We start from the raw sequence: 229,239 nt of genomic DNA on the forward strand, positions 1-229,239 counted from the left end.
TTTGCTGCCGCGGGGTTCGGCAATGCCATGATGCTCAGTCCCTTGATAGTGGTTCCGTTCCAGGGCACCCCCACTTTGCTGGCTGTGATTTCCTCCCTCGCGCTGACCATCGCGAGCATCGTCACCTACATGGAGTCCGTGGAACGGCGGAACGCACGACGGCGGGCCAACACCTAGGCGGGCACCGTCACCACCTATTTCTTCCGCACCAACACCTAATTTCCGCGAATACGGCACCTAGTTGCCCCTTTTTGCCACCTAGTGCAGGAAAACGGGCCATAGTCTCCTGTTGTGCCTTCGAAGCGGGAGTCCCGGTGTCCGGCGGGAGCCCCACCCGCTTTGGCGTAGGAGGCACTGCGGCACGGCTCCACCCGTCTACCCCCAGGTGGAGTCGTGCCCAGCCGGGTACGTGAGTCGTCACAGGGGTAAACGAGAACGATTATTGATAATGTCGAACGTGCCTGCCGCCAAGGAAAGCCGTTCATGAAACCTGCCAACAGCTCCACCCAGACAACCCGATACCCAGGGGAACGGCCAGCCAGCCCCAACCCAAAACTCCTGCTCTCCAGCCAGCTCATCTTCAACATCGGGTTCTACTCTGTGGTGCCGTTCATCGCGCTCACCATGGCCAACGACTTCGCCATGAGCGCGGTAGCCATCGGAGTTGTCCTGGGAGCTCGGACGTTTGCCCAGCAAGGGATGTTCCTGGTGGGCGGTGCCATCTCCGATCGCTGGGGTGCCCGCTACACGATGGTCGCAGGCTGCATCGTCCGGGTGAGTGGCTATCTGCTCTTGGCTGCGGCCGACAACTTCAGCCTCTTCCTCGCGGGAGCCATCGTCACAGGCATCGGTGGTGCGTTGTTCTCACCGGCCCTCGAAAGCCTGGTGGCCGCAGCCGAGGCACGGCGGGAACCGTCCGGAAAGCACCGGCCAAGCCTGTTCGCGTCGCTGGTTATCGTCGGCGAATTCGGGGCGGTAATGGGTCCACTTCTCGGCAGCCTGCTCCTGGGTTTCGGCTTTGAAGTATCCCTCTACGTCGCCTCGGCCATCTTCGCGGTGATGGCTGTCGTCTTCTGGCGGTTCCTTCCACGCGCCGACCGTGGCGGACATCCAACAGACGCAGCAGTCCCCAAGCACCAACTTCTGGCCTGCCTGCGGGACAAGCGCTTCGTCGCGTTCGCCTGCTTCTTCAGCGTCAGCCTGCTGGCCCACAACCAGCTGTACTTCGGGCTCCCGGTGGAGCTTCGACGCAGCGGCCTCGACGCCGGCGCGCTGGGTTTCGTGTTCGCGTACGCGTCCTTGTTGACGGTCTCGTTGCAATGGCCCATCGCCAAGCTCATGCGCCGATTCGGCGAGCGCAACGCACTGACGTTGGGCCTCAGCCTGAAAGCCGCAGGATTCACCGCCGTCGCAATACTGGCCACTCAACCACCCATCGCGTCAGTCCCGGCTTTACCGGCGCTGGCTCTCGTCACCGGCCTCTGCCTGGGCAACATGTGCGCAACTCCCACGGCTATGCGGCTGGTTCTGGACTTCGCTGGCGGCCGACCCACCGGCGCCTATTACGGGCTCCTCGCCAGTTGCGGGGGCGCTATGGTGCTGATCGGCAACACCGCTATGGCGCCGCTTTACGAGTTTGCAGACCAAACCTCGACGGCGGCCGCCTCGCCGTGGCTGTTCACCGGCGTTATTGCAGTGGTTTCGGCTGTTGCGATCCGCCGGTTCCTCCCAGTGCCGGCCCGCGCAGTGGCCTAGCGGCCTACCCGCAGCCGGATGAGCCTGTACGCGATACCCATAACAAACATCAGCACGCCCAGCCCAGCGGATAGCGGCGGCAGCGTCGCGACGAGAACAACACACGCAATCGCTCCAGCGACCTGCAGGAACTTCGGGTATCGCCGGTCCTCGCTTGGCTGGGTGTAAGCGGCGATGTTCGCCACCAAGTAATAGAGCAGCACGCCGAAGGACGAGAATCCAATGGCACCGCGAAGATCGGCCACCGCGATGATCAGGCAGATCACCACGGCAAGGGTCACCTCGGCCCTGTGGGGAACCTTGTACTTCGGGTGAACTGCAGAGAGCCAGTGCGGCAGGTCGTGTTCGCGGGCCATTGCCAGGCTGGTCCGGCCGAGTCCGGCGACCAGTGCCAGCAGTGCACCCAGCGAGGCGACAGCGGCTCCGATGCGGACAACAGGTTCTGCCCACGCCAGCGTTCCTGCGCCGACGGCATCGGCCAGCGGTGTCGGCGTACCGGCAACACCCTGGGGCCCAAGAGCAGCCAGCAAGGTCACGGCAATGACGGCGTAGATGAGGATCGTGATGCCCAACGCGATCCCGATGGCCCGGGGAATGGTGCGCTGGGGCTCGCGGACTTCCTCGCCCATGGTCGCGATCCGCGCATACCCGGCGAACGCGAAGAACAAGAGTCCGGCGGATTGCAGGATCCCGTACCAGCCTTCGGCCAGCAACCCCTCCCCCAGGAAGTCGCCGAAGTCAGGACCGGACCCACCCCACACTGCGGAGACGGCAATCGCCAGGGCAACCAGAACCGCAATCACCAGTACACGGGTCAGCCCTGCGGTGCGGGTCACCCCGTGATAGTTCACCGCGGTCAAGAGTACGACGGCGGCAATCGCCACCGGGCGTTCCCAGCCTTGCGGTGCAGCGTAGGCGGCGAAGGTCATGGCCATGGCCGCAGCACTGGCGGTCTTGCCGATGATGAAGCCCCACCCCGCGAGGAAACCGGGCCAGGCTCCCAAACGTTCCCGGCCGTAAACGTAGGTCCCGCCCGACGTCGGGTACCTCGCCGCGAGTTGGGCTGAGGACGTCGCGTTGCAGAAGGCCACGAAGGCGGCCACCACCAAGCCGATGAGCAGCCCGGATCCCGCGGCAGCAGCGGCCGGGGTGAAGGCTGCGAACACCCCCGCACCGATCATGGAGCCCAGCCCAATGAGGGAGGCATCGAACGTACCGAGTCGCCGGGCCAAGGCCGGGGAGTTATTCACTGAAACCCTTCACGCTGAGGGACCGGGCTCAGGGCGTGGCGTCGGAGACCGGCGTTGGGAGAATTGCTTTCAGCTTATCCCGGCTCCTCGCGGCGGAAGTGAATTCCCGACGAGCATGAAGAGTCCGTTTCGGGACGTTGCGCCGGTCTTGCGCAGGGCGTTGGAGATGTGGTTTTCCACCGTTCTTGCACTGATGCCCAGGTGTTCGGCAATCTCCACGTTGGTGCGGTGTCCTGCCAGCACGGCGACCTCGATCTCCCGTTCTGTAAGCGGTGTGGTCCTGAAGGAGTTGAAGGAGAGTTGCTCGTTGGCTGCCGGGAACCTGACGGCGAACATGGAGGATGCCTGAGCCATGGCGTCGGCCGCGGCAGTGTCCCCTTCTATGACGTGCCGCTTGAGTGCGCCACGGAGAAGCATCCCCACTTGGTAGGTGTCGACGTCAGGTTCGTAGTGCATCAGCAGGAGACCGAGAAGTTTGTGGTCCCCTTCCACCACGGCGGTTGCGATGCCGATGAGTTGATCGTGAACCGTGACGCCGCTGTCCCGCAGGATCTTCTGCAACAGATCCAGGACCGGACGCCCCGGGTTCAGGCAAGTGCACAGCAGTGCCGTCATCAGGGCTTCCAGAACATAGCCGCTCTTCAGCTGGCGCCTGACGAGTTTCGCGGCCTTGCGGTCGAACGTGGATGGCTGTGCGCTGTTGTGGGCAACCAGCTCATAGGCGCCCTTTCCAACACCGGGTAAGGGTCCGACGTCGGGCACTTCAGTCCTCGCCTGCGCGGCAATTGAGAGGGCCGGCGGCGTGGCAGTGGTTGCGTGGCGGAGCCCTGCGAGGCGCAGCATCGCATCGTAGAGGGCGTCGACCACGAAGCCTGGCCGCCCCATGGCGAAGACACTGCTCATGAGGTATTCAGCTTCCTCAAAGTGCCCGCGATATAGGAGTCCGTGGGCGGCGACGTAGCTGCTGGTGATCACACCGAATTGGTCCAGGTTCTTGCGTGCTTCGGTCCGCCAGTCCAATGCGAAGACGAGGGATTCCTCCACGCGTCCGGAAGCAAACATCGCAAACCCTCGGATGAACGGCCGGAGGTGGGAGAAGGCGTCGTCGTGATTCTGGCCTTCGACGGCATCGTACGCTGCGGCTGGCCTGAAGCGGTAGAGCTCCAGCAGCCCTTGGACCAAAGCGCCCATCCCGGAGGGTTGCGGTTCCAGGGCACTGAGTGGCGCGGCTAGAGGAACCCGGCCGTGCGAGGCACTGAGGAAAGCGACCGCGTGGTCGGCTTCTTCGGCAAGGTGAGGATTATCGGCTGCGAACTTTTGGAGAATGTCGACGGCGGCACCTGGGCCAAGTCCTGTGTGCACCGCGAGCATCGCACGGGTAATGGTGACGAACAGGAGGTCTTTGGGATCGGCGTCGGACGTTGTTGTTTCGTCGCAGATGCGGGCCACCCGCCGGACGTCCACAGGGGCACCCCAATAGATCCGGAGCACGGACGCGGCATTGGCGGCGTTCTTGTTGGCTTCCCACCGCTCGAAGCGGATACGTTCCCTCGCGGAGCTGTGGTCGTGGAAGTGGCGGGCGGTGACGGCGTCGCCGTCGCCCCTTTCTGCCCGCAAGGTAGCCAGGACCCGAGCGAGGCAGTCTGCCGTTGTCCGGTTCTCGTGCTCTGCGCCCGGCACGGCTTCCAGTACGCCGGCGATCTTTCGGCGCAGGAGTTTCCGGTCCCTGAGGTTCTTGTTGCCGCTGAAATAGTCAGCAATGACGGGTGGGCTGATGGCGGCGATGGAGCCGTTGTGGTGGTCGTCCATGACGGAGAGGAAGCCCCTGCGTTCGAGGCCTTCCAGAGCCTCGGGTTGGATGACTTTTTGAAGGACGTCCACGCGGGCGGTGCCGAGGATTGCCATGGTGTGCAGGGCTGTGAACTCGTCCGCGCTGAGCTCCGCCAGGAGCGACTCGAGTGTGCCCCGCAGGTGCTCGTTCCAGAGGGTGTTGCTGGTCATCCCCCACTGCTTGTCCTTCATGACCAGCAAGTTGCTCAGGGACGCGGTCTCGGCGATCCGCACGATGAGGCGCGGGTTGCCGGCGGACTTGGTGAGTATCCGGGCTGTGGTGTCCGCATCTGCCGGGGCACCGAGGACGTGTGCGATCAGCATATGAACCTGCTCGTAGTGGAGCGGGTCCAGTTGCAGGTGTGCCTCGCGGCCGTTGTTGAGGATGGCCAGCTGCCCTTTGGAAAAGGCCCAGGTTTCGGGCGCCGTGGCAACCATAGGGCAAGTGGATCGGCGTCGAACCGCCTCCAGGACCGCGAGTGATTCGCTGTCGACCAAGTGGAGATCGTCGACGACGAGAAGGTGCTTCCCATTGGTGGCCAGCTGGCTGGTCAAGACGTCCGCGATGTCGAAGACGCCGCTGCGGCCAGGCCTCAAATCCAGCCCGAGTCCTTTGATGGCCGCGTACGGGATGGTGCGGTGCGTGCGCAGTCCGGTGATGAAGTGAACGGCTACGCCGGTCTTTTCCAGATTGCTCATGACACTGCGGACTACGGACGTCTTACCGCTGCCCGGAGCGCCGACGACCCTCACGCCGATCCCGCGTGCGACGTAGTCGAGGATTCGCTGAACCTCAGAATCGAACACTCGACCCAACCTTCTGTTTCTGTGGATGCCCGACATGCGGCTCACTTCGCAGGCTAGATCGAGAAAACGGGACTAGGTGGCAAAACGGCCTTGCACAGGCCGATTTGGGACCGTCTAGGTGGTGATTCGGGCAAATCTAGGTGGTGTCGGGACTCGTCTAGGTGTTGGGGCTGTTCGGTAGTCAGGTGATCCATGGGATGCTCCCTCAGCTCTGTGGGTGGATTACCTCCAACGCTACGGAGGGCTGAGCGAGAGTTACATGGGTGTAATTTGTTATGTGGATATGTATTCGAACTACTTTTTCTTGACTAGTAAACGTGTTCTAAACAGGTCATCGGAGGCAGGCCACCGGGCAGCACCGCCGTCGCATTGCATTTGACACATGCCAGCTCCCAGGATGAGAGTGTTGCTCAAGCACCCGGAACCGTCAGCGTGAAGGGGTGATTCTCGGGCATTCCATTGTGGGGGGACAAATGAGGATCAATGCTGCGCATCACCAACCTGTCCAAGAGCTACGGCCGCCATTGCGTGGTCAACAACGTCAATCTCCTAGTTCCGTCGACCGGAATCCACCTCATCCGGGGTGAAAACGGAACCGGCAAGACCACTCTTCTCAAGTGCCTCGCAGGACTGGAGCGGTTCACCGGAGAGGCAACCTGGCACAAAAGCGACCTTCGGGATTACGTCTCCGCAGATTTCGATGACTCAGCCGTTCATGAACGCCTGACGGGGCTGCAGAATCTCAGCGCTCTCCTGGACATCCCCCGCCGCCTGGCCCTTGCCCATCCGATCATCAGGACATTCCTCAGCCGCGATCTGCTGAATCGGAGATCGTCCACCTACTCGTTGGGGCAGCGAAAGAAGCTCAAGCTGGCAGCGGCTTTCGCAAGTGGCCGGCCATGCATTCTGCTGGACGAGCCGAACGCAGGCCTTGATGAGCCTGGGAGGCGTGCGCTTCGCCAAGCGCTCGAATCCGTTGAAGCGAGTACTTGTGTCATGGTCTTTGATCATGACTACTCCCCTTATGGAGACCTTGCCTCTTCCAGCTTCACCATCCGCCGAGGGAAAGTCCGCCTCGACCGGGAACCCGGGGCACTCGTTCGATGAACAAGTATCTGCGATCCCTGAGAACAGAACTGCGTTACCAGCTCTGGAGCAAGGCCGTGGTTTTGCCCATCGGCGGCTTGGCAGCGTCACTGGTCTTCGCCTTCGCCGGGAGCATCAGCAACGTTACGGCCACACTGTCGAGGCTGCAGACCTCGGAGGCACATGCTTCGGAAAATGGCCTGTCTTTGGGCGCCGCCATGGAAAAACCCAATAACGTCCTCATCCAAGGCGCCCAACGTATCGCGGACAATCCCCTCCGCTTTGACTACGAGGCCGCCTACTTCGCCGACCGCGCCTTCGAGGGATCTCATGCCATCGGCACAGGGTTGGAGATGATCACGTTCCTGGTCATCCCGCTGCTCTTCTTCATTTATGGATGCGGGACAGCCGTGGGCGATGTTCGCCGGCGGATTCTGAAGGATCGAATTGTTGCTCAGGGCGCTGCGGACTACGTCGCAGGGAAGGTGGCAGTAATCGCGTTGGTTTCAGTGGCTGCGGTGGTCCTAGCAGCCTTACTGAGCTGGGGTGCAGCGCCGGTACTGAGGGCGCTCTTCCTACAGGGCAATAGCCACGACTTCATCTATTCAGTCAACGACGCCGGTGCTGGCAACCCCATCGTTCAGATCGCGTTCGCCAGTGCTGTAGCCATCGGATTTGGTTTGTTAGGGCTCTTTACTGGGCTCGTGGCCAGGAGCATGCTGATCCCTTGCTTGGCCGCCGGCGCATTGCTCCTGCTGCTGCCGTTCGCCGGCCCCTATGATCCCCGCAACATCCTTACGGCTGCGGCGAAAGGCGTCTTCAACTACTGGGGCGGATTTAACCCACGTGCGCCTTTTCCAGTGTGGACTGAGCTCGGGGTCATGCTGTCCGTAGCGGCCGTGGTGCTGGTGGCTCTGGTCTCGACGGCGGTCTGGTCGCGGATGTCGAAGTTCGTTTAGCCCGGACACACCAGAGGGAGGGCAAACAAAAGCAGGGCCGGTCAATGACCGGCCCTGCTTCTTTGTTATCCGAAGACTAGATAGCCTGGATGTTTACTGCCTGGGGACCCTTGGGGCCCTGCTCGACGTCGAAGGAAACCTTCTGGTTCTCTTCGAGGGAGCGGTAGCCCGAGGAGTTGATCGCAGAGTAGTGAGCGAAAACGTCCTGGCTGCCATCTTCAGGAGAGATGAAGCCGAAGCCCTTTTCGGAGTTGAACCATTTCACGGTACCTGTAGCCATTTTTTCAGTCCTTACTGAAGGTGGAGATGCTCCCGACTTTCGGGTCTCCGGTGTGGGGTGTTCTCCACCGTTACTTCAGAAGGTCACGATCCAGAGGGACCGTGGGGACTGCCTGAACTACCAAATGCCAAACACAACAACACCGTCAAGTCTACAGAGTTCTGAGCAGATAGCTAGTGCTGGGAAATATTTATCCAGTGGATGTTTCCCGAAGTGCGGTCTGGACGGTGGAATCAGACCAGTTTGCAGGGTTCCAAACCACTTGTAGGGCAGAGTGTTCTTACAGCCGAGACTTGGAAGCAGGTGAGCATGACCAGCAGCGAATACAGGGCAGGGGAAACAACGTACGGTCCTCTCCAGCCCAAGAGCATCTGGATCAACCATGAGTTGAGGGACTTTGAGCTGATGGTCATCATTCAGGTCTCCGGCTGTGAACTCATCGCGGAACGGCTGCTTCAAGACGAATCCGTCTCGGGGACTGACGAACCTCCCTTGGAAGTCGCCAACTACATAGCCATGCAGAAGGGCTACCTGCCGCTGTTCGACCTGTCGGGGCAAGAACCTGTCTTGGCCGAGCGTGCGGAAGCGGGATTGAGGGAGTTCTTCTCGTCGGACGAATGGAATTCGCGGGACCCCCGAAAGACACGTCGTATCTGACCGCCTGCGACCTGTCCTGAAGTGGACTGCAAGCGTACAGTTCACCCCATGGGACCGACCCTGGATACGGTCATCATCGGCGCAGGCCAAGCCGGCCTCACGACGAGCTACTGGCTCACGCAATTCGGCGTCGAGCATCAGCTCCTGGAACGACGCGATTCCCTGGGCGGGGCCTTCCAGGACCGCTGGGACAGCTTTTACATGAATACCCCCAACCTTGCGCTGGACCTCCCCGGCATGCCGTACGACGGCGACGATCGGGACGCGTTCATCTCCCGCATCGCTGTCGTCAACCTCTTCAGACAGTACGCGGAGCTCATTGCCGCTCCGGTCCACACGGGCGTGGACGTGACCCGGCTCTCCCATGCGTCGGACGGCGCCTTCAACCTTGAGACATCGCTCGGAAACCTGCGGGCCAAGAACGTGGTCCTCGCGACCGGCGCGTACCAAGTCCCCAAGATCCCCGCCCTGTCCGCCATGCTCCCCGCCGGCGTGACACACCTCCACACGCATGATTACCGGAACCCTGAGCAACTGCCAGAAGGCGCCGTACTGATAGTCGGCACCGGGCAGTCAGGCGGACAAATCGCCGAGGAGCTCCACGCCGCCGGCCGCGAAGTCCACCTCTCTGTCTCAATCGTCCCCGAAGCGCCCCGCAGATACCGCGGCCAGGACCTCATCTACTGGATGCTCGAAACCGGCAAGCACGGCCCCGAGTTCGGCGTCAACGCCCTCACCCGCGAGGCGCTCCCCTCCCCCGCCGCCCGCTTCGCCCCGAACCCTTTGCTCTCGGGTACCGACGGCGGTCACGCCATCCACCTCCGCGAACTCGGCCGTCGCGGCATGCACTTGCACGGCCACCTGGAATCAATCGACGACGGCGACATCACTTTCAGCGACGACCTCCCCGACCGCCTCGCAGCCGTTGAGTCGATCTTCGCGCAACGCTCAGGAAAGGCAATTGATGCGTACATCGCGGCGGCCGGGATCGACGCGCCGGAGCAGGAACCCGTAGCTGGCGATGAATGGCTCCCATCAGGGCCGGCTCAGCTGAACCTGGCAGGCTCGAACATCACGTCCGTCATATGGGCCAGCGGGTACAAACTCGACTTCAGCTTCATCGACACACCAGTGATGGATGAGTGGGGCTATCCCATGCACTCCCGAGGCGTCATGGAGATCCCAGGGCTATACGTGGTGGGCCTGCCATGGCTGACGAGGCACTACTCAGCAATAGTCGGCGGAGTTGGACTGGACTCGGAGTACGTGGCCGGGACGGTCGCCGCAACGTGACAGTCTGACCAGTTACGCCCCGTCCCTCATCTTCTCGGCGCCCTGGCGCCGCTCAAGGATCACCCAAAGGACCGTCGTCGGGACCCCGATGATTACCAGGAGCGCCATGCCCCAGAACATGCTGATCACTTGGGTGGATTGCAGAGTCACAACGGTCACCAGGAGGACTGTGGCTGAAATGTTCAAAACGCGGAGCTTGCGTGCAGTGGTCATCTTCAGAATCGTTCCCCTTACGATGTCGTCCAAGAAGCTTAACGGCTCACGCCCATCAAAGACTTCTGATGGCTAGTGGCGGGAGCACTCGCGAGGAGTTACAGAAATTCCCGGCATACGTGGTCGTCTGCCGTGGCTGACCCCACGCTACTTAGCAATCGTCGGTGGCGTGAGGGCTGGATGCTCGCATCATTGCGTCTCAGCTGTCTGGCATCCACTAACTGCCGACAGGGACGGGAACCCAAAAGGATATAGCCCGGAACGCTATACAGCGCATGGGTTGCTGTTGGCCCAGTTTCCATAGACATCTGCCTCAAAGTAAACCAAGGTGGTGGGCACTTCTGCGTGGAGCGCTTACTTGCGGGAGAGAATACGAGCGGAATTATAGGCGCGCGCTGATTAGCAGCAACAAACTTCGGACCAGTAATTCACCCGCCGGATGAAGTCGGTGATCCAGTGTCTATGGACACTGGATCACCGACATGTACCGAGCGATCGCGTGCGGAGAAGCGTTGCACGATTCACTAATGCTCGATCAAGCCGTCCTGCTCTTTTCCGGCGTCTTGACCGCTGGAGCCGACTCAGCGATGAGGGACCGGAGGCCGTCACCGCCGAGAAATGCAAGGTCGCGGTAGCCGTAGACCAACGTCAGTTCCTTCATTAGTGCCGCCAGATGCTTGTCTGTCCCGTATTCGCCCCCCTGAGCGGCGTGTTCAAGGACAGATCTGACTAGTACTGGCAGTGCACCTGCTTCTCTGTCGAACAGTGAGTTGATGCGGTCCTCGTTACGGAATACCTCGCGCGTGTAGGCGAAGGAGTCACCAGATTCTTTCGAAAGTACGTGTTCGCACCTGCCGTCGTAGGTGAGTGAAGTCACCCACCAGAGTCGCCCGATGCCGTGTCGGACGAGTTTGCCTCGGGTGGCGTTGAGCATCAGCCAGCGGTCTTGTACGCGGGATTTCCAGGTGCGTAGCCCCGTGAGGGGCCAGCGCTTTTCCATATAGCCCCGGTACACCGTGAAGGCTAGGTAGGTCCATAGGCGTCGGTCGGAGGCGTTGGCGCGATCCAGTGCCCCTAGGAATTCGTAGACTTGCGGACCATTCTCGATGTCTCTTCCAGTGTCACCGGGGGATCCCGGTTCAAGCGGGTCAGCAATTCCGGTGTCGTAGGGAAGCTCAAGTAGATTCTCTGGCATTCTGATTAGGGCATCGGCTGCGGCCAAGAAGTCATCAGGGGATTCCGCGCCGTCTAGGGCAGCCTTGAGCTTGACCAGCGCTTCAAAGGTCAGTGCGCGTGCTGGGTTTTCCTGCATCAGTCGTCCTCCGAATCAGCGGCATTCAGTGCTTTGAGCAATGAGCCTTCCAATGGTTGTGCGAGGATTTTTTGGGCCACTTCGAATGCTGAATCGTCGAAGGAAGCTAGCTCTTCCACGAGACGTTTGATACTGACGTACCACTGCTTTCCGCTAAGGTCTTCTCCCTCATCACCCGCTTGAATGTTGGTTTTGATGAAGGTAATGGTTTCCATCAGAGCAGGCAGGACTACAAGGCTGATCTGGAGTTCGGGAATCAGGAGACCAAAACCGGTGAGGAGCTTCTCTGGGAAGGTTACTAGCACGTGCTCGTCGTCATGGAACTTGACGGTCAGGCCCTTTTTCGGGGTGGATTCCGCGACGAACAGAAAGCAGGATCCGACGGGGGGGCTTAGCGGGTCATAAAGCTTGCCTGGTTCAAATTCGAAGTAGCCGCCATCGGCGAGAATGTCGCCTGTAAGCAGGTTGAAACGCGCTTCTCCGTAGTCGTCGTGTTGGTTTTCGAGCCCGTACTGGTCGATGGGGGCCGTTGCAACAATTCTTACGTCAAGCCTGACAGTTCCGCGGATTTCTTCTTGATCGAGCCATCCGAGGAAGCCGGTGCTGTCCGCATATGTCTGTGCGAGCTGAGCATCGAGTTCACCGCTGGCGATGGTTGAGCTGCAGGTCCAGCGGAAACTATACCTGGCTAGTCCGTTATCTAGAAGTGACTGGATACCGGGATCAGTCATACGTACCTGAAATCTGATCTCGACGTCGTTGACACCAGATGCATATGTCGGATTGAAAACTTCGATGGTCGAGGTTACATCGTCTGAAGCGTCGAGGACGGGGTGCGGGTACGACCCACGGGTTTTGGTGGTACTCATTTGATCCCCAAACGGTAGCGGTGAGCGGATGCGAGCGTGAGCCGGATTCGAGATGTCACGCCGGCGTGGAGCTGAAGATTCGAGAGGACATTTCCCTTGTGACTAAGGGGTGTAGGTTCGCCATTGGTGACCATGACGCCCTTGGCTATGGGCAAATTGTAGTCATCCTCCATACTGCCCCCTGGCCCCAATGCGACGAGCTCAAGATCACCAGCAATGTCCTCATGCGCAGTGAGGGCCAAGTAAAGATTGCCGGTTGAAGCGTCGGACCAGCTGCGGAAACGAACGTCCCCCCTGGTGATACGCGCTGTGCCCTTGCCTTCTTGCCCTGTACCGGGGATCTTTCCGCCTTTCTTCTCGCGCTTATTGGGTCCCCCACTTTTCTTTCCAGTGTCTGCGGGTGAGTCTCCGTCACTCCCGGCCTCTGTTCGAACTCCCACCTTGACGGTCTTTCGTCCACCTACCGGTACGGCACGCGGGACTTCCTCGGCTCCGTGTACAGTGCTGGATTCCTCGTCGGTTCCTTGCCCTGAAGTAGGCGTCCTTGAGCTTCCTGTTGCCCCTGCGGGGTCATGAGAGACCTGCGCCGGCAGGAAACGTGAGAGCCCCTTTATTTCGACTTGGTCACCGATTTGCTGCTTAACCCGACTCCGCAGGCCCTCGCGGACAAATTTCTTGAGCTCGTCGAGTTGCACCTTTCCACCTAGGGCCCGTTCGGGGTCCCACCGGTGGTGCTGTGGCGGTTCCAAGGTTCGCAAAAGCGTATTGCCTTTGTCGTCAGAGCATTCGAGCACTGCTGCGTATTTCACGGGGATCGAGTTGTGGCGGAAGGTGTCGATTTTCATGAGAGGTGCGCGCACGGTAATGGTGTGCAGTGTTTTATCCAGCGATTCATCTACGTTGATGTGCAAGGACATTTTGCCAAATCGCGGGCTGACAGTGGTGATTGGGTCCGGGTCATTAATGGCCCGATAGAAGGCGGCCGACTCAGAGTCCTCGACCACATGGCCGGCAAGAGTAGTTGCATCGAGCTGCCATATGCCGGATCCAGTGATCCCCTTGACCACGAGTATGCCGCGGTGAATTGCCAAGAGGAAGTTTCTCATGAAGGCGACCTTGATGTGCTGCAGATCAGGATCAAGTCCAGCTTTGCGGTAACCGATGACGTAGGTATCCGTACCAGTCACCGTACGGGCTTCAAATGGACCCAAGGGATCGGGATTGCGTTGATAACGAAAGTCTTCGGTGTAATCAAGATCCGTGAAAAACCCGTCGCCTACACGCCAGGCCCCGTCGGTATCGCGGTGTGTGGCCAAGCTGCTGTACCCGGCGAAGATGACATCAGGGCTGTTCAGAGGCAAGGAGGTGTAAAAAACGGTGCTCATGTTAGATGCCATCGGTCCAACTGCGGAGCCAATGCCGAAGGATCCACCGCGGGCTCCGTCATCCGCCGAGATGCCGGCGCCCCTGGTCAGCGCACTGAGTGGCGTGTTGGGATTGTCGACCGACTCCGAGCCGGCCAATCCCTTTGTTCCATAGTCACTGATCCTCAAAACCGGCACAGTCTCCTGATTGGCAGTAGCGTGTGCCAACTCCATGCTTTTGTGACCCTGAGAGCCTCGTGTGTGCTTTTCAACCTGTTCTAGATGGCTTCGAAGTCCTGCGATGCCAGGAATGGCATGCGTGGCCATGTCGGCCAGTTCGAAAACCATGGTCACCGGCTCTTGGCCTGCCCGGGCGTCAATGGAGTTCTGGCCCGTCTCCCGGACCAAGGATGACTCGGCTAGGGAACCTTCGAAGAACTGTTCGGCGGGGGAAATGGCCCCTTGGGAGGCTCCTCTAAGAGCCTTCTCGAAGTAGAACCCGAATTGTGGTGTTTTCATTTGAATGTCACCTTTCTGCTGGAAGCGGCGGCTGGGTCAAATAGTGCTCGAACCTCTTTGAGTTCCGTCTCAATCGGGCGAAAAAGTGCGTCCACTTCTTCGGGCGTGTAGTCATAGTTTTTTCGGTTCGCGAGATTTCCCAATAGGGAAATCTCGCGAATCAGCCGGTCACCTCGCGTTTCTGCTAGGCGCCGGAACCGTTCATTCCGCGATTCGTCAGGCATGACTCCCTCGACTCTCATGGATACTTAGCGTCTATATGTTGACTATATATCATAAATGTAGGCGATGGCAATGTCTTGGCATGCCGCCATCACCCACAAGAGGAAAGACGGTGCTGAGAGGGCGGGCTGCCGAGACAGTGGCGATCTCGCCGGGGGCTGTAGAGGCGGAGCCCGAGGACTGACCATGTTCAAGTAGTCCGGCAGCGCGACTAAGGGGCAGCCCAAGCTTGCATTAGAGCAAGGCCCGGTGATGCCGACGGGATGATCAGTGAAGAACCGGCTGCAAGGGGCTATGCCGGTCACGTTTCTTGGCCATTAGTACAAAGTCACTAACACTCATAAGCCACTGCTGCTGATTCGGTTTGTACGGCCGATGCAGGGGACTGGGAATGACCAGCTGGATGTTATGGTCCTTCATTTCATCAGTTTGAGCCGGGCTGATGGGGCTCTCCAGAGTCAGAAGGTGTTTTTCTTCAATCCGTTTTGCCTCACTGAGTACCTGCCGCCAACGGTCCTTGCATGTGGTTTTGACTCCGAGCATGGTCACGTCGAGGTGTGGAAAACCAAGGTCCCTGTATTCGCTGATACCGGGAAAAATGAAGTCGGGACGGGCCCTGTTCTCCGTCACGGGGTTGAAAGTGTGACGCACGCCTAACGCCTTAAACAGTGCGATGAGGTGGTTCTCCAATCCCTTCCCAGCACGGCTTTTCCGCCGGTTATGCAAGGAGAGCGACACCTCTATGAACCTGTCCATGTCCACGTGCCCGTCCCTGTAGAGGGCATTCAAAACGTCAGTAGCAAGATGGCGTTCCAAGGTTCTGAAGAGTATTTCTTCGTGTTCCAGCCACGCCATGAGGACTCTGTCAGGATCATCGGCTGGATAGAGGTCAGGAAGGGTGGAGCGGGCGAAAGCGCTGAATTCCGCCGAGGTGGGAAACCGGGGACCGAATTGGGCGAGGATTCTGCCGAGCCAGTCGTCGTTGCGGGGCTCTATGGCGATGCCGAGCATGTCTAGCAGGTACATGGCGGTCAGTCCCAGACTGTCGTGCCCGGTTTCCAGCGCTGAACGGACCGAAAAGCCATGATGCTCCAATACGTCTGTGCCGAAGAGCCAGTCCAGTTGGGCAGCGATGCTGGACCCCGAGGGAGCGACGATAAAGAGCGCCCCGCCGGCCTTCTGTTTGGCAATGAACACGATGTCTCCGGGTTGCGCCATCTTCATAGCGTCCACAGACGCGGGGTAGTACAGGCGGTATTCGGAGCGATTGGGGATGTTGACACGGGCATCGTAGAACGTCAGGGTGCCGGCTTCCTCCAGAGGCTCACCGATGTCATCGGATACCAGCAGGAAGCGCGTCGGGATAACCATCTTCTCGGTGGGTCGCCCGAACAGGCCCTGGAGGGCTTTGACGCCGTCGAGTTCATGCTGGTTGGAACTCCGGCCAACTGTTTCCACCGTGCTGAGAATTTTGGCAGCCACGCCATCGAAGTGATCGGCCAGATCACCGAAATCCATATCTCCCCCAAAGTTTTCAAAAACCAGGTGTGTGCCTGCCGGAATGACCGTATCGTGGCACCGTTTCAGCGGGGTGCCACGACACGGCCCTAAATACGCTGGCAGATCATGCCGAAAGGGACTCCACAGCGTCCGGCTGGTTCATGATTTTGAGAACGTGCGGAGTCATAATCCGGGCGATCTCGCTCATCACCGGTGTGACGACGCTGTTGCCGAATTGTTTGTACGCCTGGGTGTCGCTCACGGGGATCCGGAAAGTGTCTTCATATCCCATCAGGCGCGCGCACTCGCGGGGTGTGAGCCTGCGTGGTCGACGCCCATCCTGTGCGACGAGGATCTCCGAGCCGTCCTTGTAGTAGCGAGCGGACAAAGTCCGTGAAGTTCCCGTCGGATGGACGAGTCCGAAGCCGAAGCCGTTCCCGGCAGCCTTGTGCTTGGCGGCGTAAGCCTGCAGATAGGCCCACAGCTTTGGTGTAAGAGTGAACTTTGGCTGCACTTCGGCGTTGTCGTGGTCAAAGAAGCGGTCACCGTCCCATTCGAGGACAGGTTCGGTGCCGTCAGTTTTGTGCAGGATCGTGTGAAGTTTCGGCCCGATCGGCGGGACTTCCAGATCCTCCCAGCTGAAGTCGGTGGGTTCCCGGAAGCCAACGATGATGATCCGCTCCCGGTGCTGGGGGGTAAAATTGATTGCATCTATGACTTTGACATGGACCTCGTAGCCGAGTTCCTCCTGCAGGGTCTCCATGATCACAGCGAACGTCCGCCCTTTGTCGTGGGACCGAAGGTTCTTGACGTTTTCGAGCATGAACGCTGCCGGCCGCTTCTCATTGATGATCCGGGCCACGTCAAAGAACAATGTGCCTTGGGTGGCGTCCTCGAAGCCGTGCAGACGTCCGAGGGAGTTTTTTTTGCTGACGCCGGCGATAGAGAACGGCTGGCAGGGGAACCCGCCCAACAGAATGTCATGATCCGGGACTTCCTCGGCGGGGAAGGGCTGGATGTCCCCGACAAAGGTGTGAGAGTCTTCCTGATCATCCGGGAAGTTGGTCAGATAAGTCTTTTCGGCGTACTTGTTCCACTCGCTTGTGAAGACGCAACGACCGCCGTGAGCCTCGAAGCCCTTCCGGATGCCGCCGATACCGGCAAAGAGGTCAATGAACTTAAAGTCATCCGCACCCGCTGATGTTCGAAGTCCTAGCAGCTCCTTTAGGGCAGGGGCGAGCATAGTCGGGCATGCCGTTTCCCCGCTTTCCCAGCGCGCAACGGTCCTATCGGAGATGTTGAGCTGATCCGCGAGCTGTCGTTGTGTGTACCGGGCGCGTGCTTGGCTGAGGAGGGTGTTTACGTTGTCCATCATGTCCTATCTGGGTTGTTCACCTGACATTCTGTCGTATTCCTGACCCAGAAGAGGGTTGCCGCGCCGTAGACCACCAACTCCTACGGTGTCCACCAGCGGCGAAGGAACGCCGTGTTACAGCATGGCAGGGAGCACTGACAGTCTTGCTTGAGTAGGCTCATGCCCTGTTGTGTCACCCGTTCGATCGCGAGACACCGTCGCTGTGCTAGCGAAATTCAGTCCTATGACCGGCGCGGGCTGAGGATATCAACCGTTTCGAACGTGTCGTAAAGGGTGGGCAGCTTCGCATGCGTAACCCGGAACTGGTGCCTATGGTGTTTGTCCCAGCTTCCATCGTCGAGTTCTTCGATGTGGGAGCCTGGATCGTAGAATACGTGTCCGCGAGCAATTGCCGAGATAAACAGGTTGAAGCTGGTTCCCTCCCCTATCTTGACTCGGCGTCCAAACGCGAATTCAAGCTCTGGTTCAGAACGATCGATGGCAGGTACATACACCGCTCGACGGTGTTTACGTTTCCAGTGCTCGATGAGTTTCTCGAAGGTCCAGCCCGCAGCCAACTCCTCCGTCCGGTCGTCCCACAAGCCGATCATGCCGTTCCCTGTAATCGTCTGGCTACCCGGGTCGTAGCCCTCGACCCGAAGCGTGAGTTGGGTTGATCCGTTTCGTTTGAGGGACCGGTGACGTCCGTTGAAGTCGATCCGCTGTCGCGTTCGGACCGTGCCCCATCGCCTCACGAGCTCCTCGGGGCTGTGCTCTGCATACGCACCCACATCGGGCGACGGGGTAAGGAGTGTCACCGGGCTTTTGGGCTTCCGTTCCCAATCGGGAACCTTGAACTTCTTTACCTCCCAGCCAGCGAAATCCGGATCAGGTTTGGCGTTTCGGTTGACGCCTAATAGGGCTTCGAGGGTCATGCCGCCGCAGGTGTTTCCCCGGCAGGACTTGATCTGACCATCCTTCTCTAGAGCGATCGATGGAGTCCAGTTAAGGTGATGGATACGGGTCAGTTCTCCGAACAACAATTCACGGCTAGTCGTCCCAACGGGAGTAGTGCCTAGGACATACGGGATGAATAGAGGATTTCCCTTCACATTGACAGCGCGAAGTTCAGCTGCGGCCGGGCTGTGCCGCGACAGGATCAGTGCGAAGACTCTGTTGGCATGTCCCACGCCAAATACGAGAATTCGACCCGGTTCCCGGCCCCTCTTGCGTTCGCTGAAAAGAATCGAGGGCCGGCCGGGTAGTCGACCGAGGATCCCTGAGAGGCGAACCTCTGGATACTGGGGGTAGAAGATGACCTGGGCGCCGGACGCGGGGGTGATTCCCTCCGGAGATACCCAGTTCCAATCCACTTGAGAACGGTAGATCAATTCAGTTACCCGGCTTCGTTGGCTCCGTGATTCTCGCTCGAGGCGACCGCTCTGTAGGGGCAACATAGAAAAAGTGGTGATGTCGCCTTGGGCATAGATCTGGTTCTTCGAGTTATCGTTTGGCGCTAGAAACTTCAGGAAGACTTCGCTGCACCCTTGATCACGTAACAACGCAGACATACTGCCTAGATCGATCGTGTCCTGCCACAACGGTTCATCCATCTGGCCCACATTAGATGTTTGTACTGAGTCTTGTCACAGGAGTGCCCAATAAATTGCTAGGAGTGTAGTTAGATGGACGGCCTAGAGTGGCCAGACTTAGCGGAAGATGACAGGCCGCGGGATCGGCGCCTAAGTTCAACCCGGCACTTCGTTGGAGGGGCAGCGGCCGGATGACGGAAGGGGTGGTTCAGGGTCAGTTGGTTCGCAACAGAACATCCAACGTCAGCTGGAGCATGGAGGCGGACAGGATCCTCACGGAGAAGACCTCGGGCGAGGACCTTGGAGCTCCGGCCACCCGGTGAGCTGGCGCATTCTTCGGGAGCGACACAATATTAATATTGCTCGCAGATTGACTAAGATTCGCGCTGATCCGAAGCATCACTTGGACGCCGTGGCGTCGTTGCGAGAACTGAAGAGAATTCAGCACATATTCAACTGTGGCAGCAGTTGGGGGAGGCACACACCGCCGCGGCCCCAGGACTTCGCCCACTAGTCAGCAGCACTGGAAGAGCGCCACTGACCCGGAAGGGGCTTGTCGCTCTGGATGATAGTTGGCCCCGACCGGGAATCGTAACCAAGATTGAGCGTCGGTTGTCGTCTCGTAATCAAAGCCCTAAACTGCGTGCTCAAGCCCCGAAAGGTTCCCCTTCAAAGGTTAGTTTAGAACTTGCACACTTTCTGAAGCCGATCTATTGCCGCTTCTCCCCGGTCCACAGCGGTTTCGTTTGCAATGTTGCCAGCAGCGTTGTCCTTCACTCGCTCCGCCATAGCCTTCACATCGTCCTTCAGGGTTTCAGACGCGTTACCGGCAAGCTTTTCCACCTTGCCGGCAAATTCCTCGTAAACCTTGTCCCTTTCGGCAGGATCGCTAGGGAGCGGCGACGGGTACGTTGCTGCGATGGCACCTAGTTCCACACATGTTTCACTGGTAGTCAAAGGTGCCGCGCACCCTGACACGGCTACTACTAGTAGTCCAGTTATTGAAAGTAAACTTATTGTGCTGGTCTTGCTCATGAGAGTCCCCTGATACTGCTGCGCGAATGACATCTTAGAGTACATGCCCCACAGGCCGTTTAACGCCAACGGACATGAGACATCCTTTGCATTCTGATGGCAAGGGGCCCTAGAGTCATTTTCGCTCTAGCAGCGCCAAAGCGGGCGCGTTTTGCGTCTGTATCCACCACAAGCAAGCAGCCTTCAACGCCACCCGGTACCTACAGGGTAGCTTCTACGGAGAATTGCCAATTATTGATGCGCGCCTGCGGAATCTTAGAAAATGTTCGGACCACGCAGGTCGTATCTCAATTGTCGTTCCACTTCGTGGCGAATAAGGCAGGTTTGCGAAACCGATATGGCTACGGACGAGAAGTCGTCGCGCTTGTGACCGGCTCGGTCGAGCGCCCGCCAAAGCACAGCGCAACGCCTAGCGTCGATCATCCCCGCGTGCCCTTGTTCGCTGAACCAAAAACACCGCCCCCAGCACCAACACCGCACCCACCAACTGCCACCCCGACAACGACTCCCCCAAGAACACGAACCCCAGCACCGTCGCCACCAGCGGGCTCAGGAATCCCAGGAACGACACCATCATCGTCGGCAGCCGCTGAATTCCCCGGAACCACACCGCGTAGGCAGCCAACGCACCAATCACGCTCAGGTAAGCAAACCCCGCCAGATTAAGCCCAGTAACCGCCCCCGGCAACCCTTCCACAACCAGCGTCACGGGCAGCAGCATCACCCCGCCCATCGCCAACTGCAGGCCGGTAAACCCAAGCAGCCCTACGCCGTCGGGCCTTCCCCACCGCTTGGTCAGAACTATGCCGGCCGCCATGCTCAGCGCCGCCGCCATCCCGGCGAGCACACCCACAAGAGTCAGCGTCGCGTCGGATCGAAGCACGAGCAAGCCGACACCCGCGGCTCCCACCCCGCAGGCAATGATGTGCGCCTTGCGGATCCTCTCCCCCAGCAACAGCACGCCGAGGAAGAGCACGAACAAGGGCTGGATGGACATGACCAGCGCGGCGAGCCCACCCGGCAGTTGATACGCGGTGAAAAACAGCAGGAAGAAGAACAGCCCGATATTCAGCGCGCCCAGCGCCGCCGCTTTGAACCACCAACTCCCTCGCGGCCACGTCCGAGTGACCACCATGAGTACGATCCCCGCTGGAAGAGCTCGGACGGTTGCGGCCAGGAGCGGCCGGTCGGCGGGGAGGAACTCCGTGGTCACCAGGTAGGTGGAACCCCAAACCATCGGGGCGAGGGCGGTGATAAAGAGGTCGCGAGGGGACGCTTTGGACGCGCCAACTCCCGCCTTGCTGGCAACCGCAACAGATGAACTCATCTCTCACTTCCATACATTTCGATGTCAAACTATTAGATATAAGACAATGTAGGTGCTGTATTATTCGAGGTCAAGCATGGGAGGACGATGGACCGCGACGCAGTGGACATGATTCTTGAGCAGTGGAACACGGAGCGACCCGACGTCGACGTCAGCTCCATGGGCGTTCTGGGCCGGCTCAACAGGGCGAGTCGCCTCGCCTCACTCGAGGTGCAGAAGTTCATGAACCAGTTCGGGCTGGAGCCCTGGGAGTTCGACGTCCTGGCCACGCTCCGCCGGTCGGCTGCCGAGGCGCCGCTGACCCCGGGCCGACTCGCCAGCCTCACCATGATCGGTTCGGCGGCCATGACCAACCGCGTTGATCGGCTGGTATCGCGCGGCCTGGTTCATCGCGAGACCAACCCCGAGAACCGCCGGCAACTCCTCATCAGCCTCACACCCGAGGGACTCGCCCTGGTGGACGACGTGGTGGAGCACCACGTCGAGAACCAACAGAAGATGCTCGAGGGCCTCTCCAAGGCTGAGCAGACACAACTGGCAAGCCTGCTGCGCAAATTCCTGCTAGCAAACCACGACGGCGAACCCTCCTAAGCGGGTAGCGTCACCCGTGCGAGGATGAGCTGGTGGACACTTCCTCTGAGCAGCTGGCGATCGCGATCGGAAGAGCGCTGGGTGGCGGACAGGCAGGCGCCTACACCGGCACCTCGTATTTCCAAAGCGGCAACCATCAGATGAGTTATGCCATCTCGGCGCACCCCAGGGCCTTCATGTGGACCGCCAAGGAACTGCCGGACGGGCGCACCCGAACCTTCCACCCCCGAAGACTGATCATCCAGACCGACGGCGTCGATGATCCTTACGGCCTCTCCATTGAACGCATCCCGTTTTCGTTTCCTGAAGCTGTCCAGCTTTCATTCCCGCTCTCCCTGCCCATTTGGGGTCGGCAGCTGGACGACTACAACCCTGTCGCTTGTGAAGTGAACGGTTCGGACACGACACTCCTGCTGAGGCACCGGGTAGACCGGACAATCTTCGGGTCCTTCACCTTCGAAAGTGAAACCGGCATCGCGAAAACCCTGTTCACACCAACGACTGCACTGAAACTGGAGCGTGACCTCCCTCCTGAGAACGGAGAGCACGACTTCGGCTTCGTGGCCGGCTTCGGTGACCCCGATCTGCAGAATCGCCTTCGCCCCGACGAAAACACCCATTAACAAAGTGATGGCCCGCGGACACCAATCCACGGGCCATCTGGGTCACTCAACCTCGTTGGGCTCCTGCCGGGATGCCGTACGCTTGCTCCGCCGCAACACATAAACGCCGTAGCAGCCGAACCCCAGCATGAGTACAGCAGCACCGGCACGCCACCATGCGAAAGGTTGCCAAACCGCGAAATTGACGGCCATGACGAAGAACATCACTACTTGCAGTGGATGCGGAACCCTTTTCATCGCTTGCTCCTCCAGATAAGGCGCCCGCCCCTGGTGAGTTCTCGAAACACTATGAGGGCCGCGACAACGCTGAGCAGAGGCGTCAATACGAAACTCATCGGATATCCCCTCAGAAGCAACGCCACGGTCGTCGCCGTGACGCAACATACGCTGAGTCTGGCCATACGCGCCTCGCCGACGCGAAATGGCACCCAGCGCCATTCTCTGAAGGACACTGCTGCAGCCAGGATGCACGCCATCAACGCCGCGCCCACGAGGAAGATCATCGGCTCAGGCAACAGCCCCACGCACGTTATGCCCGCCCCCAAGATCAACGACAAGTACAACGAGTACCGCTTGGTCACCACCGAGCTTGCCGGCATACAGCCTCCCCTCACCCAAATTGCCGAGACACAAGCAGCGTGCGCCCGCAAAACACCATCTAGGTGGCGGAAACCGCGAAACTAGGTGCTGTTTCAGCCAAATTAGGTGCCGAAAGGCCCCAAAATGAGTGGCCGCCAAGAGCGCCTAGGTGTCGCTCACTCCAACAAGAACTTGTCATTTCGGAAATTTCCGACATATCATCAACCCGTGCCCATCGACGTCTTCGGAGCCCTCGCGAACCCTTCGCGCCGCACCATCCTCGACAACCTCCTCAACGGTCCCCTTCCGGCCGGAGAGCTGACGGGACGTTTGGAACTGAGCCGCTCATCGGCGTCGGAACATCTGACCGTCCTCAAAGAGGCAGGGCTGATCCGTGAGGAACGGAAAGGCCGGCAGCGGATTTACCACCTCGAAGCCCGAGGCCTCCAAGAGGTCAATGGGTGGCTGAAGAACTACGAACAATATTGGAACCAGCGCCTCGATGCCCTGGCCGATCTACTGGATGAGGAAAACACGCATGACTGAGAACGCAATCCGCCTGGAACGCACCTTCCCGCACCCCAAGGACGCAGTGTGGGCGGCCCTGACCACGCCCGAACTCCTCGCGCGATGGTGGGCAGCGGGCGACATCGCACCCGTTGTGGGCCACCGCTTCACCATGGATATGGATCGCTGGGGCCAGCAGCAATGCGAAGTCATCAGCGTCGAGCCCGGAACTTCCATCACGTTCCTCTTCGCCGAGGGCAGCCTGGACACCACCATCACCTGGACTCTTGAAACGGTCGACGGCGGGACCACACTTCACTTCGAACACGCCGGCTTCAACCTGGACTCACCCATGGGACGCCAGGCCATCGAAGGCATGGGCAACGGATGGCCCGGCCTCCTCAACCGCATCGATCACGTCCTGGCAAGCGTCAGCTAACGCCCCGCCGTAAGCACGCCCCGCCCGCACTTACCCCTAACAAAAGCCACCCAGCAGGACTATGCTCCGTTGCATCGCGTGATGACGATGTTGCTAATGGGGGTAACAGTGATGTTCCGATCAAAGTCGACCAAGAATTCCTGCCACATAACACAGCGAAAACTAGGGCGCCCACTTTTCGTAGGGACAACTCTGGCCGCGATCGCGGCCCTGCTCCTGGGCACCACAGCACTTCCAGCACAGGCAGCTCAGCCGGGCACACGCGCATCGAGCGTCCCAATGAATAACTGGGACTACGTCGACATCAACACAAGCTACTTTGACGACGTCCTGGCTCGAGATACCGCCGGCGACCTTTGGGTCTACCCCGGGGACGGCAAAGGCGGGTGGAAGAAGCCCCGCTTCAAGATGGGCGAGGGCTGGAACGTCATGACTGCCATCATCGGCGCAGGCAAGTTCCAAAGCGAGTTCAACGACGACATTCTTGCCCGCGATACCAACGGCGACATGTGGCTCTACCCCGGCGGTTACGGGTTCCTCAAACCACGAACCAAAGTGGGTGTCGGCTGGAATGCCATGACGGCAATCATGGGTCCGGGCGACTTCGACGGCGACTACTGCGCCGACGTCATCGCCCGCGATGCGGAAGGCCGCCTCTGGTTGTACCCCGGGGATCACGCCGGCGGCTGGAAACCCCGGAGCCAAATCGGTGTCGGCTGGAATGTGATGACAGCTTTGATCGGGCGCGGTGACTTCAACGAGGACGGCAAGCGGGACGTCATGGCCCGGGACACCCGCGGAGCACTGTGGCTTTACCCTGGCGACGGCAAGGGCGGGTGGCTGCCCCGCATGCAGGTGGGCGAGGGCTGGAATGCCATGACGGCGATCATCGCCACCGGAAGATTCGACGGCAACTACCCCGGCTACTCACAGATCATCGCCCGCGACGCCAACGGCGACCTCTGGCTTTACCCCGGGGTCGGCAGCCGGCATCTGGAACCCAGGAAGAAGATCGGAGAAGGCTGGAACATCATGACCGCGCTCATCTGACCCAACTGAAGCGCCACTAAGAGGCAGGCACCAAGGCGAGCTCCGGCGTCGTACGTTTGCAGCGCCAGTGCTACTTTGTAAGGAAGCTGCAGGTTCAGGGGGATGACATGGAAGCTTGGGAATGGGTCTTGGTGTTGCTGGCGGGACTGTCTGCAGTGTTCGTCATGGGAGCGAACATCTGGGCAATCTTTGACGTCCTGCGGCAAGACGGCCTCGATCAAATTGCCCGGATTCTGTGGGTGCTGATGTTCTTCGTTGTGCCACTGTTCGGAGTTGTCGTCTGGCTGTACGCGAAGCCGCGGCTGACGAACATGAGCGGAGGCATACGCCTTCGCAGAACCCTTTAGTGCCATGAATTCACTGCTGCAAGGCCCCCGAGGACGCCGCCTTTGCCTTGAACTCGCCATGGAAATGGACCAGGACATCCGGATCGCCGTCTTCCACCTCGGATACAACCTCGATCCTGGCGCCGGCAGGTCACGCAGAATGTTGACCATGGACCCCGTCGGCGAAGCGCCGCCTCCCCTACCGGAGCCCACCATGGATGAGCTCGCAGCGTTGATCACGTCCTTGGATCTTCGAAACATTACGGACGAGCTGATTCACCACGCCCTTCAACGCGCAGTAGACACCGCAAGATACTGGCAGGAGCCCGAAGGGGAGGACTTCCTCGCCACCACCCAGGAAATCACAGAGTCCTTGGCGCATATCGCCAAGAGCCTGAAAGGAAAACCCGGAACCCAGTGGTGGGACCAGACGGCCCTACCCGGACAATGGGCCATCGACTGGCGTGCAGAAGCAGATCCCGCACCGCTCCCCCGAAACCCCCAGCACACCCTGGCCGAATGGGCACGAAAGGAACGTGCCGAGGAAATCCGTGCGGCCAAGGAACGGCCACAAGACCCTCACGCCAACTTCAGTGGTGAGTGGTGGTCGATCCCTCACGGGCTGATCCACACAGTGGCTCGGATCCCCGACGGGCTCAGCCTGGTTGAAGATTCCCTCGGATGCGAAGAAGCCACCGTGATCCCCGTCGCAGGAACAGGCAAGATTTTGGAGATCAGCACCGAAGAAGACTGGATCACCCTCTGCAGGGATTTCCCCTTGGAGGTCACCGCGTCCCGGCGTCACGACTGGTTCCGCACCACGGGCCGCCACGGCCGCTGGGTCATCCCCGACTGGGAACTGGCCGCCAAAGAATGGGATGGCGTACACCTCACCGTCGCCTGCTACCTCAGTTCTGCTGGCCGGGCCCTACAAACAACCGAAGACACAGCAAGCGTCATCGCGGGCTGGGATCCCGGCAGCACCATCTGGCTCACGGACGTGGCCCGTGAAACTGAGGATCCGCGGCAGTTCTGGCTACGGCCACACAACGAGGACCTGTGGCAGTTGGTCCCAGCAGGCTGAACCCACCCACGCAACCAGCCGCCGTCGAGCGTTCCGGAGCCAACAACAAGACGTCAGCCGCCCGCAATCTCCCGCAGCGTCTGCAAGTGCGCCGCCCACACGTCCCGCCCCGCAACAGTCAAACTCGCGGAAGTCCTGGGAAACTTACCGGCGAAGCTCTTCTTGATCTTCACAAACTCAGCCTTCTCCAGGATGGAGAGCTGCTTGCTGAGGACAGAGTCGCTGACTTGGATGGCGTCGCGCAGGTCCTTGAAGTCCAACGACTCCGCCTTTGCCAGCGCAGCCATGATGGAGAACCGAACCGGCGAATGCACTACCTCGTTGAGCTGGTGGCGCGGGTGTTCCGCCGGCGTGCTCATGCGCGCAGCTCGCGGAAGGCGGCGGCGAGGCCAATGGCGGCCAGTGCGATAGCGGCCGGGATGTAGAACCAGAGGTTCCCGGTCGGGAACAAGATGGTGCCACCCACGAGGGCCGCGACATAGAGCCCGAAGTACCCCAGAAGTGACGTCAGGAAACGCTTGGTGTACCCGGCTTTGGTGGAGCGCTGGAACATGGGCCAGATGCAGGCCGTCAAAGCCGCCCAGACACCCACGGAGCAGGCCAACAAAGGGGCGCCATATCCAGTGACAAGCACAATGTGCATCCCGATCATCAGCAGTGAGCCCATGATGGCCAGGCTGGTGAACATGACGGCCACGGGCCAGGCCGCTGCGTTGATGGATGAAGCACCCACTGAGTCGGCCCGCGCAAGGAGTTCGCGTGCTTCAGCTGGTGTCATGCTGCCGGTGGTCTCGTTCATGGTTTCCCCCAAAGTTGTGCGGATCAATAACATCACCATAAGAAAGTACTTTCCAAGTTGTCAAGTACTTTCCCATGGCAGCCTAGTTAGCGCGCGAACCACCACTCCCGGTAAATTTGATTCCACGAGTTTGACCCTCGGTGAGCAACACCACTCGCGCGCCTCACGAAAGCAGGATCATATGACCGTCTCTCCCCTCATCTGGGGCATCACCATCGTCGTCATTCTGGCGCTTCTGGCCTTCGATTACTTCTTCCACATCCGCAAGGCACACGTCCCCTCCCTCAAGGAAGCGGCCATCTGGTCCTCCATTTACGTGGGCCTGGCTGTGGTCTTCGGCATCCTGGTACTGGTCTTCGGCGGCGCCCAAATGGGCTCGGAGTACTTCGCCGGCTACATCACGGAGAAGGCCCTCTCGGTCGACAACCTGTTCGTGTTCCTGATAATCATGGCCAGCTTCCGGGTGCCGCGTGAGGATCAGCAGAAGGTCCTGCTCTTCGGCATCGTGTTCTCACTGATCGCCCGCACCGGCTTCATTTTCCTGGGCGCCGCGCTGATCAACTCGTTCGCGTGGGTGTTCTACATCTTCGGCCTCATCCTGCTGCTCACGGCAGGCAACCTGCTTAAGCCCGGCGACCACGGCGACGATCAAGCGAACAACTTCATCATCCGGCTCGCCAAAAAGCTTTTCCACACCACGGATAAGTACGACGGCGACAAGCTCTTCACCATGGTCAACGGCAAGAAAGCCCTGACCCCCATGCTCCTGGTGATGGTGGCCATTGGAGGCACGGACATCCTGTTCGCGCTCGACTCCATCCCGGCAATCTTCGGCCTCACCCAGAACGTATTCATCGTCTTCACCGCAACGGCGTTCTCACTGATGGGCCTGCGCCAGCTCTACTTCCTGATCGACGGCCTGCTGGACCGCCTCATCTACCTCTCCTACGGCTTGGCAGCCATCCTGGCGTTCATCGGCGTCAAGCTGATCTTACACGCCCTGCATGAGAACAACCTGCCGTTCATCAACGACGGCGAACACGTCAACGTCATCGAAATCACCACCGGCCTCTCACTCAGCGTGATTATCGGCGTCCTGATCATCACTGTGGTGCTTTCACTGATCAGCCCGGCGGGCAAGGCCCAGACGGCCATCAACAACGCCCGCCGCCACGCCGTCGATTACCTGGACCTCGACTACACCGCGGACGCCAACGAGCGCGAACGCATCTACCGTGCACTGACCGCCGAAGAGGCGCAGATCGTGCAGATGCCGCTGAAGTACCGGAACAAGGCCAAGGACGTGGAGAAGATCCGCGAACAGGTCAAGGAAGCTCATCGCCAGCACGAGGCATTCCTCAACCGCTAAGTCCCGCGCAAATAGCTAAGACACTCAGGCGCCCAGGAGCACGCTGATCTGATCCCGGATCTCGTCGCCAACCTGGGCGTCTGTCAGTTCCATGGTGGCCGAGGACGTCATGCTGATGAACATGATCGAGGAGACGATCCGCGCCAGCTTGGCAGGATCGCGGGCAAGCAATTGTTCGTCCCGGCGCAGGACCTCGGCAATGGCATCTTCGGTGCGCATGGTCAGCGACAACGCCTCCGCGTGGTGCGGCTCGGACGGGTCCCCGAAGACGATTTCCTTCAGATAAGTCCGGCCGTTCTCGATCTGGACCCGGTTGCACTCGATGATGGGCCGGATGATGGCCATCACCGCATCCAGCACCGCCTTTTCACTGGCCGCCGCTTTTACTCCCGCGGCCAGCGCCTGCGCGTACTTGACGTTGTGCACCAGCAGAAGCAGCTCCGCCTTGGTCTTCGCGTACAGGAACAAGGTTCCCGAACCGACGTCGGCCTTTTCCGCTACTTGCTGGGTAGTGACCTCATCCACCCCGTACTGGGTGAAAAGCTCACGTGCTGCCGCGGTGATGCGGTCAAGCTTTTCCTGCTTATTCCGCTCACGTCGGCCAAGGGTCTGGGGCGCAGGCTGCATTCAGCTACCGTATCAGCGGGCTGTCATCTCAGCGGGCCGAAGCATCAGCGGGCCAGGAATTCAAGAGCCACGGGAACAAAGCGGTCGTGGAACTGGAAGATGCCGCCATGCCCGGAGTCGGGATAGATGACCAGTTCGCTGCCCGGAATCCGCCGATGCATATAGCTTGAAAGTACCGAGGGCACCATCCGGTCGTTGTCACCGTTGGCGATCAACGTCGGTTGGGTAATGACGCCCAGATCGGCCGACGGCGACAATCCCCACCGGCGTATGGCTTTCAGTTGCGTCTGGAATGCGCCGAGCTTGATGGGCGCCTCGCGATTGGTGGTGCGTTCCTTGAGCCGTTTGATGAAGGCCCGGGCAGCCGGCTTGCCTGCGGCGTTCCGGTTGAAGAAGAGGAACTCCTTGGGGTCTTGCCGCGTCAGGGTTCCCCGGAGAACGTCGTAGTACGTGGTCCCGATGATGTTCTGGATGCCTTCTCCACCTGCAGGGCCGGTGCCAGCGAGCACCATCTTGCGCACCATGCCGGGGTGCTTGAGCACCAGCGACTGGGCAATCATGCCGCCAAGGGAGAAGCCGAAAAGATCCACCTGCGGGTAGCCGAGGGCCTGAATGAAGGCAGCGGCGTCATCGGCCATGCTTTCGATACTGTCCGGAACACTGCCTGTGGACGCACCCACTCCGCGGTTGCTGAAGGTGATGACGTGGTGCTTCGCGGCGATGGGATCGATGATGCGCGGATCCCAATTGTCCATGGTCCCGGCGAGGTGAATCAGGAAGACCACCGGCACCCCGCCCTTAGGCCCCATCTCGCGGTAGGCGTACGTAACATCGCCGGCCGTCACCGTTTTTGAAGGAACCTGCAAATACTGTTCGCTGCTCATGATTTTTTGTCCTATCGGGTGGTTGGTGGTGGCTAGCGGTGACTGACGACGGTCTTGCCACGGACGCCGCCCTTTTCCAAGGCAGCAAGGACATCGGCCGTTTGATCGAACGGGATTACCCGGCCCAGGACAGGCTTGATCTCCCCGGCATCGATGAGCGCCGCAATTTCCCTCAGCTGGTTGCCGTCTGCGTGCATGAAGAGGAACTCGTAGCTGACGCCCAAGCGACGGGCTTTGCGGCGGATTCCGGAGCTCAGCAACGTCATCGCACCCAGCAGTACAGGGTTTCCGCCCAACTGCCGGGCAAAACCCGCATCCGGCGGTCCCGCGATGCCGATAGCCTTGCCACCCTTTTTAAGGACCTTCAGGGACCGCTCCAGGTTCTCGCCGCCGAGGCTGTCCAGGACGAGGTCGTAATCGTGAAGGATCTCCACGAAGTCCTCGGTGCGGTAGTCAATCACCACGTCAGCGCCAAGTTCACGAACAAAGTCCTTGTTCCCTGCGCTGACCGTGGTCGCGACCGTTGCACCCAGATACTTGGCCAGTTGAATGGCAATGGAGCCCACTCCCCCGGCGCCCGCATGGATGAAGACCTTCTGGCCGGGGCCAACGTTTCCGCGCTCCACCAGTGCCTGCCAGGCGGTCAATGCCACCAGCGGAAGCGAACCCGCTTCCTCCATGCTGATGGTGGCCGGTTTGATGGCCAGGTCTTCCTCGGCCACGGCGATGCGCTCCGCGAAGGTTCCAATAGTGTCGTTGCCGGGGCGGGCGAAAACCTCATCGCCGGGTTTGAAGGACCGCACCTTGGGCCCCACCTGCAGGACCACGCCGGCAACATCGTGGCCCAGGACCTGAGGCAGTTTATACGGGAGGATCTGCTTGAACTCCCCTAGCCTGATCTTCTCGTCCAACTGATTCAGGCCGGCTGCGTGGACCTGGACCAGCACATCGCGATCGCCGAGCACAGGCTCAGGAACGTCGGCCTGCTGCAGTGGTTCTTTGTATTGATTGAGCACGAAGGCTTTCATGCTGGTTCTCCTTGATTAGGATTTCTGACTTAACTCAATTATGAGCGCACTCAGTAAATTAGGCAAGGGGGCGCCGGGGCCGCTCCCCAAAAGGTCCTTGATGCGGAAAAGTAAGCATGCTTAGCCTAAGGACATCCCGGCTCCCACCCTCCAGCGGGAGCCGGGTTCCGACCCCAAAGGAGAAACCCATGGCAACCTGCGATACGTGCGGAAACGAGTACGACAAAACCTTCACCATCACCCAAGGCGAGCGCACCGGCACCTTCGACAGCTTCGAATGCGCCATTCACGCGATGGCTCCAAATTGCGGACACTGCGGCTGCCGCATCCTCGGCCACGGCGTGGAAAACGAAACCGGCATGTTCTGCTGCGAGCACTGCTCCCAGCACACCGGCGCATAGCGAGTAACGCCCGGTTTACCGCTGGCCAGCACTACATAATGGTCGAGTGGGATGGCGAAAAAATGATGGCGCGCAAGAGCGATGGCGCACTAAAACACGATTGCCCCTGATCGTTGAGGCCATGGTGGGGTCCGACGAAGATCCCGCCGTCCGGCGGCTGATCGATGCCTTCGGCGGTCACCCGGTGGCAGCCAAAGAACGGCTGGTGGGCGAACCCGCTTACCTTTCGCGGCGGCTGCAGTTCGCCGCTGGCAGCGAAATCATCATGCACGACGACGCCGTCGTGGCAGTCGCGCTGCACGCAGCACCTACCGGGTTCGCACCGAAAGGGTTCAATCTTTCCCAGTGGATCCCGGGTCTGGACAAGAACGCCACCCTTGCCGACCTCGAAGCCGCCATCGACGCGCCCCGCACCCTCGGCGGCATGGGATTCATGCTGGACGGCGCGTATGCCGAACCAAGCTTCAAGAACAATCGCGGCTGGAATGACCCCGGCAACCTCCTCAGCATCAGCTTCACAGTGGAGGCTCCGCAACGCGCCTGCCGCCCGGAGGATGACGACTGCCCAAGCTGCAGCGATCTCCTGGTTCGCGCAAAGGCCCCGGGCAGCGGAGTCGACGTGGAGCAGACCATCGCCGTGCTCGCCGGCGCTGCAGCTGCGGGACTGATCATTGAGAGTCCTCACTGGGTTCCGCTCGCCGACCTCCATGCACTCCACACATCCCGGCTCATGGAACGGGTGGAGAGCCAACTCAGCTGCACGGCGTGCAAGCGAATCATCTGCCTGACCCTGTATCGCGAGTCACCAGCCACCTTCGAATACACCGTATTCAATGAAGCCCGGCAGCGACCCCTCGAAGCCATCCCGCCGGTTGAGCAGTGGGGTGATGACCTGAGGCTCGCCCAAGACCGCGACGCCATGCACTACGTGGACCACCAGCCTGGCTCGTGGTTCCTGGTGGAACAGCAAGGAACCCTGTTCCTGGAAGCACGGTACTGGCGCAACTCGATGGTGGATTCCTCGGCCCTGATCCGTTTGGACCAAGCCGAAACCGACTCCTACCGGGCCGGCGGACACGATTACCTCTCCGAGCTCGTCCTGCAAATCGACAAGAGCGGCCCCCACACAGATGGTTCCCCGTATTTTCAGAGGGACCTCTACCGCGGGCCGGACAGTGCCACCTTATCCAAGTGTTTCGAGGCAGCCATTGTGAATCACACGTGGATTGCGGAGCAGCGGCGAGGGTCTTGATGCACGCTCTACAATCTCAGCGCTCCTAACCCGCGGGCTTCCGCCACATCACGGCCAGCACCAGCACCACGGCACTGAGCCCCAGCATCACCAGGACCATGATCCCCCAGTTGGCTTGGTTCACGCCCGGGCCGTAGAGGACACCGATCAGCACGGTAGCCGTGATGGCGCCAAGGTAGCGGCAGGTCTGGAAAATCCCGGCGGCAACGCCCCGCTCCTCGGGACGGGCCGAAACATACAGGCCCTGGTTGGATGCGGTACTCACGACGCCATACGGAACACCCATCAGCGCCGTCAATACGAACACCAGCGGAGCCCACAGCGTCATGGTCAGGAAGCCGAGCGTTCCCGCAGCAACCGTCAGAATCAGGACTCCCGTAATCAGTACGGAACGTACGCCGAACCGCTCAATGAACCTCACCGTCAGTGGCGTCACCACCACCGACAACGCCGCAAGGGGCAGCATCAGCAGGCCCACCACACCGGCGTCGTAATTTCCGGCCTCCTGCAGCAACTGCGGCAGGCCGAAGAACGCGAAGTAGTAGACGCCACTGAACACGATAAACAGCAAGTAGACCAGCAGCAGCGGCCGGTTCCTGCCCAGCAGCCGAAGATCCAGGAACGGGGGCTGGAAGCGCAGCTCGCGCCAGGCGAAGAGAGCGCCGATCACCGTGGCGGCACCCAGCAGGTACCAGCGGTAGCCGGGCATCACGTTGAGCAGCGCCATCATGGCGAGCATCAGTGAGGTGACGAAGGCGAGGATGCCGGGGATATCGGAATCGCGGATCAGTTGACCGAGCTTTCCGGTCTCGCGCCCGGAATCCACCGGTGCCACTTTGTACACCACGAACATGGCCAGCAAGGCGATGGGCACGTTGATCGCGAACAGCGCCTGCCACCCGACCAGGCTCACCAAAAGCCCACCCACCACCGGTCCCACGGCAGCGGCGGACGTGTTTGCCATCTGGATCCGGCCCAAAGGCCGCGTGGACGGCAAGTTGGCCAGCTTGCTCAGCTCGGTGACCATCACGACGGCGGACGGGTACGCCGTCGCTGTCCCCACGGCCATGAGGGCGCGGGCCACGCAGACCAGCGCGAAGTTGGGGAGGAACGGTGCGATGGCGCAGGTGACCGCCACCAATGCCATGCCGAACATGAACAGGCGCCGGGGGCCGAAGCGGTCGGCGAGCCGCCCCATCAGCGGCTGGCCGGCGGCGGAGGCGAGATAGAAGGAGGTGATCACCCAGGTGACCGTGGCGACGTCGAGCTCGAAATGCTCCCTCAGGACCACCAACGCGACGGCGATCATGGACGAGTTCAGCGGATTCAGCGCCGTCCCGAGGCTCAGCGCAAAGATCGCGAGGCCGGGGCGGGGTTTGTTGACGGTCACCCAACCCAGTGTGCTCCATTGTTGCCTCGGGTCACGAAACAGGGTCACAGGGCGGACTATCGCGGACGCTTACTGGGAGGATGCTCCCATAATCCACCTGTAGCATTACGCACACACTGCGCCGGACAAGCTAGGAATCTCATTTGGAAACTCTGGACCTCTCCCCCGTCAACCTGCGCGACCTCGGCGGGCTTCCCGTGTCCGGCGGCACCACCCGCTCCGGCGTGCTTCTCCGCAGCGACGACGTCTCGGTAATGCCTGCCGCGTTCGCCCAGCAAATGATCGACGACGGCGTCACGTCAGTCATCGATCTCCGCTCGCCGGAGGAGGCACTCTTCACCGGGCGGGGTCCGTTGACCGTTGCCGGCGTCAGCTACCACCACCTGGCATTGACGGCGTCTATTGCGTCGCCTGAAACCATCAGCCACGACATGATGACGGCCGCCACCACGCCCGCACACGTGGGCGCCTGGTACGCCAATCTGCTCGAGACCCAGGCCCGGCAGCTCGCCCTCGGTGTGACGCTGGTTGCCATGGCCGATGGTGCCACCGTCTTCCATTGCGCGGCCGGCAAGGATCGTACGGGAGTGTTCGCCGCCGTCGCGCTTTCTGCGTTGGGCGCTGCACCTGAAACCATCTCGGCCGACTACGCCGTTACCGCCACCCGGCTTCCGCAGCTGTTTCCGCGGCTTCGGGCGATTTTGGGCGGGCTCATGCCGGACCGCGTCCTGGATGAGGAAGCGATCAAGGGCATGGGTGCCATGATGGGAGCCCACGCCGAGTCCATGGAGGCTATGCAGGCGCTGCTGATTGAGCGGCACGGAAGCGTGCTGGAGCCGGTGCGGCGTGCCGGGCTGTCCGACGCCACCATCGCCCAACTGCGTGAGCGTTTGGTGGTTCCGGGCAGCTGAAGGCCGCCTACTCCTCGAAGTGCGTAGTGACAGTGCCCGAGGAGACTGCCGCGATGATCGACTTGGCCAGATGCCGCAGCTTGATGTTCCGGTTGCTGGATGCTGTGCGGAGGATGGTGAAGGCCTCATCCTGGCTGCACTTGTTTTGCGCCATGATCGCCCCAACAGCGAGGTCGATCACGGTGCGGGACTGCATGGCCGCAGCGAGGTCGTTCCGGGCATCGCTGAGCTGGGCGATCTTCAGGGCCAGACGCAACGACTTGGAAGCATGCTGGGCAAAGACTTCGGCACGTTCAACGTCGGACTCGCTGAAGGCGTCGGTTCGTTCTGAATAGAGATTCAGGGCAGCCCGCGTATCGCCCTCCACCATGAGGGGGACGCTAAGGATGGATCGCAGTCCATGATGTGAGGCCGCCGCGACGTATTCCGGCCAGCGATGCTCCTTCAGCAGGTCCGGTACCAGCACGGAGGTCAGCTTATCCATGGCCGTGAGACAGGGGCCCTCAAAGTCGTTTTGAAGTTCGTCCATTGCCTGGGCGCGGTCATCGCTGCTGGCCGCTGTGGCCGCCTTCTTCCGGCGCAGCACGGTGATGCCGCAAAAGACGGTGGCGTCGGGATGCGAGAGGCTCTCGGCAGAGAAAGCCGCGAGATCGGCGAGAAAAGCTTCTACATCTTCACTGCCCAGGACTAGATCCAAAAAGTATCCATTCTGGAGAGCTTCCTGCTCAGGGCGGGGGTTGACCATGCACGTTCCTACTGACTGAAATGCGTCCCCAGCAGACAGCAAAGGAGCGAAAAGGGCCGCCCTCTGCAAAACGGTCTGGCAATACCTTATCGTCCAACGATCAACGGTACAAAGTGCGGCTCGACAGGTTTTGACCTGCGGCAACGCAAGCGGCGAGGAGCTATTTTGTCAACCCCGGGCAGGCTTTCGGATCAACCAAGAAGTAAGTAGGCTTACTATGCAAGCGCGGCCTGGTACCAGGCCTTTCATGCAAAGGAGTCAACTGATGGGCATAGAAGACAGCATCCGCAAGACGGCCGAAAACGCCATGGAAGATTTGGCCGGCACGTCCGATCCCGTGAACAATGACCGCGTCCCCGAGCCCGGCGAAAAGGATGACGACGTCCAGGTCCACTCCTCCATCAGCGAGGGCTCCAACTCCATGGACTCCGATGTGCCGGGTGAGAATGATGACCCACGCACTGCCGGCCACGCGGAAACCGGAACCACACACGGGACCGCTTCGCACGGCACTGCTTCACATAGCACTGATTCACCCGAGACGACGGACGACGCCGACACCAGCCGCGGCAGCGAAGCGGACACTGACGTTTCGGCCACTTCAGGTGACGTATCCGGCCCGGCAGGACTGCCACAGGACGATCCCGACGATCTTCGCGCGGACCCTTCCGAAGGCGGCGGGGATCCGTCGACGAGCATGGGCCGGGGCTAAGCACGCCCAGCTGAGAAGCCCGGCTAAAGACGCTCTGTCAGGAGGCCCGGCTAAGACCGCTCGGGGCTGGGAGGCTCGGGGTTAGGCAGACCCGGCTAAGACCGCTCGGGGCTAAGTAGCCCGTACTAAGAAGCCGGCGCCACCGTCGAGCCCCTCACCACCAGCTCCGTGCCGAGTTCGATCCGCTGCGGCAACTCCTCGTCACCTTCAAGGTGCCGGAGCAGCGCGCGCATGGCCGTTTCGGCCATCTGCACCACGGGCTGGCGGATGGTGGTGAGGCCAGGCTCGATCCATTCCGCGGCGGGGATGTCGTCGAAGCCGATGATGGACAGGTCCTCAGGAATCCGGAGGCCTGCCGAGCGGGCAGCCCTGTAGGCGCCGAGGGCTTGGGCGTCGTTGCCAGTGAAGATCGCCGTAGGCCGGTCGGGAAGGGCCAACAACGCTTCGGTCCCCCGCGCCCCCGACTCGGTGGAGAAGTCACCGGGCACCATCAAGGACGGATCAGCTTCCACGCCCCCACGTCGCAGCGCGGCCAGGTACCCGTCTTCACGGGCACTGCTGCACTGGAGATCGTCACGGCCTCCGATCATGCCGATTCTCTTGTGGCCAAGCTTCAGCAAATGCTCGGTGGCCGAGAAAGCACCGTCCCAGTTGGCTGCGCCCACGGTCATGAGATCCGGTCCAGGCTGACCCACAGGATCGATCAGAATTACCGGAATGCCGAGCGACTTAATCCGTTGGATCTGCTTGGAGTCCAGTTCGTACACGGCCAGCAGGACGCCGTCGGACTTTCGCTCTGCAAGGTTCGCCAACCACGGGCGGATCCTCGAGCCGTCCAGCGACAAGCTGCTGACCACTGTGCCGTACCCGGCTTCCTGGGCCACCCGCTCCACGCCTTCGATGATCTCGCACGCCCACTCCGAACCCATGCCCGGGAAGACGAGGTCAATGAGCCCGGCCTTCTTGCTGCGCTTGGCGGGGCGGCGGGCGTAGTCGCGCTTGGCGATGATTTCTTCAACCCTCGCGCGGGTAGCTGCCGCGACGTGCGCATGGCCGTTGAGGACCTTGGAAACCGTGGGCACGGACACGCCGGCTTCCCGGGCGATCTCGCTGATCGTCGCCCGCCGCGAGTCCTGTTTGGTTACCATGGTCCCCACCTTCCCGGCCGGAAATCACATCCCGGCGATGACAGTTTCGGAAAGTTCCCACGCTTGGATCCGGCCACACATGCCGTAGATCCTGCGGGTTTTCCGTTCGCCCATCGTAGTCCTCGCATCCTGCATGTAGAAACTTTCCATGGACTCAAGAGAGGCCAACTGCTCCCCTGTGAGGCCGGCCTGTCGCTCGGCGCCCTCGTTGAGGTATCCGCGCCAGCGTTTGGTTTTTCCGTTCACCAAGCGCGCTGCTGCAGCATGAAAGTCTGCGAGCGCCGAAACCCCAGTTTCCTGCACGGCAGCTTTCAGTTCCAGATATCCCTCCAACGCCAGGTCACGACGACGGCGCGCAGCCGCCTCGGCGGACGCGTCACCGCCGTCGGCGTTCTTTGACGGCAGGGCGGCGGCGCGCGCGTAAGTATCGTGATCCACCAGGTGCTCGGGCGGAAACGTCATCACGGCGTCGCCATTCTCGGGCAGCCCTGCGTTCTGCATGACCACCAGAACCCTGAGGTCCCCCGAATCGTTGATGGCGCGGTGCACAGTACCCGGCGTAAACCACACCACGGTTCCGGGCGTCAACGCAGTGGAAGTGAAGCCCCGGGAATCCAAAGTCTCCAGCCGCCCGACGCCCTGCTGCACCACATACGCTTCCGTGGACGCAGTGTGCAGGTGCGGCGACCCTCCGGCCGCGCCATCCAGCCCGGGCCAATCGTAAATACTGACCTCGGACACGGCGGTTGCGCCCGGGAACGATGTGCACATCTCAGGCCCAAGCATCCAACGCTGTTTTCGCAGCGTCGGCGAGCGCTGCGGCCTGCTGGTCTTCCAACGAGCCATCGGCAATCACGACGGCGTACCGGTACGTCAGCGGCTGCCCCTCCTTGAGCGGGACTACTTCGCTGAAGAACGGTGCCGAACCGAGGCACGCGAACATGGACGAGCGGGCAAACCACTGGTTGGAGGCACCCGGGTTGCCTTGGTCCTCGACGAACAGAATGCTGGACTTCCGGCAGGTGACATCGTGCTGGCCGGTGAAGGCGATCCATGGTGAGCGGGTGCCCATGAACTCGTCGCCACCGGTCCCCTTTTCGGATCGGAATTCCCCGCCGGTGAAGGACCGGGGTCCGCGCCAGAACAAACCGCCGTATCCCGCGTTGTCGCGTCCCTCGGTGGTGGGGCTGCCGATCCCGATCCCAGCACCGGAGACGTTCTTCATGGTGGTTTCGAAGAGGATCGTCCACGCGTTGCCTGCCGGGAGGAGTTGAATGCCGAAACGGCGCTGTTCGCGGATCAGGGGTGCGCCCTGCTGCCCTGGTTCGGCTGGCTGAGCGGTCCAGAGGAGCGTTTCAGCTGCGGTGATCCCCGCGCTGGCGCCCTCTATGCCGGTGACCTCGATGCTGGTGAAGGCCTCGTGGTTCATGGCCCCGTTGTTGTCCAGGTTCGAGTAGCCGGTCTCGCGGGTGTAAGTGGCTCCGCCCCAGAAGTTGTGCTCGCCCACGTTCGGCAGCGCCCATGAGAGGCCCTTGTGCCACACGTGATCCCACGGCCTGGAAATGGTGACCTCGTCCCCCTCCAAGGTGGTGAGCGGGTGGAAGTAGGGGCGGGGACTCTCGTACTGGTCATCCGTGGGTCGGTAGGTGTACGTCGCGATGTCCTGGGTCCCGACCGTGAAGGTCAGGGAACTGCCATCGTCCGTGTAGCTCAGCGTGTCGGCAGGGGCAGCCTGGGCAGGGGTGGCCTGGGCAGCGCTCGGGGCAGTGGCGGCTGAGTCGGTTTGGGTAGTGGTCTGGGCTGTGGTGGTCATCAGGGTCTCCGTTGTGAGTGGGGGTTTTCAGGCGCGGGCTGTGGAGGCGAGGACGCGGGTACCACGGCCCTCGCCGTCCATACCCTCATAGAAGGGATGGCCGGGAACGATTTCTCCGCGTCGGACGGGCTGCCCAGTAAAGGCCGAGGCGTAAATGGCGGCAGCGAACTCCAGCGTTTGCCGCGCAGAGTCCGCGCCGGCTGGGAGCGGCAATCCGGCGTCGAGCGCTTCATACATGGCAAGGAACTGGGCGGAGTGGCCGCTGCCGCGTTCCAGCGGTTTCGCAGTCCACGCGGCGGACACGGTGTCCTCGTGCCCGGGAGCTGCGGTGATGGTCCAGTCCTTGGTGCCGTACCCGTAGAGGTGGCTGAGCTCGATGGTGGCGAATTCGCAGTCGATCCGAATGTCAGAGGTCTCCCGCGGCGAGAGCAGCGAGTTGGTCACGGTGGCCGCGGCGCCGTTCTCGAACCGGACCAGGGCGGCGGAGAAGTCTTCAGTTGAGGTGGCCCGGGCTTGCCGTGAAGCGATCGCGGTGACCTTTTCCCACGGTCCCAGCAGGTGGAGCAGGAGATCGAACTGGTGGATGCCGTGGCCCATGGTTGGTCCACCGCCCTCGGCCTTCCACGTGCCACGCCAGGGAAGGTCGAAGTACTCGTCCGGGCGGTACCAGAGGGTGTCGCAGCGGGCTACGAGTGGGCGGCCAAAATCGCTGCCGCCGATCAGCGTACGGGCTGCGGCCGAGGCGTCCCCGAAACGATGCTGGAAGACGCAGGAGAACTGTGCGCCGCCTTTTACCTGGGCGTCGTTGAGGCGGTCGAAGTCGGCCAGGCTGAGGGCCGGCGGCTTCTCGGAGAGGACATGGACGCCGGCTTCGAGGCACTCGATCGCTTGGTCAATGTGCATCATGGGTGGCGTGCAGAGGTGCACGATGTCCGGCTTGGCCTCAGCCAGGAGTTCCGTGAGGCTCTGGTAGCGGCCGGCGATGCCGTGCTCATCCGCGAAGCTCTGCAGGCGGGACTCGTCCACATCGCACGCTGCCACTAACTCCGCCCGATTATCGGTCCGTGCCAGGTTGGACGCGTGGACTGCCGCGATCCCGCCTGTGCCAACAAGGGCCACTCTGTAGGTGTGCATGTGAGTCTCTCCATCGGGATTCATTTCCGAAAGTTTCTTATTTCATTTGGTGAGTTTCTTCGGCTCACCAGATGAATGCTTCCGCTTCACTGCTCAACGCTATGAAGCCTGCGCTGAACAAGTCAAGGGTTTGGGGCTATGGAAACTAAATATGAATTTCTGATAGTTTCTAAAAATCATCTTCAGAATCCAAGGAGAAGCCTGTGAGCACCGGCGCCGCCGATCAGCAAGCACTTGCCCGCGTTCCGGCGTCGGACGTCGTAGAGCACCTCATCCGCGAGATGACCCTCGAGGAAAAGCTCGCCCAATTGGTGGGCGTGTGGGTCAACGCCTCCACTGACGGCGATTCCGTGGCTCCCCTCCAAAGCCAGATGGCGGGAGACGCCCGTTCCTGGGACGAGATCATCGCTGACGGACTCGGACAGATCACGCGCATGTACGGCACCGTTCCCGTGGAACCGGTCGAGGGCGCCCGACGCCTGGCCGCCGCACAGGAACAGATCATGGCCGCGTCCCGGTTTGGCATCCCGGCCCAGGTTCACGAGGAATGCCTGGCCGGCCTTGCAGCATGGAAGGCCACAGCGTTCCCCGTTCCCCTGGCCTGGGGCGCCACGTTCAACCCGGCACTGGTCAAGGAGATGGCAGCCCGGATCGGTAGCAGCATGCGGTCCTTGGGCGTCCATCAGGGCCTGGCCCCGGTGCTGGATGTGGTCCGCGACCTCCGTTGGGGCCGCGTGGAGGAGACCATCGGCGAGGACCCCTATTTGGTGGGAACCGTTGCCACCGCATACGTCCAGGGCCTGGAATCCACCGGCATCGTTGCAACGCTCAAACACTTCGTGGGCTACTCAGCTTCGCAGGCCGGCCGCAACCACGCGCCGGTCTCCATGGGACCCCGCGAACTCGCCGACATCATGCTGCCGCCGTTCGAAATGGCGATCCGTCACGGCGCTCCCCGTTCGGTAATGCACGCTTATACCGACGTCGACGGCGTACCGGCCGCCGCGAACCGCGCACTGCTGACCGGGCTGCTTCGTGAGGAATGGGGTTTCACCGGGACTGTGGTTGCCGACTACTTCGGCGTTGCCTTCCTGGACGTCACCCATGGCGTGGCCGCGGACTCCGGTGACGCCGCCGTGCTGGCCCTAAGTGCCGGCGTCGATGTTGAACTGCCTACCGTGAACTGCTTCGGCGAGCCACTGCTGCGTCGTATCCGCGAAGGCGCGCTGGACGAATCCGTGGTGGACCAAGCCCTGCGCCGCGTGCTGACCCAGAAGGCGGAAGTTGGCTTGTTGTCGCCGGACTTCTCCCCTGTTCCGGCGGTGTTGGCTGTTCCTGCGGGACCGGGTGTGATCGACCTCGATCCCGCCGAAAACCGGGAGTTGGCGCGCCAACTGGCCGCACAATCGTTGGTACTGCTGAGCAACCGGGACTTCGCTGAAGCTCCCGCTCTACCCCTCGGTCACGTCGGTTCACTGGGCGTGGTGGGTCCCTTGGCCGATGACCCCTTCGCGATGCTGGGCTGCTACTCCTTTGACGCCCATGTTGGAGCCTCCCACCCTGACGTACCCATGGGGATCTCCGTTCCATCCGTGGCAAGCGTTGCTTCAGAACGATTTGGATCCGTGGCCACGTCCGTCACCGGAAACTGCGAGGCCGCCACCGAGGAACAGATCTCCGAAGCCTGCCAGGTTGCAGCCTCCGTGGACACCTGCGTAGTGGTGGTGGGCGACAACGCAGGCCTGTTCGGCAGGGGCACCTCGGGCGAAGGAAACGACGCCGCCGACCTCCGCCTGCCCGGCGACCAACACCGAATGCTGGATCGTATCCTCGCGTCCTGCTCTGAGTCCGGAACCCGCGCAGTGGTGGTTGTGTTGAGCGGCCGCCCGTACGCTTTGGGCGACTTCACTGACCGCGCCGACGCGATCATCCAAGGGTTCTTCCCGGGCGAAGAAGGAGCCGAGGCGCTCTGGGACGTGCTCACCGGCGTCGTCAATCCGTCCGGCAAACTTCCTGTCTCAGTGCCACGGTCCCCCGGCGGCCAGCCCGGCACCTATCTGCATTCCAAGCTGGCCGGTCCCAGTGGTGTCAGCGCCCTGGACCCCTCGCCGCTGTTCGGCTTTGGGCACGGCCTGTCGTACACAACGTTCGAGTTGACCGGCCATCAGTGCAGCGCGCCCACCATGTCGACGTCGGACTCGGTCACCGTCAGCTGCACGGTCACCAACACCGGTTCCCGCAGCGGCGCCGAAGTTGTCCAGTTGTACTTGACGGATCCGGTGGGCGAAGTGGTTCGTCCTGTGCGCGAGTTGATCGGCTACGCCCGCGTCGAACTGGAAGCCGGGGCGTCCGCCGTCGTCGATTTTGTGGTTCACGCCGACCGCACCTCCTTCACCGGGCTGGACCTTCAGCGCGTGGTGACGCCCGGGCTGGTGAAGCTCCACGTCGCCACGGCCAGCACCGCCGACGCCCATACACATGAGGTGATCCTGCACGGGCCGCGCCGCGTGGTGGGGTTCGAGCGGGAAATGCTGACCCCGGTGGAGGTACGGCCTTCGGCCTGACAGGTGTAGGGCCACCACCCACTTTGGGCTGCATGCGGGGGCTAATGCAGCCAATAGCGGTTGTTTATAGGGGCCGCCGGGCCGAAAGTGGGTGGTGAAGACACAGCCCGACGACGGATAGGCTTCGGGAATGCTCCCCCACCCCACGCCACGGCTGCGCTTCCGCGAAATGACCATGGCCGATCTCGATGCGATGAGCTCGCTGCTGGGTGATCCCGAGGTGATGACGTACTACCCCGCTCCCAAAACCCGTGAGGAAGCCGCTGCCTGGATCCAATGGAACAGGGACAACTATGCGCGCGACGGGCACGGGTTGTGGATTATTGAAACGCACGACGGCGGATTTGTCGGGGACTGCGGGTTGACATGGCAACAGGTCAACGGGCGGTCCGAGCTTGAGGTTGGTTACCACGTTCGCCGGGAGCTGCAGGGCCGGGGGTACGCCTCGGAAGCAGCCTTGGCATGCCGGGATCTTGCGCGGGACGTCCTCAGGGTTGAGCTCCTTGTTGCCATCATCCATCCGGACAATATCGCGTCGCGCCGGGTTGCTGAGCGTTTGGGGATGCGGCACCTCGAGGATGATGCGGGCGGGTCCGGCGGCGAACACATTGTGCGGACCGTGATGGGCGTGGAGCTGGATTAGGGTGTGCCGTCACCACCCACTTTGGACTCCACAAGGCCGTCCCGCACCCAATTTCGGTTGGATATGCGCCTGGACAGTTTCAAAGAAGGTCAGGAAGCCACGGCTCCACTGCAGGGAAGCGCCGAAGTACAGCAGTCCACCCCACTACCAGGCGAGGTCCGCCGCTCCGAGTGACACAAATCGAGGCGACACGCGGTCCCCCGAGTCCACCAACTCCCGCAGCTCGCGGGCGGCCAGCCGTGGATCCTTCGAGGCATCGGATTGCCCCATCCCCGTGGCCAGCTTCCCCGGGTGAACTGCCCAACAGCGCACTTGGCCGGAGAGGTCCTGGGCGAGGGAGATGGTCAACATGTTTTGCGCAGCCTTGGAGATTTTGTAGGCGTAGCTCGTGGAAAGGTCCGAGTAGTCGCCCCTGGCCTGCGCCGCCACTGAGCCCAGGCGGGACGTGACATTGATGATCACCGGATCGGGCGCGGCCAACAGGTTCGGCAGGACGGCCTGCACCAGGCGCAAGGGTCCAGCGGCGTTGACGTCGACGGCGTTCATGACGCCTTCCGCTGCAATGTCGCCCAGCCCGGAGTGCCGTGCTCCCTGGGCGGCATTGTTGATCAGCACGTCGATTGGGCTGTCCCCGAGGGCTGACATCAGCTCAGCCGATGGCTCATGCCGGACATCGTGGGTGATTGTGGTGACGTGCTGCCGATCGGCCCACTCCGCGGGTGTCCGTGTGAGCGCCACAACCGCCCATCCGGCGTCGGAAAATTCCTCCACCAATGACTTCCCCAGACCGCGGCCGGCACCGGTAATGACCGCGAGCCTTTTCCTGGGCGTCAAGCGAACCGCACGTCCGTGTCCGGGTCCTTGCGGGAATCGAGCATGCTGACGATTTTGCTTTCGAGTGCGGCAACCGTCGCCTCCGGCAGGACAATCAGGCCGTCGAGTTCCTTGCGGGCACGCTTGTATGCGGTTTGGCGCTCGGCAGGGGTGGCGGCAGTGTCTTCGGCGATGCGCAGCAGCTTCCTCGCCGTCGCAAGTCGTTGGCGTTCGGGGCCACTGAAGTTGCCGTCCTTGATGCGCCGGGCTTCCCGCTCGGCCACATCAAAAGCGAGTTCGTAGCTGTGGACGGCCGCACGGTATTCAGCCAGCCGGGCCGGCGTCGAAATCTCTTCAGGGGTGGCGGGCCTTAAGCCGTCGGCCTCTTTCTTGGCGCGCAGGAAGGCGACTGTGAGGGGTTCCCTAACGTCGGTCATGAGCGGGAAATCAATGAGGTTGCCGACGTCAAGCTCATAGTCGAGCCATTTGTGGTTCACGGAATCGTGAGCGGACATCAGCGAAACGACCTCGGCCTGGTTGGCTTCCTCGTGCACCGCCAACTGGTTCTGCAACTTCAACAACTCCACTTTGCGGCGGTGCCGTTCCTCGCTGGCCTTGGACCACGACCGTGCCCAGCCACCAGCCATCGCGCCGATAGGAAAAATGAGCCACCAGACACTGCCAAGGAAGTCGAAGAGGGGTTCCACTGCTCCATCCTCCCACCGGCTTGGACCAGGCCTCAACAGGCCGGCAGGACTCGCGCGGCGGGTATCGCCGTCGTACCTTCCCGTTAGGCTTCCCCTATGGAACAGCGACTGCATTTCCTCACGTTCGCCACACCGGACCTCGACGCCGCCCGCGACTTCTATCGGGACGGGCTCGGCTGGGATCCCACCATGGATGTTCCCGGCGAAATTCTCTTCTTCCAGATTGCGCCGGGGCTGATGCTCGGCCTGTTCGATGCCGACAAGTTCGATCAGGACCTTGGCGCCAGCACTCCGACGCAGGGTGTCAGCGGCGTGACGCTCTCCCACAACGTGGGCAGCGCGGCAGAGGTTTCCAGCACCATCGAGGCGCTGGCGGCGGCTGGTGCGACGGTTTTGAAGCCGGCGCAGGCAGGCGCATTTGGCGGGATCTTCCACGGCCACGTCAAGGATCCGAACGGCATCATCTGGGAGATCGCCCATAACCCCGGCTGGAACATCAACGACGACGGAACGGTGGTTTTCGGATGAGCGCACTGCCGCACACTTTCACTGAGGACGTCATCAACCAGGACGCCCGCACGCAGTTTGATACGTTCCTCGACGAGCACCGCCGGGCCCTCAACGAGTGCCTCGACGGGCTCACTGAAGAGCAAGCACGACGGCGGCTGGTCGCCTCGCGCACTACGCTCCTGGGCTTGGTGAAACACGCAACCTTCGTGGAGAAGGTGTGGTTCGACGAAGCCATCACGTGCCGATCCCGGGCAGAGATCGGCATCCCGGCGACGCCTGATGAGTCCTTCATCCTGGAAGATCACGACACCATTGCCAGCATTCAACGCGCCCATGCCGAGGCTTGCTCGGAATCCAGGCAGGCGGCCTCGTCCCTTGGGCTCGATGACTTTGTGCTCGGGAACCGCCGCGGCCCGCTTCCCCTTAGATGGATATACCTGCACATGCTCCGCGAGCTCGCCCAGCATTGCGGGCATGCGGATATTTTGCGGGAGCAGATCACTCGGTAGCGGACTTCACATTCCCCGGAACCGACGGCACTTTAGCGAACCGCTGCGAGACGTCAGCAATCTCAGGACCAAGGTGTCCTGCCTCTCACATTGGTAGACCTACGCCAACCTAGCAACAGCTCCGCAGTCACATGGGCTAGCCTTGCTATGTCCGTTTTGATGGCGAGGAAGGCAACTTGTGAAAGCCAAAAGGCGTAGCGACCCGAGGGGAGACGAGAGCAACGCTCGCGCGCTCATACTGGCATGCATACTTTTGTTGGGGGCTGTCGGCCTATTCTGGTTGACGTCGGTGGACGAATGGTTTGCAAACGCTAAGCCGCTTCAAGTGACACTCAATCAAATCGCAGGGCTCATTATAGCCACTGCAATTTTGTCAGTTGGCTGGGATTTGATTGGGCGTCGGCGCTTCGCGGCCGAGATTCTGGATCGAGCTCGCCTGAGTGCCGACATAGTGGATGCAGGAATAATGCGAGTCACTGATCAATACCTAGATGAAGTCGAGTGGTCCGAACTTTTTGAAGGCGTCCACAAAATAGACGTCGTAGTAGCTTATGGCCGGACCTGGCGTAACACCCACGAAAAGCGTCTTCGGAACGTAGCATCTCGACCGGGAACCCGACTTCGATTCTTTCTGCCCGACCCGGACGATGATCTCACGATGCAGGTACTAAGTGGCCGTTTCAACATGCCTAAGGCGGCGCTTGAGGCAACTGTTCGCGAGGCGATCACAGAATTCAGCAAACTGAAGTCCGAGGGCGGCGGGGATGTAGAAGTTCACGTTCGATCCGGTGACGCTGTATTCAGTTGCTACAGGTTTGATAACCGGGCAGTGTTGACGACCTATTCTCACAGCAAAGAGCGTCGAACGTCGGTGCCAACCTTTGTGGTTTCCACCGGCAAACTATACCAGTTTATTCAGGAAGAAATCGAAGCAATTGAATCTCAGGGATGCCTTATATTTCCCACTGAATCGAAGGGATGAATTCTTGTCCACTAGCAGACTGCCGGTAGAAGTTTTCTCCGGAGACTTATCCAAAGCTGCATTTAGGCGTTCCGCGATGAGATCAGTCTTAGCTTGGGATATAGAGACCTCCGGCCTTGACTGGTCCACGGATAAAATCGGAACATGTCAAATCGGCACTCAGGATGAAATAATGATCGTTGTCATAGATCAGGAGAGACCTCCAAAGTTTCTCTCAGCATTATTGGAGAACCCAGAAATAACGAAAGTTTTCCACCACGCCCCCTTTGATCTACGTTTCATGACGCACCATTGGGGAATCATGCCGACAAATGTCGAGTGCACCAAAATTGCTTCGAAAATACTTAATCCTGAGCTACGGGCAGAAGAGCATAGTCTAAAACCGGTCCTAAGACGCCATCTCGGTGTGGAGATCAGCAAAGTCCAGCAAATTTCAGACTGGCTTTCCCCAGATTTGTCCGAGGAACAGCTCGCTTATGCAGCTGCAGACGTGGCTCATCTCATTCCACTGCTTGCATTGCTCAGGAACAAAACTAGTCTGGAGGGTATATCAGAGGCTCTTGAGGCCTCCTACTCTTATTTGATGACCCGCGTTATTCTAGACATTCGCGGTTCTGGAGACGTTTACGCATACTGACGATACCTGTCATCGGGGCTGTAGGAGGTTGTGCACAGTGAACCTCTCTTCCACCAACGCCAGAAGCGAGCGGGAGTTCAGGCACAACAGGTAAAGGATCAGTCCGCCAATCAACAGCAGCAACCACACGCTGCTGGTGATCAGCACGAACCCAGCAACAAAGAGGATCCCTACGTTCCCGAGGGCTACCCGCTTCCGGGCTCCAATGGTGTAAACCGACAACCGGTAGATATCCACAGTGCGGAAAGTGAAGCGGGACAGCAACAGCATCGCGTGCACAGCAGCCGCGCTCACCACCAGGCCCAGGCCCACCAGTCCGACCCGGGCAGCAACCGTTTCAGGGTTGCTGCCCGGCAGGCTGCTGAGATTGGCAACGATGACTGCAAGGAGCGCTGCGTAGGGCAACCAAACCACCAAGGCCTGGCCGAAGTTGCTCCGGTATGACTTCACGAAGTCGCCGAACACGCCAGTGTCCTCACCGGCGATGAGCCGGTTGAAGGCGTAACAGCAGGCCACCAGTGACGGGCCCACCAGCACGAAGCCCAACAATGCGGCAGGACCCACCAGCCCGGCCAGCAACGGCATGAGTACCACCAGAACATTCGCCAGCACCAGCAATGCCCCGCCCACCATGACGCCGTAAACCAGGCCCGCCGCCTTGAACAACGGGCCCGACCCGTATTGGGCTTCCTTCGCAGCCATCGGAAGGGCTACTTCTTGTCCGCGTAGGCTTTGTAGGCCTTGTTGGCCAACTCCACATATTTGGTCTGGCCCTTGCTGTCGAGTTCCTTCACGTAGGCGTCGAACTCGCCCAGGGCCCGCTGCCCGGTGATGAACTTGAGAGCGTTCTGCTTGACGTGGTCCTTGAGCGGGGTGAGCGCCAGTGTTGCCTGTTCCCGGTCAACGTCGTTGAACGGTACGGGCGGGGGCACCGGGCGGGGCTTTTTGGACTTCATTGCCTCCTGGAACGCCAGCTCCTCTTCATTGAACGTAGAGTGCAACAGTTCCGTGGCGCCGCCGTAGGCGAAGTTGCCACCGGAGAAGCCGTAGTCCACCCGGAGGTCCTTGGTGCCGGCGGGGTTGAGGCCCTGGAAGTTGATGTCGGAAGCGAGTTGACGCTTGCCGCCGGACTTGGTGAACGTGGTTCCTTCCACGCCCCACTTGCTGAACTCCTGGCCGGCGTCGCTGTAGAACAACCAGTCGATGTACTGGATCAGTGCCACAAAGCTGTCCTTGTCCTTCACGGAGGAGTTCAGCATGATGCCGTTCTCCAAGCGGGTGCCTCCAATGACGTCACCCTCCGGGCCTCCGGGAACCGTGATCTTACCGATCTCAAAGTTGCCCTTGCCCATGGACTGCTCCATGGAGGTGCGGTACGTGATGACATTCTGGGAGTTGGCGCTGATGACGAACGACTTGCCGGACACAAACTTCTGGATGGCTGAATCGTCGGTCTGGGTGAAGCTTTCGGGGTCCATCAGGCCCTCGGAGACCAACGAATTGAAGTAGGTCACCAGGTCCTTGAACTTGTCCGAGCCGGCGGCGAAGCCGAACTCCTTCTTGTCCTCATCGAACTGCAGGCCGTCCACCAGCCCCCATCCGGCCTGGGTCCCGAAAGCGGCACTGGCAATATTCAGGACACTGTCGCCCTTGAACCGGTCGGAGTAGGGAACCACATCAGGGTAGGCCTTCTTCAACGAGCGCAGGACCTCCCTGAATTCATCCCACGTGGCGGGTTCCTCAAGGCCTTCTTTCTTCAACACATCCTTGCGGAAGCAGAGGGAGTAATCCGGCCAGAGTTCCTCGTGCAGGCCCGGGAGGACGTAGTACTTGCCGTCTTCCTGCGTCAGTCCTGCAATCTCCGGCTCAAGCTTCCACTTCTTCACCTTCTCCTGGAAATGCGGCATCAGGTCCACGTAGTCACTGACAGGCAGGACGGCCCCGGCGGAAACAAATGCTGCTTCCTGTCCCGGGTAGGTTTTGGCGATGATTTCCGGGGCGCTGCCGGAGCTGATGAGCAGGCTGCGCTTTTGCTCGTAGTCGGAGTTGGGCACGATGGTGGGTTCCAGGGTGACGTTGTTGTCGCTGGCCATTCTGGTGAACAGCAGCCAGTCCTTCTTGTACGGGTAGGTGGGCTGGTCGGAGAACAGGAAGGTGAACGTCAGCGGCTCCGTCGCCTTGAACGTGTCACCGACGCCGAAGCTGTCCATCGCACCCTTGCGGGACTTGGAGGTGTCCACCTTTTCGGTGGTTTCGGCGTCGCAACTGGTCAGCATGAGGCCGATGGTGACAACGGATGCGAGTCCAAGAAAATCTCGTCTGCGCAGCTCAGGTTTGTGGATCATTGGATGTCCTTTCATAAGGGTTATTCCTTGACGGAACCGAGCATGACGCCCGAGAAGAAGTACTTCTGCACGAAGGGGTAGACGCAAAGGATGGGGATGACGGTCAGGACGATGGTGACCGATTGGATGTTGGCGGCGATCTGGCCGACGTTCTCCGCTGTTCCGCCTGCTGAGCCCGCTGTGGTGACTCCGGCGATCATGTTGCGCAGGTAGATGGTGACCGGGAAAAGGTCAGGGTTGTCGAGGTAGAGGAAGGCCTGGAACCAGGAGTTCCAGTTGGCCACGGCGTAGAACAGGATCATGGTGGCCACGATTGCCTTGCTGAGCGGCAGCACCACCCGGAACAGCACCCCGTACTGGGTGAGTCCATCGATCGATGCTGCTTCTTCCAGTTCGCGGGGCATGTTCTCGAAGAAGGACTTCATGATGAGCAAATTGAACACACTGATCGCGTTCGGGAGCACAACGGCCCAGATGGAGTCCCTCATGCCCAGGGAGCTGATGAGCACGTAGTTGGGAATCAGGCCGCCGTTGAAGAACATGGTGAACACGGCCAGGCCAATGAACACGCTGCGTCCTTTGAGGTCCTTTTTAGCGATCGCGTACGCGAATGCAGTAGTGAGGACCATGGAGATGGCCGTTGCCACCACGGTGTACAGGACGGTGTTGCCGTAGTTGTTCCAGAAGGTGGAGTCAGCCAGGATCAGCTTGTACGTCTCAGTGTTGAAGCCCATTGGAAACAGGTTGACCTGCCCCGCGTTGATGAACCCTTCGCTGGAGAATGATTGGGCGATGATGTTCAGGAACGGATAGACCGTAAGGAATACCACCAGCAGCAGGAACACCAGGTTGAACGCCCGGAAGATGCGCATGGCACGGGAGACTTTCATGTCTTTCACCAGGACGCCTTGGGCGGCGCCGCCCTTGGTTGCAGTAGCTGTTTTGTTCACCACAGGCTCGTTCCTGCGAGGCGCTTGGAGATCGCGTTCGCTGATAGGATCAGCGTGAGGCCGATGACGGATTCGAACATTCCGATTGCGGCCGCATAGCTGAAGTTGCTGGATTCCAGGCCCACCCGGTACAGGTAGGTGGAGATGACGTCCGAGGTTGCATAGTTGAGCGGGTTGTAAATGAGGAGGATCTTCTCGAAGCCCACCGCCATGAATGTGCCGATGTTCAGGATGAGCAGGGTAATGATGGTTGGCCTGATGGCCGGCAGCGTCACGTGCCAGGTCTGCTGCCAGCGGTTCGCACCATCGATCCGGGCCGCCTCATACAGGGACTCGTCCACCCGCGTCAGCGCTGCAAGGTAGAGGATGGCGCCCCAGCCCATGGTCTGCCACACCTCGGAACTGATGTACATGGGCCGGAACCAGCCGGGATCCTGCGTGAAGTTCACGGTGGTGCCGAACAACGACTCCGCGATTTGGTTGACCGTGCCGTTCATGGAGAAGTTCTGCAGGATCATCCCGGCGATGATCACCACTGACATGAAGTGCGGCAGGTAGGCCACAGTCTGGACGAACTTCTTGAACTTCTGCGACCTCAACTCGTTGAGCATCAGGGCGAAGATAATCGGCATCGGGAAGCAGAACACCAGGGTCAGGACACCCAGGATGATGGTGTTCTGGAAGGCCTGCCAGAAGCTGGGATCGTTGATGAACAGGGTGACGTATTTGAAGCCCACCCATTTCTCGCCGAAGATGCTGCCACCGGGTTGGAACTGACGGAAAGCGATCACGTTGCCGGCCATGGGCAGGTATCTGAAGATCAGCAGATACAGCAGGGGCAGCGCCAGCAACGTGTACAGGCGCCAGTCGCGTTTGAGGGCCAGTTTCCAGCTTCCGGGCTTGTCGCGGCGCTTCTTGCCGGCACCCGGCTCGGGGCCGGCCACTGCCTTGGGAGGAACATCGAGTCGCAGTGCCATTAGTCAGACTCCCGTCCCGTTGTTTCGTCCAGGATCAGGACACCGTTGGCAGGGAGCTCAACCAGCCCGCTGACCGCGCGCCCGCTGAGGCGGTCCGTGCCGCCGTCGAGCACGTCCACCATGGACGGAGCGTCGTTGTGGTTGAGCACCAGGAGGAAACTTCCGGCGGTGCCGTCCGCTGCGGTGCCAGTACGACGCCGGACCTGGACTCCGGTGGGCGTCTTCAGTTCCGGTTCCACACCGGCGGTGCGCAATTGGTCCGCCAATATCTGGTTCAGCAACCCGTCATCAATACGGGCCGATAAGTACAGTGCGGTGCCCCGCCCGAAGGAGTTACGGGTGACGGCCGGGGTGCCGGCAAGGCGGCCCGACGAGTAGCTGGCCAGGACCTCCGCGGATTCAGCGTGCAGGTGCTCGGTCCAGTAGCTCGCGGAGGAGGTGCCGCCGTCGGGCGTTGAGAGCTTTACTTGCTCATCCGCACCGGCGAGAGGGTGCATTTCCTCGCTCCAGGCGCCCAGAACGTTCCTCAATGCCCCGGGGTAGCCGCCCAGCCGGATGGTATTGTCCTGGTCCACAATGCCGGAAAGGTAGGAGACCACCAGCTGTCCGCCGTCGGAGACGTAGTCCTCGAAACGCCGCGCGGCGTCATCGGTCAAGAGATACGACGCCGGCATGACCACCAGGCTGTACCCGGAAAGGTCGCTGTTGGCGTTGACGAAATCAACGGTGATGTTGGCATCGAACAGCGGGCGGTAAAAGCGCAGGACCTCCTGCGCGTAGTTCAGGTCCGACCTAGGCGAGTTGCCGAGTTCCAGCGCCCACCAGCAATCCCAATCGAAAACGATGGCCACCTTGGCCGTGGACCTGGTGCCCGTCAGGTCGCCAAGGGACTTCAACTCCTGGCCGAGCTCGCAGACTTCCCGGAAGATCCGGGTGTTCGGTCCGGCGTGGTTCACCATGGCCGAGTGGTAGCGCTCCGTGCCGCCCTTGGCTTGCCGCCACTGGAAGAACAGGATGGAATCAGCGCCCTGGGCTATGGCCTGGTATGAGCCGAGCCGCATCTTGCCCGGAAGTTTGGAGACGTTGACAGACCACTGACTGACGGCGCCGGTTGCCTGCTCCATGACCATCCAAGGCTGTCCGTGGCGCAGCGACCGCATGAGGTCGAAGTTCAATGCAGCAGCAATGTGGGCGTCGTCCTCCCGCGGGTCCGGGTAGATATCCAGCGCTGCCGCGTCCTCTTCGGCTGCCCAGGCCCAGTAGTCGTTGGTCTTGTAGAAGCGCATGAAGTTGGTGACGATCGGCAGGTCAGGGCTGTGGCGGCGGAGGATGTCCCGCTCGGCCTTGAAGTGCTCCAGCATGCTGTCCGAGGTAAAGCGGTGGAAGTCCAGGCGTCGCGACGGGTTGGACCAGGTGCGGGGTTGGGCAGGGACGCGGACTTGGCTCCAGTCGGTGTAGAGCTGACCCCACACCGTGGTGCTCCAGGCCTGGTTGAGCTCATCCAACGACGAATACTTCCGCTGGAGCCACTCACGGAACGCCTTCTCAGCCCACGGACCATAGGAGACGGGTCCGTATTCGTTGCCGACGTGCCACATCCGCAGCGCAGGATGGCTGGCGTAGCGCTCGCCCATCTTCTCCGCCAGCGCCAGGGACTTGGCGCGGTAGACCGGGTGGGATACATCGAAGTGCTGCCTGGAACCGAAGCCGAAGATGCTCCCGTCCGGACGCTCGGGCATGATGTCCGGGTGCTGCTCCACCAGCCAAGCCGGGGGTACGGCATCCGGGGTTGCCAGGTCTACGCCGATGCCGTGCGAATGCATGAGGTCCATGACGTCATCCAGCCAGCCGAAATCGAAAACGTCATCGCTGGTTTCAAGCCGGCTCCATGAGAAGACCGCCAAGGTCACCAGGTTTACCCCGGCCTGCTGCATGAGTTTGGCGTCCTCAAGCCAGACTTCGCGCGGCCATTGCTCGGGGTTGTAGTCCCCGCCGTAGGCTACGCCGCCTATTCGTTGGTGCAGTTGCCGCAGCCGCGCCCCGGCTGTCCGCAAGTCCTCTGGGTGGATGGTCATCATTGTCCTTCACTCGGCCTTCGTCGCCCTGAACAACAGTGCGACGCACATCACACAGAGAAACTATCGTAAAGTTTACGCAATAACAACAGGTTGATATCGGAAACCCGCGAGTAACATGGGAGCCCGGGAAATAACGGATAATCAAGCGTTTGGCGGGGTTTCGGGCCGATGGATCGCAGTAGTGGCGGGCGCAGATCAACCTAAAAGCAGTTAAGTTTCCGACCCTTCATGGAAACTATCGGAGGCTGTCGGCGGCTCGGAACATCGCTGGCGGGTCATTGCTCTGCCGGGCGAACTGCTCTGCTTGGCTAGCTACCCTGCCGGGCGCACTGCCGAGTTCGTGGGGAAGCCTGCGGGATCGCGGGACCGGAACGGCGATCTGACACGCTTCCCGCGATCTCACTGGCATCCCGCACGCTTCCCGCGATCTCGCCGCCATCTCCGCACGCTTCCCGCGATCTCGCCGCCATCCCCGCACGCCCCCGTCACGCTTCCCGCGACCTCGCCGCCATCCCCGCACGCCCCCGTCACGCTTCCCGCGACCTCGCCGCCATCCCCGCACGCTTCCCGCGATCTCGCCGCCATCCCACACGCCCACCGAGGGCCAGGACGCAAAATCCATTGACACGTGACCAAAAGGTCACCTATTCTGAGGTCATGGACGCCGTGTTCAAGGCCTTGGCAGACACCACCCGCAGGGAATTGCTGGACGAGCTCTTCCGCGAGGACGGCCAGTCCGCGTCTGCCTTGGGCGCCCGGTTCGAAATGACCCGTTTCGGCATCGCCAAGCACCTCAAGCTCCTGGAGGATGCCGGACTGGTCGTCACCCGCCGTCGGGGTCGTGAAAAGCTGCACTTCCTCAACCCGGTACCCATCCGCCTCATCCACGACCGCTGGGTGAGTAAATACTCAGAACCATGGGCCGCTGCCCTCAGCGACCTCAAATCCAGATTGGAAAGTCCCATGGAAAAGATCTTCGAAATCTATATCAAGACCACCCCGGAACGGCTCTGGGAAGCCATCACCACCAGCGAGATCCGCAGCAAGTACCAGTTCGGGAACACGCTGAGCTCCGATTGGACGCCGGGCAGCCGCTTCGAAATGCGGAACCCCAAGGCCGATGCTCCGCTGGGCGAGGGCGAGAACATCGAGGTTGATCCCCCACGCCGGCTCGTCCAAACCATGCAGGCGCTGTGGGGCGAGGATGTCAAAGCCGAGGGCACCTCGCGCATCACCTGGGAGATTGAACCTGTGGGCGATTCCTGCCACCTCACGGTCACGCACGATCAGCTCCGTGAAGGCGCAAACGACCAACTCTACGGCGGCTGGCCCATGATCCTGTCCGGCCTCAAGACCTGGCTCGAGACCGGCGAAACCCTGACCACGCCCGGCTCGCTCATGTACGCGTAGCGGGCCTGAATAACAGCGGCTTAAAAGAGGACGACGACGGCGGGCCGCTGCCGCCGTCGTCGTCCCCTGTCACTCTTCCGCCAGTTACTCTTCCGCCAGTCAGGCGACAGGTTCCACTGCCCTTATCACTTCAGATTCCGTCAGCCAGGCCGCCTGCAGGGTTCCCAACAGGTGGGGCGCGAAGTCCTCGCCGATTTCCAGGACCACGCGGCAACGAGCGCCCCGCTGATCCGGCAGGCCAGCATAGAGCCCTCGGAGATCGCACACTGTCTGTCCGCGTCCCGGTCCGTCCGTAGTGTCCACCTGGACGCGGACGGTTGGTGCCGAGGCCAGCTCCACTCCCCTGACGGCGATGGCGGCGGCGAGGGGGTCGTGCATCGCAGAGCATGCCCGGCCGAAGATATCGACATAGAAGCCGAAGTAATAGCCCAGCATCTGGCCCAATGCCTGCGAGACGGGGTGCTCGTTGGCGAGCAGTTCCTGGCGGTGGTTTTCCTCCAGGACGTTGGTCATGGTGACATCCAGAGGTACCAGCGTCACGTTCCAGGCCGCCGCCAGGACCTCGGCTGCAGCTTCGGGATCGTTGGCGATGTTGGCCTCGGCCACCGGCGTAATGTTGCCCGGTGCCAGCGCCGCGCCACCCATGATGGTGACCCCGGCAACGAGTTCGGGCAGCTTGGGTTCCAGGCGCAAGGCCTGGGCAATGTTGGTCAACGGGCCAATCGCCACCAGCTGCAACTCCCCCGCGTACTGGTGCGCCAACTGGACTAGCAGTTCCGCTGCGGTAGCCTCCACCGGTTCGCGGTGGGACCGGACCAGGTCCACTCCACCGATGCCGTTGTCACCGTGGACGTGCGGGGCGCCGCCGTGGAAAGTACCAACCTGGGGATCGTGCGCCCCGATTGCCACGGGAACGTCCGGGTGGCCGGCCAGGTTCAGCAGGTCCAGGGTGTTCCGGGCACCACCGGCTGCACTGACGTTGCCGCTGACGGTGCCGATACCCACCAGGTCTGCCTTCGGAGAGGCCAGGAGGTAGGCGAGGGCCAAGGCGTCGTCAATGCCGGTATCGCAGTCGAGGAAGAAGGGTGCGGGCTGGGTCATGATGGTCTCTCGTTTCAGGTGGAGCGGGCTGCAGTTGTGAGTTGTGCGGTGGATGCAGCGTGTGGGGTTCTGCTCGGATGTCCAGTTGGGGTGCGCTAAGCGCCAAAAGCCTGGTGCCGGCGTCGTGCGTTAGATCTTTTCGCCCTTGGGGGCTGCAATAAAGAGGCTGACGATGAAAGCCAGTGCCGTGATGGACACTGAGATCCACAAGGCTGTGGAGTAACCGGCTGCAGTGCCGAGGCCCGCGAACGGTGCAACGATCACGACGCCGAGACTCGCCCCGATGCCGAACGAGGCACCGTTGATACCCGGCAAGGCAGCGGGCGCTTCCTTGGGCGAGAGCAGCACGGACAGTCCGTTGATCGCAGTAAGGAAGAAGCCGTTGTAGAAGACGCCCAGCGCGGCAATGGCGATGAGGACCGCCACTTGGTTGTGTGAGAACAGAGCAGCGACGATTGCGCAGGCGAGGCTGGTTGCCGTGCCCACGCGGACGGTCTTGATCCAGCCGCGGCGGTCGGCGATCCAGCCGGCAAGCGGAGCGGCAAAGACGCCGATGAGGGCTGCAGGAGTCAGGAACAGCAGGGCGGCAACCGACGCGGAGAGGCCAAAGCCGTTCTCCTTGTCCTGGCTGAGGAGCACCACGGTGAAGTTGATGATGGCGAAGATTCCGGCGAGGGTCAGCACGGTAGTGGCAATGACCGGCCAAACCTGGCGTGAGCGGAGATGGTGGACGGCAACAAGGGGTGTCTCGCGTTTCTTCTCGATGAGCCAGAACGCGGTGAAGGAAGCGATGCTGCCCGCGAGCAGGCCGAGCGCGGCAGGTGAGGTCCAGCCAGCCGAGGAGCCCGTGGACACGAAATAGGTGATGAAGACCAGGAACACCGACAGCGAGCCCGCACCCCACCAGTCCATCCGGCCGGGAGCGATGGCGGATTTTCCGCCGGGAACCACTTTGATGACACACACGACGGCGATCGCGGCCAGGACCAGCACGGCAACAAAGATCGACTGGAAGCCCAGGGTCTCGGCCATGAGCCCGCCGAAGTAGCCGTCCACTCCGCCAACGCCACCGTTGATGGCCGCGATGATGCCGATGGATGTTCCGAAAAGCCGGGCGGGCAGGTACTCGTTGAGCACGATGTAGGAGAGCGCAAAGATGGCGCTCGAGACGCCCTGCATGAACCGGCCAGTGACAAGCAATGGCAGCGTGGGCGCGAAAATGCACAGGACGGTTCCGACGGCCATGACAGCCAAAACCAGCAACAAAGCGTTCCGGCGGCCGATGAAGTCGCTCCACCGCCCGATCACGGGACCGGAAATTGCTCCTGCCAGGAAGAACATGGACTGAACCTGCGCCACGGCTTCAGGGGATTCGCCAAAGAAGGAACCGATGTGCGGCAGTGCCGGGGTGATCATGCTGGCGTTGAGCTGGAAGGCCAGCACGGCCAGGACCAACGTGGTGATCAGCAGCGCAGCGGCTTTGCCATGGAAGCGGCCCTCGTCCGTCTGCTCAGTTGTTGCTGCCGATGCTCCCGGGGGTTGGGTGTTCACGGGCTGCCCGTCTACTGTGTTCGGGCCTGTCGCGGTGGGGATGTTCACATCAAACTCCTTTGTCCGAGGGCGCGGGCGGCGCCACGAGATGTGAGTTGTTATACAAGCATGTATTACGAGCTTGTGCAACCTATCACAGTCATCCGGTACAGTGTCCGTAACCCATCCCAAGTGAGGCACCCTTGACCGACAACGCCGTCCAGTTCCTGTCACGACCCATCGCTGCCCAGCCGGGCCAGCCCTTGCGCGTCGCAGCCTACTCGCGCATAGCCGAAGCCATCAGGACCAAAATCCTGCCGCCCGGCTCGCTGCTGCCCACCGAGACCGAACTGGGCACCATGATGGACGTCAGCCGCACCGTGATCCGGGAAGCCCTGATGTTGCTCGAAGAAGACGGCCTCACCCGCGCACGGCGGGGTGTTGGCCGCTTTGTTGCCGACTCACTCCCCCGCATCGGAGTCGAGCACATCCGCCCCTTCGATCAACTCCTTGGCGGAACCGAGCAAGACATCCAGGTCAAACGGGTTGCGGCCATCAAGCAGCCGGCGTCCGAATTCGTGGCGCCCGGCATCGGAGTCCAGCCCGACCAGGATGTGTGGTTCTGGGAGAGCGTACTGATCCGCAATGGCGAACCCGTTGCCCACCTGCAGGAAAACGTGGCCCAGGAAATACCCGAACCCGAAGCGCTCGCCGAGGCAGCAGAAGCCCCCACGTTGTCCGCCTCAACGCTCCTCGAGGTCCTGGGCGGGCTCCCGGGCATGTCCCTCGGCCCCGGCGAATGCCAGATCAGCCTCAGCACCGCCGGCCCCAGCCGCGCAAAGCTGCTGGGACTGCGCCCCTCCGACCCCGTGCTGGTCCTCACCCAATACGTTCGCCGCAACGGCAATGCGTTCTACCTTGCCAAATGCCTCGTAGCTGCCAAGGCGGGCCACCTCTCCGTCATCCAGTCCTCCTGATTTACCTCCCCGATCTTCCGTAAAGGACCTTCCATGAGCACGTCCCTCCAGCCTGCTGCGCCCTCTTCCCTGACCGTAGTGGGCAGCATCAACCTCGACATCACTGCCACAGCCGAACGACTCCCCTCCCCCGGTGAAACCGTGGGCGGCGGAGTCCTCCGCCAGCAGCCCGGCGGCAAGGGCGCCAACCAAGCCGTTGCGGCAGCCCGGCTCGCCGGCACTTCCCGCATGGTGGGGGCAGTGGGCCAGGACGACGCCGGACTCAGCCTCATCAGCGCCATGGCAGGTGCCGGCGTCGACGTCCAGGACATCGCCCGCGTGGACGCGGCCACGGGCACCGCGCTGGTGCTGGTGGACAGCAACGGCGAGAACCAGATCGTGGTGTGCCCGGGCGCCAACGCGGACGTGAGCGTGGAAGGTATCCAGTTCGCCGACAACGAGGCCGTTCTCTGCCAGCTCGAAGTGGACCAGGACGTTGTCTTGGAAGCCGCGCGGCAGGCCAAGGGCTTCTTCGCCCTGAACGCCGCCCCTGCGGCACCGCTCATTCCTGAACTCCTGGAACGCTGCGACCTGGTGATCGTGAACGAGACGGAGTATGAGCTGATCCCCGCTCTTCATGACGCCCCGCTGGTGGCAGTGACCTACGGCGGGGATGGATCGGCCATCTTTGTCGACGGCGAACGGGTGGCCGAGGCTCCTGCCGTGCTTGTGAACGATATCGCCAACACCATCGGAGCCGGGGACGCCTTCTGCGCGGCGCTGGTCCTGGCATTCCAGTCCGGACTGGAATATGCACACGCTTTGGCTGTCGCCAATGCCGTTGGAGCGGACGCCGTCCGGGATGCCTCATCCCAGCCGGCTTTGAAGCCATTGGAGCACTACATCGAGGCGACGAAGACCGCTGCCCAGCCCGCTTGATACGCGCGGGGGGCTCCAAAAACCTGCGTGCTACGATTGCTACGGAGGCAAGCCATGACAACTATTCCGCACCGGGAACTACGCAACCAGAGCAGTAAGATTCTGGAACGCGTCAAGAATGGGGAAGTCATTGACGTCACCAACAATGGCGAGGTGACGGCCACCCTCATTCCTCCATCAGCTTCGCCATTTGAGCGACTTCTCCAAGCGGGCAGCGTCCGGCCCGCCAGTGAGTCGCCTGTGGACTTCACTCTCCTGCCTCGCGTCAGCAGCGACATGACCACAGCCGAGATCCTGGCCGATCTGCGTGGCGATCGGTGATCGCCTACGTAGACACTTCCGCCGCCATGAAGTTGGTGGTCAATGAACGAGAGTCCTCGGCCGCTGCCGCCTACTTGGTAGAGATAGCAGCCTCCGGAGGTCACCTGGTGGCCTCCATGCTCCTTTACACAGAGCTGCACTGCGCGGCCCGTCGCAGGAATATGCCGTTCGACGTTGTCAATGCCGTTTTGGCCGGCATCAATCTGGTGGACGTAACCCGCTCAGATCTCATGTATGCAGCTGCCCTTCCGGGACAACTTCGCAGCGCCGATGCCATTCATTTGGCCACAGCCATTCGGCTCCAGACCGACAAGTTGGTTGCTTATGACCATGAACTGCTCCTTGCCGCTACAGAATCAGGCCTGACCACCACGTCGCCAGGGGCGAAGCATCCGCTGACTCGCTAGTCCACAATCCGGAAGTCGCTGAACTCCCCTGTTGCTTCAGAGAGCTCAAGGTCAACATTCTCCACACGGCCGGGCGCGCGGGTGGAGTGGAGCCATGCCACGAGGTGCTCAACGTCGGAGACAGTTCCCTCGGCAACCAACTGCACAGAGCCATCGTGGTTGTTGCGGACCGTTCCCTTCAGCATGAGCTCGTCGGCTTTCCGGGCAGTCCAATAGCGGAAACCCACGCCTTGGACAACGCCGGTGATGCGGGCTGTGACGCGCTGGGCTTGGTCAGTCATGGAACCACCTTAACGAAAACCTGCCCCTGCCCGTCCCACTCACCGTTGAACTGGGAGTGGAGCGAACAAGGGCAGGTTTGATGCCGGTAAAGGAACTTAGCTGACCACGATGTCCCGGGTAGCGTGGCTGTACGTGATGGTGACCGGGCCGCCGTCGTGGTTCAACTCGTGGTTGGCGCCGTCGCGGGCACCGAACGCACCATAGTTCTCGTCCCACGAACGGTTGAGCGCGATCTTGTAGGTGTAGAAACCGGCGGGCAGTTCAGCCGTGATGGTCCATACCTGGACCAGCGGGTTGAACTCCATCTGGGCTTCGTCATACTGCGGCGCCCAATCCTCCGGAGCACCGAGGATCTTGTTGAAGTCCCCGGCAACCGCTACGGCGTCCGGCTGCGGCAGGGTTTCGACGGCGGGAGCCGCCGCTGCTTTCACCGGCGCCTTGCGTGTAGCCTTCTTCGCCGCCGGCGCCTTCTTCTGCGTGGGTGCAGACTCCGCAGCTGCAGCCTCGGTGGATGCAGACTCGGCGGGTGCAGCCTTGCCCGTGGCAGCTTTGGCCTTGGGCGCCGAGACCCTGGCGGCAGCAACCTTGGGCTCAGCCACGTCGGTCGCGGCAACTGCGGGCCCGGCTGCCTTTTTGGCTGCAGCCCGTTTGGTGGCTGCCTTTTTCGCCGCAGGCTTCACTGGCGGGGCAGTGGGAACGGCGACGTCGGACGGAACCGGAGTTCCGGCGTCGAGCGCTGCTCCAAAGGCGGCCGCATCCGGGAAGGCCACTGTGGCGCGCAAGCCGTCCTCCGGAATGGTCCAGCCAGAACGGCCTTTGACCAGCCAACCGGCCTTGACCAGCTTGGCCGACGCCGAGGTCAGGGTCTTGTGCCCGCGGGGGATCCCCCCACTGAGCAGCTCAGCCTCGTGATCATTGAAAGGTACGCGGACAATCGCTTCGGCCAGGACTTCGCCTGCGTTGAGGGTGGTCTCGGACCACACACTTTCAGCGAGGATGTCCAGTACGGCCTTCAGACGAAGGTTGGTGTTTTCGGCGGTGTTCGCGCCCATGCTTCTCCTTCAAAGGTGATTACTCTCTTTGCAGTTTGCCAATGAATTGTTAATTCCCGCGACTGCAGAACGTAAACACCGTGTGTCGTGACTGAGTGTGACATCCCCGACGCCGCAAGTGATGTACGGATCTCAGCTGGGACGCCGGCGCGCGGCTTAAGGGTGGGGTACCGAGGCTTTTACCCACTCAGTGACCTCGTCCAGCAGGACGGATTTCCGCGCGTCACTGGCGAACGAGGAACGGATGGAGTTGGCAGCCAACGTGGCCTGCTCCGGCACCGAGAATTCCAGAACCTTGGCCAGCTGCTCAAAGTTGTCGTCCACGTAGCCGCCAAAGTAGGCGGGGTCATCCGAGTTCACGCAAACATTCAGGCCAATGGCCAACATTTCGGGCAACGGGTGGTCAGCCAGCTTGTCCACTGCGCGCAGCCTGACGTTGGACAACGGGCAGACCGTCAGGGGCACCTGCTCGGCCACCAGCCGCTGGACCACCTCGGTGTCTTCCATGCAGCGGATGCCGTGGTCAATCCGCTCCACGTGAAGGACGTCCAACGCCTCGGTGATGTAGCTGGCCGGGCCTTCTTCTCCTGCGTGGGCTATCCGGCGGAGCCCGGCCTCGCCGGCGCGCTGGTACAGGCGTTCAAATTTCGACGGCGGATTACCCACCTCTGCCGAGTCCAGACCGATGCCCACGATGGGCGCGTGCATGGCAAGGAGCTGATCCAAAACCTCCAAGGCGGAATCCTCGGACATGTCCCGCAGGAATGCGGCAATGAGCAGCGTAGAGACCCCGAAGTCCTCTTCCGAGGTAGCCAAGGCGTTGGCCACTCCGTTGACGCAGGTTTCCAGGGCGACACCGCGGGAGACATGCGCTTGGGGATCCATCATAATTTCCGCGTGGCGCACTCCCCCGGCGGCAGCCCGCTCCAGGTAGGCACGCGTCATGTCGGTGAAGTCCTGCTCTGTCTGCAGCACAGCCATGTTGGCGTAGTACAGGTCCAGGAAGGACTGCAGGTCCGTGAACTGGTACTTCTCGCGCAGTTCCTCGATGTCTTGGTACGGCAACTCAATGCCGTTACGTTCGGCCAGGGCAAAGATCAGCTCTGGCTGGAGAGTCCCTTCGATGTGCAGGTGCAGTTCGGCAACCGGGGGCGCCGTGGTGACAGTTTTCTCGTCAAAAGTTTCCACCCTGCAACTCTAGGCCCCAACAATGGCACGTGTCCCGGAGCACTCAACTTGGTTCTCACGCCCGGCACCCTCAAACTGAAAGGATGCAGACTTTCCTCCCTTTCGCCGATTTCCGTGAAAGTGCCAAGGCCCTCGACACTTCCAGGCTCGGCAAGCAGCGCGTCGAAGCGCTCCAGGTCCTCCGCGCGTTGGTGATCCCGGAGTACGGTTGGCAGCAGCACCCGGCTGTCCGGATGTGGATGGGCCATGTCCCCGCGCTGACCATGTACGGCCTGGCCATGGCCGACGAATGGATGGAACGTGGGCACCCGGACAACACGCGCGCGAACATCGCCGAGTTCGCCCCGCAGGCAGCCCACCCGGACTATGCCTCCCGGATTGTCATGCCGCCGTGGCTCGGATACGAGGACCTGCACCTCAGCCACCGGTCCAAGCTGCTCAGCAAGGACCCCAAGTACTACGCACAGCTGTTCCCGGGCACGGAGGAAAAGCTGGAATACGTGTGGCCTGAGCCCAAGCACGAGTTCCACCCCGAGGACCCGGAAGAGGACCGCCTCCTGATCCTTCGATCCAATGTCGAAGACCTCCGCCCGGAGCAACTCACCGTTGTGAGCATGCCCCCGCACGGCAAGGCGAAGGCAACACCGGCCACGGACCCTGACGAGTACCAGTTTGTGTACGCCGAGGAGAAGTCCCGCCGCCAGGTGGGCGGTCCCAAGAAGCGGCCGGTTGCACCCCCGGAGAAGAAGCCCACGCGGAAGCGCCAAGCCCAGGAGCGCGCCTTCAACACCTTGCCCGGCAAGACGGAACTGGCGGTACCCTTCGACAACGGCCAGACATTCGCCGTTGGTTTGATCCAAGGCCGGCCCATCACGGTAGATGGCCGGTTTGCCCGCAACTTCGAAGTCACCAACGTGATCAAGCGCTCCGACTTCGACTACCCCGCGCTCCTGCAGGATCCCCGGGTCTTCTTCCCGGTCCCGGCGCCGGCGCTGTAGCGGCACCACCCAATAACGCACGACGGCGGCAGCCCGGGTTCTGTTCTTACCGGAACCCGGGCTGCCGCCGTCGTTCTGCGTTCTGTGTTCTGTGTTCTGTGTTCTGTGTTCTGTGTTCTGTGAGACGGTGGGTGCACGCAGCTATCGGGGAGGGCCATGGATTTCCAGCACATCATTGAACAAGTTGGCCGGTACATGGACGCGGCCGGGGTGGCGGTCATGGTGATCGGAGCGCTGGTTTCCATCCCGCTCGCGCTGCGCGGGTATCAGCCCAAACGCGCACGCGGCCTCACTCCGTTCACGCCCTACCGCTCGTACCGGCAACTGCTTGGCCGGTCCATCCTCCTGGGCCTGGAGCTTCTGGTGGCGGCCGACATCATCCGTACCGTCGCCGTCACCCCCACTTTTGAAAGCGTCGGAGTGCTGGCAATCATCGTGCTCATCCGGACCTTCCTCAGCTTCTCCCTCGAGCTGGAAATTACGGGCAAATGGCCGTGGCAGAAGGAAAAGGGCCCCGACGCCGGCGAGCCGCTACGATCGACGTCATGACCCAGCCATGGAAACCGGACATTCTTGGCGAAGGTTTTGAACAGCAAACGCTGACCCTCGACGGCGGTGCTGTCGCCACCTTGGTGCGGTACCTCGGCACTGACGGGCCTCACCCTGACGCTGAAGGTGTTGGCCTCGACGCCGACGTCCTTTATGTGCACGGCTGGTCCGACTACTTTTTCCAACGCCATGTCGCAGAGTTCTGGCACCGGGCCGGTGCCCGCTTCTACGCCCTGGATCTACACAACTACGGCCGGAGCCTAAGCCCGGACCTGGTACCGGGCTTAGTCACCAGTCTCTCCGACTATGACTCCGACATCTCAGCCGCCCTGTCTGCCATGGGCCGCACAGGCGCTGCCGGGGCTACCGGGACTACCGGGGCTACCGGGGCTACCGGGGCTACCGGGGCTACCGGCGAGGATCGGCCGCTCATTCTGTTGGGGCACTCCACCGGCGGACTTACCCTGAGCTTGTGGGCTGCCCGGCACCCCGGCATGGTTTCAGCACTGATCCTCAACAGTCCCTGGTTGGAATTCCAGGCGACCGAACTCGGCCGGCGTGCCATTGCGCCGTTGGTTGGGCTCCACGCCCGGCTCCACCCTTTGGCCCCACTGCCACCAGTAGATCCGGGCATCTATACCCGGGCAGTATCAGCCACCTTGGATGGCGAGTGGGACTACAACCTCGAATGGCGGCCAGACCGGGGCTTCCCGGTTACTCCGGCCTTCCTCGACGCCGTGTTCCGCGGCCAAGCCACCGTTGCCGCCGGTTTGGGCATCGACGCACCAGTCCTGGTATTGCTCTCGGACAAGAGCTACCTGCAGCCCAAGTGGTCCGCCGATGCGCTCACTGCCGACGTTGCCTTGAACGTGGACGCAGTGGCCCACCGGTCGTTGTCCTTGGCGGACACCGTAACTGTGAGCCGGCTGCCCAATGCCTTCCACGACATCTTCCTCTCCCCCGAGCCCATCCGGCGCGAAGCATTCACCCGGATCGGACGCTGGCTGCCTATGGCTTTGCAACCAGCGGACGCGGTGGGGTGGGACGCCAAGACAGCGGGTTTGTAGCCCACGGGCGTTTGTAGCCCACGCGCGCCGGGCAGACCCGGCCTTGTTCGTCCGACGCACCGTTGTGCGCTGTGGGGCAGGCTGTTGGGTGACAGGCGAACAAAGGCGACGAGTCGACGGCGGTTGGCCCTACTTCCCCAGCCCCGCCCGACGCAGCGCTTCTGCCATGGCCGTGTTCGCGGGTTCCGGGGCCTGCTGGGGCCTTCCTTGCCGCGAGCCGCCCTGCCCGCGATCACTCTGTCCCTGCCGCGGCGCCCCCTGACCGGACTGACCCAGCTGACCCCCGCCACGCTGACCAGGCTGACCCCCGCCACGCTGACCCGGCTGACCCCCGCCACGCTGACCAGGCTGACCCCCGCCACGCTGACCAGGCTGACCCCCGCCACGCTGACCAGGCTGTCCCCCGCCTCGCTGGCCACCTGCACGCTCGCCGACACTCTGCCCGCCCGAAGCACGCCCACCGGAGCCGCGGCCACCCGCAGAGCCGGGTTCGTCGTCGAGCCTCAAGGTCAGGGAAATACGCTTCCGTTCGGGGTCGGCTTCGAGGACCTTGACCCGGACCACCTGGCCGGACTTCACAATTTCGCGCGGGTCCGAGACGAACTTGTTGGACAACGCCGACACGTGGACAAGACCGTCCTGGTGCACCCCGACGTCCACGAACGCGCCGAACGCTGCCACGTTGGTGACGGTGCCTTCAAGGATCATGCCGGGCTTGAGGTCGGAGATCTTCTCGATTCCCTCAGAAAACGAGGCCGCCTTGAACGCGGGACGCGGATCCCGGCCCGGCTTCTCCAGCTCGGACATGATGTCCTTCACGGTGGGCAGGCCGAATGTGCCGTCCACGAATGCCTGCGGATCAAGCGCCGTGGCCGGCCCTCCTCCGGCTGCGACCAGGATTTTCCGGGCCACAGAATATGCTTCCGGGTGCACGCTGGAGGCATCCAGTGGCTCGGCACCCCCGGTGATCCGGAGGAAGCCCGCGCACTGCTCGAAAGCTTTGGCTCCCAGCCGGGGTACTTTCTTGAGGTCGCTGCGCTTGGCAAACGGACCATTCTCGTTCCGGTAGGCCACGATGTTCTCACTCAGAAGCGGTCCGACGCCGGCCACGCGGCTAAGCAGAGCCGGCGAGGCAGTGTTCACATCCACGCCCACAGCGTTGACGCAGTCTTCCACCACGGCATCCAGCGAACGGTCAAGCTTCGCTGCGGTGACATCGTGCTGGTACTGGCCCACGCCGATTGACTTCGGCTCGATCTTGACCAGCTCCGCCAGGGGATCCTGGAGTCGTCGGGCAATGGACACGGCGCCGCGGAGGGAAACGTCCATGCCTGGCAGTTCGGACGCGGCGAGCGCGGAGGCCGAATACACAGACGCTCCAGCTTCGGACACCACCAGCTTCTGGATTCCCTTGGACCCTGCAGCTTCGAGGGACTTGATGAGTTCGGTAGCCAGCTTGTCTGTTTCGCGGGAGGCTGTTCCGTTGCCGATCGCCACCAATTCCACGTTGTACTGCTTGGCGAGGCGGCCAAGGGTGGCCAGCGCCTCATCCCACTTCCTGGCAGGTGCGTGCGGGTAGATGGTGTCCGTGGTGACAACCTTGCCCGTGCCGTCCACCACGGCCACCTTCACGCCGGTCCGGAGTCCGGGGTCGAGCCCGAGGGTGGCGCGGTTCCCGGCAGGCGCGGCAAGGAGGACATCGCGCAGGTTGGCCGCGAACACACGAACAGCTTCGTCTTCAGCGTCAGCGAACATACGTCCGCGGAGGTCGGTGGTCAGCCTGTCCAGGATCCGTCCGCGCCAGGCGAGCTGGGCGGTCTGCATCAGCCAGGTATCGGCGGGCCGTCCCTGGTTGGCGACCCCAAGGCACTTGGCCACCGCGTTCTCGTACTTACCGCGGGCGGCGGCCAGGGCGTCGTCGTCGGCTGGGTCCGCCTCAGCGAGGTCCAGCTCAAGGACACCGTCCTTTTCACCACGCAACAGCGCCAGCACCCGGTGCGAAGGCATTCCGGAGGGCACTTGCGTGAACTCGAAGTAGTCCTTGAACTTCTGGCCCTCAGACTCCATGCCCTTCTTCACGCGCGACACCATGCGTCCTTGCTTCCAAAGGCGTTCGCGCAGGTCCTCGGCGAGGTCGGCGTCCTGCCCCACCCGCTCCACCAGGATGGCGCGGGCCCCTGCGAGCGCGGCGGCAGCGTCCTCGATTGAGTGCTCGGCGTTCAGGTACTTCACGGCCTCGGCGTTGGGGTCCAGTTGCGGGTTGGAGAGCAGGACGTCCGCCAGTGGTTCCAGCCCGGCTTCGCGGGCGATCTGGGCCTTGGTTCGCCGTTTGGATTTGAAGGGGAGGTAAATGTCTTCCAGCCGCGCCTTGGTGTCGGCCCCGACGACGGCGGCTTCCAGTTCCGGTGTCAGCTTGCCTTGCGCTGCTATCGCCTCGAGCACGGACTTACGCCGTTCCTCGAGCTCACGCAGGTATCTGAGCCGTTCCTCGAGGTCACGAAGCTGGGTGTCATCGAGCGTCCCGGTGACTTCCTTGCGGTAGCGGGCGATGAAGGGGACGGTGGATCCGGCGTCGAGCAGTTCCACTGCGGCTTTGACTTGCCATGCCTTGACGCCGAGTTCTTCGGCGATCTGGGCGTGGATGGCTGAGTCGGCTGACTGGTGTTGGAGATTTGAAGTCACCATGACAGTTTGCCTCACCTGGCCGACAGTTTCCGAAGGCAGGTACTCGGCGGCCCTATCCGGTCTGCGGTCTTAGTGCTGTAGTTGTATCAGGCGGGACCGCGGACAGGCTGCGATGACAGCGAAATCCGTGTGCCCCGGAGTCGGGCCGCGAGGCGTACCTTCCGGGGATGCCTCGCGGCGGCTGGTGTGTGGGCGGCGGCCGGACCTATCGGTTAGGCCAGCCGCACCGGTTCAACTGGTCAGTGGGCCATGTGCTCCTTGGCGGAAATGTGCTCCACCATTTCGCCGAGGCGCTGTTCGGCGTAGTGGTTGCGGGCAATATCGCCTTGGCTGATGATGCCAACCAGTTTGTGATCACTGATGACTGGCAGGCGACGCACCTGGTGCTCTTCCATCATGGTGACGGCCTCATCAACGTTGGCATCCGCGTCCACCCAGTAGGGCTTGCCTGTGGCCAGTTCGCTGGCCCGCACTTCGCGTGCGTCCTTACCTTCTGCCAAACACTTGACCACAATGTCGCGGTCGGTGATGAAGCCGGTGAGCTTGCCGTCGTGGCCGCAGATGGGAAGTGAACCGCAGTCCATATCCCTCATCAGCCGGGCGGCTTCCTGAAGAGTCTTGTCCTCTTCGATGCACTGGGCGTTGGTTGTCATGAATTCGCGTACGGCACTCATGGGTCCTCCTTCATCGATTGGGATTATCGACGCGCGGGGCCTCTCGGCACCGACGCCGATGATGCCAGCCTACGCTCGGAGGGTGAGCGTGGCTAGGCGAATTTGTGACCCTCCAAGGGGCCGCTTTCCGGCTGCTGTTCGGCGATGTCTTCAGCCCACAATTCGGGGTGTTCCTCTTGGAAAGTGCGCATCATATCCACGCACCGGGGATCGTTCAGGACCACCACCTCCACGCCACGTGAGCGCAAGAGGTCGAACTCGCCCGGGAAGGTTTCGGCCTCGCCAACCACCACCCTCGGGATTTTGAACTGGATGATGGTTCCGGTGCACATCGCGCACGGTGCCAAGGTGGTGTAAAGAGTGGTGTCGAGGTACGTCTTCTGACGCCCTGCCGCCCTGAGCGCAGACATCTCCCCGTGCGCAATCGGGTCGCCGTGCTGGACCCGTTCGTTGTGGCCGCTGGCCACCACCTCGCCGTTGCGGGCCAAGGCGGCTCCAATGGGGATGCCGCCCTCGCTGAGGCTCTTTTGCGCCGCTTGGTAGGCGGCTTCGAAGGCAGGGTCAAAGGCCTGGGCTGTTTCAGTCATGGGTGCAGTCTAAAGTGACTGCGCACTAAATTGTCGGCACCCGCTGATAGCTTGGCTGCAAGGGTTTGTTGACGGCGTGGAGAGGTAGGTGGGTCGCGGTGTTCTTCCTCGATCCTGAGATAGCGGGCGCTCCGCAGGACCTGGTGTTCTCGGCCAGCGACCTCGTTATCGCTGCAACCTGCGAGTACCAACTGCTGCGCAAACTCGACGAAAAACTCGGCCGTTCCCCCAAACCGGACTTCGCCGCTGATGCCATGCTGGAACGTACTGCCGCCCTTGGCGATGTACATGAGCATCGGGTCCTGGACGGGTTCGTGGAAGAGTTCGGGCATTGGGATGCGGCCATCGGGAAGGGCGTTTACGACGTCGTTCCCGCCTCTGCGATGGACCGCGCCACCCTTTCGGCCAAGCATGCGGAATCCATCGACGCCCTGCGGTCCGGTGCGGACGTGGTGTTCCAAGCCGCCTTCTTCGACGGCCAGTTCCATGGGCGGTCCGATTTCCTGGTAAAGCAGCCCGGTGGGCTCTATGCGGTGTTCGATACCAAGCTCGCCCGCCACGCGAAGGTCACAGCCCTCCTGCAGCTGGCAGCATACGGGGACCAACTCCTGAACGCGGGCATCACTCCGGACCCCACTGTCACCCTGGTGCTGGGCAACGGAGTCCACAGCGACCATCCGTTGTCCCGCATCCTTCCTGTCTTCAAGGAACGCCGCGAACGTTTCCTCACCATGACCGGAGCGCATGTGGGGGGAAGCGGGCCGGTGGAGTGGGGCGATCCCCGGTATTCCGCCTGTGGCCGCTGTGATTACTGCGCTGAACAGGTGGAACTTCACCGGGACCTCCTCATGGTGGCCGGCATGCGGATCAGCCGCCGCAAAAAGTTCATCGAATCCGGCGTCACCACCATTGATGAGCTCGCCGCCCTTCCAGCGGTTGGTGACTCCACCTTGCTCAGGCACCGTGGGCAAGCCCAGTTGCAGACTGGCACGGGCACCCCCGATGGCACGGTCCACTACTCGGACAAGAACGGGGAAGCCAAGGCCATCAGTTACAACGTCTTGCCGGAGAACACCCTTGACCGGCTGCCGGCCCCGGACCCCGGCGACATCTTCTTCGACTTCGAGGGCGATCCCCTGTGGCAGGATCCCGCTACCGGAAAGTGGGGGCTGGAGTACCTTTTCGGAGTCATCGAGAATCCTGTGGAACCCTGTGCCCGGCCCGTGTTCCGGCCCTTCTGGGCGCACTCACGCGCTGAGGAGGGCACGGCATTTGTCGACTTCCTCGACTACGTCTCCCAGCGCCGTGCCAAGTACCCCGGTATGCACATCTATCACTATGCCGCCTACGAAAAGACCGCCCTGCGCAACCTTTCCCTGACGCATGTGGTGGGTGAAACCGCCGTCGACGACCTCCTGCGCCAAGGGGTCCTGGTGGACCTCTACGACACCGTCCGGCACAGTATCCGGGTCTCCGCGAATTCGTACAGCATCAAGAAACTCGAGCCCCTGTACATGGGGCAACACCTGCGCTCGGGCGACGTGACCGACGCCGGAGCTTCCGTAGTTGCCTACGCGGACTACTGCACGGCCCGGGACAACGGAAACGCCGGGGAAGCAGCAGCCATCCTCGAAGGCATCCGGGATTACAACGAATACGACTGTCTCTCCACCCTGGAACTTCGGAACTGGCTGCTTGCCCGTGCTGCAGAGCGCTCCATCGTTCCCGGCCATGCTGTGGCCGAGGCTGGAAAACAGGACGCCGAGCCCGAAAAATACGAGGCTCCGCCCGAAGAGAAAGCCCTGTTCGACTACGTCGCCGGGCTGCCCGTGGAAGAACAGTCATCATCGGATTCACGGGCCATCGGCATCGTCGCCGCCGGAGTGGGGTACCACCGCCGGGAAGACAAACAGCATTGGTGGGGACACTTCGACAGGTTGGAAAAGCCGACCTCACAGTGGCCCGATGAACGCGACCTCTTCATAGTGGATCACGCCGAGGTGCTCCAGGACTGGGCCAAACCCACTCCCCGCAGCAACCCCGCCCGGCGAGTGAAACTGCTCGGCCGGTCCGGAGACGGCGCTGGATTGGACGCCGGCAAGAAGTACTTCAGGATGTACCAGTCTCCCCTGCCGGATGCTCTGGCTTCGAAGGAATCCTCGGTGCTCGGCCGTGCAGGGTGGGGAGGAACCGAGGTCATCGAGGTAGGGGAAGACGACGATTTCGAGTCAGTCACCATAGTCGAGAAGCTGCGAAACGACTCCACGGAATTTGGCCAAACTCCCATGGCCCTGACGCCCGACAGCCCGATTCAGACCACTGGACAAAGGGCCGCATTGGCTGCCTTGGCCACTAAGCTCCGCGCCTCGCTGCCTTCCTGGCCCAAGGATCCTGCCTTGGACCTTGTCCGTCGGAAACCGCCCAGGCTGGGCACCCTCACCGCACTGCCGTTGGTTCCCTCCGGGCCCGATGGCTACGTTGAGGCCATCACAGCAGCGGTCAAAGACCTGGATCACTCTTACCTTGCCGTTCAGGGTCCTCCAGGCAGCGGCAAAACCCACGTGGGCGCCCACGTACTGGCCCGGCTGGTGGCCGCCGGGTGGAAGGTCGGAGTGGTGGCGCAGTCCCACGCCGTGGTGGAGAACATGCTCTGCGCAGCCGTTGAGAAAGCAGGTCTCGATCCCCGGTTGGTGGCCAAGGACGTCAAGCACAATGAGCCCGTGCCCTGGACCAATTGTGCCAAGGGAGATGTGGAGGAGCTCTTGTCCAGGCCCGGCGGTGCCCTGATCGGAGGCACTGCGTGGACCATGGTTGGCAAGGAAGTGCCCCCTGGATGCCTCGACCTCCTGGTCATCGATGAAGCAGGACAGTTCTCCCTGGCGAACACCATGGCTGTCAGCCGCGCCGCGCAGCGTCTGCTGTTGCTAGGGGATCCCCAGCAGCTCCCGCAAGTCACCCAAGGCAAGCACCCGGAGCCCGTTGATGAATCGGCCCTGGGTTGGTTATCCGATGGCCACAACACGTTGCCGTCCCACTTGGGCTACTTCCTGGCGTTGTCATGGCGCCTGCATCCTGAGTTGTGCAGCGCAGTCTCTGAGTTGTCCTACGACAACCGACTGGAGGCTGCCCCCGTCGCCGCCCTGCGGGAACTGGAAGGGGCCGCCCCCGGGATTTCCTGCGTCTACGTCCAGCACAGTGCCAACTCGACGGCCTCTCCTGAGGAAGCTGCTGAGGTTGTCCGGCAAGTGCATGCCCATCTGGGCCTGAAATGGCTGGACCCTTCAGACTCTCCGGAACGCCGTCCCCTGGAGCAAACGGACATTCTGGTGGTCGCGGCCTATAACGCCCAGGTCCAGCTGATCAAGCATGCCCTTCGCAGCGCCGGACTCGGGAAAGTACGGGTGGGTACCGTGGACAAGTTCCAGGGCCAGGAAGCGCCCGTGGTCATCGTCTCCATGGCCGCCTCCGCAGCCGAAGAGGTCCCCCGCGGCATGGAGTTCCTGCTCTCACGCAACCGGATCAACGTGGCAGTCTCCCGCGGGCAGTGGCGTGCCGTCGTCGTACGTTCGCCCGAACTGACCAACTACCTGCCCACGCATCCGGAAGGACTGGAGAACCTCGGCGGTTTCGTGGCCCTCTGCCAGCGATCCTTCTAGAGCCGATCCGCCAGCTGACAGCCGCAGTCCAACCGACAGCCCACAGCCCACAGCCCACAGCCAGTGTTCAGCTGAGGGCGAGGGCCTCGTCCAGCACCCGGCCGAAGTTGGCGGGATCGTGGGCGAAGCGGCCGAGGAAAAGCCCGGATACACCGTCCAATTGTGGCAGGAGGCCGGGTTTCGCCGAGCCACCATAAATGATGGGCATTGTTGCCAACCCGTGGGGAGCCAAGGCGGCCCTCAGTGCGCCGACCACCTCGGAGACGTACTGCGCAGAGGCAGGCTCGGGTGCGCCGATCGCCCACACCGGTTCGTAGGCGATGACCATCCCGGAGGCAACGGACCAGTCGCCGGACACTGCCGCCTTCAGCTGCCGGAATACAGTTTCTGCCGCTGCTTCCGGGCCGGTCAGCTCCGTCTCCCCCACGCACAGCAAAGGCTTCAGGCCGGACTCGACGGCGGCACTGACCTTGAGCGCGATCATCGCGTCGTCTTCGGCAAAGTGGCGTCGCCGCTCCGCATGCCCGATTTCCACAAAGCCCACGCCCAGCTCCGCGAGCATCGAGGGTGAGACCTCGCCGGTCCACGGGCCATCAGACCAGCCGCAGTTCTGGGCACCCAGGACCAGTGGAGTTCCCGTGATCAAACGCGCTGCCTCAGGTAGCACCGGGAACGACGGGATCACCAACGGGACCACCCGCCCGGCCGCGAGGGCCGGACGGGCGTCCACTTCGACTATCAGCTCTTCCAACCACCGCAGGCTGTGTGCGTAGCCCATGTACATCTTGGTGCTGACGCCAACGAACACTGTGTCCGTGGGTGTGCCGGTAACAGCCAGGTTCACGATCTACTTCCCCAGGAGCTCGTCGGCTTTGTTGCTGAAGCGCTTGGTGCCGAACATGAGCAGGGCCGCAACGAACGGCAGGACACCCAGCGCGTAGACACCCATGGTTCCTGTATCCGAAGCAGTGACCTGGTTGACAGTGGTGCGCAGGATTGGGGCCACGAATCCGCCCAGGTTTCCGAGCGAGTTGATCAGCCCAATACCGGCAGCCGCGGCAGTTCCGGTGAGGAACGCCGTCGGGTATGACCAGCAAATGGGACCGGCGGAAAGGAAGCTGCACACCGCCAGGGTGATGAAGATGATGCCCAGGGCGGGCATCTGGTTGGCGCCTGCCCACGCGGATCCGAAAATGCACAGTCCAGTGGAGATGAACAACGCCGTGCCCCACCGGCGGCGGCGCTCCACGGTGTTGGCTGCCTTACCGATGAAGTAGCAGGCGAAAATTCCGAAGAACCACGGGATGGCGGCAAGGAGCCCGACGGCGAAGCCCACCTTTTGGCCGGTCAGTTGCGCCACCTGCTGGGGCAGGTAGAACGTCACGCCATAGACTGCCACCTGCAGGCAGAAGTAGATGACCGTGAAGTACCAGACCCGGCCATTTCGCATGGAAGCAAGGACGCCCCGGGGGCCGGTTTCTTCCTTGACAGTGTCCTCAAGTGCCATGACATCGGACAGTGCCCGCTTCTCTTCCTTGGTCAGGAACTTGGCGTCCTGTGGGCTGTTGATGAGGAAGAAGTACGCGGCGACACCGGCCAGGACGGCCAGCATGCCCTCGACGAAGAACATGACCTGCCACCCTGCGACGCCAGGAACCTGATCGCCGATGTTGATCAGCCAACCGGACAGGGGTGCGCCCATCATCTGGGAGAACGGCTGCGCAAGGTAGAAGATGGCGAACATCTTCACGCGCACCTTGTTGGGGAACCATGCGGCCAGGAACATGATGACGCCCGGGAAGAGCCCGGCCTCCGTGACACCCAAAAGGAACCGGAGAATGATGAAGGACGTCTCGCCCTGCACAAACGCGAAGCACGCCGAGACGATGCCCCAGGTAATGGCGATACGGGCAAGCCACACCTTGGCCCCAAATTTGGTGAGCAGCAGGTTGCTCGGAATCTCGAACAGTGCGTAACCGATGAAGAAAATACCGGCTCCCAGCGCGTAGGCGCCGGCAGTAATACCCTTATCAACTTCCAGGGCCGCTTCGGCAAAGCCAACGTTGGTGCGGTCAAGGAAGGCCACCACGTACAGGATGACCAGCATTGGCATGAGCCGCCGCGACGCCTTGGAGATCGCCGATTTCAAGACCGGCGTATCCAGCAACTCCTTCGTGGAATTGGTGGCAACAGACATTGAAACTCCTCTTTGAGTGACAGGAAAGTGATTAATGCAGCGCAATCAGCGCGGGAAGAAAATGAGCATGATGCCCACTGCGCAGGCAAGGACGCCCACGGCAAGGTAGATCTTGCGCTCTCTGGTCCAGGTCTTCATGCCAGGGACCTAGTGCATGTACAGTCCGCCGTCCACATTCAGCGTTTGGCCGGAGATGTATCCGGAGTCCTCGCTGATGAGGAAGGCGATGGCGGCGGCGATGTCCCTGGTGGAGCCCACACGGTTGACCACAAGGTCCTTGGTCAGCTCGTCCTTGCGTTCCTGGCTGAGCGTTCCACCCATGATGTCGGTGTCGATGGGTCCCGGGGAGATGGCGTTGACGGTGATGTCGTATTCGCCGAGCTCACGAGCCGTAGCGCGGGTCAGTCCGATAACACCGGCCTTGGCTACGGAGTAGGGGGTCTTGGAGAACGTACCGCCGCCGCGCTGGGCCGAGACGGAGGAAATGTTCACGATCCGGCCGATCCGGTTCTTCACCATGGACTCGGCCACACGGCGGGTGGCGTAGTGGACACCGTTGAGGTTGATGTTCAAAACCCTGTCCCACTCGGCGGGTTCGAGATCCAGGTACCCAACCGGCGAGCTGACGCCGGCAACGTTGGCCAAAGCGACGATCTGCGGCAATTCCGCTTCCAGTTCGTCAATGGCTGCCCGGACTTCGGCTTCGCTGGCAACGTTCGCGCCAACACCGTGGGCCTGCACACCGTACTCTGCGGCGATTTCCTTCGCGGCAATCTTGCAGGCGGCGTCATCCAGATCGATGATGCCGATGTTCCAGCCCTGTGCGGCCAGGTAGTTGACGGTAGCCCGGCCAATGCCGCGCTCGGAAACGGCTCCTGTGACAATTGCTGTGCGTTCTGCGGGGAAAGTCATCTGTGCTTCTCCTCTAAAGAGTTAGTTGATGGGGGCCGGGCCGAGCTCTTCAACGAGCTTCTGCATGGCGACGTAGGCCTTGTTGCGGTAGGCGATGAGTTCGGGAGTGCGTTCTGCAGGCACGTTGAGGAACCCGGCGCCGGTCTTGGTGCCGAGCTTGCCTGCCTCCACAAGGTCCGAGAGGATCTTCGGGGTCGCGAAGCGTTCCGGGAACCCGGTCTGAAGTGACTTGTAGCAGAAGTTGTACACGTCCAAACCGGCCATATCCGCAATGGCGAACGGGCCAAAGAAGGGCAGGCGGAAGCCGAACGTCGTACGTACCAGGGTGTCGACGTCGTCCGCGGTTGCGATTCCCTGCTCCACAAGCTGCGCTGCCTCGTGGAACAGCGCGTACTGCAGGCGGTTGAGCACGAAACCGGTGACATCCTTGACCACCGCGGTCTGCTTGCCGGCAGCGTGAACCAGCTCCCGGGACGCCGCAACCGTCGCGGCTGAGGTTTCGGCGTGGGGGATGACCTCGACGCCGGGAATGAACGGCGACGGGTTGGAGAAGTGCACGCCCAGGAACCGTTCCGGATGGGTGACGGCTTCGGCCAGGGAAGCGATGGAAATCGTGGATGTGTTGGAACCGATCAGCGCCTCCGGACGGGCCGCTGCGCTGATGCGGGCCAGGGTCTGGTGCTTGATTTCCAGCACCTCGGGAACGCACTCCTCGATGAAATCGGCGTCCGCAACGGCTTCTTCGATGTCCTTGGCGGCCCACAGGTTCTGCTTGAGGATTTCCGTGGACCCTGCGGGGAAGAGCCCGTCGGCGATGAACTGGTCCGACTCCACCAGCAAGCGGTCATAGTTCTTCTGGGCGATCTCGGCAGAAACATCGGCCAGGGCAACGCGCGCCCCACCCAGCGCCAGCACCTGGGCGATGCCGCCGCCCATGTAGCCGGAGCCGACGACGGCGATCTTCCGGGCCGCGCCGGGCACCGTGGATTCAGTTGTTTCAGGAGCTTCAGTTGCTTCAGGGGTGGTCATGATCAGACTGCCTTCGTGTAGTCGGGCTCGTAGGAGCAGATTGCGTCCACCTTTGCGGCGGAGGATGAGGTGTGGTCGAAGTGGTGGCCGAGCCATTCCCCGACGAGCTTCTTGGCCAGTTCCAAGCCAATCACCCGCTGGCCGAGGGTGAGGACCTGTGCGTTGTTGCTCAGCACGGACCGTTCCACCGAGTAGCTGTCGTGGGCGGTGACGGCGCGGATCCCGGGGACCTTGTTGGCCGCGATGGCCACCCCTAGACCGGTACCGCAAATCAGCAACGCCCGGTCTGCTTCGCCTTCAGCGACCTTCCGGGCAGCGTCGACGGCCACGTGAGGGTAGGCGGTGGAATCGTTGAAGCCCACACCCACGTCCGTCACCGATGCCACTCGGGGATCTGCCTCCAGCAAGGCAACGAGTGCCTGCTTGTACTCGACGCCGGCTTCATCGTTGCCGACGACGATCCGCCAGCCTGGGTTGTTGCTCATGCTTGTGCTCCGTTTCCGGCCGCTGGGGAGGCGGCGGCCAGTTGTGAATCGACGAATTGCGAGATCCTGGCAGTGATCAGCCCAAAGGACACTGCACCGGGATCGGGATGGCCAATGCTTTTCTCGGCAAGGGGACGCGCCCGGCCCTTGAGGGGCCGGAGTTCGGCTGTCTTCGCGGCAGCGGACTCTGCTGCTGCGGCGGCGACGGCCAACGCCCTGTCAACGGGAGTTCCGCCGTCGAGCTCTGCCAGGAACGTGTCCCGGAATGGCAGGAGGGCGTCCACCATGGTCTTGTCCCCGGGATCGGCTTTGCCGAGTTCGGTAATGGCGCGGACGAAGGCCTTGACGGCAGCGGCCGCGTCGGCGGAGCTGTACGTTTCACGGTTGCCGAGGGAGATTCCTGCGGCAATCACGGCCGAACCCCAGAGGGCTCCGGATGTCCCGCCGGCCCGTTCGCTCCATGCTTCTCCGGCTGCGGTCAGGACGGCCGCTACCGAGGATTCACCTGCGGCCTCGCTGGCCGCGGCTGCTGCGTCAACGCCACGCCGCATGCCAATGCCGTGGTCCCCGTCGCCGGCGATCGCGTCCAGCTTCCCGAGCTCCTCTTCATGCTCGACGACGACGTCGCGCACCTGGGCGAGGATCGCCACGGCCTGCCGCCCGAGTTCAGCGGCCGCCGGGGTGGGCTGTTCGACGTCGGCGGTTTCGGCGTCGTCGAGTGCTGTCTCGGCGCGGGGTGCGCGCGGCGCCATGCTGCCCTTGCGGAAAGCGGGAGTGTCAGCCGGCGCAGCCCAGTACTGCTCGAGTTCCTCGTCCAGCCACAGCAGGGTCAGCGACAGTCCGGACATGTCCAAGCTGGTCACGAGCTCCCCGCACTCGGGCTCCACCACGGTAAGGCCCGCGTTCGTCAGGAGCTGTTCGATCTTGCCGAACAACAGGAACAGTTCGTCGTACTTCACCGTGCCAAGGCCATTGACGATCGCCACCACACGATCCCCTGCGTCCTCCGGCTTGTCATCGAGAAGCTTCGAGACCAGGAGTTCGGCAAGCTCGGAAGCTGTGGGCATGGGATGCTCGGAGATGCCAGGCTCACCGTGGATGCCCAGGCCCAGGGACATCTGCCCCGCAGGTACATGGAAAAGCGAATCCTTGGCACCGGGAAGCGTGCAACCGTCAAAAGCCACGCCCAGGGACCGCGTCCGGTAGTTGGTCTTGATGGCCAAACGCTCGACGTCGTCAAGGTCCAGTCCCGCTTCTGCTGCGGCTCCGGCAATCTTGAAGACTGTCAGGTCGCCGGCGATCCCCCGGCGCTTCTCGAGTTGCTCGATCGGCGCACTGGCGATGTCGTCGGTGACGGTGACCGTCCGGGTTTCGATGCCCTCGGCATTGAGCCGGAGCTGTGCTTGCCCGAAGTGCAGGACGTCACCGGCGTAGTTGCCGTAGCTGAGCAGGACTCCCCCGCCGGCGTTGGCGGCTTTGGCTACGCGGTACACCTGGCCGGCGGCCGGGGAGGCGAACATGTTGCCGCACGCAGAACCGGTGGCGAGGCCTGGGCCGACCAGTCCGGCGAACGCGGGATAGTGTCCGGAGCCACCGCCCACCACCAGGGCGACCTGGCCGCCGGGGACTTCAGTGGACCGCACCACGCCGCCGTCGACGCGGGCAACATAGCCGCGGTTCGCTGCAACGAAGCCGTCCAGCGCGTCATCGGCGAAGTCTGCGGGATTGTCGAAAATCCTGGTCATCGTCCTAGACTCCTGCGAGCTCGGTAGCCGGTACCTGGCGACCTTGTGCTACCTGGCTCTTGCCGAGCTCGTAGCCTTCGGTCTTCGGGAGAACATGCCTGCGGAGGTACTCCTGGTTGCTGGCGGTCACGCTCAGACCATCTCCGCCGTAGTGCTCCGTGCAAAGGATGCCCTGGAAGCCCACGGAAAGTGCCAGCTTGAAGGCCTCACGGTAGTTGATGAGTCCGCTTTCCATCGGCGCGGGCATGGTGATGTAGCTGTCGCGGGCAACGTCTTCGTCGCGGATGTAGTTCTTCATGTGCCAGTAGTTGGAGTACGGCAGGGTCTTCGCCACCATCTCGCGCCAGTCCTCGATAGGGCGGTGAAGGCGGATCAGGTTGCCCAGGTCCGGGTTCAGGCCTACGTTGTCCAGTCCGATGTCCTGGACCAGCTGGACCGAGGAGTCCGCGGTTCCGAGGTAGGTGTCCTCGTACATTTCCAGCGAGACCAGGATGCCGGCCTCTGCCGCATGCTTGCCGAGTTCACGAATTCGGGAGACTGCGTTGCCCCAGGCTTCCTTGTCCCCCACCGGGTCCTTGTAGCCTTCCACTGTCCAGAACCACAGCTGCTTTTGCTGCTCGGGAGTGATGGCCTGGTGCAGCCCGAAGGACACAACTTCGCAACCAAGCTCCGCCGCGGCGTCGATGGTGCGGTGGCTGTAGGCAAGGTTGTCCGCCCAGTCGGTGGCGTGGATGACGCTGCGGCGAATGGCGGAGATGACGGGGACGCCGATGCCCACTTGGTCAGCTGTCTGCTTGAACTCGGCCAGGCGTTCCTTGCTCAGGTCGCCCGGCCGGACCCAGCTGTCGGTGAGGTCCGCGTTGGCGAACCCGGCTTCCTTCACTTCCTGCAGGACGGATGCCCAAACCGAAGAGTCGGCGTCGTTGATGTGCTGTCCAGCGGCATCTGTGCCGGGGAACTGCAGGAGGGCCGCGGTGATGGGCCAATTCTCGGCGGTGTACGCCATGATGATCACTCCTTCGTGGAATCCTGTTTCCTATAGGATTTACGAACGAGGCAGGACTGTCAACCCTTTTCGGAAACTTCCTAGATCCTATATGTCATACAAATATGTGTGAAGGGGGTCACTGGGAGGTGTTTTCCGTGGTGGAGAGGGATCGAGCGGGTGCGCCCGTGCGGAAGCGGCAGCGCCCCCGCTCAGTCTTCCGGCGCGTCAGCCATGGCCCTGCCACGGACCTTTTCGACGTGGTCGATCATCATTTCAGCGGCCTTGTCCGGATCGCCGCTGGTCATGGCGTCGAGCACGGCCTGGTGTTCGGAAATAGCTTGCTCGGCGTCGGTGATGCCCACTCCCCCGAACAACCTGAAGCGTTGGATTTGCCCGCCCAAGGTGTTGTACGCCGCGAGGAGGAACTGGTTGTTGGCCTGGGCGGCGATGAGCTGGTGGAACCGCTCATCGGCTTCCAGATAACTGCGGTACTCGGCGAATGTCCCGCCCCGGGGGGCGGTCTTCAGGTCCTCGACAGCCTGCCTGAGGGCATCCAATCCCTCCGGTGTCATACGGGAACACGCGAGCTTGGCATTCACAGGTTCAATGGAAAGCCGGGCTTCCATGAGCTCAGCGAAATCTTCGCGGGTGAATACGGGCGCCACCCTATAGCCCTTCAACGCCACCCGCCGCACCATGCCGGTGTGCTCCAGGCGGGCCAACGCTTCGCGCACCGGCGTAGGCGAAACCTCCAGCTCGCGCGCCATCCCGTCGATGCTCACTGCCGCACCAGGCTCAAGCCGTCCATCCATGAGCCACTCAAGGAGTGCTTCGTAGACGTGGTCGGCCAGCACTTGGCGGCTAACGGGGAAGCCGGCGCGGGCAGCTGGGGAAGGAACAGACATGCCACAAATCCTATAGGAACGCCGGGTTCCCGCCGGGTAAGCGTATCCGTCACATTCCGCGCGGGCAGCCACGCCTCGGGCGCCAGGAAGTTAAACCACGACGTCGGCACTCGCGTGAGTGCCGACGTCGCGGTTCAACCTTGGGTTGGTGGTGCTGGAATGGTTAGTTGGCGTAGAACGGGTAGTCCGTGTACCCCTCAGCGCCGTCAGCGTAGAACGTGGAGGCGTCCGGCTCGTTGAGCGGCAGGCTTTCACGCCAGCGGCGGGCGAGGTCCGGGTTGGCAATGGCGGGACGGCCAACAACAACCGCGTCGGCAAGCCCGTTGTCGATAATGGCGAAAGCCTCGTCGCGGGTGGTGATCTCACCGAAACCGGTGTTCACAAGGAACGTTCCGTTGAATCGTTCGCGAAGGTCCTGGACCAGGCCGCTCTTGGGGTCATGGTGCAGGATGCTGAGGTAAGCAAGGTTCAGTGGCGCAATGGTGTCAACCAATACCTGGTATGTTGCCCGGACGTCGGCGGGGTCGGTTTCTGCGATCCCCTGCACGTTGTGTTCGGGGGAAATGCGGATGCCCACGCGGTTGGCGCCGAGTGCCTCCACCACGGCGTTAACCGTCTCAATGACGAAGCGCGCCCGGTTCTCCGGGGAGCCGCCGTAGCTGTCCGTGCGGATGTTGGAGTTGGGGGCAAGGAACTCGTGAAGCAGGTAACCATTGGCGGAGTGGAGCTCCACGCCGTCGAATCCTGCCTCGATGGCGTTCTTTGAGGCTGTGACGATCTCCTGAATGACTCCCGGCAGCTCATCGGTGCCCAGTTCGCGGGGCACCGGGTAAGGCTGCTTGCCGTTGGGGGTGCGGACGTCCCCGTCGATGGCGACGGCGCTGGGGCCAACGATCTCGTGACCGCCGGTGATGTCGGCGTGGGAAACACGGCCTCCGTGCATGACCTGGGCGAAGATGCGTCCGCCCTCAGTGTGAACTGCGTCGGTGACGGTCTTCCAGCCTGCGATCTGTTCCTCGGTGACAAGCCCGGGCTGCCCCGGGTAGGACTGGCCGGCCTGGACAGGGTAGGTTCCTTCGCTGACGATCAGCCCCAAGGAAGCCCGCTGGCGGTAATGCTCGGCGATCAACGGACCCGGCACACCATTCTGGCCTGCGCGCAGACGCGTCAGGGGTGCCATGACAAGTCGGTTGGAGAGTTCGAGCTCGCCGAGGGCCAGAGGGGAAAACAGCATGCGCAGTTCCTTTCAGAATGAATCAGGTTCATAGTGCGCAACTGCATGGCGTCTGCAACTATTCCGAAAGAGTTGCAGGTCACAGGACGTGCTATTCGAGTGCGCCCTCCAGCTTCCTTTGCTCCAGCAGCACCCGAAGGCCTTCCAAGTATGAATCGCCGAATCTCTGCATGGCTTGCTGATCTGCCATGAGGAAATCGGGAGTCTCAACGATCGACTCGAGAGTAAGGCTGCAGCCCCTGGCGGTCGGCTCCAGGCGGTACACCGTTTTTGTGGAGGCCCCATCCTCATCCGGAGGGAAGATCGACTGCGTCACGGCGAGCCGCTCGGGCACTTCCTCAATAATCTCCAGCATGGAAATACCGCCATTCTGGCCGAAAAAACACTGTCGTTCGCGCGGCCCGTCGGGGATGGCCGGAACGGTGAAGGCGTATGCGACGTTGCTTCCATCCACGATCGCAGCTTCCGCGGGCCGGATGGTTGACCAAACGACGGCTGGAGAAAAATCGTAGTCGGCGGTGCTCGTTGTGGCGGTGGTCCTGACACCGGGCATTTTGGCAGCTTTTGGAGGTTGGACCTTGACCCTGGCAGTGCGACTAATGATCACCCCATAGAGGAACGTCAACAACAACCCGCCCACCACAATGATGAGGACCAAGGCGCCGCGAGGGTCACTCTTCTGTAGCAAAGAGGCCCCTTGGATGCTCAACGTCACAAGGCCAGTGAGTGCCAAAACAGCGAAGTAGGCAATAACGGTGTTCTTCACGGGAACACCATGCCACGCACTTCAGTGATTCGAGGAAGCCACGCGCGTAGCCAGCGGCAGCCGTTCGGCCACCTGGGCGACGCCGCCCCGCGGGCCTACTCTTGGCCGGCGGCCTTCATGGCGTCATCAAAGCACTCGCACAACGCCAGAACAGCCACCAGGTGCGCTTCCTCAGCGTGGGCGGGGTCCGTGTTGACACAGATCGCCTCGTTGACGGACTGCGCAAGGTCCCTCGAGTCCCTGCCGGTCAGCGCCCACACCCGGGCGCCCTTGGATTTGGCGGCTGCAGCAGCAGCGCGAAGATCGTCCGTGATCCCCTTTGCCGCGAGCAGGACTACGATGTCGCCGTCATTGACCTGTTGGGAGACTTGATCGCTGATGCTCCCGGCCCCGTCAGCCTCCGCATTGGCGTTCCTGGAGAAAGAGATGGCTTTGAAAGTGCCGCCGTCGCCGGGGTCGTGGGCTGAGAGTTCAGAGGCGAAGCGCTGGGCTTCGTGCGCAGATCCGTCGCTGCCCGCTGCGAACACACTGCCTCCACGGCGTCGGACCCGAGCCAACTCTTCACCCCATTCGGCCAGACGGGAGGATTCCCTGCGCAGCGCTGCTACGGCTGGGCCAATCTCCCCCAGGTGCCCCAGAACCACGTCCACTGCGTGCCTGCTCGCCTTCGACTCTGCAGAACGCACCGCCTGACCTGTCCGCCTCACCACGATGCTCACTTCCTGCCTCACTTCCTCAACTGAAACTATGAATTCCGGTCGCCTTCGCGCGTTGATCCCTCCCGGGGCAAATTTTCACGGCCGCTGCGGTCCCGGGTCAGACGCTCGCCCTCGTTGACCGACGCTTCGTCGCTCCGGTCACGTTCGCCGACACGGTCACCGTCCCGCTCGCCAACATGGTCGCGGTCACCAACACGGTCCCGCTCACCAACACGGTCGCGGTCACCAACATGGTCACCAACACCGTCCCGCTCGCTTCGAACATTCGGGTCGAGTTTGTCGGCGTGACGAAGGTGCTCTTCCACCCGGTCGTGCGCTTCGCCGGCCTTCTGGGCGTGACGCTCCGCGTCCTTGCGGAGCCGGTTCGCTTCGACTTCCGCCTGGAGCGCAGCGGCCTCCGCCTGTGCCGATTCGGCCTTGGCCTGGTGGGCTCCGATGGCTTCTTCGGCTGCCTTCTCACGCAGTTCGGCGGCCCGATGCCGGTTGGCTTCTGCCTTCTTGCGGCGTCCGATGACTACCGCGACGATCACCACAGCAATAACAACCACGGCCAACACGATGATGAGAACCACTTGTCCTGTGTCCATCTGCACTACCTCCTGGTGGGCGGCTTGTGTGGGGCGCCGCCCGTGGCCCTCGCTGTGCTTGATACTCGAGGTGTACCCATATCGGGCACCTCAAAACTGCTGTCGCCTCAGGCCGGCAGCTCCATTCGGAAGCCGCAGCGGCACTGGATGACGCGGGTCTTCAAATACACGTCCGGCAGGTCCTCGTCCACGTCTTCGGTTGATATGGGCGCATAGACGCTCCGGCCTGAGTTCTTTGCGAACGTCATGGGCTCGCCGCAGTGCAAGTACGTGCCGCCGAATTGGAGCAACCCGGCGAAGCTTTCCTTGCGGTTCAGGACGGCGGCCACGTTCCGGAAGGAGGCGTTGTGTTCATAAGCGGATTCACAGGCCGAGCACGTGTAGGCCACCCGGACCATCAGCTCGCCGGCATGCGGCTCGAGGGATTCGATGGTCTCCAGGTTCAAAAAGTAACTCGTACCGCAGCTGGCGCAGGCGAGCGCGTCCCCTGGTGGATGGGGCGCATCCCCGGAAATCAGCGGGTTCTTCCTCATGGGCACTGCGATCACTCCTCGGTCAACTCCGGCCGAAACTCTCTCCCTTTCACCATCTTAACACTAATAATCAGGTTGCTTACTATGCTCTGGGCCGACCTCAGCTGCCGGTTGCCTCCGGGTGCTCCCTTGCGCGCTGCTCTTCCGGGGTCTCTTTTCGCTCGTCGGGGATAAAGGTCGGATCCGTTTCCGTAGTGAAGTCGCCGGTACCGGCGTCGCCTTTGTCATGCTCGACGGCGGGTGGCACAGGAGGCTTCGGGGCTTCAGGAGGTGCCCCGTCAGTTGTGTTGGGTTCATCGCTCATAGCCACAATGTAGGCGCGGCCACCGGCGGTGTCGAGGGTGGGCAACCTTGTGCTGAACTGCCAACTCTGTTTCGCTGGAAGGGTCTCCAGCAGCGAGGGACCCACCCAGCCGAAACGCCAGGGAGAACCAATCGTGAAAGCAGTGACATGGCAAGGCAGGCGCTCACTCAGCGTCCAAGAAGTCCCCGATCCCTCCATCCAGGAACCAACGGATGCAATTGTCCGCATCACGTCCACAGCCATTTGCGGCTCGGATCTTCACCTCTACGAAGTCCTGGGACCCTATATGCACAAGGGTGATGTGATTGGCCATGAGCCCATGGGAATCGTGGAAGAAGTCGGATCCGGAGTCCACCGGCTCAAGAAGGGCGACCGCGTGGTGGTTCCGTTCAATATTTCCTGCGGGCATTGCTACATGTGCAACCAAGGCCTGCAGTCCCAGTGCGAGACCACCCAGGTCACTGCGAAGGGATCAGGGGCAGCCCTTTTTGGCTATTCCGAACTGTATGGATCCGTCCCGGGCGGGCAGGCACAGTATTTGCGGGTCCCGTTCGCAGACTACGGTCCGGTCAAGGTCGATTCGGATGCCCCCGACGAACGCTACCTTTTCCTATCCGACATCCTGCCCACCGCATGGCAGGCCGTTGAGTATGCCAACGTTCCCGACGGCGGCACCTTGGCAGTTCTGGGACTGGGACCGGTGGGGCAGTTCGCCTCCCGGATCGGCGTGCAGAAGGGCTTCCGGGTGATCGGCATAGACCCCGTCCCGGAGCGTCGGGCCATGGCCGAGGCACACGGCGTGGAAACCATGGACTACAGTTCCGACGTCGGCGGGCAGGTTCGCGAGCAGACACTGGGCCGTGGCCCGGACGCTGTGGTTGATGCGGTGGGAATGGAGGCGCATGGCTCCCCTGTGGCGTCCTTCCTCCACAAGGCCGTCTCCCTGCTTCCGGACAAGCCTGCACAGGTTGCCATGGAGACCATGAGCGTTGACCGACTCGCCGCCCTCCACACGTCAGTGGACATGGTTCGCCGCGGCGGAACGGTTTCGCTGAGCGGGGTTTACGGCGGCCAGGCCGATCCCATGCCGCTCATGACCATGTTCGACAAGCAAATCCAGCTTCGGATGGGCCAGTGCAATGTGCGGCGCTGGATTGATGACCTGCTCCCGTTGGTGGAGGACGACGCCGATCCGCTGGGAGTCATGCATCTGGTCACTCACACCGGCGGGCTCGATGAGGCGCCGGCGCTCTACGAGAAGTTCCAAAAGAAGCAGGACGGCTGCATCAAAGTGGTCCTCAAGCCTTGACTTGAGGGCGATCCGGACGGTCAGGCCAGGTGCTTCCCACCCGTGACACCAATGACCGAACCGGAGATAAAGCTGGAGTCCTCGCTGGCCAACAACACGTACGTTGAGGCCAGTTCGGCAGGTTGCCCCGCCCGGCCAAGCGGGGTGTCCTGGCCGAACTTCTGGATTCTTCCTGTTGGCTGGGTGGGCGGTTGGAGCGGAGTCCACACCGGGCCCGGGGCTACGGCGTTGACCCTGATTCCCTTGGGCCCCAGTGATTCTGCCAAGGAGAAGGTGAGGCTGTTGATGGCGGCTTTGGTGGCGGCATAGTCCATCAGCGAGGGGCTGGGATGGTAGCCCTGTATGGACGAAGTGTTGATGATGGCGGCACCGGGCTGCAGATGCGGGAGGGCAGCCTTCGTGAGCCAGAACAGGGCGTAGACGTTGGTTTTGAAGGTCCTGTCGAACTGCTCTGTACTGAGGTCTTCGATCCCTGCGTTGGTGGTCATTTGGAAACCGGCATTGTTCACCAGGACATTGAGCCCGCCAAACTCGGTGAGGGTTTGGGCAATGACCTCCTGGCAGAATTCCTCATCCCGGAGATCTCCTGGCAGGGCCAACGCCTTGCAGCCGGCATCCTCAATCAGCTGGACCGTGTGCTCGGCATCCTGCTCCTCTTCGGGCAGGTAGGTGAAGGCCACATCGGCACCTTCCCGGGCAAAGGCAATGGCTACGGCTTTCCCTATTCCGCTGTCACCCCCGGTGATCAAGGCCCGGCGGCCGAGCATGCGGTGGTGGCCCACATAGCTTTGCTCACCATGGTCCGGCCTGGGATTCATGGCTTCGGTCCAGCCCGGGTAGTCCTGTGTCTGGGGTGGGAATTCTCCCGACGGGTACTTTGTGCGGGGATCCCCCGACTCATCGTCCGGATCGTAGGATTCGGAGACCACATTGTTGACCAAAGCCATGGCAATGTCCTCGTCCAGGTCTGTATTTTCCGTTTGTTCGTTGCGGATCTCCTCAGCCATGCTCTTAGTGTAAGCACCCTGACTATTTATGGGACCCGTTCAGGAAGTACTCAGAATTGCTCGATAGCCTAGCGATTGTCAGCGTTGGATTACATCGAAGGAGGGCCCATGGGACTCGGAGACAAGATCAGCAACAAGGCACAGGAAGTCACCGGCAAGGCAAAGGAAGCCTTGGGCGACGCCACCAATAACGAGAAACTGCAGGCAGAGGGTGTCGCTGACCAGGCGGCGGCCAAAACCAAGCAGGCCGGCGAGAACGTCAAGGATGCCGCGAAGGACGCCTTCGACAAGTAAGCCGCACAGCACAAACCACACACAGCAGAACGCCCCGGCTCCCTTCATGGAAGCCGGGGCGTTCTGCGTGGACCCCACTAAGTCAGTTGGGTGGACAGGCCTACTTTTGGGCCGGGAGCACCAGTCCGCCCGACTTATCCGTGGACAAGGCGAGGGACGAGATGTACTGGGGTTCGCCGTCGGGCCCGTCCTGGGCGGACCGGAGCATGTCCGGGCGCTCGAACTCCAGGCCGGTGACGTGGCAAAGCAGCTTCTCGTCGCTGGGGTTTCCGTCGGCGTCGAACATGGGAAGGTCAATACCGTCGTCGGTGCGGCGGAGGTAGTACCGGCCCTTCGTGGCAAGGGCCAATACGGGCGGCAACACCAACGCCAGGCCCACGGCGAAGATGGGCGAGAACGGCTGGACAGCTGCACCGAACGCTCCAAAGAACACCACAATGGACACCCCTGCGGACACCAGCATGGACACGAAGCCCACCGGATTCACGGCGTAGAGCATCCCGCGGCGGAATTCAGGAACCTTGGGCGAGATCTTCAACAGGTACTTGTTGATGGCAATATCGGAGGCCACCGTCACCACCCAGGCCATGGCGCAGTTGGCGTAGAAGCCCAGGATGGTGTTGAGGAACTCGAACATGTTCGACTCCATGAGGATCAACGCGATGACCAGGTTGACCACCACGAACACCATGCGGCCCGGGTACGTCTTGGTGATGCGGGTGAACGAGTTGGTCCACGCCAGCGAGCCGGAGTAGGCGTTGGTCACGTTGATCTTGATCTGGGAAATGACCACCAGCACCACGGCCAGGGTCATGGCAAGCCATGCCGGCATCATTTCTTCGTAAACCCCAAGGAACTGGTGGACAGGCTCGTTCGCGTGCACGGCTGCTGCGGGATCGAGCTTGGCGATGAGGTAGATCGCAATGAACAGTCCGATGATCTGCTTGATGGCGCCAAAGATGACCCAGCCCGGTCCTGCGAGGATCACTGCACGCCACCAGGCGCCCTTGTTCTCAGCGGTCTTGGGAGGCATGAAGCGGAGGTAGTCGATCTGCTCGGCAATCTGCGCCATCAGGGACAGGCAGACGCCCGCAGCCAGCATCACCGAAGCCAGGTTGGGACCACCCTCGCCTGACGCCCCGGTGAAGGCGAAGAAGGCATCGATGCTCTCCGGGTGGGACAGGAGCAGGTAGCCCACCGGAACCACCATGAGCAGCAGCCACAGGGGCGTCGTCCATACCTGCAACGTGGCGAGCGTCTTCATCCCGTAAATCACCAGGGGAATGATGATGATGGTGGACACCGCATAGCCGATCCATTGCGGGATGCCCAGGCCCAACTGCAGGCCTTGGGCCATGATGGAGCCTTCGAGCGCGAAGAAGATGAAGGTGAAGGTGGCGAAGATGATGTTGGTGACCACCGAGCCGTAATACCCAAAGCCCGAGCCGCGCGTGATCAGGTCCAGGTCGATGTTGTAGCGGGCTGCGTAGTAAGCCAAGGGAAACCCGGTAGCGAAGATGATCACTGCAGCCACGATGATGCCGAAGATGGCGTTCACCGTTCCGTAGGCGATGCCGATGTTGGCGCCGATGGAGAAGTCGGCCAGGTAGGCGATGCCACCCAGTGCGCTCGTGGCCACAACACCGGCACTCCACTTCCGGTAGGAGCGCGGGGCGAACCGGAGCGTGTAATCCTCCAGGCTCTCCTTCGCAGCGCTCATGGCGTCGGCGTTGCCTGCCGCAGGTGCAGATGCGGTGCCGGGCCCGACGGCGGTGCGGGCCGCCGTCGTCGGCTCCAATGTGGCGGTACTCGTCTTGTCGTCGATCATTCGTGGTCGCTTTCGTCGTGGTCCATGCCTCGCCCACGACGCTAGTCACGCAGCGCGTCAATTCAGTCACGTCCATGTTTCACGGTTGTAACTTCTGCCAAAACCAGCCATCCACGTTTGTCCGGACCCCACAAAACCGCCGCCCACCAGCGCCGATACCGTCAAGGACATGACCAGCCAAGGAATATATGAAGCCCCTGAAACCAGCACCTACGCCATTTTGGACACCGCCCGGGAGCAGGTCCTCGAACGCGGAGCAGGCCTGGACGAGGCCCAGCTGATCGACATCCTGGAGCTTCCCGATGACGCCATCCCCGCCGCCCTCCAGCTCGCCCACGAGGTTCGCCTCAAGCATTGCGGCGAGGACGTGGAGGTGGAAGGCATCATCTCCATCAAGACCGGGGGCTGCCCGGAGGACTGCCATTTCTGCAGCCAATCGGGCCTGTTCGATTCTCCCGTCCGGGGCGTATGGCTGGATATCCCGGAGCTGGTCAAAGCCGCCAAGGAAACCGCTGCCACGGGGGCCACGGAATTCTGCATCGTCGCAGCTGTCCGGGGTCCCGATATCAAGCTCATGAACCAGATCAAGTTCGCGATTGACCGCATCAAGGAAGAAGTGGATATCAACATCGCGTGTTCCCTGGGAATGCTGACGCAACGTCAGGTGGACCAGTTGGCCGGGTGGGGCGTCCACCGCTACAACCACAACCTGGAAACCGCCCGCAGCTACTTCCCGGAGGTGGTCACCACCCACAGCTACGAGGAACGGTTGGAAACCTGCGCCATGGTGAAGGCCGCCGGAATGGAATTGTGCTGCGGCGCCCTGATTGGCATGGGTGAGTCCTTGGCGCAACGGGCGGAACTTGCTGCCCAACTCGCCGCCCTTGAACCCCATGAGGTCCCACTGAATTTCCTCAACCCACGCCCCGGCACGCCTCTGGAAAACCAGGGCATCATGGACGGCAAGGATGCACTCCGCGCCATCGCGGCGTTCCGGCTCGCCATGCCCCGAACCGTGCTCCGCTACGCCGGTGGACGCGAGCTGACCTTGGGCGATCTCGGCACGCGCGATGGCCTGCTCGGCGGAATCAACGCGGTCATCGTGGGCAACTACCTCACCACGCTGGGTCGCCCCGCCAACGCGGACCTCAACTTGTTGGTGGAGCTCAATATGCCCATCAAGGAATTCCAGAAGTCCCTGTGACCACCGCCCTGATCCCGCCCTTCTGCGGGCACTGCGGCGGTGTGGCCGACGACGCAAGTGACGGTTCGACGTCGGACGCCCACCGAAGCTGCCACCAGCGGCTGGCGATGGAGCCGCCCCGCTTTTGCCCGGAGTGCCGCCGCCGCATGAGGGTCCAGGTCACACCTCTGGGCTGGACCGCGAAATGCTCCCGGCACGGCAGGCTGACGTCCTGAGCTCCTGGGTAGGCTGGACCCATGGGCCAGAGCCGGGACCTCCTGACGCCGGAGCAACGCAGCCGCAACATGTCCAAAATCCGCGGCAAGAACACCAAGCCTGAGTTGCTGGTCCGCAAGCTCCTGCACGCCAAAGGGTACAGGTATCGGCTGCACGGTCAAGCTGGCTCAACGAAGCTGCCGGGCCGGCCGGACCTGGTGTTTGCAGGACGCCGGAAAGTCATTTTCGTCAACGGCTGTTTCTGGCATTTCCATGACTGCCGGGTCGGTCAGCACGCTCCTGCGGCAAATGCTGAGTTCTGGGAAGCAAAGCGCAGCCGTACCCGTCAGCGCGACGCCCTGCAACGTGAGCAACTCGCCACGGACGGCTGGGAGGTACTGACGGTGTGGGAATGCGAATTGAAGGACCGGTCAGTGCTGGAAGAGAGGCTCACAAGGTTTTTGGGGCGCCGGCAGTCGCCGGAAGACGTTAGCAGCCCGAAGCCGGCCGGAAGGCGTCAGCGGCCCGAAGGCGCCGAGGTAACTGACGGGGCAGAGTTGACGGACTGATTTCCCCCCGAGGGGTGCGTGCCCTGCTCCCAAAGCGCATAGGCAGCAGTCCCGCCTATGCCAAGGAGGACGGTCATGCAAAAGACGATGATGACCATCAGTCCTGGTGATGGACGTGCGCTGCTGTTCATGCTTTTCCCGTTCCTTGATACAAGCCTGGAATCCCCCGGATCCACGATCTTGCCTTTGCTTGTCCTACTCTCGGGGCCGGCAATCAAGACTCCCTCTGAGTCCGCTCAAGATTGGATCAAGCTTTCGTTTTGTGACGTCCTGCCGGTTCGCGGGGTCCTACTGTTGAATCGTGAATCTATTGTTTGGAGGCGGGAGGAGTCTGGTGTCTGAGTACGACGAGTGCACTGATTCCCTGGTGGATCGCACCGTTCTCACCGAACTCCAGGCCGAGCTTGGCGGAGACCAAGCCATCATCACCACGTTCGTCCGCAATTATGTGGAGCTCCTGCGGTGGCGCGTGGACCGCCTTCACATTGCCTCGGAAAACCTGGACATTGAAGACGCCATGGACGCCGTCCTCAGCCTGAAGACCTCAAGCCACATGGTGGGCGCCATCTGCATGGAACGCCTGGCCGCTGAGTTGGAGATCAGCATCAGGTTGCTGCCCAACGGGGATCATTTGGACGAACTCGCGGTACAGCTCCAGGAGATCGACAATTACGTGCACGGGACCATCCGCGAGCTCACAGCACCACGGTAACCCTGCGCGTCCGTTAGCCCCGGTAGAAAGCAGTTCAGGCCGTTCTGAGCACTCTGAACGGCCTGAACTGCCAACTGCTTGGGTCTTTTAATTATTGCTGGAGGCAGGCGCCAGCCGGTATCCGACTCCTCGCACCGTCTCCAGCCAGCGGGGCGCCTGAATGCTGTCGCCGAGTTTTTTGCGCAGGTTTCCCATATGGACCTCGACGGCCCGTTCGTCTGCGTCGCTGACGTAACTTCCGACGTCGTACGGTTCGTTACGGAGGCGACGCGCCAGGTCCGCCTTGGTCCGGACAATCCGTCCGGTTTCCAGCAGGGCGAGCAGGAGGTCGAACTCGGTCCGTGTGAGCTTCAGCTCCTGGCCGTTCAGGACGGCTGTGCGTGAGCCCGCGGAAACGGCCAAGCCGTTGTGGCTCACCTCGGGATCCACTTGTTCAGCGACGTTCTTGGAGTCCGACGACGCGCGGGGCCTTCGCATCATGGCCTCGACACGGGCGCGCAGTTCCCGGGGCCGGAACGGCTTGGTGAGGTAATCGTCGCCACCGGCCTCCAACCCCATGAGGGTGTCAAGTTCCTCGGCGCGGGCAGTGAGCATGATGATGTAGGCATCCGAGGACTTGCGGATTTGGCGGGCGACCTCAAAGCCATCAATGTCCGGGAGTCCGAGGTCCAACGTGATGACATCCGGATTCAGTTCCCGTGCCGACGTCACACCAGCAGAACCGGTGGACGCAGTGTGCACATCGAACCCTGCCTGGGATAGGACAACCCTTACCAGTTCACGGATATCCTGGTCATCTTCAATGACCAGCCCCACACGTACTTCACTCATCGCTGCCCCTCAGCCCCTTCGATAACCTCAGAAGTATATCCATTATGGTTAGGCTGATCTCATGAACCGACTTTCTTCTGCATCCGTGGTGGATGTGCCATGACCCACCCTTCGACGTGGGATATCGGTGAAAAGAAGAAACTCTTGTTCTTTCAGCGCTCTTTCCACGAACATACCCTGAGAATGCGGGTTGTCCTCAGCCAACTGCCGTTGTCGGTATGTGTTTGCATTTCTGCCATCCTGGTCTGGCTGTATTTCCCGGCCACACTGGAAAATCCGCTCTTTCTGATATTCCTGCTGAGCCAGGCACTGCTCTTGGCTTTGTGCGTCATGGTGCCGTGGCACCGGTTGCCCTTTGCCAGTTTCCTCAGCATCCCCATCCTGGACATGGTGTCCATCGGTTTCGCCCGCGAAGGCGCCGTGGAGTCCATCACAGGCCTCAGCGTTTTGGTGGTGCTGCCGGTCATTTGGCTGTGTGCCTCGGGCCTATATCCCAAGCTGGCCATTTCCATGTCCTTCCTCGGACCCTTGGGCATCGTGTGGGTTCCCCTGTTCGTTCGTGGCACCTTGACCGAGCAGGACCTCACCAAACCCCTGCTGTTCCCCATCCTCATGCTCGGCATCGGGATCTCGGTCAGCGTCCTGACCCTGAGCATGGTCCGCCAGCAACGGGCGTTGGAGGAAAAGGACCAGGCGCTCAAGGACGCCCTGGATGTCAGCACCAAGCAGGAACGGCTCCTCAACACCGTGATGGAGGCGCTGCCCCTGGGTGTGGTGGCTGTGGATGGCGAGGGCCATGACATCCTCATGAACCGCCGCCAACGCCAAACGCACATCCTGGCCACCCCCCGGGATAACGATGACCCCAACGAGTCCCAGTTGCTGATTTTCGATATTGACAGGACCACGCCGCTGGACGCGGACCGCCGGCCCGTGCGGCGCGCCGTACTGGGCGAACGGTTCACGGATCAACTGGTGTGGTTGGGGTCCGGGCCGGACCAACGCGCCTTTACCGCAAGCGCCCGCCCCATGGTGGACGACGACGGTAAGTTCGCCGGCTCCGTTGTGGTCTTCAGCGACGTCACCGAACTGGTGAACGCCTTGGCAGCCAAAGACGATTTTGTTGCCAATGTGTCCCACGAGTTCCGCACGCCGTTGACGTCCATCCTGGGCTATGTGGAGCTGATCATGGACGATCCCGATGCCCTTGACGCCCGCGCCCGGAAGCAACTGGACATCGTCCGGCGGAACGCCGAGCGCCTTCTGACCCTGGTCTCGGACCTCCTGGCAGTGCGCTCCGGGCACATCGTCATCCAGCCCCATGCGGTGGACATCGCCGAACTGGTCCGCGGCAGCGTCAACTCCGCTGAACCACGCGCAGCGAAGGCCGGCATCCGGCTGTCCATGAACATCCCCGAGGCCTTGGAAGCCCGTGTCGATTCATCCCGCATCGCCCAGGTGCTGGACAACCTGGTGTCCAACGCGATCAAGTACTCCCCCGACGGCGGCGATGTGGAAGTAGCGGCCTGGGAGGATGACGAGTTTGTGTTCTGCCGTGTCACGGACACCGGTATGGGCATGACCGAAGAGGAACAGGCCGAAGCTTTCACCAAGTTCTTCCGTGCCGGCGCTGTCCGCAAGAGTGCCATCCCTGGCGTCGGCCTGGGGCTACCCATCAGCAAGGCGATTGTGGAGGCGCACGGCGGCACCATCACCCTGACCAGCCAGCCGGGCAGGGGAACCACCTTTACGGTGAAAATGCCGTCGTAGTTCTACCTAGCTCTTCAGGGCCGCCTCGCGACGCTTTCCGAACAGGAAGTAGCTGACCGGTCCGAAGAAGTTGACGAAGGACACTGCGCGCCAGAGCACCTTCTTGCCCCTGATCATCGAATCGGGCGTCTTGGCGATGCTGCGCTGCGCCGCCACCAGCAACGCCAGGTTCAGGGCCCCGCTGACCACCAATGAGATGCGTTGCCCTTTGCTCATCCCGCGCCATGATTTCTTGCCCGCCATCATGCCTCCTTTAGCTCCGAATCCGTTGTCCTTTCAGGCTAGTCCGACGCCGATCGGCCCGCCACAGCCTGGCGTACTACTTCACCCCAGGACTGCTCAGCGAGGTCAGCCACCGCTGCAAGGATTTCCGACGGCGGCAGTGACAAGTCCAGTGGATACTCCACAATGTCGATGTCCGTGTTCAGGATGCGCCGCAATTTCACGTCCCCGCGGCCGGCGTAGACCAGCCACGCCGTAGGCACCCGGAGCGCCGTGCAGTATGCCAGCAATTGGTAGTGGTCGGCACTGAGCGAGGCACCGGCGTCGGAGGCAGCTTTGTACTTGGAGTCGTACACCACCACAGGGCGTCCACCCAGGAAATGTACAGCGTCCGGACGCACGGTGAGGCGGTCCGAGTCATGCACGGCCTCGTTGAGCAACGCACCGTACTGAAGGCGCATCTCCCCCGGATGGGCGCTCATGGCCCCGCGCAGTGCAGTTCCCACGAATTCCTCGAACACCCGGGCCATGTCCACCACAAAGGATGCTGTTTGCTGTTTGCCCTCGCCGGCTTCAGCGGAGGCATTGCGCAGGATCACTTCGGACAACCTCAACACGGGGTGGTAGCGCAGGTTCATCCGGCTGGCCCGCCACTGCGGCAGCGGCGCCCCGGGCTGAAGCCGGGTCACGGCGTCGAGTTTTCCCTTGAGCTGCCGCAGGCGGCTCAGGACATCGGGCCTGACTCCGGGGACCTTGCCCATCCGCTCCAGTGCGGCACGCAGGATCCGGTTCTCAGCAATGTCTTCGGTGAATTCGTCGTAGGCAACCTCCAACGGCACCATCATTCCGGGACGCCGGGAGATCTGGTCCGAGATCCTGATCCGGCCTTTGACGGTCCGCAGCGACTCCTCAACGGTCAGGTACCCCTGCAGGACTCCACGGTTGAGGGCCCGGTCCGCCAACTGTGCCAGCGATTCGGCCAGCGCACTCCAGAGGTCCGGATGCTCCACAGCCTCCACGGAATGGTCCCGAAACCCCTGTTCGCCGGCGTAGCTGAGCAGGAAAAGCAAGCGGCTCAGGCCAAGGCGGTCCTTGGGCCGGACTTCCAGCTGCACCGTGGACGTGCGGACCGAGCCCACCTTGCCCAGCGGTTCAATCCGGTAGAGGCCCAGGCCCATGGGAGAGGCCTTGGCCAGACCGCTGGTGTTAATGAACGCTGCGGATCCCGGGTCGAGTTTGTCCACCACGCCGCCGGAGAGCTCGTCCATGACGATGTGCCGGGGACCTGTTGGGGCCTTCGCCGCTGAGGCAGGCGCCCGGCCCGGCCTTGGCGGAATGGCCTTAGCGGGCTGCAAGACGTCCCAGCAACTGGTCCAGCCCGAAGCGTTCCTCCAGCTGGGCCCGGTTCAGTTGCCCGTGATAGTGCTCCTCCAGCAGCGGCATGAGCTCGTACTTCCAGATCCGGCGGAGACCCGCAGGGTTTTGGGCAGCGTTCTTCATGAAGTAGGAGGGCCCGATCATCAGGTCCCGGTCCCAGTCATCAATCGCATCATTGAGCGCATCCAGCAGGTCTGCGTTGAGCGTGTCCAAACCCCGCGCCGCCAGGAACCGACGCAGCGTGCCGCGGATTGGCTCTTCCTTGGGATGGAGCTCAATGAAGGCGAACCGACGCCGGATTGCCGCGTCCATCATGGCGATGGAACGGTCCGCCGTGTTCATTGTGCCGATGATGTAGAGGTTGTCCGGCAAACTGAAGGGCTCGTTGGGGCTGTACTGCAGGTAGATCCGGTCATCCCGGTACTCCAGCAGGAAGTACAGCTCTCCGAACACCTTGGCCAGGTTGGCACGGTTCATTTCATCAATGATGAGGAAGTACGGTTTGTGCGCGTTCTCCGTTTTGGCTGCTTCCTCGGCGAGCCGCCGCAGAGGTCCGGCCACCAGCTTGAAGGAGACCTGGCCGTCGTCGGTTTTGTCCGGGCGGTAGCCCTCAAAGAAGTCCTCGTAGGCGTACGAGGGGTGGAACTGGACCAGCTTCACCCGTTCATCGGTGTGATCACCGGCGAGCTCGGCGGCGAGGTGCTTGGCCAGGTAGGTCTTGCCGGTGCCCGGCGGACCGTAAAGGACCAGCTGCCGGTTCTCTTCGAGCAGTTCCGAGATTTCCTTCAACGGTTCCAGGTCCATGTGCAGGGACGCCGCGAACTCCTCGGTCAGCGGCCGGAAGCCCTGCTGGACAACCTCGACGACGGCGGTGGGCGGCGCTTCGTCCTCGCCGTCGGTTTCGGCTTCCACCGGGAGCAGTTCCTGCAGCGCCTGGATGACCCTGGTGACATCCACCAGGATCCCCGGGGTGGACAGTTGACGCTGGGCATGCCGGGGAAGTTCAGGGATGGCATAGCTGTCATCGAACCACCGGACCTTGCGGCGGATACGGCGGTTGTCCTCGTGGTGTTCGGGCTCACCCAGGACCACGCCCACGCGAACCCGGCCGGCGTGCTGGTACAGGGTGAGATCGCCCGGTTTCATGACCGTGAGGAAAGCGAAGACAGCCGTCTTCGTGTCCTCGCGTTCCACGTATCCCAGGTGCTTGTAATCCTCGTCCACGGCGTGCTGGACCACGCCCGCCGTGACGCCTGCAGTCAGGGCGCGCAGGTGTTCCACGTCCAGGGTGGCTTTTTCCTCGGCGACCCAGGCGGCCAGGAGGTCCGCGTTGTCATGATGGGTGCGCAGGAGCCAGGAGCGGCGCCCGGGATCCCCTACTTTTCGCCATTGGCTCACCAGCTGGCGCGCGTACCAGTCGATGCGTTGGCCTGCCTGCTCATCGAGGTGCAGGCGGATGCGGTGGATGTCCGCGGTGATGTCCTCATCCGAATCGCCCTTGGCGCCGCCCACCAGTGAAGCAAAGGCGTCGCGGATCTCCTGGCGCTCCACGTCGGCCACCACGGGCTCAAAGTAGCTGGGCCACACCAGGTATTCGATGCTGCGGCGCAGGGCGGGCTGGTCATCAGGCGTAGCGGCCGCGAGTTCGTGGAACTTCAGCGGGTCTTCCAGGGCTTCAGTGATGGTGGCCGTGCTCTGGCTGTCCACGTGGGCCACGAAGCGGCACAGCCATTTCAAGTGGTCCCAGATGGTCCAGTTGAACTCAGCAGTACGGTCCCGGATGACGCCATGGTCCGTCATGCCCTCATAAAGGGCCTCCGGCAGCTCTATGGCCGGCTCAACCCAGGATGCGGCCTCGGCAACACGGGCACGCTTCACCCGGAGGGACTTGACCTCATGCGCCAGCGGCAGCGATTGCAGGAACAACAATTCCACCGCGAGCAGCTTGGCCTCACGCGACGCGCCTTCCAGGTTCTGCCGCAGGTTGGTCATCATGGGGGCTTTGGAGTCCTCGACTCCGCGTTCCAGCCGTTCCAGGAGCTCACCGGCGGCGTCCGCGGTCCACGTCAGCGTCTGTCCGTCCAGCGCGGAAGGTCTCCCCTGCAGCGCCGGACCGAGCACATACCAGGCCGCGTCCTCGATCTCCTTGGAGACTCCGGGGGCGCGGTCAATGGCAGGTTCTACGGAGGGAATCACCATGCCAACTTACCTTGTTTGGCTTACCTAAGCATCCGGATATCCACAGGCACCCGCTGCACCCGTTTGACCGGGACTAACTTCCGTCGCGCAGGTCCGCAGGAGGTTCTTCCGTCAAGGCAATGGCATCAAAACGTGCCTCGCAGCTCTCTCCCATCGGCGCCTGGGACATGAAGCCAACGTGCACGGGTTTCTCGGAATCCAGCCTGAAAAGGCGGACAAAGTCCCACGCACTGCCATCGGCGGACGAGTGGAACGCCCATGCCGGGCCCACCCTGCTGATGCGAAGGTAAACCCATGGAGCAGTGACCACGGGCCCGTTCGAATCGTCGGAGAATCCGTTGGTGACCACACTGACCACCATGGCTTCGCCCTGCGGTGAATACTCGAAGCAGAGCTTTGCCCAGTGGTCGCTGTCCGCCCACAATGTCAGCACGCCGGCGTCGAACGTTGTCCGGGGCGAGGCCACCAGGACCCTGGCCGAGAGCGAGAAAGCCGCGGGAGCCCTGAACCCCAGTGCCGTGGCGCCATGTTGCGGCACCCCGCCCAGGGAATCGTTGGTCCAATCGACGCCGGGAGCTGCCGTGAGCACCAATGTCCCGTCCGCTTCGCCGTAGCTGGCATGACCGGGCGTTGAGGTCCACTCCATGGGCGGCAGTCCTGGTATTTCGGGGATCAATGGGCGCTCCTTGTATTCGGCAGTCAGGACATTCCTCTGCAACTTTTTCATACTGGACACAGAGAATAGTCCGGCTCCCCCAGGGGCCGGACCAGCAATGCGTCTACTCGAACAACGACAACGTCAGGTTCGCAGTGTAGTCACCGGGTGCGACGGTAGCAGGCGTGCGGAGGAACAATCCGGCCGTTGCTGTCCACTGCCCTTCAGGCGCAATCGCTGCTGAGTCCAGGGCCAGGGCCAGCAATTCCTGGTCCACCAGGCCAACTGAGTCCGCGCCCGTGTCCATGACCGTTTCCACAACGTCACCCTCGGCGACCTGCCCCGATTCACCACCGTTAATCAGCGAAGGGGACCACCCCAAATGTCCAGCGCCGATCGCCGGCTGGCCCGTGGTTCCAGTGAAGTCGGTGGATGTACCAATGACGTACCAGCCGGCACCGGCCGGGATCTGGTCCGGGAGTCGCGTATCAGTCACCGTTACCGTGGGCAGCGAACCCGTGAATTGGCGCACGGTGGGAGACGAGCCGGCTTCCGTCAGGGTGGCCGTGGTTCCTGCCACGCTCATGGCCAGAATTCCCGGCTCATCGATCTGCGCAATCGCCACGTTCACGTCGACGTCCTGGTCGCCATGGTTTTCTTCAGCCAGTGCGGCTCCGGCCACGCCGGCCAGTAAGGCAGTGCCAGCGGCAACTGCTGAGATTCTTACGATCAAGCTTGCTTTGCTCATCGTCTTGCTCCTTCATTGCAATGCGGGGGAGATTCATGTCCAGAGGTGTCGGTAAGGGAAGCGCCAGGGCGGACTCTGTGCTCGTATACAGAGCCCCATTGGGCGAAATTCCACCCTCCCTCGCCCGCTGTGAGCGGTTGCCTCGAGGGTTGGCGGGCATGCTGGGCGATGCGCGGCTATGCGCATCGAAGCAGATGATTCAGGGAACCAGGTGCAAAGATTCCTAATAATGTTTACGTAAACTTACACGGAATACTGGTGCCCAGCAAGGGGTTTTTGTACCTTTTGGCGGGCGTGCATCCATGATGTCGCGTCCTCGGCCTAGCCGCCCGTGGAAAGGCGTCTCGTGGCGGTTTGCCCCCGACCGAAGAACAGGAGGAGCACCCCGGTCCCGCCGCAGAGCCCGGCAGCCACGAGGGCCCCTACGGGGTCGAGGCCCGTCGCGGGGAGTCCGTTCGGAAGACACTGACCGCTACATTCTGTGCGCGGCGCAATGTCAACACTGATCTTGATGTCGGAGCCGTTGATCTCCGAAGCCCAACCCGGCGTAAGCCCCAGCACCAGGCTGAAGCCGACCAGCACGCATGACAACAGAATCCTGGCAGAATCCGCTGAACGACTTCGAACAGTGAAGCGCCGCCGGGCGGAGCGAGGCATGCCCCGCGATCCCTTCGCCTCAGGCGTCATGCTTCTCATAGGTGTAGCCGTAGGGCACGTCCGGTGAGAGTTCCACCGTGTAGGACGCATAGTCCAGCCGCGTGACCAGGATCCCGCGGCGGCCTTCATTGCGCGCACGCTGCTCCGCAGCCTGGATGGCGGCGTTGAGGTTATTCTCCATGGTGGTCTTGCTGGTAGCCGTGATGGTTGCCAAAAGTTCAGGCGCCTCGATCATGATGTTCCTTTGGGATAGTGCGTTGCAGTGCTATTGGGTGGATAACTTCTGGTTCCCGGCTGCCGCCCAGGCGCTGGAGATCATGTCCCGGAGCGTATGCCTCGGTTCCCAGGCGATGTCCCGGCGTGCCAGTTCGCCGGAAGCGACGATCCGGGCAGGATCGCCGGGCCGGGCTGCGCAAATTTGTGGAGCGAACTGAATCCCCGTCACAGAGGCCATTTCAGTCATGATCTGACGGACGGATACACCGGTGCCGCTGCCGAGGTTGTAGACGGGCTCAAGGTCAACACCTTCCTGGAGCTTCCGGGCAGCTTCCACGTGGGCCGCGGCAACATCAGCAACGTGGACGTAGTCCCGAACGCAACTGCCATCCGGCGTGGCGTATGCGGTGCCAAAGATCTTTGGCGTTGCGCCGTCCTTCAGCGCTTGGAAGACCAAGGGAAACAGATTGTGGGGGCTGACATCCACCACGTCCGCGATTCCGGAGCCGACCACGTTGAAGTACCGGAGGGATGTATGGCGAAGCCCGGTTGCCCGTGATTGGTCTGCGATGAGCCACTCACCAATGAGCTTGGATTCGCCATAGGGAGATTCCGGCCTCGTCAGCGTCGATTCGGTCACGAGATCCACATCCGTATTCCCATACACGGCGGCGCTCGAGGAAAAGACGATCGCGCGCACAGAGGCTGCTTCCATGGCGGCGAGCAGGTTTCCTGTACCGGTGACGTTCTGGAAATAGGTGTGAAGCGGCCATTCAACCGATACACCGGCGTACTTGAAACCCGCTAGGTGGATCACGCCCGCCACATCGTTGCGATCGAATACTTCTTTGAGGAATTCAGTATCCAGCAGTGATCCCTGCTCGAAAGCAGCACCTTCCTGCACAAATCCGCGCTTACCGCTGGACAGGTCATCGATGACCACCACGCCGTGGCCGTCATCCATGAGTGCTTGGGCTACGTGTGAGCCGATGTAGCCGGCTCCTCCAGTTACTAGCCATGCCATGGTCAGTTGTCTCCTCTATGGTGGTTGCCCTGTGCGGGGCCGAACCGGTGTGAAATACCCCAGGTCGAAATCCATTCCTCCCCCGGTTCAAGCCAGCGCAGGCCGGCACCGGAATTGAAAGCGTTGGGGAGCGCCGTCATGGGTTCCACCGCTACCGCGGTCCGGTGGCCTCCCGCTGGATAGCTCTTAGTGGTGTACACCTGCGCGTACTGATAGTTGGCATCGCCCCAGACCTCAACGGCGTCTCCGTTGGGTGCTTCCAGGAGGTGCCGGTACCTTCCGTCCGGAGCAGGAGTGAGATCCAGGAATGCTGTGTCCAGGTGCAGCCAGCCCACTTTGGGCCCTGCGGACAGATCCATGGGGGTCCCGGAAACAGGGGACGTGCCCACGGGGTTTAGACGCTCATCCACCGCCACATATGAGGCAGCGTTGAGGGTCAAGGAAACCTCCTGCATGGGCGTAGAACCAACCCGCAGGTACGGGTGGGCGCCGATGGCCGCAGGCGCGGGCGTGCCTGACTTGTTGGTCAACGCATGGGTGACCGTCAGCCCCTCCGGCGATACCGAGTAAGTGGTCTCCACGTCCACAGCGAACGGGTAGCCCTCGCTCGGGTAGATCCGAACCTGAAGGATCAGCTCGCTGGCGGACCGGCGAACCAGCGTGTGGGGACGCAGCCTGACCAGGCCATGAATGGCGTTGCTGCGCTCGGGTTCGCTGATGGCCAACTGGAGGTCTTGTCCGTCATGCGACCATCGCCCATCCCGGACCCTGTTGGGCCAAGGAATGAGGAGCTCCCCCTCGCAGTGTTTGGGAAGCCCGAACTCGGGAAACTCCTCGATCAAGGGCTCGCCGTCCACGGTGAGGCTGCGGATGGTGCCACCGATCTCAGTGATCACCGCCGTGACCACGCGGCCGTCGGTTTCCGATTCCGCGGAAATCCGAAACTGACGGCCGGTCGGAGCAGCAATTCCTGCCGTTATTGCTTGAGTCAGTGTCATGGTCAGAACTCCGTATGGCCCAGATCGTGGCTGGCCACGAAGGAAACGGAGCTGTGGGTGGCCGCTTGGAGTTCAAGCACGGTGATGGTGTTGCCGTGCTTACGCAGGAGGGAGCCTGGAACGTAAAGCGTGGCCTGCGGTCCTCGGGACCAGTACCGTCCCAGGCAGAAGCCGTTGATCCACACCGCTCCTTTGGTCCAACCCTTGGTGGAAAGGAAAGTATCGCCACCGCCGGGGAGGTCAAAAGTCCCATGGACAAAGACGGGCCCGGACACTGGTACGTCAGGAAGGGAGGGTTGTTCCTCCAATGCCGCTGAGACCGGAACTGCGTCGTCGAGTTCCAAGGGAAGGATGTCCCAGTTCCAGAGGGTTTCTCCGTTGATCCGGGCATTTCCGATCAAACCCTTGGACTCCCCCAAACGGGGACCGTAGTTCACGCGCCCTTGGTCCTCCACCAGGATTTCCAAGGTGCCAACCGCGTCATGGGGCAGCGCCAGAGACCTTTCATGGTGATCCCGGGAGAGGATTCCCACCGGCACCCTGTCCAGGAACACCTGGGCCCGGTCACGTACTTCGTCGAACTCCAGCACAGCGTGGCCGGAAACTTCGATTCCTCTGCGGTAGAGAGTGAATCCGGAGTAGTGGCCCAGCTCGTCGTGGGAGCGGATTCCCTCGTGCGAGGTCCACTTCCCGAGCCTGTCCAGGCAATCCCACAGCGGCAGTGATTGCGTCAGGTTGACGGACAGTGCCGAACCAAGCTGGGGCGGGGCCGGAACGTCGTCGTCGTCGAGGGTTGTGTATTTGGAAATAACCTCGCGGAAGGCCCAGTACTTCGGCGTCGGGTTTCCAGCTTCGTCCAAAGGGGCGTCGTAGTCGTAGCTGGTAACGATCGGCTGGTAAACACCCTTGTCGTTCGCGCCGTTGGTGAATCCAAAGTTGGTGCCGCCGTGGAACATGTAGATATTCACGGACGCGCCAAGCTCCAGCAGCACCTCCAGATCGTTGGCGGACTGCTCCACGGTTGTGGTGTGGTGGTGCGCTCCCCAGTGATCGAACCAGCCCACCCAGAATTCAGAACACATGAGGGGGCCGGTGGGCTGATGGCGGCGAAGTGTTTCCAGGCGCTCCGCAGAGCGGCTGCCGAACGAGCCCGTCTTGTGCAGTTCCGGGAGGCTGCCGTTGGCCAACATGTCATCCTGCGGCTGGTCAACCGTGGTGAACGGCACGGTCAGCCCCATTTCCCGGTTGACCTTGACGAGCTTTTCCAGGTAGAAACGGTCGGCGCCGTAGGCACCGTACTCGTTCTCAATCTGGATCAGGATGATGGGACCGCCGGCATCTATCTGGCGGGGAACCAGGATGGGTGCGAGCTGCTCGAGATACTCGGTGAGGGCTGCCATATACACGGGATCATCGGCCCGGATGGCAGCAGCGCCACGGTCAAACAGCCAAGCAGGGAGCCCGCCGTTATCCCATTCCGCACAGATGTACGGCCCCGGGCGAACGATCGCGTGCATCCCTTCCGCAGCGACGAGGTCCAGGAAACGGCCAAGGTCCAAGCCACCTGAGGTATCGAAGACCTCCGGGGAGGGAGCATGCGCGTTCCACGGAATGTAGGTCTCAATGGTGTTGAGCCCCATTTGCCGGGCCTTCCGGATCCGGTCCGCCCATTGATCCGGATGGACGCGGAAGTAGTGCAAAGCGCCGGAGAGAATCCGATGGGGCTGACCGTCGAGCATGAAGTCCTGCTCGCCGATGGTGAAGGTTGGCATAGGGGAAATCCAATCTGAAATGGTGGAGCAGAGTCCAGGACCGGGGGACGCCCTGGACCCGCGCCACGGCCTTACTTGGTGGTAACGGTGAAGCCCTGCTGCTGTCCGTACTTGGCGGTGGCGTCCTGCCAAGCCTTCAAGCCGTCGTTCAGGTCACCCTTGGAGCCGTAAGCCTGGCCAACGGTGTCGCTGTAGATGCTGTTGGCGTAGGTCTGGAAGGGAAGGTAGCTCCAGCCCGGCACCACGTCCTTCGACGCCTGCACCAGGACCTCGTTGATCTTCTGGCCGCCGAAGTAGGCGTTCTCGGCGTTCAGGAACGAATCGCTCTCAAGATCGGCCGTGGTGGACGGGAAGCCACCGTTTGCAGCGTGGATCTTAGATCCTTCAGGGCCGTTTGCGAACTGGAGGAAGCCGTAGGCTGCAGCCTTGTTCTTGCTCTGCTTCAGTACGGCGTCGCCACCGCCACCATTCTCAGCCGTTGCGGCTGCGCCCTTCTCGTAGGTCGGCATTGGGGCTACCCGCCACTGACCGCTCGCGCCTGCCGCACCCGATTCGAGGTTTGCGGGCATCCATGCGCCGATGATCAGCGTGGCGATGCTTCCGTCCGAGAGGCCCTTGTACCATTCGTCGCTCCAGCTGGTGACGGGCGAGAGGAGATCGTTCTTGAGCAGCTGGTTCCAGGTGCCGGTCCACTTCTTGGCGCCTTCATCCTGGAGATCAACGGCTACTTTGGTGCTTCCGTCCAGCGTGTAGGGCTTGCCGCCGGCCTGCCAGATCATGCTGGTGGTGAAACCGGCATCGCCGGTGTCACTGGTGATGTAAGCCTTGGGATCCGCAGCGTGGAGCTTCTTGCCGGCTTCAACGTACTCATCCCACGTGGTGGGGATGCTGATGCCGTGCTTTTCGAAGACGTCGGCCCGGTAGAACATGGCCATGGGACCTGAGTCCTGCGGCAGGGCGTAGACGCCACCGTTGAGGTTCACCGAGCCCCAAGTTGACGCTGTGTAATTGTCCTTGAGCTCCTCCGCGCCGAAGTCCTTCAGGTTGACCAAGGAATCGGACAGGGCGAACTGCGGCAGGGCGTTGTATTCGATCTGTGCAACGTCCGGAGCCCCGCTTCCGGCCTTAACAGCGTTCTGCAGCTTGGTGTAGTGGGCGTTGCCCGTTCCCACGTTTTCCAGGTTGACGTGGACCTTGGGGTACTTGGCTTCGAAGGCCTCCACGATTGGTTCGAGCTGCGGCGCCCAACCCCACACTGTGAGGGTGGTCTCGGTGTCCAGTGCCTTCGCGATGTCCTCGGCGCTGGCGCCTTCGGCCCCGGCGTTGGCCGTTGTGCCGGAGCCACTGCAGGCGGCGAGGCCACCCATCAGGAGGCTTGCCGCCAGAGCGGCGCCGGCTGCCCGCCGGAAGCGATGATTGTTCTTCATTGAATGTGGTGCCTTTCAGATGCGGTTTGGGAGATTCACGACGGCGGGAGGTCGCCGTCGTCGGGGCTTATTACTTGACGCTTCCGGCAGACAATCCCGACTGCCAGAAGCGCTGGAGGAAGAGGAACGCCCCCACGATGGGCACGATGGTGAGCAGTGATCCGGTGATGACGAGGTTGTAGATGGCCTCGCCTCCGGCCGTGGTCGCTTGGGCGTTCCAGCTGTTGAGCCCCACGGTGAGCGGGTACCAGGTTGATTGGCTCAACATGATCAAGGGGAGGAAGTAGTTGTTCCACGTGGCCACCACGGTGAACAGGAGGACGGTGATGAAGCCTGGCGCCAGCATTCTCAGCGAGATGGTGAAGAAGGTCCGGAACTCCCCTGCTCCGTCCATGCGGGCTGCCTCCAGCACTTCCGTCGGCACGGACTCGAGGGCATAGATCCACACCAGGTAGAGCCCGAACGGACTGATCAGGGACGGGATGATCACCGACCACGGGGTGTTGGTGAGCCCCATCTGGCTGAACATCAGGAACGTCGGGACTGCCAACGCCGTACCTGGAATAGCCACGGCACCGAGAACAACTGCGAAGACGCCGCGTTTGCCGGGGAAATCAAACTTGGCCAGTCCGTAGCCGGCCAGGGTGGCAAGGAATGTCGCCCCGCCGGCACCCACCACGACGTAGAGCATGGTGTTGGCAAGCCAGCGCAGGAATTCGCCGTCGTTGTAGGTCAGGGTGCCCACAATGTTGTCCCACAGTGCGAAGTCCCCGGAGAACCACAGGCCGAACGAGCTGAAAAGGGACGTCTGGGTCTTTGTGGAATTGACCACGAGCCAGAACAAGGGAAGCAGTGCGTACACAGCCATGACCCCCATCAGGATGGTGAGCAGAACGGAGCTGCGCTTCCGGGTGACGCCGTGGCGCCGGGTGTTCAACCTAGGCGCAGGTGATCGCCGGGGCCTAGCCGCCGGTGTCGGCTTGGGCGAGGTATCGCTGGAATGGGCTGGGCTCAAACGTACGGACATGGGCTAGGCATCCTTTCGCGAGCCGGAGATTTGGACGACGTAGGCGACCACCACGGTGAGGACGCCCATGATGATGGAGATCGCTGCGGCGTAATTGAACTGCTGGCCTGCGAACGAGAGGTTGAAGGCGTACATGTTCGGCGTGAAGTAGGAACTGATGGAGTTTGGTGCCAACGCCTTGAGGATGTTCGGCTCGTTGAACAACTGGAAGCTGCCTATGACGGAGAAGATACTCGCTATGCCGATAGCCCCGCGGATGGAGGGAAGCTTGATGCTCCGGATCACCCGGAACGTGCCTGCTCCGTCAAGATTTGCTGCTTCATACAGTTCGGCGGGGATGACCTTCAGCGCCGAATAGAAGATCAGCATGTTGTAGCCGGTGAACTCCCAGGTGTTGATGTTGCCGATTGAGGCGAGGATCCAGCTGGAAGACAGGGGCTCCGCAAGGTTCAAACCGAAGAAGTCGTTGATGCTGCCGAACAGGCCAAACCTGGGGCCGTAAATGAATCCCCACATCAGCGTCGCCACCACTGCGGGGACCGCGTACGGGAGGAACACCGAAATACGGAAGAACGACGACGCGCGGAGACGTCCGCTGTCCAGTGCCAAGGCTGCGAAAAGGGCGAGGAACAACATGATGGGGACCTGGACCACCAGGAAGACGGCCACCCTGATCACGGAGTCCCAGAACTGGGGATCGCCAAGTGCCTGAAGATAGTTGGCTCCCCCAACGAACTTGTCCCCGCCCACCATCTGGTTCTGGAAGAGGCTCAGGTAGAACGCGTAGAGGACTGGAGCCACGAATACCAGCAGGAAGACAGCCATGAACGGGCCCACAAATGCCCACCCCATCCATCGACCTGCGCGCTTGCGGGATTGGACCAAGGGTGGAGCGTCGGCCACGGGCGACGTCGTTGTCATGATTAATTCTTCTCTTCTCGCTATGTTTACGCAAACATTCTTGAAAGAAGATTAGCATGTTTAGGTGAACATACAAGAGGATGCCGCAGACGGTGTTAGCCCTGCCAGCACGTCGCACACCAGCGATTCAGCCTTGGTCAGGAGTGCCCGAGCTGCACGTGGCCCCTCAATCGGCGATGTTGCACGAGCAGCCGGAGTTTCCGCCCAGACCGTCTCCCGCGTATCCAACGGCCTGACGAATGTTGAAGAAAAGACCAAGCAGCGGGTGCTGGACGCCATGAAACAACTGGGCTATCGACCCAACAGGGCCGCCCGCGCACTCAAGAGCGGTCAGTTCAAATCCATAGGCGTCATCATGTTCAATCTCTCGACCTACGGCAACAGACGCACCCTGGATGCGATCGCCACGGCTGCGTCACAGGCCGGCTACTCGGTGAACCTCATCCCCCTCCACGATCCCACTACGGGTACCGTGACAGGTGCCTACACCCGGCTGAAGGAACAGGATGTGGACGGGGTGGTCATCATCTTCGAGGCGCACCTGTTTGATCGTGCGGACATTACGTTGCCCGAGGACCTCCCCGCTGTGGTCATCGACTCAAGCCCCGGTTACGGCTATCCCATGGTGGATACAGACCAAGCCGAGGGTGCGCGCTTTGCTACCGAGCACCTCCTCGACCTAGGCCACCAGCAGGTTTGGCACATAGGGGGCCCGGTGTCCTCCTTTTCTGCCAGGCACCGGGAAGAGTCCTGGAGACGGACGCTGGACGAGGCAGGCATCGAAGCGCCCACGGTCCTTCATGGAGATTGGTCCACCGAATCCGGATACCAGGTGGGGATGGAGCTCGGCCGCGATCGGGAAGTCACCGCAATCTTCGCCGCGAACGATCAGATGGCGCTCGGGGCAATGCGAGCCCTTCATGAACTTGGGCGCCTCATCCCGGAGGATGTCAGCGTTGTGGGATTTGATGACCTCGAGGAATCCACGTCCTTCTGGCCTCCGCTGACCACCATCCGTCAAGACTTCCTCGCAGTTGGCCGGGTGAGTATTGAAAAGCTGCTACAGCAGATCGCCGGAAACACCCCGGCCAGCGTCGTCACCACGGTGCCGACGCGCCTCATGGTACGCCAAAGCACGGCCGCGCCGGCCCGTTAGGGCAGCGCGACCGTACTGGCCTGCTGAGCCAGCCGGGCTGCTTACGGGCAGCTGGCGCCGGTGTAAGGGACTGTCGAGGTGAATCCCGCAGACTCATCCGGTACACCCGAGGTGACACTGACGGAGCCGGCTGGGAGCACCGCGGCACGGCTGTTGAAAGCGATAGAAGCGCTCTTCCCCGGGGCTACCCCGGCAAAGGACTTGGCCCCGTACGCAGTATCCACAGCGATAGTCAGAGCCTCTGCCATGGTGTTCTGCACTGAGACCGCGAGGTATGCCTTGTTTCCGATGCATCGCACGGCGGTGGTGGCCGAATGCGTGGGCTGGTTACCGGTTTCCCCAGGGGTCGCGGCACTGACAATGAGCCAGCTCAACTGCACATCAGAGGAGCGCGTCTTGCTGAGCGTAAAGGTGAGTTCGCCGTTCTCGCCAACGGTGACGTTGCCGTAGGCCTCGGTCTGGTTCTCCGAAGAGTAGTCATGGTCGGCTTCGCGGACCTCATTGTTAATGGTCACCTTGGCGCCGCGATTGTCCCAGGACCAGGGATCGGCATACCCGGCGTGAACCGCGTACATGCCCGGCTGAAGGTTTCCGAACCGGTAGGTCAGGTCCCGGCTGGACACGGCGTACCGCAACGTTGAGAACATGTCCCCGCTGGATTCGCCGCTGCTCCCACTACCGGAGCTTTCGTATCCCCAAGGCGCTCCGCCGGCCGGGTCCGCACCGAAGGGCTGATCGGCCGCACTGTTGAGGAGACCGCCGTCCTGGGCGGCCGCACCGGTCAGCGACAGCCAGTCAGACGTCTGCTGTCCGCCGGCGTTGACCACGTAACGGATGTCGGACGCCTCGATCGCGTCCTGGATACCCACCGCGTCCACAGCCCAGAAGGAACTGTTCTCTCCCGTGTAACGGAACCGGAACTGCGCCGTCGTGGCTCCTGTGGGCACAGTGAAGGGCAGCTTCTCCACCGTATTCGTCGCCGTGGAGTAACTCTTCAGCGTCTGGGTGGCCCCGGTATCGAAGGTTACTGTGACCGTGGCTGACTGGGGACCATCGATGGCATAGTTGGTTGCGTAGCTGAGGCTCGCGCGCCGCAGCCCGTCAACGGGAAAAGCGGGACTGACCAGCGTCGAGTCGAACTGACCGGACGCGTGCTGCTTGTCGTCCCATTCGTCCGAGTCAGCCACCGCGATCACGTCGCGGCCACGTACTGTGGTTTCACGGCGCTGATCGCGATCGGCCGCTGACCAGAAGTCATCCGTGGCAAAGGTCCACCCCCGCCACTCCGCAGTCCCACCGCTGGGCATTGCCGAGTTATCGATGGACCACCCCATGGGCGTCGCCTTGGTCCACCCGAGAGTGCCCGCGGGGATCGCGGTCTCATCGACGCCGGGCTGCAGAACTGGGCGGAGAGAGTCGAAGGCATCATGGATGAGGCTGCCAACGGATGTTCCATCGAGATTCCATTCGGACTTCACTGGCACGCCCGCGGCGGCCATGATGGTGGGGGCAACGTCCACAAGCTTTTCGTCGTACCGGGTGACGTTCGCGGCGATTCCTTTGCCAACCATCGTGGTAAATACTCGCCGCTCCCCCGCGGAGCTTCCGCCGTGGCCTCCTGCGGGGGTGTGACCATGGTCTGTGGTGACAACAACCGTCCATTCCTCATTGGTTGGGCGTGCCGCCACCGCGTCCATGACTTGGCCAATCCTTGCGTCCGCTATGGCAAGAGCCGCGCCGTAGTCAGCGCCGCCGGTGCCCACACGGTGCCCCACCGTGTCCACGTCCTCCAGGTAGAAGAAGAGATCGTCAACTGAGCCAGTGGAGATTGCGTCCACTGCGGCTGTCGTTGTGTCCGCATCGGTGGAGAATTTGGTCCGCACGTCCACACCCGGACCGAAAATGGTGGCGGTAATCGGCTGCCACGTTCCCATTGCCGCGGTCATGCGCGACGGAGATGCCGCATTGATGCGTGTCAGGTAGTCCGGGTAAGAGCCAAATTCTGGAGAGCCAAACCCGTTGTCCAGGACGTTGTGCTTGTCCGGCCAGACGCCGGTGGCTATGGTTGCCCATCCCGGCCCGGAGGACGTCTCCGCCATTGGCTGGGTATACAGGTTGCTGACCGACGTTGTGCCCTGAGCACGCAGGGCATCCAACCGAGGCATCTCTGCCGGGCCCAGCGAATTGAAGGCTGCCCCGTCAATCCCGATAATCAGCGTCTTCGCAATGGGCGCCTCGGCGGCGATCACGGGCGCGCTGGACAAGACTGTGCCGGTAAGTGCCACGGCCGTAGCCGCGACCCCCGCCCACAGACGTAGATGGTTTGCCATGGAGTGGTTCTCACGATCTCTAGGGTGCTCGTGATGCAGCGACCAGCTGCCAGGGAGTGCCCCACCAACACCCGAAATCGTCTGCACCGACGAATGATTACGTAAACATTGAAGGGTTACCCGGCGTCATTGTCAAGGGTGGGAACCGCGACCAGCCACGACAAGGGCGTAGTCGCGGACTAACCGTCGACGTCCCCGTCGAAGGCGCTTGGACTACCCGCGTACAATGTACTATTTTGGTAGCTATTGTTTGATAATGGTGCAATCCTTAGGGTGGATCGGGTTCGTTCTGAAGCTTCTTGTCGCTGGACGCACAGGCCGCTTCCGTGCCGTCGACGACGCACCCTGACGGGCTTCCCGAACAACAACGCCCGGGACACCGCTGCGCTTTCCCCAAGACCGCTGTCTGCTCCCCCCCATCAGTTTCGTTGCGCACCAAGGCGCAGAATGAAGGAATGGTCCATCGATGTTTCCGGCCACGTTTCCCAAGCCTCAGCTCTTCTCCCCCGGCAAAGACGCTCCGGCGTTGGGTTGGGGGCTGCTTGCGCCTGGATGGATAGCGGACCTTTTCGTGTCTGCCATGCACCAGCACACTGACCAACGATTCGTCGCCGTCGGCTCCCGGTCTGCTGACCGTGCACGATCATTCTCAGTGCAGCACAGTATTGCCAGGGCGTACGACTCGTATGAGCAGCTCGTCGCCGACCCCGAGGTTGACGTGGTCTACATAGCTGCGCCGCAAAGTGAGCACTTAACGCTGGGGCGCCTGTCTATCGCTGCCGGAAAGCACACTTTGATCGAAAAGCCGTTGGCGACCACTGCCGACGAAGCCCGAGCGCTGGCCGCGGCGGCTCAAAATGCCGGAGTCCTACTGATGGAGGCGCTGTGGAGCCGCTACCTACCGCAGACCTCCGTGGTGCGCACTCTGGTCAACGACGGGTTCCTCGGGGATGTCCGTTCTGTGGTCGCCGATCACGGCCAGGCCATTCCTGGCTACCCGCATCATCGCCTTCACCGCCGTGAACTGGGCGGAGGAGCACTGCTCGACCTCGGCATCTACCCCGTACAACTGGATTCGATGGTACTGGGGAAGCCACAATCGATCACGGCGATCGGCGGTCTGCTCGATACCGGCGTCGACGCCTTCTCCACTCTTGTGCTTGGACATGGGCGTGATGTCCAATCCACCCTCACCACCAGTCTTGCCGTCCGCACTCCGTCCACCGCAGTCATCTCCGGCACACAAGCGAGTATCGAGATGGATGGTTCCTTTTACATGCCGACCACTTTCCGCCTCGCGGGCAACGATGGTGACGCAATGGTGTGGAACGATACGACCGGGGTGACGTCCATGGCCGGGCTGTCTTGGGAAGCGACGGCATTGGCGCGATTCGTTGGTGAAGGCCGTATTGAATCACCCCTCCATACTCTGGACGAGACCATCTCCATCCTCGAGACACTTGACGAAGCGCGCCGTCAGCTCCATGAATCCGCATCGCTTTAGACAACCCGTCCTTCCGTAGGCGCCGACCTCCCGGCCGTTCCGGCACTGGAGGCCTTTTGGGCAACATTTGGAAATATCTACGCAAACAGGACTGAAAGTGACAGTACCTTTGTTTAGGTGAACATGGATCAGGAGAACACAAGCATCGAGGCTCCGGCGGGAGAGTCCAAGCAGTCCAGGAAGCTCGCGGCCAAGAAGCGCGCCGCCAGGGGCCCATCCATTGGGGACGTGGCAAAGGCCGCAGGCGTGTCCGCACAAACGGTTTCCAGGGTTTCCAACGGACTCACCAACGTCGAAGAATCCACTAGGAACAGAGTCCTCGATGCAATGAAGGAACTTGGCTACCGGCCCAACAGAGCCGCGCGTGCACTGAAGAGCGGCCAGTTCAAATCCATCGGCGTCGTCATGTTCACGCTCTCCAGCTTCGGCAACATGCGCACCCTGGACGCCATTGCGACCGCTGCCTCACGGGCTGGCTATTCAGTGACGCTCATACCCGTGCAGGATCCCACTACCGGAACCGTGTCCGGGGCTTACGAAAGACTGCGCGAACAGCAAGTGGACGGTGTGGTGATCATCTTCGAGGCCCACCTCCTGGATGAAGCTGACATATCTCTTCCTGAGGACCTCCCGGCAGTGGTGATCGATTCCAATGCCGGTTTCGGCTATCCCATGGTGGATACCGACCAGGCCCAGGGTGCACGGTTCGCTACCCAGCACCTTCTGGACCTTGGCCACCAACAGGTGTGGCATATCGGTGGGCCCACCACCTCTTTCTCGGCGACGCACCGGGAAGAGTCATGGCAGCGGACATTGGAAGAAGCCGGGATTGAGGCTCCCCCGGTCCTCCATGGCGACTGGTCCACAGAATCCGGCTACCAAATCGGCTTGGAGCTTGCGGGCAACCCGGATGTCACCGCCATTTTTGCCGCCAATGACCAAATGGCCCTGGGGGCAATGCGGGCTCTGCACGAACAAGGACGGAGCATCCCGGACGATGTCAGCATTGTGGGATTCGACGACTTGGACGAGTCCACCTCCTTCTGGCCGCCTCTGACAACCATCCACCAGGATTTCTACGCCGTGGGCCGCCTGAGCATCGAAAACCTGCTTCAGCAGATTGCCGGCACCGGTTCGGTGGACGATTTCACCACGGTGCCTACCAGCATGGTGGTGCGCAAGAGCACTGCCGCTCCCCCTGCCAGCGCAAGGCCACCTGCCCGGAAAAAGCGCGTAGCTGCGGATAAGGGCTAGCCCTCCTCCGCAGCTACACCGTTCAATACTGCTTACCCCTTGCTTGCGCCCAGGGTAAGCCCGGCCACGAACTGTCGTTGCAGGACCAGGTAGATGATCATGGTGGGAATCAAGGTGATCATGGCACCGGCCGCGATCAGGTTGTAGTTGCTCAGGAACTGGCCCTGAAGGTTGTTGATAGCGGTGGTGATCGGGAGCCTGTCACCGCTCTGGATAAACAGCAACGGCCAGAAGAAGTCGTTGTAGATGAAGATGACTTGAAGCGTGCCCAGTGCTGCGAGTGCCGGACGGCAGAGTGGCATGATGATGTTCCAGTACTGCCGCCAGATTCCAGCGCCATCCACCAACGCAGCTTCCGTCAGGTCTTGCGGCAGGGCTTTCATGTAATTGGAGAGCACAAAGGTGCAGAAGCCAATCTGGAAAGCAGTGTCCACGATGATGACAGCTATGTAGGTATTGAGCAGGTTACCGGAGTCGCTGATGGAGTACGGCAGGGAAACATGTTTGAACATCTCAAACAGCGGTGCTGCAAGGACCTGCGGTGGCAGGAGGTTGCCGGCGGTGAACATGATCAGCAGCGTGATGTTGAACTTCCAGCTCACCCGCGATACTGCAAAAGCCATCATGGACGCGAAGAGAAGCGTCAGCAGGACGGTGGGAACGGTGATCAGGACTGAGTTAAGGAAGTACTTCGAGAATCCTCCCTGGTTCCACGCCTGGACGAAGTTCTCGAAGCCGAAGCTGCCGCCGAAGCTGAAGTAGCCGTATTTGTCGGTGTCCTCTTTGGGACGGAGCGCCGTATAGAGCGACCAGAGCAGCGGCACAAGCCAGATGGCGGCCATAACGATGAGGAAGATGTGAGTGCCATAGTGGCGTTTGCCGGTCTTGCCGGTCCTGCCGTTCTGGACTGGAAGGGTACGGGCGATGGTGCTCATGCCTCTTTCTCCTTGCCGAAGGTGCGGATGAGGTAGAAGACAATCGGTACCAAGGAAATCACGAGCAGTACCACGGCCAATGCTGAACCGACGCCGATCACCTGTCCTTCACCGATCAGGTTTTGGATCACCAGGGCGCTGAGCAGTTCAAGCCCGTTGGTGCCGCGGTTGATGACATAGACAATGTCAAAAGCGCGGAGGGACTCAATGATGGTGATGACCACGATCACGATGTTGACCGGGCGCATGGCGGGGAAGACTACTCGGAAGAAGGTCTGGACAGCATTTGCGCCGTCAATCGACGCTGCTTCCCTGAGGGCGGGGTCAACACCCTTCAGGCCAGCCAAGTAAAGGATCATGACGTAGCCTGCGTGGCGCCACGTAGCTGCGATCATGGCGGCCCAGATGTTGACGTTCGAATCACCGAACCAGTCCACGGCCTGGGGCGTGCCGGCCGTACCGAGCAGGAAGTTCAGCAGACCGCTGTCGCGGTTGTAGAAGAGCTGCCAGATGATACCGATCAATGCCAGGGAGAGCATGACGGGCGTGAAGAAGATGCTTTGGTAGATCTTGCTTCCCCGGATCTTCTGGTCCAGGAGCACAGCGAGCAGAAGGCCCAGCGGCGTTGCAATCAGGGCCAGGAAAGCCAGCCACAGCACGTTGTGCTGCATGGCCGGCCAGAACGGTGGGTAGTTCTGGCTGATGAACTCATAGTTTTCCGTCCCGGCAGACTTGATGTCTGCCAAGTCCAGCCCGTTCCATCGGGTGAAGCTCAGCCCAATTGAGGCCAGGGTGGGCAACCAAACGAACAGCAGCTGAATGAGCGTTGGAAGGCCCACCATGATGCCAAGGACGATTTTGTCCCTGCGGCTCAGGCGGCGAACCTTCCTGGACTTATTGCGCTTTCTTCCGGCAGTTGCCGGCGAGGCGTGTGCTGCCCCGCGTTGGGCGCCCCCTGCAGGGGGCCCACTGTTCGGGGAGGCCGGTTTTTCGGCTGTGGTACTCATGGGAATTCCTTTGGTATTCGTCGCACAGGGGCCGGCCGCGGTGCGACCCGCGGCCGACCCTTGCTCGGGAAGCCTGGCCGGTTGACCAGCAACCGTAGATCCAGGGCAGTCCTGCGCTATTGGGCCGCGTAGAGCGACTTTGCCTGCGCTTCCAGATTCTTCACGTCGACGCTTCCATCCTTAATGAAGGATTGAAGAGCCGGGATCATGACGTTGTTGGCCATGGCCGGCAACGCATCGCGGTCCAGGAACTGGCTGATGTACTTCGCGTTGGCAATGGTGTCCGCACACTTCTTGTTCAAAGCAGAGTACTTGGACGCGTCAGCGCCCTTCACCGTTGCGATGTTGGAGGTATCCACGGCCGCATAGGCGTCCTGGCCCTCAGGAGTTCCCATGAAGGCAAGGTAGTCGCGGGCTGCCTGATTCTCGCCACCCTTCTTCGACAGCAGCAGGCCATCGATCGGAGCCTCAACGGCGTCAGTGCCTTCCATGGCGATCTCGGGGAACGGGAAGAAGTCGATGTCCGCCAGAACTGCGGGATCCGTGAACTGCTGTGTCACGAATGAGCCCAGGAGATACATGCCGGTCTTCTTGGCCTCGAGGGCTTTGGCTGCGTCCTGCCAAGTCTGCCCCAGTGCTGCGGGGTCCTGGAACGGCAGGAGTGCTTTCCAGGTATCGAAGACGTCGCTGACCTTCTTCTGATCCCAGCTTTCCTTGTGGGCAGTAAGGTCTACGTGGAACTGGTACCCGTTGAGCCGCATGTTGATGTAGTCGAAGGTGCCCATGGCCGGCCAGCCGTCTTTGTCGGCGAAGCCGATCGGGATGATGCCATCGGCCTTCATCTTGGCCGACAAGGTTGTCAGCTCATCGAAAGTGGCCGGAACCGCGTAGCCCTTTTCTGCCCAGAGACTCTTCCGGTAGAAGAAGCCCCATGGATAGTTGTAGTTGGGAACCAGGTACATTTTTCCGTCAGGACCGGTGGAAGCCTTCTTGATGGCGTCGGAGAAGTTTCCGCCGATCTTCTCCCAGACGTCGTCGACGGGAGCTAGCAGGCCCTTCTCGGCGTAGTACTGCATGCGGTAACCGGCGAACCAGGTGAAGGAGTCATCCGGGCTGCCCTGCAAGTAGGAGTTGATCTTGTTCTGAAAGTCGTTGTGGGGAACCACGTTGGTCACCACGTCGAAGCCCGACTTTTTGGTGAAGGCGTCCGTTACTGCCTTGTAGGCAGCGCGGGGAACTTCGTCCGATGAACCCGAGCCGAAGGTGAGGCTTTTTGATGAAGCACCAGGCGCGGGTCCGGAACCACCCGTGCATGCTGACAGCAAAGGGATGCCGGAGGCGGCGACGGCGCCAATTCCAAGTGTCTTGAGGAAGGTTCGCCGTCCTGGACCGGCGCCTTCCGCCGCCTGGAACGGGCCAAGATTTACAGCCATGATTACTCCTTTGGATCGTGGTTCTTCGTGAGACTGTCCAACATCCGGATGCGCACCGTGAGATAGCTCAAGTGTGGGCCTGTGGAAGCAGAAAGTCGCCGGATCTAATCAACATTCTTGTGGATGTTCACGTAAACATTGAGTTGCAAGAAGTTTACGTAAACATCGTTGGTTTGACAAGGGATTTCTGCTGCATTCCGGTAGTTTTACGGGAGCGCGGCAAGCACCCCCGATATCAGGGGGTTCCCGCTTCCCGACGCCCGGCCTCGCGGGCCTCCTCCACCAGCCGGACCAGCTCCTTCTTCCGCCGCTTGCGCCCCCGGAAGAGACCCGCAAACAGAAGCAACAAAGCAACAAGAACGGCGAGCTGCGGCCACGGAATCGCCCAGAGCGCCACATTTTCCCACACCGGGTCCAGCGTCTGAGTGGCACCGTCAGGGGCAATCACCCCTTGCGAGACCGTCACTGGCAAGGTCATCATGCCCAGCGGCCACACCTGAGGGACGTGGATGCTGACGGATCGACGGTCTCCGGGCAGCAATTCGAGAGTTCGGGCTTCGTCGGTCCCAGCGGCCGGCCACCGGGCGTCGTTCACCATAGTGGAAGGGTCCACGGATAAACGGACGTTGCCCGTGTTCTCTAGGTCAACCGTGAGGTCCGCAGATCCGGGTTCCAAGGGATTCCACGACGTATCGTAGCTAGCGGTTGCCTTCATGCTCAGCGCGGGTTTTACCTCGCCTTTTACCCGAGTCATGACCCGGAACCCGACGCGGCTCTCCACGCCCAGTTGAGTCCCGTCCGAGCCACCTTGTGAATAGATCGAGGCAGCTATACCCGCTGCATGATCGCCTGGCGTCGCGTTGTCCGGGACCGTCACCGTGAACGGCACCACGGCGGTACTTCCCGCCGCTACGGTGACCGTCTTGTCCATGGAGATCCAGGTACCTGCAGCTACCGACTGTTTGTCGCCAGGGAGCATGTTGAAGCGGCCGGCCGGAGTGAAGTACCCATCAGCCGCAGTGAGAGAGAAAGTGACGTCCCTGTCGCTGAGGTTTCTGACCGCCAAATATTCATCCACGCTCACCCCGGAATCGAGTTCCAGTTCCACCCACGAGCGGCCGTCAGGGCCGGTAGCATCCGCGGGAGTCACGGCCCACGTGACCGGACTTGCCGTGGGATCACCGGTGGTGGCAAAGCCGGCCGGCGCAAAAGCGGCGCTGACAAAGATTACAGATGCCACAAGGTACATGGCCACGACAAGCCGCCTTGGGGCAGTACGACCGGCCCGCCCCAGCATTGGGAGCCTCATAGGATGAAGATACCTCCGGCGCATCTATTCAAACAGGGACAGAGTGAGCTTCGCGGTGTAGTCGCCCGGCGCCACGGCTGCAGGCGTCTTCATGAACAAGTCAGCGTTGGCTGTCCACTGCCCTTCAGTGGCAATTGCTCCCGAATCCAAAGCCAGCGCGAGCAGTTCCTGGTCCACCAGGCCTACTGCGTTTGCGCCGGAATCCATCGAGGTGTTCACCTGGTCGCCTTCGGCTACCTGACCGGACGCGCCGCCGTCGATGACTTTCGGTGCCCAGCCCAGGTGGGAGGCGCCTATGGCAGGTTGTCCCGCGCCGCCGGCGAAATCGGTTGAGGTACCCAGCACGTACCAGCCGGCACCGGCAGGGATCTCATCCGGGGACCGGGTATCTGTCACCGTCACGGTAGGCAGGGTGCCCTTGAACTGCCGCACCGTGGGTGTGGAGCCATCCTCAGTCAGGGCCGTGGCGGTGCCCGCCACGCTCATGGCCAACACACCGCCGTCTACGATTTCGGTAATGCCGACATTGACATCGACGTCCTGATCGCCGTGGTTCTGGTCTGCCATCGCCATTCCGGCGACACCCAGCAACAATGCCGTTGCAGTCGAAATGGCTGCGCCTCGGGCCAGGAATTTATGTCGGTTCACTTTTCATGCTTCTTTCACGAAGGTCCGGCGATTCAGCCGGGAAGGTTGGGGGCAAAAGAGGCTGGTGGCCCGCCAATCAGGCGGGCCACCAGCGTCAGGTTAGTTGCAGGATGCTGCGTTGTAGGCGGCGTTCGCTGTCACTGTCACGGCTTGTCCGTTCACTGTGGCCTTGGCTTCAACGGCCACGGTGCCTGCTGGTACCGAAGCAGCACGGGTGCTGAAGGCGTGGAGCGCGTTCTTGCCCGGCTTGACCTCAGCGAAGGTCTTGGTTCCGTAGACCGACGTGAAGGTAGCCTGAACCGACTTGGTGTCGTTGTTCGTCAGTTGCGCGGTCACGGTGACCTTGCCGGCAACACACTTGGTGCTTGCCACTGCGGTGACCTTCAACTGCGGTGCGGTCTCGGTGAGCACCGGGTTGGCGATCATCAGCCAGCTCAACTGCACATCCGGACCACGGGTGGGGCTCAGCGAGAAAGTCAGCTTCCCGTCCGTGCCCACCGTGACGTTCTGGTAGGCCGCGGACTGGTAGTCGCCGCTGTAGTCGTGATCAGCCTCAACCACTGCACCGTTGACGGTGACCTTCGCTCCGCGGTCATCCCACTGGGCCCACGGATCGTAGTAACCGGCGTAAACCGTGTAGGTACCCGGAGCCAGATTATTGAACTTGTAGCTCAGGTCCCGGCCAGCTGCTGCGTAACGGAGGGTGGTGAAGATGTTGTCATCAGCGGTGCCTGTCACGCCGCTGCCTTCACTTTCATAACCCCAGCTCTTGCCCGTGACCGGGTCAGCACCGAACGGCTGGTCCGCTGCACTGTTCAGGACAGGACCGCCCTGGGCTGCCGCTGCCTTCAAGGCGGTCCAGTCAGCGGTCTGCTGCCCACCGGCATTCACTGCGTACTGAACACCATCCGGAACCACCGGGATGGTCCGGGTGAACGTCCGGTTACCGAAGCCGGGAAGCGTGCCCGTGGCAGTAATGACGCCCACGGTGTTCGTGTTGCCACTGACCTGCCAGGTCACCGGCTGGGTGGAGCTCTGCCCGTTCTGGGTGACCGTCACGGAGTTCACACTGAAGGTTGAGCCCACAGCCAGGCTGGCAGGAACACCTGAGACGTCCCATGCAGCGTTCGCGTCGAGGTCCTCAAGTTTCCACTCAGACGGGGCCTTCACTGCCAGGGTCTTGCCGCCTTCGCCCATCTGGATAGGCATCCACACCATGGGTGCCGTGGCCAGGGCCTGGTCCGATCCGCCGTTCCAGCGGTCACCCATATAGATGAACTTGCCGTTAGCCGGGTCTACGGGGATCACCGAGGACGGCTGGGAGTTGTTGGAGTTCCAGGACACGTCACTGCTGAACGGATCTCCCTTGTCGGTCCACTCCCCCAGGATGCTGGTGGCCGTGCCGTACCGTGACGGGTTGGGCGACCAACCAGTGGTTCCCGAAGAGATGATGAAGTAGCGGCCGTTGTATTTCATGATGGCCGGTGATTCACGGGACTGGTTGACGAAGGCCCGCCGGAAGTCCACACCCTCCACCGCGGTGTCCGGCGAAGCGGACAGGTAGGTGTAGTCAGCGTTGAGCTTGGAGATGAACATGGTGGCGTTTTCTTCGCTGGAGTAGATGATGTAGCCCGTGCCATCGTCATCCACGAAGAGGTTCATGTCCCTGGCCATGCCCGGGTTATTCGGAGCCTTGTTGGTGGGATCGCCGGCCGCTGCCTTGTGAAGGCGGTAGCTGTCGATGTACCGGAACGGCCCGAAGGGCGAATCGGAGATTGCTACGCCGGCGTTGGCTTTGGCGTACTGAGCGGTAGACCACGACGACGGTCCGTCAGCGTGCACCCACATGACCCACTTGTTGGTGGCAGCATTGTAGATGACCTTGGGTCGCTCAAGGATCGGCGGGGTCTGGCCATTCACAGGAACCGTACCGAGGTCACGGTAGACGGCGTCCTTCTGCTCCGTGGTGTAACCCGAGTACAGGTTCTGGAAGTACGGATCCGAGTCGATTTGCCCGCGTGAGGACAACGTCTTCAGCGCAACTCCCTCGTCCTTCCAGTTATAGAGATCGTAGGAGCTGTAGCCGTGCACGCCCGGTGCCGAGTGGTAGCCGTTGGTACGGTCTTCGCCGTACAGGTAGTAGATGGTCTTGCCGGCGGAATCCTTGGACGTGACCACCTGACCACCGTGGGCTTGGATCAGATTGCCGTTGTTGTCCCGCCAGTCCTGGCCGGGCCGGAAGCTGTTGTAGCCGGTGCCCTCGCTGGCGTTCCGGAGGGTGAAGGTCTGGTTGGCCCCGCCGTTGGAGGTCCATAGCCCGATCCAAGCACCTTCGTGCGTGGAGTTGTTCGAGACGTCCAGGACCTGGTGAAGGCCAGCATTCAGGAGGCTGAACGAGCTACCGTCCGTGGTGCTGAACAACCACTGCGCCGAGCTATCCGTGCGGGCTTCCTCATCGGTGATGCTGCGCAGCGTGGTGCCATTGGAATCAGCGGCCAAAGCGCGGCCATCGGCGAGCCTGAGGACAAAACGGTCACGGGTGGTGCCGTCTTCATCAGCGATGAGGGTTGCCTTCCACACCTGATTGCCGCCAGCCACCGAATCAGAGAGCACCGTCTTGGGAGATCCGTCCGAAGCCGAAACTGCGCGGCCACTCTGAACTCCAACGAAGCTGTAGGACTGTCCATCCTGTACCGCCGGCGCATCGGCAGCGACGCCGGATGCCCCGTTGACCACGAAGGTGGTGACGGACTTGGCAGGAACAGTCAGCGTCGCCGAGCGCGTTCCGGCGTCGACGGCCACGGCGGCACCACTGACAAGTGCGTTGGCCGTCGGGTCGCCGGACGGAGACTGGGTGGTCACCACCGGGGTAACCGTTGCACCAGCGGCGATCGTTGCGAACTTGGACAAGTCCACCTTGATGGTCTTGGCCTGGTCGGAATCGTTGGTGTGCACCATCGACAGGCCGGAACCATCGGCCTTCAGCGCAGATGTGGTCTTGCCGTCGCTGGTGGGAATGATCCGGTCACCCGGTGCGATGTAATGGGTGAAGTTGCGGATGGTGTTGTACTTCGAGTTCACCGTGGTGCGGCACGAAGGATCTGCGGCGCCTGCAGCCAAACGCCGCACGGAGTCGCCGTCGGCGTTGCAGTCGAAGTCGATGAAGACGGATCCCCAGTTCTTCTTCTCGCCCAGTTCCATGTTGTAGAGGTCTTCAACCGGCTGCCACAGCACCCAGGACTCAGGATCGAGCTCACGGAGGTCATCTGTTATGCGGGTGGCCATGCCCAGACCGTTTTCGATGCTTTCCGGGTTCCAGGAGTCACCGCCCCAGTTGCCTTCGACTTCGCTCATGGACAGCGGCTTGTCCGTTGCCTTGGCGATGTCGCGAACCGCGAGGCGGTCGCCAGTGGAGTAGGTGTGGACGTTCAGCTGGCTGACAGCCTCCTTGGTTTCCGGAGTCCAGCCGTTCCAATCTTCCAGGAAGCGGCTCGGCGACGTCTCATCCGGACCGGAGACCTTGGCCTCAGTGGCGGTGCCGGGCTCGGCGAGCTCGGCAGCCATGGCGGTCAGCACCTGGGACTGCAGGGCGGGGCCTGCGTGAGCACCCTCTTGGCCTCCCCCATTGGGCAGCCCGTTGCCACCGAAGGTGGTCTTCCAGTAGTTGGTGTTGGGTTCGTTGAGGGGGTTGATCGTGTCGAAACTGATGCCTTCAGTTTCTTCGACGTGTTCCGCTACCTTTTTGACGTAATTGACGAACTTATCGATGGCGGCGGGCTTGATCTGGTCGGCGTTGGGGTCCGTACCGCCACTGACGTAGCCGCTTTCGGTCATGAAGTAGGGCGGGGAGTTGCTGAAGGCCTCCCACGTGGTGACTTTGTCCTTGATGGCCGCGATCCAGGCGCGCTGGGAGGCATCGGCGTCGAGGTTGTAATCGGAGTCGTTCTCGCCGGTCCACGCGGCCAGGAAACGGTCCCGATCAGCGTAGTTGGTGGTGATCGGCCCGGCCTGGTCAGAGAGGCCCGTATTCGGGTTCCACCAGCCGGGAACGGCGCCACCCGGACGGAGGTAGTCGGGGATGTCAGTGGCATTGCCGCCACCCACGTTGTAGCGGGCGATGTTGAGGTTCAGGCCGTCGTCACCGAAGACCTTGTCAATCAGATCGTTCCGGATGGCTTCCGGGTACTGGCCTGTGGCGTTGGCCATCCAGACCAGGCTGGTGCCCCAGCCTTTGAACGACGGCCCGGCCTGTGCGGGGTTGGGGGTCAGGACAAGATCCTCAGCAGCGGAGGCTGGCGAGGCTAGTAGTGGCAGGGTGCCCAGTGCGAGGGTTGAAGCCGCTAGGGCCGCGATTAAACGATGACGCGACGATGCGTGCGAGCTCGACAACATTGTCTAAATCCAATCCGTTCATGTTTACGTGAACATAGAAGAGGTTTACGTAAACATACAGTGACGCACGTCACCCGTCAAGGGGTGATCTTTGCTGGCCGCCCAATGTCTTCCACCTGGCCGCGGGGATAGCGCATTCCCACTGGAACCCACTATCCCCGGGACTTTTTATCCCTCGAAGGGACTAGTGCATGCCGAATTGGTAGCTGAACGGCACCGCCTTCCCCGGGCAAACCTCCTGCCACAAGGCCGAGATCGCATCTTCGCCTTCGCGGAGGTCCGGAATCTCGACACCCTCGCGCAGGATCGCCGCTGCCCCGCCGGGGTTCCCCGTCCGTGCGAGCGCCAATGCCTTCAGGAACCTCAAACGTCCGACGCCGGGGCCCTCCTTGGGTGCGGTGTCGTTCAGTTCCAGCGCCATGGCCGGGTCGCCGTGCCGGATGCTCAGCGTGACAGCCTCGGTGAGCAGGGACGCGTTGGCGGGGTCGGCAGCCACACCCTTCCGAAGCCACGCGAGTCCTTCCGCTTCCTGTCCCCCAGCGAGCAAAGCCAATCCCAGCCCCCGATGGGCAAGCGCCTTGGTCCGCGGCCTCACATCGTTGGCCGCCACTACCTCCCCATAGAGGGCTTCGGCCCCTTTCAGGTCCTGGCGGGCATGCTTGATGGTGGCCAAGTGGAAGCGGGCCTCCGGGCTGTCCTGACCTGCCAGCAAGTCTTCCCAGTCAGTACCGGCGACGAAGCTGGGCGCGCCGTCGAACGCTTTTCCATGCAGCAGCCTCAGCCACGGTTCCTGCTCCCCCGTGATGCTTTCATCCACGAACGGTGTTCCACTCTCGTCCACCCAGCCTTTGCCGGTCCTCAGCCGCCGGGCCCGCTCCACCACGCCCCAGCCACTGCCGTGCAGCAACATTTTCGACGGCGGGACGTCGGCATCTGCGATGGCTGCCGGAAGCATCGCCTCGAGTTCTTCGTGCGGCAGAAGCCCTTCCAAACGTTCGCCGGCGTGCGCCACCGCAGCGGCCCAATCATCACCGTGGGAGGTCCCGGGGTCCAGGTGTCCGTTCCCGTAGGCCTCCACCCACGCCCATTGCGCACCGGCAGGCATCACCAGGTGTTCAAACTGGGTCTGCGCAAGGCCAGCCTGGATTTCGGCGTACGGTCCGGCTCCGGGGCTCAGCCATTCCTGCCACCGTTTCCCGCCCTGGCCCTGGCCCCAGACGAAGAGCTTCTTTCCCCGCAGGAGTCCCGTGGACAGCATCGCCAGCCCATCGCCGTCGTCGTCCGCGGCCACAACCCAACGCCGTTCGGAGGGGTCGATGTCGAAGAAGAAGTCGGCCGCGTGAGGGCTGTTGACCAGCCAGGTTCCGTCGTACCCCTCATGGCTGGTGGGCCGGACGCGGGTGATGTCCGTGGTGTAGTCACTGCCGAATGCTTCGTCCGCCGGGGCGATCACGCGGGTGCGCTCCGTTTCGGGGATGGCGGCGTTGCTCCACCAATACATGGGGACATCGTGGTCATTGGGGTTCCGCAGCCGGACGGCGGCGAACAGAACGGCTGAGTCTTCCGGCAACCAAATGTCCACCTGAAACACCACTTCCCTCAGCCGTTCAAACTCCCAGAGGCGAAGGATGTGCTTGCCGTCCTCGGTGTGGACGATTGCGGTGTGCAACGGATCGCAGCTGGTGGGCGAATGTCCACGGGTTCCGATGTTCCACTCAAGCCCACCGGCAAACCACGCCTTGCGCAGGGCAATATTGGCCAGCTGCGGAGCATTGTGGGTGTGGAGGAGCTGTTTGCCGGTGGCTTTGTCGAAAAGCTCCCAGATGCGGCCGCCCAGCGAAGGGATGACTGTCACCTTGAGTTTGCTGTTTTCAAGCACGACGGCGGGTACTTCCCTGGGTGCCGCCTCACGGCTGTACCCGTCCTGCATGAGATATGGGTAGATGTTGGGCACCACTCCGTATCGGGCCGACGCCTGGAGTTCCTCCGGCACGCCCTCACCCACGGTGTAGGGCTGATCAAGTTCGGCGGCCACCACGGGCAGGGGATTGAGCGGACCGGTTTCGGCCATGGTCAAGGTGATGGTGGTGACGGTGAGGTTGGAGCTCGCGGCAGTTGTCACGTCAGTATCCGATCGTCAGGAGGAGGCCGCGCTGCGGCTGGAGGGTGATGGCTTCGCCGGGGGCGTAGCTTGCTGCGGATTGGAATCCTGGAATGGCCGGGGCATGCACCGGGCCGGCGGCAGCGTCGTCGTCGTCGTCGTCGAAAATCAACGTCACCTGCTCAGTGTCCCCGGCCCATGACGCCAGCGCCACCACCAGTCCCTGAGCGGTCTCCCACGAGGTGGCAAGAACGTCCGGGTGGCTGGTCCGCACCGGTGATTCCGGGTCCCAGAAGCCGCGCATTTGCGCGCCCTCCAGCCCGGTTTCTGCCCAGAAATCCCAGAGGGGACGGTTGTCGACGGCGGGTGCCCGGCCGGTCATGCCGAACACCATCCCACGCCACGGGTTGCCGCCGCCTTCCAACATCTCGCCCATCAGCCCGAACGGGATTCCGGAGAGCTCCACCAACCAGTAATCGGGACCGGTGGAGTCGTAGTCGAAATACTCCCCCAGCCAGAGCCTGTCCACATAGGGCAGCTGCTCCATGTACAGATTGGCGGAGGATGCGTAACCGTCATGTGCCGTGAACTGGTTGGCAGAGTGGAGGTCGATCTCCGGACCGTCCACGCCGCGGTCTTCGCAGGCCCGCTCCAGGACCTTGCGGACCCGGAGCATTGCATGCCGGTCATAAGCAATGTCATCCAGGTAGATGCCGTCAATCCCGTCCTCGCCGGAGGCCAGCTCCTGCAGGCTCCGCACGTAGAAGTTCTCCCACCGCGACTCGCCAGTGGTCACCACGGCGATGTCCCCCACATTGGGAGCAAACCAGGCGGACACATAGCCAGTGCCGGCATGCTCCTGCAACCAGATGTGCCCCTTGCCCGGGCCATCGCTGAAGATCTCATGGTCCAGGTGCAGCAACGGCAACAACTCCGGGCTGTGGAAAGTGAGCTCCCTGACCGTGTTGTACACCTTTGCTTTTAGTCCGTGCCGGTGACACTCAGCCACATACCTCCGGAGCCTGTCCTGCGTCAGCAACGGATCGTTGATGTATGGTGCCGGTGCCGTGGCGTGATGGACGTTGACCACCGTGGCTCCCGCCGCCTTGATGTCCGCAGGCTCCGCCGGTTGGTGGAAATACCGCTTGGCAAGGTGGTTGCCGGGCTGGATGGGTTTGAACGGCGTCAGCAACAGGCGGAAATTGAAGTCCAGGGGTTCACGGGCCGCCAGAGTCCGCGCGCCACTGTGCGCACGGACTGTCACTGTCCCCTCGCCGGTCCGAAGCTTGACCCCTCCCTGGACTGCGGTGCCGGAACCGGACACCTGGCGGTTGGCCCAGGACGACGGTTCCACCAGCGGCTTACCGAGGTAGAAGTTGGTATTCAGTGGACGCTCGTAGTTGCCGTCCCGGAGTGCCAGCTGCATCCCCACATTCACGCTACCCAGCCACAGCGCATCCTGGTTCCTCGCCGCAACGTCCCAGGTCCAATCCAGGGATTCCGGACGCCGCCCGCCCGGGACTCCCAAGCCCATCGCGAGCGGAACCGCAGCCTCATCAAACGCAAGCCGCAGGCCGACGTCGGGCACCTCCAGGGTTCCCAAGGACCTGAGGCGGAGTGAGTACGAGACCGCACCATCGGCCTCGAGGACGCCCTTCAGCTCCAGCCACAACGCAGCGTTTCCGTTCTTTGCGCCCGTCCATGTGGACTGCCACGAGACCCGCCCGGGCCCCTCCTCCGTGAAGGTCAGCGGCGGGTGACTCCACCGGATACCGTCGATCTCCAGCAGCATCGGACCGCTGAAAAGCCCGACGCCGGGACCGTCCGTTGCGGTCACGGCCGCGGTGAAGGTGGACGTCACCTGCGCCGGAAGCCCCGACTCCGTCAACTCCAGGACCCTGCCAAGGATCCCCAACGTCCTGCTGTCCCGGTCCAAGGTGATGGCGGTGAAAGGACGGACCAGCCCGGCATCCTGGGCCACACTGGAATCCAGCCAGGCCAGGCGCCGCAGGTAGCGCGGATCGCCGAAACCTCCCCCTGGCTGGTACTTGTCGCTTGCCGCAGCAACCTTGTCTACAGTGGCCACATCGCTCGCAGCAGCCACATCGTGCGCCGCAGCAACCTTGTCCGCAGTGGCCACATCGCTTGCAGCAGCCACATCTCTTGCAGCAGCGTCGCGTGCAACAGCCACTTTGTTCCCAGCAGTAACGTCCAAGCAGACCTCAACAGCTTGGGCAGCGTGACCGGAGGCGGTGACTGTGACCACCGCTTCGTGGCGCCCTCCAGCACTGTCCTCGGGGACAGGCAGTAAGACGTAGAGTGCGCGCACCGTCCCAGCCCGAAGATCCAGAGTCCTTCGCCACGGCTTGCCGAACCGGTCCACGCCGTCGGTGTTGAGGCAGTGTCCGCCCGCCGGAGAGGCCACCTGCACTTCGACGCCTTCCAGGTCCTCCAGCGCGTACAACCCCAACTGGACTACATAGTCCTCCCCGCATTGGGCCAGCGCGTGAAAGTTTTGGGCCGGCCCCTTGATCACCCAGTGCGCCGGAAGCTCCCGCCGCAGGGAAAGGGGATTCAGCCGATCCTCCGGAAACAGCAGGAACGCCTTGCCGGCATGCCTGTTGTGCAGTTGTTCCAGCTCGTCCGCGCGGGCAGTGAAGTTCATCGGGGCAAACGAGTCGCGCTGGCTCGCGGCCTCATAGCGAAGGACAGTTGCTTGGGGAATCGGGCCCTTGGCGGCCTGCCATGGTGAAGACAAGACGCCGGCCGCCCACCCGGGCTCCGCCGAGGGCCGGTACGGGAGGTACTCCGCCTGCGGATAGTGGGGTTTCCCCAGCATGGCGTACGGCAGGTAGTAGACGAAATAGAGCCCCGGACCATCCGTGGGCTCGAAAACGATGGTTCCTGCCTCCCGGGTGGCTTCTTCGACCACCACATTGCGGACCCGGGTCCCGCTTCTTTCCGAGATCACGATGACGTCCACCGATAATGGGTCCTGGTCTTGGCGACGCCATGGAATCAGGAGCCGGCGGGCGGGTACTTCGCCTTGCTCGTCCCGGTCCCGTTCCTGGACTTCAATCACGAACCGGTGGTTTCCATAGCGCAATTGGTCCCACGTCCCGATGCCGCATTCCACCTCCGGGTGGCCTGTTGTCCGCTTGCTTCCGGCAAGTGGGTGGGCGGGCATGACAACCGGTGAAACCGGCGTGGGCAGCGGCATCGCTGGGACTCCTGAAGGTAGCTTCCGGGATGTATTCACCGAGTTGGTGAATCCTTACATCATCCCGGCCTCCTGCGGCCCGGTAAAGGGTTATTGCGATGCGTACTTACTGGGATTCATACGGCGGGGCGCATGCCGTATCCATCCTTGGCTATGAATGCCGCACGCTCGGGCTTCAGATCCCGGCGTCCAGGTTGAGCGCGTTCACCATCGCTTTGGCGGCCCGGACCACTTCACGGTCTGTGACTGTGTAGGCGGTAGGATCGGCCCCGTCCTGGGCACCAAGGGAGATGGTTCCCTCCCCCAGGGTGGACACGGTCTTCTTGGCGGACAGATGGACGGCGGAAAGACCGGCGGCGTGCATGGCAGGGATGTCTTCGAGTGCCAGTCCCCCGCCAGCCATGATTTCCAAGGCGCCCGCTGCCCGTTCGACCATGTCCGACAAGGTTTGCAGCCCAGCGCCCGCGGTGGCCGCATGCCCGGAGGTCAGCACCCTGGTGAACCCCAGTTCCAGCAGCCGCTCCAGCGCAGCTATGGGGTCTTTGGACTGGTCGATGGCACGGTGGAAAGTCAGTTGCACTGCAGGGTTGGCCTCTTTGGCAGTGTCCACGAGCCGTTGGATCGCATGAACGTCCACTTCGCCTGAAGGCGTCAGGGCTCCGACCACCACTCCGTGGGCGCCCTGTGCCAGCAGGTGGCGGATCTCATGGACCATGGTGTCCACATCCGATGCCGAGTATTGGAAATCTCCTGGCCTGGGACGTATCAAGGGATGGATTTCCAGGCGTCCATCGACGTGCTCCATGCTTGCCTCCATGAGCCCCTGGCTTGGAGTAATGCCACCAAGTTCCAGGCTGCTGCACAGTTCAACGCGGTGCGCACCCTCGGAAGCGGCGGCACCTGCGCCGACGGCACTGACCACGGCAATTTCAAGTTTCATGCTGAAACTCTACGCGGACTCAGGCTTGGTACTGTTTCAGCTTTTCCTTTTGCTCCGGAGTGAGCCTGAGGACCCGTCCGGTGGCTTCAGCTACGAAGGCCAAATGAGTGGTGGCCTTGACGCAGTCTTCCCGGGTAACGGGATCCTTGATGACGTAGTGCAGATCGAAGCTTGCACCTTTGATCGCCCCCACCCAGATTTCCACAACGGCAGGAATGTTGCGGTAATCCAAGGTCCTGACGTACCGGACCTTGTGTTCGACCACGAGGGTCATGGTGCCTTCATCGACATCGTTGAACAGGGCAGCCGGCGGCTCTACGCCAGGAAGGCCTGCTCCGCGGGGTGGACCGAAGGCCGCAATACGGGCTTCCTCCAACATCCGGACGATCTGCACGTTGTTGATGTGCCCGTAAGCGTCCATGTCACCCCAGCGCATGGGTACTGAAACCTCCATGCGCCGGGGTGCCACGGACTCCGTCAGTGCTTCGGTGCTCAGCTGTGCACCGCCGTCGAATCGTCAACGGCGGTCTCTTCCTCACCCGCGAACTGGGACATGTACAGCCGGTAGTACGCCCCTTGGAGGGCGAGCAACCGGGCGTGGTTGCCCTGCTCCACGATCTTGCCGTTCTCCATGACAAGGATGGTATCGGCGTCCCGGATGGTGGAGAGCCGGTGTGCGATCACAAAGCTGGTCCGGTCCGTGCGGAGGGCAGCCATGGCCTTCTGCAGCAGCAACTCGGTGCGGGTATCAACGGAGCTGGTGGCTTCGTCCAGGATCAGCAGGGAAGGATCGGAAACGAACGCGCGGGCAATGGTGATGAGCTGCTTCTCACCGGCACTGACGTTGTTTCCTTCTTCATCAATGATCGTCTGGTAGCCGTCAGGCAGTGCACGGACGAACCGGTCCACATACGTGGCCTTGGCTGCTTCCATGATCTGGTCCTCTGTGGCGTCCAGGTTGCCGTACTTGATGTTGTCGTAGATGGTCCCGCCGAAGAGCCAGGCATCCTGCAGCACCATGCCCACCTTGGACCGGAGCTCGGAACGGGTGAGGTCCTTAATGTCCACACCATCCAAAGTGATCCGGCCGGCGTTGAGCTCGTAGAAACGCATGACGAGGTTTACCAGGGTGGTCTTGCCGGCACCTGTTGGTCCAACGATTGCAACGGTGTGCCCCGGTTCTGCAGCGAAGGACAGATCCTCAATGAGCGGCTTGTCCTCCACATAGCTGAACGAAACATGCTCGAACTCGACGTGGCCGTCGGTCTTGGCGGGCAGGTGGCGGGTGCCGTTCTCCTCTACCTCTTCCTCAGCGTCAAGGAACTCGAAGACACGCTCGGCTGAGGCTACGCCGGACTGGAGCATGTTCGCCATGCCGGCGATCTGCCCCAGCGGCTGGGTGAACTCACGGGAGTACTGGATGAATGCCGTGGCATCGCCCAGGCTCATGGAGCCCGAAGCCACCCGAAGGCCGCCTACCACTGCGATGCCTACATAGGACAGGTAGGACACAAAGTTCATGGCCGGGAAGATCACGCCGGAAACAAACTGCGCGCCGAAGGAGGCTTTGTAGAGTTCCTCATTCTTCTCATCAAAACGCTCCAGCATGTCCGCGTCACGGCCGAACACCTTCACGAGGTCGTGCCCGGAGAACGATTCCTCGATCTGTCCGTTGAGGGTGCCGGTGTTCTTCCACTGTGCCGCGAAGAGCTTCTGGCTGCGCGCGCCGATGACACCTGCCACGATGCCGGAGAGCGGCAACGCGATCAGGGCGATCAAAGCCAGCTCCCAGGACACGATGAACATCATGACGGTGATGCCCAGGACGGTCAGCACGGAGCTGACCAGCTGAGCGAAAGCCTGCTGCAGGCCCTGCTGGACGTTGTCGACGTCGTTGGTAACGCGGGAGAGGATGTCACCACGCTGGCGGGTGTCGAAGTAGTTCAGCGGAAGCCGGTTCAGCTTCTTCTGGACATCGTTGCGGAGCTGCTTGATGACCCGCATGACGATCCGGTTGAGCAACCAGCCTTGGGCCCACAGGAAAATGTTGGCCACAAAGTACATCAGGAGCACGATCGAAATCAGGAACGTCAGCTTGGGGAAATCGATCCCGTTGGTGAGCTCCATCTTGGACACCATGTCCGCAAAGTTGCCTTGCCCCTGCTGGCGCATCAGCTCGACGAACTGTTCCTGGGAGACCCCTTCGGGGATCTGCTTGCCCATGACGCCACCGAAAATGACGTCCATGGCGTTGCCAAGGACCTTGGGGGCGATGACGTTGAGGACAACTGAGACCACCACGAGGCCGATCACGATGTACACGCCGACGCTCTCTGGCTTCAGCAGGCCCATGAGGCGCTTGGCCGAGGGCCAGAACGCCTTTGCTTTCTTGGCCGGAACATCGCCGAACATGCCGCCGTCGGCCTCCGAAGGAACGTATTCCTCTTCTACGAAGTCGTCGTCGTCCAGGACCTCTGTTGCCACCTCGGCCTCGGCTGTTGCCTTGGCATCCTTGGCGGCCTCGGCTTTGGCGGCCCAGCCACGCTTCTTCTGCTGGTTCTGCTCGCTCATGCCACTTCCTCCACGCTCAGCTGGGATTCAACGATTTCCTGGTACGTCGGTGACGTCTCCAGGAGTTCGTCGTGGGTACCGCGGTCAACGATGCGCCCGTTATCCAGCACAAGGATTTCGTCAGCATCCGCGATGGTGGAGACGCGCTGGGCCACAATGATGACCGTCGCATCCCGGGTTTTGGCCTTCAGGGCCTTCCGAAGCCGGGCGTCAGTGGCGACGTCCAAGGCGGAGAAAGAGTCGTCGAACAGGTAGACGTTGGGCTTGGTGACCAAGGCACGGGCGATGGAAAGCCTCTGGCGTTGTCCGCCGGAGACGTTGGTTCCGCCCTGGGCGATGCGTCGGTTCAAACCTGAGGACTTTTCCTCCACGAATCCCTTGGCCTGGGCTGTTTCCAGCGCGTCCCAAAGTTCCTCGTCGGTGGCATCGGGTTTGCCGAAGCGCAGGTTGTGCTCGATGGTTCCGGAGAAAAGGTAGGGCTTCTGCGGCACGGCCGAGACTCGGCTGGTGATCTCCGAGGCATCCATGGCGGTGACAGGGACGCCGTCGAGCAGTACATCACCGGAGGCGACATCGTAAAGCCGCGGGAGCAGCGAGACCAGGGTGGTCTTGCCGGCGCCCGTGGAACCGATGATGGCCAGGGTCTTGCCCGGCTCGGCAGTGAACGAGATATTGCTCAGCACGGGAGCCTCGGCTCCGGGGTACTTGAAGGTAACGTCGCGGAACTCCACCCGCCCCTTCTTCTCGGCCGGAACCACCGGCGCGCTGGGGTTATGGATGGAAGGCTCGACGTCGAGCACCTCGCCGATGCGGTCTGCACAGACAGAGGCGCGGGGAATCATCATGGCCATGAATGTGCCCATCATGACAGCCATCAGGATTTGCAGCAGGTACTGCAGGAACGCTGTCAGGGCACCCACCTGCATCTCACCGGAGTCAACGCGCTGGCCACCGAACCACAAGACGGCGGCAGTCGAGAGGTGGAGGATCATTCCGATCGCCGGGAACATCAGGACGAACAGGTTGCCGATCTTTACGGACACGGCCGTGAGGTCTTCGTTGGCGTTGCCGAAGCGCTTGGCTTCGTGGGGTTCACGAACAAAAGCGCGGACCACGCGGATACCGATGATCTGTTCGCGCAGCACTCCGTTGATGGCGTCGATCTTGGTCTGCATGGAACGGAAGAGCGGCATGAGCCGGACCACAAGGTAACCCACCACGGCTACCAGGACAGGCACGGAAACCCATACAAGCCAGGAAAGGTTGAGGTCCTCGCGGAGGGCCATGATGATGCCGCCGATGCACATGATGGGCGTGGACACCATGAAGTTCAGGCCCATGAGGACCAGCATCTGAACCTGCTGGACATCGTTGGTTCCGCGGGTGATCAGCGTAGGGGCACCGAACTTGTTGACGTCCTGTGCAGAGAAGCTGCTGACCTGCCGGTACACGCTGCGGCGCAGGTCCCGGCCGATCGCCATGGCAACGCGGGAGCCGAAGTACACGGCGATGATGGCAGCGAGCACCTGACCAAGGGCCACGGCGAGCATGAGCGCGCCCGTCTGCCAGATGAAGTCGGTATCGCCGCGGGAAACACCCTCGTCAATGATTTTGGCGTTGAGGCTGGGAAGGTAGAGCGTGGCGATGGTGGACGCCAACTGAAAGATCAGCACGGCCACAATCTGCGGCAAATACGGCTTGGAGTAGCGCCGTATAAGGGTGACAAGCATGCCCACGGGTCCTTAGAAAAAGTGCACGAATGAGATAAGAGAAAGTGTTGCAGCAAGGGCTGACAGTATTAGCCTCCCTACTCTACGAAATCCTTTGCTCCGGCGAAACAACTTACGGAAAAGATCATCCCAGCGGAGTATTTGCCGTGTCGCTGATGCTCCCGCCGGCGCAGGAACATCGTCCCGCCGGCGCAGGAACATCGTCCCGCCGGCGCAGCAACATCGTCCTGCCGGTGCAGGAACATCGGGAGGCAGAGTCAACAAGGCGCCGGCTGGAATTCCAACCGGCGCCTTGTTTCCGCTGCTTCGAGCGGGGCAGTCATTTACTTCAGAATCACCCTGCGTGCTTGCCGTGGTCAGGCCGGGCTTCCACGCCTTGCAGGAGCAGCAGCGCCATGCGTTCCTGCTGCCGGCGTTCGCGCTTCAGTTCCTTGCGGATGGCGGCAAGTTCCTCGGCAGTGTTGGCCTGCTGTTCGGCAATGGCCTGCTGTTCCCGCAACCTCGCCTGCAGTTCCACGTTGGCGCGGCTTAGCTGCAGTTGCTGTTCGGCCAGGACGTACTGCGTGCGGGACAACTGCTCCTGCACGTCTTTGACGTCGCTGGCAGCTTTGACGTCACTGGCAGCTTTGACATTACTTGCAGCGTGCGGGCGTTCCTGGGTAAGGATCCGGGCGAACTCAAGGTCGAGGTCGGATCCGGAATCCTGGCGTGGGGCAGGGTGTCCGGCTTTCGGAACCTGCCGTTCCCCCACCGGAAGCCCCTGCCCGGCACCCAAGGTACCGGCGGCGTCGTCGTGCGCTTTCATTCCGTCCTCTTTTACGGCGTCCAGGGAGGAGGTATCCAGGGACATCCCGGCATCGCCGGAAGCGGTCGCCATGAGTTCCTTCTCCGGCGCGGCATCCACGGTCCGGCGCAGGGGGCGTTCCTTGATGAACAGCACTGCCAGAAGGGCCACGACGCTGATGATCGCGGAGATCAGGAAGATCTGGGCGGTCGCATCACCATAGGCAGCGCGCATGATGTCAGCGATGGGGGCAGGCATGTCGGCCAGGTCCATGCTGGCTCCGGAGCCGCCGCCCTGGACTGGAATGCCGGCAGCTGCCATGCCCTCAACGGCCAGGTCCTTCACGTGGTTGGACATGATGGCACCCAGGACGGATACGCCGATCGCGCCACCCACCGAGCGGAAAAAGGCCACCGAAGCACTGGCGGTTCCGATGTCCTTCGCCTGGACGGTGTTCTGGACAGCGAGGACCAGGTTCTGCATCAGCATGCCCAGGCCAAGGCCGAACACGCCGGTGTAGATGGCAACAATCCAGAGTTCAGTGGTGTGGTCCATGGTTCCGGCGAACGCGAGGCCGCCGATCAGGAGGACGGAGCCTGCAATCAGGAACCTCTTCCACTTACCGAAGCGGCTGATCAGGATACCGGAGGCGACCGAACCGATCAGGTTACCGGCAATCATCGGCAGCGTCAGCAGGCCGGCTTCGGTGGGTGTGGCCCCGCGGGCTACCTGGAAATACTGGCCCAGGAAGGTGGAGGAACCGAACATGGCGATACCGACAGCAACGGAGGCAATGATGGCCAGGGCCGTGGTGCGCTCGGAGATGATCTTGAGCGGGATGATCGGCTGCGCCACTTTGGTCTCCACGAACACCAGGACGGCCAGCAGCGCTACACCGCCACCCACCATGAGGGCTGATTGCCAGGAGAACCAGTCGTAGTAGTCAGGGTTGCCGGCGAAGGAAACCCAGATGAGGAGCAGGCTGACGCCCGAGGTCAGTAGGATGGAGCCCAGCCAATCGATCTTGGCAGGACGCTTGATGTGCTCGATCTTAAGGGTCACCTGAAGCAGGATGAGCGCGACGACGGCCAGCGGCACGCAGACGAAGAACGTCCAGCGCCAGCCGAGGGGGCTGTCAACGATGAAGCCACCCAGCAGCGGGCCACCGGCAGTACCCACGGCCATGACGGCACCCATGTAACCGGAATACTTGCCGCGGTCGCGGGGCGGAATCATCGATCCGATGATGGCCTGGGCCAAGGCGGTGAGGCCACCCATGGCAACACCCTGGATGACGCGTGCGGTCAGCAGGAGTGGAATGGTTTCCGAGAGGCCGGCCATGACCGAACCGGCTACGAAGATGATGATGCTCAGCTGGACCAGGAGCTTCTTGTCGAAGAGGTCCGCGAGCTTGCCCCAGATGGGTGTGGTGGCCGCGTTCGCCAACAAGGCGGCCGTGATGACCCAGGCAAAATCGGTTTGCGTGCCCTTGAGCTCGGACATGATGGTGGGCAGCGCATTGGCAACAATGGTGCTGCTGAGGATGGCGGTGAAGAAGGCCGCGAGGAGGCCCGTGAGGGCTTCCATGATCTGCCGGTGGGTCATGGGTGCTGCGGCTTTGTTGGCCGCGGTGCTGACTGAGGCGTCCGCCGCCTTGGTGTTCTGAACTGCTGGTGTGGCCATGGTGGCTCCTAAGCTGTCTGGTGTGTTGTGGTGGAGCCGGCCGCCGTTGCCCGGATTGAGTCCTTGAGGGACTCTGTGAGTTTGTTGATGACCTGGGAGGCCTCGAGGGCGTCAGCCTCGCTCCAATCCGCCAGGTAATCCCGCAGTCTCACGCTGCGTTGTTCTTCAAATTCGCGCAGTTTCGCTGCCCCTTCGGGCGTCAAGGCAAGGAGTTGGGCCCTGCCGTCGGCCGGGTCCGGCCGCCTGACCACGAACCCCAGATCCTCCAACTCCGTGACGTGCCGGCTGAGGACCGGGGCGCTGACGCCCAGGCGCGTGGCCAGATGCGTAGCGCGGGTCTCCCCCTCGCCGATGAACCGCATGACGCCCTGAACTGCCATTCCGACGTCGGGAACGCGGGCCATGTGGGCGGTGACCACGCAGCGCAGGGTGCGTTGAAGATCGAAGATTTGATGCACAAGATCGGTTGCTGTGGCAGAACCGACGGACATGGAAAACACCCCTCTTTTTGCTTGCCTAAAGCAACTATAACCTAATTTGATTGCTTTGGGAAACTAAAGATGACTCCGGGGTTTCAGCCTGCCAGGTGAATCGCGGCTCCTATGACCTCATCCACCCGGCGCGCCCGCTTGATTCCAGGAGGCACGGCGGCAACAAGCCAACTCTCGGGAAGCTCATCCTTGATGGGCACCAGCGCAACCTTGGCGTCGGCATAAACAGGAGCTACTCCCGGCCATGCGTGGGTCACGGAAATCGCCCTCCCGCTGGCCACCACGCCGCGAATGGTCTGCGCCACCACACTTTTCCAGCGAACCCTCGGCTCGATCCCCGCCGCAAGGTACATAGCCGTAACGCGTTCGGCGCTCGGCGGCACGTTGAAGAGAATGACGTCCTCGTCCGCAAGATCCGCGAAGCTGAGCGACGCACTTCCCGCCAAGGGGTGGCCGGCCGCGAGCATGAACTGGGGACGCGACTCCACCACCTTGACGACGTCGACGCCGGCCACCACTTGCAGGGAGTAGACGAAGGCAAGGTCCAGCTCCCCCTCCCCTACAGCCTTCTGCAGGTCTTCGGCCGCGCCCTCCACAAAGTCGAGTTCCACCTCGGGCCACTTCTCGGCGAAGTAGCCAATAAGCTCCGGGATGACCCGGGGCGAAATGGCCACCATGCAGCCAATGGAGACCCGTCCGCGCATCTCCTCATGCGACCCCAGGAGCGCACCGCCCCGCAGGTCCGCAGTCTCCCTGAGGATCCGGCGCGCCCGCAGCCCCAGCTCGATCCCCGCCGCCGTCGGCTCCACACGCTTGGCGCGGGTCCGGATCAGCAGGTCCAGACCGAGGCTCTTCTCCAATTGGGCAATGGCCATGGACGCTGCGGCCTGGGAAATATTGCTTTCGCTCGCAGCCTTGGTGAGGGATCCGTGATCGAGGACGGCCACGAAGTACTCGAGCTGGCGCAGCGTGAACTCAGCCATCAGTCCTCCTTATGAACTTCTTTGAATTGATTGATTATACAAGTCACGTGAGCCCGGCCACACTTGAAGAAAGCCAAGAACTGCAAGGAGAAACAATGACGACGACGTCATCCCTGAAACCACATGTGATCACGCTGGGTACGGCTGGCGGCCCGCGTTGGTGGGCGGCAGCAGACTCCGGCGAGCGCACGGGAATCGCCACGGCCGTGGTGGTGGGAGACGCCTTCTACCTGGTCGATTTCGGCCAAGGTGCCGGACGCCGGCTCAGCCAATCCGGGCTCGAGCTTAAGGATCTTCGGGCGCTCTTCATCACGCACCTGCACTCGGACCACGTCTACGATCTCGCAGGCCTTGGCATTTTCGGACTGTATGCCCTCGCCGATCGGAGCGAAAACCCGGTCAAAATCATTGGGCCGGGCAATCGGGGCGAGTTGCCCCCGGTGTCGCCACGCGCCGTCGTCGAGCCTCTTCCGCTGGCGCCGGAGAATCCGACGCCGGGTACCCGGCAGATGTTCGAGCAATTGATGGCCGCCCACGCTACGGACCTCAATGACCGCATCCTGGACAGCCTCAGGCCCAGCCCGCTCGACATCTTCAACGCCGAAGATATCCAGGTACCGGCCGGGTCCGGGTACCACCCCAACAACAATCCGACGCCGGACATGGAACCGTTCGAGGTGTACCGCGATGAGCTTGTCACCGTGACGGCCATCCTGGTGGAACACCCACCGGTTGCTCCGGCGTTTGCCTTCCGCTTTGAGACCACCGAGGGCTCCGTGACCATCTCCGGCGACACCGCCTACACACAGAACATGATCACGTTGGCCCAGGACACGGACCTGCTGCTGCATGAGGCCATCGACTTCGCCTGGGTGGAATCGCTGTACGCGGACAAGACCGACGACGGCAGCCGGGCCGCCCGGGACCACCACTACAAGTCCCACACGAGCGTGCGCGAGGCAGCGAAACTGGCCGAAGCCGCAGGCGCCAGGCACCTCGCCCTGCATCACCTCGTACCCGGCTCGGCCTCCGCATCCGTTTGGCTCGAAGCCGAAGAACACTTCACCGGAACATTCACCGTCCCCAACGATCTCGACGTCATTCCGTTCGCCCGTCAGCGCTGATGAGCGAACCCTAACCACCCTGAGGAATCACATGAGCTCAGCATCACCGCAGGACACCCTGCCCGGAACTGCAACGGACACGCCCCAAGCCTCCATGAAGTCCAAGGACATGCGCCGCATCCTTGCCTCCAGCTTCATCGGCAGTGCCATCGAGTACTACGACTTCATGCTGTACGCCACGGCCGCCAGCCTGGTTTTCAACAAGGTGTTCTTCGCCAACCTGGGTCCTGGCTTCGCGCTCTTCGCCTCCTTTGTCACTCTCGCCGTCGGCTATGTTGCCCGCCCCCTTGGAGGCCTCATCTTCGGCCACTTCGGCGACAGGGTGGGCCGAAAGAAGATGCTGGTCCTCTCCATGCTCATCATGGGTTTCGGGACCACGATGATCGGTTTGTTGCCAACCACGGCCCAGATCGGCATTGCCGCGCCCATTGCGCTGGTGGCACTCCGCCTGGTTCAGGGCGTCGCGGTTGGCGGCGAGTGGGGTGGCGCTGCATTGATGGCCATAGAGCATGCGCCCAAGAAGCACCGTGGATTCGCGGCAGCTTTCGCCAATGCCGGCGGCCCGGCGGGAGCAATCCTGGGCACGCTCGCGTTGTCCCTGTTCGCAGCGCTCTCCGGCGAGGACTTCCTGGCCTGGGGTTGGCGCGTGCCGTTCCTGCTCAGTGCCGCGCTGATCGCCGTCGGCATGGTCATTCGCCTCAAAGTCTCCGAGACTCCTGCTTTCCAGAAACTTGAAGCAGAAGGAGCCAAACGGCGGGTGCCCCTTCTTGACGTCCTCAAGAACAACCGCCGCGCCGTGGTACTCGGTTTGCTCGCAACCACAGCGTTCTATGTGTGCCAGTCGATGACTACCGTGTGGGGTGTATCGGTTGCCGTGGAAAACGGCGCCGACAAGAACGGCATCCTGAACATCAAGGCGTTCGCGGCACTGTTGACCTTGATTATCTGCTTCTACTCGGCACGCCTCAGCGACAGGATCGGCCGACGCCGTGTCCTCATTGGAGCGTCACTGCTGGGCGCCGTCCTGGCTTACCCCATCCTGGTGCTCATCAACAACGGCGAACTGTGGGCATTTGCCCTCGCCATCGTGCTGGGCAATGGCCTCGTGCAAGGTTTCCTCTACGGACCTATTGCTGCCTACGTTGCAGAACAGTTCCCCACCCGCAACCGTTACACGGGCGCTTCGCTGGCGTATCAAGGTGCCTCGATGATTGGTGCCGGTTTTACTCCCATGATCGTCGCCGGCCTAAGCCTCGCGACCGGTGGTGGCCTGTGGCTTATTGCAGTGTTCTGGATCGCTGCGATGCTTGCGGCGGTTGTTGCCGTGAAACTCACACCGGAGGGCACCCAGCGCGAACTCGACTGAGTGTCAGGATAAAAGTCAGCCCCCGCACGGATCACCGTGCGGGGGCTGGCTGAACTGCGTGTCTAGTCGTCCAAATGCGTGGGGCCGAACATCTTCAAAAGCGTTTCAACCACGACGACGTTGGGTCCGTCCGCTGCAAAGGACGCCTTCAGCGCGTCCCCCACTTCCTCCGGGGCAACCCGGCGGGCCGGGACACCGAAGGACTCGGCAAGCTTGACGAAGTCCGGGCGGGCAAGCTCGGTGGCCGTGGCCTGGCCGAAGGCCCCCACCATGTATTCGCGCAGGATGCCGTAGCCGCCGTCGTCCACGATCAACCAGGTGACCGGGACGTTGTGCTGCTTGGCGGTGGCGAGTTCGGAGATGGAGTACATGGAGGAACCGTCGCCGGAAACAGCCAGCACGCGTGCAGAACCATTCAGTTTGCCGGTCGTTTCCAACCCCACGGCACCGCCGATTGCTGCCGGGAAGCCGTAGCCGAGGCCACCGGCACCCTGCGCGGAGTGGAACTGGCCCTGCCGGGCGTCCCAGCAGCTCCAGCCCCAGTACGCGGAGATGGTCATGTCCCAGAACGTCTGCATGTCAGCCGGTACGGCCTCGCGGATGTCGGCCATGAACTTCAGTTCCTTGGCCAGGTCTTGTGATTCCAGGCGTGCCTTAACCTTGGCCAAGGATTCCTTGACCACGTCTTCCGGGCTGCTGCCATGCCAATCCCGCTTGGTTGCCTCCGAAGCCCCTGCTGCTGCGAGGGCTTCGTCCAGGGCTGCGAGTGCCTGGCCGGCGTCGGCACGGATGCCCAGGCCTGGCCGGTTGGATTCGAGGACCCGCGGCTCTGCGTCGATCTGGATGATCCGGCCGCGGGGTTCAAACGTGAAGTAGTTCGAGGTCACTTCACCCAGGGATGAGCCGATCACGATCAGCACGTCGGCGTCTTCAAGGACGTCGGTCATATACCGGTCTTCGATCCACGACTGCAAGGACAACTCGTGGGTCCACGGGAACGCACCGTTGCCACCGGGAGTGCAAATGACCGGGGCGCGAAGCTGCTCGGCGATCGAGAGCAGCGACTTCTCAGCCCGGCCACGGCGCGTACCGCCACCTGCGATGATCGCGGGACGTTCCGCCGTCGAAAGCCACTTCACGGCCTCGCGGATCAACTCCACGCGGGGCGGGTTGTCGAATGCCTCGGCGAGCGCATCCTCAACCGGCGGAACCATGATCGGATCCAGCAGGACGTTCTGCGGGATTTCGATCCAGACCGGGCCCTGCGGCGAGGAAATGGCTTCGGTCCAGGCGTCCTGGATGGCCGACGGGATTCCGGAGGCGTGCTGGATCAGCCGCTGGCTCTTGGTGACGTTCGCGGCCGAAGCCTTCTGGTCATCGAGCTGGTGCAGCATGCCTTTGCGGCGTGCGCCCAGGCCATCGAGCGGGATCTGGCTGGCCACAACCACCATGGGAACACCCGTGGCGTACGCCTCCTGCAAACCGGCAAGGGAGGTCAGGGCGCCGGGGCCCGTCGACAGGAACAGCACTCCCACTTCGCCGGTGGCGCGGGAGTACCCGTCAGCTGCGAATGCGGAATTGTTTTCCACACGGGAAGAGACGAAGTGCAGGTTGCCGCGGCCCATCGCGTCGAACAGACCCAACGCGTGCTGGCCCGGTATACCGAAAACGGTCTTCGCGCCCAGCGCCTCGAGGGTCTCGACGACGAGGTCTCCACCGTTGCGCTGATTGGTCCCAGCGTCCCCACCTGCAGCAGCGGCTGCCGTGCCGGGGTCGAAATCGATCATCGCTGATCCCCGGCCGCTCCCGTTGCCTGCGCGATTTCTGCAATGCGTGCGCCAAGAGCCTGCTGTGCATAGCCGTTCGGAGCGCCGTGGCGATCCCCTTCAACGGCGTTGTCCGCCATGAGGGTTACCAGTTCATAGGCCACGTGGCTGCCTGCAACGCCGGTGATTTCAGCGTGGTCGTATGCGGGGGCGACTTCCACGACGTCCGCGCCAACGAGGTTCATGCCACGGAAACCGCGGATGATTTCCAGGAGCTCGCGGCTGGTGATGCCGCCGGCTTCAGGGGTGCCGGTTCCCGGGGCGTGTGCCGGATCCAGGACGTCGATGTCCACCGAGATGTACAGCGGACGGTTGCCGATGCGGTCCCGGATCTTTGCAACCGTCTCCAGGACACCCTGGTAGTAGACATCAGCGGAGGTGACAATGCCGAAGCCGAAGCGGTGGTCGTCGTCGAGGTCCTTTTTACCGTACAGCGGGCCGCGGGTACCCACGTGGCTGATGGCTTCGGTATCCAGGATGCCTTCCTCGACTGCGCGGCGGAACGGTGTCCCGTGTGTGTACTCGGCGCCGAAGTAGGTGTCCCAGGTGTCCAGGTGGGCGTCGAAGTGGAGCATGGCGATGGGTTCACCGGCACGCTCTGCTGCTGCGCGGAGGAGCGGCAAGGCAATGGTGTGGTCACCACCAAGGGTGACCAGCTTGCTGCCGTTGGCCGTGAGGTCCATGGCGTTCTGCTGGATGGTCTCGATGGCTTCGTTGATGTTGAACGGGTTGACGGCCATGTCACCGGCGTCGGCGACTTGGACGTTCTCGAACGGGCTGACGTCCCAGGCGGGATTGTACGGGCGCAGCAGACGGCTGGCCTCGCGTACGTGGTTGGCGCCGAAGCGCGCGCCGGGGCGGTACGAAACGCCGGAGTCGAAGGGGACGCCAACAACGGTGACGTCAGCCTTGGAGACCTGGTCCAGGCGGGGCAGGCGGGCATAGGTGGCGGCACCGGCATAACGCGGGATGCGGGATGAATCGATGGGACCAAGGTTGCCGTTGGCCTCAATACGGAGCTCTTCCAAAATGCGCCACTCCTTAGTGGATAGCTGGGATGACTGTGACACCCATCATACACTCAAAGTTGTCTAATATGCATCACTTGTTTACACATCTGATTTGAAGGCGGGCGTCATGAGATGCCCGTCACAGCAAGCGTAAAGATTCCATAAAAACCGGGGTCCCGGCGTCGAAAGCGGTCATACGCTCCTTTCGGAAGCAGCACAGTGCTGCACGAAAGGACACAGTGACCACCTTGTCGAGGCCTCCGGCCGATCCGGCCAACCGGCCGAAGAATTCCTTCCAGCTCAAGCCCTGGCTGCTGGAGGGAATGCCGGACACCTCGGGCAAGAGGCAGGGCCCCCACGGCCGCCCCTCGGACTCCCATAAGCCGCAAGCCTGGTGGAAGGTCATGTGCCTCACCGGCCTGGACTACTTCTCCACCCTGGGCTACCAGCCGGCCATTGCCGCGCTTGCCGCAGGACTGCTCTCCCCCCTGGCCACCCTCCTCCTGGTGTTGGCGACCCTGGCCGGTGCCCTGCCCGTTTACCGACGCGTGGCTAAGGAAAGTCCCCGCGGAGAAGGCTCCATCGCGATGCTGGAGCGGCTCCTCCCCCGCTGGGGCGGCAAGCTCTTCGTCCTGGCCCTCCTGGGGTTCGCCGCAACGGACTTCATGATCACCATCACCCTTTCGGCAGCCGACGCCACGGCCCACTTGATCGAGAACCCATTCGCCCCGCATTTTTTGGAAGGTCAGCAGGTGGTCATCACGCTTGCCTTGATCGCCGGGCTCGGTGTGGTCTTCCTGCGCGGATTCAAGGAAGCCATCAACGTGGCCGTAGTCCTCGTGGCCGCATTCCTGGCCCTGAACCTGGTGGTCATCCTCGTGTCCATCAGCCACCTCTTTACTGAGGCACACGTCATTTCGGACTGGTGGAGCGCCCTCACCACGTCCCACGGCGATCCGATCATGATGGTTGCGCTGGCCCTCCTGGTCTTCCCGCGCCTGGCACTGGGACTCTCCGGATTCGAAACCGGCGTGGCCGTCATGCCGCAGATCAAGGGCCACCCTGCAGACACCGAAGCAAACCCCGCAGGGCGGATCAAGGGTGCCCACAAACTGCTCACCACCGCAGCAATCATCATGAGCACCTTCCTCATCACTTCCAGCTTCACCACGATCATGCTGATCCCGGCAGCCGAATTCCAGGAAGGCGGCAAAGCGGAGGGACGCGCCCTCGCCTACCTTGCGCACAAGTTCCTCGGCGACGGCTTCGGCACCGTTTACGACATCAGCACCATCGCCATCCTCTGGTTCGCCGGAGCATCTGCCATGGCCGGACTGCTGAACCTGGTCCCCCGCTACCTGCCGCGCTACGGCATGGCACCGGCTTGGGCCAGGGCGCTGCGCCCACTGGTCCTGGTGTTTACGGTCATCGCGTTCATCGTCACCGTCATCTTCAAAGCCGACGTCAACGCCCAGGGCGGCGCCTACGCCACAGGCGTGCTGGTCCTGATCACGTCCGCATCCATCGCTGTCACACTGTCCGCCCGCCGGAAGAAGCAACGGGGCCAAGTCATCGGCTTCGGGATCATCTCCCTGGTTTTCGTCTACACCACGGTGGTGAACTCGATCGAGCGTCCCGACGGCCTGAAAATCGCGGCGCTCTTCATTCTGGGCATCATGGTGGTCAGCTTCATATCCCGTATGAGGCGCGCTTTCGAGCTCCGGGCAACCCACATCAAGATGGACGAGAAAGCCTTGGAATTCACCGCCAACGCTTCCGAAGGGCCGGTCCGGATCATCGCCCATGAACCAAAGCACCTCAGCGCCAGCCGGTACCGCGAGAAGCTCCAGCACGCCCAAGAGGCAAGCCACTTGCCTGTCGATTGCGACGCCGTCTTTATTGAAGTGATCGTGGACGACAGTTCGGACTTCGAACAGGAACTGAAGGTGGTCGGCAAGACGCGGCACGGCTTCAAGATCCTTGAAGTGCACAGCAACAACGTTCCCAATACCGTTGCCGCAGTGCTGCTCCACATCCGCGACGTCACTGGGTTCATGCCGCACATCTACTTCCGCTGGACCGAGGGCAACCCGATCTCCAACCTCAGCAAATTCCTGTTCTTCGGGGAAGGCGAGATCGCCCCGGTGACCCGTGAAGTGCTGCGGGAGGCAGAGCCGGACATCACCCGCCGGCCATGGGTGCACGTCGGCTGACCGCTCCCACCCGCGCCGCGCTCCTCCCCACTTCCTGGCGGGAGCGGGGAGCATGGATGCCGGATTTCCGTGTCCAGGGATCAGCCTTGGGCCTCCTGTGCCGAGGCAACCGGGAAGGAACGCACGCGCCACCCGAGGCAACCGGGAAGGAACGCACGCACCACGAATCCGGAAAGCCTCCTGGGTTACCCACATACGGGCACCCCGGCATTCCCTGCGCCCCTCAGTCCCGGTGGACTTGCTGGATGGATGCTCTCCAGTACCTCCAAAAAGTAGGCGGCGTGGCTCGGACCGGGCAACTCCTGGCCGCAGGCTACTCTCGTACGGACGTTGCCCGGCTGCCCACCCAGGGAGCCGGGCAACCGCGCCGTGGCGTCTTCATGCTCAAGGGCTGCAGGGCGGAATTTGCCGCGGCGATCCGGAACAACGCCAAAGTGACGTGCGCGAGCGCCGCCGGCCACTACGGTCTGTGGCTCAGGAGGCCGCCCGAACGGCACCACTTGGCGTGTAACCACGGCCATGGATCAGGTTTCGTGCGGCACCGGACCGTGAGGTTCGACGGCGATCCAACACTTCCCGTCGCGGGCGTGGAGGATGCCGTGATTCACTCGCTCGGATGCCTCGAGCCCAACGCCGCAGCAGCAATGGCAGTTTCGGCTGTTCGGCTTCACGGAGTTCCCTTGGCCCTGCTGCGGGAGGAACTCTCTGCAGACAAGTCGCGGCCGGCTCTCGTGATCCTTCAAGAACTCGATCTGCGGGCCGAATCCATCGTGGAAGTTGACGCCCAGTACCTGTTCAAAGCCCACGGGATTGGCTATGATGCCCAGGTGCAACTCCCAGGCATCGGCCGCGTGGACTTCCTGATCGAAGGAATGCTCATTGTGGAGGTGGACGGCTTCGCTTTCCATGCGGACCGGGCTTCCCTGCGCCGGGACCTGTTCCGGAACAACGCGTCCACACTCAAGGGATTCTCTGTCCTTCGCTATCCGCCGGAGGCAATCTGGTACGAACCGGACCGGGTTATTGCGGAAATCAGGGCAGTCCTGGAAAGGCTTCGCGACGTTCCTCCCCGGTTCGTCAGCAGCTGAATCGAGCCTCCCCCCGCAGTGGCAAGGCCAAGGAGAACCACAGCTCCAAAAATTCGGGGTAACCGGGAAGGAGCGCCGTGGCTCGAAGGAACTAGCGGCTCGCCGCCGGCACCAGGACCCAGAGCACCTCGACGGTCTCGTCCGTGGGGTTGATCCACGTGTGGGGTTCACGGCCAGGGAAGGAGAGCGTGTCCCCTTCTTCGAGGTCGTACTCCTCGTTGGTCAGAATCAGCTTGATGCGGCCTTTGACCACATGCAGGACATCCACATCGCAATCCACGGCGTAGAGCTCGTTTTCCCCACGGCCCCGAGGTTCGATGGTGGCCTGCAGAATCTGGAGGCGGCGCTCCGAACGTGCCGTCAGCAACCGCTCCACGATGCCTTGGCCACCCAGGGAGATGCGGGGGCCGTCGTCGCGCTTGGTCAGGTGCGTTTCCGGGGCGGCGAACAAGTCGCCAACCGAGACCGAAAGCACCTGGCACAGGGTGACCAGGGAAGCGACCGACGGAGAGGTCAGGTCGCGCTCCACGCGGCTGAGGAAGCCCTTGGTCAGCCCGGTAGCGTCTGCCACTTGCTCGATGGTGAGTCGCTGCGCCTGCCGGGCTGCGCGGATTCTGGAACCGATGGCAACGGGTACATTGCTCGGTTCAACGGGGAGAGCCTTCATTCACGAACCTTTCAGGCCTGTCATGTGGCCCTGTCATTGGAGCAATAGTAGCCGGGAGACGGACCAACAGGGCCAGAATCCGCGTAACCATGACCAAAGCATCTTGACTGTTACTCCGATCACAACATATCCTCATAGGCAACAAGTGTTGTCTGTGAGGCACACAACACCTCCCCAATCTCCAATCGTCAGCACAGAGACTTCGACGCTTCGCAGGAGTATCGTCGAAAACCCCAACCTCCGTGCATCAGCTCCAAGGACCGTTCATGGAATCTTCGGCTATTAACATCGCAATCGTGGTGGTGTACCTGCTCGCCATGCTGGCATTCGGCTGGTGGGGCAAGTCCCGCACCAAGAACAACAGCGACTTCCTGGTGGCCGGCCGCCGCCTGGGCCCCTTCCTTTACACAGGAACCATGGCCGCAGTGGTCCTCGGTGGCGCATCCACCGTGGGCGGCGTAGGCCTCGGCTACAAGTTCGGCATCTCCGGCATGTGGCTGGTCGTAGCCATCGGCTCGGGTGTCCTGCTGCTCAGCCTGCTGTTCGCCGGCACCATCCAGCGCCTGAAGATCTACACGGTCTCCCAGATGCTGAGCCTGCGCTACGGCAGCAGGGCAACACAGACCTCCGGCATCGTCATGCTGGCCTACACACTCATGCTCTGCGCAACCTCCACCGGCGCCTACGCCACCATCTTCGTGGTCCTCTTCGATTGGGAACGCTGGCTGGCGATCGCAGTCGGCGGCGCGATCGTCCTGGTCTACTCCACCATCGGCGGCATGTGGTCCATTACCCTGGCCGACCAGGTGCAGTTCATCATCAAGACCGTAGGCATCTTCTTCCTCATGCTCCCGTTCGTCATGAACGCAGCCGGTGGCATGGATGGCATCCGTTCACGGCTTGAGGACAGCTTCTTCCAGATCGACGGCATCGGCACCCAGACCATCATCACGTACTTTGTGGTCTACACCCTGGGCCTGCTGATCGGCCAGGACATCTGGCAGCGTGTGTTCACTGCCAAGACCCCCACCGTTGCACGCTGGGGCGGCGCCACCGCCGGTGTTTACTGCATCCTTTACGGCATCGCGGGTGCACTGATCGGCCTGGCTGCCCGTGTAGCCCTCCCGGATATCGATGTCGCAAACCTCGGCAAGGACGTTGTCTACGCAGAGGTTGCAACGCACATCCTGCCCGTCGGTATCGGCGGCCTGGTGATGGCAGCAGCTGTTGCCGCCATGATGTCCACCGCTTCCGGAGCGTTGATTGCAGCGGCAACGGTTGCCCGCGCCGACGTAGTTCCGTTCGTGGCCAGCTGGTTCGGCAAGACCATCAACACCGATGACAGCGAGAACCCCGAGCACGATGTCAAGGCCAACCGCTACTGGGTCCTTGGACTCGGTGTTGTGGCCGTACTGATCTCCATGGCCGCACAGGACGTGGTGGTTGCCCTCACCATCGCTTACGACATCCTGGTCGGCGGCCTCCTCGTGGCAATCCTCGGCGGCCTGGTGTGGAAGCGCGGTACGGGCATCGCCGCCGCGTGGTCCATGGCAGTTGGCTCGGTGCTGACGCTTGCCCTGCTGATCCTCTTCGCCGTCGGTATCATTCCGAGTGCGGACGGCGTCTACGCCAACGAGCCGATCTACTACGGTCTCGCCGCCTCCTTCATCGCCTACGTGGTGATTTCGCTGCTCACCCCGCCCACCGACCCTGCAGTCCGTGAGGCCTGGGACAAGCGCGTTGCCGGGGCCGTCTCTGAGGAACTTCCCCCTGAGGCCCACCCGGTCAGCAGCCACAAGTAGGACCCCACGCAATACCCCAACAACAAAGTTCGACGGCGGCGCCTCCCCTTTTCGGGGAAGCGCCGCCGTTGTTTTTTCCCCGGGGAAGAGGGCGTTGCGTGGCCCGCTTTGCTCCCTAAAACCTCGCCAAAGCCCGCAGAGCAGGCCTCACAACGGGAAGGAAGAGGGCGTTGCGTGGCCCGCTTTGCTCCCTAAAACCTCGCCAAAGCCCGCAGAGCAGGCCTCACAACGGGAAGGAGGGAGGGAGGGAGGGGTGGGTGGTGTGCGGTAAGGTTGTCCCAGCTTCAAGAGATGTGGTGCCAAGCTCCGACTGGCCACACACCAACCCCATGTTCACGGGTGGTTCGGATGAGGAAGCGGCCCGTCCCGGACCAGAGACAACCGAGCGGGCAAGAGCACTCCCCAAGGAGAAGTCCCTTGCCGTACCAAGGCACTACCACCCCGGCCGACTCATCAGACCCGGCAATTTCCAAGCCCACGGCCCCCGTTGCCTCGACGGTCGCGGTGATTCCCGCCGTCGATCTCTTCCTCGGCACGGTGACGATCGTGGCAAAAGCTGGAACGGCAAAGTTCCGCCATCCCCAACCGCACCTGATCGCTGGGGCGTTGGCCCGGGCCGTCAGGCCCACCCGCTGGTGCGGGTCGTCCAGGACCCTCACGGTGACTGTTGCCGCCGTCGGCCAACGGGCGGGTGTGCAGCAGCACTACACCCTCACCGACCAGGACCCGTCCTAGATCTCCTCGTCTTCCTCACGGAATTCTTCAGACTCGTCCAGGGGAACCACGCGATCGTCGTCCTCCGGGGCGTCTACTTCCTCTACCCAGGGCTCGTCCACTGGCTGGTCTTCGGCGTAATCGTAGGCCGGGTCGGACTCAATGGTGGTCCGTTCCGGGTGGTTGGCGTGTGATTCGGTGGTGTCCATGGTGCAACCTCCGTCTCGCGGGCCGCTCAAAGCCCTGGTGACCGTGTGCGGGGTGGGCCCCGCCCCTGTCCTTCCATCTGAGCACCGGCGCAGGCGAGGGTCAAGGGCCCAAAATTACGGTGCGCCGAACATTCCGATTGAGGAATACCGGCCAAAAATCCGCGCAAATACGCGGTACAGTGGGGCGTGCAATGGGGCCGCAACTACCCCACCCAGCACAGGAGAAAAAGTGCAAAAGCACCAGGAATCCCACGGTTCGTCGAGCCCCGCTCCGGACCCCGCCCCCGAAACAGCAGACCCCGGCAACGCCTCGCAGCATCCCACGTCCTCGGACATCCGCCGCTGGCGGCAGTACCTGGCCGACGAGCGGGCCGAAGCCGCCGTCTACCGCGAACTCGCCCAGCGACGCGATGGAGAAGAGCGCCAAATCCTGCTGGCTCTGGCCGAGGCCGAAGGCCGCCACGAGGCCCACTGGCTCAAGCTCCTGGGAGAGCACGCCGGGATGCCCAAGGCAGCATCTGCCCGGAGCCAGTTCCTGGGCTTCCTGGCCCGCAACTTCGGATCAGTGTTCGTACTCGCCCTGGCCCAGCGCGCAGAGGGCCGTTCGCCGTACGGCACAGAACCCGCGGCAACCCCTGCCATGGTGGCTGACGAGCAGATCCACGAGGAAGTTGTCCGTGGCCTGGCAACGCGTGGACGGAACAGGCTCTCCGGAACTTTCCGGGCCGCGGTCTTCGGCGCCAACGACGGTTTGGTGAGCAACCTTTCGCTGGTCATGGGCATGGCCGCCACAGGTGTGCCCAGTCCCGTGGTGCTGATGAGCGGCGTGGCAGGCCTATTGGCTGGCGCGTTGTCCATGGGCGCCGGGGAATACGTCTCGGTCCGCTCCCAGCGCGAACTGCTCAACGCTACGTTGCCAACGCAAGCCACCCTCACGGCCGCACCGTCCCTGGACATCGAGCACAACGAGTTGGTCCTGGTCTACCTCGCCCGCGGAATGACGCGTGAGGCCGCAGAGCACAGGGCCGCGGAGCGCATGGGCTTGTTCAGCTGCGATTGCGATCCCAGCCTTTCCTTGCAGCCGGAGAAGCCCGCCACCGATGAGCACGAATCCGTTGGCTCGGCGTGGGGCGCGGCAATGTCCAGTTTCTGCTTCTTCGCCTCCGGCGCCATCGTTCCCATCCTGCCTTTCATTTTTGGGATGACCGGCTTCGCCGCCTTGGTAGTGGCCGGCGCTTTGGTGGGCGTCGCGCTTCTGGCGACCGGCGCCGTCGTGGGCTTGCTGTCCGGAACCTCGCCCCTGAGCCGCGGTCTGCGCCAGCTGGCGATCGGGTTGGGAGCAGCTGCGGCCACCTACGGGCTGGGCCTGGTGTTCGGCGCCACCATCGTCTAGTTTGGACGGCTCCCCCCGCAGCCCGTAATGTTGGTTCGTCCTCCGCGCTGCCCCGCGTGACCAGGGCGTGAGGAATGGAGAACCGTGGACTCAGAGCGGGAAACGCGTGCGCCCAGACACCGGCGTGCCGGTACAGTGTGGCGCATTCTGCGGGGTGTGCTCATGGCCGCAGTTGCCGCTGTAGTGGCAGTGCTGGTCAGCGGCTACTTGCATGGCGACCCACGGATCACGGCCCTTTTCCCGGGTTTGAGCGTCCCTGGAGCAGCGCCGGGCGCGCAAAAACAGGCAGCGCCCGCACGAGCGGAAGACGCCCCGCCTCCCGGGCTGGAGGAGGCGGACGCCCCGCTGGCCCCGCCGGCGCCGCCCGCCACCACCAATAGTTCATATAAGTTCCTGGCCACCAACGACGACGGCACTCCGGTGGGGTACTCGCCCTGCCGGCCGCTGCACTACGTGGTGAACAACGCCTCCGCGCCGGAGGGTTCCGACGCCCTGCTGGAGACGGCGATCGCCAACGTCTCCGCCGCTTCCGGGATCCGGTTCGTCAACGACGGCACCACCGACGAGTTGCCGGTGGACCGCCGGGAGCCTTATCAACCGGCCAAATACGGCGATCGTTGGGCTCCTCTGCTGATTTCGTGGACCACCCCTGAAGCGGCACCGGCGTTGGCGGACAAAGTCATTGGTACCGGCGGCAGCACCATGTATTCGCTCAACAAAGGACCCAAAAGCTACATCACGGGCAGCCTGGAGCTAGACACACCCCAGGTCTCCGAACTCCTCGCCAGCCCTGAAGGAGCAGACTACGTTCTGGCGGTCATGCAGCACGAATTGGGGCACGTCATGGGTTTGGACCACGTTGATGACCCGGTCCAATTGATGTATCCCGAGATCGGCGCCCCTGACGGTCTTGCCGCGGGCGACCTGACCGGCCTGCACCTCCTGGCCTCAGCCCCCTGCCGCAAGGACATCTGAGAGCCCGTTCCCTGGCCATGGACTCCCGGCCCGTCCGGACCTATGCTGGCGATTACGGCCGACGGCGGCGCCCCACCTCCCGTCGCAGCCTCGACGTCAGGGGGTTCCATGGAACCTTACGGGCCGCCCCAGTGGCAGGACCCCGATCCCCGCCGCCCCCATGATCCCTCAAATGATCCCCCAAATGATCCCCTGGACAGCCTCCATCACTACGCGCCGGAGCCCACGCCGACACCTCCCATCAAGCACAGCAGCATCGCGGCCATCCTGTTCTTCCTGGGCATCCTGGGCCTGGTATGTGCGGGGGCCTATTTCAGCGGCGACCTCCAGCGGTTCCTGTACGGCTCCTCCGCGACGCAGAGCCAGGCGCCCCGGCCCGGGCTGGTTCCGTTCGGGCAACGCCAGGACCCTGTGCCAGGCTTGGAAGAGGCAGACGCACCGCTGGGAACCCCGGCGCCCGTGAACCGGACCAGCACTTCCTACAAGTTCCTCGCCGTGAAAGAGGACGGCACTCCCCTGGCGTATTCCCCCTGCAGGCCCATCCATTACGTGGTGAACTCGGACCTGGCCGATCCCTCGTGGCAGCTGTTGGTGGAAGAGGCCATCCGGCAGGCCAGCGTGGCCACGGGTTTGAAATTCATCTATGACGGCCCCTCTTCAGAGGTCCCCTCCACCAACAGGCAGGGGTACCAGCCGGCCAGGTATGGTGACCGGTGGGCCCCTGTCCTGATCGCCTGGAGCACTCCGGAGCAAGTACCCCGCCTGACCGGCCAAACCGTGGGCCTGGGTGGGAGCTCCTCGATTGGATTGAGCAACGGGTACAAGGCCTATGTCACTGGCACTGTTTCCCTTGACGCGCCGCAGTTCGCCGGCATCGTGGACACCTCCGAGGGGAAGGAGATCGGTGTAGCGGTGATCATGCATGAGCTGGGACATCTGGTGGGCCTTGACCACGTGGACGATCCCCGCCAACTGATGTTTGACCAGGCGTCCTGGGTGCGGCAATACGCTGCCGGCGACAGGACCGGCCTGGCCCAACTCGGCTCAGGTCCGTGCAGCAAGGACTTCTAGGCGCACCTCATGCCGCGCCGGCCACCACTGCGAGCGCATCCTCCACGGTGTCCACCAGGAAGATCTTCTCCGCCATGGGTTTTCCCGCGGCAAGGCTCTGCAGCATGGGCCATGCGGGCAGTGTCCGCTCCCAGTGTTCGCGGCCCACCAACACCATGGGACTGATGGTTTGGGGCGCTCCGTAGTAGTTCTCGCAGGCGTCCTGGAAAATCTCCTGCACCGTTCCGGCGGCACCGGGAAGGAAGACAGTCCCTCCGGTGCACAGCTCCAGCAGGATGGCTTCCCGGACGGCGTTGGCAAAGTATTTGGCAATGTGCGTGGCGAACAGGTTTGGTGGCTCGTGTCCGTAAAACCAGGTGGGAATGCCCAGCGTGGGCGCACCATCGGGATGGCGTTCGACGACGGCGGCCGCCAGCCGCGCCCAGGCCGTCACCGAGGGCCTGAACCCGGGGACTTCGGCGAGGGTTTCGAGCTCGGCCGCAGCATCGGCGTCGGAGATCCGGCTCAAGTAGGCGCCCAGGTTGGCTGCCTCCATGGCCCCGGGTCCCCCGCCGGTGGCGACCCCAAACCCTGCCTGGGCGAGCAAGCGGCCCAGCCTGGCGGCGTCGGCGAATTCGCTGGTGCCGCGCTGGGCGGCGTGTCCGCCCATGACGCCCACTACTTTGGTCCCGGCGAGGGCTCCCGTGTCCAGGAGTTCGTCCAGGGCGTCGCCGATTGCGTGGTCGTGCAGGGCAGCGGCGAGGGTGGCGTCCAGGTTTCCCCGTTGCCCGGGAATGATGCTCCACTGGTAGACCCGGGCGTCCAGGGTGGATTCATACTCTGTGGAGGAGATGTCCGGGTAGAGTTCCACTGCTGTGTACAGGCCGTTGCGGTAGGGGTTGAAAGGCACACCGGCCAGCTTGGGGAAGATGAGCGCTCCGCGTCGCCGCAGGCTCTCTTCCACGCCGTCGTCGAAGGTACATCCCAGGAAGATCGCGCCTTGGGCGTCCAAGGTCCTAAGCTCCTTGGCGTGGCCCCTCAGGTCCAGTGACTGTGCATGCCAGCCGCTCATGGACCCGGCTCCCCCGGTGACCAGGTTCTCGAAGTGGAGCACGCTTTCTACATCCAGTGTCCGCGGGCTCGGGTTCAGGGGTCCGGTGCGATTCATGGTTTCAGCGTAGTATCGGCCGGGCATGACGCCGGCTTTTACGTGCGGGGCTGTTGCCCGGTGCATCATGGAGCATGAAGAGTTCAGAAGTGGGCCGTCCGCGCATCGGTGTTCCGATCAGGCTCAGCAGCTCGGACACCCCGGACGCCAGGGTGGGTGCAGCCAATCAGCTCTTCACGTTCATTGTGGAACTGCTGCGCGAGGCCGGCGCGCAGCCGGTGCTGCTGACTCCGGTCTCGGCGGACAGTGCCGGCCGTTTGGCGGCCGAAATGCAAAGGCTCGACGGCGTGCTGCTGCCCGGCGGCGGCGACATTGACCCCCGCCTGTATGGCCAGGATCCCGAGGACGCGCTCTATGACGTGAACCAGGAGCAGGACCACCTGGACATTGACGTTGCCCGCGCAACCATTGATGCCGGCCTGCCACTTTTGGGAATCTGCCGCGGCCACCAACTCCTGAATGTGCTGTACGGGGGGACCTTGACCCAGGACATGGCCGTTACCTCGGTGACGCACAGCAGCCTGGACCCTGGCAACCCGGGGGCCAGCGAATGGGCTTGGCATGATGTCCGGCTCTCCCCCGGCTCCAAGGCCGCTGCACTCCATGGCTCCCCCGAAGGCTCCACCATCAAGGTCGCCTCCGGGCATCACCAGGCGGTGGCCCGCGTAGGAGAAGGCCTGGTGGTCACTGCGATCGCCGACGACGGCACGGTGGAGGCGCTGGAGGATCCGTCGCGGTGGGTTGCTTCCGTTCAGTGGCACCCGGAGGTTTCGCAGCTTGCCGACTCGGACCGGCTTGTACTTTTCAGCTCCTTTGTCCAAGTGTGCCGGCACCCTACCCAGGCTCGTCCTGGTGGAGTACAGTAGCGCTCACTGCATCGCTTTCAGCCTCGCTGGAAGTTCAGCCAGTACCAACTTCATCTGCAATGACGTCCGCGGGCGTCGTAAGTTTGCCGGCTGGGGGGCCCAACATCTGCTCAAAGGAGCATGGTTGTGGACCGTCCAAAATACGCCAGTCGACCCCTACGTACTACTATCCGCACTTCGTTCCATCGCTGGGTCCTGGGCTTTCTGCTCGGCCCCGCCATGGTGATGGGCTCTCTGGTCCTCACCACTGCATCTGTGGCAACCGCCGCCGAACCGCCGTGTGCGGGCACGGGTGGTGCCATGCAGATCGTTGCCCATACGGACGATGACCTGCTCTTCCTCAGCCCTGACTTCATGCGGGACATCCAAGCCAAGCGTTGTGTCCAAACGGTTTTCACCACAGCAGGTGAGGCCGGCGAAGGAGCAACGTACTGGCGCAGCCTCGAATCGGGCATCCAGGCAAGCTACGCCAAAATGGCCGGCGTCTCCAACAGCTGGACGACCTCAGACGCCGGCGTACCTGGGCGTCCGCTGACAATGCGGACCCTCAACGGCGCTCCCAACGTCTCTGTGGTGTACATGCGGCTGCCGGACGGCTTTCCGAACGGCTTGGGCAGCGCCGCCTACAACAGCCAGAGCATCCTGAAACTCTGGGATGGCCGGCTTTCCTCCATCCGCCCCGTGGATAATGCAGCGACGTTCACCAAGTCCCAGTTCCAGTCGGCGTTGAACCGGCTTGTGGCGAACTTCCAGCCCACCACTTTCCGCACCCAGGACTGGACCGGGAACTTCAACAGCCCCTATGACCACAGCGACCACTGGGCCACCGCAAAATTCGCCCAGCTCGCAACCCGCAGCTACACCGGGCCGCACACTTCCCTCGCCTATGACGCCTACGTCATTGACGAGTATGCCCAGAACGTGACGGGGGCCGAACTGACGGCCAAAGTTGATACCTTTGTCCGGTTCTCCGACTTCGACATGTATATCTGCAGCACCCCCGGTGAGGGCTGTCCGGATTCCCCGTATGACGAGTGGCTGAAACGGCAATACATCACGGCCATTGAATGGGTGGGCAACGCCGCCAAATCGGCGGGCACCACCGTCACGGCTTCCTCACAGAAGGCCGCCGCACAGAGCCCGGAAAAGGCCCGCGACGGGTACCAGTGGGGTGCTCCGATGGATGCCACCCGTGAGTGGGTGTCAGCCGGGGAAAAGGCGGGCAGCTGGATCCAGTACAACTTCTCCCCCACCCGGACAATCGATGCCGTGACGTTGTCCGACCGACCCTTGCTCACTGACCAGATCACCGCCGGCAACCTCCAGTTCTCCGATGGAAGTACGGTGGCTGTACCGGCCCTGCCCAACAACGGCTCCGGCCTCACCATCAAGTTTCCTGCGAAGACGGTGAGCTCGGTGCGGCTGAACATTACCGGGGTCAGTTCCGGGACTACGAATGCCGGCTTGGCCGAGTTTGAGGCCTACCTTGGCGCTGATACCGTGGCTCCGGTAGTCACCGCAGCGCCCCCGGGCGGAAGTTACACCGCGGGCCAGGCGATCACCCTGACGGCCAATGAAACATCCACCATTTACTACACCACCAACGGAAGCACCCCGACCACCGCCAGCAGCAAGTACACGGCACCGCTGATCCTGAATGGTCCGCTGACGCTGAAGTACTTCGCCGTGGACGCAGCGAACAATTCATCGGCTGTGGTCACACAGACATACTCCACGGGTCCGGACGTCACCAAGCCCGTGGTCACGGCCAACCCCGTGGGAGGCCAATACGCTGCGGGAACCACCATCACCTTGTCCGCGAATGAACCGGCTGAGATCCGCTACACCACGGACGGCACGGATCCCCTGACGGCAGGACTGACCTACACCACGGCCATCCCCTTCAACGGTCCCGGTCCCATGACGTTGAAGTACTTCGCCAGGGATACCGCCGGCAACGTCTCCGAGGTAAGCACTCAGAGCTATTCGATTCCGCCGGACACAGCCGCCCCCACGGTCACGGCCAACCCCACCAGTCGTGCGCTGGCCAGTGGAGCAACCATCGCCCTGTCCGCCAATGAACCTGCCACCATTTACTACACCACCAACGGAAGCACGCCAACGGCCACGGAATCGGCCACCAACATCAAGTACAACCCCGCCAATCCGGTGGTCATGGGCAGTTCCACCCTGGTGCTCAAGTACATCGGCGTAGACACTGCCGGCAACACCTCGGCCGTAGGCACCCAGACCTACACTGTTCCGGCAGCCGGGCCGCCGTCCAGCCATGACTTCAATGGAGACGGACGGGCGGACGTGCTGGCCGCCGATACTGCGGGCACCCTGTACCTCTACCCCGGCAATGCCTCCGGCGGACTGGACCCACGTCAGGTCGCCCTGGCCGCACCAGCCTGGTCCACCATCACTGACACCGTCACCCCCGGTGATTTCAACAAGGACGGTAAACCGGATCTGCTGGCCCGCGCAGGCGACATCCTCTGGTTCTACCCCGGCAACGGCACAGGGAGCTTCGGGGCACGGACACAGGTCAGCACCGGATGGAGCACCATGACGCAGATCTTCTCACCCGGCGACTTCAGCGGCGACGGCATCCCCGATTTCGTCGGTCGTCGCAGCAACGGCGAGCTCCGGCTCTACGAAGGAAACGGGACCGGAGGGCAGCGGGCTCCCTACACCGTGGGCTGGGGCTGGGACGTCATGAACGCCATCTTCAGCACCGGCGATTTCAACGGCGACGGCAAGGCAGATGTACTGGCGCGGCGAACCGACACAGGCGCATTATGGCTATATCCGGGCGATGGAACCGGGGGCTGGCTGCAATGGACCCAGATTGGGACGGGCTGGGGAACCCGCACCGCGCTGGTCGGTCCGCGGGACCTTGACGGCGACGGCAAGAACGACATCCTGGGCCGCATCGGAGACACGTTGTGGCTGTATCCGGGCTCGGGAGGCGGAGCGCTCAGCAACGTCCCGCCGATCAGCCTCGGCACCGGCTGGCAGGCGATGAAAGTCATCGCCTAGCCGACCCCTTGGACCTGGCGCGGGTCGGAGTTTTCCCCCAGACTCTTCGGCTCGCGTCAGCTGCTTAAATTACGACGACGGCCCGGTACCTTCCGCAGGGAAGGCGCCGGGCCGTCGTCGTACTTCTTGTGCCTTCGGCGGTAAACCTAGAGCGTGGCGAAAACTTCGCGCAGCAGCGTAGCGGTCTCGGACGGCGTCTTGCCGACCTTCACGCCTGCGGCTTCGAGAGCTTCCTTCTTGGCCTGCGCGGTGCCTGCAGAGCCGGACACGATGGCGCCGGCGTGGCCCATGGTCTTGCCCTCGGGAGCCGTGAAGCCGGCAACGTAGCCAACAACGGGCTTGGTGACGTTGGCCTTGATGTAGTCGGCTGCACGCTCTTCAGCGTCGCCACCGATCTCACCGATCATGACGATTGCCTTGGTCTCCGGGTCAGCCTCGAACGCAGCCAGGGCGTCGATGTGCGTGGTGCCGATGATGGGGTCGCCACCGATGCCGATTGCGGTGGAGAAACCGAGGTCGCGGAGTTCGTACATCATCTGGTAGGTCAAGGTACCGGACTTGGACACCAGGCCGATGGGGCCCTTGCCCGTGATGTTCGCCGGGGTGATGCCCACCAGGGCTTCGCCGGGGGTGATGATGCCGGGGCAGTTCGGCCCGATGATGCGGGTGATCTGCTTGCCGTCGGCGTCAACCTTGGACTGGGCCAATGCCCAGAATTCGGCGGAGTCCTGAACCGGGACGCCTTCGGTGATGACAACAACGAGGCCGATGCCGGCTTCGATTGCTTCAACAACGGCGTCCTTGGTGAATGCCGGCGGGACGAAGACGATGGAGACGTCTGCGCCGGTTTCAGCGATGGCTTCCTTGACGGTGCCGAAGACGTTGATTTCCTTGTCGCCGTGCAGGACCGTGGTACCGGCCTTGCGGGCGTTGACGCCACCAACAATGTTGGTGCCGGCCTTGAGCATCAGGGCGGTGTGCTTGGTGCCCTCGCCGCCGGTGATGCCCTGAACGATGACCTTGGAGTCTTTGTTGAGGTAGATAGACATTGTCGCGTCCCTTTACTTAGCTGCGTTGGCGAGCTCGGCAGCCTTGTCGGCGCCCTCGTCCATGGTGGCGGCCAGGGTAACCAGCGGGTGGTTGGCCTCGGTCAGGATGCGGCGGCCTTCCTCAACGTTGTTGCCGTCGAGGCGGACTACCAGCGGCTTGTTCGCAGAGGTACCAAGCTCAGCAAGTGCACCCACGATGCCCTTTGCCACGGCGTCGCACGCGGTGATGCCACCGAAGACGTTCACGAACACGCTCTTGACCTGGGAATCGCCAAGGATGACGTCCAGACCGTTGGCCATGACCTCGGCGGAAGCTCCACCGCCGATGTCCAGGAAGTTGGCGGGCTTGACGTTGCCGTGCTTTTCGCCGGCGTAAGCAACGACGTCGAGGGTGGACATCACGAGGCCGGCGCCGTTGCCGATGATGCCTACTTCGCCGTCAAGCTTGACGTAGTTGAGGTCCTGCGCCTTGGCCTTGGCCTCGAGCGGGTCAGCTGCGTCTTTGTCTTCCAACGTGGAGTGGTGCACGTGGCGGAAGTCGGCGTTCTCGTCCAGGGAGACCTTGCCGTCGAGGGCAACAATTTCGCCTGCACCGGTGCGGACCAGCGGGTTGACCTCAACCAGGGTTGCGTCTTCCTTCTTGAAGACATCCCAGAGCTTCAGAATGACGTCGGCGACTTTGCCGCGCAGTTCTTCAGCGAAACCTGCTTCGGCGACGATTTCGTCGGCCTTGGCCTGGTCGATGCCCACAGCGGGGTCGATGGCGATCTTGGCCAGGGCCTCGGGACGCTCAACGGCAAGCTGTTCGATCTCCATGCCGCCCTCTACCGAGCACATGGCCAGGTAGTTGCGGTTGGCGCGGTCCAGGAGGACCGAGAAGTAGAACTCTTCGGCGATGTCTGCGCCCTGGGCGATCATCACCTTGTTGACGGTGTGGCCCTTGATATCCATGCCCAGGATGTTGGTGGAGTGCTCAAGCGCCTCTTCGGCAGTCTTGGCAACCTTGACGCCGCCAGCCTTGCCGCGGCCACCAACCTTAACCTGTGCCTTGACGACAGTTACGCCGCCGATCTTCTCGGCAGCTGCCTTTGCTTCTTCAGGAGTGTGCGCCACGATGCCGGCGAGCACGGGTACACCGTGCGCTTCGAACATATCGCGCGCCTGATATTCAAACAGGTCCACGGTTTAGTGTCCTTCTACGTCGAAGTAGTTTTCTGTTCAGCCGGGAACCGCGATGACCGCGATAGCCAGCTGCGGAGAGTACGCGGTAACAACCAGGATTGAAGCCGGTCACATTGCGTAAGGTCCTCTCGGAACTTTAGCCCTTTGAGGAGTCCCGCCAGCTACACACTACCTGTTAAGTGAGTAACCTTACACTTCTATGCGCTGTAGAAAACCCGCAGAATTTCGCGGTTTTTGGGCCATCCACCGGCTGTCACGACGCTTGTTTCAGCTTCCCCGTGACTGTTTTGCCGCCGTCGGAAATCAGCTGGTAGCCCTCTGGCGTCACGAAGAAGGCCACGCCACCGGAGACGTTTCCGCAGGCAACCCCGCCGTTATAGGCCGAACACCGCAGCCCGTTACGCTCAATGTTCTGCCCATCTGCCAGTTCCCGCAGCTTGGAGATTGGCCCGTTGCGGCTGCCCTTGGGACCGAACTCGGACTCCATTTGTGTTACGCCGGAACGACACGAGCCGTAGACCGCCTTGTCCGGAGAGAGCAGTACCGTACCGCCGAGGTAGCCCAGCCCCGTTCCGGCGCAGTCATCGGCGATGTCGGTTAGATCGGGCTTGGCGTACTTCGCCAGTTCGCAATGAGCCACCGGAACCACCGGGAACTTGTTGTTGGCTGCGTCCGAGTAGGAATTTGCCTCGTAGGGCAGGTTCAGGTGGCCGCCCTTGGACGACGTCAAGGCGCACACGATGCTCTTGTCCTGAGTGACGAAGGCAGTGACATCCTCCCCGGCCGCCAGAGTGGTCTGCTCCGTGACAGGAACCTGCTTCAGTTGCTCAAGGGGTGCCAAAGGGGCCGGTGGAACGTAGTCCGGATCCTTCGTGGCGAAGGAGCACCCGGTGGCCAATACCAGGAGCACGGCAGCAAGAATCCCCAAAACAGTCCGTCGCATGCCACCAATTATGCCGGTAACCTCACGCCGTACTGCCTCGGCGGCGCCGGAGGCTGTTGAAGACCACCAGCGCGACGCCCGCCGCAAACATGGCGGCAGCTGCCCACAGCAAGGTGCGCAGTCTTCCGGATTCCAGGCCGGTCGCCGCGAGTTCAGCGCTGCCGTATTCAGAGTTGCCATATTCAGCGCTCGACGCCGGGACCACCGCTCCTGCCGGAGTCACCGCCGCTGGAGGTGCTGGCGCCTCGGCAGCCGGCGGCGGGTTCTCCGCGGGCGGCCGGGTTTCGAGGACGGTCACGACCGTAGAGAACACCCACTGTTTGTACAGACCAGAGTCACTGAAGTACACAAAGATCTGGAAAGACCCGGCCCTGGTAGGGATGCCTTGCAACACGCCATTGTCATCAATAGTGAGCCCGTCCGGTCCCGGATCGTGCCACGACAGGCTACCGGCCATATGGCGGGGCGTCGCCCACCAAAAATCATAGGGAGCCACGCCCCCGGTGACGGAGGCGATCTTCGCAGAATACGGTTCACCCAAGACTGCCGCTGGAACGGCGAAACCCGTGGGCTGTGGCCTTGAGGCGCGGACAGTCAAGGTGAACTGCGCATCGATGGATTCATAGAGGTCCGAGAACCGCACAGTGAAGGTGTACGTTCCCGCCGCAGTCGGAGTGCCGGAAGCGGCGTTCCGCCCCCACGACATCCCCGGCGGAAGAGCACCTGAAACCACAGCCGTGGTGTATGGCTGCCCACCCACTGTCCAGACCAGGATGCTCTCGCTGTACCAGGCTCCAACGACGCCGTCAGTGAACTTCTCCGAGTTAGTCACCGTCCTGAAGTTGGGCGGTGCGTAGTCGAAAAAGTCTATTGCGACCTCCTGGACAAGTGATAGCGCGGGCTCTGATGAATCCGTCACCGTGACAGGCATCCGGAAGTAGCCCGCTTGGGTGGGCATGCCGGTGAATCTGAGGCTCGCTGGGTCGAACGTCAGACCGGGCGGGACGTTACTGACGGTGGCGGTGTAAGGTGCTGTTCCTCCGGAAATCACCAGCGGCGCATCGTACGCCTTGGTGAGGTACCCCCTGTCCACGTAAGAGCGCACAGTCAATGGATCAGCGAGGTCCGCTACAGCTGGTGCAGGTGGCTCTTGCTGCGGCGCGGCCGGATTCGTCGCGGGCGGATTGGTCACCCCCGGTTCCGCGAGGGCCGGCTGGGTGGCCCCGGAAATGGCAGTGGGTGTCGGCGTTGGACTGGTGCTTGCCGATGGGTTCGGGCTGGCCGTCGGCGTCGGGCTGGCGGTTGCTGCCGGACTCCCGGTTGGTGACGGCTCCGCATCGGCTATCCCAGGCGGAGCGAACTGGAGCGCCAGGGCGCTTGCCACGGCCCCCACCAGCAGCAGCCTCGCGGCCTTGCCCCGCAAACGACGTTCCCCAACAAAAGCGCCCACGCGCGTCCTCCCCCACAAGAATGCAAGCAAATTGGCATTGCAAGGAGGGAAACAAACCGGCGTCGGCCCCAGTGCAACGCCCGGTCAGTCTAGGCTGGGATGGGGTTCAGGACAATGGGTATGGAGCGCTGCGGTGCTCAAGCATCGAGTTTTGTCAGCGGCGCGTACCTCAGCAGCAGGCGCTTCTCGCCGACGTCGAACTTCACCTTGGCTACCGTCTTGTCTCCGGCGCCCTCGACGCCCAACACCACGCCATTGCCGAAGCTCGTGTGGTTGACCTTGTCCCCCACCACCACGGAAATAACTTCCTTCTGCGGCTGCACCCGGTTGCGGGCGACAGCGGCAGGAACGTCGGCGTCGAACCCTGCTGTGGGGCTTGCGGCAGCCCCGCGTGAGGTGCCCGCCCCCCAGAACGAACCACCGTACCGGTTGGAGCCGATGGGGGCGCCTCCCCAGCCACCGGCTTGGCGGCTCATACCTTCGCGCTTCCACTCCACGAGTTCGGAGGGGATTTCCTCGAGGAATTGGCTGGCGGGGTTGTACTGGCTTTGGCCCCACATGCTGCGGACTTCGGAACGCGTGACGTAGAGGCGCTTGCGGGCGCGGGTCAGGCCCACGTATGCCAGCCGGCGTTCTTCCGCGAGCTCCTTAGGGTCCGTGGCCGAGCGCTGGTGCGGGAAGATCCCGTGTTCCATGCCGGTCAGGAAGACCACCGGGAACTCCAGGCCCTTGGCGGTGTGCAGGGTCATGAGCGTGACCACACCCATGCGCTTTGCCTCTGCCACTGCGGCGTCGATGTCAGCGCCCGGTGCATCGGGGATCTGGTCGGCGTCGGCTACCAAGGAGACCTGTTCCAGGAACTCCCCCAGGGAACCTTCCGGGTTGTCGCGTTCGTACTCACGGACCACGGCAACCAGTTCGGCGAGGTTTTCCACCCGGGATTCATCCTGCGGATCCGTACTGGCGCGCAATCCGGCAAGGTATCCCGTCTGCTCCAGTACGGCTTCCAAAGCGGCAGCGGCGCCTGAACCCGATGCCACCTCAGCAAGGTCATCCATGAGTTTCACGAAGCCAAGAACCAGGTTGACCGAACGGCTGGCCATTCCGGGCGCTTGGTCGGCGCGTCGGGCGGCGGCCATGAAGGAGGAGCGCTCACGTTCGGCCAGGGCAGCCACCGCGCCTTCAGCCCGATCCCCGATTCCCCGCTTGGGTTCGTTGAGGATGCGGCGCAGGTTGACGTCGTCATCGGGGTTCACCAGGACGCGAAGGTACGCCAAGGCGTCCTTGATTTCCTTGCGCTCATAGAACCGGGTGCCGCCCACAACCTTGTACGGCAGGCCCACCCGGACCAGCACGTCTTCAATGGAACGGGACTGGGCGTTGGTGCGGTAGAAGATGGCGACGTCCCCCGGACGCAATCCTTCCTCGTCCTGCAGCCGGTCAATTTCCTTGGCAATGAACTGGGCTTCGTCGTGCTCGTTCTCGCCCACGTAGCCGATGATCTTTTCGCCATCGCCCTCCGCAGTCCACAGGCGCTTCTCCTGGCGGTTGGGATTGCGTGAGATCACGGAGTTGGCCGCGCTAAGGATGTTCTGGGTGGAGCGGTAGTTCTGCTCGAGCTTGATGGTGCGGGCGTTGGGGTAATCGGCTTCGAACTCCACGATGTTGCGGATGTCCGCGCCACGGAAGGCGTAGATGGACTGGTCCGAATCGCCCACCACTGTCAGCTCGCTCGGCTGGACACTGGTGTCCGTTCCCACTCCCACGATTTCCCGGACCAAGGCGTACTGGGCATGGTTGGTGTCCTGGTATTCATCCACCAGCACGTGCCGGAACCGGCGCCTGTAGGACTCTGCGAGCGCCGGGAAGGCCCGGAACATGTAGACGGTCTCTGCAATGAGGTCGTCAAAGTCCATGGCATTGGCTTGGCGGAGCCGCTGTGTATAGCCCTTGAAAACCTCGGCAACCGCTGTATCGAAGGGGTCGTTGTAGTTCGCGGTGGAGGCATAGGAATCGGCGTCGATCAGCTCATTCTTGAGTGCCGAGATCTTGTGCTGGATGGCCTTGGGCGCAAACTTCTTGGGGTCTAGGTCCAGGTTCTTGGACACCAGGGTGATCAGGCGCAAGGAGTCCGCTGAGTCATAGATGGAGAAGTTCGAGTTCAGCCCCACCGTGGTGGCTTCCCTCCGCAGGATCCGGACGCAGGAGGAGTGGAAGGTGGAGATCCACATGGCCTTGGCCCGCCCGCCGACCAGCGCTTCGATGCGTTCCCGCATTTCGGCTGCAGCCTTGTTGGTGAAGGTGATGGCCAGGATTTCGCCGTGGTGGGCACGCTTGGTGGCGATCAGGTAGGCGATCCTGTTACTGAGGACACGGGTTTTGCCGGACCCTGCACCGGCCACGATCAGCAAGGGAGTGCCCGCGTGTTTGACGGCTTCTTCCTGCTGCGGGTTCAGCCCTTGCAGGAGTGCATCGGCAGAGGGAAGTCCGGACCCTCCGCTGTTGCCCCATCCTCCGGTCGCCGGCCCTCCGGCAGTGTCCGTCGACCCGCCGCTGCCCCCTTGGACGCGGGCGCCGGCAGCGCCTCCCCCGGGGTGGGAAAGCTCCGGGGCAGCCTTGACTGCGGCCTTGGTGCCTGCTTTGAAGGGTCCGTCTGCGTAGGGGTCAAACAACATATCCATGGTGCCTACCAGTCTAGGCGTTGGCCCCGACACTATAAGGCGCCGGGTCTACAGCCCCCGTAATCTCCACGGATATGGAAGCATCCAAGCGCTTCTGCGGCTTTACTCCCTAGGCAAACTGGGGAACAGAGGTGAGGGCAGCGCTCAACTCACGTACCGCCGTCGGGCCTCCCGCGACGAACCAGTTCAGCCCGTTCACTTTCACGACGGCGGTGTCCCCGCCTGCTGCGCGGACAATCGCTTTGCCGGGGAGCCAGTCCCATTCGGGGCAGCTGTGCTGGAACCAGCATCCGAGCTCGCCGTCCGCAACGCGCCCGAGATCACAGGAACCCGAGCCGAACATGCGCAACGAGGCGGCTGTGATCGCCGCAGCGTGCCAAGGCATTGCCGTGCGGGGATCGGCCAGCCAGGTGGGGTGGATGTAGGTGGCCGCACTGATTTCACCCACGGCCCGATCGCCGGACCCGGAGATCGGTTCTCCGTTCAAGGTGGCGGGGTGTTCTTCCCCACCCAGCCACAGCTTGTCCAGCTCAGGCTGGTAGATGGCTCCGAGCAGCACCTCAGGGTCCGCTGCCGGGCTGGTTCCGTGCTCCGGGCTGTCCCGCTTGAGGGCGATCGCTGAGCACCAGTACGTGGATCCGTGCAGGAAGTTGTAGGTGCCATCCACGGGGTCGATCACCCAGGTCCGGCCACTGGTTCCGGCGACGGAGGCGCCTTCTTCTCCGAGGATGCCATCCTCGGGCCGACAACGCCGCAACTGTTCCAGGACGTAAGCCTCGGCCGCGTGATCGGCTGCCGTGACGACGTCGGACACTGAGGTCTTCCGTTCGCCTTGGAGGCCGCCCATGCGCATGAGCAGCGCCAACTGGCCTGCCTCACGGACCAGGGCGCTGGCCAGTTGGTAGTCATCGAGGGTGGGATCAAGTTCAGTTGCGGTGTGCCTGCCGGTGGTCATGGTTCCAGCTTATGTGGCGGGATAATGAATGACATGGCCAAGACACCAGCCCAGCGCATCAAGAAGCACGGAGCAAAGGCAGTGGTTCCCGATCACACGCTGCCTCCCGTGATCAACACCACCACCGGGCGCACGCCGCAGAAGGCGCAGAGCAACTCCAAGCTCATCGTGATCGCGGGCGTGGTGGTCAGCTTGTTCCTGTTCTGGTACCTGCACCTGCTCACCTTGAACCAGATGACGCAGCTCTCCGGCGGATTGGCCATGCCGGATTCCCTGATCGGCGGCTTCTCGCAGGACTACATCAGCCAGCTTCGCGGGGCCATGGACGAGTCCGCCCGCGGCCAGCTCAACTACGTACACAAGACCGCAGGCACCCTGTTTCCCCTGATCTTTGGATTCAGCTGGCTCCTGTTGATCGGCACCAATGTGGCGCGTAAGTCGTGGCGCTGGGCCATGTGGGCTGCTCCCCTGCTGTTCGCTGTGGCCCACTTGTGGTCCAACGTGGCCATTGATTCGATGCTGGCATCCGAAACGCCCGACGCCGGTTCGGTGGCCTTGGCATCGTCACTGACGGTTGCGTCGTGGGTGCTGTTCCTGGTCAGCCTCCTGTGCGGCGTGCTGGCTGTATTTGTGGGTCGGAAAAGCGCAAAGCCCTCCTGACACGTAGTCCCCGCACCCGTACCCGCCCGACGCACCACTTGTTCGCCAGCACCGCACCCCTACCCGCCCGGCGCACCACTTGTTCGCCAGCACCGCACCCCTACCCGCCCGGCGCACCAGAGCTTACGGGCGCGATCCGCGGCAAAGGGTGCAGCACCCCAAACTCCGCCACCGCACCCCTACCCGCCCGGCGCACCACTTGTTCGCCGCCACCGCACCCCTACCCGCCCGACGCAGCACTTGGTCGCCGCCACCGTACCCCTACCCGCCCGGCGCACCACTTGGTCGCCGCCACCGCACCCCTACCCGCCCGGCGCACCAGAGCTTACGGGCGCGATCCGCGGCAAAGGGTGCAGCACCCCAAACTCCGCCACCGCACCCCTACCCGCCCGACGCAGCACTTGGTCGCCGCCACCGCACCCCTACCCGCCCGGCGCACCAGAGCTTACGGGCGCAATCGGCGGCAAAGGGTGCGGGACAGGCCAAGAAAATTCAGCGCGAACCTACCCGTTGCCTGGCCATGTGGGCTTTCCGTTCCGACTGGACACGCTGGGCGATCACCAAACCGGCCGCAGCCAACCCGATCGTTACCGGGTAGCCCATGAAGCGTTCCAGAAGGCCGGGCAAGGGCACCTCCATCCCGGTGATTCCGCCGATGATGAGCGCGCCGATGCTGACCAGGCCGCACGCGCCCAGGAACCAGCTCATGGGTGTCTGCCGGAACCACAAGATGCCCAGCAACAACAGTGCGAATCCGCCGCCGATGAAGAACATCAGGGCGCCGGCAAAATGCCATGGCGAGTCGAGGTCTTCGGGAACCAGGCCAACAATGACCGTCCCGACGCCGGCTACACCAGTGAGGATTCGAATGGCCACCGCCAGTATCCAGGGGACCGTCAGCACCCGGGCCGACTCACTGCCAACCGAACCACCGGAACCAAACGCGCCACCCCCAACAGACCGGAAACGCCGGGCAGCAACACCGGGCTTCGCCGCGACGCACAGGAGGCCCGCGGTCAGGAACAGAGCGCCCAGGACCAGCGCCAATCCCTGGACCACGAACGAGGCATTCATGAGCACGTGCAATGGCGAGCAGACGGCCCGTTCTGCGTACACGCCGCACGAGAGCGCTCCGAGGTCGCTGATGTATCCGGTGGCCCGGCTGTAGGGCTCCGGTCCGGCCCACGCTTGTATGACGGCCGCCTCGGCCACGAAGTACTGGACGACGCTCAGCTGCGCCCAGCCGCCGATGTTGGCCCTGATGTTGCGGACATCGGGAAAGAACGATCCGGCCTGCGCCGGTGCAGAGGAGGGCCCAGTCATGCTCGCCAGCCTAGCGGTGTTCGGGCAGCGCCCCGGCAGCTTGTATGCTTGTAGTCGTGTCCGGGCCCTCGAGCTCCAGCAGTGTGGTTTTAGAGTCATGGACATACAGGCCCTCGTAGCTCAGTGGATAGAGCACGGCTCTCCTAAAGCCGGTGTCGTTGGTTCGATTCCAATCGAGGGCACTTGAATCACCAGCAACCCGCCCAGGACTTGCAGGCCTACCTGGCCGGCAGCTGGAGTGTGGAGCGAACACTCCTGGACCGTACCTCCGGCACCAACGGAACCTTTACCGGCGTCGTGCGTTATTCCCTGAATCCCGACGGCGGACTGGACTACCGCGAAGACGGAACCATGCATTGGCCCACCCATTCAGGGCCGGCTTTCCGTGAGTATGTCCTCAAACCGGGCGCCACTGCGGACTCGATGGACGTCTTCTTCCCCGACGGCAGGCCGTTCCACAGCATGAGCTTCTCCGAACGGGGCAACCAGGACAAGCACTGGTGCGATCCCGACGACTACCACGTCAGCTATGTGTACCAAGGTCCGGATTCGTTCAGCTTCACCTGGGACGTGCACGGCCCCGCAAAGGATCTCCTGCTCGAGTCGCACTTGGTCAGGATCGACGCCGGGAGGCAAAAGTGACCACCACGGACCTCATCATTGTCAGCGCCGTGTGCGTGTACAACGCCGAAGGGCACCTGCTGACCGTCCGCAAACGCGGAACGGATAAGTTCATGCATCCCGGCGGCAAGCCCGAACAGGGCGAGACCGCGGCGGAAGCGGCCTCACGGGAACTGCAGGAAGAAGTAGGCATCGAGGTCAGCCCCGGGCAGCTGGAGTTGCTGGGCGTCTGGCTCGCCGTGGCTGCCAATGAAGCGGCCACCACCATTGAAGCCACCGTTTTCACCGCCCCGGGAACCTGGGAGGCGCACCCCTCGGCGGAGATCGCAGAGATCCGCTGGCTGGACCTCAACGGCCCGTTGCCCGAGGATCTGGCGCCCCTGCTGACGGACCACATCATCCCGCTGCTGAAATAGCTACAGTTCCGGGACGGCTTCCTGCGCCACAGCAGTGGCCTCCGCGAACTGCGTTTGGTAGAGCTCCGCATAGCGCCCGTCCGCGGCGAGCAGTTCAGTGTGCGTGCCCCGCTCCACAATCCTGCCGTCCTCCACCACCAAAATGGCGTCGGCAGCGCGGATGGTGGACAGCCGGTGGGCAATCACGACGGCGGTGCGCCCCTCGAGCGCCTCGCCCAGGGCCGCCTGGACGGCGGCTTCGTTGGTGGAATCCAATGCTGCCGTGGCTTCGTCGAGGATCACAACCCGGGGCTGCTTGATGAGCAACCGGGCAATGGTGAGCCGTTGGCGTTCACCGCCGGAGAGCCGGTAGCCACGCTCCCCCACCACGGTTTCCAGGCCATCCGGCAGTGACCTGATCATGGGTTCAAGACGTGCCCGCCGGAGCACATCCCACATGTCGTCCTCGGTGGCGTCGGGACGGGCCAGGCGCAGGTTGGAGGCGATGGTTTCGTGGAACAGGTGGCCGTCCTGCGTCACCATGCCCATGGTGTCGCGCAGCGATTCAAAGCTGAGGTCCCGGACATCAACACCCGTTCCGGACTGCTTTCCGCCAAGCCGGACAGCCCCGGAGTCGACGTCGTACAGGCGCGAAAGGAGCTGGGCCACCGTGGACTTGCCTGCACCGGAAGAACCCACCAGGGCAACGGTCTGGCCCGGTTCAACCCGGAAGCTGAGTCCGTGCAGGACTTCCTCACCACCGCGGGTATCGAGGGTGGCGACGTCCTCCAGGGAAGCCAGCGACACCTTCTCGGCTGAGGGGTAGGAGAACCGGACGTCGTCGAATTCCACGGCAACCGGTCCGGCAGGAACGGATACGGCGTCCGGCTTTTCAGTGATGAGCGGCTTCAGGTCAAGAATTTCAAAAACCCGCTCGAAGCTCACCAGCGCACTCATGATTTCCACACGGGCGTTGGACAGGGCTGTGAGGGGCGCGTAGAGCCGTGTGAGAAGCAGCGCCAGGACCACGACGTCGCCCGGGGCCAGCTGCCCACCGAGGGCCATCCAGCCACCCAGCCCGTAGACCAAGGCAAGGGCGAGGGCCGAGACCAGTGTCAGGGCGGTGACGAACGTGAACTGCAGCATGGCGGTCCGGATTCCGATGTCCCGCACCCGGCCTGCGCGGTCAGCGAATTCACGGGATTCCTCATCCGGGCGCCCAAACAGCTTCACCAAGGTGGCCCCCGGGGCGGAGAACCGCTCGGTCATCTGCGTGCCCATGGCGGCGTTGTGCGCTGCGGCTTCACGGCGGAGGTCAGCCAGCTTGGAGCCCATCCGCCGTGCCGGGATCAGGAAGATCGGCAGCAATACCATGGCCAGCACCGTCACCAGCCAGGAGGTGTTCAACATGACCACAAGAGTCAGCGCAAGGGCCACCACGTTGCTGACCACACCGGAGAGCGTGCCGGCAAAGGCGGACTGCGCTCCGATGACGTCGTTGTTCAGGCGGCTGACCAGGGCACCGGTCCGGGTCCGGGTGAAGAATGCGATGGGCATGCGCTGGACGTGGTCAAAAACCCGGGTCCGGAGGTCCACAATGACTCCCTCGCCGATGATCGAGGACAACCAACGGGTCAACAACCCCACGCCCGCTTCACCCACAGCGACGATGGCGATCAGGACTGCGAGCCAGATGACCGTGCCCACGCCTGCGTTGGCGATGATGGCATCCACCACTTGCCCGGCCAGGACCGGAGTAGCAACAGCGAGGAAAGCACCCGCGATCGATGCGATCACAAAGGCGATGAGCTTGCCTTTATGCGGGGCGGCAAAGGCCATGACCCGTTTCAGGGTTTCCTTGGAAAACGGCTTGGATCCGCTCTTGGCTGTAGTGATGTTGTACAGCGAGCTCCAGGCCACGCGGTCCATGCTCATGGGTTATTTCTCCTGGCTTGGGGTGTGGTGCAGTTCCTGGACCTGGCCGTTTTCCAGGTGCCAGCGTGAATCGAGCCGGACGTTTTCCAACAGCCGGCGATCGTGGGTGACCAGCAGCAGCGCGCCTTCATAGCTCTCCAGCGCCTCTTCGAGTTGCTCGATCGCGGGGAGGTCAAGATGGTTTGTGGGCTCGTCCAGGACCAGCAGGTTCACGCCACGGGCCTGCAGCAACGCCAGGGCCGCGCGTGTCCGCTCCCCCGGAGACAACGAGTCCACCGTGCGCGAGGTGTGGTCGGCCTTCAGTCCGAATTTCGCCAACAGGGTCCGCACATCTGCGCTGTTCCAGTCCACCAGGACCGCTTCGACGGCGTCGCCAAGCGGCTGCCCGCCGTCGAGCAATCCCCGTGCCTGGTCGATTTCACCGATGGCCACTGAGGCACCCATGGAGGCATCGCCGTCGTCCGGTGCCTGTGTCCCCAGCAACAGCCGCAGCAGCGTCGACTTTCCTGCGCCGTTGGGTCCAGTAATGCCGATCCGTTCGCCGCCATTGAGTTGCAGGTTCACCGGTCCCAGCGTGAAGTCGCCTTGACGGGCGACGACGTCACGCAAGGTAGCGACGACGGCACTTGAGCGGGGTGCCTGGCCGATGCTGAACTGCAGCTGCCATTCCTTGCGGGGCTCCTCCACCTCAGTGAGCCGGGCAATGCGGGACTCCATTTGGCGGACTTTCTGGGCCTGCTTCTCGGAGGACTCGCTGCTGGCCGCCCGGCGGATCTTGTCATTGTCCGGGTTTTTCTTCATGGCGTTCCGGACGCCCTGGGAACTCCACTCCCGTTGGGTGCGTGCGCGGGAGACGAGGTCAGCCTTGGTGTTGGCGAACTCGTCGTAGCGTTCAAGGGCATGGCGTTTGGCCACGGCGCGTTCTTCGAGGAACGCCTCATAGCCACCGTCGTACACGGCCACCGAGTTCTGGGCCAGATCCAGTTCCACCACAGTGGTGACGCAGCGGGCCAGGAATTCACGGTCGTGGGATACCAGCACCACGCCGCCGCGAAGGCCCTGGACAAAGGCCTCAAGGCGGGCCAGTCCTTCAAGGTCAAGGTCGTTGGTGGGTTCGTCAAGGAGGACCACGTCGAAACGGCTGAGCAGCAGGGCAGCCAGAGCCACGCGTGCTGCCTGCCCGCCGGAAAGCCCGGTCATGAGGGCATCGGCGCCCACTTCGAGTCCGAGGTCCGACAACACAGCCGGTATGCGGTCCTCAAGGTCCGCCGCACCGGAGGCCATCCAACGGTCGAAGGCCAGGGAGTAGGCGTCATCGGCTCCAGGAGCCCCGGAGCCAAGGGCTTCTGCGGTGGTTTCCATTTCCACTGTGGCCTGGGCGCAGCCTGTCCGGCGCGCAATGTAGGCCGCAACGCTCTCGCCGGCGGTCCGCTCGTGTTCCTGGGGAAGCCAGCCCACAAAAGCGTCCGACGGCGCAAGGCTGACGCTGCCGGCCTGGGACTGGTCCACGCCTGCAAGGATGCGGAGCAGCGTGGACTTCCCGGCCCCGTTCGCGCCCACGACACCCACAACATCGCCCGGAGCAACGGTCAGGGAGAGGTCGGAAAAAAGTGTGCGATGGCCGTGGCCACCGGCAAGGTCCTTGGCCACCAAGGTTGCTGTCATGTGTCTATCCTCCAGCAGGGAAACGCAGGAATTCAGGCCGCGATTCCCGCAGGCATGGAAAAACCCGTTGGTCCGGACTTGGGGGGTGTACGGACCAACGGGTTCAAGCATCAAGCATAATTCAATGTGGCGTCAGCGTAAAATCGTTTCGTACTCCCACTTACGGCCTGCTCCTGTCCTGCCCCGCGACCCGTCCAGGAAAGTTACCCATGCCCTTACCGTCCAAGGCGTTCCAGCGCTGGCTTCACGGCGTCGCGCCCGATGCCAGCACAGCTGATGTCTGCCGGATTGCCGGCATCAAAAGGACAACACTGGCCCAGCAGCTGGTCCGCGGCAAGGTTGCTGAATCAACGCTCGTGAGCATCAGCCGTGGATTCCATGTGGATCCCGTGCAGGCCCTGGCCACCTTCGACCTTTACGCCGACCTCCGCGGCGGACCCATGCCGCCCACCCCCTGCGAACTAGTCAGCCAGGTGGCCACGATTGATCTGCTCCGGGCAGTAGTGGAACGCAGCGAGCCGGGCACTGCCGCGGCGGCCCCCCTCTCTGAACCACCGCACCCTACGTCGGTGCGGAACTGGGTGGACGCAATCGACGACGGCGAGTTGCGGCACCGGGTCAGTGAAGCCACCGGGATCGCTCCACAGAATTTCTCAGCGCATCTGACGGCCAACAGGCTTCCTCCTGAACTGGCCATCGCCACCTCCAGGGCTGCCGGCGTCGGACCCGCAGGAGGACTGGTGGCCGGAGGACTGATCACTGAGGCAGAAGCCGGGTGGGCACCGAATGCCCGCCGGGAAGCGCTGGACCGAATGAGCCAAAGCGCGCTGGTCACCTTGGCCGGCGAGCGGCTCCTGGCGATGGGAAAGACCCTCAAACGCCAGGAACAAGACCACGAACGTACAGAACGAATTTGGGAGAACCTCGGATGACGGCCGTCCTGCCCTGGATAACGCTGGTTGTCTGCCTGGCCATCACTGTGGCGCGGATACCCAGTGCACTGCGCGGGGAGAACAGGGTGGTCTTCTATATTTTCGCCCTGATCTCCTTGAGCATCTTCATCAGCATTGAAGCGCCATACCTGGTCCTTGACGGCTGGCTCGGCGGGATGAACGTAGGCAACCTGGTCCTGCGCTTCCTGCTGTATGCGACGTTCTTCCTCATGGGCATCAAGATCGCCACCGCGTTCGGATCGCCCTCTGCCGTCCGTGCCATCCGCGGTCCGATTGGCCTGACGGTAGCGGCAATCGTGGCCGTCCTGACCGTTTACTTCTTCGTTGTCACGGACACCCGGGGTTCTTCGGCCGGCATGAGCGGTTTGACGTGGGGCCCCTCCTTGGAGGCCTATGCCTTCATGGGCCGTTTCTACCCGGGTTTCGTCGCTGCCTGTTTGGTTCCCGCAATTTGGCGGACGGTGGTCAGCGCCGCCCCGGTGTTGCTCCGGGTGGCTTCGGCCCTGCTGCTCCTGGGATTGTGCCTGCTCCTGCTCTCCCAATTGTTCCCGTTGATCCCCTTCTCGGAGGCCTGGCTGCGGGTGCTCATCAACTACTCCGCAGCCATGGCCACAGCCCTTGGGCTGGCCGGAATCTGGTTCTCGAAGGCGTATTCGCGACGAAAACGACGTCTCGCAGCGTAAGACTTTCACAAAAGCATTAGATCGTGGCACAATCATGAATGTGTGAACACGGTTGCAGCCTGACACCGGAATCAGAGAACGGGTTTCCGGTGGATGTGGCGCCCATGGGATCACAATTGGGGGGATGAGTGGTGGCGGGCTGTTGGGGACCGCCCCCACTCAGCCTTTTTAACGCCCCGTTGCGGCCCACCGGAAGCCCGCACCCAGCAAGGCTCCTTACGGTGGCTAAGATGGCTCCATGAACAGCCTTCGCACCCGCCGCTCCATCATCGCCGCCACTTTGGCCTCGGCCGCCCTCGTGCTCACAGCGTGCGGTGGAGGTTCAACTCCCGCGCAGTCAGGTGGAGACACGTCCCTCTCGGACGTCAAGTCCAAGGGCGAACTGGTGATCGCTACCGAAGGCACGTACCGCCCCTTCAGCTTCCACGCAGAAGGCGCCGGCGACCTCACCGGCTTCGATGTCGAAGTGGCCCAGGCCGTAGCCGGAAAGCTCGGCGTCAAGGCTACCTTCCAGGAGACACAGTTCGATGGCATCTTCGCCGGCCTGGACTCCAAGCGCTTCGACACCATTGCCAACCAGATTTCCATCAACGACGAACGCAAGGCCAAGTACGAGTTCTCCACCCCCTACACCGTCTCCACGGGCGTGGTGGTAACCAAGTCGGACAACTCCAGCATCAACAGCTTCGCGGACCTCAAGGGCAAGACCACCGCCCAGTCGCTGACCAGCAACTTCTACAAGATGGCTGTAGAAGCAGGCGCCAATGTCCAGGCCGTGGAAGGCTGGGCGCAGTCCGCGACGTTGGTTCAGCAAGGCCGCGTGGACGCGACCGTCAATGACAAACTCACGTACTTGGATTACGCCAAGAACACCCCGGATTCCGGCCTGAAGGTCGCTGCGGAGGCACCTGACAAGACCGAAAGCGCGCTCGTCTTCCGCAAGGGTTCAACCGAGCTCACCTCTGCCGTGGACAAAGCACTGGCTGACCTCCAGGCAGATGGAACCCTGGCGAAGATCTCCGAAAAGTACTTCGGCGCGGACGTCACCAAATAGATGAACTGGGACCTCATCTGGAGTTCCTTCGGCCCGCTCATCACCGGGGCCGTCACGGGGACCATTCCCCTGACCCTCGCCTCATTCGCCTTCGGCCTGGTGCTCGCCTTGGTGGTGGCACTGATGAGGCTGAGCCCCAACTGGCTGCTCTCCGGAATCGGCCGTTTCTATGTCTCGGTCATCCGTGGCACTCCCCTGCTGGTCCAGCTGTTCGTGATTTTCTTCGGCCTGCCCAGCATCGGCGTCAGGCTTGATCCCTGGCCAAGTGCCATTATCGCGTTCTCCTTGAACGTGGGCGGGTACGCGGCGGAGATCATCCGGGCAGCCATCCTGTCCGTGCCCAAAGGCCAGTGGGAAGCCGGCCACACCATCGGCATGTCCCGGCCGCAGACGCTGGTACGCATCATCCTCCCCCAGGCAGCCCGGGTCTCGGTTCCCCCGTTGTCCAACACCTTCATCTCCCTGGTGAAGGACACCTCGCTGGCGTCCTTGATCCTGGTCACCGAATTGTTCCGCAATGCCCAGCAGATCGCTGCTTTCAGCCAGGAGTTCATGGCCCTGTACCTGCAGGCGGCCTTGGTGTACTGGGTCATCTGCCTGGTCCTTTCCACAGCGCAGTCCGCCGTGGAAAGGAGATTGGACCGCTATGTCGCCCACTGACGAAACACTCCCCGCCACAGTGCTGCAAGCCCGCAACCTCGCGAAGGCTTTCGGCAGCAACGTGGTGTTGCGGGACATCGATATCGATATCCGCCGCGGGCAGGTGGTGGCACTTATCGGTCCTTCCGGCTCGGGCAAGACCACCGTCCTGCGGTCGCTGAACGGCCTGGAAACCCCCGACGCCGGCACTGTCACCTTCGGGGGCAGCGACGGCGGCGCAGGGCTGTCGATCGACTTCAACGCGAAGGTGGGCAAGAAAGAGATCGCGGAGTTGCGTGACCGCAGTGCCATGGTCTTCCAGCACTACAATCTCTTCCCGCATATGACGGTGCTGAAAAACATCACCGAAGGCCCCATCCAGGTCCAGAAGAGGCCCCGGGCCGAGGCCGTTGCCGAGGCGGAGCGGCTTCTGGAGCGGGTGGGGCTGGCCGATAAGCGCGATGCCTACCCCTTTGAGCTCTCCGGCGGACAGCAGCAACGCGTGGGCATCGTCCGGGCCCTGGCGCTCAAGCCCCAGCTCTTGCTGTTCGATGAACCCACCTCTGCGCTGGACCCCGAACTGGTAGGGGAAGTCCTGGGAGTCATCAAGGAACTCGCCGAAGAGGGTTGGACCATGGTGATCGTGACCCACGAACTCGCCTTCGCCAAGCACGTGGCGGACGAAGTAATTTTCATGGACGGCGGTGTGGTGGTCGAACGCGGTCCCGCTGCCGAAGTCCTGCGGGCACCCACGCAGGAACGCACCAAGCTTTTTGTGAAACGGCTCCAGCACGACGTCTAGGAGGCTCAAGGAAATGGGGGAAGAGACTTTGGACGCAACACCCGAAACCGGCCGCAGGAAGTCCCGGCGTACCATCATCATTGCCGCGGTGGTCGCCGCTGTGGTTGCGGCAGGCGGGCTCGGCACTTGGTTTGCGCTCTCCCGCCCGGCAGGTGTCCAGCACGCAGATGTTGTCCGTTTGGATAAGGAACGGGCAATTCTGGACAACTCGATGAATCTCTACGATCCCCTGTTCAACCAGTTTTCGGTCCGCTACTCAAGCGTGATGACCGAAAACGCGGAGCAGGAGGAAAAGGAGAAGGTCCTCAACCGCGATGGTGAGCGCCTGAAGCGCGAGTCACGGACCAACCTGGACCGGCTGGATCGGATGGCGTCCTCGCCGGCCGTCCAGGAACAGGAAATCGGGGACGCCTTCAACCGCTTCAAGGAACAGTACGGCGCCGTGATCGCCTATAACGACCAACTCGTGGTCGATACCTCCAACATCAACGAATCCATCGGCGGTCCCTGCGCGCCGCTGCACTCCACGCTGAACGTTGGCGCTGAGTCGTACTCCGCGGATTACGTCAAAGGCGCCGATGAGTGCCTTGCTGCGATGGGCACCGCCAAGGACGGCACCGATGCTGAAACAACCGAACTGCTGACGGCGGTGGAAGGCATCATTCGCGGACAGCGGGACAAGCAACAGGAAGTCCTGGACAGCAAGGACGACCTTGAGCGGCTGGCCAAGCGCACTCTGGCCGGTGTAGCCATGCTGGACATCAACGATGCCCTGTCAGCGGCACAGACCAAGTACGAGAGCGCCATGAAGGAGAAGTACAACCAGTTGGTGGCCAACGCCAACGAATCCAACAAAGCGCTCGAAAGTGCCCTCAAGACACGCTCTGACCAATTTGATGCTGCAGGCAAGGACGGGAAATAGGCCATGACTTTTGAATCCGATCCTGCCCAGCCTGCCCCTCAATCCGGTCCCGCCCAACCCGATCCCGCCCAACCTGATCCCACCCAGCCGGCGGCGACCAGGAAGCGCAGGCTTGCACTGATTCTGGTTTCCAGTGCTGTTGTTCTGGTGATCATTGCCGTGGCGGCGGTGATAGCTGTGGCGCACTTCTCCGGGCAGCAACGCAAGGAAAACCTGCAGGCCCTGAAAGACGGACACCTCACGGCGTTGGTGGATGCGCGGGGCAAGCTTCAGCCCGCGGCCAACGCCTACCTGGCCGCGTACAAGAAAGCCCGGAACGCCCCCGCCTCCCAGGAGGAAGCGGAGAAGAACTCCGCAAAAGAGCGGGACGCGTTCCAGCAGGCTGTCAATGACGCCCGTGCGGCCCTGTCCACGGTCAAAAACGCCCAGTCCCCCGCCGATGGCGGTGTCGGCGTCGCCGTGGGGCAACTGGAAGAGTCCTACCAGGGCTTCATCGACCACATGGAAGGACTGGTGGAGTCATACCCGCAGTTTGAAGGTCTCTTCAGGGAAGACGGAGCCGGCTGCAACGGCTTGTTTGTTGGCTCCAAAGCCGCCACCCTTCGTGAACGCCAAACACTGCTCGGCCAGGCCGCAGGTCCCTGCCGGGAAGCGGTGGACCAACTCAAGGAATCCAAGAACGTGGCCTACGTCGAGTTTGCCCGCACATTGGACAACCGGGTGGCACAGCTTGAATCGAACGCCGAGATCACGGCAAAGTCCGAAGAGAACTACAACGAATTCGTGAAGATCAAGGATCAGATGACCCAAAAGGTCGACGACGCCACCGCCCGCAATGCCTCCGATGAGGAATTCCGCAAGATTGCCGACGAGCTGAAGGTCCTCAACACCCGTATCCGGAACAACAGGTCGGAGTTCGACTTCGCTGCCAAGCGCTACCTGTCCGGTGTCAAGGAAATGCCGACTCTGGTCGAGGAAGTGTTCTCCAAGAAGATTCCGGCCGAAATCAAGAGCTACGAATCCGTGATCCCCCTGCGGACCCAGATCTTGAAGGACGCAGTGGACGTCGAGTTGGTCGAATAGGCACCGGCAACACGAACAAACGCCGACGGCATTGCAGGATTTCCCCGCAATGCCGTCGGCGTTTTGCTGTCTCTTGGGATCAGCGCGCGAAGCGCAAAGTGACCAATTGGAACGGACGGAGCACCAAGTCCACCGCCGAGTCCTCCCCGGCAGTGACTCCAGGAGCTTCTGCAGCCCGTTCCAGCAGATCCGTGGCTGTCACGCCGGTGGTCTTGAAACCGGGCCGGAGAGTGGCAGCTGAGCGCTCACCAAGGGATTCGTAGAGCCTGACGATCACATCGCCCGACCCATCCTCGGCCAGCTTCACCGCTTCGACCACAATGGCCGGGTTCGAGACCGACACCAGAGGATCAACCCCGTGGCCGCCGGTCACGAACCGGGGCTTCAGGTTGGTCCTGTACCCCTCTTCGACGGCATCGGAGATTGCAGCTCCGGGCCTGATGGAAACCTCCAACGTGTGCTCCCCCCTGTCTGCTTCAGGGTCCGGGAACCGGGCCGAGCGCAGCAGCGAGGTGCGGATCGTCGTCGTGGTTCCGCCGTCGGTGCGGACGGCCCTGGTGACGTCGTGCCCGTAGCTGGAGGAGTTGCTGACGGCCACGCCATAACCGGGCTCGGCAACGTGGATCCAGCGGTGTGCACAGATTTCGAACTTTGCAGCTTCCCAGGACGTGTTGGTGTGCGTCGGCCGGAAGACGTGGCCAAACTGTGTCTCCGACGCCGAACGATCAGCCCTCACGTCCAGCGGGAAGGCGATCTTCAGCATCTTTTCGCGCTCCTGCCAGTCCACCGTGGTGGAGATTCCCAGTGACTTGGCACCGGCGTCGAGCGTGATGCGCTGCGTGATGGTGGAGGCGCCCACCTTCCGTTGGACCACCACGACGGCGCCGGCCGGCGTACGTTCGAGATCGATGGTGTCCGCGTGCGTCAGCTGCGTGACGTTGCGGCGGTAGAACTCTTCGATGTCCCACGCATCCCATTCGTTGGGAGTGTCCCGGAACAACTCCAACAGGTTGCCGGCCTCCCCGGGGGCTATGGCGTCTCGACCGCTGGCATGGTCCACCAGTGAGGTGAGCAGCCCGTTCCCGTCCAGCACCGCGCGGACGATGCCGTTGTCCAGCACGAAGCCCTCGCCCGGGTCCTCCACCTGGACGCCGGTGCCGTGTCCGCCGGTTTCGGCGATCCCCAATGCCGGCACGCCGCTGCGCTGATGCGGTGCGGCGTTGAGCAGGTAGCTGGTGCTGCCGGTGCCTACCAAAGCCTGGGCTGCTTCACCGATGATGGCCTCGAGGTCTCGGGCAATGGCCTCGTAGTTGCGTTCGGCGTCCTGATGGACCCAGGCGATGGAGCTGCCCGGGAGGATGTCGTGGAACTGCTGCAGGAGGACCAGTTGCCAGAGCCGCTTCAACTCCTCGCGGGGATAGGTGTAATCCGTACCGAGACGAACCGCTGCGGTGGAACACCACAACTCCGCCTCCCGCAGCAGGTGTTCGCTGCGACGGTTGCCACGCTTGGTCTTGGCCTGGCTGGTGTACGTTCCGCGGTGCATTTCCAGGTACATCTCGCCCACCCAGACCGGCAGGTTGGTGTACTCCGCCTCGGCTTGGGTGAAGAAGTCCTTTGCGGTGCCCATCCGCACCTTCGGGGATCCTTCCAAATCCGCCGTGCGGTGCGCGGCCGCGACCATCTCCCGCGTAGGTCCGCCGCCGCCGTCGCCGTAGCCGAACGGCACCAGTGACATGGTGCCACGGCCGTGGTCCCGGTAATTTCGTTCTGCGTGGGCCAGCTCGCGGCCGTGCAGTTCAGCGTTGTACGAATCCACCGGCGGGAAGTGCGTGAAGAGCCGGGTGCCGTCAATTCCTTCCCAGGAGAAGGTGTGGTGCGGCATCCTGTTGACCTTGTTCCAGGAAATCTTCTGGGTGAGGAACCAGCGCGAACCGGCCTCTTTCACAATCTGCGGGATGGCACCGGAGTAGCCGAAGGAGTCAGGAAGCCAGGCCTCCTGGCATTCGACGTCGAACTCCTTCAGGAAGAAGCTCTTGCCTTCCACGAACTGGCGCGCCATGGCCTCGCCGCCGGGCATGTTGGTATCCGATTCCACCCACATGCCGCCCACGGGGATGAACTGGCCGGCCTTGACTTTCTCGCGGATCCGGACGAAAAGCTCGGGGAAGTACTCCTTTATCCACGCCATCTGCTGCGCCGAGGAGCAGGAAAACACAAAGTCGGGATCTTCATCCATGAGCGCCACTACGTTGGAGAACGTCCTGGCGCATTTGCGGATGGTCTCCCGGACCGGCCACAACCAGGCAGAGTCGATGTGGGCATGGCCAGTGGCAAGGAGTTGGTGGGCCGAGGCATAGGCGGGCCGGCACAGCACTTCCTTCAAGGCCTCACGGCCGGCCATCGCTGTTCCGGGAACGTCGTCCGGATCCATGATGTCCAGCATCCGCTCCAGGGCCCTGAGGATTTCATGCCGGCGGGGAAGTTCGGTGGGGAGTTCATGCATGAGTCCGCTGAGCGTCCAGATGTCCTGGTTCAGTTCCCACACGGTCTCGTTCAGCTCTGCCATGGCGATGCGGCCCAGGCGGTACCGGGGATCGTCGCCGGAGGTGGCTTTGTCTCCGAGCGGGGTGGGAGCAAAGGACCAGCCCTGGGCAACGTCCGGGTTCGCGGCCGCCTCGACATAGAAATCCACCGAGTGTCCGCCGCCCAGCAGTTTGAGGGGGACGTGGTAATTCCGTGGCGAGATCGCCTTGATGATGCTGCCGTCCGCCCGCCACGCAGTGCCTTCGCATTGGAACCCGGGGACGTCGCTGTTGAAGCCGAGGTCCACGATGATCTCCACGGACGTGGAGTCAGCCATGCCCCAGTCCTGCGGGACTTCACCCTGCAGGTGCAGCCATTTGGTGCTCCAGGCCTTTCCCCACGCGGCTCCATGCTCCTGGGGAGTGAAGAGCTGGCGCATGGCCTCCGATGCCGGCACAGGTTCGCCGGGTACCTCCCAGCTGCTGAGCTGTAGCGGTATTGCCCTGCCGTAAATGGCCGGAAGAATGCGTTCCCGAACGAATCGATCGAGGCGCTGTTCAGTGATCCGGCGGTCGTCGTGCAATTAATTCCCCTTTGGGCTTTAGCTGGATATCACGAATGGTTCACGCACCTGGGGTGCATGCCCGCGCGGCAGTTCTGGGTTCGCTACGCTTCCAATCGATGGATAAAATCTACGTTGTTCCAGCTCAATAGCCAAGTGATCGGCCGCTATCCCCCACGGACAGTGCGTCCGGCTGGGCGGGTTCGGCAATGATCCTGTCCCGGCCTGCGTAGACGTTGAGACTGTGCCCACGGCTGAAACCGGCCAGGGTAATCCCGGACTCCTCCGCCAGCTCAGCGGCCAGGCTTGAGGGCGCACTGACCGCAGACAGTACCGGAATGCCGGCCATGGCCGCCTTCTGGACCAGCTCGAAGGACGCCCTGCCGGAGACCTGGAGGACTGTCCCCTTCAGCGGCAACACCCCTGCCCGCAGCGCCCAGCCCACTACCTTGTCCACCGCGTTGTGCCGGCCAACATCTTCGCGAAGGCACAGCAATTCGGAGGTGCCGTCGTCGTGGATCCTGAAAAGGCCCGCGGCGTGGACGCCGCCCGTTTTATCGAAAACGGCCTGGGCCTCCCTGAGCCGGTCCGGCAATGCGGCGAGCGCCCTGACCGGTACAGTGACGTCGTCTTCCTTGGGGCTGTGATGCGAGGCTTTGCGGACTGCGTCAATGGAGTCCGTACCGCAAATTCCGCACGAGCTCGATGTATAGACGTTGCGGCCGGTATCGGGCCGTTCCACATCGGGCCGGAGTTGGGCGTCCACCACGTTGAAGGTCTGGACGCCGTCCTCGTTTTCCCCGGCGCAGAAGCGCTCCGAGATCAGTTGGGAGGGTTCCCAGATGATGCCCTCAGAGACCAGGAATCCGGCCACGAGGTCAAAGTCGTCTCCCGGGGTCCGCATGGTCACGGAGAAGGACATCTCGCCCAAGCGGATTTCCAGGGGTTCCTCCACCGCGAGTACGTCTTCCTTGAAGCGGACCGGATGCTCCAGTGCTTGCGGCGAGCCGTCCAGGACAAACTTATGCACCTTTCGGCGCTGCGTTACGCGTCCCACGTCAGGATCCGTCCTCCTCTGTTTTCACGAAACGTACTGTCATGGCCTTGTAGCCGGGGGTGTTGGATTCCCTGGCCACCAGTTCGCGGTGCACCAGGGCGTTGGCCTCCGGGAAGTAAGCTGCGGCGCACCCCTTGGCAGTGGGATACTCAACCAGCCGGAACCTGTTGGCCCGCCGCTCCGTCCCGGCGAACGTGGAGACGACATCCACGAGATCGCGGTCCTTGAAACCGAGTTCGGCCAGGTCTTCAGGGTGGACCAGGATGACCCGGCGGCCATCAGAGATCCCGCGGTACCGGTCGTCCAGGCCATAGAACGTGGTGTTGTACTGGTCGTGGCTGCGCACCGTCTGCAGGATCAGGTGGCCTTGTGGGGCCTGGAGGTACTCCAGTGGCCGCACCGAGAACCGTGCTTTGCCGATGTCCGTGGCGAACGTCCTGGTGTCCCGGGGCGGGTTGGGCAGCACGAAGCCGTTCTTGGTGCGAACCCTCGTATTGAAATCCTCGAAGCCGGGTATCACCCGGGAGATGTGGTCCCGGATGACGTCGTAGTCTTCGGCCATGGCACGCCAGTCCACGCTGTGGTCGTCGCCCAGGGTCGCCTGCGCCATGCGGGCTACGATCACCGGTTCGCTGAGCAGGTGCTCCGAGACAGGTTCCAGTCTTCCCTGCGTTTTATGGATGACGGACATGGAGTCTTCCACCGACAGGAATTGCTTGCCTTTGGGGTGTTTGTCATCCGTGTCAGTCCGGCCCAGCGTAGGCAGGATCAGCGACGTTTTGCCGTGGACCACATGGGCCCTGTTGGGTTTGGTGGAGATATGGACGGTCAGTCCTGCGGTCTTCAGGCCCTCTTCCAGGGCTGCGGTGTCCGAGCCGGCGGCTGCAAAGTTCCCGCCCATGGAGACGAAGACATCCACCTCACCCTTTTCCAGGGCGTGCTGGGTTTCCACGGAGTCATATCCGTGATCGCGCGGCATATGGAAACCGAATTCCTGGTCCAGCGCTGCCAGGAACGATTCCTTGGGTTTCTCCCAGATCCCCATGGTGCGGTCGCCCTGGACATTGGAGTGCCCGCGGACGGGACATGCTCCGGCGCCACGCTTGCCGAAGTTCCCTTGCAACAGCAACAGGTTGATGATTTCGCGCAGCGTGTCCACCGAGTGCGGCTGCTGTGTCAGTCCAAGGGCCCAGCAGATGATGGTTGCCTTTGAGGCAGCCATCATTTCTGCCGCCTTGGTAATTTGCCTCCGCGTCAGGCCGGTGGCCCGCTCGGTCTCGGCCCAGTCCAGGACCGCACGGGCTTGGGTGTAGGCGGCGAACCCTTCGGTCTGCTGCTCAATGAAGGAATGGTCGACGACGGTGCCCGGGTTGCGCTTCTCTTCCTCCAGGAGCAGGTGGCCCAGTGCCTGGAACAGCGCCAGGTCCCCACCGACCTTGATCTGCAGGAATTCATCCGCGATGGTGGTGCCACCGCCGATAACGCCATTGAGGGACTGGGGGTCCTTGAAGTTCAGCAGGCCCGCCTCGGGAAGCGGGTTCACGGCGACGATCTTTCCGCCGTTGTTCTTGCAGTCCCGCAGTGCAGACAGCATCCGGGGATGGTTGGTTCCCGGATTCTGTCCCACCACCAGGACCAGTTCGGCGTGGTGGATATCCTCCAGCGAGACTGTGCCCTTGCCGATTCCAATGGTGGGGTTCAGTGCGCTGCCGGACGATTCATGGCACATATTGGAGCAGTCGGGCAGGTTGTTGGTGCCCAGGCTTCGGGCGAACAACTGATACATGAAGGCGGTCTCGTTGGCTGTTCGGCCCGAGGTGTAGAAAACGCACTTGTCCGGAGTGGTGGCGTTGATGTGCTCACCGATCAAGGCGAAGGCGTCGGTCCAACTGATGGGTGAGTAATGCGTGTCCCCGGGCCTGATGACCACGGGCTCGGACAATCTTCCCTGGCTTCCCAACCAGTACTCGGTCTTGTCTTCGAGATCCGCCAGGGAGTGCTTCGCCCAGAATTCGGCGCCTACCGTGCGGGTGGTGCTTTCCTCGGCGATCGCTTTGGCGCCGTTCTCGCAAAATTCGGCGGGGCTCCGCTTGCCCGTGATGGATTCAGGCCACGCACACCCCGGGCAATCAAAGCCGTCATGCTGGTTCACCCTGAGCATGGAACGGACCGTGCGGGCTACTCCGGCCTGGGCGTAACCGCGTTCAAGGGCCACCGTAACAGCTTTGAGGCCGGCAGCGGCTTGTTTGGGCGGGTGGATTTGCAGGTCATCTTCATTGATGTCCTGTTCGGGAGCATGCCTGTTCATATGTCCATCATTGCACTTTGTGTGAGCCTGTTACCTGGTTCGCCGCAGTGCCGGCCAGTACAGCCTTCAGGCGTCGAGCGCACTCCAGTCCACCGGCCCGGAGGGAGCCTTCTTCGCTTGCCGTGTGGCGGCCTTGCGGGGCTTGTCTTCCGGGGACTTTGGCTGGGGCAACGGTTTGCCCCAGGGCAAGGCAAACGCAGGGACCAACTCCCCCAGTTGGACTCCGTGGGGTGGGACCACCATGACCCCGTCCGCACCGGCCAGGCCCCGCATCATTCCCGGTCCCGCGTGCTGCGCCGGTGAGGCCAGGCCATACACCAGCTTGAACGGCATCAGCCGGGTCCGACCGGGATCGGCCTCGAGCATTGCGCCGCACGGTACCTCACCCACATGGGGCGGCTTCCGGTGGCCCAATGCAGCAAGCAATGGAGCGCCCACCGTGAACAGCGCCATCATCGCGGCAAGTGGATTTCCAGGCAGGCCCAGGACAAAGCGGCCATCGGGCAACTCGGCCAGTACGGCGGGGTGGCCGGGTCGCATCGAAATACCGTCGATCAACAGCCGGCCACCCAGTTCAGCCACCGCTCGGCGGAAATGGTCAGTCCCCGACCGGCCCGTACCGCCCGTTGTGATGACGACATCGGCCGGGGGTTCGGCTTCTTCATCGGAGCCAGTCGCGATCTCGTCCACGGCAGGCTCACTCTCCTGGAGGGCGGCAATCCACTCCTCATAGTTATCGCCCACCCTGAGCTGCTCTCCTGCTATGCCGCCCAGGAGCTCTACCACGGCACCCAACTGCGGACCAAAGGTGTCGCGGACCTGTCCGGGCAGCGGGATCCCCCGTTCCACAACCTCGGAACCTGTAAGCAGGAACCTGACCAACGGTTTGCCGAGAACCTCTACATGGTCCAGTCCGGCCAGTGCAGCCAAAGCGATGTGGGCTGGATTGAGTACCGTTCCAGCGGTCAGCAGGATCTCCCCCTCGGCAGCTTCCTCCGCGGCTTTGCGGATGTGCTGGCCGTTGCGGGGTTCACCGGGCTTGGCGGCGCCGCCTAAAGCCAGGACCGGCAGGCCGTCGTCGTCGGTGGTGATGACGCCGCTCTCGCTGCGCAGCACGGCCTTGGCCCCGGGCGGAATGAGGCCACCGGTCACAATGGGGCTTGCCTGGTGCGGGGCAAGCCTCTGGCCAGGTTCGCTCAGGATCCACGGACCACTTCCGTTGACGGCCCAGCCGTCCATGGCCGACGAAGCGTAGTGGGGCATGTCCTGTACGGCCAGGGCATCGGCTGCAAGGGTGCGGCCCAGCGCCGAGGTGAGCGGCACGGGGCCTGGTGGAATGGGAGCGGCACACTCAAACGCGCGCTGGCGGGCCTCCTGCCAGGTGTGCGCTGCGTGATGGCCCTCGGCAGGGGCCTGGGTCATTCGGCGTCAGCCTCGGACTCCGAGTACTCCTTGGCAACTTTGCGGGCCAACTCCAGGGCCGCGTTCATGGACGCATCATCGCTTGCCTGGCCAATGCCGCGGGCCATGCCTGCCGCATAGCCGGCAATGAACGTGGTCAAAGGCGCAGCGGGACGGACCACTGAATGTGCTGCCACTCCGGCTACGGCGAGTACTTCATTGACGTCCACCTCAACGCCTTCAAGCTCAAATGCCTGCAGCAATGTGCGGCACCAATCCTCGAGCGTCTCTTCCTGGCTCTTCACGTCCGCCTCCAACTTGTAGTCAATGCCCAGGGCCGCAGCGTCCTCCCACGTATCCACGTCATCCGTGGAGCCAGCGGGGACAGCAACGTCCAGCAGGTTCAGCCTAGCAAGCAGCCGGAACACAGAAGAGTCCGCCAGACCGGCACCTTGGGATGCTACGGCTGCTTCACGTTCCAAGGCTGCAGTGTCGTAAGCACCCAGGAGGGGTTGCTTCCGCCCGTCCACGGAAACGGCCATGGCACCCTCAACGCCTGGGTGGGCGGCCAGTGCATCCCACAAAGCGGAAACTCCGCGGGACGCATGCGGCATGTCGCAGGCAAGGACCAGGGTCCACCGGGCGCGGGAACGCCGGCTTTGCAGCGCCGCCAGTCCGGCTGCGATTGCCGCTGCCGGCCCGGCAAACGCCGGCTCCTCGCGGGCATGCAGCACTTCCACTGGGAACGGCACACCGCCCGCTACCGGAACATCGGGGCCTACCACCACCACGGCTGAAGCACCCCGGGCAGCCTGCAGGGCATGCGAAAGGAGCGTGGCGCCGTCGTACGTCAGCGATGGTTTAGGCACGCCACCGAGGCGGGTGGCCCTGCCACCCGCCAAAATCACGGCATTGAACTCCATCCGCCCAGAGTACCCGGACGTCCGGAGCTCAGCAGAAATCGATCAGGCAGCGGATTCCGGCAACAGGAACGGGTCCCAGTCCGGCGCAGGTTTCTCGAGTTCCTTGATCTGCCACATTGTCCCCTGGGGCACACCGGGTTTGAAACGGAGTTTCCAACCCATCTCGGCCAGTGTGTGGTCGCTCTTGGCGTTGTTGCATTTCAAGCACGCCGCAACCAGGTTTTCCCAGGAATCCGCGCCGCCCCTGGACTTGGGGTGGACATGGTCAATGGTGTGGGCTGTTTTCCCGCAGTAGGCGCAGCGGTGGCCGTCGCGGCGCAGTACCCCGCGCCTGCTCACGGCTGTGATCTTGTTGTACTGGGGACGGATGTAGCGGTTGAGGAGGATCACGGATGGTCTTCCGAGAACTTCCTGCGGCCCGACGACAGGCTCGTCGCCTTCGGCCACCACGCTTGCTTTCCCAGTCAGCACAAGGACCAGCGCCCGGCGGAAGGTTATTACCGCCAGCGGTTCATATCCAGCATTCAGAACGAGTGTGCGCATGCACGTACCTCTTCACGGCCGCACCCGTCAGGGGCACGAGGGCCGGCTGCCCTCTGCATGTACGGGCTGTGGATCGACAAGATAAGGGTAAGCACTTGTATGCCGTATCAACGAATTTATATGTGCTTTCGCCCACAGTGTCGCCCAGAGTTCATGCGTCGTTAGCGGAACGGGCGTCCGATCTGCCCCCTGAACACCCGATGTGGCCCCTAGGCAAAGGATCCGCGGTTAAACAGAACACCCCGCGGCCGTAGCCTGCGGGGTGTCCTGAAATTGCGAAGGGCTGGATCAGCCGTTGACCCGAATGAAGACCGGGCCGGAGCCGACGTTGACGCTGAACAGTGCCGTGGTGGATCCGTTCCATCCACCGTGGACTGCCTGGCCGTTGCCGACGTAGACAGCAATGTGGGCCTGTCCGGCCAGACCGCCGTTGGCGTAGTAAGCGAGGTCGCCCGGCTGTGCTTCCGCTGCGCTGACGGTGCGGCCAAGGGAGAGGTAGCCGGCCGGCCAGTCGTGGAAGTTGATGCCGACCGCTGCCAGGGAGTTGGTCACCAGCATGGTGCAGTCCTGGGTTACGCCAAGCTGTGCGTACGCGGCCGCGGCGATTGCGGCACCAAGGCCGCTGGCAGCGGCGGGAGCCTTAGCCGCAGGAGCCGTGGTGTTGACGGCCAGCGTGGCGTTTCCGCCTGTTGCCGTGCTTGCCGCCGGCTCCTTGGTTTCAGCCTTCGCGGGAGCCTTCTTCTCTACGGGAGCCGGAGCCTGCACCGTGGTGACCACGGGGCGTTCGTAGGAGATGGCAACCGTGGAGTCTGCAGCGATGGTGGACTGCACAACCGACTGGACGTCCAAGGTAGACGTCGAGGTGGATTCGCGGTCCACTTTGGTCTCGGCAGCGTTGGCTGCGACACTTCCGGTCAGGACAAGGCCTGAAGCTGCGGCAATAACGGCTGCCTGTCGGCCCACGCCGCCGGCGTTTTCACTGACGGCCTTGGCGATCACGGCAAGCGAGCTGGTCTTGGGGGCCTCAGCGCGATGCCGTGCAACCTTGTGTGCACTGGTCATGGTTTTCTCTTTTCGTATCCGCGTGCAGTTGGGGTACACGCGGCTCATTGGCGCGCCGGCACTTGGGGGCATGCCGGCGAACCCCGAATCGGTTTGTTTCTAGCGGAGGGTGAAGAAGGAGGAGGTGCCCGTGGAGGCAGCCGAGTGCAGGAGCGTGCCCTGTCCCGGGTTCAAGGCGCTGATCATCATGCCGTTGCCCACGTAGATGCCTACGTGCGCTCCACCGTTCTGCATGACCAGGTCACCGGGGGCAGGGGTGCTGGTGGGCTTCATGGCCGTCCAGGCGTTGACGCGCGGGATGCTGATGCCGGCCTGGGCGTAGACCCACTGGGTGAATCCGGAGCAGTCCCAACCGTTGGGGGTGGTGCCGCCCCAAACGTAAGGGTGCCCGATGCCGGTGTAGGCGATCGCGGCGAGGCCGGAAGCGGCGGCGCTGGAAGCAGCATCCTTGGCTTCGGAGGACTTGGCGGTCACAGCGCCTGCTGTGGCCTGGTCGCCGGAGGCCGAGGTGCGTCCGGTGGTCTGGGAAGCGCGCTGGACAACCTTGGGAGCTTCCTTCGTGGCCACTACGGGGCTTTCGAAGGAGACGGTTGCCGTGGGCTCTGCGGTGACTACCGCAGTGGTGACCATCTGCTGGGTGCTGGAGGCTTCCGACTTTGAAACATCGGTGTCTGCTGCCTGGGCCGGCAGACCAACGCTGAGGACGAGACCTGAGGCTGCTGCCAGGACGACAGCCTGGCGGCCGACGGTACCGGCGTTGGATGAAACAGCCTTGGAAAGCGAGTTCAAGGGGTTCGTACGAACCGATTCAGCGCGATGGCGCGCAGGGGTAGTGCGTGATGACACGTAGGTAGCCTCTCCCAATGCCTGCGAGGTGAGCTGTCGGATTCGGATGGGAGTCATCCGGCCGCGCTGCTTCAAGGAAGCTTTTGCGACTTAACCCCAAGGTCTTCTCACGAAGACCAGAAGTGGTTCCCCCGCCCCTGCCAGACGATTTATGCGAACGGACCTTGAGTAGTGGCAGAGCTAGGCAATCCACTCAAGTGCACCGGCCCCCTAAAAAGCCGATGCGCTTTGTACGGTACAACAGTTGAACGCGAATGTCACATTCAGGTCACGAGGCGTGTCACGAATGCGAGAGACGACCATCAAATGGACTAAAGCCAGCCCATGGGGTCAACAACTTCGCCGTTGACCTGTACTTCAAAGTGGAGGTGGCAACCGGTGGAGGCGCCAGTGGTACCGCTGAGCGCCACGGTGTCGCCGCGAGTGACCGTCTGGCCCACCTTGACGGTGAAGGACGACAGGTGGTTGTACGTGGTCTCAAGGCCGTTGCCGTGGTCGATGACCACGCGGTTGCCTCCGCCGTACTCGTGCCAACCGGCGAAGGTGACCTTGCCGGATGCTGCTGCGTGGACGGCCGTGCCGCACTGCGCCACGAAGTCCTGGCCGCGGTGGAAGTCGCCGGCGCCTCCGGTGAGGGGGCTGACGCGGTAGCCGAACGGGGAAGCTGTGGTCAGCGTGTCGAGGGGGCTGGCCATGGTGCCTGCAGAGGAGGCACGCTGGATGCTGCCCGCGGACTGGGCGCTGAGCAGTTGCTTCAACTTGCCGTCGGGGTCGGCGGCCGTGGCAACCGCTGCCCGGCTGAAGTCGATTTTGGCCGATGCGGCCGCGGAGACCTCCGGCTGGCTGCCACCGGATACTGCCAGGGCAGACTCGGTCTGGCCTGATTCCGAGGTGGCCATGACGGGGCTTGTGGCCGGCAGACCGACAGTCAAGGCGAGGCCGGTGGCGGCAAGCGCAACTCCGGCCTTTTGCCCGACGCCGCTGGCTGCAGCGAAGTCGGCAACCTGGCGCAGCGGGCTCTTACGGCGGCGAACCTGGCGTTCGGTGTCGCGTGGCCGGATCTCCGATACGACGCGGGCTGGCCGCAGCTCAGCAGCGGGGCCCGACGCGCGGCGACGGCCCCTGACGTTCTGCGTTGTCAAACTCTATTCCTCTCTAAAAAGCCTGCGAAGTTAGCTGTCGGATTCGGGTCAGAGAGTTTCAAGACCCGGCCCGCACGAAGCGCTCACGGCACACAGGTATCCCAAGAGGAACATGCGTAAATGGGCACTTCTGCTGCGGACTTCACCCCAAGGCTGCTTCTTTAGACAGCCGCTTGTGGTTCCCCCGCCTCTGCCAGTGGTGGATGGCACACCTGTTCCGCTGGCAGAGCTCGGCTCCGGAACAGGTAACGCTTTGGTATCAGCGCTAGTAGATAACTATAGGGGATTAAGGCCCGCAGTAATAAATTCGTTATCAACAGGAACGGGCATGCGGGCGGCAACCCCTTATCACTAATCCCGAAAAACCGCAGGTCACATGCGCGCCGGGCGTTCAAAAGTGAGATATGCCACCGTGCAGCAAGGCAGGGTTGTCAGCCAACAGAGACGAAGACGTGTGCCGCAACCTCAGGTGGAAGCTCCAGGGCACCTTCAATGCCTGGGACGCGGACGGAAATGTACTCCCCCACACGTTCCAGCGAGACCGCGGCACCGGGCCGGATTCCGCCCTCGTCCAACTGGGTAAGAAGCTCAGGCTCAACCTGGATGGGCTCCGCCAAGCGGGTGACCGCTACCCGGGAGTTCGCCGCGTAACCCTCCATGGCCTGCAGGAGGTTGACGTCCACGCGGGGGAAAGGCTGGGTGGCAAGACCGCCGAGCGCTTCCAGGCCCGGGATGGGGTTGCCGTACGGGGATTCTGTGGGGTGTTCCAGGAGTTCGTACAGGCGGCGCTCTACGCGCTCGCTCATCACGTGCTCCCAGCGACATGCTTCGTCGTGGACATAAGCCCAGTCCAAGCCAATGACGTCAGCCAGGAGCCGCTCCGCGAGGCGGTGCTTGCGCATGACCTCGGTGGCGCGCTTCCGCCCAACCTCGGTCAGTTCGAGGTGGCGGTCGTTGGAGACAATCACCAGGCCATCGCGCTCCATGCGTCCGATGGTCTGGGAAACCGTGGGTCCGGAGTGCCGCAGCCGTTCGGCGATGCGGGCCCTGAGAGCCACGATGTTTTCTTCTTCAAGCTCCAAAATGGTCCGAAGATACATCTCAGTGGTATCGATCAGATCCGTCATCCAGCTCAGCTCTCCTCGAACGCAGTTCCTTGCGTAATCTCCACCGTACAGCGTCCCTTGCCGGGGTAGGCGGAGTGCACCGCCGCCCCTTGAACGCCAACCCCTAGCCTAGCTTATTTGGAATTACTCTGGATAATTCCGGTCGCATATGGTTTGGCGGCGTTCCACGTGGCGGACTATGACGGCCACAGGTTCCTGCCGTCGCACCGGGTCAGGCAGAATTGGGATGTCGAAGGGGCAGTTGATGCCACCTGCCACGACCCATCTCTAGCCGATACCCATTGGAGCCACACGTGAGCGACAACAGCATCACCATTCCCGCCGATCTGCTGCCCAAGGATGGACGCTTCGGTGCCGGACCGTCCAAGGTCCGTCCCGAACAGATCGAGGCCCTGTCTGCCGCGTCGTCCACCATCCTGGGCACGTCCCACCGCCAGGCTCCGGTCAAGAACCTCGTGGGTTCGGTCCGCGAAGGACTCAGCCAGTTCTTCCGTGCCCCGGAGGGCTATGAAGTTGTCCTCGGCGTAGGCGGTTCCACGGCCTTCTGGGACGTCGCCGCCTTCGGCCTGGTCGAGAAGAAAGCACAGCACCTTTCCTTCGGTGAGTTCGGTTCGAAGTTTGCTGCCGCCACCAACAAGGCTCCCTTCCTGGATGCTTCCTCGATCATCAAGGCCGAGCCGGGCACCCGTCCGGTGTCCCAGGCCGAGGCCGGAGTCGACGTCTACGCCTGGCCCCAGAATGAGACCTCCACGGGCGTGGCCGCTCCCGTCAAGCGGGTCCAGGGCGCCGACGAAGGCTCCCTGGTCCTGGTCGATGCCACCTCCGCTGCAGGCGGGTTGGACGTAGACGTCGCCGAGTCCGACGTCTACTACTTCGCCCCGCAGAAGAACTTCGCCTCAGACGGTGGTCTCTGGCTGGGGCTGTTCTCCCCGGCCGCCCTGGAGCGCGCTGCACGGATCAAGGCGTCCGGCCGCTGGATCCCGGACTTCCTGGACCTGCAGACCGCCATTGACAACTCCAAGCTCAACCAGACGTACAACACTCCTTCGTTGTCCACCCTGGTCACCTTGGACGCCCAGGTGCAGTGGCTCAACAGCAACGGTGGCCTGGACTTCGCCAGCAAGCGCACTGCGGACTCGGCCAACCGCATCTACTCCTGGGCTGAGGCATCGGAGTACGCGACGCCGTTTGTCACCAATGCCGAAGACCGCTCCAATGTCATCGCCACCATCGACTTCGACGACTCCATTGATGCCGCAGCCATTGCCAAGGCCCTGCGTGCCAACGGTGTGGTGGACACGGAGCCTTACCGCAAGCTTGGCCGCAACCAGCTGCGCATTGCCACGTTTGTCGCCATTGAACCCGACGACGTTTCAGCCCTGCTTGCCAGCATCGACTACGTGGTGGGCGAACTGAAGAAGTAGGACCACAGACTGCCGGTCGGCGTCGTTCGGAGGGGTTCCGGACGACGCCGCCGCAGTTTAAGGCGCCTTATCCGCCCTGCCGGCCCACGCCGTCGTCGTCCTCCCCGGTGACGGGACGGGCCAGCAGCGACTCCACCCGGAAATGCTTGAGTCCACGCGCGCGGCGATCAAAGCGGAGGCGCAGCTGCTTTGCGCGGATGATCCAGACCAAACCCACGACGGCGGTGCTGACGCCGGCCAGCGCAGCGACGCCGACGGACCACCGAGGCCCGCCAACGTTGGCCACCCATCCCACCAGCGGCGCTCCGAGGGGAGTACCGCCCATGAAGATGGCCATGTACAAGGACATGACGCGCCCCCGCATGACAGCCTCGGTGGTGGATTGGACATAGCCGTTGGCACTGGTGATCAATGTCAGGGCGAACAGACCGCAAGGAATCAGGGCCAGGCCAAAGAGCACGGCGTTGGGAGCCAGTGCTGCCAAGGCGCTGGCGACACCGAAACCACCTGCCGCCGCGAAGATCAACCTCAAGCGGGGCCGTCCGCGTCGGGCGGCCAGCAGGGCACCTGTCACGGATCCTATGGCCATGACGGAGTTCAGAAGTCCGAATGCTCCGGCGTCCATGCCGAACTGAGTACCCACCATGGCTGCGATGAAGAGGGGGAAGTTCAGCCCGAAGGTGCCCACGATAAAGATGGCCACCAGGACAACTTGGATATCGGGTCTGTTGCGGACGTAGCGGAGGCCCTCCCGGATCCGCCCTTTGCCCGCGGCGGCGCGGGGCTGGATCCGGAGCGAGGACACCGGGATGAGCTTCAGTGCCCAGAGCATGGCGACAAAGGACACGGTGTTGATGAGGAAGACCCAGCCGGGACCCACCACCACCGTGAGGACGCCGGAGACGGCCGGTCCGATCATCCGCGCGACGTTGAAGGATGCACTGTTGAGCGCCACGGCGTTGGGCAGGTATTCGTCGGTGACAAGTTCGGAGACGAAAGTCTGGCGCACGGGTGCATCCAACGCCGTCACGATCCCCAGCAACAAGGCAAAGACGTAGACGTGCCAGAGTTCAGCCACCCCCAGCAACACCAGGATGCCCAGGCCGGTGCTGAGCAAGGCCATGGCCACCAAAGTGATGAAGAGCAGTTTCCGCCGGCTGTAGCGGTCGGCGAGCAGTCCGGCCCAAGGGGCAAGGAAGAGTTGGGGACCCAATTGAAGGGCCAGGGTTATGCCCATGGCCCCGGCGTCGTGCGCGGTCAGGTGGTCAAAGACCAACCAGTCCTGCGCGGTACGTTGCATCCACGTGCCGATGTTGGAGATCAGGGCACCGAAGAACCAGATGCGGTAATTGAGGATTCCGAGTGACCTAAAGGTGGACATCAGTGTCCGCCTTCGCTCTGGTCACCCCGGGTTTCCGCAACGCTTATTCAGCCCCGGTTTCGTGCTGGTCCTCGTCGACGTCCGCCTCGATGTCCTCGTCAACTTCCGCGTCGATGTCCTCGTCAACGTCCTCGGAACCTTCCGGGTCGGCAGCGGGCCCGGTTAATTCGTCCTCGTCGGCCTGCACGGACTCTTCCGTGACATCTTCCACGGTTTCCTCCACCAACGGAGTCTCGTCCTCAGGCCGGACGCGCTTGGCCCACGGCACCCATTCGGGCGCCAGGATGGAGTCCTCCGAGGGCAGCAGCCCAAGTTCGCTCACGGTGACGATCTTGGAGCGGGAGTTGCGGGTCACCACTGCGTACCACTGCCACCCGCCGTAGCCGGCGAGCTTGGATTCAAAGAGGTGGGTCACCACACGGTCACCCTCCGACTTGGCACCCAGGTGCGACCCGATTTCGCCAGGGTCGGCAATGCCTTCCACTGCCTCGCGGGCAACATCGACGGCGGCAGCAAGGAAGGCGTCCGGCTTGCCGGTGCGCCACACGGGCAAACCGGCGCGCGGCTTGTCCGCAACCGGCTTCCGCGCGGGGGCTTCCCCGAGGCCAGGAGCCTGGGCAGCGTCAGGGCCGGCCGCAGGACTTGCCTGGGCGTCCCTTCCGGCCTTTGTATCCTGTGCGGATTCCGATGTCATGGCCGGCCTAGGCTTCCAGCTCGTCGGCGACCTTGCGCAGCGCCAGGCTGATGGCCTTGGCTTTGTTGCCGTCCGGGTATTTACCGGAGGACAAGGAGCCGGAGAGGTTGTCCAGAACCGTCACGAGGTCCTGCACCATGGGTGCGAGGTCCTTTGCGTTCATCCGCTTGGCCTTGGCAATGGACGGCGTCTTTTCCAGCACGCGCAACCCCAGCGCCTGGGCTCCGCGGCGGCCATCAGCCACGCCGAACTCCACACGGGTTCCAGCCTTAAGCTCGGTTACTCCCGCAGGCAGGGACGTCTTGGGAAGGAATACTTCCTGGCCGTCCTCAGCCGCGAGGAATCCGAAGCCTTTTTCCTTGTCATACCACTTGACCTTGCCGGTAGGCACGTAATCAACCTTCTTCGTTTCTTGCTCTGGGAGACACGTCGGGCCAGTCACCGCATCCGCAGGGTTCTGCGGGATCGAGGGTGGCAGCCCGGTCCGTGTTGGTCTATTCCTTCAAGGTTATCCTGCCCGGCCCGCTATTCCCGCTTTGCCGCGTTCGCCGGGAGCATGAGGAGGACCAAGACGGCCGTTTACTTCTCTTGAAGACCCCTTGATAACCCCTGAATGTGGCGTGGTCCCAGGAGCCGGCTCCGCATGTGCGGGTGTGCATCCGGATCAGAATCGTCTCAAACTCGGCAGCCATTCCCAGGACGTTGCACAGCAGCATGCCTGACCGGTCAGTGGGGTCGTGGGTGCTTTCACGGAGACTCAGCATAAGCGCCCTTAGCCGTCAGCTCATGGGCATTGTCCCTTGCATCAGGAAGAGAACAGGGCCGCCGGTCAAGCTTGGTGACCACGAGCGTATCGCTAGCTCGGCAGGCCGCCATCGCTCCAGGGAGCCCGGGGTGAACCCGTTTCGCTCCTGGTCCCGTTGTCAATGGCAATTAGCCAAGGTCTGGCCTTCGGGCATCTAACCCAACCCCGCCCGGTGGTGGATCGGCTTACGAGCATGACTGAACAATGCTCGCCATGGACGACACCACTTGATCAGCCTGCGGACTCCTCTGGGTGGCTGGCTTGTGCTGGGCTAATTTCAGGCTCGCAGCTGCTGTCAATAGACTGGCGAAGTCCGACGCTCGTGCGAATCGACACATTGGCGTGGACTAAATCATAAACCGAATTGGGGATCCACCGTTTTGCCTGCTGAAAACCCGAAAATCACTGTTGTTGTTCCGACCTACAATGAGCGGGAGAATCTTCCTGTCCTTCTCTCCCAACTTGGCTCATTGGAGATTCCGAACCTTCACGTGCTCGTTGTGGACGATAGCTCTCCTGATGGAACCGGACAGGTCGCTGACCGGCTGGCAGTAGATTCCGGCGGCACGATAACAGTCTTGCACCGGAAAGAAAAAGACGGGCTGGGCAGGGCTTACGTGGCCGGTATGACTCTGGCTTTGTCGGAAAACGCGGACATCATCATTCAAATGGACGCGGACCTTTCCCACCCGGTATCGGTGATCCCAACGATGGTCGAACGGATCCATGCCCACGGTGCTGAACTGGTGATCGGATCGCGCTACGTCACTGGCGGCTCCACGGCCGCGGAATGGCCCTGGCACCGCAAAGCGCTCTCTACCTGGGCGAACTTCTACGTAGGAGTGATTCTCGGCCTGAAAGTAAAGGATGCAACAGCGGGCTTCAAGGCCTGGACAGCTTCATCCCTTAGCCGCATCGACGTCGCATCAATCAAGAGTGACGGCTATTCCTTCCAGGTCGAGATGAATTACAGGGCAGCCCAGCAAGACCTGGTAATTACTGAAGTGCCCATTCGCTTCGAAGAGCGTGTGGAAGGGGCATCCAAGATGGACCTCCGTGAGCAACTCGAGTCGGCCCTCACACCCTGGAAGCTACGCCTTCAAAAGCGGAATTAGTTCTCAAGACCCTCGGGTGGCTTCAGTACCGCTGCTCCAAGCCCACTATCTGATCCCTTAGCCCTTCACGCTGAGGGATCAGGCTGTGGACGGAGATCTCAGCTGGCAGATGCCTATCAGCTCACCTGCATTCCACCCTTGAAATAGTCTCAATGATTCTTGTCGGTGCGTCCGGGAATCCTGCATCAGACAAGCCAGCTCTTACCTCAGCTCTTACCGCTTCAACGTAAGCGTAGCCTTCAAGTGAGGTCTCGGAGATCTCTCGGTGACCTGATTGCGACTCAAGGACCGTCGTTTTCCAAGCATTCAGTTCAGAGGAATTAACAGTGGCAGCCGCAAGGGCTCGGGCAGCTGCATCTGAGGCGGCCGCAGGCACGTCGATATCCTGCGGTTCAAGCCACCATTGAGCACTGCACTTCCCTCCTTGCACGGTAAATGTTTCTTCCCGATCAGGGTCTCCGCGCCCTGCCCCGCACGCGCAGGTCGTCATCACCACTATCAAAGCAAGAAGCCTGATCCACGATTTCTTCCCCATGAAAACCAGCCTACGGCCAGGGCAGCTGGGGATCAGCTGTTAGCCTGCCCGGTTAGGGACGGGTCAACGGACACGAGCCATCATTCTTGATGGCTCAGTCAGCTCGGTGAAGCCGTATTGGGCGTATAGGCCATGGGCATCGGCAGTTGAGAGCAGAACGCGTTTCAAATCCAGTGGTTCCAGGTCCGCCATGACACCGGCGGCGAGCATCTTGCCGATGCCCTGACCCCGGACTTCGGCCGCAACGAACACATCGCAAAGCCAAGCAAACGTAACGCCGTCAGTCACGACGCGAGCATAAGCCACCTGCTCTCCAGTCCCAATGTCGTAAACGCCGTAGTTCCGGGAGGCGTCGATAGCTGCATCCTGTTTCTGACGAACCCGACCCTGCGCCCAGTAGGACTGCTCACTAAGCCACTGGTGCACACGGGCGCGATCAACCCTGTCGGACTCGGCTGAGAAGACGTAGCGTTCAGTCATGAGAACACCCTAGGGGAACCAACCAAGGAAGCTCGAAACAACGCATGCCAACGTCCGTCTGGATTTACCGCTGAAAGTCACACTTCCTCGCACCCCCTTTTACACCGCCTTCAGGCGCTGCTGCTAGCGTTGGGGGCATGACTTCCCCGGTTTACCGCCGCCCCCTCATGATCGTCGCCGCCTTGATTGCGTTGGCCTCCCTGGCCGCCGTCGGCGCTGTCATGGCGATCGCCTACAACGGCAGCACGGCTCCGGTCTGGATCACCTCGGCTGCCCTTTACGGCCTGCCCTTGGCCTTCATGCTCGCTGTGGTCCTGGTGTTGGACGCCATCCGGCTGCGCCGCCGGCAATAAGCAGACCGGCTGCAACAGAACGCGCTGGTGACGGGCAACAAGTTGCCCGTGGCGGTAACGTTGGATTGATGTCCCTCATACGCGCGCTCAGCAAGGAACTGGAAGCGCGCAGCGACGATTCGCTGCGGGCCTTGTTTGCCGCGCGACCAGACCTGATCTCTCCCATGGCGCCGGACTTCGCTGCCTTGGCTGCGAGGGCGAGCGCCCGTGTCAGCGTCCAGCGGGCCCTTGAGCGCCTGAACAAACCTGAGATGCAGGTGCTGGAGACGCTCCACCTTTCCACCAACGCCGATACCGGGCACAGTATCTCCGCGGCTGGCCTGAAGAAAGTCATTGCCGGTTCGACTCTTTCGGCGCTGGACCCGATCCTTGCCAAACTGCAGGAGCTGGCCCTCATCCATCGGGCCGATCCCCCGGCAGGTTCGCCCGCTACCTCATCACGGCAGCGCTTCTACCTTCCAGTGGGCAGCCTCAAGGACGTTATCGGCATTTACCCTGCAGGTTTGGGCAGGAGCTATACGGAACTGGTGCGGTTGCAACCGGCTTTTGCCCAGCGGGTAGTTCAGTTGGTTGCCGAACTCCACCAAAGCGGTGCCGGCATCCACCCCGCCAGCACGCCCATGGATGCTGCCCTTGCACTCCAGCGCTGGACTTCCACGCCGGAGAACCTGCGTTCCATCCTGGCAACTGCGCCGGAACGGACGGTTGGCCTCCTTGATAAGTTCGGCAGCTGGGCCATGGGCGCGGTCCCCCAGGCACAGCGGCGTGCCTCCGTTACCCACGAAAGCCACGACGTCGGGCCTATCGACTGGTTGCTGGCGCGCGGCTTGCTGGTCCCCCTCGACGCCGGCCATGTGGAACTTCCCCACAGCGTGGGCCTTGCGCTTCGGGGCGGCGCCATAGTTGACGACTTCACGCTCACCCCGCCCGTTCCGGAGCTCGGTCATACCAGCGCGGCCCTGCGACGCAATGCTGCCATGGGCGCCATTGCGGAAATCCTGAGACTGGCTGGTGAACTGCTGTTCGCCGTGCGGGAGCAGCCTTTGGCCACGCTCCGGAGCGGTGGCGTGGGAGTGCGCGAACTCCGGCGCCTGGCCGAGTCCATCCGGATGGGCGTCCATGAGACCGCTGTCCTCTTGGAGTTGTGCGCGATGGCCGGGCTGCTCCGCCTTGACGTTGACAGTTCCATGTGGGTCCAGCCGCCCTCACTGGAGTGGCTCACCCTCCCCCGGCAGGAACAGTGGCTCTGGATGGTCAATGCCTGGCTGGCCAGCGAACGCGCGCCTTCACTGGTGGGGCAGCCGCTCACCGGTCCTTCGACAACCGCCCATCAAGGGGCCGCGGGTACCACCATCAACGCATTGTCCGCCGAAGCACAGCGGCCCGATGCTCCGGTGGTGCGGCGCCGGGTCCTGGAAATCCTTAATGAACTTACGGTCGAAGCTGCGGCACCGGATGGCAAAGCGCCCGTCCTGGATGCACGGGCCGTCATGCAGCGGGCTGAATGGTCGCAACCGCGAATGTCCCGGCGTTTCAGCTCCTTGGTGCGCGGCATCCTGGAGGAAGCCACGCTCCTTGGCCTCATGGGTTCGGGCGCCTTGACCCAGTTGGGTGCGGCCATTGCCGAGGCCCGGCCCGAACAGGCCATGACCATCTTGGGTGAGCATTTGCCCGCGGCTGTGAACCACATCCTCTTGCAGGCCGACCTCACCGCCGTGGCTCCGGGGTACCTGGCCCCGGAACTCAGCGAGACACTGCTCCTGATGGCCGACGCCGAGGGGCAGGGTCCGGCGTCCATCTACCGTTTCTCGGCCGTCACCATCCGCAGGGCGCTCGACGCCGGCCAGGATGCGGAATCGCTGTTGGCGTTCCTCAGGGAGCACTCGGCCACTGACGTGCCGCAGCCCTTGGCGTACCTTGTCCAGGACACGGCGTCCCGGCACGGCCGCTTAAGGATCGGCACCAGTGCCAGCTTTGTCCAAAGCGACGACGAAACGGCCATCAGCGATTTGTTGGCCGAGGCGCGCACCTCCGTTCTGAGCCTGGTGCGGATCGCCCCTACGGTCCTGACCTCCTCGGCCAGCCCCAAGGAAACTGCGCGGGTGTTGCGCGAGTTGGGACTTTCCCCTGCCGTCCAGGAGGCTGAACCCGCCGTCGTGCGTTTTAAACGGACGACGGCGGTGCCGGGCAGTGCCCGCCCGGTCTACACAGCCCCGCGCACGGCTCCTCCGGACGATGACGTCGACGCACAGTTGTTGGTCCTGCGGCAGCACCGCGGAGTGCGGTCCGAGGCTGGAGGCGAGGCATCCACCCAGCTGGGCCTGGAGACCCTGCAAACGGCCATCCGGCTCAAACAGGCTGTCACCATGAATGTGGTGGACAGCCTTGGGAATGCCAACACAGAAACCGTTGTTCCTGTATCTGTCTCCGGTGGACGCGTCAGGGTGTTCGACCCCGCGAAAGACACCGAACGGGTGCTGTCCATCCACCGGATCATCGATGTGGAACCAGCAGGAGACCTGCGTTCATGAAGAGGAATCAACAGTGACCGACGGTCCGCTGATCGTACAAAGTGATAAGACCATCCTGCTGGAAGTCGACCACGAACTCGCCACCGAGGCACGGCACGCCATTGCGGCCTTTGCGGAGTTGGAACGCGCCCCTGAGCACATGCACAGCTACCGGTTGACGCCTTTGGGCCTGTGGAACGCGCGGGCCGCTGGCCTGGATGCCGAGCAAGTGCTGGACACCCTGCTGAAGTACTCCCGGTTCCCGGTGCCGCATGCCTTGCTGATCGACATCGAAGAGACCATGTCCCGCTATGGCCGGCTACGCCTGGAGAAGGATGCCCAGCATGGATTGGTGATGCGCACCGATGACTACCCCGTGCTGGAGGAAGTCATCCGTGCCAAAAAGATCGCACCCCTGCTTGGCCCCAGGATCGACGGCGAAACAGTAGTGGTCCACTCCTCCCAACGGGGCCAACTGAAGCAGCTGCTGCTCAAACTGGGGTGGCCGGCCGAGGACCTCGCAGGCTATGTTGACGGGCAGCCACACCTCATCATGCTGGACGAAAGCGGCTGGGAGCTGCGTCCTTACCAGAAGCTGGCCACGGAGAACTTCTGGGCCGGCGGCAGCGGCGTCGTCGTACTTCCCTGTGGTGCCGGCAAGACGCTGGTGGGTGCGGCAGCGATGGCGACGTCCTCCACCACCACGCTGATCCTGGTGACCAACACTGTCTCGGCCCGGCAATGGAAGGACGAACTCCTCAAGCGCACTTCCCTGACCGAAGACGAGATCGGTGAGTACTCAGGTGCTGTGAAGGAAGTCCGGCCAGTCACCATTGCCACCTACCAAGTCCTCACTACCAAGCGCGGTGGGCTCTATCCTCACCTGGAGCTCGTGGATGGCCACGACTGGGGACTTATCATCTATGACGAAGTCCATCTTTTGCCGGCCCCCATCTTCCGCATGACCGCCGACCTCCAAGCCAGGCGCCGGCTCGGTCTCACGGCAACGCTGGTGCGGGAAGACGGCCGGGAAGGGGAGGTCTTCAGCCTGATCGGTCCCAAGCGCTACGACGCCCCGTGGAAAGACATCGAGGCCCAGGGCTACATAGCGCCCGCCGACTGCGTGGAAGTCCGGGTGGACCTCCCGCGGGACGAGCGGGTGGCTTACGCCATGGCCGATGACGCCGACAAGTACAGGCTCTGCGCCACCTCGGAAACCAAGACCAAGTTGGTGGAAGACCTCGTTGCCGTTCATAAGGGCGAGCAGTTGCTGGTGATCGGCCAGTACATCGACCAGTTGGACGAGATCGCCGAGCGCCTGGACGCTCCCCTGATCAAGGGTGAAACCACGGTCAAAGCACGGCAGAAACTTTTTGACGCCTTCCGCAAGGGTGAGATCCAGACGTTGGTGGTCTCCAAGGTGGCCAACTTCTCGATCGACCTTCCGGAGGCATCGGTCGCCATCCAGGTATCGGGTTCGTTCGGTTCACGCCAGGAGGAGGCCCAGCGTTTGGGACGGCTCCTGCGCCCCAAGCAGGACGGCCGTGCTGCCCGGTTCTACTCCTTGGTGGCCCGTGACACCCTTGACCAGGATTTCGCCGCCAAACGCCAGCGGTTCCTTGCAGAACAGGGATATGCGTACCGGATCATGGATGCAAAAGACGTGGGCAAGGACGTCGGCCAGGAGCAGTAAAGGGCTGCGGGAAGCAAGAAACCCTTGCTATTCATCTCCAGCAAATTTACGATTCCAAGTGAAGCTCTCCGCCTTTGAAAGGCTGCCCCTGGTCCAGGCAGCCCGGCGGCCAGTCGTCGGCGGTGGGGGTATCCCGCAGGCAGGGAGCCGGCGACCAGAAGCCCTGGAAGAATCCGAGAATTCCCATCAGAGGATTCCCCCGTGAGCAAAGCCCTTGTGGCCCTTTCCGTGGTTGTCCTGCCGTCTGCCTTTGCGCAGTTGCTTCCTTCGGATTTCTTCCATTTCCAGAACAGCCTGCTTGGTGCTTTGGCGGCAGGTACCACTAACCGCCATCCCCGCGGCTTGGGCCGCGCTGGCCGGTGTTCCGTGCTTGCTGAGGAGGCGGAACACCGGCTTCACATCCCCGGCGACGGGAGCGCCAAGCACTGCTCGGCGACGTCGTCGCGTACGGCCCTGCGGGGTACGATCCTGCAGCGTTCCACGCAAAGGTGGACCGCAGTGGCCGGTTACGACCTCAGCGGTCTGGGGTTGCTGGGCTCCTCAGACCGCAAGGCCGTGGCGGGGGGTCAGACCTAGGCAACCATCCGGCTGGTCTGCTGAAGGGTGACGTGGTCCACCACTGCCCAGCAATCCTCGTCACGGAGCTGGGCACTGGCGAAGCGCTCGGCGGCGGCGAGGTCCTGGAAGTCCTCCCGCCGGACCCGTCCCGTATCGCTGTCAAGGTAGGTCACATGGAACTCGACGAGCGCTGCGTCCTGATGCTGGTGAATGCTGACTGGAGCTGCTGTGTTTGCCATGGTTCCAGTGTGGAACGGGGCACTGACATTTTTGGAAGCATCCATGGGCGTGTTCGGAATCAGCGGTTCAGGGCGTGCTCAGGTATTGGCCGGACACCTCGCGGACGGTGTCGCTAAGAACATCCAGGACCTTGGACGCTGCCTTCCACCGCTGCCAATACAGGGGGACGTCGAACGGCCTCTCCGGAGCAAGTTCAACCAGGCGGCCTTCGGCAATGTCCGGTCCACACTGGATCTCAGGGATCAACCCCCAGCCCAGCCCGAGCCGGATCGCGTCACCAAAATCGTGGGACGCCGGAACATAGTGGCGGGGCCCGCGGCGTTCCACTGCTTGACCGGTTTCGCCCGGCCAGGACCGCACGAATGCCCACTGGTAGGTGTCCTTGCGGTCGAAATCAACCGTGGGAGCCGTGTTGAGGACTTCCCCGTCCAGTCCTTGGGGAAAATCGGGAAACCACCGGTCCACGAAATCCGGCGCAGCAACGGCCCGGTACCGCATGACGCCCAGGCTTTCCACGCGGCACCCCTGCACCGGCTCGGGCGTGGCCGTAACAGCTGCCATGACTGTCCCCGAACGCAACAAGGAGGTGGAGTGCTGTTCATCATCCCGATGCAAGTCAAAAGTGACATTGAGGTCGCCAGGTACTCGCGCCAGCGCCTGCAGGAACCACACTGCCAGCGAGTCTGCGTTGACCACAATCGGCAGGGCCAGCTGTGCCCTATCCGCGCCCAGGCCGAGTTCCCTCCCGGCATCAGCCTCCAGCTGGGCGACCTGGCGCGCCAGTCGAAGAACAACTTCGCCCGCTTCCGTAGCCTGGGCAGGATTGCTGCGTTGCATCAGCACTCTGCCGGCCGCCTGTTCAAGGGCCTTCAATCTCTGGGACACCGCCGATGGCGTGATGTGGAGCAGCCGCGCTGCGGAATCCAGGGTGCCTTCGGAAAGCACGGTGGCGAAGGTCAGCAACTGTTCTGATGGAAACTGCGACATAAGAGCATCTTATGCTGCATCAGAATCATTAGCTGGTCTAAGGGCACATCCAGCCGTAGTTTCGAAGAGTGAACTACACCCACTTCCTCCAGTCCGCAGGCCTCGGCCTTGCCACCGGCCTTGCCCTGATCGTCGCCATTGGCGCCCAGAATGCCTTCGTCCTCCGGCAAGGAATCCGCGGCGAACACATCGTTCCGATCGTCGCGGTTTGCGCCCTCTCCGACGCCGTGCTGATAGCTGCCGGAGTACTTGGCACCGGTGCGCTCATTACGGCAGCCCCTGCCGCCGTCGTCGTTCTTCGCTATGTGGGGGCCGCCTTCCTGGTGACCTACGGAGTCCTGGCGGCCCGGCGCGCACTCCGTCCGCAGGCGCTGACCACCAGTGAGGGGTCAAGGAACGACGGCGGCGCGAAACGCGGCGCAGCAGCGGCGGTCACCACTGTCCTGGCCCTGACCTGGCTCAACCCGCACGTCTACCTGGACATCGCGCTCCTCGGGTCCATAGCCAGCGCACAAGGCACTCCCCTGCAGTGGTGGTTCGGGGCCGGCGCCATGCTGGGAAGCATCCTATGGTTCTGCTCCCTGGGTTTCGGCGCCCGTTTCCTCCGGGGCTTCTTTGCCCGGCCCCGCTCGTGGCGTTTCCTGGACGGCGGCATAGCCGTCACCATGGTGGCGCTGGGCGCGGGACTGGCGCTCGGGGCGTAGCCAGCCACGCAGAGGGCTCACATGCAGCGTCCAGACAACTCCCAGTTTCTGGGAGCATCATGGGTGTCATGAAAAAGAACGGCCCCGAAGCCAAGCTCCTTGTCGTCGATGACGAACCCAACATCCGCGAGCTTCTCTCCACGTCCCTGCGCTTTGCAGGTTTCGAGGTCGTTGCCGCGTCCAACGGTCGCGAAGCCCTCGCCGCAGCCGACCTCCACGCTCCGGACCTCGCCGTCCTGGACGTCATGCTGCCGGACATGGATGGTTTTACGGTGACGCGCCGCCTCCGCGCAGCAGGCAAGCACTTCCCTGTCCTGTTCCTGACCGCGAAGGACGACACCGAGGACAAAGTCACCGGCCTGACAGTTGGTGGCGATGACTACGTCACCAAACCGTTCAGCCTGGACGAAGTAGTGGCGCGGATCCGGGCGGTCCTCCGCCGCACCCAGCCCTTGGAGGACGACGACGCCGTGATCCGCGTCGACGACCTCGAACTCGACGACGACGCCCACGAGGTCCGCCGCGGCGGCACAGTGATCGAGCTGTCCCCCACCGAGTTCAAGCTCCTGCGCTACCTCATGCTGAACCCCAACCGAGTACTGTCCAAGGCCCAGATTCTGGACCACGTTTGGGAGTATGACTTCAACGGCGACGCCTCGATCGTGGAGTCCTACATTTCCTACCTCCGGCGCAAAGTGGACATTGATCCCGATGCCGCGGCCCTTATCCAGACCAAGCGCGGCGTGGGCTACGTGCTGCGGACGGCAGAGAAGCGCTGACCTTGCTGCAACGCTGGAAATCGGCGTCCCTGAGGTCCCAACTCGTCGCCATCATTATGGGCCTGCTGCTGTTGGCCTTGGCGGCCACAGGTGCGGGAACGCTCACGCTCGTCAAGAGCTACCTGCAAGGCCAGGTGGATGACAAACTCAAGGCCGCGGTCGCCTTGGCGCAGAACGAGAAGTCCTTCCTGAATCCCACTCAGCCGGACCCCATCGCACCCAGCGGCTCTGCCGTACCCACGGACTACTCGCTCACGCTGTACGTCGACGGCTTTGATCCTTATCCCTTGGGTGGCAGCCAAACTGACCGTCCCGCGATCCCCAATATCACTCCTACTGAAGCCAGGCAGCGCGGCACAACCCCTTTCCAAGTCAAAGGCACAGCCGGCACGAACTGGCGTGTGATTGCATTGGGCGTCGTGGTTACCAGCGGTCAAAGCGGCGTGGTCATCATCGGGCTGCCTCTTAGCCCGGTGGACAAAGTGATGGAACATGCGGTCCTGGTGGTGGTGGGCGTTGGCCTTTTGACGCTGGTATTGGCGTTCTTCATCGCCACGTGGACTGTTGCCCGGTCCTTCCGTCCGTTGGCCAAGGTGGAGAAAACGGCCGCCGCCATTGCCGCGGGCGATCTGTCCCGGCGTGTGGACGTAGACAACCCCCACACCGAAGTCGGCCGGCTCGGCGGTTCCCTGAATGCCATGCTGGCCCATATTGAAGCCTCCTTCGCAGCCCGGGCAGCTTCCGAAGGGCGGATGCGCCGCTTCGCAGCCGATGCCTCCCACGAACTGCGCACCCCCTTGGTGACCATCCGTGGCTTCTCTGAGCTGTACCGCCACGGTGCGCTGACCAGCGAGGAAGACGTCGCGATGGCCATGGGCAGGATCGAGAGCGAAGCCAAGCGGATGGGCTCCATGGTGGAGGACCTGTTGATGCTGGCACGCCTGGACGAGCAGCGTCCGCTTCAACTCAAGCCAGTGGACCTGCAACTCCTTGCCCATGACGCCGTGGTGGACACCAAGGCCTCCTCCGGAGACCGTCGCATCACCCTCACAGGACTCGACGGCGACTCCCCCACCGCTGCTCCCGTCCAGGGCGACGAGGCCAAACTGCGCCAAGTCATCGGCAACCTGGTGGGCAACGCGCTGCGGTACACGCCCGAGGGCAGCCCCATTGAGCTGGCTGTCGGTGTTCGAACTACTGCTTCGGGAACGTTCTCGGTCATAGAGATCCGGGATCATGGGCCCGGTATTCCGGACGCGGAAACCAACAAGATCTTCGAGCGTTTCTACCGCGCCGACACCTCCCGGACCCGCGAGACCGGTGGCAGCGGCCTGGGCCTGGCCATTGTTGCCGCCATTGTTGGCTCGCATGGAGGTACCGTGCGGGTCACGGAGACCGAAGGCGGAGGCGCAACCATGGAGGTCAGCCTTCCGTTCCGCGAAGAGCCGGCAGAGTTGGTATCCAACTAACGCTGGGGCCGTTGTCCACATACCCCTGCTGTCCGGCAGTTGTCCACATAGCGGCGAAGCTGTGTTCCGGGGCTACCGGCGGGTGCCTAGGCTCAATGTTGTGGCCCACGCATCCCACCGCGATGAGCGGAACATCTTCGTCGAAAGGCACCACCCATGAGCGTCATCTCCGTCGATACCGAGTTGCTTCAGCTCAAATCGGCCAACGTAAAAGGAACCGTAGATCGCATCAGCTCCGATGTGTTGGCCATGAAGCGCGGCCTGGACGAGCTGGAGGCAACGTGGCGGGGATCCGCCGCCACCAACTTCCGGTCCTTGGTCCTTGAATGGTCAGTTACCCAGGGAAAGGTTGAGGACTCCTTGGCATCCATCAATCTGGCATTGGCTTCGGCCGCCACAAGTTACTCCGAGGTGGAGCAAGGAAACACGCAGCGCTTCGCCTACTGAGCGCCTTTCCCTACGAGCTCCTGCGGGGCCGGCTGTCTTCCCCCTGTGCATGCCGGCTCCGCAGGTCATAGGTCAGTAGGACTTCGGCCAGCAGGACTTCGGTCAGTAGGACTTCGGTCTGTAGGTCATCAGATCATCAGCCAGCAGGCCATCACGTCATCAGGTCATCAGCCAGCAGGTTGTAAGTGGGCAGGTGACAAAGCCGGGCCCTTCGGTGCCTGGACGTTCAAAAACCCTAGCTTTCCAGCGTCCCCTGATGGAACCGGAGCCTCCATTGACCGCGGTCCAATATCCAGACGGAGCTGCGCAGTGCCGAGCCCGTGTGGGAGAAGCTGCGATAGTTCAGCAAAATGGTGTTTTCGCTGAGACGATCGGCGCTGAGCAGTTCAAGCTCAGTGGGTTCGCCGGGGTCCTCTTCCAGGGCCATCATCATGGCGTCCCGCGTCCAGAACCGTCCCGAGCTGCCAATCTCGGCAAAGTCGGGGTGGAGCAGCACACCGATCCTGCCAATGTCGGCGCGAACATCGGGCCGAAGAAGTTCCCGCTCCAAGGCAAGCACTGTCTCTTCGGCGGAGAGCTCCTGGGTGGAAGCATCCTCGAGTTCACTGAAAAGATCCGGTTGGCCAAAGAGGCCTGATTCTCCGAAGAGCGTCGGCTCAAAATGTGGTCGGGAGCTGCGTTCACTCCTGGCAGGGCTGGAGGCTGCCCGGCCCTGCGCCGGCACCTGTACCGGAACCAGCGCCGGCGCCGGCGCTGGAACCCCTGCCTGCGTAAGGTTCTGCGGTCCGCCCTGCGCGGAGGTCTGCGTTCCACCCGGCGCGGAGGCTTTCACGAGCTCGTGGTCCTGCCCCTGCGCGCCCGGGAAGCCGGGGCCGCTCCGGTGCGCGACACCCTGCTGGAAGGCCGTCGCTGCAGCCCGTGCCCGCTCATCGGCTGCCTCGTTGAGGTCGTGCCCGGCATGTCCTTTGACCCATTCGAAGGTGTACTTGCGGCCAACTATCGCCTGGTCGATGTCCTTGAGAAGGTCCACGTTCAACACAGGCTTGCCGTCGGCTTTGCGCCAGCCTTTGCGTTTCCAGCCTGGCATCCACTTGCTGATGCAGTTGATGACGTACTGGCTGTCGCAAAGGATCAGCAGCTCTTCCTCCGGCACGTGCGCCGTGGATCGGAAGAGGTCCAGGACAGCCATGAGCTCACCCTGGTTGTTGGTGCCATGCGGCCAACCTCCTGCGCGCCAACAGGAGTCATCAACGTACCAGGCCCAACCGGCCGGCCCAGGATTGCCGAGGGCGGACCCGTCGGCGGCAGCAATAATCGTCATAACGTTAATCCTGCCAGACCCCACCGACACTGAATCCGTGATAACACCCAAGTAGGTGCAGTAGATGCCCTTTTGAGCGCTCTTAACGGCATGTACTGCTACCTACTTGGGTGCGCATAACAAAACAGCGGCCCCCACCAAAAGGTGGGGACCGCCGTCGTTTACTCTAAAGCGTGACGCCTGGGCGCTGTATTGCTACAGCAGAGGGGCTTAGAAGCCGCCCATGCCGCCCATGTCGTCGCCGCCGGGAGCCGGAGCGTTCTTCTCGGGCTTGTCAGCAACTACAGCCTCGGTGGTCAGGAAGAGACCAGCGATGGAAGCAGCGTTCTGGAGAGCCGAGCGGGTGACCTTTACGGGGTCGTTCACGCCGGCAGCCAGAAGGTCTTCGTAGACGCCCGTGGCAGCGTTCAGGCCGTGGCCCGAAGGCAGGCCGCGAACCTTGTCCACCACAACGCCCGGCTCGAGGCCGGCGTTGAAGGCGATCTGCTTCAGCGGAGCGTCGATGGCAACCTTGACGATGTTGGCACCGGTTGCCTCGTCACCTTCGAGGGTGAGGTTGGCGAATGCCTTGGCACCGGCCTGGATGAGGGCAACGCCACCACCGGCAACGATGCCTTCTTCAACGGCAGCCTTTGCGTTGCGGACTGCGTCCTCAATGCGGTGCTTGCGTTCCTTGAGCTCAACCTCGGTTGCGGCACCGGCTTTGATAACTGCAACGCCGCCGGCCAGCTTGGCCAGGCGCTCCTGCAGCTTCTCGCGGTCGTAGTCGGAATCGGAGTTCTCGATCTCAGCGCGGATCTGGGCCACGCGGCCTGCGATCTGCTCTGCGTCGCCGGCACCTTCAACGATGGTGGTCTCGTCCTTGGTGACAACAACCTTGCGGGCGGTGCCGAGGAGTTCGAGGCCGGCGTTTTCGAGCTTGAGGCCAACTTCTTCGGAGATGACCTGACCACCGGTGAGGATGGCGATGTCGGCCAGCTGTGCCTTGCGGCGGTCACCGAAGCCCGGAGCCTTGACGGCGACGGACTTGAAGGTGCCACGGATCTTGTTGACGATCAGGGTGGCCAGGGCCTCGCCCTCGATGTCTTCGGCGATGATCAGCAGCGGCTTGTTGGACTGCATGACCTTCTCCAGAACCGTGACGAGTTCCTTCACGTTGGAGATCTTGGAGTTGACGATCAGGATGTACGGGTCCTCGAGGACCGTTTCCTGGCGCTCAGCGTCGGTGACGAAGTAAGCGGAGATGTAACCCTTGTCGAAGCGCATGCCCTCGGTGAGTTCGAGCTCCAGGCCGAAGGTGTTGGATTCCTCGACCGTGATAACGCCTTCCTTGCCCACCTTGTCCAGGGCTTCGGCGATCAGGCTGCCGATTTCCGGGTCACCGGCGGAGATGGAAGCCGTAGCTGCGATCTCTTCCTTGGTTTCGATTTCCTTGGCGGAAGACAGCAGTTCGTTGATGACTGCCTCAACAGCCTTCTCGATGCCGCGCTTGAGGGACAGCGGGTCGGCGCCGGCGGCAACGTTGCGCAGGCCTTCCTTCACCAGTGCCTGGGCGAGGACGGTTGCAGTGGTAGTACCGTCGCCAGCGACGTCATCCGTCTTCTTGGCAACTTCCTTGACCAGTTCTGCACCGATCTTCTCGTAGGGGTCGTCCAGTTCGATCTCCTTGGCGATGGAAACACCATCGTTGGTGATCGTGGGGGCGCCCCACTTCTTTTCGAGGACGACGTTGCGTCCACGCGGGCCGAGGGTGACCTTGACGGCGTCTGCGAGGATGTTCAGGCCCCGCTCGAGGCCGCGGCGTGCCTCTTCATCAAATGCAATGATCTTGGCCATAACGGCGGTAGTCCTTTCGGGACAGTCGTTAAGAAGGTACCTGTCAGATGGGGTGCCCGCGACGGACGGTCCCTTGCCCGCGGCCTCTGTATGCCCCGCGCTCCGGACCTCACCCCACCAAGGTGTTTCTTGATCCTCCGCTGGAACGGACGCTGCCCAGCCCCGGAGTAAACCGGCCTGGACTTAGCAGTCGAACCATAGGAGTGCTAAATCAATAATTAGCACTCGGCCGGGGAGAGTGCAAGCAGAGATGCCATTTTGCTCTATAAACACAGGGCTTTCAGCCGAGGGCTGACCCGGATGCCGAGGGCTGACCCGGATGATGCGGAAGCCGGCCTGGCGCTACGCGACGCGCACGCCTTCGGCTTGCGGCCCCTTCTGCCCCTCGCCCAGTTCAAATTCGACCCGCTGGCCCTCTTCAAGGGCACGGAATCCGTCCATTTGAATGGATGACCAGTGCACAAAGACGTCGTCACCCGATTCATCCACTGTGATGAATCCGTAGCCTTTTTCGGCGTTGAACCATTTGACGGTTCCCAATGCCATGATGCCCACACTTTCGCAGTAGCCAAGACCGGTTGCCGGGATCTCCGTACCGGATCTAATCCACTGTAACCACAGTCACTCTGCCGGCGCTCCCACGGAGGGCCAGGGCATGGGTTTTGTTATTGAGGCTTAACCGAGTTGGGGCTTTGGGGCCTTGGGACGGGCCGGAGGGCTACTGGTAGCCAGGTCCTGCCACAACCACCAAGGGCTGCTGGATTTCAGGCGATTCAACAACCGACTGGATTCCCAGCAACGCGCCGAGCGCCTCGGCGTTGGCCTTCTGCCCGGGCGTGTTGTAGAAGATGACGGACGTCTGCTGCGGCAGTCCGCCCCAGTTGCCCACCGTGCCCAATGTCCAGCCATCTGCTTGCACCAGGCCGGCCACCCGGCCCGCCAAACCTGCAGTGCCTGCTCCGTTATAGACCGCGACGGGGGTGGTCTTGTCCACGGGAGCGGAAGATGTGGTTGCCGAAGGGCTCTCGGACGGGGCGGGTTCACTGGAAGCAGACGGCGCACTGCTGGATTCGCTCGGAGCAGCAGAAGGCGTCGCATCGCTTTGCTGAGGCGCCGGCGTCGAGACACTGGGCGCTGCAGTGGGAGCTACTACGCCGAGGTTTGGCAGGACCAGGAAGGCCACCAGTCCGAGGACCAGGGCCACCGCCCCAACGGTCAGGACCGGCCACAGTGTGGGACGCGCAGTCTCCTGGGCGTCACGGTGAACGCCCTGCCGGGAGGTGTTCTGCGGGACCTGGTCGAATTCGTCCTTGGCATATTTGGTCATGGTGAAGCGATGTCCTTGCTGGTTGCTGCTGACAGATCAGCCTGGCGATTTACGCGTCGGACCCCAAGCGACGTGCCGTCCGCGCGCGCTGGCGGGACGTACGTAGTCTACGCAATCTCTTGACGAGCATGGGATCGTGGGCCAACGCGTCTTCAGTATCGATCAGTGCGTTCAGGATCTGGTAATAGTGTGTAGCCGAGAGATCGAACAGCTCGCGGATCGCTTGTTCCTTGGCCCCTGAGTACTTCCACCACTGCCGTTCCAGGGCCAGCATCTGCTGGTCCCGTTCGCTGAGCGGCGAGTCGCTGCGGGTCCCGGCCGCAAGGTCTTGGAGGGCAAAACCACCTGACTGCGGCGCCATTGGTTCCGGTGCGGGCTCTGCCACGGCATACTCCTTCGACGCTTGTTGGGGAAAATGTCCTACCCCCATGTTACGGGCGAATAACAACGCTGTCATTCGCCAACACTGTCATTCGCCGGGCCGGGCACGCGCGGGAGACAATGGCGGAGTGAATGGCGAGGATGCACTCTTTGACCTTGAGCCGACCGACCTGGGGGAGGCCGGTTTCGCCGGGCTGCCCGATCGCCCGCTGGAAGAGCTGATGGCCCCGGACTGGGCCGACGCCCTCCGCCCTGTAGAAGGCCAGCTTCGCAGCGCCTTGGCCTTTGTGGCGGGCCAAGCCAAGAGCGGGGCCCACGTCCTTCCGGCCGCCAACAACCTTCTGCGCGCCTTCCAGCAACCGTTGGCCGACGTCAAAGTGCTGATCCTTGGGCAGGACCCGTACCCCACGCCGGGACACGCCGTCGGCCTTTCCTTTGCGGTGTCGCGGCAAACGCGACCCATCCCGCGAAGCCTGGCCAACATCTACCGCGAACTCCACGACGACCTTGGCCTGCCACCCCGGGTCCACGGCGACCTCAGCGCCTGGACGGATCAAGGCGTCCTGCTGCTGAACCGCGTCCTCAGCGTCAAAGCCGGAGATGCCGGCTCACATCGTGGCAAAGGATGGGAGGCCATCACGACGGCGGCAGTTACCGCCGTCGTCAACCGTACCGACGGCGCGGGGCACCGTAGTCCGTTGGTGGCCATTCTCTGGGGGAAGGACGCCGAGGGCGTCGTGCCGCTGCTCGAAGGAGCGCCCTCGATCGTCTCCGCCCACCCCAGTCCCCTCTCCGCTTCCCGCGGCTTCTTCGGTTCCAAGCCGTTCAGCCGCAGCAATGAGCTGCTTCTCGAACAGGGAGCCCACCCGGTCAACTGGGAACTGCCTGTCTTGTAACCGCTCGTCCTGAAACGCTCACTCACATCCCAAGCCCTTCAAACCCAACGCTCACTCACCTGGCTCCCGAAGCACTCGGGACATGCAAGAGGGTCCGGCCCAAGCACCTGGGACATGCAAGAGGGCGTGTAACCTTCGACTCATCCCCAGCAGACGTGCAGGTAATTAGCTTAGGCTTACCTATATGACTGCTCTCCCTGTCACTTCGTCCGCCACCCGCACAACACGCCCGCAGGTCAACCTGACAGTCCTGCGGAACGAACGCCTTTCACCACACATGGTGCGGATCGTGGCCGGCGGACCGGGCTTCGGCGACTACGCGAACAACCAGTACGTGGACCGCTACGTCAAGATCGTCTTCCCCCAGCCCGGCGTTGACTACCAGCTCCCCCTGGACCTGTGGGCCATCCGCGAGACCATGCCGCGGGAACTGTGGCCGCACACCCGGACCTACACCATCCGCTGGGTGGACCTGGAAGCCCGGGAGCTGGCCATTGATTTCGTGGTCCATGGCGATGAAGGCCTGGCAGGTCCGTGGGCAGCAGAGGCCAAACCCGGCGACTCGTTGGTCTTCACGGGTCCCGGTGGCGCTTACAACCCGGCCCCGGAAGCCGACTGGTACTTGTTCGCCGGCGATGACGCCGCGATCCCGGCCATCGCTGCCTGCGTGGAGGCCCTTGCCCCTGAGGCCCGCGGAACCGTCTTCCTTGAGGTGGACAGCGAAGCGGACATCCTCCCCATCTCGGCACCCTCGGGGGTCAAGCTGCACTGGCTGTACCGCAACGGAGTACCCGCAGGTTCGAGTGACTTGCTGCTCGAGGCCCTGCGCAGCACCGAATGGCTTCCCGGCCGGGTGGACGTCTTCGCCCACGGCGAGCGGGGCTACATGAAAGGCCTGCGGGAGATTTTCTTCGTACAGCGTGGGCTGGAGCGCTCCCAGGTTTCACTGTCCGGCTACTGGGCGCAGGGCCGCGTGGAGGAAGTGTTTCAGGCCGAGAAAAAGCTTCCGGTCGGACAGATCTAGCCTCACCCGCTAACGCCACCTGCGCCGATTAACGACGAAAGGCACCGCCTGGAGGCGGTGCCTTTCGTCGTTGGATCATCAGCGCCTGCGCACCCTGCGCCGTTCATTGCTGGACAGGCCCTTCGTCAGCGGCCTGGCCAGGTTGTCCCCGAGCACGATGCCCGCGGCCACTCCCAGCACGATGGCCCCGGCGTTGAGCATCCCGCCCGCACCGACGAGGATGTCGCCCTCTTCAACGGTCAAAACATACATGGACCGGAAGATGGTGAGGCCGGGAAGCAGGATCAATGCGGCGGGAACTGCAACCACCAGCTGCGGCGCACCGAGCTTGAGCGCCACTACCCGGCCCAGCAGGCCGATCACCACCGCAGCCACTGCGGGCGACAAGCGATCGCCGAGTCCGGCCGCGCCGGCCCCCCACAAAACGAAGAAGCCCACCAAGCCGACTGCCGCCGTCGGGAATAACAAGCGCATTTGCGTTTGTTCGGTGACGCCGATGGCCACCACCGCAATGGCGATCAGGATCGCCCTCCCCCACAAGGGGTAGGCGTCGGGGAATGTGTCAGTGACGTCCAGGACGGCGCTGCCCATCAGTGTTCCGACCACCACGGCCACACCGATACCGGCCACGATGGCACCGAACGTCAACGCCGTGGAAAGGAAACGACCCGCCGCAGTCACAGGAAAGCCGTTGATCGCATCTTGAACAGAAGAGACAAGGCGACCCGTTGGCAGGAGCAGCAGGATCCCACCGGCAACCACAATGGACGGAGCAATGTCCACACCAGCCCACCGCAGCATCAGGGCAATGAAGGTGACCAGGAACGCGCACGCCATGGTGTTGAAGAAGTCCGCCGTCCGCCACCGTGCCAACTGCCGTGACAGCAGGCTGATCAAGATGTTGGAGCAGAAAGCCACAGCAGACGCACCCAGCCCACCGCCAAGGACGCCCACGAAAACGGCCGAGAAAATACCGAACGCAATGGTGACCATCCAGCGAGGGAACGGCTTGGCGCTGCGGATGATCTCGTTCAAGCGGCGCACAGCTTCATCGCGCCCCACGCCCCCGGCCACAATGTCAGTCACCAGTTGGTGCACTTGCGCCAACCCCGCGTAGTTGTTGGTCCAGGAGCGGACAACACGCAGGAGCGTGATGGGTGTCTGGTCCTTGGGTGCGTAGTTAATGGCCACCGACTGGTTGGTGATGTCCACTTCAACGTTCTTCAATCCCAGCGCCGCCGTCACGGCGATCATGCTGGTCTCCACCTCAAGGGCACCGGCACCGTAGCGGAACATGACCTCGGCCAGATGCAGGGCGAAGTCGATGGTTTTGCGGGCGGAAGCATCCACTCCCACCACCTGGATGGTGGGGTTGGCATAAGGGCTTCCTGCCAACCGGTCCACGATGTTCATGGGTGCCGTGGGCGGGCTGTCACCTTGGACCAAGCGCATGAGCATGCGTTTGGCGTTGACGTTCTGCCGGACCTGGGATGGCCGCAGCGGCTGCGTTTTGGGCAACCCGTCAGTATGGGGCCTGCTGGCGGACCCGTCGGGGCGTTCAGTCACGCGGTGATCCTCCCTTGGCTTGTGTGATTAGCGGTTCCTCCGAAGTTTTCCTACTACCGGCAATTTCTCAAGTGGCAATCGTCCCAGCACTGTCTGGGCGGCCCCTGCGAGCTTCCTGACCGCGCGGTATCCGTGGAAGATGACCGGATTGACCGGGGCCACGAAGTCCCCCACCAGTTGGACCACTTCGCCGCCGAAGCCCTTCTTGAACTCGTAACCTCCGTGGCCGGTTTCATCCTGGCCCTGGATGCCGAATGTGCCATAGAAGTTGTACCGCGAGTATCCGTTGTTCAAGGCGTGCAGCATCATGCCCCAGTAGAGGGAAGTAGCGCCGTTGAAGTAGATGTAATCCTGCACGGTGCCGCCAATGACGCACACCAGTTCCTCGCCGGAGCAGGCAAAATGGATGGCGGCCACAGTGGCTACGCCAACTGAATCCGGGAAACGCTCGATGTCCTTGAGGCTGCGCTCGTAACTGTCAACGAGGTCCTGGACAACCTTGACCCTGTTGGCCTTCTTCTTGCTGCCGGTCTCCTCGACTTCCCGCTTCAGGTCTGCGAGGGTCTTGGATTCGGCATCGAGCCGTTCGGTGATGGAGGCCCGGTATTCAGGGATGTTGATCTTGGCCATCATGAGCTTGGTGAACTCGTCCGAGGTGTTGCGGAGCAGTTGCTCGTAGTACTCGCGTTCGCGGTACGTGAAGCCTTTCTCGTCCCCGGCAGTGCTCAGTGCGTTGTAAAACTCATCCAGCGTCTCCAGCGTTGCCTGTTCCAGGTAGACGCCGTTCTTCTCGGCTTTCCGGATGGCCTTGCGGGTGCGGTAGTTCATGCCCATGATGAGCTCTTCGGAATCAGCGATCCCGTCCAGCTGCTTGATGAACATCCAGTTGATGTTGGCGAAGTTCATCTCGAAGCCCTGGTGCTTGAAGCCCAGGCCTTCGAATTCCTTCAGCAGCGGACGGTTGTCCTCAACTTCGGGGTGCTCGGCGCCTTCTTCGTCGCGGGCGATGTACCTGATGTTGGGCGAGATCCGCAGTTCGGCGGCCTTCTTGCCGGCCGCGTGCTTCTTCAACTGCTCGACGACGAACCTCACCAGGGTGGGATCGCTGTAGTCCATCAGGGGTCCCTTGGCGCAGTCAGCGGTCTTGTAGCCCAGGCGGTTGGCCGTGTAGACCAGCTTTCCTGCAGCGATCAGGCCGCCGTTCTGCGTTACTCCGAAGAGTTCCACTTCCTGGCCACGGGCACGCTGGAATCGCGTGAGGTCCAAGGACTGAATGAAGCTGCCCTGCGGGTGTCCCTTGGCGAATGTCTCGAAATCAGCGTCACTGAGAATCACGAATTCCATGTCGGTTCCAGCCTCAATCGGAGTCAAAGAAATTACCTCACCTAACAGTAGATTTGCACCCGTTGGTGGCCGGGGCGGGCCTGAATTTAGCTTGGGGACTTTGTGGAGTGGCGTCGCCCGGGGCCGGCTCCTAGTAGAACTGTCCGCCGGTGCGCGTGGTCTCGAGCCGACGGAAGATGCGCTCCGCACCCTTGACCCACAGCTTGTGGCGGACAGGGCCCAGGACGAGGTCGTAGCAACCCACAAAATCCGTGACGGTCTTGGTAAAGCTTGTCTTGAACGATCCCAAGCCATAAAGCGGATGGGACTTGTCCTTGATGTGCGCGGCCGGCGGAGTTCCGCAGAAGTCGTACTCCACGCAACCGAGCTCCTGCATACGCTGGATCGCGGCCCACTGCGCCAGGTGTGAATCGCCGTATTGCTTACGGTTCTGGGTGGATCCACCGTCCTTGTACGTGGCCTTTGATCCGTAGTTGATCACGAAAGCACCAACACTGGGTGCGCCGTCCTCATGGACGAAGAAGAAGTGGCCCTGCCCGCGGCTGCAGAACTCTTCCCAGAACTTTGCGTAGTACTCGTAGCTCCGCAGCGGCATGGCACCTTTAGCGTCCATGGTGTTCCGCATGAGGGCGTACAGCTTGCGGTAACTGTCCTCGCCGGGCTCTCCCTGCACAACCTCGCACCCTTCACGCTCGGCCCTGCGGACCGCGTTGCGTGCACGCGAGGAGATGCTCCTGAGCACTTCGTTGGCCGGGGCCGAGATATCCAGAATGGCAGTGGAGTCGTTGGATTGGATGTTGGGCGCTTTGACCAACCCGGCGGCCTTCAGTTGCGCAGTCACCTCAGGTGACTCCACGACGTCGGGCTCTATCTTGATGGTGAAGACGTTCATCTTCTGTTCCTTGGCCAAAGTAGCCACGGCCTTCAGCAGGGGCTGGATGTCTTCCACAGCAGCAACGTCCGGGCCCTTGATCAGGTACCAGAGCCGGCCCAGGACAGGGAACTTCTTCTCGAGGAGCAAGTTGTAGCTGCTGTATTCCTGGGTTTCGATGACGAGCCGGCGGACCAACCAGCCGTTACCGTCCTTGACTGCGGCGTAGGCGTCGGACTGCAGCATGTTGCCGCCGTTCGGGTTGGCCGTGACGTGCTTGTCCCAGTTGTCGATTTCCTCGGCGGTGGCAAAGCGGGCGGTAAATTCTCGCAAGGTGGCCGTGTCCAATCTCAGGGGTTTGGTGCAGTGTTCAAAAGCTCGGTACGCATGCGGACATGCAGCCCCAAGTCTATCGGGCCAAGCGAAATCGGCTGGTCTATGAGCAAAAGCGCAGATCTGCCGTTGCTCACAAACGGATCTGGTCCGGGCGCTCCAACTCGATCGCCTTCGGTTGCCTGCCCAGTTCACGCTGGCCGCTGACGAGCCGGTCCGCGTTGGCAAGCCTGCTGAGGCTCAGCCCGGTTAGGTCTGCGATCTGCCCAATGGGAACCTGGAAGGTCCGGAACGGTCCCAGCGGAGGTGGCTCTCCTTCGAGGAGGCGCTGATCGATGGCCCGTTTCAGCTCGACCTTGCCCAGGAGCGGCGACTGGTCCAGGAGGAAGCCCACGGCAGCCAGCTTGGCATCGTTGGTCCACGCGGCGATCTTCCAGAATTTGCGCGGGATTTGGACGCCCCGGTAAGGCTGGTCATCGTCCAGGAGCACGGGTCCCGTGAAGACGCTGATCTTGGCGTCGTGGGCATCCGCATGACTCAGCACGTGGTCCTCGAGCCCCACCCAGAGTTCTTTGCCTTGGTTGAAGTCGTCCACCTGTGGGGCAGCGTTGGTGAAAACGAAGGTGTCCTGGTTGGCTTTCTTGGCGGTAGCCGCATCTCCCCAGACGGGATCCAACCGCCGCACCAGATGGCCGCGGTCGAAGGCGTTGTTCTTGTAAACGTCCGGGCCTGCCTGCTGTTCCCGCGGAATCCTGTCGTCGAAGTGCCACGTTCCCTCACGGGCCAGTGGGTTCAGCTCGGCACCGCTGATGTTGACTCCCACGATCGCCGCGAGCTTCCGGGACACCCGGAAACGCACGGAGAAGTGGATGTAGTCCAACAGAATCGTCGTTGCCGACGGACTGGGCAGCTCAAGGCGTGCCCGCAAAAAATCCCTGTCGTATCCCCCGCTCATGGATACAGCATGGCACTAGGCACTGACAGTAAACAGACTCAGCATTCGACGACGTTGACGGCGAGGCCGCCCATCGCGGTTTCCTTGTATTTATCGGACATGTCCTTGCCCGTTTCGCGCATGGTCACGATCACCTCGTCCAACGAGACCCGGTGCGTACCATCACCCCACAACGCCATCTTCGCCGCGTTGATCGCCTTCGCCGCAGCAATGGCGTTCCGCTCGATACACGGAATCTGCACCAACCCGCCGATCGGATCACACGTCAACCCCAGGTTATGTTCCATCGCGATCTCCGCCGCGTTCTCCACCTGCCCCGGCGTACCACCCATCACCTCAGCCAAACCAGCAGCAGCCATCGACGACGCCGACCCCACCTCACCCTGGCACCCCACCTCAGCACCGGAAATGGACGCCTGCTCCTTATACAAAACCCCCACAGCACCAGCAGTCAGGAGGAACTTCACCACCACATCATCCCGATCCTTTTGGGAAGCCTTGTCCATCCCCGGGGCGTAATTCAACGCGTAATACAACACCGCCGGGATGATCCCCGCAGCACCATTGGTCGGCGCCGTCACCACCCGGCCGCCCGAAGCGTTCTCCTCATTGACCGCCAACGCGATCAGGTTCACCCACTCCTGCCAATACTTCGGATCATTCCGGTCCTTATCCTCCTTCAGCAGCCGCTCCAACCAGTCAGGAGCACGACGCCGGACCCGCAACCCGCCAGGGAGCACACCCTCACGCTTCAAACTGGTTTCAACACAGGCCTCCATCACGGACCAGATATGCAGCAAACCCTCCCGGATCTCCTCCTCGGACCGGGACGCCCGCTCATTAATGAACATGATGTCGCTGATCCCCAGCCCCTTGGACGCACACCTGCCCAACAACTCCGCCGCCGTCCGGAACGGCAACGGCAACTCCTTCTTGGACTCCTCCAACTCCTGCTGCGCAGCGTTCTCCTCACCCTCACGGACAATGAACCCGCCACCAACCGAGAAGAACGTCGCCTCCCGCACGATGTTTCCCTCAGCATCCGAGACAGCAAACTTCATCCCGTTCGTATGCCGCGGCAACACCGTCAACGGATGGAGAATCATGTCCTCCACCGCATAGGGCAGCTCCACCCCCTCACCAGAGGCACCAGCCAGGTTCAGCACACCGGTCTCAGCAATAGCAGCCAACCGCGCCTCCACCTCCTCAGGCAGGATCAGCTCAGGGTGATACCCCTCCAAACCCAACAGCGTGGCCGTCATGGTCCCGTGGCCACGTCCCGTCGCAGCCAACGACCCATACAAATCCACCCGCAACGACGCCACCGAACCCAGGACACCAGCGTCCTTCAGCTCACCGGCGAACACCGCAGCAGCCCGCATCGGCCCCACAGTATGCGAACTCGACGGACCAATACCCACGGAAAAAAGATCGAAAACACCAACAGCCATGGTCGGGATTCCTTAATACAGTTTGAAACGGTCCGGCAGATGGTCCTGCCGGATGGCCTCCCCCGCTTGTGGCGGAGATCGGCCGAAGCACGACGCCGGATGGCCCCCAAAGGCGGCAACCCGGCGTCGCAATTTTATTCAGTTCTACAATCCCACGCTACGCCACTGCGCTTGAGTGGTGGGGGTTGCCCGATCGGCCAAGCTCGGACGCTGCAACGCCCAATACGGGGATTCGCTGCCAAACATGCCATGCGCACGGCACCCCCAGCAGCAAACCCACGAATCGGCCAAACAACACCTCACCGGAGCCCGGACGTGGCCCCACCTGGGACTGGCATCCAAGCTCGGCCGCTGCAACGCCCAATACGGGGATTCGCTGCCAAACATGCCATGCGCACGGCACCCCCAGCAGCAAACCCACGAATACGCCAAACAACACCTCACCGGAACCCGAACTAGCCCCACCTGGGACTGGCATCCAAGCTCGGACGCTGCAACGCCCACTACGGGGATTCGCTGCCAAACATGCCATGCGCACGGCACCCCCAGCAGCAAACCCACGAATCGGCCGGTGCACTTGGGGTCGGCGTCCGGAAGCGTGCGTCTGAGGGAGCTTCGCGTCCGCCCAGCGGGCGCCCAAGCGACCGAGCACGCGGAGGATGCCAGCCCCAACGGGCGCCAGCTAAGAGGAGCAGGGCCTAGGAGAGGTCTCCGCCATTCTTGGAGGCGTATTCCTCGGCCGACAGCAGCGGGCCGTCGGACTCGGCGGCGACCTTGAACAGCCAGCCGGCGCCGTAGGGGTCGTTGTTGATCAGTGCGGGGTCCGAGACAACGGCGTCGTTGATCTCCGTGACCTCGCCGGTGACCGGCGAGTACAGGTCCGAGACGGACTTCGTGGACTCAACTTCGCCACAGGTCTCGCCAGCGGTCACCGTGGAGCCAACCTCGGGCAGGTCAACGTACACAATGTCACCCAGAGCGTCGGTGGCAACCTCGGAAATACCGACGGATACCGAGTTCCCTTCGCCGCGGGAAACCCACTCGTGCTCGTCGGAGTACTGAAGTTCGGGCGCTACTTTGGGCATTCTGTTTCCTTTACGTGTAGTGGCTACATCTAATTGTGTCGTGTCTGGGCCGTGAGCGTGGCTGATTCGCGGGCGTGGGGCAACGAATTCCTCCGCGTGCTGCTCCTCCGTCGCTTTGACGCACGCTTCCGGAATCCGCTCCCCCACCGCGCGGCCACGCGAGTCAGACCTTCGGAACTACGCGGGCCCCTTCGAGTCCGGGATCCGGAAGCGTGCGTCCAAGGGAGCGTCACGTCCGCTCAGCGGGCGTTCCCGCGACCGAGCACGCGGAGGATGCCGGACCCGACGGGCTTTTGGGCGACCCGTCGGGTACGGCTCCGGCTTACTTTTGGCGTTTGTAGAACGGCAGTCCCACGACTTCGAACGGCTCGCTCTTTCCGCGGAGATCAACATCGAGTGAAGTTCCCGGCTCAGCGAAAGCGACGTCGACATACGCCAACGCTACCGGGTAACCGAGCGTGGGGCTGGGCTGACCGGACGTGACTTCGCCAATCACTGCGCCGTCCTTGAGGACCGGGTAGTGGCCTCGGCCGGCACGGCGGCCCAGGCCCTTGAGGCCAACGAGCTTGCGCCCGCTGGTGGAGCCTGCACCATCTGCCTTGAGGGCAGCGAGTGCGTCCTTGCCCACGAAGTCGCCTTCCTTGGACAGAGCCACCACCGGTCCGAGTCCTGCTGCGAAGGGGTTGCCTTCGCGGGAGAGCTCGTTTCCGTAGAGCGGCATGCCGGCTTCCAGGCGCAGGGAGTCGCGGGAAGCCAGGCCGGCGGGAGTGAGTTCGCCGTCTTCGGCAGCGTCGGCGATGGCCTGCCACAGGGCTGCTGCGGATTCGTTGGCCACAAAGATCTCAAAGCCGTCTTCGCCGGTGTACCCGGTCCGGGCCAACAGCAGGTCCTGCGTGCCGCCGTCGAACGTGAACGGAACATCAACCGCGGCGTAGTACTTCAGGTCGGTGACCAGCGCGTGTTGTTCGGCGGGCACCAGGCGGAGGAGGATCGCTTCAGCCAGGGGTCCCTGAACGGCAATCAGCGAGGTCCCAGCGGATGCGTCCTCAACGACGACGTCGAAACCGGCGGCGCGCTCCAGAAGGGCTGCGGCAACAACCGCAGCGTTTCCGGCGTTCGGTACCACGAGGAACTTCTCCTCACCGCGACGGTAGGCGATGAGGTCGTCGATGATTCCGCCGTCTTCCTGGCAGATCAGCGAGTACTTGGCTTTGCCGATGGCCATGGCTGAGATTTTGCCCACCAGGGCGTAGTCCAGGAATGCTGCTGCCTCGGGGCCGGTGACCCAGACTTCGCCCATGTGGGAGAGGTCGAACAGGCCTGCGGACTTGCGGACCGCGTGGTGCTCAGCCAACTCCGAGGAGTATTTGAGCGGCATCTGCCAGCCACCGAAGTCGGTGAAGGACGCGCCGAGTTTCTTGTGCTCTTCGTAAAGAGCTGTGTAGTTCTCTGTCATTTTCCGGAACCCCTTAGTTCTCGAAGTCTTCGATCGGCGGGCAGGAGCACACCAAGTTGCGGTCACCTGCAGCGCCGTCAATACGGCCGACCGGCGGGAAGTACTTGTCCTGCTTGAGGTGGTGGACGGGGAAGGCGGCCTGCTCGCGCGGGTACTCGCGGTCCCACTCGGAACTTACGACGGCGGCAGCCGTGTGGGGCGCGCGGCGAAGCGGGGAATCCTGCACGGAGAAATCGCCGTGAGCAACCTGCTCAATCTCGGCACGGATGGTGATCATGGCTTCGATGAAGCGGTCGATCTCGGCAAGGTCCTCGGACTCGGTGGGCTCCACCATCAAGGTGCCCGCAACCGGGAACGCCAGGGTGGGGGCGTGGAAGCCGAAGTCGATCAGGCGCTTGGCAACGTCCTCAGCGGTGACGCCGGTCTTGGCCGTCAGTTCGCGCAGGTCCAGGATGCACTCGTGGGCCACCAGTCCGCCTTCGCCGGTGTAGAGGACCGGGAAGTGATCGTTCAGGCGGGATGCGATGTAGTTCGCAGCCAGCAGCGCCGACTTGGTTGCCTCGGTGAGGCCCTGGCCACCCATGAGCTTCACGTAGGCCCAGGAGATGGGCAGGACGCCGGCGGAACCGAAACGCGATGCCGAAATCGGGACGTCGTTGCCTTCGGTCCAGATGGCTGCATCGCCGGGCATGAACGGTGCAAGGTGCGCCTTGGCTGCCACGGGACCAACACCCGGGCCGCCGCCGCCGTGGGGGATGCAGAACGTCTTGTGCAGGTTCAGGTGGGACACGTCGCCGCCGAACTTGCCCGGCTGGGCGAGCCCAACCAGGGCGTTGAGGTTGGCGCCGTCAATGTAGACCTGGCCGCCGGCTGCGTGGATGGCGTCGCAGACTTCGCGAACGTCGGCATCGTACACACCGTGCGTGGACGGGTAGGTGATCATGATGGCCGACAACACCTCGCGGTTGGCCTCGATCTTGGCGGCAAGGTCCGCGTGATCGATCGTGCCGTCAGCAGCCGTGGCCACCACAACAACCTTCATGCCGGCCAGCACTGCCGAGGCTGCGTTGGTGCCGTGGGCGGAAGCGGGAATGAGGCAGACGTTGCGCTGCTCGTCGCCACGGGACAGGTGGTAGCCACGGATGGCCAGCAGGCCCGCGAGCTCTCCCTGGGAACCGGCGTTCGGCTGGATGGACACTTGGTCGTAGCCGGTGATCTCGGTCAGCTGGGATTCGAGGTCGGTGATGAGTTCGCGCCAGCCCTCGGTCTGGGAATCCGGAGCGAACGGGTGGATGGAGGCGAACTCGGGCCAGGAAATGGCTTCCATCTCAGCGGTGGCGTTCAGCTTCATGGTGCACGAGCCCAGCGGGATCATGGTGCGGTCCAGCGCGAGGTCCCGGTCCGAAAGCTTGCGGATGTAGCGCAGGAGCTGGGTTTCGGAGCGGTGCGTGTTGAACACCGGGTGCTGCATGAAGTCGCTGGTGCGCTCCACGGAAGCTTCAAGCGCGAAGCCTTCAGCGGCGTCAGCAACCGAAGCGCCGAAGACCGCCGCGACGTCAGCAACAACCTCGGAAGTGGTGGTCTCATCAACAGAGATACCAACAGTGTCAGCGTCAACGCCGCGCAGATTGATGCCCTTGGCCTCGGCAGCAGCGACGACCTCTGCAGCCTTGCCCGGGACGCGGACGGTGATGGTATCGAAGAAGGAACCGTGAAGGACCTCGACGCCGGCAGCCTTCAGTGATGCTGCAAGGGTGCGGGCGTGGCTGTGGGCGGTCTCGGCAATAGCCTTCAAACCCTCCGGGCCGTGATAGACCGCGTACATCGAGGCCACGATGGCCAGCAACGCCTGCGCGGTACAGATGTTGGACGTCGCCTTTTCGCGGCGGATGTGCTGCTCGCGGGTCTGCAGCGCCAAGCGGTAGGCGGGGACACCGGCGTCGTCCTTGGAAACGCCTACCAGGCGGCCGGGCATGGAACGCTCCAGGCCTTTCTGGACGGCCATGTAGGCCGCGTGCGGGCCGCCGAAGAACAGCGGAACACCCAGGCGCTGGGCGGAACCAACAGCAATATCGGCGCCCTGCTCACCGGGAGGGGTGATGAGCGTCAGGGAGAGGAGGTCGGCTGCGACCGTGACCAGCGCGCCGCGTTCCTTGGCTTCAGCAATGACAGCAGAGTGGTCGAACACGCGGCCGGAAACGCCGGGCTGCTGCAGGACAACGCCGTTGATGGCGCCTTCCGGGAGGCCCAGGGAGAGATCGGCGACCTCAACCTCGAAGCCGAGTGCTTCGGCGCGGCCCTTGACGATGGCGATGGTCTGCGGGAGGCAGTCGGCATCGAGGACGGTCTTGCCGTCCTGGACAGCCTTGTTCTTGTTGGCGCGGCGCATCATGAGGACGGCTTCGGCAACGGCGGTTGCTTCGTCAAGCAGGGAGGCGTTGGCGATGGGCAGGCCAACCAGGTCCTGGACCATGGTCTGGAAGTTCAGCAGCGCTTCAAGGCGGCCCTGGGAGATTTCCGGCTGGTACGGGGTGTAGGCGGTGTACCAGGCCGGGGACTCAAGGATGTTGCGGCGGATCACCGGCGGCGTCACGGTGTCGTAGTAGCCCTGGCCGATCATCTGG

At 62.4% G+C, this 229,239-nt stretch carries 208 protein-coding genes, 1 tRNA gene and 3 riboswitches (2 of these 212 running past the window's edge); of the genes, 78 read left to right on the forward strand and 131 right to left on the reverse strand.

Annotated features, from left to right (window positions below):
• Together AC6JA3_RS15590 and AC6JA3_RS15595 are read left to right on the forward strand one after the other, a co-directional pair.
• Positions 1-177: the final stretch of a hypothetical protein gene (locus AC6JA3_RS15590; protein ID WP_026547553.1), read on the forward strand. It extends 237 nt beyond the left edge of the window; only the last 177 of its 414 coding nucleotides appear in the window; its start codon lies beyond the left edge, outside the window; it ends in the stop codon at positions 175-177.
• A gap of 306 nt (positions 178-483) precedes the next feature.
• A complete protein-coding gene (locus AC6JA3_RS15595; RefSeq protein ID WP_497920262.1) occupies positions 484-1,755 on the forward strand; it encodes an MFS transporter in 1,272 nt (423 codons plus the stop codon).
• Here AC6JA3_RS15595 and AC6JA3_RS15600 read toward each other — a convergent pair.
• Both AC6JA3_RS15600 and AC6JA3_RS15605 read right to left on the reverse strand, forming a co-directional pair.
• Positions 1,752-3,005, reverse strand: a complete 1,254-nt coding sequence (locus tag AC6JA3_RS15600) for an APC family permease (protein ID WP_497920263.1) — start codon at positions 3,003-3,005, stop codon at positions 1,752-1,754. The genes AC6JA3_RS15595 and AC6JA3_RS15600 overlap by 4 nt on opposite strands.
• A gap of 69 nt (positions 3,006-3,074) precedes the next feature.
• A complete protein-coding gene (locus AC6JA3_RS15605; protein ID WP_497920264.1) occupies positions 3,075-5,642 on the reverse strand; it encodes a helix-turn-helix transcriptional regulator in 2,568 nt (855 codons plus the stop codon).
• Positions 5,643-6,125: 483 nt separating this feature from the next.
• Here AC6JA3_RS15605 and AC6JA3_RS15610 point away from each other — a divergent pair, with 483 nt between their 5' ends.
• On the forward strand, positions 6,126-6,749 hold the full coding sequence (locus AC6JA3_RS15610) for an ABC transporter ATP-binding protein (protein WP_497920265.1): 624 nt from the start codon (positions 6,126-6,128) through the stop codon (positions 6,747-6,749).
• The gene (locus AC6JA3_RS15615) at positions 6,746-7,687 is read left to right on the forward strand and encodes a hypothetical protein (RefSeq protein ID WP_497920266.1); all 942 of its coding nucleotides are present in this window, start codon (positions 6,746-6,748) and stop codon (positions 7,685-7,687) included. The genes AC6JA3_RS15610 and AC6JA3_RS15615 overlap by 4 nt, the downstream gene beginning before the upstream one ends.
• 76 nt (positions 7,688-7,763) lie before the next feature.
• Here the strand turns inward: AC6JA3_RS15615 and cspE are convergent, their stop codons facing one another.
• Entirely contained in the window at positions 7,764-7,967 is a 204-nt protein-coding gene (gene cspE, locus AC6JA3_RS15620; RefSeq protein ID WP_011773907.1) for a transcription antiterminator/RNA stability regulator CspE, read from the reverse strand.
• A 309-nt stretch (positions 7,968-8,276) separates the two neighbouring features.
• Between cspE and AC6JA3_RS15625 the strand changes: the two genes are divergently transcribed.
• Both AC6JA3_RS15625 and AC6JA3_RS15630 read left to right on the forward strand, forming a co-directional pair.
• Entirely contained in the window at positions 8,277-8,624 is a 348-nt protein-coding gene (locus tag AC6JA3_RS15625) for a hypothetical protein (protein ID WP_497920268.1), read from the forward strand.
• Between the two features lie 48 nt (positions 8,625-8,672).
• Positions 8,673-9,917, forward strand: a complete 1,245-nt coding sequence (locus tag AC6JA3_RS15630; protein ID WP_497920269.1) for a flavin-containing monooxygenase — start codon at positions 8,673-8,675, stop codon at positions 9,915-9,917.
• Positions 9,918-9,929: 12 nt separating this feature from the next.
• Here AC6JA3_RS15630 and AC6JA3_RS15635 read toward each other — a convergent pair whose 3' ends face one another.
• From AC6JA3_RS15635 to AC6JA3_RS15680, 10 genes are all read right to left on the reverse strand, one after another.
• The gene (locus tag AC6JA3_RS15635) at positions 9,930-10,130 is read right to left on the reverse strand and encodes a hypothetical protein (RefSeq protein ID WP_497920270.1); all 201 of its coding nucleotides are present in this window, start codon (positions 10,128-10,130) and stop codon (positions 9,930-9,932) included.
• A gap of 535 nt (positions 10,131-10,665) precedes the next feature.
• Entirely contained in the window at positions 10,666-11,442 is a 777-nt protein-coding gene (locus AC6JA3_RS15640; protein WP_497920271.1) for a DUF6339 family protein, read from the reverse strand.
• A complete protein-coding gene (locus tag AC6JA3_RS15645; RefSeq protein WP_497920272.1) occupies positions 11,442-12,311 on the reverse strand; it encodes a hypothetical protein in 870 nt (289 codons plus the stop codon). Before AC6JA3_RS15645 ends, AC6JA3_RS15640 begins: the two co-directional genes overlap by 1 nt.
• Positions 12,308-14,023: a hypothetical protein gene (locus AC6JA3_RS15650; protein ID WP_497920273.1), complete on the reverse strand. Its 1,716-nt coding sequence runs from the start codon at positions 14,021-14,023 to the stop codon at positions 12,308-12,310. The genes AC6JA3_RS15645 and AC6JA3_RS15650 overlap by 4 nt, the downstream gene beginning before the upstream one ends.
• Positions 14,024-14,190: 167 nt before the next feature.
• Positions 14,191-14,418, reverse strand: a complete 228-nt coding sequence (locus tag AC6JA3_RS15655) for a hypothetical protein (protein ID WP_497920274.1) — start codon at positions 14,416-14,418, stop codon at positions 14,191-14,193.
• Positions 14,419-14,683: 265 nt separating this feature from the next.
• Positions 14,684-15,934, reverse strand: a complete 1,251-nt coding sequence (locus AC6JA3_RS15660; protein WP_497920275.1) for a type II restriction endonuclease — start codon at positions 15,932-15,934, stop codon at positions 14,684-14,686.
• A 106-nt stretch (positions 15,935-16,040) separates the two neighbouring features.
• On the reverse strand, positions 16,041-17,291 hold the full coding sequence (dcm, locus tag AC6JA3_RS15665) for a DNA (cytosine-5-)-methyltransferase (RefSeq protein WP_497920276.1): 1,251 nt from the start codon (positions 17,289-17,291) through the stop codon (positions 16,041-16,043).
• Positions 17,292-17,512: 221 nt separating this feature from the next.
• Entirely contained in the window at positions 17,513-18,883 is a 1,371-nt protein-coding gene (locus AC6JA3_RS15670) for an MvaI/BcnI family restriction endonuclease (RefSeq protein WP_497920277.1), read from the reverse strand.
• Between the two features lie 660 nt (positions 18,884-19,543).
• On the reverse strand, positions 19,544-19,897 hold the full coding sequence (locus tag AC6JA3_RS15675; protein ID WP_497920278.1) for a DUF8711 family protein: 354 nt from the start codon (positions 19,895-19,897) through the stop codon (positions 19,544-19,546).
• 409 nt (positions 19,898-20,306) lie between these two features.
• Complete coding sequence (locus AC6JA3_RS15680; RefSeq protein WP_497920279.1) at positions 20,307-21,224, reverse strand: EamA family transporter; 918 nt, start codon at positions 21,222-21,224, stop codon at positions 20,307-20,309.
• A gap of 87 nt (positions 21,225-21,311) precedes the next feature.
• On the opposite strand from AC6JA3_RS15680, the gene AC6JA3_RS15685 reads away from it, so the two are divergent.
• Both AC6JA3_RS15685 and AC6JA3_RS15690 read left to right on the forward strand, forming a co-directional pair.
• Complete coding sequence (locus tag AC6JA3_RS15685) at positions 21,312-21,815, forward strand: MarR family winged helix-turn-helix transcriptional regulator (RefSeq protein ID WP_497920280.1); 504 nt, start codon at positions 21,312-21,314, stop codon at positions 21,813-21,815.
• A 32-nt stretch (positions 21,816-21,847) separates the two neighbouring features.
• Positions 21,848-22,438 carry a hypothetical protein gene (locus AC6JA3_RS15690; RefSeq protein WP_497920281.1) on the forward strand — a complete coding sequence of 197 codons (591 nt, stop codon included), beginning with the start codon at positions 21,848-21,850 and terminating at the stop codon, positions 22,436-22,438.
• A 42-nt stretch (positions 22,439-22,480) separates the two neighbouring features.
• On the opposite strand, the gene AC6JA3_RS15695 is transcribed toward AC6JA3_RS15690, so the two are convergent.
• Positions 22,481-22,675, reverse strand: a complete 195-nt coding sequence (locus AC6JA3_RS15695; protein WP_497920282.1) for a hypothetical protein — start codon at positions 22,673-22,675, stop codon at positions 22,481-22,483.
• A 135-nt stretch (positions 22,676-22,810) separates the two neighbouring features.
• Here AC6JA3_RS15695 and AC6JA3_RS15700 point away from each other — a divergent pair, with 135 nt between their 5' ends.
• The 6 genes from AC6JA3_RS15700 to AC6JA3_RS15725 all read left to right on the forward strand — a co-directional run bounded on the left by AC6JA3_RS15700 (position 22,811) and on the right by AC6JA3_RS15725 (position 26,423).
• Positions 22,811-23,122: a hypothetical protein gene (locus tag AC6JA3_RS15700; RefSeq protein WP_497920283.1), complete on the forward strand. Its 312-nt coding sequence runs from the start codon at positions 22,811-22,813 to the stop codon at positions 23,120-23,122.
• Positions 23,123-23,245: 123 nt separating this feature from the next.
• Positions 23,246-23,563, forward strand: a complete 318-nt coding sequence (locus AC6JA3_RS15705) for an ArsR/SmtB family transcription factor (RefSeq protein WP_497920284.1) — start codon at positions 23,246-23,248, stop codon at positions 23,561-23,563.
• On the forward strand, positions 23,556-23,963 hold the full coding sequence (locus AC6JA3_RS15710; RefSeq protein WP_347781711.1) for an SRPBCC family protein: 408 nt from the start codon (positions 23,556-23,558) through the stop codon (positions 23,961-23,963). The genes AC6JA3_RS15705 and AC6JA3_RS15710 overlap by 8 nt, the downstream gene beginning before the upstream one ends.
• A gap of 279 nt (positions 23,964-24,242) precedes the next feature.
• A complete protein-coding gene (locus AC6JA3_RS15715; RefSeq protein WP_497920285.1) occupies positions 24,243-25,013 on the forward strand; it encodes an FG-GAP repeat domain-containing protein in 771 nt (256 codons plus the stop codon).
• A gap of 107 nt (positions 25,014-25,120) precedes the next feature.
• Positions 25,121-25,360 (forward strand): PLDc N-terminal domain-containing protein, encoded by a 240-nt coding sequence (locus AC6JA3_RS15720; protein WP_497920286.1) that lies wholly within the window; start codon positions 25,121-25,123, stop codon positions 25,358-25,360.
• A gap of 4 nt (positions 25,361-25,364) precedes the next feature.
• Positions 25,365-26,423: a hypothetical protein gene (locus AC6JA3_RS15725; protein WP_497920287.1), complete on the forward strand. Its 1,059-nt coding sequence runs from the start codon at positions 25,365-25,367 to the stop codon at positions 26,421-26,423.
• Positions 26,424-26,476: 53 nt separating this feature from the next.
• On the opposite strand, the gene AC6JA3_RS15730 is transcribed toward AC6JA3_RS15725, so the two are convergent.
• Entirely contained in the window at positions 26,477-26,782 is a 306-nt protein-coding gene (locus tag AC6JA3_RS15730; RefSeq protein ID WP_026542943.1) for a winged helix-turn-helix domain-containing protein, read from the reverse strand.
• Positions 26,779-27,222, reverse strand: a complete 444-nt coding sequence (locus tag AC6JA3_RS15735; RefSeq protein ID WP_497920288.1) for a hypothetical protein — start codon at positions 27,220-27,222, stop codon at positions 26,779-26,781. The genes AC6JA3_RS15730 and AC6JA3_RS15735 overlap by 4 nt, the downstream gene beginning before the upstream one ends.
• A gap of 181 nt (positions 27,223-27,403) precedes the next feature.
• Here AC6JA3_RS15735 and AC6JA3_RS15740 point away from each other — a divergent pair, with 181 nt between their 5' ends.
• Positions 27,404-28,591, forward strand: a complete 1,188-nt coding sequence (locus tag AC6JA3_RS15740) for a TerC family protein (protein WP_497920289.1) — start codon at positions 27,404-27,406, stop codon at positions 28,589-28,591.
• A 24-nt stretch (positions 28,592-28,615) separates the two neighbouring features.
• On the opposite strand, the gene AC6JA3_RS15745 is transcribed toward AC6JA3_RS15740, so the two are convergent.
• The 3 genes from AC6JA3_RS15745 to AC6JA3_RS15755 are packed head-to-tail and all read right to left on the reverse strand — an operon-like array spanning position 28,616 to position 31,130.
• Positions 28,616-29,218: a TetR/AcrR family transcriptional regulator gene (locus tag AC6JA3_RS15745; RefSeq protein WP_497920291.1), complete on the reverse strand. Its 603-nt coding sequence runs from the start codon at positions 29,216-29,218 to the stop codon at positions 28,616-28,618.
• 44 nt (positions 29,219-29,262) lie between these two features.
• On the reverse strand, positions 29,263-30,102 hold the full coding sequence (locus AC6JA3_RS15750) for an alpha/beta fold hydrolase (protein WP_497920292.1): 840 nt from the start codon (positions 30,100-30,102) through the stop codon (positions 29,263-29,265).
• Positions 30,103-30,134: 32 nt separating this feature from the next.
• Positions 30,135-31,130 carry an NADP-dependent oxidoreductase gene (locus tag AC6JA3_RS15755; RefSeq protein WP_497920293.1) on the reverse strand — a complete coding sequence of 332 codons (996 nt, stop codon included), beginning with the start codon at positions 31,128-31,130 and terminating at the stop codon, positions 30,135-30,137.
• Positions 31,131-31,318: 188 nt separating this feature from the next.
• Between AC6JA3_RS15755 and AC6JA3_RS15760 the strand changes: the two genes are divergently transcribed.
• Both AC6JA3_RS15760 and AC6JA3_RS15765 read left to right on the forward strand, forming a co-directional pair.
• Positions 31,319-31,531 (forward strand): metallothionein, encoded by a 213-nt coding sequence (locus AC6JA3_RS15760; RefSeq protein ID WP_497920295.1) that lies wholly within the window; start codon positions 31,319-31,321, stop codon positions 31,529-31,531.
• A gap of 100 nt (positions 31,532-31,631) precedes the next feature.
• A complete protein-coding gene (locus tag AC6JA3_RS15765; RefSeq protein WP_497920296.1) occupies positions 31,632-32,783 on the forward strand; it encodes a hypothetical protein in 1,152 nt (383 codons plus the stop codon).
• A gap of 25 nt (positions 32,784-32,808) precedes the next feature.
• On the opposite strand, the gene AC6JA3_RS15770 is transcribed toward AC6JA3_RS15765, so the two are convergent.
• The gene (locus tag AC6JA3_RS15770) at positions 32,809-34,173 is read right to left on the reverse strand and encodes an MFS transporter (RefSeq protein WP_497920297.1); all 1,365 of its coding nucleotides are present in this window, start codon (positions 34,171-34,173) and stop codon (positions 32,809-32,811) included.
• A gap of 143 nt (positions 34,174-34,316) precedes the next feature.
• On the opposite strand from AC6JA3_RS15770, the gene AC6JA3_RS15775 reads away from it, so the two are divergent.
• Positions 34,317-35,084 carry a tyrosine-protein phosphatase gene (locus tag AC6JA3_RS15775; protein ID WP_497920298.1) on the forward strand — a complete coding sequence of 256 codons (768 nt, stop codon included), beginning with the start codon at positions 34,317-34,319 and terminating at the stop codon, positions 35,082-35,084.
• Between the two features lie 7 nt (positions 35,085-35,091).
• Here the strand turns inward: AC6JA3_RS15775 and AC6JA3_RS15780 are convergent, their stop codons facing one another.
• Complete coding sequence (locus tag AC6JA3_RS15780; RefSeq protein WP_026547588.1) at positions 35,092-35,829, reverse strand: GAF and ANTAR domain-containing protein; 738 nt, start codon at positions 35,827-35,829, stop codon at positions 35,092-35,094.
• Between the two features lie 265 nt (positions 35,830-36,094).
• Between AC6JA3_RS15780 and AC6JA3_RS15785 the strand changes: the two genes are divergently transcribed.
• Complete coding sequence (locus tag AC6JA3_RS15785; RefSeq protein ID WP_497920299.1) at positions 36,095-36,541, forward strand: hypothetical protein; 447 nt, start codon at positions 36,095-36,097, stop codon at positions 36,539-36,541.
• A gap of 125 nt (positions 36,542-36,666) precedes the next feature.
• On the opposite strand, the gene AC6JA3_RS15790 is transcribed toward AC6JA3_RS15785, so the two are convergent.
• The 4 genes from AC6JA3_RS15790 to AC6JA3_RS15805 are packed head-to-tail and all read right to left on the reverse strand — an operon-like array spanning position 36,667 to position 40,636.
• Positions 36,667-37,689, reverse strand: a complete 1,023-nt coding sequence (locus AC6JA3_RS15790; RefSeq protein ID WP_497920300.1) for a LacI family DNA-binding transcriptional regulator — start codon at positions 37,687-37,689, stop codon at positions 36,667-36,669.
• 24 nt (positions 37,690-37,713) lie between these two features.
• The gene (locus tag AC6JA3_RS15795) at positions 37,714-38,460 is read right to left on the reverse strand and encodes a cupin domain-containing protein (protein ID WP_497920643.1); all 747 of its coding nucleotides are present in this window, start codon (positions 38,458-38,460) and stop codon (positions 37,714-37,716) included.
• A 1-nt stretch (position 38,461) separates the two neighbouring features.
• Positions 38,462-39,502: a DUF6807 domain-containing protein gene (locus tag AC6JA3_RS15800; protein ID WP_497920301.1), complete on the reverse strand. Its 1,041-nt coding sequence runs from the start codon at positions 39,500-39,502 to the stop codon at positions 38,462-38,464.
• A gap of 27 nt (positions 39,503-39,529) precedes the next feature.
• Positions 39,530-40,636, reverse strand: coding sequence for a Gfo/Idh/MocA family protein (locus tag AC6JA3_RS15805; protein ID WP_497920302.1), 1,107 nt, complete (start codon positions 40,634-40,636; stop codon positions 39,530-39,532).
• Between the two features lie 203 nt (positions 40,637-40,839).
• Here AC6JA3_RS15805 and AC6JA3_RS15810 point away from each other — a divergent pair, with 203 nt between their 5' ends.
• Entirely contained in the window at positions 40,840-43,200 is a 2,361-nt protein-coding gene (locus AC6JA3_RS15810; RefSeq protein WP_497920303.1) for a beta-xylosidase/alpha-l-arabinosidase, read from the forward strand.
• 130 nt (positions 43,201-43,330) lie between these two features.
• Positions 43,331-43,843 carry a GNAT family N-acetyltransferase gene (locus AC6JA3_RS15815; protein WP_347781726.1) on the forward strand — a complete coding sequence of 171 codons (513 nt, stop codon included), beginning with the start codon at positions 43,331-43,333 and terminating at the stop codon, positions 43,841-43,843.
• 144 nt (positions 43,844-43,987) lie between these two features.
• Here AC6JA3_RS15815 and AC6JA3_RS15820 read toward each other — a convergent pair whose 3' ends face one another.
• Together AC6JA3_RS15820 and AC6JA3_RS15825 are read right to left on the reverse strand one after the other, a co-directional pair.
• A complete protein-coding gene (locus tag AC6JA3_RS15820) occupies positions 43,988-44,677 on the reverse strand; it encodes an SDR family NAD(P)-dependent oxidoreductase (RefSeq protein ID WP_347781727.1) in 690 nt (229 codons plus the stop codon).
• A complete protein-coding gene (locus AC6JA3_RS15825) occupies positions 44,674-45,363 on the reverse strand; it encodes a P-loop NTPase family protein (RefSeq protein ID WP_026542959.1) in 690 nt (229 codons plus the stop codon). Before AC6JA3_RS15825 ends, AC6JA3_RS15820 begins: the two co-directional genes overlap by 4 nt.
• 96 nt (positions 45,364-45,459) lie before the next feature.
• On the opposite strand from AC6JA3_RS15825, the gene AC6JA3_RS15830 reads away from it, so the two are divergent.
• The 4 genes from AC6JA3_RS15830 (at position 45,460) to AC6JA3_RS15845 (ending at position 48,001) form a co-directional block, all read left to right on the forward strand.
• Positions 45,460-45,891, forward strand: a complete 432-nt coding sequence (locus AC6JA3_RS15830) for a VOC family protein (protein WP_347781728.1) — start codon at positions 45,460-45,462, stop codon at positions 45,889-45,891.
• Complete coding sequence (locus tag AC6JA3_RS15835) at positions 45,888-46,382, forward strand: DinB family protein (protein ID WP_347781729.1); 495 nt, start codon at positions 45,888-45,890, stop codon at positions 46,380-46,382. The genes AC6JA3_RS15830 and AC6JA3_RS15835 overlap by 4 nt, the downstream gene beginning before the upstream one ends.
• 178 nt (positions 46,383-46,560) lie before the next feature.
• A complete protein-coding gene (locus AC6JA3_RS15840; protein WP_347781730.1) occupies positions 46,561-47,364 on the forward strand; it encodes a hypothetical protein in 804 nt (267 codons plus the stop codon).
• A 4-nt stretch (positions 47,365-47,368) separates the two neighbouring features.
• The gene (locus tag AC6JA3_RS15845) at positions 47,369-48,001 is read left to right on the forward strand and encodes a ribonuclease D (protein ID WP_347781731.1); all 633 of its coding nucleotides are present in this window, start codon (positions 47,369-47,371) and stop codon (positions 47,999-48,001) included.
• A 9-nt stretch (positions 48,002-48,010) separates the two neighbouring features.
• Here the strand turns inward: AC6JA3_RS15845 and AC6JA3_RS15850 are convergent, their stop codons facing one another.
• Genes AC6JA3_RS15850 through AC6JA3_RS15870 form a run of 5 tightly spaced genes read right to left on the reverse strand, consistent with a single transcriptional unit; the run spans position 48,011 to position 54,348 of the window.
• Positions 48,011-48,703 (reverse strand): YesL family protein, encoded by a 693-nt coding sequence (locus AC6JA3_RS15850; RefSeq protein WP_347781732.1) that lies wholly within the window; start codon positions 48,701-48,703, stop codon positions 48,011-48,013.
• 8 nt (positions 48,704-48,711) lie between these two features.
• The gene (locus AC6JA3_RS15855; RefSeq protein WP_347781733.1) at positions 48,712-50,361 is read right to left on the reverse strand and encodes an ABC transporter substrate-binding protein; all 1,650 of its coding nucleotides are present in this window, start codon (positions 50,359-50,361) and stop codon (positions 48,712-48,714) included.
• Between the two features lie 5 nt (positions 50,362-50,366).
• Positions 50,367-51,236, reverse strand: coding sequence for a carbohydrate ABC transporter permease (locus AC6JA3_RS15860; protein WP_026548039.1), 870 nt, complete (start codon positions 51,234-51,236; stop codon positions 50,367-50,369).
• A 56-nt stretch (positions 51,237-51,292) separates the two neighbouring features.
• Positions 51,293-52,273, reverse strand: a complete 981-nt coding sequence (locus AC6JA3_RS15865) for an ABC transporter permease (protein WP_347781734.1) — start codon at positions 52,271-52,273, stop codon at positions 51,293-51,295.
• Positions 52,273-54,348 (reverse strand): beta-galactosidase, encoded by a 2,076-nt coding sequence (locus AC6JA3_RS15870; protein ID WP_347781735.1) that lies wholly within the window; start codon positions 54,346-54,348, stop codon positions 52,273-52,275. The genes AC6JA3_RS15865 and AC6JA3_RS15870 overlap by 1 nt, the downstream gene beginning before the upstream one ends.
• A 660-nt stretch (positions 54,349-55,008) precedes the next feature.
• Between AC6JA3_RS15870 and AC6JA3_RS15875 the strand changes: the two genes are divergently transcribed.
• Positions 55,009-55,761 carry an ArsR/SmtB family transcription factor gene (locus AC6JA3_RS15875; protein ID WP_223944829.1) on the forward strand — a complete coding sequence of 251 codons (753 nt, stop codon included), beginning with the start codon at positions 55,009-55,011 and terminating at the stop codon, positions 55,759-55,761.
• Positions 55,762-55,860: 99 nt separating this feature from the next.
• Here the strand turns inward: AC6JA3_RS15875 and AC6JA3_RS15880 are convergent, their stop codons facing one another.
• Positions 55,861-56,862 (reverse strand): nucleoside hydrolase, encoded by a 1,002-nt coding sequence (locus tag AC6JA3_RS15880; RefSeq protein WP_347781736.1) that lies wholly within the window; start codon positions 56,860-56,862, stop codon positions 55,861-55,863.
• Between the two features lie 129 nt (positions 56,863-56,991).
• Positions 56,992-58,461 carry an MFS transporter gene (locus AC6JA3_RS15885; protein WP_397334561.1) on the reverse strand — a complete coding sequence of 490 codons (1,470 nt, stop codon included), beginning with the start codon at positions 58,459-58,461 and terminating at the stop codon, positions 56,992-56,994.
• Positions 58,462-58,595: 134 nt separating this feature from the next.
• On the opposite strand from AC6JA3_RS15885, the gene AC6JA3_RS15890 reads away from it, so the two are divergent.
• The 4 genes from AC6JA3_RS15890 to AC6JA3_RS15905 are packed head-to-tail and all read left to right on the forward strand — an operon-like array spanning position 58,596 to position 61,015.
• The gene (locus AC6JA3_RS15890; protein WP_497920304.1) at positions 58,596-59,369 is read left to right on the forward strand and encodes a GntR family transcriptional regulator; all 774 of its coding nucleotides are present in this window, start codon (positions 58,596-58,598) and stop codon (positions 59,367-59,369) included.
• A gap of 33 nt (positions 59,370-59,402) precedes the next feature.
• Positions 59,403-60,287, forward strand: coding sequence for a PfkB family carbohydrate kinase (locus AC6JA3_RS15895; RefSeq protein WP_347781737.1), 885 nt, complete (start codon positions 59,403-59,405; stop codon positions 60,285-60,287).
• A gap of 54 nt (positions 60,288-60,341) precedes the next feature.
• The gene (locus tag AC6JA3_RS15900; RefSeq protein ID WP_026543111.1) at positions 60,342-60,608 is read left to right on the forward strand and encodes a type II toxin-antitoxin system Phd/YefM family antitoxin; all 267 of its coding nucleotides are present in this window, start codon (positions 60,342-60,344) and stop codon (positions 60,606-60,608) included.
• Positions 60,605-61,015, forward strand: a complete 411-nt coding sequence (locus AC6JA3_RS15905) for a type II toxin-antitoxin system VapC family toxin (protein ID WP_026543112.1) — start codon at positions 60,605-60,607, stop codon at positions 61,013-61,015. The genes AC6JA3_RS15900 and AC6JA3_RS15905 overlap by 4 nt, the downstream gene beginning before the upstream one ends.
• Here AC6JA3_RS15905 and AC6JA3_RS15910 read toward each other — a convergent pair.
• From AC6JA3_RS15910 to AC6JA3_RS15920, 3 genes are all read right to left on the reverse strand, one after another.
• Positions 61,012-61,296 carry an acylphosphatase gene (locus AC6JA3_RS15910; RefSeq protein ID WP_026543113.1) on the reverse strand — a complete coding sequence of 95 codons (285 nt, stop codon included), beginning with the start codon at positions 61,294-61,296 and terminating at the stop codon, positions 61,012-61,014. The genes AC6JA3_RS15905 and AC6JA3_RS15910 overlap by 4 nt on opposite strands.
• Positions 61,297-61,392: 96 nt before the next feature.
• Entirely contained in the window at positions 61,393-62,349 is a 957-nt protein-coding gene (locus AC6JA3_RS15915) for a pullulanase X25 domain-containing protein (protein ID WP_347781738.1), read from the reverse strand.
• Positions 62,350-62,505: 156 nt separating this feature from the next.
• A complete protein-coding gene (locus AC6JA3_RS15920) occupies positions 62,506-63,537 on the reverse strand; it encodes an adenosine deaminase (RefSeq protein ID WP_026543115.1) in 1,032 nt (343 codons plus the stop codon).
• Between the two features lie 83 nt (positions 63,538-63,620).
• On the opposite strand from AC6JA3_RS15920, the gene AC6JA3_RS15925 reads away from it, so the two are divergent.
• The 3 genes from AC6JA3_RS15925 (at position 63,621) to AC6JA3_RS15935 (ending at position 66,151) form a co-directional block, all read left to right on the forward strand.
• Positions 63,621-64,535, forward strand: a complete 915-nt coding sequence (locus AC6JA3_RS15925; RefSeq protein ID WP_026548050.1) for an MSMEG_6728 family protein — start codon at positions 63,621-63,623, stop codon at positions 64,533-64,535.
• Positions 64,536-64,691: 156 nt separating this feature from the next.
• Entirely contained in the window at positions 64,692-65,084 is a 393-nt protein-coding gene (locus AC6JA3_RS15930; protein ID WP_026543117.1) for a DUF1622 domain-containing protein, read from the forward strand.
• Positions 65,081-66,151 carry an alpha/beta hydrolase gene (locus AC6JA3_RS15935; protein ID WP_347781739.1) on the forward strand — a complete coding sequence of 357 codons (1,071 nt, stop codon included), beginning with the start codon at positions 65,081-65,083 and terminating at the stop codon, positions 66,149-66,151. Before AC6JA3_RS15930 ends, AC6JA3_RS15935 begins: the two co-directional genes overlap by 4 nt.
• Positions 66,152-66,280: 129 nt before the next feature.
• On the opposite strand, the gene AC6JA3_RS15940 is transcribed toward AC6JA3_RS15935, so the two are convergent.
• The 3 genes from AC6JA3_RS15940 to AC6JA3_RS15950 all read right to left on the reverse strand — a co-directional run bounded on the left by AC6JA3_RS15940 (position 66,281) and on the right by AC6JA3_RS15950 (position 70,097).
• Positions 66,281-68,836: a Tex family protein gene (locus tag AC6JA3_RS15940; RefSeq protein WP_347781740.1), complete on the reverse strand. Its 2,556-nt coding sequence runs from the start codon at positions 68,834-68,836 to the stop codon at positions 66,281-66,283.
• A gap of 239 nt (positions 68,837-69,075) precedes the next feature.
• The gene (locus AC6JA3_RS15945) at positions 69,076-69,510 is read right to left on the reverse strand and encodes a CBS domain-containing protein (RefSeq protein WP_026548053.1); all 435 of its coding nucleotides are present in this window, start codon (positions 69,508-69,510) and stop codon (positions 69,076-69,078) included.
• 92 nt (positions 69,511-69,602) lie between these two features.
• Positions 69,603-70,097, reverse strand: a complete 495-nt coding sequence (locus AC6JA3_RS15950) for a nucleoside deaminase (RefSeq protein ID WP_347781741.1) — start codon at positions 70,095-70,097, stop codon at positions 69,603-69,605.
• Between the two features lie 98 nt (positions 70,098-70,195).
• Between AC6JA3_RS15950 and AC6JA3_RS15955 the strand changes: the two genes are divergently transcribed.
• Positions 70,196-73,753 carry a TM0106 family RecB-like putative nuclease gene (locus AC6JA3_RS15955; protein WP_497920305.1) on the forward strand — a complete coding sequence of 1,186 codons (3,558 nt, stop codon included), beginning with the start codon at positions 70,196-70,198 and terminating at the stop codon, positions 73,751-73,753.
• 67 nt (positions 73,754-73,820) lie between these two features.
• Here the strand turns inward: AC6JA3_RS15955 and AC6JA3_RS15960 are convergent, their stop codons facing one another.
• The 14 genes from AC6JA3_RS15960 to AC6JA3_RS16025 form a co-directional block, all read right to left on the reverse strand.
• Positions 73,821-74,600, reverse strand: coding sequence for a triose-phosphate isomerase family protein (locus tag AC6JA3_RS15960; RefSeq protein ID WP_497920644.1), 780 nt, complete (start codon positions 74,598-74,600; stop codon positions 73,821-73,823).
• Entirely contained in the window at positions 74,601-75,950 is a 1,350-nt protein-coding gene (locus AC6JA3_RS15965; protein ID WP_026543124.1) for an MFS transporter, read from the reverse strand.
• 147 nt (positions 75,951-76,097) lie between these two features.
• Positions 76,098-76,862, reverse strand: a complete 765-nt coding sequence (locus AC6JA3_RS15970; protein ID WP_091551017.1) for an SDR family NAD(P)-dependent oxidoreductase — start codon at positions 76,860-76,862, stop codon at positions 76,098-76,100.
• Positions 76,863-76,883: 21 nt separating this feature from the next.
• Positions 76,884-77,891, reverse strand: a complete 1,008-nt coding sequence (locus AC6JA3_RS15975; protein ID WP_497920306.1) for a 3-hydroxyacyl-CoA dehydrogenase family protein — start codon at positions 77,889-77,891, stop codon at positions 76,884-76,886.
• Between the two features lie 2 nt (positions 77,892-77,893).
• On the reverse strand, positions 77,894-78,376 hold the full coding sequence (locus AC6JA3_RS15980; RefSeq protein WP_026543127.1) for a ribose-5-phosphate isomerase: 483 nt from the start codon (positions 78,374-78,376) through the stop codon (positions 77,894-77,896).
• On the reverse strand, positions 78,373-80,121 hold the full coding sequence (gene dhaL / locus AC6JA3_RS15985; RefSeq protein ID WP_497920307.1) for a dihydroxyacetone kinase subunit DhaL: 1,749 nt from the start codon (positions 80,119-80,121) through the stop codon (positions 78,373-78,375). Before dhaL ends, AC6JA3_RS15980 begins: the two co-directional genes overlap by 4 nt.
• Before the next feature lie 4 nt (positions 80,122-80,125).
• Positions 80,126-81,127 carry a sugar phosphate isomerase/epimerase family protein gene (locus tag AC6JA3_RS15990; protein ID WP_497920308.1) on the reverse strand — a complete coding sequence of 334 codons (1,002 nt, stop codon included), beginning with the start codon at positions 81,125-81,127 and terminating at the stop codon, positions 80,126-80,128.
• Between the two features lie 191 nt (positions 81,128-81,318).
• The gene (locus tag AC6JA3_RS15995) at positions 81,319-82,014 is read right to left on the reverse strand and encodes a GntR family transcriptional regulator (RefSeq protein WP_026543130.1); all 696 of its coding nucleotides are present in this window, start codon (positions 82,012-82,014) and stop codon (positions 81,319-81,321) included.
• A gap of 163 nt (positions 82,015-82,177) precedes the next feature.
• A complete protein-coding gene (locus tag AC6JA3_RS16000; protein ID WP_347781744.1) occupies positions 82,178-83,248 on the reverse strand; it encodes an alkene reductase in 1,071 nt (356 codons plus the stop codon).
• 91 nt (positions 83,249-83,339) lie between these two features.
• A complete protein-coding gene (locus tag AC6JA3_RS16005; protein WP_223944814.1) occupies positions 83,340-84,014 on the reverse strand; it encodes an SRPBCC family protein in 675 nt (224 codons plus the stop codon).
• A gap of 95 nt (positions 84,015-84,109) precedes the next feature.
• Entirely contained in the window at positions 84,110-84,745 is a 636-nt protein-coding gene (locus AC6JA3_RS16010; RefSeq protein WP_347781745.1) for an SIS domain-containing protein, read from the reverse strand.
• Between the two features lie 14 nt (positions 84,746-84,759).
• Positions 84,760-85,320: a hypothetical protein gene (locus AC6JA3_RS16015; protein ID WP_347781746.1), complete on the reverse strand. Its 561-nt coding sequence runs from the start codon at positions 85,318-85,320 to the stop codon at positions 84,760-84,762.
• Positions 85,321-85,427: 107 nt separating this feature from the next.
• Positions 85,428-85,853, reverse strand: a complete 426-nt coding sequence (locus tag AC6JA3_RS16020; protein WP_245232949.1) for a hypothetical protein — start codon at positions 85,851-85,853, stop codon at positions 85,428-85,430.
• Between the two features lie 100 nt (positions 85,854-85,953).
• Positions 85,954-86,157: a hypothetical protein gene (locus tag AC6JA3_RS16025; protein ID WP_347781747.1), complete on the reverse strand. Its 204-nt coding sequence runs from the start codon at positions 86,155-86,157 to the stop codon at positions 85,954-85,956.
• 133 nt (positions 86,158-86,290) lie between these two features.
• Between AC6JA3_RS16025 and AC6JA3_RS16030 the strand changes: the two genes are divergently transcribed.
• Entirely contained in the window at positions 86,291-87,466 is a 1,176-nt protein-coding gene (locus tag AC6JA3_RS16030; protein WP_347781748.1) for a zinc-dependent alcohol dehydrogenase, read from the forward strand.
• 20 nt (positions 87,467-87,486) lie between these two features.
• On the opposite strand, the gene AC6JA3_RS16035 is transcribed toward AC6JA3_RS16030, so the two are convergent.
• Positions 87,487-88,473, reverse strand: a complete 987-nt coding sequence (locus AC6JA3_RS16035; protein WP_347781749.1) for an SDR family oxidoreductase — start codon at positions 88,471-88,473, stop codon at positions 87,487-87,489.
• Between the two features lie 108 nt (positions 88,474-88,581).
• Here AC6JA3_RS16035 and AC6JA3_RS16040 point away from each other — a divergent pair, with 108 nt between their 5' ends.
• Positions 88,582-88,767: a CsbD family protein gene (locus AC6JA3_RS16040; RefSeq protein WP_018777112.1), complete on the forward strand. Its 186-nt coding sequence runs from the start codon at positions 88,582-88,584 to the stop codon at positions 88,765-88,767.
• Positions 88,768-88,867: 100 nt separating this feature from the next.
• On the opposite strand, the gene AC6JA3_RS16045 is transcribed toward AC6JA3_RS16040, so the two are convergent.
• A complete protein-coding gene (locus AC6JA3_RS16045; protein WP_347781750.1) occupies positions 88,868-90,595 on the reverse strand; it encodes a purine-cytosine permease family protein in 1,728 nt (575 codons plus the stop codon).
• A gap of 169 nt (positions 90,596-90,764) precedes the next feature.
• Here AC6JA3_RS16045 and bioB point away from each other — a divergent pair, with 169 nt between their 5' ends.
• The 4 genes from bioB (at position 90,765) to AC6JA3_RS16065 (ending at position 93,275) form a co-directional block, all read left to right on the forward strand.
• Entirely contained in the window at positions 90,765-91,799 is a 1,035-nt protein-coding gene (bioB, locus tag AC6JA3_RS16050; RefSeq protein WP_347781751.1) for a biotin synthase BioB, read from the forward strand.
• Positions 91,796-92,014, forward strand: coding sequence for a biotin synthase auxiliary protein BsaP (bsaP, locus tag AC6JA3_RS16055; protein WP_497920309.1), 219 nt, complete (start codon positions 91,796-91,798; stop codon positions 92,012-92,014). Before bioB ends, bsaP begins: the two co-directional genes overlap by 4 nt.
• A 21-nt stretch (positions 92,015-92,035) precedes the next feature.
• Positions 92,036-92,563, forward strand: a complete 528-nt coding sequence (locus tag AC6JA3_RS16060; protein WP_223944807.1) for a very short patch repair endonuclease — start codon at positions 92,036-92,038, stop codon at positions 92,561-92,563.
• Positions 92,564-92,897: 334 nt separating this feature from the next.
• Positions 92,898-93,275 (forward strand): Hpt domain-containing protein, encoded by a 378-nt coding sequence (locus AC6JA3_RS16065; protein ID WP_347781752.1) that lies wholly within the window; start codon positions 92,898-92,900, stop codon positions 93,273-93,275.
• Between the two features lie 87 nt (positions 93,276-93,362).
• Here AC6JA3_RS16065 and AC6JA3_RS16070 read toward each other — a convergent pair whose 3' ends face one another.
• The gene (locus AC6JA3_RS16070; protein ID WP_223944806.1) at positions 93,363-94,106 is read right to left on the reverse strand and encodes a response regulator transcription factor; all 744 of its coding nucleotides are present in this window, start codon (positions 94,104-94,106) and stop codon (positions 93,363-93,365) included.
• 99 nt (positions 94,107-94,205) lie between these two features.
• Here AC6JA3_RS16070 and AC6JA3_RS16075 point away from each other — a divergent pair, with 99 nt between their 5' ends.
• On the forward strand, positions 94,206-95,876 hold the full coding sequence (locus tag AC6JA3_RS16075) for a sensor histidine kinase (protein ID WP_347781753.1): 1,671 nt from the start codon (positions 94,206-94,208) through the stop codon (positions 95,874-95,876).
• Positions 95,877-95,882: 6 nt separating this feature from the next.
• Here AC6JA3_RS16075 and AC6JA3_RS16080 read toward each other — a convergent pair whose 3' ends face one another.
• From AC6JA3_RS16080 to AC6JA3_RS16135, 12 genes are all read right to left on the reverse strand, one after another.
• Positions 95,883-96,119, reverse strand: a complete 237-nt coding sequence (locus AC6JA3_RS16080; RefSeq protein WP_091551038.1) for a PLDc N-terminal domain-containing protein — start codon at positions 96,117-96,119, stop codon at positions 95,883-95,885.
• Between the two features lie 38 nt (positions 96,120-96,157).
• The gene (locus tag AC6JA3_RS16085) at positions 96,158-97,366 is read right to left on the reverse strand and encodes a 5-methylcytosine restriction system specificity protein McrC (protein ID WP_035761254.1); all 1,209 of its coding nucleotides are present in this window, start codon (positions 97,364-97,366) and stop codon (positions 96,158-96,160) included.
• 73 nt (positions 97,367-97,439) lie between these two features.
• Positions 97,440-99,674 (reverse strand): McrB family protein, encoded by a 2,235-nt coding sequence (locus AC6JA3_RS16090; RefSeq protein ID WP_091551040.1) that lies wholly within the window; start codon positions 99,672-99,674, stop codon positions 97,440-97,442.
• 73 nt (positions 99,675-99,747) lie between these two features.
• Positions 99,748-100,401 (reverse strand): DUF1349 domain-containing protein, encoded by a 654-nt coding sequence (locus AC6JA3_RS16095; protein ID WP_347781754.1) that lies wholly within the window; start codon positions 100,399-100,401, stop codon positions 99,748-99,750.
• 52 nt (positions 100,402-100,453) lie between these two features.
• Complete coding sequence (locus AC6JA3_RS16100; protein ID WP_026543149.1) at positions 100,454-101,077, reverse strand: hypothetical protein; 624 nt, start codon at positions 101,075-101,077, stop codon at positions 100,454-100,456.
• A gap of 676 nt (positions 101,078-101,753) precedes the next feature.
• The gene (locus AC6JA3_RS16105) at positions 101,754-101,969 is read right to left on the reverse strand and encodes a hypothetical protein (RefSeq protein ID WP_026543151.1); all 216 of its coding nucleotides are present in this window, start codon (positions 101,967-101,969) and stop codon (positions 101,754-101,756) included.
• A 30-nt stretch (positions 101,970-101,999) separates the two neighbouring features.
• Positions 102,000-102,974 (reverse strand): UDP-glucose 4-epimerase GalE, encoded by a 975-nt coding sequence (gene galE / locus AC6JA3_RS16110; protein ID WP_026543152.1) that lies wholly within the window; start codon positions 102,972-102,974, stop codon positions 102,000-102,002.
• Between the two features lie 2 nt (positions 102,975-102,976).
• A complete protein-coding gene (locus tag AC6JA3_RS16115) occupies positions 102,977-103,972 on the reverse strand; it encodes an aldose 1-epimerase family protein (RefSeq protein ID WP_347781755.1) in 996 nt (331 codons plus the stop codon).
• A 2-nt stretch (positions 103,973-103,974) separates the two neighbouring features.
• Complete coding sequence (locus AC6JA3_RS16120) at positions 103,975-105,744, reverse strand: glycoside hydrolase family 35 protein (protein WP_347781756.1); 1,770 nt, start codon at positions 105,742-105,744, stop codon at positions 103,975-103,977.
• 71 nt (positions 105,745-105,815) lie between these two features.
• Positions 105,816-107,171: an ABC transporter substrate-binding protein gene (locus AC6JA3_RS16125; RefSeq protein WP_026543154.1), complete on the reverse strand. Its 1,356-nt coding sequence runs from the start codon at positions 107,169-107,171 to the stop codon at positions 105,816-105,818.
• 70 nt (positions 107,172-107,241) lie between these two features.
• A complete protein-coding gene (locus AC6JA3_RS16130; RefSeq protein ID WP_026543155.1) occupies positions 107,242-108,198 on the reverse strand; it encodes a carbohydrate ABC transporter permease in 957 nt (318 codons plus the stop codon).
• A gap of 3 nt (positions 108,199-108,201) precedes the next feature.
• Positions 108,202-109,119, reverse strand: a complete 918-nt coding sequence (locus AC6JA3_RS16135) for a carbohydrate ABC transporter permease (RefSeq protein WP_026543156.1) — start codon at positions 109,117-109,119, stop codon at positions 108,202-108,204.
• Between the two features lie 64 nt (positions 109,120-109,183).
• Between AC6JA3_RS16135 and AC6JA3_RS16140 the strand changes: the two genes are divergently transcribed.
• A complete protein-coding gene (locus AC6JA3_RS16140; protein WP_155854151.1) occupies positions 109,184-110,275 on the forward strand; it encodes a substrate-binding domain-containing protein in 1,092 nt (363 codons plus the stop codon).
• 41 nt (positions 110,276-110,316) lie between these two features.
• Here the strand turns inward: AC6JA3_RS16140 and AC6JA3_RS16145 are convergent, their stop codons facing one another.
• Positions 110,317-112,605, reverse strand: coding sequence for an alkaline phosphatase family protein (locus AC6JA3_RS16145; RefSeq protein ID WP_347781757.1), 2,289 nt, complete (start codon positions 112,603-112,605; stop codon positions 110,317-110,319).
• 466 nt (positions 112,606-113,071) lie between these two features.
• On the opposite strand from AC6JA3_RS16145, the gene AC6JA3_RS16150 reads away from it, so the two are divergent.
• Positions 113,072-114,109 carry a Gfo/Idh/MocA family protein gene (locus AC6JA3_RS16150; RefSeq protein ID WP_026543158.1) on the forward strand — a complete coding sequence of 346 codons (1,038 nt, stop codon included), beginning with the start codon at positions 113,072-113,074 and terminating at the stop codon, positions 114,107-114,109.
• Positions 114,110-114,232: 123 nt separating this feature from the next.
• Positions 114,233-115,363 (forward strand): LacI family DNA-binding transcriptional regulator, encoded by a 1,131-nt coding sequence (locus AC6JA3_RS16155; protein WP_081733444.1) that lies wholly within the window; start codon positions 114,233-114,235, stop codon positions 115,361-115,363.
• Positions 115,364-115,395: 32 nt separating this feature from the next.
• Here AC6JA3_RS16155 and AC6JA3_RS16160 read toward each other — a convergent pair whose 3' ends face one another.
• The 15 genes from AC6JA3_RS16160 to AC6JA3_RS16230 form a co-directional block, all read right to left on the reverse strand.
• The gene (locus AC6JA3_RS16160; RefSeq protein ID WP_026543159.1) at positions 115,396-116,298 is read right to left on the reverse strand and encodes a carbohydrate ABC transporter permease; all 903 of its coding nucleotides are present in this window, start codon (positions 116,296-116,298) and stop codon (positions 115,396-115,398) included.
• Positions 116,295-117,305, reverse strand: a complete 1,011-nt coding sequence (locus AC6JA3_RS16165; RefSeq protein WP_223944800.1) for a carbohydrate ABC transporter permease — start codon at positions 117,303-117,305, stop codon at positions 116,295-116,297. Before AC6JA3_RS16165 ends, AC6JA3_RS16160 begins: the two co-directional genes overlap by 4 nt.
• Before the next feature lie 116 nt (positions 117,306-117,421).
• Positions 117,422-118,738 (reverse strand): ABC transporter substrate-binding protein, encoded by a 1,317-nt coding sequence (locus AC6JA3_RS16170; RefSeq protein WP_026543161.1) that lies wholly within the window; start codon positions 118,736-118,738, stop codon positions 117,422-117,424.
• Positions 118,739-118,973: 235 nt separating this feature from the next.
• Entirely contained in the window at positions 118,974-119,993 is a 1,020-nt protein-coding gene (locus AC6JA3_RS16175) for a hypothetical protein (RefSeq protein WP_431768442.1), read from the reverse strand.
• Positions 119,994-120,071: 78 nt separating this feature from the next.
• Positions 120,072-120,695, reverse strand: coding sequence for a hypothetical protein (locus AC6JA3_RS16180; RefSeq protein WP_026548075.1), 624 nt, complete (start codon positions 120,693-120,695; stop codon positions 120,072-120,074).
• A 99-nt stretch (positions 120,696-120,794) separates the two neighbouring features.
• A complete protein-coding gene (locus AC6JA3_RS16185; RefSeq protein ID WP_497920310.1) occupies positions 120,795-125,087 on the reverse strand; it encodes a family 43 glycosylhydrolase in 4,293 nt (1,430 codons plus the stop codon).
• Between the two features lie 184 nt (positions 125,088-125,271).
• Positions 125,272-127,209 carry a DUF5107 domain-containing protein gene (locus AC6JA3_RS16190; RefSeq protein ID WP_347781759.1) on the reverse strand — a complete coding sequence of 646 codons (1,938 nt, stop codon included), beginning with the start codon at positions 127,207-127,209 and terminating at the stop codon, positions 125,272-125,274.
• A 1-nt stretch (position 127,210) separates the two neighbouring features.
• Entirely contained in the window at positions 127,211-130,408 is a 3,198-nt protein-coding gene (locus tag AC6JA3_RS16195; RefSeq protein WP_347781760.1) for a glycoside hydrolase domain-containing protein, read from the reverse strand.
• Between the two features lie 175 nt (positions 130,409-130,583).
• Positions 130,584-131,348, reverse strand: coding sequence for a copper homeostasis protein CutC (locus tag AC6JA3_RS16200; protein WP_026543166.1), 765 nt, complete (start codon positions 131,346-131,348; stop codon positions 130,584-130,586).
• A 19-nt stretch (positions 131,349-131,367) separates the two neighbouring features.
• Positions 131,368-131,784 (reverse strand): acyl-CoA thioesterase, encoded by a 417-nt coding sequence (locus tag AC6JA3_RS16205; RefSeq protein WP_026543167.1) that lies wholly within the window; start codon positions 131,782-131,784, stop codon positions 131,368-131,370.
• 56 nt (positions 131,785-131,840) lie between these two features.
• A complete protein-coding gene (locus tag AC6JA3_RS16210) occupies positions 131,841-133,919 on the reverse strand; it encodes an ABC transporter ATP-binding protein (RefSeq protein ID WP_026543168.1) in 2,079 nt (692 codons plus the stop codon).
• The gene (locus AC6JA3_RS16215; RefSeq protein ID WP_026543169.1) at positions 133,916-135,649 is read right to left on the reverse strand and encodes an ABC transporter ATP-binding protein; all 1,734 of its coding nucleotides are present in this window, start codon (positions 135,647-135,649) and stop codon (positions 133,916-133,918) included. Before AC6JA3_RS16215 ends, AC6JA3_RS16210 begins: the two co-directional genes overlap by 4 nt.
• 334 nt (positions 135,650-135,983) lie before the next feature.
• The gene (locus tag AC6JA3_RS16220; protein ID WP_347781761.1) at positions 135,984-138,116 is read right to left on the reverse strand and encodes an MFS transporter; all 2,133 of its coding nucleotides are present in this window, start codon (positions 138,114-138,116) and stop codon (positions 135,984-135,986) included.
• Positions 138,117-138,124: 8 nt separating this feature from the next.
• Complete coding sequence (locus tag AC6JA3_RS16225) at positions 138,125-138,607, reverse strand: MarR family winged helix-turn-helix transcriptional regulator (protein ID WP_026543171.1); 483 nt, start codon at positions 138,605-138,607, stop codon at positions 138,125-138,127.
• Positions 138,608-138,690: 83 nt separating this feature from the next.
• Entirely contained in the window at positions 138,691-139,590 is a 900-nt protein-coding gene (locus tag AC6JA3_RS16230) for a LysR family transcriptional regulator (RefSeq protein ID WP_347781762.1), read from the reverse strand.
• A 95-nt stretch (positions 139,591-139,685) separates the two neighbouring features.
• Between AC6JA3_RS16230 and AC6JA3_RS16235 the strand changes: the two genes are divergently transcribed.
• On the forward strand, positions 139,686-140,714 hold the full coding sequence (locus AC6JA3_RS16235) for an MBL fold metallo-hydrolase (RefSeq protein WP_347781763.1): 1,029 nt from the start codon (positions 139,686-139,688) through the stop codon (positions 140,712-140,714).
• 31 nt (positions 140,715-140,745) lie between these two features.
• Positions 140,746-142,080, forward strand: coding sequence for an MFS transporter (locus tag AC6JA3_RS16240; RefSeq protein WP_026543174.1), 1,335 nt, complete (start codon positions 140,746-140,748; stop codon positions 142,078-142,080).
• Positions 142,081-142,142: 62 nt separating this feature from the next.
• Here the strand turns inward: AC6JA3_RS16240 and AC6JA3_RS16245 are convergent, their stop codons facing one another.
• Entirely contained in the window at positions 142,143-143,867 is a 1,725-nt protein-coding gene (locus AC6JA3_RS16245) for a thiamine pyrophosphate-binding protein (protein ID WP_026543175.1), read from the reverse strand.
• Positions 143,864-144,934 (reverse strand): agmatinase, encoded by a 1,071-nt coding sequence (gene speB, locus AC6JA3_RS16250; protein ID WP_026543176.1) that lies wholly within the window; start codon positions 144,932-144,934, stop codon positions 143,864-143,866. Before speB ends, AC6JA3_RS16245 begins: the two co-directional genes overlap by 4 nt.
• Positions 144,935-145,155: 221 nt before the next feature.
• On the opposite strand from speB, the gene AC6JA3_RS16255 reads away from it, so the two are divergent.
• Both AC6JA3_RS16255 and AC6JA3_RS16260 read left to right on the forward strand, forming a co-directional pair.
• Positions 145,156-147,129 carry an APC family permease gene (locus AC6JA3_RS16255; RefSeq protein WP_026548086.1) on the forward strand — a complete coding sequence of 658 codons (1,974 nt, stop codon included), beginning with the start codon at positions 145,156-145,158 and terminating at the stop codon, positions 147,127-147,129.
• Positions 147,130-147,374: 245 nt separating this feature from the next.
• Entirely contained in the window at positions 147,375-148,217 is an 843-nt protein-coding gene (locus AC6JA3_RS16260) for an endonuclease domain-containing protein (RefSeq protein WP_035761258.1), read from the forward strand.
• A 91-nt stretch (positions 148,218-148,308) separates the two neighbouring features.
• Here the strand turns inward: AC6JA3_RS16260 and AC6JA3_RS16265 are convergent, their stop codons facing one another.
• A complete protein-coding gene (locus tag AC6JA3_RS16265; protein WP_024819844.1) occupies positions 148,309-148,884 on the reverse strand; it encodes a helix-turn-helix domain-containing protein in 576 nt (191 codons plus the stop codon).
• A gap of 266 nt (positions 148,885-149,150) precedes the next feature.
• Between AC6JA3_RS16265 and AC6JA3_RS16270 the strand changes: the two genes are divergently transcribed.
• Positions 149,151-150,686, forward strand: coding sequence for a sodium:solute symporter family protein (locus AC6JA3_RS16270; RefSeq protein ID WP_175493372.1), 1,536 nt, complete (start codon positions 149,151-149,153; stop codon positions 150,684-150,686).
• Positions 150,687-150,968: 282 nt separating this feature from the next.
• Positions 150,969-151,088, forward strand: a riboswitch (SAM riboswitch).
• 15 nt (positions 151,089-151,103) lie between these two features.
• A complete protein-coding gene (locus AC6JA3_RS16275) occupies positions 151,104-151,421 on the forward strand; it encodes a hypothetical protein (RefSeq protein WP_347781764.1) in 318 nt (105 codons plus the stop codon).
• On the opposite strand, the gene AC6JA3_RS16280 is transcribed toward AC6JA3_RS16275, so the two are convergent.
• On the reverse strand, positions 151,418-151,609 hold the full coding sequence (locus tag AC6JA3_RS16280) for a hypothetical protein (RefSeq protein ID WP_347781765.1): 192 nt from the start codon (positions 151,607-151,609) through the stop codon (positions 151,418-151,420). The two genes, AC6JA3_RS16275 and AC6JA3_RS16280, sit on opposite strands and share 4 nt — an antisense overlap.
• Positions 151,610-151,838: 229 nt before the next feature.
• On the opposite strand from AC6JA3_RS16280, the gene AC6JA3_RS16285 reads away from it, so the two are divergent.
• The 3 genes from AC6JA3_RS16285 (at position 151,839) to AC6JA3_RS16295 (ending at position 155,048) form a co-directional block, all read left to right on the forward strand.
• On the forward strand, positions 151,839-153,002 hold the full coding sequence (locus AC6JA3_RS16285; RefSeq protein ID WP_026543180.1) for a VIT1/CCC1 transporter family protein: 1,164 nt from the start codon (positions 151,839-151,841) through the stop codon (positions 153,000-153,002).
• Positions 153,003-153,086: 84 nt separating this feature from the next.
• Entirely contained in the window at positions 153,087-153,977 is an 891-nt protein-coding gene (locus AC6JA3_RS16290; RefSeq protein ID WP_026548089.1) for a matrixin family metalloprotease, read from the forward strand.
• A gap of 108 nt (positions 153,978-154,085) precedes the next feature.
• A complete protein-coding gene (locus AC6JA3_RS16295; protein WP_223944789.1) occupies positions 154,086-155,048 on the forward strand; it encodes a matrixin family metalloprotease in 963 nt (320 codons plus the stop codon).
• A 7-nt stretch (positions 155,049-155,055) separates the two neighbouring features.
• Here the strand turns inward: AC6JA3_RS16295 and AC6JA3_RS16300 are convergent, their stop codons facing one another.
• Positions 155,056-156,195 (reverse strand): LOG family protein, encoded by a 1,140-nt coding sequence (locus tag AC6JA3_RS16300; RefSeq protein ID WP_347781767.1) that lies wholly within the window; start codon positions 156,193-156,195, stop codon positions 155,056-155,058.
• 74 nt (positions 156,196-156,269) lie between these two features.
• Here AC6JA3_RS16300 and AC6JA3_RS16305 point away from each other — a divergent pair, with 74 nt between their 5' ends.
• Positions 156,270-157,061: a gamma-glutamyl-gamma-aminobutyrate hydrolase family protein gene (locus AC6JA3_RS16305; protein WP_091551055.1), complete on the forward strand. Its 792-nt coding sequence runs from the start codon at positions 156,270-156,272 to the stop codon at positions 157,059-157,061.
• Between the two features lie 120 nt (positions 157,062-157,181).
• Positions 157,182-160,103 (forward strand): chitobiase/beta-hexosaminidase C-terminal domain-containing protein, encoded by a 2,922-nt coding sequence (locus AC6JA3_RS16310; RefSeq protein WP_347781768.1) that lies wholly within the window; start codon positions 157,182-157,184, stop codon positions 160,101-160,103.
• A 146-nt stretch (positions 160,104-160,249) separates the two neighbouring features.
• Here the strand turns inward: AC6JA3_RS16310 and sucD are convergent, their stop codons facing one another.
• From sucD to AC6JA3_RS16340, 6 genes are all read right to left on the reverse strand, one after another.
• The gene (gene sucD, locus AC6JA3_RS16315) at positions 160,250-161,152 is read right to left on the reverse strand and encodes a succinate--CoA ligase subunit alpha (protein WP_026543186.1); all 903 of its coding nucleotides are present in this window, start codon (positions 161,150-161,152) and stop codon (positions 160,250-160,252) included.
• Between the two features lie 12 nt (positions 161,153-161,164).
• A complete protein-coding gene (gene sucC / locus AC6JA3_RS16320; RefSeq protein ID WP_026543187.1) occupies positions 161,165-162,334 on the reverse strand; it encodes an ADP-forming succinate--CoA ligase subunit beta in 1,170 nt (389 codons plus the stop codon).
• A 253-nt stretch (positions 162,335-162,587) separates the two neighbouring features.
• Positions 162,588-163,277, reverse strand: a complete 690-nt coding sequence (locus AC6JA3_RS16325; RefSeq protein ID WP_035761261.1) for a hypothetical protein — start codon at positions 163,275-163,277, stop codon at positions 162,588-162,590.
• A gap of 22 nt (positions 163,278-163,299) precedes the next feature.
• Positions 163,300-164,727: a putative Ig domain-containing protein gene (locus tag AC6JA3_RS16330; protein WP_035761263.1), complete on the reverse strand. Its 1,428-nt coding sequence runs from the start codon at positions 164,725-164,727 to the stop codon at positions 163,300-163,302.
• A 137-nt stretch (positions 164,728-164,864) separates the two neighbouring features.
• Positions 164,865-167,408, reverse strand: coding sequence for a DNA helicase PcrA (gene pcrA / locus AC6JA3_RS16335; RefSeq protein WP_035761264.1), 2,544 nt, complete (start codon positions 167,406-167,408; stop codon positions 164,865-164,867).
• Positions 167,409-167,517: 109 nt separating this feature from the next.
• On the reverse strand, positions 167,518-168,363 hold the full coding sequence (locus AC6JA3_RS16340) for an inositol monophosphatase family protein (protein WP_026543191.1): 846 nt from the start codon (positions 168,361-168,363) through the stop codon (positions 167,518-167,520).
• Positions 168,364-168,396: 33 nt separating this feature from the next.
• Between AC6JA3_RS16340 and AC6JA3_RS16345 the strand changes: the two genes are divergently transcribed.
• Complete coding sequence (locus tag AC6JA3_RS16345; protein ID WP_347781769.1) at positions 168,397-169,023, forward strand: hypothetical protein; 627 nt, start codon at positions 168,397-168,399, stop codon at positions 169,021-169,023.
• A 492-nt stretch (positions 169,024-169,515) separates the two neighbouring features.
• Here AC6JA3_RS16345 and AC6JA3_RS16350 read toward each other — a convergent pair whose 3' ends face one another.
• Positions 169,516-170,346 carry a DUF998 domain-containing protein gene (locus tag AC6JA3_RS16350; RefSeq protein ID WP_497920311.1) on the reverse strand — a complete coding sequence of 277 codons (831 nt, stop codon included), beginning with the start codon at positions 170,344-170,346 and terminating at the stop codon, positions 169,516-169,518.
• Between the two features lie 10 nt (positions 170,347-170,356).
• Positions 170,357-170,482, reverse strand: coding sequence for a hypothetical protein (locus tag AC6JA3_RS16355; RefSeq protein ID WP_347781771.1), 126 nt, complete (start codon positions 170,480-170,482; stop codon positions 170,357-170,359).
• Between AC6JA3_RS16355 and AC6JA3_RS16360 the strand changes: the two genes are divergently transcribed.
• The 3 genes from AC6JA3_RS16360 to AC6JA3_RS16370 all read left to right on the forward strand — a co-directional run bounded on the left by AC6JA3_RS16360 (position 170,456) and on the right by AC6JA3_RS16370 (position 171,383).
• A tRNA-Arg gene (locus AC6JA3_RS16360) sits at positions 170,456-170,528 on the forward strand. The two genes, AC6JA3_RS16355 and AC6JA3_RS16360, sit on opposite strands and share 27 nt — an antisense overlap.
• Before the next feature lies 1 nt (position 170,529).
• Positions 170,530-170,988, forward strand: coding sequence for a DUF6314 family protein (locus AC6JA3_RS16365; RefSeq protein WP_347781772.1), 459 nt, complete (start codon positions 170,530-170,532; stop codon positions 170,986-170,988).
• Positions 170,985-171,383, forward strand: a complete 399-nt coding sequence (locus AC6JA3_RS16370; protein WP_347781773.1) for an NUDIX hydrolase — start codon at positions 170,985-170,987, stop codon at positions 171,381-171,383. The genes AC6JA3_RS16365 and AC6JA3_RS16370 overlap by 4 nt, the downstream gene beginning before the upstream one ends.
• Here the strand turns inward: AC6JA3_RS16370 and AC6JA3_RS16375 are convergent, their stop codons facing one another.
• Both AC6JA3_RS16375 and AC6JA3_RS16380 read right to left on the reverse strand, forming a co-directional pair.
• Positions 171,384-173,297, reverse strand: coding sequence for an ABC transporter ATP-binding protein (locus AC6JA3_RS16375; RefSeq protein ID WP_497920312.1), 1,914 nt, complete (start codon positions 173,295-173,297; stop codon positions 171,384-171,386).
• A 3-nt stretch (positions 173,298-173,300) separates the two neighbouring features.
• Positions 173,301-174,962 carry an ABC-F family ATP-binding cassette domain-containing protein gene (locus AC6JA3_RS16380; RefSeq protein ID WP_347781774.1) on the reverse strand — a complete coding sequence of 554 codons (1,662 nt, stop codon included), beginning with the start codon at positions 174,960-174,962 and terminating at the stop codon, positions 173,301-173,303.
• A 209-nt stretch (positions 174,963-175,171) separates the two neighbouring features.
• Here AC6JA3_RS16380 and AC6JA3_RS16385 point away from each other — a divergent pair, with 209 nt between their 5' ends.
• From AC6JA3_RS16385 to AC6JA3_RS16415, 7 genes are all read left to right on the forward strand, one after another.
• A complete protein-coding gene (locus tag AC6JA3_RS16385) occupies positions 175,172-175,894 on the forward strand; it encodes a hypothetical protein (RefSeq protein ID WP_497920313.1) in 723 nt (240 codons plus the stop codon).
• Positions 175,891-176,598 (forward strand): hypothetical protein, encoded by a 708-nt coding sequence (locus AC6JA3_RS16390; protein WP_347781776.1) that lies wholly within the window; start codon positions 175,891-175,893, stop codon positions 176,596-176,598. The genes AC6JA3_RS16385 and AC6JA3_RS16390 overlap by 4 nt, the downstream gene beginning before the upstream one ends.
• A 238-nt stretch (positions 176,599-176,836) precedes the next feature.
• Positions 176,837-177,652, forward strand: coding sequence for an amino acid ABC transporter substrate-binding protein (locus tag AC6JA3_RS16395; RefSeq protein WP_026543200.1), 816 nt, complete (start codon positions 176,837-176,839; stop codon positions 177,650-177,652).
• Complete coding sequence (locus AC6JA3_RS16400; protein WP_026548287.1) at positions 177,653-178,312, forward strand: amino acid ABC transporter permease; 660 nt, start codon at positions 177,653-177,655, stop codon at positions 178,310-178,312.
• Positions 178,299-179,093: an amino acid ABC transporter ATP-binding protein gene (locus AC6JA3_RS16405; protein WP_497920314.1), complete on the forward strand. Its 795-nt coding sequence runs from the start codon at positions 178,299-178,301 to the stop codon at positions 179,091-179,093. Before AC6JA3_RS16400 ends, AC6JA3_RS16405 begins: the two co-directional genes overlap by 14 nt.
• Before the next feature lie 13 nt (positions 179,094-179,106).
• Positions 179,107-180,015, forward strand: coding sequence for a hypothetical protein (locus AC6JA3_RS16410; RefSeq protein ID WP_347781777.1), 909 nt, complete (start codon positions 179,107-179,109; stop codon positions 180,013-180,015).
• Positions 180,016-180,018: 3 nt separating this feature from the next.
• On the forward strand, positions 180,019-181,098 hold the full coding sequence (locus AC6JA3_RS16415; protein WP_347781778.1) for a hypothetical protein: 1,080 nt from the start codon (positions 180,019-180,021) through the stop codon (positions 181,096-181,098).
• 79 nt (positions 181,099-181,177) lie between these two features.
• Here the strand turns inward: AC6JA3_RS16415 and AC6JA3_RS16420 are convergent, their stop codons facing one another.
• The 10 genes from AC6JA3_RS16420 to AC6JA3_RS16465 form a co-directional block, all read right to left on the reverse strand.
• The gene (locus AC6JA3_RS16420) at positions 181,178-184,207 is read right to left on the reverse strand and encodes an alpha-mannosidase (RefSeq protein ID WP_347781779.1); all 3,030 of its coding nucleotides are present in this window, start codon (positions 184,205-184,207) and stop codon (positions 181,178-181,180) included.
• A gap of 124 nt (positions 184,208-184,331) precedes the next feature.
• A complete protein-coding gene (gene fdhD / locus AC6JA3_RS16425; RefSeq protein WP_347781780.1) occupies positions 184,332-185,243 on the reverse strand; it encodes a formate dehydrogenase accessory sulfurtransferase FdhD in 912 nt (303 codons plus the stop codon).
• A 1-nt stretch (position 185,244) separates the two neighbouring features.
• Positions 185,245-187,551, reverse strand: a complete 2,307-nt coding sequence (locus AC6JA3_RS16430; protein WP_347781781.1) for an FdhF/YdeP family oxidoreductase — start codon at positions 187,549-187,551, stop codon at positions 185,245-185,247.
• A 66-nt stretch (positions 187,552-187,617) separates the two neighbouring features.
• Entirely contained in the window at positions 187,618-188,973 is a 1,356-nt protein-coding gene (locus AC6JA3_RS16435) for a molybdopterin molybdotransferase MoeA (RefSeq protein WP_347781782.1), read from the reverse strand.
• Entirely contained in the window at positions 188,970-189,875 is a 906-nt protein-coding gene (locus AC6JA3_RS16440) for an NTP transferase domain-containing protein (RefSeq protein WP_347781783.1), read from the reverse strand. Before AC6JA3_RS16440 ends, AC6JA3_RS16435 begins: the two co-directional genes overlap by 4 nt.
• A 42-nt stretch (positions 189,876-189,917) precedes the next feature.
• Positions 189,918-190,418 (reverse strand): HNH endonuclease, encoded by a 501-nt coding sequence (locus tag AC6JA3_RS16445; RefSeq protein ID WP_026543209.1) that lies wholly within the window; start codon positions 190,416-190,418, stop codon positions 189,918-189,920.
• Between the two features lie 288 nt (positions 190,419-190,706).
• The gene (locus AC6JA3_RS16450; RefSeq protein WP_347781784.1) at positions 190,707-191,480 is read right to left on the reverse strand and encodes an NlpC/P60 family protein; all 774 of its coding nucleotides are present in this window, start codon (positions 191,478-191,480) and stop codon (positions 190,707-190,709) included.
• A gap of 99 nt (positions 191,481-191,579) precedes the next feature.
• Positions 191,580-192,326, reverse strand: coding sequence for a C40 family peptidase (locus tag AC6JA3_RS16455; RefSeq protein WP_263422080.1), 747 nt, complete (start codon positions 192,324-192,326; stop codon positions 191,580-191,582).
• 4 nt (positions 192,327-192,330) lie between these two features.
• Positions 192,331-192,492, reverse strand: a riboswitch (cyclic di-AMP (ydaO/yuaA leader).
• A 145-nt stretch (positions 192,493-192,637) separates the two neighbouring features.
• Positions 192,638-193,468 (reverse strand): M23 family metallopeptidase, encoded by an 831-nt coding sequence (locus tag AC6JA3_RS16460; protein ID WP_026543212.1) that lies wholly within the window; start codon positions 193,466-193,468, stop codon positions 192,638-192,640.
• A gap of 4 nt (positions 193,469-193,472) precedes the next feature.
• A riboswitch (cyclic di-AMP (ydaO/yuaA leader) is annotated at positions 193,473-193,687 on the reverse strand.
• A 212-nt stretch (positions 193,688-193,899) separates the two neighbouring features.
• A complete protein-coding gene (locus AC6JA3_RS16465; RefSeq protein WP_026543213.1) occupies positions 193,900-194,595 on the reverse strand; it encodes an iron-dependent transcriptional repressor DtxR in 696 nt (231 codons plus the stop codon).
• A 293-nt stretch (positions 194,596-194,888) separates the two neighbouring features.
• On the opposite strand from AC6JA3_RS16465, the gene serC reads away from it, so the two are divergent.
• Positions 194,889-196,019, forward strand: a complete 1,131-nt coding sequence (gene serC, locus AC6JA3_RS16470) for a phosphoserine transaminase (RefSeq protein WP_026543214.1) — start codon at positions 194,889-194,891, stop codon at positions 196,017-196,019.
• Positions 196,020-196,086: 67 nt separating this feature from the next.
• On the opposite strand, the gene AC6JA3_RS16475 is transcribed toward serC, so the two are convergent.
• From AC6JA3_RS16475 to AC6JA3_RS16485, 3 genes are read right to left on the reverse strand one after another with little or no spacing between them, the layout of a single operon-like run.
• Positions 196,087-197,400 (reverse strand): MFS transporter, encoded by a 1,314-nt coding sequence (locus AC6JA3_RS16475; protein ID WP_347781785.1) that lies wholly within the window; start codon positions 197,398-197,400, stop codon positions 196,087-196,089.
• 43 nt (positions 197,401-197,443) lie between these two features.
• A complete protein-coding gene (locus tag AC6JA3_RS16480; protein ID WP_347781786.1) occupies positions 197,444-198,094 on the reverse strand; it encodes a DUF3027 domain-containing protein in 651 nt (216 codons plus the stop codon).
• A gap of 7 nt (positions 198,095-198,101) precedes the next feature.
• On the reverse strand, positions 198,102-198,485 hold the full coding sequence (locus tag AC6JA3_RS16485; protein WP_026543217.1) for a cold-shock protein: 384 nt from the start codon (positions 198,483-198,485) through the stop codon (positions 198,102-198,104).
• Positions 198,486-199,279: 794 nt separating this feature from the next.
• On the opposite strand from AC6JA3_RS16485, the gene AC6JA3_RS16490 reads away from it, so the two are divergent.
• The gene (locus tag AC6JA3_RS16490; protein WP_347781787.1) at positions 199,280-200,014 is read left to right on the forward strand and encodes a polyprenol monophosphomannose synthase; all 735 of its coding nucleotides are present in this window, start codon (positions 199,280-199,282) and stop codon (positions 200,012-200,014) included.
• Positions 200,015-200,135: 121 nt separating this feature from the next.
• Here AC6JA3_RS16490 and AC6JA3_RS16495 read toward each other — a convergent pair whose 3' ends face one another.
• Together AC6JA3_RS16495 and AC6JA3_RS16500 are read right to left on the reverse strand one after the other, a co-directional pair.
• Positions 200,136-200,549 carry a hypothetical protein gene (locus AC6JA3_RS16495; RefSeq protein WP_347781788.1) on the reverse strand — a complete coding sequence of 138 codons (414 nt, stop codon included), beginning with the start codon at positions 200,547-200,549 and terminating at the stop codon, positions 200,136-200,138.
• A gap of 63 nt (positions 200,550-200,612) precedes the next feature.
• Positions 200,613-201,029: a GNAT family N-acetyltransferase gene (locus tag AC6JA3_RS16500; RefSeq protein ID WP_347781789.1), complete on the reverse strand. Its 417-nt coding sequence runs from the start codon at positions 201,027-201,029 to the stop codon at positions 200,613-200,615.
• A gap of 137 nt (positions 201,030-201,166) precedes the next feature.
• On the opposite strand from AC6JA3_RS16500, the gene AC6JA3_RS16505 reads away from it, so the two are divergent.
• From AC6JA3_RS16505 to AC6JA3_RS16515, 3 genes are all read left to right on the forward strand, one after another.
• Positions 201,167-201,382 (forward strand): hypothetical protein, encoded by a 216-nt coding sequence (locus tag AC6JA3_RS16505; protein ID WP_347781790.1) that lies wholly within the window; start codon positions 201,167-201,169, stop codon positions 201,380-201,382.
• Between the two features lie 68 nt (positions 201,383-201,450).
• On the forward strand, positions 201,451-203,913 hold the full coding sequence (locus AC6JA3_RS16510; RefSeq protein ID WP_347781791.1) for a helicase-associated domain-containing protein: 2,463 nt from the start codon (positions 201,451-201,453) through the stop codon (positions 203,911-203,913).
• A 13-nt stretch (positions 203,914-203,926) separates the two neighbouring features.
• Entirely contained in the window at positions 203,927-205,585 is a 1,659-nt protein-coding gene (locus AC6JA3_RS16515; RefSeq protein WP_091551182.1) for a DNA repair helicase XPB, read from the forward strand.
• A 46-nt stretch (positions 205,586-205,631) separates the two neighbouring features.
• Here the strand turns inward: AC6JA3_RS16515 and AC6JA3_RS16520 are convergent, their stop codons facing one another.
• Positions 205,632-205,772 (reverse strand): hypothetical protein, encoded by a 141-nt coding sequence (locus tag AC6JA3_RS16520; protein WP_155854161.1) that lies wholly within the window; start codon positions 205,770-205,772, stop codon positions 205,632-205,634.
• A 14-nt stretch (positions 205,773-205,786) separates the two neighbouring features.
• Here AC6JA3_RS16520 and AC6JA3_RS16525 point away from each other — a divergent pair, with 14 nt between their 5' ends.
• Complete coding sequence (locus tag AC6JA3_RS16525) at positions 205,787-206,161, forward strand: hypothetical protein (RefSeq protein ID WP_497920316.1); 375 nt, start codon at positions 205,787-205,789, stop codon at positions 206,159-206,161.
• On the opposite strand, the gene AC6JA3_RS16530 is transcribed toward AC6JA3_RS16525, so the two are convergent.
• Both AC6JA3_RS16530 and AC6JA3_RS16535 read right to left on the reverse strand, forming a co-directional pair.
• On the reverse strand, positions 206,158-206,382 hold the full coding sequence (locus tag AC6JA3_RS16530; protein WP_026543230.1) for a hypothetical protein: 225 nt from the start codon (positions 206,380-206,382) through the stop codon (positions 206,158-206,160). The two genes, AC6JA3_RS16525 and AC6JA3_RS16530, sit on opposite strands and share 4 nt — an antisense overlap.
• 67 nt (positions 206,383-206,449) lie before the next feature.
• Positions 206,450-207,370 carry a LysR family transcriptional regulator ArgP gene (locus AC6JA3_RS16535; protein ID WP_347781792.1) on the reverse strand — a complete coding sequence of 307 codons (921 nt, stop codon included), beginning with the start codon at positions 207,368-207,370 and terminating at the stop codon, positions 206,450-206,452.
• 68 nt (positions 207,371-207,438) lie between these two features.
• On the opposite strand from AC6JA3_RS16535, the gene AC6JA3_RS16540 reads away from it, so the two are divergent.
• The 4 genes from AC6JA3_RS16540 to AC6JA3_RS16555 all read left to right on the forward strand — a co-directional run bounded on the left by AC6JA3_RS16540 (position 207,439) and on the right by AC6JA3_RS16555 (position 210,769).
• A complete protein-coding gene (locus tag AC6JA3_RS16540) occupies positions 207,439-208,074 on the forward strand; it encodes a LysE/ArgO family amino acid transporter (RefSeq protein ID WP_347781793.1) in 636 nt (211 codons plus the stop codon).
• Positions 208,075-208,142: 68 nt separating this feature from the next.
• Positions 208,143-208,853: a response regulator transcription factor gene (locus tag AC6JA3_RS16545; RefSeq protein WP_026543233.1), complete on the forward strand. Its 711-nt coding sequence runs from the start codon at positions 208,143-208,145 to the stop codon at positions 208,851-208,853.
• Between the two features lie 2 nt (positions 208,854-208,855).
• Entirely contained in the window at positions 208,856-210,322 is a 1,467-nt protein-coding gene (locus AC6JA3_RS16550) for a sensor histidine kinase (protein ID WP_223944771.1), read from the forward strand.
• A 156-nt stretch (positions 210,323-210,478) separates the two neighbouring features.
• Positions 210,479-210,769: a WXG100 family type VII secretion target gene (locus AC6JA3_RS16555; protein ID WP_026543235.1), complete on the forward strand. Its 291-nt coding sequence runs from the start codon at positions 210,479-210,481 to the stop codon at positions 210,767-210,769.
• A 235-nt stretch (positions 210,770-211,004) separates the two neighbouring features.
• Here the strand turns inward: AC6JA3_RS16555 and AC6JA3_RS16560 are convergent, their stop codons facing one another.
• The 5 genes from AC6JA3_RS16560 to AC6JA3_RS16580 form a co-directional block, all read right to left on the reverse strand.
• Complete coding sequence (locus AC6JA3_RS16560) at positions 211,005-212,090, reverse strand: RNase H family protein (protein WP_347781794.1); 1,086 nt, start codon at positions 212,088-212,090, stop codon at positions 211,005-211,007.
• A 210-nt stretch (positions 212,091-212,300) separates the two neighbouring features.
• Positions 212,301-213,926, reverse strand: coding sequence for a chaperonin GroEL (gene groL / locus AC6JA3_RS16565; protein ID WP_026543237.1), 1,626 nt, complete (start codon positions 213,924-213,926; stop codon positions 212,301-212,303).
• A 342-nt stretch (positions 213,927-214,268) separates the two neighbouring features.
• On the reverse strand, positions 214,269-214,472 hold the full coding sequence (locus AC6JA3_RS16570) for a cold-shock protein (protein WP_026543238.1): 204 nt from the start codon (positions 214,470-214,472) through the stop codon (positions 214,269-214,271).
• 172 nt (positions 214,473-214,644) lie between these two features.
• On the reverse strand, positions 214,645-215,253 hold the full coding sequence (locus AC6JA3_RS16575) for a LytR C-terminal domain-containing protein (protein ID WP_347781795.1): 609 nt from the start codon (positions 215,251-215,253) through the stop codon (positions 214,645-214,647).
• A 49-nt stretch (positions 215,254-215,302) separates the two neighbouring features.
• Positions 215,303-215,638: a DUF3263 domain-containing protein gene (locus tag AC6JA3_RS16580; protein WP_026548264.1), complete on the reverse strand. Its 336-nt coding sequence runs from the start codon at positions 215,636-215,638 to the stop codon at positions 215,303-215,305.
• A gap of 124 nt (positions 215,639-215,762) precedes the next feature.
• Here AC6JA3_RS16580 and AC6JA3_RS16585 point away from each other — a divergent pair, with 124 nt between their 5' ends.
• Both AC6JA3_RS16585 and AC6JA3_RS16590 read left to right on the forward strand, forming a co-directional pair.
• A complete protein-coding gene (locus AC6JA3_RS16585; RefSeq protein WP_347781796.1) occupies positions 215,763-216,530 on the forward strand; it encodes a uracil-DNA glycosylase in 768 nt (255 codons plus the stop codon).
• Positions 216,531-216,714: 184 nt separating this feature from the next.
• On the forward strand, positions 216,715-217,554 hold the full coding sequence (locus AC6JA3_RS16590) for a siderophore-interacting protein (protein WP_347781797.1): 840 nt from the start codon (positions 216,715-216,717) through the stop codon (positions 217,552-217,554).
• 78 nt (positions 217,555-217,632) lie between these two features.
• On the opposite strand, the gene AC6JA3_RS16595 is transcribed toward AC6JA3_RS16590, so the two are convergent.
• The 8 genes from AC6JA3_RS16595 to gcvP form a co-directional block, all read right to left on the reverse strand.
• Complete coding sequence (locus tag AC6JA3_RS16595; protein ID WP_347781798.1) at positions 217,633-219,120, reverse strand: threonine/serine exporter family protein; 1,488 nt, start codon at positions 219,118-219,120, stop codon at positions 217,633-217,635.
• A gap of 27 nt (positions 219,121-219,147) precedes the next feature.
• Positions 219,148-220,464: a peptidoglycan bridge formation glycyltransferase FemA/FemB family protein gene (locus tag AC6JA3_RS16600; RefSeq protein WP_026543244.1), complete on the reverse strand. Its 1,317-nt coding sequence runs from the start codon at positions 220,462-220,464 to the stop codon at positions 219,148-219,150.
• A 130-nt stretch (positions 220,465-220,594) separates the two neighbouring features.
• Positions 220,595-221,683, reverse strand: coding sequence for a lipid II:glycine glycyltransferase FemX (locus AC6JA3_RS16605; RefSeq protein WP_081733450.1), 1,089 nt, complete (start codon positions 221,681-221,683; stop codon positions 220,595-220,597).
• Positions 221,684-221,801: 118 nt separating this feature from the next.
• Positions 221,802-222,623, reverse strand: a complete 822-nt coding sequence (locus AC6JA3_RS16610; protein WP_026543246.1) for a DNA/RNA non-specific endonuclease — start codon at positions 222,621-222,623, stop codon at positions 221,802-221,804.
• Between the two features lie 38 nt (positions 222,624-222,661).
• Positions 222,662-224,074: an L-serine ammonia-lyase gene (locus tag AC6JA3_RS16615; protein ID WP_347781799.1), complete on the reverse strand. Its 1,413-nt coding sequence runs from the start codon at positions 224,072-224,074 to the stop codon at positions 222,662-222,664.
• A 698-nt stretch (positions 224,075-224,772) separates the two neighbouring features.
• On the reverse strand, positions 224,773-225,159 hold the full coding sequence (gene gcvH, locus AC6JA3_RS16620) for a glycine cleavage system protein GcvH (RefSeq protein ID WP_026542540.1): 387 nt from the start codon (positions 225,157-225,159) through the stop codon (positions 224,773-224,775).
• Positions 225,160-225,481: 322 nt separating this feature from the next.
• Positions 225,482-226,615 (reverse strand): glycine cleavage system aminomethyltransferase GcvT, encoded by a 1,134-nt coding sequence (gcvT, locus tag AC6JA3_RS16625; RefSeq protein WP_026548258.1) that lies wholly within the window; start codon positions 226,613-226,615, stop codon positions 225,482-225,484.
• Positions 226,616-226,628: 13 nt separating this feature from the next.
• Positions 226,629-229,239 carry the 3' portion of an aminomethyl-transferring glycine dehydrogenase gene (gene gcvP, locus AC6JA3_RS16630; RefSeq protein WP_026548257.1) on the reverse strand. The gene runs 236 nt beyond the window's last position, so 2,611 of the gene's 2,847 nt are visible here — the last part of the coding sequence; its start codon lies beyond the right edge, outside the window; the stop codon is at positions 226,629-226,631.

The sequence above is a fragment of the Arthrobacter sp. TmtSoilC79 genome (assembly GCF_059739405.1).

Coding starts and splice junctions, on each gene's coding strand:
- AC6JA3_RS16105 (WP_026543151.1), bottom strand. CDS start 101,969: ATGATCGAGGCGCCTGAACTTTTGGCAACCATCACGGCTACCAGCAAG.
- AC6JA3_RS16410 (WP_347781777.1), top strand. CDS start 179,107: ATGGGGGAAGAGACTTTGGACGCAACACCCGAAACCGGCCGCAGGAAG.
- sucD (WP_026543186.1), bottom strand. CDS start 161,152: ATGTCTATCTACCTCAACAAAGACTCCAAGGTCATCGTTCAGGGCATC.
- AC6JA3_RS15745 (WP_497920291.1), bottom strand. CDS start 29,218: ATGCAGCCTGCGCCCCAGACCCTTGGCCGACGTGAGCGGAATAAGCAG.
- AC6JA3_RS15750 (WP_497920292.1), bottom strand. CDS start 30,102: ATGAGCAGCGAACAGTATTTGCAGGTTCCTTCAAAAACGGTGACGGCC.
- AC6JA3_RS16265 (WP_024819844.1), bottom strand. CDS start 148,884: ATGAAGGCTCTCCCCGTTGAACCGAGCAATGTACCCGTTGCCATCGGT.
- AC6JA3_RS15695 (WP_497920282.1), bottom strand. CDS start 22,675: ATGAAAAGGGTTCCGCATCCACTGCAAGTAGTGATGTTCTTCGTCATG.
- AC6JA3_RS16475 (WP_347781785.1), bottom strand. CDS start 197,400: ATGTCCACCTTTAGGTCACTCGGAATCCTCAATTACCGCATCTGGTTC.
- AC6JA3_RS16445 (WP_026543209.1), bottom strand. CDS start 190,418: ATGCGCACACTCGTTCTGAATGCTGGATATGAACCGCTGGCGGTAATA.
- AC6JA3_RS15725 (WP_497920287.1), top strand. CDS start 25,365: ATGAATTCACTGCTGCAAGGCCCCCGAGGACGCCGCCTTTGCCTTGAA.
- AC6JA3_RS16130 (WP_026543155.1), bottom strand. CDS start 108,198: ATGTCCGTACGTTTGAGCCCAGCCCATTCCAGCGATACCTCGCCCAAG.
- AC6JA3_RS16405 (WP_497920314.1), top strand. CDS start 178,299: ATGTCGCCCACTGACGAAACACTCCCCGCCACAGTGCTGCAAGCCCGC.
- AC6JA3_RS16300 (WP_347781767.1), bottom strand. CDS start 156,195: ATGAATCGCACCGGACCCCTGAACCCGAGCCCGCGGACACTGGATGTA.
- AC6JA3_RS15615 (WP_497920266.1), top strand. CDS start 6,746: ATGAACAAGTATCTGCGATCCCTGAGAACAGAACTGCGTTACCAGCTC.
- AC6JA3_RS16505 (WP_347781790.1), top strand. CDS start 201,167: ATGACTTCCCCGGTTTACCGCCGCCCCCTCATGATCGTCGCCGCCTTG.
- AC6JA3_RS15715 (WP_497920285.1), top strand. CDS start 24,243: ATGAATAACTGGGACTACGTCGACATCAACACAAGCTACTTTGACGAC.
- AC6JA3_RS16120 (WP_347781756.1), bottom strand. CDS start 105,744: ATGCCAACCTTCACCATCGGCGAGCAGGACTTCATGCTCGACGGTCAG.
- AC6JA3_RS16135 (WP_026543156.1), bottom strand. CDS start 109,119: ATGACAACGACGTCGCCCGTGGCCGACGCTCCACCCTTGGTCCAATCC.
- AC6JA3_RS15760 (WP_497920295.1), top strand. CDS start 31,319: ATGGCAACCTGCGATACGTGCGGAAACGAGTACGACAAAACCTTCACC.
- AC6JA3_RS16210 (WP_026543168.1), bottom strand. CDS start 133,919: ATGAGCGAGCAGAACCAGCAGAAGAAGCGTGGCTGGGCCGCCAAAGCC.
- AC6JA3_RS16260 (WP_035761258.1), top strand. CDS start 147,375: ATGGATGCTCTCCAGTACCTCCAAAAAGTAGGCGGCGTGGCTCGGACC.
- cspE (WP_011773907.1), bottom strand. CDS start 7,967: ATGGCTACAGGTACCGTGAAATGGTTCAACTCCGAAAAGGGCTTCGGC.
- AC6JA3_RS15645 (WP_497920272.1), bottom strand. CDS start 12,311: ATGAGTACCACCAAAACCCGTGGGTCGTACCCGCACCCCGTCCTCGAC.
- AC6JA3_RS15785 (WP_497920299.1), top strand. CDS start 36,095: ATGGGCATAGAAGACAGCATCCGCAAGACGGCCGAAAACGCCATGGAA.
- AC6JA3_RS16015 (WP_347781746.1), bottom strand. CDS start 85,320: ATGGACACAGGACAAGTGGTTCTCATCATCGTGTTGGCCGTGGTTGTT.
- AC6JA3_RS16440 (WP_347781783.1), bottom strand. CDS start 189,875: ATGGAGTTCAATGCCGTGATTTTGGCGGGTGGCAGGGCCACCCGCCTC.
- AC6JA3_RS16480 (WP_347781786.1), bottom strand. CDS start 198,094: ATGACATCGGAATCCGCACAGGATACAAAGGCCGGAAGGGACGCCCAG.
- AC6JA3_RS15975 (WP_497920306.1), bottom strand. CDS start 77,891: ATGACCACCCCTGAAGCAACTGAAGCTCCTGAAACAACTGAATCCACG.
- AC6JA3_RS15710 (WP_347781711.1), top strand. CDS start 23,556: ATGACTGAGAACGCAATCCGCCTGGAACGCACCTTCCCGCACCCCAAG.
- AC6JA3_RS16545 (WP_026543233.1), top strand. CDS start 208,143: ATGAAAAAGAACGGCCCCGAAGCCAAGCTCCTTGTCGTCGATGACGAA.
- galE (WP_026543152.1), bottom strand. CDS start 102,974: ATGGCATGGCTAGTAACTGGAGGAGCCGGCTACATCGGCTCACACGTA.
- AC6JA3_RS16200 (WP_026543166.1), bottom strand. CDS start 131,348: ATGAAACTTGAAATTGCCGTGGTCAGTGCCGTCGGCGCAGGTGCCGCC.
- AC6JA3_RS15755 (WP_497920293.1), bottom strand. CDS start 31,130: ATGAAAGCCTTCGTGCTCAATCAATACAAAGAACCACTGCAGCAGGCC.
- AC6JA3_RS15685 (WP_497920280.1), top strand. CDS start 21,312: ATGGACCGCGACGCAGTGGACATGATTCTTGAGCAGTGGAACACGGAG.
- AC6JA3_RS16240 (WP_026543174.1), top strand. CDS start 140,746: ATGAGCTCAGCATCACCGCAGGACACCCTGCCCGGAACTGCAACGGAC.
- AC6JA3_RS15875 (WP_223944829.1), top strand. CDS start 55,009: ATGGACGCCGTGTTCAAGGCCTTGGCAGACACCACCCGCAGGGAATTG.
- AC6JA3_RS16385 (WP_497920313.1), top strand. CDS start 175,172: ATGCCCTTACCGTCCAAGGCGTTCCAGCGCTGGCTTCACGGCGTCGCG.
- AC6JA3_RS15805 (WP_497920302.1), bottom strand. CDS start 40,636: ATGCACACCTACAGAGTGGCCCTTGTTGGCACAGGCGGGATCGCGGCA.
- AC6JA3_RS16560 (WP_347781794.1), bottom strand. CDS start 212,090: ATGACGATTATTGCTGCCGCCGACGGGTCCGCCCTCGGCAATCCTGGG.
- AC6JA3_RS16535 (WP_347781792.1), bottom strand. CDS start 207,370: ATGTCGCAGTTTCCATCAGAACAGTTGCTGACCTTCGCCACCGTGCTT.
- AC6JA3_RS15595 (WP_497920262.1), top strand. CDS start 484: ATGAAACCTGCCAACAGCTCCACCCAGACAACCCGATACCCAGGGGAA.
- AC6JA3_RS16115 (WP_347781755.1), bottom strand. CDS start 103,972: ATGACACTGACTCAAGCAATAACGGCAGGAATTGCTGCTCCGACCGGC.
- AC6JA3_RS16340 (WP_026543191.1), bottom strand. CDS start 168,363: ATGACCACCGGCAGGCACACCGCAACTGAACTTGATCCCACCCTCGAT.
- AC6JA3_RS15855 (WP_347781733.1), bottom strand. CDS start 50,361: ATGAAAGGACATCCAATGATCCACAAACCTGAGCTGCGCAGACGAGAT.
- AC6JA3_RS16215 (WP_026543169.1), bottom strand. CDS start 135,649: ATGCTTGTCACCCTTATACGGCGCTACTCCAAGCCGTATTTGCCGCAG.
- AC6JA3_RS15980 (WP_026543127.1), bottom strand. CDS start 78,376: ATGAGCAACAACCCAGGCTGGCGGATCGTCGTCGGCAACGATGAAGCC.
- AC6JA3_RS15870 (WP_347781735.1), bottom strand. CDS start 54,348: ATGACCATCCACCCAGAGGACTTGCGGACAGCCGGGGCGCGGCTGCGG.
- AC6JA3_RS15910 (WP_026543113.1), bottom strand. CDS start 61,296: ATGACTGACCAAGCCCAGCGCGTCACAGCCCGCATCACCGGCGTTGTC.
- AC6JA3_RS15795 (WP_497920643.1), bottom strand. CDS start 38,460: ATGTGCACATCGTTCCCGGGCGCAACCGCCGTGTCCGAGGTCAGTATT.
- AC6JA3_RS16150 (WP_026543158.1), top strand. CDS start 113,072: ATGTTTCCGGCCACGTTTCCCAAGCCTCAGCTCTTCTCCCCCGGCAAA.
- AC6JA3_RS16060 (WP_223944807.1), top strand. CDS start 92,036: ATGGGCCAGAGCCGGGACCTCCTGACGCCGGAGCAACGCAGCCGCAAC.
- AC6JA3_RS16085 (WP_035761254.1), bottom strand. CDS start 97,366: ATGGACGAGCTCTCCGGCGGCGTGGTGGACAAACTCGACCCGGGATCC.
- AC6JA3_RS15930 (WP_026543117.1), top strand. CDS start 64,692: ATGGATTTCCAGCACATCATTGAACAAGTTGGCCGGTACATGGACGCG.
- AC6JA3_RS16045 (WP_347781750.1), bottom strand. CDS start 90,595: ATGATCGACGACAAGACGAGTACCGCCACATTGGAGCCGACGACGGCG.
- AC6JA3_RS16450 (WP_347781784.1), bottom strand. CDS start 191,480: ATGACCAGTGCACACAAGGTTGCACGGCATCGCGCTGAGGCCCCCAAG.
- AC6JA3_RS15740 (WP_497920289.1), top strand. CDS start 27,404: ATGACCGTCTCTCCCCTCATCTGGGGCATCACCATCGTCGTCATTCTG.
- AC6JA3_RS16155 (WP_081733444.1), top strand. CDS start 114,233: ATGGATCAGGAGAACACAAGCATCGAGGCTCCGGCGGGAGAGTCCAAG.
- AC6JA3_RS15800 (WP_497920301.1), bottom strand. CDS start 39,502: ATGACCACCACAGCCCAGACCACTACCCAAACCGACTCAGCCGCCACT.
- AC6JA3_RS16380 (WP_347781774.1), bottom strand. CDS start 174,962: ATGACAGCAACCTTGGTGGCCAAGGACCTTGCCGGTGGCCACGGCCAT.
- AC6JA3_RS16195 (WP_347781760.1), bottom strand. CDS start 130,408: ATGCCGCTGCCCACGCCGGTTTCACCGGTTGTCATGCCCGCCCACCCA.
- AC6JA3_RS15915 (WP_347781738.1), bottom strand. CDS start 62,349: ATGGGCGCGAACACCGCCGAAAACACCAACCTTCGTCTGAAGGCCGTA.
- AC6JA3_RS15675 (WP_497920278.1), bottom strand. CDS start 19,897: ATGAGCAAGACCAGCACAATAAGTTTACTTTCAATAACTGGACTACTA.
- groL (WP_026543237.1), bottom strand. CDS start 213,926: ATGGCCAAGATCATTGCATTTGATGAAGAGGCACGCCGCGGCCTCGAG.
- AC6JA3_RS16225 (WP_026543171.1), bottom strand. CDS start 138,607: ATGTCCGTCGGTTCTGCCACAGCAACCGATCTTGTGCATCAAATCTTC.
- AC6JA3_RS16025 (WP_347781747.1), bottom strand. CDS start 86,157: ATGAGCGATGAACCCAACACAACTGACGGGGCACCTCCTGAAGCCCCG.
- AC6JA3_RS15995 (WP_026543130.1), bottom strand. CDS start 82,014: ATGTCTGTTCCTTCCCCAGCTGCCCGCGCCGGCTTCCCCGTTAGCCGC.
- AC6JA3_RS15735 (WP_497920288.1), bottom strand. CDS start 27,222: ATGAACGAGACCACCGGCAGCATGACACCAGCTGAAGCACGCGAACTC.
- AC6JA3_RS15900 (WP_026543111.1), top strand. CDS start 60,342: ATGACAACTATTCCGCACCGGGAACTACGCAACCAGAGCAGTAAGATT.
- AC6JA3_RS16170 (WP_026543161.1), bottom strand. CDS start 118,738: ATGGCTGTAAATCTTGGCCCGTTCCAGGCGGCGGAAGGCGCCGGTCCA.
- AC6JA3_RS16555 (WP_026543235.1), top strand. CDS start 210,479: ATGAGCGTCATCTCCGTCGATACCGAGTTGCTTCAGCTCAAATCGGCC.
- AC6JA3_RS15830 (WP_347781728.1), top strand. CDS start 45,460: ATGGAACAGCGACTGCATTTCCTCACGTTCGCCACACCGGACCTCGAC.
- AC6JA3_RS15935 (WP_347781739.1), top strand. CDS start 65,081: ATGACCCAGCCATGGAAACCGGACATTCTTGGCGAAGGTTTTGAACAG.
- AC6JA3_RS15625 (WP_497920268.1), top strand. CDS start 8,277: ATGACCAGCAGCGAATACAGGGCAGGGGAAACAACGTACGGTCCTCTC.
- AC6JA3_RS16500 (WP_347781789.1), bottom strand. CDS start 201,029: ATGACTGAACGCTACGTCTTCTCAGCCGAGTCCGACAGGGTTGATCGC.
- AC6JA3_RS16035 (WP_347781749.1), bottom strand. CDS start 88,473: ATGGCTGAGGAGATCCGCAACGAACAAACGGAAAATACAGACCTGGAC.
- AC6JA3_RS15950 (WP_347781741.1), bottom strand. CDS start 70,097: ATGACTGAAACAGCCCAGGCCTTTGACCCTGCCTTCGAAGCCGCCTAC.
- AC6JA3_RS16230 (WP_347781762.1), bottom strand. CDS start 139,590: ATGGCTGAGTTCACGCTGCGCCAGCTCGAGTACTTCGTGGCCGTCCTC.
- AC6JA3_RS16345 (WP_347781769.1), top strand. CDS start 168,397: ATGGCCAAGACACCAGCCCAGCGCATCAAGAAGCACGGAGCAAAGGCA.
- AC6JA3_RS15990 (WP_497920308.1), bottom strand. CDS start 81,127: ATGGCGTACACCGCCGAGAATTGGCCCATCACCGCGGCCCTCCTGCAG.
- AC6JA3_RS16400 (WP_026548287.1), top strand. CDS start 177,653: ATGAACTGGGACCTCATCTGGAGTTCCTTCGGCCCGCTCATCACCGGG.
- AC6JA3_RS16590 (WP_347781797.1), top strand. CDS start 216,715: ATGACTGCTCTCCCTGTCACTTCGTCCGCCACCCGCACAACACGCCCG.
- AC6JA3_RS16325 (WP_035761261.1), bottom strand. CDS start 163,277: ATGCGACGGACTGTTTTGGGGATTCTTGCTGCCGTGCTCCTGGTATTG.
- AC6JA3_RS15655 (WP_497920274.1), bottom strand. CDS start 14,418: ATGCCTGACGAATCGCGGAATGAACGGTTCCGGCGCCTAGCAGAAACG.
- AC6JA3_RS15945 (WP_026548053.1), bottom strand. CDS start 69,510: ATGAGTGCCGTACGCGAATTCATGACAACCAACGCCCAGTGCATCGAA.
- AC6JA3_RS16310 (WP_347781768.1), top strand. CDS start 157,182: ATGGTTGTGGACCGTCCAAAATACGCCAGTCGACCCCTACGTACTACT.
- dcm (WP_497920276.1), bottom strand. CDS start 17,291: ATGATGGACAACGTAAACACCCTCCTCAGCCAAGCACGCGCCCGGTAC.
- AC6JA3_RS16075 (WP_347781753.1), top strand. CDS start 94,206: ATGACCCACCCTTCGACGTGGGATATCGGTGAAAAGAAGAAACTCTTG.
- AC6JA3_RS15925 (WP_026548050.1), top strand. CDS start 63,621: ATGCAGACTTTCCTCCCTTTCGCCGATTTCCGTGAAAGTGCCAAGGCC.
- AC6JA3_RS15660 (WP_497920275.1), bottom strand. CDS start 15,934: ATGGATTTCGGTGATCTGGCCGATCACTTCGATGGCGTGGCTGCCAAA.
- AC6JA3_RS16125 (WP_026543154.1), bottom strand. CDS start 107,171: ATGAAGAACAATCATCGCTTCCGGCGGGCAGCCGGCGCCGCTCTGGCG.
- AC6JA3_RS15670 (WP_497920277.1), bottom strand. CDS start 18,883: ATGGATGAACCGTTGTGGCAGGACACGATCGATCTAGGCAGTATGTCT.
- AC6JA3_RS15650 (WP_497920273.1), bottom strand. CDS start 14,023: ATGGTTTTCGAACTGGCCGACATGGCCACGCATGCCATTCCTGGCATC.
- AC6JA3_RS16235 (WP_347781763.1), top strand. CDS start 139,686: ATGACGACGACGTCATCCCTGAAACCACATGTGATCACGCTGGGTACG.
- bioB (WP_347781751.1), top strand. CDS start 90,765: ATGACCAGCCAAGGAATATATGAAGCCCCTGAAACCAGCACCTACGCC.
- AC6JA3_RS15720 (WP_497920286.1), top strand. CDS start 25,121: ATGGAAGCTTGGGAATGGGTCTTGGTGTTGCTGGCGGGACTGTCTGCA.
- gcvH (WP_026542540.1), bottom strand. CDS start 225,159: ATGCCCAAAGTAGCGCCCGAACTTCAGTACTCCGACGAGCACGAGTGG.
- AC6JA3_RS16495 (WP_347781788.1), bottom strand. CDS start 200,549: ATGGGGAAGAAATCGTGGATCAGGCTTCTTGCTTTGATAGTGGTGATG.
- AC6JA3_RS16600 (WP_026543244.1), bottom strand. CDS start 220,464: ATGGAATTCGTGATTCTCAGTGACGCTGATTTCGAGACATTCGCCAAG.
- AC6JA3_RS16095 (WP_347781754.1), bottom strand. CDS start 100,401: ATGAAAAAGTTGCAGAGGAATGTCCTGACTGCCGAATACAAGGAGCGC.
- AC6JA3_RS15630 (WP_497920269.1), top strand. CDS start 8,673: ATGGGACCGACCCTGGATACGGTCATCATCGGCGCAGGCCAAGCCGGC.
- AC6JA3_RS16160 (WP_026543159.1), bottom strand. CDS start 116,298: ATGAGCACCATCGCCCGTACCCTTCCAGTCCAGAACGGCAGGACCGGC.
- AC6JA3_RS16185 (WP_497920310.1), bottom strand. CDS start 125,087: ATGTTGTCGAGCTCGCACGCATCGTCGCGTCATCGTTTAATCGCGGCC.
- AC6JA3_RS16245 (WP_026543175.1), bottom strand. CDS start 143,867: ATGATCGATTTCGACCCCGGCACGGCAGCCGCTGCTGCAGGTGGGGAC.
- AC6JA3_RS15880 (WP_347781736.1), bottom strand. CDS start 56,862: ATGACCCAGCCCGCACCCTTCTTCCTCGACTGCGATACCGGCATTGAC.
- AC6JA3_RS16520 (WP_155854161.1), bottom strand. CDS start 205,772: ATGGGAATTCTCGGATTCTTCCAGGGCTTCTGGTCGCCGGCTCCCTGC.
- AC6JA3_RS16145 (WP_347781757.1), bottom strand. CDS start 112,605: ATGGCAAACCATCTACGTCTGTGGGCGGGGGTCGCGGCTACGGCCGTG.
- AC6JA3_RS16430 (WP_347781781.1), bottom strand. CDS start 187,551: ATGAACAGGCATGCTCCCGAACAGGACATCAATGAAGATGACCTGCAA.
- AC6JA3_RS16295 (WP_223944789.1), top strand. CDS start 154,086: ATGGAACCTTACGGGCCGCCCCAGTGGCAGGACCCCGATCCCCGCCGC.
- AC6JA3_RS16000 (WP_347781744.1), bottom strand. CDS start 83,248: ATGCTGTTTTCCCCTCTGGCCCTCGGCGAGCTCGAACTCTCCAACCGA.
- AC6JA3_RS16530 (WP_026543230.1), bottom strand. CDS start 206,382: ATGGCAAACACAGCAGCTCCAGTCAGCATTCACCAGCATCAGGACGCA.
- AC6JA3_RS15790 (WP_497920300.1), bottom strand. CDS start 37,689: ATGGTAACCAAACAGGACTCGCGGCGGGCGACGATCAGCGAGATCGCC.
- AC6JA3_RS15895 (WP_347781737.1), top strand. CDS start 59,403: ATGAGCACGTCCCTCCAGCCTGCTGCGCCCTCTTCCCTGACCGTAGTG.
- AC6JA3_RS16510 (WP_347781791.1), top strand. CDS start 201,451: ATGTCCCTCATACGCGCGCTCAGCAAGGAACTGGAAGCGCGCAGCGAC.
- AC6JA3_RS16070 (WP_223944806.1), bottom strand. CDS start 94,106: ATGAGTGAAGTACGTGTGGGGCTGGTCATTGAAGATGACCAGGATATC.
- AC6JA3_RS16220 (WP_347781761.1), bottom strand. CDS start 138,116: ATGGCCACACCAGCAGTTCAGAACACCAAGGCGGCGGACGCCTCAGTC.
- AC6JA3_RS15865 (WP_347781734.1), bottom strand. CDS start 52,273: ATGGCACTGCGACTCGATGTTCCTCCCAAGGCAGTGGCCGGCCCCGAG.
- pcrA (WP_035761264.1), bottom strand. CDS start 167,408: ATGGATATGTTGTTTGACCCCTACGCAGACGGACCCTTCAAAGCAGGC.
- AC6JA3_RS15610 (WP_497920265.1), top strand. CDS start 6,126: ATGCTGCGCATCACCAACCTGTCCAAGAGCTACGGCCGCCATTGCGTG.
- AC6JA3_RS16280 (WP_347781765.1), bottom strand. CDS start 151,609: ATGGACACCACCGAATCACACGCCAACCACCCGGAACGGACCACCATT.
- AC6JA3_RS16350 (WP_497920311.1), bottom strand. CDS start 170,346: ATGACTGGGCCCTCCTCTGCACCGGCGCAGGCCGGATCGTTCTTTCCC.
- AC6JA3_RS16395 (WP_026543200.1), top strand. CDS start 176,837: ATGAACAGCCTTCGCACCCGCCGCTCCATCATCGCCGCCACTTTGGCC.
- AC6JA3_RS15850 (WP_347781732.1), bottom strand. CDS start 48,703: ATGGCTGCGAAGGAAGCCCAATACGGGTCGGGCCCGTTGTTCAAGGCG.
- AC6JA3_RS15860 (WP_026548039.1), bottom strand. CDS start 51,236: ATGAAAGTCTCCCGTGCCATGCGCATCTTCCGGGCGTTCAACCTGGTG.
- AC6JA3_RS16415 (WP_347781778.1), top strand. CDS start 180,019: ATGACTTTTGAATCCGATCCTGCCCAGCCTGCCCCTCAATCCGGTCCC.
- AC6JA3_RS15680 (WP_497920279.1), bottom strand. CDS start 21,224: ATGAGTTCATCTGTTGCGGTTGCCAGCAAGGCGGGAGTTGGCGCGTCC.
- AC6JA3_RS16465 (WP_026543213.1), bottom strand. CDS start 194,595: ATGACGGATCTGATCGATACCACTGAGATGTATCTTCGGACCATTTTG.
- AC6JA3_RS16375 (WP_497920312.1), bottom strand. CDS start 173,297: ATGAGCATGGACCGCGTGGCCTGGAGCTCGCTGTACAACATCACTACA.
- AC6JA3_RS16435 (WP_347781782.1), bottom strand. CDS start 188,973: ATGACCCAGGCCCCTGCCGAGGGCCATCACGCAGCGCACACCTGGCAG.
- AC6JA3_RS16575 (WP_347781795.1), bottom strand. CDS start 215,253: ATGACCAAATATGCCAAGGACGAATTCGACCAGGTCCCGCAGAACACC.
- AC6JA3_RS15965 (WP_026543124.1), bottom strand. CDS start 75,950: ATGTCTGTTGCCACCAATTCCACGAAGGAGTTGCTGGATACGCCGGTC.
- AC6JA3_RS16100 (WP_026543149.1), bottom strand. CDS start 101,077: ATGAGCAAAGCAAGCTTGATCGTAAGAATCTCAGCAGTTGCCGCTGGC.
- AC6JA3_RS15730 (WP_026542943.1), bottom strand. CDS start 26,782: ATGAGCACGCCGGCGGAACACCCGCGCCACCAGCTCAACGAGGTAGTG.
- AC6JA3_RS16165 (WP_223944800.1), bottom strand. CDS start 117,305: ATGAGTACCACAGCCGAAAAACCGGCCTCCCCGAACAGTGGGCCCCCT.
- AC6JA3_RS16570 (WP_026543238.1), bottom strand. CDS start 214,472: ATGGCATTGGGAACCGTCAAATGGTTCAACGCCGAAAAAGGCTACGGA.
- AC6JA3_RS16020 (WP_245232949.1), bottom strand. CDS start 85,853: ATGAGGAAGAACCCGCTGATTTCCGGGGATGCGCCCCATCCACCAGGG.
- AC6JA3_RS16270 (WP_175493372.1), top strand. CDS start 149,151: ATGGAATCTTCGGCTATTAACATCGCAATCGTGGTGGTGTACCTGCTC.
- dhaL (WP_497920307.1), bottom strand. CDS start 80,121: ATGACCAGGATTTTCGACAATCCCGCAGACTTCGCCGATGACGCGCTG.
- gcvT (WP_026548258.1), bottom strand. CDS start 226,615: ATGACAGAGAACTACACAGCTCTTTACGAAGAGCACAAGAAACTCGGC.
- AC6JA3_RS16615 (WP_347781799.1), bottom strand. CDS start 224,074: ATGGCTGTTGGTGTTTTCGATCTTTTTTCCGTGGGTATTGGTCCGTCG.
- AC6JA3_RS15835 (WP_347781729.1), top strand. CDS start 45,888: ATGAGCGCACTGCCGCACACTTTCACTGAGGACGTCATCAACCAGGAC.
- AC6JA3_RS16610 (WP_026543246.1), bottom strand. CDS start 222,623: ATGAGCGGGGGATACGACAGGGATTTTTTGCGGGCACGCCTTGAGCTG.
- AC6JA3_RS16205 (WP_026543167.1), bottom strand. CDS start 131,784: ATGCGCTGGGGTGACATGGACGCTTACGGGCACATCAACAACGTGCAG.
- AC6JA3_RS15635 (WP_497920270.1), bottom strand. CDS start 10,130: ATGACCACTGCACGCAAGCTCCGCGTTTTGAACATTTCAGCCACAGTC.
- AC6JA3_RS15640 (WP_497920271.1), bottom strand. CDS start 11,442: ATGCAGGAAAACCCAGCACGCGCACTGACCTTTGAAGCGCTGGTCAAG.
- AC6JA3_RS15940 (WP_347781740.1), bottom strand. CDS start 68,836: ATGGTGACTTCAAATCTCCAACACCAGTCAGCCGACTCAGCCATCCAC.
- AC6JA3_RS16080 (WP_091551038.1), bottom strand. CDS start 96,119: ATGGCGGGCAAGAAATCATGGCGCGGGATGAGCAAAGGGCAACGCATC.
- AC6JA3_RS16040 (WP_018777112.1), top strand. CDS start 88,582: ATGGGACTCGGAGACAAGATCAGCAACAAGGCACAGGAAGTCACCGGC.
- AC6JA3_RS16305 (WP_091551055.1), top strand. CDS start 156,270: ATGAAGAGTTCAGAAGTGGGCCGTCCGCGCATCGGTGTTCCGATCAGG.
- AC6JA3_RS16390 (WP_347781776.1), top strand. CDS start 175,891: ATGACGGCCGTCCTGCCCTGGATAACGCTGGTTGTCTGCCTGGCCATC.
- AC6JA3_RS16090 (WP_091551040.1), bottom strand. CDS start 99,674: ATGGTGATTCCCTCCGTAGAACCTGCCATTGACCGCGCCCCCGGAGTC.
- AC6JA3_RS15970 (WP_091551017.1), bottom strand. CDS start 76,862: ATGACTTTCCCCGCAGAACGCACAGCAATTGTCACAGGAGCCGTTTCC.
- AC6JA3_RS15815 (WP_347781726.1), top strand. CDS start 43,331: ATGCTCCCCCACCCCACGCCACGGCTGCGCTTCCGCGAAATGACCATG.
- AC6JA3_RS15780 (WP_026547588.1), bottom strand. CDS start 35,829: ATGGTCAACCCCCGCCCTGAGCAGGAAGCTCTCCAGAATGGATACTTT.